Annotated in this window: 170 protein-coding genes and 8 pseudogenes; 78 read left to right on the forward strand and 100 right to left on the reverse strand. The window is 71.0% G+C overall.

All coding sequences use genetic code 11. From position 1 onward, the window contains the following. The first annotated feature begins 551 nt into the window (after positions 1-551). On the forward strand, positions 552-818 hold the full coding sequence (locus ACIGXX_RS34615) for a GlsB/YeaQ/YmgE family stress response membrane protein (protein ID WP_351165781.1): 267 nt from the start codon (positions 552-554) through the stop codon (positions 816-818). A 91-nt stretch (positions 819-909) separates the two neighbouring features. After that, positions 910-1,539, forward strand: coding sequence for an alpha-ketoglutarate-dependent dioxygenase AlkB (locus tag ACIGXX_RS34620; protein WP_399981722.1), 630 nt, complete (start codon positions 910-912; stop codon positions 1,537-1,539). A gap of 329 nt (positions 1,540-1,868) precedes the next feature. On the opposite strand, the gene ACIGXX_RS34625 is transcribed toward ACIGXX_RS34620, so the two are convergent. Then, positions 1,869-2,786 (reverse strand): LysR family transcriptional regulator, encoded by a 918-nt coding sequence (locus ACIGXX_RS34625; protein ID WP_399981725.1) that lies wholly within the window; start codon positions 2,784-2,786, stop codon positions 1,869-1,871. Between the two features lie 129 nt (positions 2,787-2,915). Here ACIGXX_RS34625 and ACIGXX_RS34630 point away from each other — a divergent pair, with 129 nt between their 5' ends. Next, a complete protein-coding gene (locus ACIGXX_RS34630; protein ID WP_399981728.1) occupies positions 2,916-3,302 on the forward strand; it encodes a 4-oxalocrotonate tautomerase family protein in 387 nt (128 codons plus the stop codon). On the opposite strand, the gene ACIGXX_RS34635 is transcribed toward ACIGXX_RS34630, so the two are convergent. The 6 genes from ACIGXX_RS34635 to ACIGXX_RS34660 all read right to left on the reverse strand — a co-directional run bounded on the left by ACIGXX_RS34635 (position 3,299) and on the right by ACIGXX_RS34660 (position 10,490). Continuing rightward, positions 3,299-4,621, reverse strand: coding sequence for a cytochrome P450 (locus tag ACIGXX_RS34635; protein WP_399981734.1), 1,323 nt, complete (start codon positions 4,619-4,621; stop codon positions 3,299-3,301). The genes ACIGXX_RS34630 and ACIGXX_RS34635 overlap by 4 nt on opposite strands. Before the next feature lie 198 nt (positions 4,622-4,819). Next, positions 4,820-5,704, reverse strand: a complete 885-nt coding sequence (locus tag ACIGXX_RS34640) for a geranyl diphosphate 2-C-methyltransferase (RefSeq protein WP_351165769.1) — start codon at positions 5,702-5,704, stop codon at positions 4,820-4,822. 14 nt (positions 5,705-5,718) lie between these two features. Then, positions 5,719-6,996 (reverse strand): family 2 encapsulin nanocompartment cargo protein terpene cyclase, encoded by a 1,278-nt coding sequence (locus ACIGXX_RS34645; protein ID WP_361467587.1) that lies wholly within the window; start codon positions 6,994-6,996, stop codon positions 5,719-5,721. Between the two features lie 97 nt (positions 6,997-7,093). Next, the gene (locus tag ACIGXX_RS34650) at positions 7,094-8,503 is read right to left on the reverse strand and encodes a family 2B encapsulin nanocompartment shell protein (RefSeq protein ID WP_351165765.1); all 1,410 of its coding nucleotides are present in this window, start codon (positions 8,501-8,503) and stop codon (positions 7,094-7,096) included. A 579-nt stretch (positions 8,504-9,082) separates the two neighbouring features. Continuing rightward, positions 9,083-9,727, reverse strand: a complete 645-nt coding sequence (locus tag ACIGXX_RS34655) for an HAD family phosphatase (protein WP_351165763.1) — start codon at positions 9,725-9,727, stop codon at positions 9,083-9,085. 4 nt (positions 9,728-9,731) lie between these two features. Further along, the gene (locus ACIGXX_RS34660; protein WP_351165761.1) at positions 9,732-10,490 is read right to left on the reverse strand and encodes a DeoR/GlpR family DNA-binding transcription regulator; all 759 of its coding nucleotides are present in this window, start codon (positions 10,488-10,490) and stop codon (positions 9,732-9,734) included. Positions 10,491-10,563: 73 nt separating this feature from the next. Here ACIGXX_RS34660 and ACIGXX_RS34665 point away from each other — a divergent pair, with 73 nt between their 5' ends. Then, the gene (locus ACIGXX_RS34665; RefSeq protein ID WP_351165759.1) at positions 10,564-11,748 is read left to right on the forward strand and encodes an MFS transporter; all 1,185 of its coding nucleotides are present in this window, start codon (positions 10,564-10,566) and stop codon (positions 11,746-11,748) included. A 9-nt stretch (positions 11,749-11,757) separates the two neighbouring features. Here the strand turns inward: ACIGXX_RS34665 and ACIGXX_RS34670 are convergent, their stop codons facing one another. After that, positions 11,758-12,522: a TetR/AcrR family transcriptional regulator gene (locus ACIGXX_RS34670; RefSeq protein WP_366464442.1), complete on the reverse strand. Its 765-nt coding sequence runs from the start codon at positions 12,520-12,522 to the stop codon at positions 11,758-11,760. A 216-nt stretch (positions 12,523-12,738) separates the two neighbouring features. Here ACIGXX_RS34670 and ACIGXX_RS34675 point away from each other — a divergent pair, with 216 nt between their 5' ends. Continuing rightward, positions 12,739-14,994, forward strand: coding sequence for an MMPL family transporter (locus ACIGXX_RS34675; protein ID WP_399981743.1), 2,256 nt, complete (start codon positions 12,739-12,741; stop codon positions 14,992-14,994). 60 nt (positions 14,995-15,054) lie between these two features. Here ACIGXX_RS34675 and ACIGXX_RS34680 read toward each other — a convergent pair whose 3' ends face one another. From ACIGXX_RS34680 to ACIGXX_RS34710, 7 genes and pseudogenes are all read right to left on the reverse strand, one after another. Further along, entirely contained in the window at positions 15,055-17,256 is a 2,202-nt protein-coding gene (locus tag ACIGXX_RS34680; RefSeq protein ID WP_399981746.1) for a discoidin domain-containing protein, read from the reverse strand. 74 nt (positions 17,257-17,330) lie between these two features. Continuing rightward, a pseudogene (locus ACIGXX_RS34685) lies at positions 17,331-19,205 on the reverse strand (glycosyl hydrolase family 28-related protein); the annotation flags it as partial. A gap of 49 nt (positions 19,206-19,254) precedes the next feature. Further along, entirely contained in the window at positions 19,255-20,862 is a 1,608-nt protein-coding gene (locus ACIGXX_RS34690) for a glycoside hydrolase family 13 protein (RefSeq protein ID WP_361467572.1), read from the reverse strand. Positions 20,863-20,941: 79 nt separating this feature from the next. Beyond that, positions 20,942-21,817 carry a carbohydrate ABC transporter permease gene (locus ACIGXX_RS34695; protein ID WP_351165749.1) on the reverse strand — a complete coding sequence of 292 codons (876 nt, stop codon included), beginning with the start codon at positions 21,815-21,817 and terminating at the stop codon, positions 20,942-20,944. An 18-nt stretch (positions 21,818-21,835) separates the two neighbouring features. After that, positions 21,836-22,792: a sugar ABC transporter permease gene (locus ACIGXX_RS34700; RefSeq protein WP_366464437.1), complete on the reverse strand. Its 957-nt coding sequence runs from the start codon at positions 22,790-22,792 to the stop codon at positions 21,836-21,838. Further along, positions 22,792-24,237: an extracellular solute-binding protein gene (locus ACIGXX_RS34705; RefSeq protein ID WP_399981967.1), complete on the reverse strand. Its 1,446-nt coding sequence runs from the start codon at positions 24,235-24,237 to the stop codon at positions 22,792-22,794. The genes ACIGXX_RS34700 and ACIGXX_RS34705 overlap by 1 nt, the downstream gene beginning before the upstream one ends. A gap of 222 nt (positions 24,238-24,459) precedes the next feature. Next, on the reverse strand, positions 24,460-25,482 hold the full coding sequence (locus tag ACIGXX_RS34710) for a LacI family DNA-binding transcriptional regulator (RefSeq protein ID WP_351165745.1): 1,023 nt from the start codon (positions 25,480-25,482) through the stop codon (positions 24,460-24,462). 264 nt (positions 25,483-25,746) lie between these two features. Between ACIGXX_RS34710 and ACIGXX_RS34715 the strand changes: the two genes are divergently transcribed. Then, positions 25,747-26,094, forward strand: coding sequence for a hypothetical protein (locus ACIGXX_RS34715; RefSeq protein WP_351165742.1), 348 nt, complete (start codon positions 25,747-25,749; stop codon positions 26,092-26,094). Between the two features lie 81 nt (positions 26,095-26,175). Here the strand turns inward: ACIGXX_RS34715 and ACIGXX_RS34720 are convergent, their stop codons facing one another. From ACIGXX_RS34720 to ACIGXX_RS34730, 3 genes are all read right to left on the reverse strand, one after another. Continuing rightward, a complete protein-coding gene (locus ACIGXX_RS34720) occupies positions 26,176-26,961 on the reverse strand; it encodes an SAM-dependent methyltransferase (protein ID WP_351165740.1) in 786 nt (261 codons plus the stop codon). Between the two features lie 141 nt (positions 26,962-27,102). Beyond that, on the reverse strand, positions 27,103-28,005 hold the full coding sequence (locus ACIGXX_RS34725; RefSeq protein WP_399981970.1) for a serine hydrolase: 903 nt from the start codon (positions 28,003-28,005) through the stop codon (positions 27,103-27,105). A 53-nt stretch (positions 28,006-28,058) separates the two neighbouring features. Further along, positions 28,059-28,961: a LysR family transcriptional regulator gene (locus tag ACIGXX_RS34730; RefSeq protein ID WP_399981753.1), complete on the reverse strand. Its 903-nt coding sequence runs from the start codon at positions 28,959-28,961 to the stop codon at positions 28,059-28,061. A 168-nt stretch (positions 28,962-29,129) separates the two neighbouring features. Here ACIGXX_RS34730 and bla point away from each other — a divergent pair, with 168 nt between their 5' ends. Beyond that, positions 29,130-30,074, forward strand: a complete 945-nt coding sequence (gene bla, locus ACIGXX_RS34735; protein WP_361467562.1) for a class A beta-lactamase — start codon at positions 29,130-29,132, stop codon at positions 30,072-30,074. A gap of 181 nt (positions 30,075-30,255) precedes the next feature. Further along, the gene (locus ACIGXX_RS34740; RefSeq protein WP_399981758.1) at positions 30,256-31,887 is read left to right on the forward strand and encodes a penicillin-binding transpeptidase domain-containing protein; all 1,632 of its coding nucleotides are present in this window, start codon (positions 30,256-30,258) and stop codon (positions 31,885-31,887) included. A 31-nt stretch (positions 31,888-31,918) separates the two neighbouring features. On the opposite strand, the gene ACIGXX_RS34745 is transcribed toward ACIGXX_RS34740, so the two are convergent. Both ACIGXX_RS34745 and ACIGXX_RS34750 read right to left on the reverse strand, forming a co-directional pair. Beyond that, positions 31,919-32,605 (reverse strand): ribonuclease H, encoded by a 687-nt coding sequence (locus ACIGXX_RS34745; RefSeq protein WP_399981761.1) that lies wholly within the window; start codon positions 32,603-32,605, stop codon positions 31,919-31,921. A gap of 67 nt (positions 32,606-32,672) precedes the next feature. Next, positions 32,673-33,293 carry a TetR family transcriptional regulator gene (locus tag ACIGXX_RS34750; protein ID WP_399981974.1) on the reverse strand — a complete coding sequence of 207 codons (621 nt, stop codon included), beginning with the start codon at positions 33,291-33,293 and terminating at the stop codon, positions 32,673-32,675. 73 nt (positions 33,294-33,366) lie between these two features. On the opposite strand from ACIGXX_RS34750, the gene ACIGXX_RS34755 reads away from it, so the two are divergent. Further along, positions 33,367-34,305 carry an oxidoreductase gene (locus ACIGXX_RS34755; RefSeq protein WP_399981978.1) on the forward strand — a complete coding sequence of 313 codons (939 nt, stop codon included), beginning with the start codon at positions 33,367-33,369 and terminating at the stop codon, positions 34,303-34,305. Positions 34,306-34,315: 10 nt separating this feature from the next. Here ACIGXX_RS34755 and ACIGXX_RS34760 read toward each other — a convergent pair whose 3' ends face one another. Together ACIGXX_RS34760 and ACIGXX_RS34765 are read right to left on the reverse strand one after the other, a co-directional pair. Then, complete coding sequence (locus ACIGXX_RS34760) at positions 34,316-35,275, reverse strand: GNAT family N-acetyltransferase (protein ID WP_366464448.1); 960 nt, start codon at positions 35,273-35,275, stop codon at positions 34,316-34,318. Between the two features lie 94 nt (positions 35,276-35,369). Further along, complete coding sequence (locus ACIGXX_RS34765; protein WP_399981981.1) at positions 35,370-35,879, reverse strand: GNAT family N-acetyltransferase; 510 nt, start codon at positions 35,877-35,879, stop codon at positions 35,370-35,372. A 376-nt stretch (positions 35,880-36,255) separates the two neighbouring features. Between ACIGXX_RS34765 and ACIGXX_RS34770 the strand changes: the two genes are divergently transcribed. Together ACIGXX_RS34770 and ACIGXX_RS34775 are read left to right on the forward strand one after the other, a co-directional pair. Next, a complete protein-coding gene (locus tag ACIGXX_RS34770; RefSeq protein ID WP_351169268.1) occupies positions 36,256-36,837 on the forward strand; it encodes a dihydrofolate reductase family protein in 582 nt (193 codons plus the stop codon). 87 nt (positions 36,838-36,924) lie between these two features. Next, entirely contained in the window at positions 36,925-37,359 is a 435-nt protein-coding gene (locus ACIGXX_RS34775) for an STAS domain-containing protein (RefSeq protein ID WP_399981766.1), read from the forward strand. Positions 37,360-37,394: 35 nt separating this feature from the next. On the opposite strand, the gene ACIGXX_RS34780 is transcribed toward ACIGXX_RS34775, so the two are convergent. Then, on the reverse strand, positions 37,395-37,991 hold the full coding sequence (locus ACIGXX_RS34780) for a TetR/AcrR family transcriptional regulator (RefSeq protein ID WP_361467550.1): 597 nt from the start codon (positions 37,989-37,991) through the stop codon (positions 37,395-37,397). A 164-nt stretch (positions 37,992-38,155) separates the two neighbouring features. Here ACIGXX_RS34780 and ACIGXX_RS34785 point away from each other — a divergent pair, with 164 nt between their 5' ends. Beyond that, positions 38,156-39,082 carry an NAD(P)-dependent oxidoreductase gene (locus ACIGXX_RS34785; RefSeq protein WP_399981770.1) on the forward strand — a complete coding sequence of 309 codons (927 nt, stop codon included), beginning with the start codon at positions 38,156-38,158 and terminating at the stop codon, positions 39,080-39,082. Here ACIGXX_RS34785 and ACIGXX_RS34790 read toward each other — a convergent pair. After that, positions 39,052-39,378, reverse strand: a complete 327-nt coding sequence (locus tag ACIGXX_RS34790) for a putative quinol monooxygenase (RefSeq protein WP_351169280.1) — start codon at positions 39,376-39,378, stop codon at positions 39,052-39,054. The two genes, ACIGXX_RS34785 and ACIGXX_RS34790, sit on opposite strands and share 31 nt — an antisense overlap. A gap of 138 nt (positions 39,379-39,516) precedes the next feature. Between ACIGXX_RS34790 and ACIGXX_RS34795 the strand changes: the two genes are divergently transcribed. From ACIGXX_RS34795 to ACIGXX_RS34805, 3 genes are all read left to right on the forward strand, one after another. Next, on the forward strand, positions 39,517-39,846 hold the full coding sequence (locus ACIGXX_RS34795; RefSeq protein WP_351169283.1) for a winged helix-turn-helix domain-containing protein: 330 nt from the start codon (positions 39,517-39,519) through the stop codon (positions 39,844-39,846). 35 nt (positions 39,847-39,881) lie between these two features. Continuing rightward, the gene (locus tag ACIGXX_RS34800) at positions 39,882-40,481 is read left to right on the forward strand and encodes a GNAT family N-acetyltransferase (RefSeq protein WP_399981775.1); all 600 of its coding nucleotides are present in this window, start codon (positions 39,882-39,884) and stop codon (positions 40,479-40,481) included. Positions 40,482-40,568: 87 nt separating this feature from the next. After that, positions 40,569-41,060, forward strand: a complete 492-nt coding sequence (locus tag ACIGXX_RS34805; protein ID WP_351169289.1) for a hypothetical protein — start codon at positions 40,569-40,571, stop codon at positions 41,058-41,060. Positions 41,061-41,117: 57 nt separating this feature from the next. On the opposite strand, the gene ACIGXX_RS34810 is transcribed toward ACIGXX_RS34805, so the two are convergent. From ACIGXX_RS34810 to ACIGXX_RS34820, 3 genes are all read right to left on the reverse strand, one after another. Beyond that, positions 41,118-42,032, reverse strand: a complete 915-nt coding sequence (locus ACIGXX_RS34810; protein ID WP_361467535.1) for a hypothetical protein — start codon at positions 42,030-42,032, stop codon at positions 41,118-41,120. Positions 42,033-42,298: 266 nt separating this feature from the next. Further along, positions 42,299-43,567: an aminotransferase gene (locus tag ACIGXX_RS34815; protein WP_399981780.1), complete on the reverse strand. Its 1,269-nt coding sequence runs from the start codon at positions 43,565-43,567 to the stop codon at positions 42,299-42,301. Positions 43,568-43,713: 146 nt separating this feature from the next. Then, positions 43,714-44,058 carry a hypothetical protein gene (locus tag ACIGXX_RS34820; RefSeq protein ID WP_399981783.1) on the reverse strand — a complete coding sequence of 115 codons (345 nt, stop codon included), beginning with the start codon at positions 44,056-44,058 and terminating at the stop codon, positions 43,714-43,716. Positions 44,059-44,281: 223 nt separating this feature from the next. Between ACIGXX_RS34820 and ACIGXX_RS34825 the strand changes: the two genes are divergently transcribed. Together ACIGXX_RS34825 and ACIGXX_RS34830 are read left to right on the forward strand one after the other, a co-directional pair. Next, positions 44,282-44,710, forward strand: a complete 429-nt coding sequence (locus tag ACIGXX_RS34825) for a MarR family transcriptional regulator (RefSeq protein ID WP_351169301.1) — start codon at positions 44,282-44,284, stop codon at positions 44,708-44,710. Positions 44,711-44,861: 151 nt separating this feature from the next. Then, positions 44,862-45,944 carry an alkene reductase gene (locus ACIGXX_RS34830; RefSeq protein ID WP_351169304.1) on the forward strand — a complete coding sequence of 361 codons (1,083 nt, stop codon included), beginning with the start codon at positions 44,862-44,864 and terminating at the stop codon, positions 45,942-45,944. Here ACIGXX_RS34830 and ACIGXX_RS34835 read toward each other — a convergent pair. After that, a complete protein-coding gene (locus ACIGXX_RS34835) occupies positions 45,941-46,312 on the reverse strand; it encodes a cupin domain-containing protein (RefSeq protein WP_366463545.1) in 372 nt (123 codons plus the stop codon). The two genes, ACIGXX_RS34830 and ACIGXX_RS34835, sit on opposite strands and share 4 nt — an antisense overlap. Positions 46,313-46,618: 306 nt before the next feature. On the opposite strand from ACIGXX_RS34835, the gene ACIGXX_RS34840 reads away from it, so the two are divergent. After that, a complete protein-coding gene (locus tag ACIGXX_RS34840) occupies positions 46,619-48,181 on the forward strand; it encodes an alpha/beta hydrolase (RefSeq protein WP_399981985.1) in 1,563 nt (520 codons plus the stop codon). Between the two features lie 29 nt (positions 48,182-48,210). Here the strand turns inward: ACIGXX_RS34840 and ACIGXX_RS34845 are convergent, their stop codons facing one another. Beyond that, entirely contained in the window at positions 48,211-48,579 is a 369-nt protein-coding gene (locus tag ACIGXX_RS34845) for a hypothetical protein (protein WP_351169310.1), read from the reverse strand. A gap of 242 nt (positions 48,580-48,821) precedes the next feature. Between ACIGXX_RS34845 and ACIGXX_RS34850 the strand changes: the two genes are divergently transcribed. From ACIGXX_RS34850 to ACIGXX_RS34860, 3 genes are all read left to right on the forward strand, one after another. Beyond that, complete coding sequence (locus tag ACIGXX_RS34850; RefSeq protein WP_351169313.1) at positions 48,822-49,238, forward strand: hypothetical protein; 417 nt, start codon at positions 48,822-48,824, stop codon at positions 49,236-49,238. Positions 49,239-49,320: 82 nt separating this feature from the next. Then, a complete protein-coding gene (locus ACIGXX_RS34855) occupies positions 49,321-49,881 on the forward strand; it encodes a DoxX family protein (protein ID WP_351169316.1) in 561 nt (186 codons plus the stop codon). A gap of 152 nt (positions 49,882-50,033) precedes the next feature. After that, positions 50,034-50,489, forward strand: coding sequence for an RDD family protein (locus tag ACIGXX_RS34860; RefSeq protein ID WP_351169319.1), 456 nt, complete (start codon positions 50,034-50,036; stop codon positions 50,487-50,489). A gap of 41 nt (positions 50,490-50,530) precedes the next feature. Here the strand turns inward: ACIGXX_RS34860 and ACIGXX_RS34865 are convergent, their stop codons facing one another. Both ACIGXX_RS34865 and ACIGXX_RS34870 read right to left on the reverse strand, forming a co-directional pair. Then, the gene (locus tag ACIGXX_RS34865; RefSeq protein WP_351169322.1) at positions 50,531-51,820 is read right to left on the reverse strand and encodes a hypothetical protein; all 1,290 of its coding nucleotides are present in this window, start codon (positions 51,818-51,820) and stop codon (positions 50,531-50,533) included. Positions 51,821-51,979: 159 nt separating this feature from the next. Further along, complete coding sequence (locus ACIGXX_RS34870; RefSeq protein WP_383825937.1) at positions 51,980-52,732, reverse strand: hypothetical protein; 753 nt, start codon at positions 52,730-52,732, stop codon at positions 51,980-51,982. Positions 52,733-52,937: 205 nt separating this feature from the next. On the opposite strand from ACIGXX_RS34870, the gene ACIGXX_RS34875 reads away from it, so the two are divergent. The 4 genes from ACIGXX_RS34875 to ACIGXX_RS34890 all read left to right on the forward strand — a co-directional run bounded on the left by ACIGXX_RS34875 (position 52,938) and on the right by ACIGXX_RS34890 (position 57,466). After that, the gene (locus tag ACIGXX_RS34875; RefSeq protein WP_366463550.1) at positions 52,938-54,251 is read left to right on the forward strand and encodes a hypothetical protein; all 1,314 of its coding nucleotides are present in this window, start codon (positions 52,938-52,940) and stop codon (positions 54,249-54,251) included. Next, positions 54,244-55,461, forward strand: coding sequence for a cytochrome P450 (locus tag ACIGXX_RS34880; protein WP_399981794.1), 1,218 nt, complete (start codon positions 54,244-54,246; stop codon positions 55,459-55,461). The genes ACIGXX_RS34875 and ACIGXX_RS34880 overlap by 8 nt, the downstream gene beginning before the upstream one ends. 158 nt (positions 55,462-55,619) lie before the next feature. Next, positions 55,620-56,225: an ImmA/IrrE family metallo-endopeptidase gene (locus ACIGXX_RS34885; protein ID WP_361467507.1), complete on the forward strand. Its 606-nt coding sequence runs from the start codon at positions 55,620-55,622 to the stop codon at positions 56,223-56,225. Continuing rightward, positions 56,225-57,466 (forward strand): DUF6545 domain-containing protein, encoded by a 1,242-nt coding sequence (locus ACIGXX_RS34890; RefSeq protein ID WP_361467504.1) that lies wholly within the window; start codon positions 56,225-56,227, stop codon positions 57,464-57,466. The genes ACIGXX_RS34885 and ACIGXX_RS34890 overlap by 1 nt, the downstream gene beginning before the upstream one ends. 18 nt (positions 57,467-57,484) lie before the next feature. Here ACIGXX_RS34890 and ACIGXX_RS34895 read toward each other — a convergent pair whose 3' ends face one another. Both ACIGXX_RS34895 and ACIGXX_RS34900 read right to left on the reverse strand, forming a co-directional pair. Continuing rightward, positions 57,485-59,164, reverse strand: a complete 1,680-nt coding sequence (locus ACIGXX_RS34895) for an ABC-F family ATP-binding cassette domain-containing protein (RefSeq protein ID WP_399981799.1) — start codon at positions 59,162-59,164, stop codon at positions 57,485-57,487. 348 nt (positions 59,165-59,512) lie between these two features. Then, positions 59,513-60,682: a damage-control phosphatase ARMT1 family protein gene (locus ACIGXX_RS34900; protein WP_399981802.1), complete on the reverse strand. Its 1,170-nt coding sequence runs from the start codon at positions 60,680-60,682 to the stop codon at positions 59,513-59,515. Between the two features lie 215 nt (positions 60,683-60,897). Between ACIGXX_RS34900 and ACIGXX_RS34905 the strand changes: the two genes are divergently transcribed. Then, a complete protein-coding gene (locus ACIGXX_RS34905; RefSeq protein ID WP_399981805.1) occupies positions 60,898-62,955 on the forward strand; it encodes a phosphocholine-specific phospholipase C in 2,058 nt (685 codons plus the stop codon). Between the two features lie 9 nt (positions 62,956-62,964). Here ACIGXX_RS34905 and ACIGXX_RS34910 read toward each other — a convergent pair whose 3' ends face one another. Continuing rightward, positions 62,965-63,585, reverse strand: a complete 621-nt coding sequence (locus ACIGXX_RS34910) for a helix-turn-helix domain-containing protein (protein WP_351169349.1) — start codon at positions 63,583-63,585, stop codon at positions 62,965-62,967. Positions 63,586-63,668: 83 nt separating this feature from the next. On the opposite strand from ACIGXX_RS34910, the gene ACIGXX_RS34915 reads away from it, so the two are divergent. Beyond that, the gene (locus tag ACIGXX_RS34915) at positions 63,669-64,349 is read left to right on the forward strand and encodes a class I SAM-dependent methyltransferase (protein ID WP_399981810.1); all 681 of its coding nucleotides are present in this window, start codon (positions 63,669-63,671) and stop codon (positions 64,347-64,349) included. On the opposite strand, the gene ACIGXX_RS34920 is transcribed toward ACIGXX_RS34915, so the two are convergent. The 6 genes from ACIGXX_RS34920 to ACIGXX_RS34945 form a co-directional block, all read right to left on the reverse strand. Continuing rightward, positions 64,318-66,645: an FdhF/YdeP family oxidoreductase gene (locus tag ACIGXX_RS34920; RefSeq protein WP_399981813.1), complete on the reverse strand. Its 2,328-nt coding sequence runs from the start codon at positions 66,643-66,645 to the stop codon at positions 64,318-64,320. The two genes, ACIGXX_RS34915 and ACIGXX_RS34920, sit on opposite strands and share 32 nt — an antisense overlap. A gap of 156 nt (positions 66,646-66,801) precedes the next feature. After that, entirely contained in the window at positions 66,802-67,224 is a 423-nt protein-coding gene (locus tag ACIGXX_RS34925) for an ATP-binding protein (protein ID WP_399981816.1), read from the reverse strand. Then, positions 67,224-68,102, reverse strand: coding sequence for an MEDS domain-containing protein (locus ACIGXX_RS34930; RefSeq protein ID WP_361467483.1), 879 nt, complete (start codon positions 68,100-68,102; stop codon positions 67,224-67,226). Before ACIGXX_RS34930 ends, ACIGXX_RS34925 begins: the two co-directional genes overlap by 1 nt. Before the next feature lie 275 nt (positions 68,103-68,377). After that, complete coding sequence (locus tag ACIGXX_RS34935) at positions 68,378-68,938, reverse strand: TetR/AcrR family transcriptional regulator (protein WP_383825961.1); 561 nt, start codon at positions 68,936-68,938, stop codon at positions 68,378-68,380. Between the two features lie 72 nt (positions 68,939-69,010). Next, complete coding sequence (locus ACIGXX_RS34940; RefSeq protein ID WP_399981821.1) at positions 69,011-70,396, reverse strand: amidase; 1,386 nt, start codon at positions 70,394-70,396, stop codon at positions 69,011-69,013. After that, positions 70,383-70,592, reverse strand: a complete 210-nt coding sequence (locus ACIGXX_RS34945; protein WP_399981824.1) for a hypothetical protein — start codon at positions 70,590-70,592, stop codon at positions 70,383-70,385. Before ACIGXX_RS34945 ends, ACIGXX_RS34940 begins: the two co-directional genes overlap by 14 nt. Before the next feature lie 202 nt (positions 70,593-70,794). On the opposite strand from ACIGXX_RS34945, the gene ACIGXX_RS34950 reads away from it, so the two are divergent. Beyond that, a complete protein-coding gene (locus tag ACIGXX_RS34950; RefSeq protein ID WP_399981828.1) occupies positions 70,795-71,691 on the forward strand; it encodes an MBL fold metallo-hydrolase in 897 nt (298 codons plus the stop codon). 13 nt (positions 71,692-71,704) lie between these two features. On the opposite strand, the gene ACIGXX_RS34955 is transcribed toward ACIGXX_RS34950, so the two are convergent. Then, a complete protein-coding gene (locus tag ACIGXX_RS34955) occupies positions 71,705-72,103 on the reverse strand; it encodes a VOC family protein (protein WP_361467471.1) in 399 nt (132 codons plus the stop codon). A 96-nt stretch (positions 72,104-72,199) separates the two neighbouring features. Between ACIGXX_RS34955 and ACIGXX_RS34960 the strand changes: the two genes are divergently transcribed. Next, entirely contained in the window at positions 72,200-73,195 is a 996-nt protein-coding gene (locus ACIGXX_RS34960) for a YafY family protein (protein WP_351169376.1), read from the forward strand. A gap of 56 nt (positions 73,196-73,251) precedes the next feature. Beyond that, the gene (locus ACIGXX_RS34965) at positions 73,252-73,683 is read left to right on the forward strand and encodes a GNAT family N-acetyltransferase (RefSeq protein WP_351169379.1); all 432 of its coding nucleotides are present in this window, start codon (positions 73,252-73,254) and stop codon (positions 73,681-73,683) included. Here ACIGXX_RS34965 and ACIGXX_RS34970 read toward each other — a convergent pair. The 8 genes and pseudogenes from ACIGXX_RS34970 to ACIGXX_RS35005 all read right to left on the reverse strand — a co-directional run. Further along, positions 73,676-75,658 (reverse strand): annotated as a pseudogene (locus ACIGXX_RS34970) (alpha-amylase family glycosyl hydrolase); the annotation flags it as partial. The gene ACIGXX_RS34965 and the pseudogene ACIGXX_RS34970 overlap by 8 nt on opposite strands. A gap of 160 nt (positions 75,659-75,818) precedes the next feature. Further along, a complete protein-coding gene (gene pulA / locus ACIGXX_RS34975) occupies positions 75,819-78,524 on the reverse strand; it encodes a pullulanase-type alpha-1,6-glucosidase (RefSeq protein ID WP_399981834.1) in 2,706 nt (901 codons plus the stop codon). 163 nt (positions 78,525-78,687) lie between these two features. Further along, positions 78,688-80,085 (reverse strand): annotated as a pseudogene (locus ACIGXX_RS34980) (alpha-amylase family protein); the annotation flags it as partial. 417 nt (positions 80,086-80,502) lie between these two features. Then, positions 80,503-81,561 (reverse strand): LacI family DNA-binding transcriptional regulator, encoded by a 1,059-nt coding sequence (locus ACIGXX_RS34985; RefSeq protein WP_351169385.1) that lies wholly within the window; start codon positions 81,559-81,561, stop codon positions 80,503-80,505. Next, on the reverse strand, positions 81,549-83,198 hold the full coding sequence (locus ACIGXX_RS34990) for a glycoside hydrolase family 13 protein (protein ID WP_351169388.1): 1,650 nt from the start codon (positions 83,196-83,198) through the stop codon (positions 81,549-81,551). Before ACIGXX_RS34990 ends, ACIGXX_RS34985 begins: the two co-directional genes overlap by 13 nt. Positions 83,199-83,243: 45 nt before the next feature. Beyond that, positions 83,244-84,122, reverse strand: coding sequence for a carbohydrate ABC transporter permease (locus tag ACIGXX_RS34995; RefSeq protein WP_351169675.1), 879 nt, complete (start codon positions 84,120-84,122; stop codon positions 83,244-83,246). Between the two features lie 5 nt (positions 84,123-84,127). Next, on the reverse strand, positions 84,128-85,138 hold the full coding sequence (locus ACIGXX_RS35000; protein WP_351169391.1) for a sugar ABC transporter permease: 1,011 nt from the start codon (positions 85,136-85,138) through the stop codon (positions 84,128-84,130). After that, positions 85,139-86,410, reverse strand: coding sequence for an extracellular solute-binding protein (locus ACIGXX_RS35005; protein ID WP_351169394.1), 1,272 nt, complete (start codon positions 86,408-86,410; stop codon positions 85,139-85,141). It abuts the gene before it with no gap. Between the two features lie 333 nt (positions 86,411-86,743). Between ACIGXX_RS35005 and ACIGXX_RS35010 the strand changes: the two genes are divergently transcribed. After that, on the forward strand, positions 86,744-87,778 hold the full coding sequence (locus ACIGXX_RS35010; RefSeq protein ID WP_351169397.1) for a LacI family DNA-binding transcriptional regulator: 1,035 nt from the start codon (positions 86,744-86,746) through the stop codon (positions 87,776-87,778). On the opposite strand, the gene rfbB is transcribed toward ACIGXX_RS35010, so the two are convergent. Together rfbB and ACIGXX_RS35020 are read right to left on the reverse strand one after the other, a co-directional pair. After that, on the reverse strand, positions 87,775-88,785 hold the full coding sequence (gene rfbB, locus ACIGXX_RS35015; RefSeq protein WP_399981841.1) for a dTDP-glucose 4,6-dehydratase: 1,011 nt from the start codon (positions 88,783-88,785) through the stop codon (positions 87,775-87,777). The genes ACIGXX_RS35010 and rfbB overlap by 4 nt on opposite strands. A gap of 47 nt (positions 88,786-88,832) precedes the next feature. After that, complete coding sequence (locus ACIGXX_RS35020; RefSeq protein WP_399981844.1) at positions 88,833-89,903, reverse strand: glucose-1-phosphate thymidylyltransferase; 1,071 nt, start codon at positions 89,901-89,903, stop codon at positions 88,833-88,835. A 255-nt stretch (positions 89,904-90,158) separates the two neighbouring features. Here ACIGXX_RS35020 and ACIGXX_RS35025 point away from each other — a divergent pair, with 255 nt between their 5' ends. Genes ACIGXX_RS35025 through ACIGXX_RS35085 form a run of 13 tightly spaced genes read left to right on the forward strand, consistent with a single transcriptional unit; the run spans position 90,159 to position 107,558 of the window. Continuing rightward, a complete protein-coding gene (locus ACIGXX_RS35025) occupies positions 90,159-91,451 on the forward strand; it encodes an aspartate aminotransferase family protein (protein WP_399981847.1) in 1,293 nt (430 codons plus the stop codon). Continuing rightward, positions 91,448-92,545 (forward strand): ATP-binding cassette domain-containing protein, encoded by a 1,098-nt coding sequence (locus tag ACIGXX_RS35030; RefSeq protein WP_383825984.1) that lies wholly within the window; start codon positions 91,448-91,450, stop codon positions 92,543-92,545. Before ACIGXX_RS35025 ends, ACIGXX_RS35030 begins: the two co-directional genes overlap by 4 nt. Further along, complete coding sequence (locus ACIGXX_RS35035) at positions 92,542-93,357, forward strand: ABC-2 family transporter protein (protein WP_351169411.1); 816 nt, start codon at positions 92,542-92,544, stop codon at positions 93,355-93,357. The genes ACIGXX_RS35030 and ACIGXX_RS35035 overlap by 4 nt, the downstream gene beginning before the upstream one ends. Next, positions 93,354-94,175, forward strand: a complete 822-nt coding sequence (locus ACIGXX_RS35040; protein ID WP_361467446.1) for an ABC-2 family transporter protein — start codon at positions 93,354-93,356, stop codon at positions 94,173-94,175. Before ACIGXX_RS35035 ends, ACIGXX_RS35040 begins: the two co-directional genes overlap by 4 nt. A gap of 8 nt (positions 94,176-94,183) precedes the next feature. Continuing rightward, on the forward strand, positions 94,184-95,662 hold the full coding sequence (locus ACIGXX_RS35045) for a hypothetical protein (RefSeq protein ID WP_399981852.1): 1,479 nt from the start codon (positions 94,184-94,186) through the stop codon (positions 95,660-95,662). Positions 95,663-95,664: 2 nt separating this feature from the next. Continuing rightward, positions 95,665-97,767 (forward strand): glycosyltransferase, encoded by a 2,103-nt coding sequence (locus ACIGXX_RS35050; protein WP_399981855.1) that lies wholly within the window; start codon positions 95,665-95,667, stop codon positions 97,765-97,767. After that, positions 97,760-98,872 (forward strand): sugar phosphate nucleotidyltransferase, encoded by a 1,113-nt coding sequence (locus tag ACIGXX_RS35055; protein ID WP_399981858.1) that lies wholly within the window; start codon positions 97,760-97,762, stop codon positions 98,870-98,872. Before ACIGXX_RS35050 ends, ACIGXX_RS35055 begins: the two co-directional genes overlap by 8 nt. Further along, the gene (locus ACIGXX_RS35060) at positions 98,869-101,982 is read left to right on the forward strand and encodes an HAD-IIB family hydrolase (RefSeq protein WP_399981860.1); all 3,114 of its coding nucleotides are present in this window, start codon (positions 98,869-98,871) and stop codon (positions 101,980-101,982) included. The genes ACIGXX_RS35055 and ACIGXX_RS35060 overlap by 4 nt, the downstream gene beginning before the upstream one ends. Then, the gene (gene malQ, locus ACIGXX_RS35065) at positions 101,979-104,108 is read left to right on the forward strand and encodes a 4-alpha-glucanotransferase (RefSeq protein ID WP_399981863.1); all 2,130 of its coding nucleotides are present in this window, start codon (positions 101,979-101,981) and stop codon (positions 104,106-104,108) included. Before ACIGXX_RS35060 ends, malQ begins: the two co-directional genes overlap by 4 nt. Beyond that, positions 104,068-105,252 carry a sedoheptulose 7-phosphate cyclase gene (locus ACIGXX_RS35070; protein ID WP_351169431.1) on the forward strand — a complete coding sequence of 395 codons (1,185 nt, stop codon included), beginning with the start codon at positions 104,068-104,070 and terminating at the stop codon, positions 105,250-105,252. The genes malQ and ACIGXX_RS35070 overlap by 41 nt, the downstream gene beginning before the upstream one ends. Beyond that, the gene (locus ACIGXX_RS35075) at positions 105,249-105,620 is read left to right on the forward strand and encodes a cupin domain-containing protein (protein ID WP_351169434.1); all 372 of its coding nucleotides are present in this window, start codon (positions 105,249-105,251) and stop codon (positions 105,618-105,620) included. Before ACIGXX_RS35070 ends, ACIGXX_RS35075 begins: the two co-directional genes overlap by 4 nt. Next, complete coding sequence (locus ACIGXX_RS35080) at positions 105,601-106,641, forward strand: ROK family protein (protein ID WP_351169437.1); 1,041 nt, start codon at positions 105,601-105,603, stop codon at positions 106,639-106,641. Before ACIGXX_RS35075 ends, ACIGXX_RS35080 begins: the two co-directional genes overlap by 20 nt. Further along, positions 106,638-107,558 (forward strand): sugar nucleotide-binding protein, encoded by a 921-nt coding sequence (locus ACIGXX_RS35085; protein ID WP_351169440.1) that lies wholly within the window; start codon positions 106,638-106,640, stop codon positions 107,556-107,558. The genes ACIGXX_RS35080 and ACIGXX_RS35085 overlap by 4 nt, the downstream gene beginning before the upstream one ends. A 57-nt stretch (positions 107,559-107,615) precedes the next feature. Here the strand turns inward: ACIGXX_RS35085 and ACIGXX_RS35090 are convergent. Next, positions 107,616-110,765: pseudogene (locus ACIGXX_RS35090) on the reverse strand (alpha-amylase family glycosyl hydrolase); the annotation flags it as partial. 135 nt (positions 110,766-110,900) lie between these two features. Continuing rightward, positions 110,901-112,364 (reverse strand): annotated as a pseudogene (locus ACIGXX_RS35095) (alpha-amylase family protein); the annotation flags it as partial. 405 nt (positions 112,365-112,769) lie between these two features. Here ACIGXX_RS35095 and ACIGXX_RS35100 point away from each other — a divergent pair. From ACIGXX_RS35100 to ACIGXX_RS35120, 5 genes are read left to right on the forward strand one after another with little or no spacing between them, the layout of a single operon-like run. Further along, the gene (locus ACIGXX_RS35100) at positions 112,770-114,842 is read left to right on the forward strand and encodes a radical SAM protein (protein WP_366464074.1); all 2,073 of its coding nucleotides are present in this window, start codon (positions 112,770-112,772) and stop codon (positions 114,840-114,842) included. Then, positions 114,832-115,788 (forward strand): adenosine kinase, encoded by a 957-nt coding sequence (locus ACIGXX_RS35105; protein WP_399981869.1) that lies wholly within the window; start codon positions 114,832-114,834, stop codon positions 115,786-115,788. The genes ACIGXX_RS35100 and ACIGXX_RS35105 overlap by 11 nt, the downstream gene beginning before the upstream one ends. After that, entirely contained in the window at positions 115,785-117,281 is a 1,497-nt protein-coding gene (locus tag ACIGXX_RS35110) for a GMC family oxidoreductase (protein ID WP_399981872.1), read from the forward strand. Before ACIGXX_RS35105 ends, ACIGXX_RS35110 begins: the two co-directional genes overlap by 4 nt. A 45-nt stretch (positions 117,282-117,326) precedes the next feature. Beyond that, the gene (locus tag ACIGXX_RS35115) at positions 117,327-118,271 is read left to right on the forward strand and encodes an aldo/keto reductase (RefSeq protein ID WP_351169452.1); all 945 of its coding nucleotides are present in this window, start codon (positions 117,327-117,329) and stop codon (positions 118,269-118,271) included. Continuing rightward, positions 118,238-119,206 carry an aminoglycoside phosphotransferase family protein gene (locus ACIGXX_RS35120; RefSeq protein ID WP_399981875.1) on the forward strand — a complete coding sequence of 323 codons (969 nt, stop codon included), beginning with the start codon at positions 118,238-118,240 and terminating at the stop codon, positions 119,204-119,206. The genes ACIGXX_RS35115 and ACIGXX_RS35120 overlap by 34 nt, the downstream gene beginning before the upstream one ends. Here the strand turns inward: ACIGXX_RS35120 and ACIGXX_RS35125 are convergent. Then, a complete protein-coding gene (locus ACIGXX_RS35125) occupies positions 119,194-120,699 on the reverse strand; it encodes an alpha/beta hydrolase (RefSeq protein ID WP_361467409.1) in 1,506 nt (501 codons plus the stop codon). The genes ACIGXX_RS35120 and ACIGXX_RS35125 overlap by 13 nt on opposite strands. Before the next feature lie 210 nt (positions 120,700-120,909). On the opposite strand from ACIGXX_RS35125, the gene ACIGXX_RS35130 reads away from it, so the two are divergent. Further along, entirely contained in the window at positions 120,910-121,977 is a 1,068-nt protein-coding gene (locus tag ACIGXX_RS35130; protein WP_351169461.1) for a YncE family protein, read from the forward strand. 123 nt (positions 121,978-122,100) lie between these two features. Here the strand turns inward: ACIGXX_RS35130 and ACIGXX_RS35135 are convergent, their stop codons facing one another. Continuing rightward, entirely contained in the window at positions 122,101-123,390 is a 1,290-nt protein-coding gene (locus ACIGXX_RS35135) for an MFS transporter (RefSeq protein WP_351169464.1), read from the reverse strand. Positions 123,391-123,487: 97 nt separating this feature from the next. Here ACIGXX_RS35135 and ACIGXX_RS35140 point away from each other — a divergent pair, with 97 nt between their 5' ends. Both ACIGXX_RS35140 and ACIGXX_RS35145 read left to right on the forward strand, forming a co-directional pair. Beyond that, positions 123,488-124,807 carry an aminotransferase class I/II-fold pyridoxal phosphate-dependent enzyme gene (locus tag ACIGXX_RS35140; protein ID WP_351169467.1) on the forward strand — a complete coding sequence of 440 codons (1,320 nt, stop codon included), beginning with the start codon at positions 123,488-123,490 and terminating at the stop codon, positions 124,805-124,807. A gap of 93 nt (positions 124,808-124,900) precedes the next feature. Beyond that, positions 124,901-125,440: a GNAT family N-acetyltransferase gene (locus tag ACIGXX_RS35145; RefSeq protein WP_399981882.1), complete on the forward strand. Its 540-nt coding sequence runs from the start codon at positions 124,901-124,903 to the stop codon at positions 125,438-125,440. Positions 125,441-125,457: 17 nt separating this feature from the next. Here the strand turns inward: ACIGXX_RS35145 and cynS are convergent, their stop codons facing one another. After that, positions 125,458-125,928 (reverse strand): cyanase, encoded by a 471-nt coding sequence (gene cynS, locus ACIGXX_RS35150; protein WP_351169473.1) that lies wholly within the window; start codon positions 125,926-125,928, stop codon positions 125,458-125,460. 59 nt (positions 125,929-125,987) lie between these two features. Next, the gene (locus ACIGXX_RS35155; protein WP_399981886.1) at positions 125,988-126,578 is read right to left on the reverse strand and encodes a carbonic anhydrase; all 591 of its coding nucleotides are present in this window, start codon (positions 126,576-126,578) and stop codon (positions 125,988-125,990) included. A 124-nt stretch (positions 126,579-126,702) separates the two neighbouring features. Between ACIGXX_RS35155 and cynR the strand changes: the two genes are divergently transcribed. After that, the gene (cynR, locus tag ACIGXX_RS35160; RefSeq protein WP_366464064.1) at positions 126,703-127,593 is read left to right on the forward strand and encodes a transcriptional regulator CynR; all 891 of its coding nucleotides are present in this window, start codon (positions 126,703-126,705) and stop codon (positions 127,591-127,593) included. Here the strand turns inward: cynR and ACIGXX_RS35165 are convergent. Genes ACIGXX_RS35165 through ACIGXX_RS35175 form a run of 3 tightly spaced genes read right to left on the reverse strand, consistent with a single transcriptional unit; the run spans position 127,571 to position 128,993 of the window. Beyond that, complete coding sequence (locus tag ACIGXX_RS35165) at positions 127,571-128,410, reverse strand: aldo/keto reductase (RefSeq protein ID WP_399981889.1); 840 nt, start codon at positions 128,408-128,410, stop codon at positions 127,571-127,573. The two genes, cynR and ACIGXX_RS35165, sit on opposite strands and share 23 nt — an antisense overlap. Continuing rightward, entirely contained in the window at positions 128,410-128,802 is a 393-nt protein-coding gene (locus ACIGXX_RS35170) for a helix-turn-helix domain-containing protein (protein WP_351169485.1), read from the reverse strand. Before ACIGXX_RS35170 ends, ACIGXX_RS35165 begins: the two co-directional genes overlap by 1 nt. Next, complete coding sequence (locus tag ACIGXX_RS35175; protein WP_361467386.1) at positions 128,799-128,993, reverse strand: hypothetical protein; 195 nt, start codon at positions 128,991-128,993, stop codon at positions 128,799-128,801. Before ACIGXX_RS35175 ends, ACIGXX_RS35170 begins: the two co-directional genes overlap by 4 nt. Before the next feature lie 100 nt (positions 128,994-129,093). On the opposite strand from ACIGXX_RS35175, the gene ACIGXX_RS35180 reads away from it, so the two are divergent. Further along, positions 129,094-130,206 carry a hypothetical protein gene (locus ACIGXX_RS35180; RefSeq protein WP_399981894.1) on the forward strand — a complete coding sequence of 371 codons (1,113 nt, stop codon included), beginning with the start codon at positions 129,094-129,096 and terminating at the stop codon, positions 130,204-130,206. Between the two features lie 27 nt (positions 130,207-130,233). Here ACIGXX_RS35180 and ACIGXX_RS35185 read toward each other — a convergent pair whose 3' ends face one another. From ACIGXX_RS35185 to ACIGXX_RS35195, 3 genes are all read right to left on the reverse strand, one after another. Beyond that, complete coding sequence (locus tag ACIGXX_RS35185; RefSeq protein WP_383826022.1) at positions 130,234-131,043, reverse strand: SDR family NAD(P)-dependent oxidoreductase; 810 nt, start codon at positions 131,041-131,043, stop codon at positions 130,234-130,236. A gap of 128 nt (positions 131,044-131,171) precedes the next feature. Next, complete coding sequence (locus tag ACIGXX_RS35190) at positions 131,172-132,650, reverse strand: esterase (protein ID WP_351169497.1); 1,479 nt, start codon at positions 132,648-132,650, stop codon at positions 131,172-131,174. A 167-nt stretch (positions 132,651-132,817) separates the two neighbouring features. Continuing rightward, on the reverse strand, positions 132,818-134,599 hold the full coding sequence (locus ACIGXX_RS35195; RefSeq protein WP_399981898.1) for a carbamoyltransferase: 1,782 nt from the start codon (positions 134,597-134,599) through the stop codon (positions 132,818-132,820). A gap of 131 nt (positions 134,600-134,730) precedes the next feature. Between ACIGXX_RS35195 and ACIGXX_RS35200 the strand changes: the two genes are divergently transcribed. After that, positions 134,731-135,180 (forward strand): hypothetical protein, encoded by a 450-nt coding sequence (locus tag ACIGXX_RS35200; RefSeq protein WP_383826028.1) that lies wholly within the window; start codon positions 134,731-134,733, stop codon positions 135,178-135,180. A 6-nt stretch (positions 135,181-135,186) separates the two neighbouring features. Here ACIGXX_RS35200 and ACIGXX_RS35205 read toward each other — a convergent pair whose 3' ends face one another. The 6 genes from ACIGXX_RS35205 to ACIGXX_RS35230 all read right to left on the reverse strand — a co-directional run bounded on the left by ACIGXX_RS35205 (position 135,187) and on the right by ACIGXX_RS35230 (position 144,993). Then, positions 135,187-137,154 (reverse strand): aminotransferase class I/II-fold pyridoxal phosphate-dependent enzyme, encoded by a 1,968-nt coding sequence (locus ACIGXX_RS35205; protein WP_383826031.1) that lies wholly within the window; start codon positions 137,152-137,154, stop codon positions 135,187-135,189. Position 137,155: 1 nt separating this feature from the next. Then, on the reverse strand, positions 137,156-138,118 hold the full coding sequence (locus tag ACIGXX_RS35210) for an NAD(P)-dependent oxidoreductase (protein WP_351169509.1): 963 nt from the start codon (positions 138,116-138,118) through the stop codon (positions 137,156-137,158). 15 nt (positions 138,119-138,133) lie between these two features. Next, positions 138,134-140,872: an alpha/beta fold hydrolase gene (locus ACIGXX_RS35215; RefSeq protein ID WP_383826034.1), complete on the reverse strand. Its 2,739-nt coding sequence runs from the start codon at positions 140,870-140,872 to the stop codon at positions 138,134-138,136. A 153-nt stretch (positions 140,873-141,025) separates the two neighbouring features. Continuing rightward, entirely contained in the window at positions 141,026-142,189 is a 1,164-nt protein-coding gene (locus ACIGXX_RS35220; RefSeq protein WP_383826037.1) for an acetyl-CoA carboxylase biotin carboxylase subunit family protein, read from the reverse strand. Positions 142,190-142,546: 357 nt separating this feature from the next. Further along, complete coding sequence (locus ACIGXX_RS35225) at positions 142,547-144,085, reverse strand: alpha/beta hydrolase (protein ID WP_361467364.1); 1,539 nt, start codon at positions 144,083-144,085, stop codon at positions 142,547-142,549. Between the two features lie 212 nt (positions 144,086-144,297). Then, complete coding sequence (locus ACIGXX_RS35230; RefSeq protein ID WP_351169521.1) at positions 144,298-144,993, reverse strand: DUF4232 domain-containing protein; 696 nt, start codon at positions 144,991-144,993, stop codon at positions 144,298-144,300. Between the two features lie 255 nt (positions 144,994-145,248). Between ACIGXX_RS35230 and ACIGXX_RS35235 the strand changes: the two genes are divergently transcribed. Next, complete coding sequence (locus ACIGXX_RS35235; protein ID WP_351169524.1) at positions 145,249-145,548, forward strand: hypothetical protein; 300 nt, start codon at positions 145,249-145,251, stop codon at positions 145,546-145,548. Between the two features lie 496 nt (positions 145,549-146,044). On the opposite strand, the gene ACIGXX_RS35240 is transcribed toward ACIGXX_RS35235, so the two are convergent. Together ACIGXX_RS35240 and ACIGXX_RS35245 are read right to left on the reverse strand one after the other, a co-directional pair. Beyond that, positions 146,045-148,441 (reverse strand): ATP-binding cassette domain-containing protein, encoded by a 2,397-nt coding sequence (locus ACIGXX_RS35240; protein WP_383826040.1) that lies wholly within the window; start codon positions 148,439-148,441, stop codon positions 146,045-146,047. A gap of 246 nt (positions 148,442-148,687) precedes the next feature. Continuing rightward, positions 148,688-149,098 (reverse strand): VOC family protein, encoded by a 411-nt coding sequence (locus ACIGXX_RS35245; RefSeq protein ID WP_351169530.1) that lies wholly within the window; start codon positions 149,096-149,098, stop codon positions 148,688-148,690. Positions 149,099-149,216: 118 nt separating this feature from the next. Between ACIGXX_RS35245 and ACIGXX_RS35250 the strand changes: the two genes are divergently transcribed. After that, positions 149,217-149,807 (forward strand): SMI1/KNR4 family protein, encoded by a 591-nt coding sequence (locus ACIGXX_RS35250; protein WP_361467355.1) that lies wholly within the window; start codon positions 149,217-149,219, stop codon positions 149,805-149,807. 67 nt (positions 149,808-149,874) lie between these two features. On the opposite strand, the gene ACIGXX_RS35255 is transcribed toward ACIGXX_RS35250, so the two are convergent. The 3 genes from ACIGXX_RS35255 to ACIGXX_RS35265 all read right to left on the reverse strand — a co-directional run bounded on the left by ACIGXX_RS35255 (position 149,875) and on the right by ACIGXX_RS35265 (position 151,796). Next, complete coding sequence (locus tag ACIGXX_RS35255; RefSeq protein ID WP_370443954.1) at positions 149,875-149,952, reverse strand: 50S ribosomal protein bL37; 78 nt, start codon at positions 149,950-149,952, stop codon at positions 149,875-149,877. Between the two features lie 107 nt (positions 149,953-150,059). After that, a complete protein-coding gene (locus tag ACIGXX_RS35260; protein WP_351169536.1) occupies positions 150,060-150,689 on the reverse strand; it encodes a cysteine hydrolase family protein in 630 nt (209 codons plus the stop codon). Between the two features lie 114 nt (positions 150,690-150,803). Then, a complete protein-coding gene (locus ACIGXX_RS35265; protein WP_361467352.1) occupies positions 150,804-151,796 on the reverse strand; it encodes a DJ-1/PfpI family protein in 993 nt (330 codons plus the stop codon). A gap of 236 nt (positions 151,797-152,032) precedes the next feature. Between ACIGXX_RS35265 and ACIGXX_RS35270 the strand changes: the two genes are divergently transcribed. Continuing rightward, complete coding sequence (locus ACIGXX_RS35270) at positions 152,033-153,106, forward strand: methyltransferase (RefSeq protein ID WP_361467349.1); 1,074 nt, start codon at positions 152,033-152,035, stop codon at positions 153,104-153,106. 96 nt (positions 153,107-153,202) lie between these two features. Beyond that, a complete protein-coding gene (locus ACIGXX_RS35275; protein ID WP_383826045.1) occupies positions 153,203-153,850 on the forward strand; it encodes a hypothetical protein in 648 nt (215 codons plus the stop codon). A 57-nt stretch (positions 153,851-153,907) separates the two neighbouring features. Here ACIGXX_RS35275 and ACIGXX_RS35280 read toward each other — a convergent pair whose 3' ends face one another. Continuing rightward, positions 153,908-155,131, reverse strand: a complete 1,224-nt coding sequence (locus ACIGXX_RS35280; RefSeq protein WP_351169547.1) for a phospholipase D-like domain-containing protein — start codon at positions 155,129-155,131, stop codon at positions 153,908-153,910. A gap of 171 nt (positions 155,132-155,302) precedes the next feature. Between ACIGXX_RS35280 and ACIGXX_RS35285 the strand changes: the two genes are divergently transcribed. After that, complete coding sequence (locus ACIGXX_RS35285) at positions 155,303-155,545, forward strand: DUF6411 family protein (protein ID WP_351169550.1); 243 nt, start codon at positions 155,303-155,305, stop codon at positions 155,543-155,545. A gap of 25 nt (positions 155,546-155,570) precedes the next feature. Here ACIGXX_RS35285 and ACIGXX_RS35290 read toward each other — a convergent pair whose 3' ends face one another. The 3 genes from ACIGXX_RS35290 to ACIGXX_RS35300 all read right to left on the reverse strand — a co-directional run bounded on the left by ACIGXX_RS35290 (position 155,571) and on the right by ACIGXX_RS35300 (position 160,117). Further along, a complete protein-coding gene (locus ACIGXX_RS35290) occupies positions 155,571-158,375 on the reverse strand; it encodes an NACHT domain-containing protein (protein WP_383826050.1) in 2,805 nt (934 codons plus the stop codon). Between the two features lie 190 nt (positions 158,376-158,565). Beyond that, positions 158,566-159,183 carry a TOPRIM nucleotidyl transferase/hydrolase domain-containing protein gene (locus tag ACIGXX_RS35295; protein WP_383826052.1) on the reverse strand — a complete coding sequence of 206 codons (618 nt, stop codon included), beginning with the start codon at positions 159,181-159,183 and terminating at the stop codon, positions 158,566-158,568. Between the two features lie 82 nt (positions 159,184-159,265). Continuing rightward, positions 159,266-160,117 carry a LysR family transcriptional regulator gene (locus tag ACIGXX_RS35300; protein WP_383826055.1) on the reverse strand — a complete coding sequence of 284 codons (852 nt, stop codon included), beginning with the start codon at positions 160,115-160,117 and terminating at the stop codon, positions 159,266-159,268. Between the two features lie 80 nt (positions 160,118-160,197). On the opposite strand from ACIGXX_RS35300, the gene ACIGXX_RS35305 reads away from it, so the two are divergent. Continuing rightward, positions 160,198-160,710 carry a cupin domain-containing protein gene (locus tag ACIGXX_RS35305; RefSeq protein ID WP_361467338.1) on the forward strand — a complete coding sequence of 171 codons (513 nt, stop codon included), beginning with the start codon at positions 160,198-160,200 and terminating at the stop codon, positions 160,708-160,710. Next, complete coding sequence (locus tag ACIGXX_RS35310; RefSeq protein WP_361467335.1) at positions 160,707-161,069, forward strand: DoxX family protein; 363 nt, start codon at positions 160,707-160,709, stop codon at positions 161,067-161,069. Before ACIGXX_RS35305 ends, ACIGXX_RS35310 begins: the two co-directional genes overlap by 4 nt. 10 nt (positions 161,070-161,079) lie before the next feature. Here the strand turns inward: ACIGXX_RS35310 and ACIGXX_RS35315 are convergent, their stop codons facing one another. The 5 genes from ACIGXX_RS35315 to ACIGXX_RS35335 all read right to left on the reverse strand — a co-directional run bounded on the left by ACIGXX_RS35315 (position 161,080) and on the right by ACIGXX_RS35335 (position 166,440). Next, entirely contained in the window at positions 161,080-161,724 is a 645-nt protein-coding gene (locus tag ACIGXX_RS35315; protein ID WP_351169568.1) for a dihydrofolate reductase family protein, read from the reverse strand. A gap of 92 nt (positions 161,725-161,816) precedes the next feature. Beyond that, positions 161,817-162,512 (reverse strand): M15 family metallopeptidase, encoded by a 696-nt coding sequence (locus ACIGXX_RS35320; RefSeq protein ID WP_383826060.1) that lies wholly within the window; start codon positions 162,510-162,512, stop codon positions 161,817-161,819. Between the two features lie 111 nt (positions 162,513-162,623). After that, positions 162,624-163,316, reverse strand: a complete 693-nt coding sequence (locus ACIGXX_RS35325) for a class F sortase (RefSeq protein ID WP_361467329.1) — start codon at positions 163,314-163,316, stop codon at positions 162,624-162,626. Positions 163,317-163,425: 109 nt separating this feature from the next. Next, positions 163,426-163,815: a hypothetical protein gene (locus tag ACIGXX_RS35330; protein WP_351169577.1), complete on the reverse strand. Its 390-nt coding sequence runs from the start codon at positions 163,813-163,815 to the stop codon at positions 163,426-163,428. A 195-nt stretch (positions 163,816-164,010) separates the two neighbouring features. After that, complete coding sequence (locus ACIGXX_RS35335; protein WP_383826065.1) at positions 164,011-166,440, reverse strand: phosphoketolase; 2,430 nt, start codon at positions 166,438-166,440, stop codon at positions 164,011-164,013. Between the two features lie 267 nt (positions 166,441-166,707). Here ACIGXX_RS35335 and ACIGXX_RS35340 point away from each other — a divergent pair, with 267 nt between their 5' ends. Continuing rightward, the gene (locus ACIGXX_RS35340; protein ID WP_361467326.1) at positions 166,708-167,586 is read left to right on the forward strand and encodes an FCD domain-containing protein; all 879 of its coding nucleotides are present in this window, start codon (positions 166,708-166,710) and stop codon (positions 167,584-167,586) included. On the opposite strand, the gene ACIGXX_RS35345 is transcribed toward ACIGXX_RS35340, so the two are convergent. Together ACIGXX_RS35345 and ACIGXX_RS35350 are read right to left on the reverse strand one after the other, a co-directional pair. Next, a complete protein-coding gene (locus ACIGXX_RS35345) occupies positions 167,576-169,015 on the reverse strand; it encodes an exo-alpha-sialidase (protein ID WP_399981921.1) in 1,440 nt (479 codons plus the stop codon). The two genes, ACIGXX_RS35340 and ACIGXX_RS35345, sit on opposite strands and share 11 nt — an antisense overlap. Positions 169,016-169,368: 353 nt before the next feature. Continuing rightward, a complete protein-coding gene (locus ACIGXX_RS35350; RefSeq protein ID WP_351169589.1) occupies positions 169,369-170,100 on the reverse strand; it encodes an FCD domain-containing protein in 732 nt (243 codons plus the stop codon). 248 nt (positions 170,101-170,348) lie between these two features. Here ACIGXX_RS35350 and ACIGXX_RS35355 point away from each other — a divergent pair, with 248 nt between their 5' ends. After that, positions 170,349-170,648, forward strand: coding sequence for a hypothetical protein (locus ACIGXX_RS35355; protein ID WP_351169592.1), 300 nt, complete (start codon positions 170,349-170,351; stop codon positions 170,646-170,648). Here ACIGXX_RS35355 and ACIGXX_RS35360 read toward each other — a convergent pair. Beyond that, entirely contained in the window at positions 170,587-171,069 is a 483-nt protein-coding gene (locus ACIGXX_RS35360) for a hypothetical protein (RefSeq protein ID WP_399981926.1), read from the reverse strand. The two genes, ACIGXX_RS35355 and ACIGXX_RS35360, sit on opposite strands and share 62 nt — an antisense overlap. Positions 171,070-171,498: 429 nt before the next feature. Between ACIGXX_RS35360 and ACIGXX_RS35365 the strand changes: the two genes are divergently transcribed. Next, on the forward strand, positions 171,499-171,996 hold the full coding sequence (locus ACIGXX_RS35365; protein ID WP_351169598.1) for a MarR family transcriptional regulator: 498 nt from the start codon (positions 171,499-171,501) through the stop codon (positions 171,994-171,996). A gap of 33 nt (positions 171,997-172,029) precedes the next feature. Here the strand turns inward: ACIGXX_RS35365 and ACIGXX_RS35370 are convergent, their stop codons facing one another. Continuing rightward, a complete protein-coding gene (locus tag ACIGXX_RS35370) occupies positions 172,030-173,193 on the reverse strand; it encodes a PP2C family protein-serine/threonine phosphatase (RefSeq protein ID WP_351169601.1) in 1,164 nt (387 codons plus the stop codon). 306 nt (positions 173,194-173,499) lie between these two features. On the opposite strand from ACIGXX_RS35370, the gene ACIGXX_RS35375 reads away from it, so the two are divergent. The 3 genes from ACIGXX_RS35375 (at position 173,500) to ACIGXX_RS35385 (ending at position 175,118) form a co-directional block, all read left to right on the forward strand. Next, positions 173,500-174,426, forward strand: coding sequence for an RNA polymerase sigma factor SigF (locus tag ACIGXX_RS35375; protein WP_383826078.1), 927 nt, complete (start codon positions 173,500-173,502; stop codon positions 174,424-174,426). Positions 174,427-174,524: 98 nt separating this feature from the next. Continuing rightward, positions 174,525-174,749 (forward strand): DUF5133 domain-containing protein, encoded by a 225-nt coding sequence (locus ACIGXX_RS35380; RefSeq protein ID WP_366464749.1) that lies wholly within the window; start codon positions 174,525-174,527, stop codon positions 174,747-174,749. A 129-nt stretch (positions 174,750-174,878) separates the two neighbouring features. Next, positions 174,879-175,118, forward strand: coding sequence for a DUF5133 domain-containing protein (locus ACIGXX_RS35385; RefSeq protein WP_351169607.1), 240 nt, complete (start codon positions 174,879-174,881; stop codon positions 175,116-175,118). Between the two features lie 185 nt (positions 175,119-175,303). On the opposite strand, the gene ACIGXX_RS35390 is transcribed toward ACIGXX_RS35385, so the two are convergent. Next, a complete protein-coding gene (locus ACIGXX_RS35390; protein WP_351169610.1) occupies positions 175,304-175,630 on the reverse strand; it encodes a plasmid stabilization protein in 327 nt (108 codons plus the stop codon). 450 nt (positions 175,631-176,080) lie between these two features. Here ACIGXX_RS35390 and ACIGXX_RS35395 point away from each other — a divergent pair, with 450 nt between their 5' ends. The 4 genes and pseudogenes from ACIGXX_RS35395 (at position 176,081) to ACIGXX_RS35410 (ending at position 179,169) form a co-directional block, all read left to right on the forward strand. After that, a complete protein-coding gene (locus tag ACIGXX_RS35395; protein WP_399981934.1) occupies positions 176,081-176,926 on the forward strand; it encodes a SigB/SigF/SigG family RNA polymerase sigma factor in 846 nt (281 codons plus the stop codon). 119 nt (positions 176,927-177,045) lie between these two features. Next, positions 177,046-177,393: a DUF6191 domain-containing protein gene (locus ACIGXX_RS35400; RefSeq protein WP_399981937.1), complete on the forward strand. Its 348-nt coding sequence runs from the start codon at positions 177,046-177,048 to the stop codon at positions 177,391-177,393. Positions 177,394-177,580: 187 nt separating this feature from the next. Beyond that, positions 177,581-178,045, forward strand: a complete 465-nt coding sequence (locus tag ACIGXX_RS35405) for a peroxiredoxin (RefSeq protein ID WP_351169619.1) — start codon at positions 177,581-177,583, stop codon at positions 178,043-178,045. 50 nt (positions 178,046-178,095) lie between these two features. Continuing rightward, a pseudogene (locus tag ACIGXX_RS35410) lies at positions 178,096-179,169 on the forward strand (protein kinase family protein). A gap of 19 nt (positions 179,170-179,188) precedes the next feature. Here the strand turns inward: ACIGXX_RS35410 and ACIGXX_RS35415 are convergent. From ACIGXX_RS35415 to ACIGXX_RS35425, 3 genes are read right to left on the reverse strand one after another with little or no spacing between them, the layout of a single operon-like run. Then, positions 179,189-179,551: an STAS domain-containing protein gene (locus tag ACIGXX_RS35415; protein WP_351169624.1), complete on the reverse strand. Its 363-nt coding sequence runs from the start codon at positions 179,549-179,551 to the stop codon at positions 179,189-179,191. Next, positions 179,548-180,819, reverse strand: a complete 1,272-nt coding sequence (locus ACIGXX_RS35420; protein ID WP_361474215.1) for a SpoIIE family protein phosphatase — start codon at positions 180,817-180,819, stop codon at positions 179,548-179,550. Before ACIGXX_RS35420 ends, ACIGXX_RS35415 begins: the two co-directional genes overlap by 4 nt. Further along, the gene (locus tag ACIGXX_RS35425) at positions 180,819-181,628 is read right to left on the reverse strand and encodes an alpha/beta fold hydrolase (protein ID WP_399981944.1); all 810 of its coding nucleotides are present in this window, start codon (positions 181,626-181,628) and stop codon (positions 180,819-180,821) included. Before ACIGXX_RS35425 ends, ACIGXX_RS35420 begins: the two co-directional genes overlap by 1 nt. Before the next feature lie 303 nt (positions 181,629-181,931). On the opposite strand from ACIGXX_RS35425, the gene ACIGXX_RS35430 reads away from it, so the two are divergent. The 4 genes from ACIGXX_RS35430 to uvrA all read left to right on the forward strand — a co-directional run bounded on the left by ACIGXX_RS35430 (position 181,932) and on the right by uvrA (position 187,307). Then, entirely contained in the window at positions 181,932-182,372 is a 441-nt protein-coding gene (locus ACIGXX_RS35430; protein WP_351169633.1) for an ATP-binding protein, read from the forward strand. Between the two features lie 176 nt (positions 182,373-182,548). Further along, entirely contained in the window at positions 182,549-183,049 is a 501-nt protein-coding gene (locus ACIGXX_RS35435) for a hemerythrin domain-containing protein (RefSeq protein WP_351169636.1), read from the forward strand. A 51-nt stretch (positions 183,050-183,100) separates the two neighbouring features. Beyond that, complete coding sequence (locus ACIGXX_RS35440; protein WP_383821091.1) at positions 183,101-184,711, forward strand: sulfite oxidase; 1,611 nt, start codon at positions 183,101-183,103, stop codon at positions 184,709-184,711. Positions 184,712-184,823: 112 nt separating this feature from the next. Next, positions 184,824-187,307, forward strand: coding sequence for an excinuclease ABC subunit UvrA (gene uvrA, locus ACIGXX_RS35445; RefSeq protein ID WP_399981949.1), 2,484 nt, complete (start codon positions 184,824-184,826; stop codon positions 187,305-187,307). A 48-nt stretch (positions 187,308-187,355) separates the two neighbouring features. Here uvrA and ACIGXX_RS35450 read toward each other — a convergent pair whose 3' ends face one another. The 5 genes from ACIGXX_RS35450 to ACIGXX_RS35470 form a co-directional block, all read right to left on the reverse strand. Beyond that, on the reverse strand, positions 187,356-188,492 hold the full coding sequence (locus ACIGXX_RS35450) for a PQQ-dependent sugar dehydrogenase (RefSeq protein ID WP_383821095.1): 1,137 nt from the start codon (positions 188,490-188,492) through the stop codon (positions 187,356-187,358). Between the two features lie 347 nt (positions 188,493-188,839). Beyond that, on the reverse strand, positions 188,840-189,859 hold the full coding sequence (locus tag ACIGXX_RS35455; RefSeq protein WP_399981953.1) for a PDR/VanB family oxidoreductase: 1,020 nt from the start codon (positions 189,857-189,859) through the stop codon (positions 188,840-188,842). Continuing rightward, positions 189,856-190,116 carry a hypothetical protein gene (locus ACIGXX_RS35460; RefSeq protein WP_383821101.1) on the reverse strand — a complete coding sequence of 87 codons (261 nt, stop codon included), beginning with the start codon at positions 190,114-190,116 and terminating at the stop codon, positions 189,856-189,858. The genes ACIGXX_RS35455 and ACIGXX_RS35460 overlap by 4 nt, the downstream gene beginning before the upstream one ends. Continuing rightward, positions 190,113-191,177 (reverse strand): aromatic ring-hydroxylating dioxygenase subunit alpha, encoded by a 1,065-nt coding sequence (locus ACIGXX_RS35465; protein WP_361474237.1) that lies wholly within the window; start codon positions 191,175-191,177, stop codon positions 190,113-190,115. The genes ACIGXX_RS35460 and ACIGXX_RS35465 overlap by 4 nt, the downstream gene beginning before the upstream one ends. Before the next feature lie 156 nt (positions 191,178-191,333). Continuing rightward, the gene (locus tag ACIGXX_RS35470; protein ID WP_399981958.1) at positions 191,334-192,062 is read right to left on the reverse strand and encodes an IclR family transcriptional regulator; all 729 of its coding nucleotides are present in this window, start codon (positions 192,060-192,062) and stop codon (positions 191,334-191,336) included. Positions 192,063-192,289: 227 nt separating this feature from the next. Between ACIGXX_RS35470 and ACIGXX_RS35475 the strand changes: the two are divergent. Then, a pseudogene (locus ACIGXX_RS35475) lies at positions 192,290-192,487 on the forward strand (TetR/AcrR family transcriptional regulator); the annotation flags it as partial. Positions 192,488-192,621: 134 nt separating this feature from the next. Here the strand turns inward: ACIGXX_RS35475 and ACIGXX_RS35480 are convergent. The 4 genes from ACIGXX_RS35480 to ACIGXX_RS35495 form a co-directional block, all read right to left on the reverse strand. Continuing rightward, a complete protein-coding gene (locus ACIGXX_RS35480) occupies positions 192,622-193,383 on the reverse strand; it encodes an enoyl-CoA hydratase (RefSeq protein ID WP_351169660.1) in 762 nt (253 codons plus the stop codon). Continuing rightward, on the reverse strand, positions 193,380-193,508 hold the full coding sequence (locus tag ACIGXX_RS35485) for a hypothetical protein (RefSeq protein ID WP_361474243.1): 129 nt from the start codon (positions 193,506-193,508) through the stop codon (positions 193,380-193,382). Before ACIGXX_RS35485 ends, ACIGXX_RS35480 begins: the two co-directional genes overlap by 4 nt. A gap of 222 nt (positions 193,509-193,730) precedes the next feature. Then, the gene (locus ACIGXX_RS35490; protein ID WP_399981961.1) at positions 193,731-194,462 is read right to left on the reverse strand and encodes a hypothetical protein; all 732 of its coding nucleotides are present in this window, start codon (positions 194,460-194,462) and stop codon (positions 193,731-193,733) included. Positions 194,463-194,841: 379 nt separating this feature from the next. Further along, positions 194,842-195,045, reverse strand: coding sequence for a hypothetical protein (locus ACIGXX_RS35495; protein ID WP_399981964.1), 204 nt, complete (start codon positions 195,043-195,045; stop codon positions 194,842-194,844). A gap of 464 nt (positions 195,046-195,509) precedes the next feature. Between ACIGXX_RS35495 and ACIGXX_RS35500 the strand changes: the two are divergent. Then, positions 195,510-195,610, forward strand: a pseudogene (locus ACIGXX_RS35500) (DNA-directed RNA polymerase subunit alpha); the annotation flags it as partial.

Here is a 195,610-nt window from a genome sequence, read left to right on the forward strand (position 1 = left end):
ACCCCCCCGTCCCTGGGCTGCTCCCGCGGGGGGGCGGGCCCCCCCCCCCCCGCCCCCCCGCCCCCCCCGGCGCCGTTTCCTCGTGCGTCAGGCGGCGTCGCTGTGCTGCTCGGCCACGGGCGCTCGATGACGTCCCCCGGGCCCTGCGCCGTGGATGAGACGAAGGTGACGTACCCGCCGGCCGGCTCTCGGCCACGCTTCCCCGTTCATCCCGTCCTCGATGCGGTCCATGGCGATCATCAGGAGTCCCATGGCCGGCAGGAGCAAAAGAGCGACAACTAACATCGGCAGCGTCCTCCTCGCGGCTTCTCTTCTCGCCTGCCCCTTGCCGGCATGCTCACGGCGACGAAGACATGGAGAGCCTGCAACGCTCCCTTCACATCTGCCGCGCGAACCTCACCCGGTCGGCTGGCAGAGGAATGACCTTTGGCCCGCGACCGGGGACCTTGGTCCCGCGTGAGGCGCCCTGGGCCGGACAGTTGTCCCAGTGCCGGACAGCAGATCAAGCGTCGGCACGTACACACACGTACACAAGGGAAGGGAACACGCTCGTGGGCATCATCGCCTGGATCCTGATCGGTCTCATCGCGGGGGCCATCGCCAAGGCCCTCACTCCTGGCAAGGACCCGGGAGGCTGCCTGGTGACGATGTTGATCGGCATCGTGGGCGGGCTGCTCGGCGGCTGGCTGGGCAAGGTGATCTTCGGCGTCCACTCGATCAACGGGTTCTTCCATCTGTCGACGTGGATCGCCGCCATCGTCGGCTCCGTGCTCGTCCTGTTCGTCTACCGCCTGGTCTCGGGGCAGCGCTCCCGCTGACCCCGGCCGCCGGTCACCGCGCGCCCCGGGGCTCGCGGTGACCGGCATTCGAATTAGCTCGCATGTTCGAATCATTGGGTACACTGGCCGCATGGCGACGCACCAGCTCCAGGGATCCCTCTTCGACCAGAGCGACGACGTGCGCCTGGGGCCCCTGAACACCATCCGCCGGACGGTTCTGGGCGACGGAGCGTGGATAGACCTCCTGCCGGGCTGGCTCAGCGGCGCCGACGTCCTGTTCGAGCGGCTGGCCGCGGACGTCCCCTGGAAGGCCGAGCGCCGGCAGATGTACGAGAGGGTCGTGGACGTGCCGCGCCTGCTCGCCTTCTACCGCGCCGGTGAACCACTCCCCCACGCCGTGCTCGACGAGGCCCGACAAGCCCTCTCCGATCACTACGCCACCGAGCTCGGCGAGGCCTTCACGACGGCCGGCCTGTGCCACTACCGCGACGGGCGCGACAGCGTGGCCTGGCACGGCGACCGCATCGGCCGGGGCGCCCGCGAGGACACGATGGTCGCCATCCTCTCCGTGGGAGCACCCCGCGACCTGCTGCTGCGCCCGCGCCACGGCGGCGAGACCGTCCGGCGCCCGCTCGGCCACGGCGACCTGATCGTGATGGGCGGCTCCTGCCAGCGCACCTGGGAACACGCCATCCCCAAGTCCACCCGCGCCGCCGGGGGACGCATCAGCATCCAGTTCCGGCCGCACGGCGTGCAGTGACCTGATGTCCCGCCCGGCGAGACACACGTAGGTCGGCGAGCCCGGCTCCGTACGCTATAGTGGATCTTGAGCCCGCAGCCGGAACTCCTGCAAGCGGGCCCTGCGTTGGTCGTCCAAGGAAAGACGCCCCGCTTCCTGCGGGGAAATGTAGGTGCAAGGCCTGCCCAGCGCTCGCGACAAGCCCCGGTCTCTCACGAGACCGGGGCTTTTTTCTGCGTTGGGAGTGGCTCTGCCCCGGGGGGCGCACCGCCCCCGACCGAGCCGACGAGATCGAGGCCGCGCCGACGCTACGGCGGCGATAGGCGGCGCGCTGTTCACCGCGGGAGCGGTCAGCATCCGGCTGCGCCACCACCAGGACGAACTGGAGCGGGCCCAGAACTGAGTCCGGACAGGTGCACGGCGGCCGACTCTGCCAGCGTGCGGACCGCCGGGTGCCAGGGACGCTCATGGGGGCCGGTCAGTACGAGCCTGCGGGACATCACCGGCTTCAGCGGCAGCAGGACCAGGTCGGACGGGAGCAGGGAGCGGGAGGCCTCGGACAGGACCGTCACGCCGATGCCCGCCTGCACCATGCCGATCAGCGTCGTCAGGTCCCGCACCCGGCGGGCAGGGGTGAAGGGCAGCCCGGCCCGCATGTGGATCGTGCGGACGCGGGCTTCGCAGTTGTCGGGCGATATCAGGAACGGGTCGTCCGCCAAGTCCCCGATGTCGACGAGCGGTTCGTCCCCCAAGGGGTGGTCCCGGGGCAGCACGGCCCGGTAGTGGTCCTCTGCCAGGTGGACGCCGGCCCCCGTGGGCGGGTCGATCAGGATGGCGGCATCCGCCACGCCGTCCGCCAGCCAGGCGGCGATCTCCGTGCTGTCGCCTTCGAAGAACCGGACGGTCAGCCGGGGTTGTTCCTCGCTCCAGTGCCGGAGCAGGTCCGGGACCAGCCCCTGGCAGATGGTCGGCGTGCAGGCCAGCCGTACGGTGCCGGTCATCGTCTCGGCGGCGTCGGCCGCGATCTCCTCCACGGACCGGGCCGCCGACAGCGCGGTGCGCGCGTGCGGCAGGATCCGCTCACCCAGCGCCGTGGTCCGCACCGGCGTGGCGCGGACCAGCAGCGGCGCCGTCAGCTCGCGTTCGAGGGAGGCCACGGCGTGCGAGACCGCGGATTGGCTCATGCTCAACTCGGCGGCGGCCGCGCTGAAGCCGCCTGCTTCGGCGACGGCGAGGAAGGCCCTCAGCTGGGCAAGGTTCACGGTCATGCGGCGGCCTCATAGAGCTATGACGTCGGTGCGTTGGATCCATCGTTCCAGGTCGGCCAGGCTTGCCCACAGCCGCCGCCTACGGCCGGCACCCACCGAACGCATCCCGAACGCGCACCGAGGAGAGCCATGCCCTACATCCGCGCCATCATCACCGACCCCGACCTCCCCACCACCACTCAGCGCACCCTGGCCGAGAGGCTCACCGCGCTCGCGGTCACGGCCCTCGGCAAGTCCGGCGCGCGCACCATCGTCCACATCGACATGGTTCCGCCCACCCGCTACTACGTCGCGGGCAAGCCACTGACCGGCGGACTCGACGCACACGTCGAGGTCAGCATCACCCTGGGCACGAACAGCGCCGAGGAAAAGGCCGCCTTCATCGCCGGAGCCAACGAACTGCTGACGAACGCCCTCGGCCCCCTCACCCGCGGCGGAGTAGCCCTGCACGAACTGCCCCCCGAGAGCTACGGCTACAACGGAGAGACCCAGTTCGCCTACTACCGCCGGACCTAGCCGCCCAGCACCGCCGGTGTCGGGCCGTCGGGGCGGACCGTGATGCTATAGGCGGCCTTCTCCGGGATGGAGTGGAAACGGGGGGTGTGGGCGGGCAGCAGGTGTTCCAGGAGGGTGGTCGATTCGCGGAGGGCGAATTGCAGGCCAAGGCAGGCCCGGGGGCCGAGGCCGAACGGGAAGTAGCTTCCCGGGTGGGTGGGGCGCCGGCCTGGGGTCGAGAAGCGCGTCGGGTCGAAGCGCCCCGGGTCGTGCCAGAGTTCGGGGTCCCGGTGGGTGAGGTAGGGGCAGACCAGTACGTCGGTGTCCGCCTCGATCTCGTACCCGGCGAGATGGTCGTCCTGCACCGCGCAGCGCGGCAGGATCCAGGCCGACGGATAGAACCGCAGCGCTTCGTGGACGAGTGCCTGGAGGGCCTGCCGGCGCTCGGGCGAGCCCTCGGGGCCCGCGGCGAGGGCCTGCTCCCGCGCCTGCGGATTCTGGTCCAGCAGGAGGTAGAGCCAGGTCAGGGTCGATGCGGTGGTCTCGTGCCCGGCGACCAGCAGGGTGACCAGCTCGTCGCGGATCAGCCGGTCGGTGTACTCGGGGCGCGTCGTGGCCGCATCGAGCAGGACGTGCAGCAGGCCCGGCCCGTCGGGTCCGGCCGCGCCGTCGCGCGCGGCGGCGATGGCCAGGCTCGACACCGCGTCGATCCTGGCCAGGTCGGCGGCGACCGCCCCCTGGGCGGCCGTGCCGTCGGCGGGCAGACTGGGCAGCGCGGCCACCACCGCGGGCACGGCGGCCAGTTCGCGCTCCGTCGCGGGCGCGAGGGGATGTCCGGTCAGGGAACGCCAGATGGTGTCCAGGGCGAAGCGCCGCATCTCGTCGCCGACGTCGAAGACCTGCCCGGAGCGTGCGTACCCGGCCCAGCGCGCCGCCGCGGTCCGGGCGGCCTCGGTGATGCGCTGCTCGTAGCGGCGCATGCCCCGGCCGGTGAACTGGGACTGCAGCAGCCGCCGTTGGCGCTGCCATGCCTCGCCCGTCGCGGCCAGGACTCCGTCGCCGATCAGCAGCCGGGCGCGGTGCGAACGCTTCACGTACCGGCCGGGATGGAGCGCGAGCACATGCTGCACGGCCTCGGGGGCGGTGACCAGGACGGTCGGGCGCGGGCCGAGCCGGACGGCGGCGACGCCGCCGAGCTGTTCGCGCGCCTGAGCGAAGAGGTCGACGAGCTCCCCTCCCCCGGCCTGCCACTCGGCGACGAGGGCAGGATCGAGCTCGGGGACCCGGCGAGCGGGAGGGGTCGGGCTCGGGACGGAGCCGGGGCGGGCATGGGTGGCCACGGGGCTGCTCCTGTTCGACGGCGGTGCGTCGTCACGGGTCGTCACGGACGGAGGTGGGCGTCACGCACTGTAGGGGAGCGGGAGCGGTACGCGACAGTCCGCGTCCCCTCCTCGCGAGCGGCACCCGATCCTCACGCACAGCGCCGGAAGGGCCGGGCCCGCCGGTCGGCGGGCCCGGCCCCTTGGGCCGGCGGTCGGTCAGACGCGGTCGGCCGCGATCAGGACGTACTGGAAGGAGCCGTCCTTGTACGAGTTGATGAACGCCTCTTCGATGCCGGTGACCAGGGACGACGTGGCCCGCAGCTCCCAGTAGGGCAGGGTCGCGGGCGTCAGGTCCACGATGGCCTGCGGGACGAGGCGGTTGTCGGCCATGGCACGCAGGTACTCCCGGCGGGAGTGGATGTTGCACTCGAAGTGCGCGTTGATCTGGGAGACCCACTTCGAGGGCTGGCCGTACCGCGGGTTCCAGCAGCCGGTGATGGTCACATAGCGGCCGCCGACCTCGAGGACCCTGCTGTGCTCGGAGAACAGGTCGTGCAGGTCGACGTACATGCTCGACTCGTTGTTCCACGAGCCCGCGGCCTGCCCGGTCTCGAAGGGCATGTCGAGCATGTTGCACACGCGGGCGCGGACGTGGTCCTGGAGGCGCAGTTCCTGAGCGCGCCGGTTGGCGAAGTCGGCCTGCTTGGCCGACAGGGTCACGCCCTCCACCGTGCACCCGAACCGCTGGTGGGCCATGACCATCGATCCGCCCCGCCCGCACCCCGCGTCCACGAGCGTGTCGTCGGGGGCGATGGAGCCGAGGTGGTCCAGGAGGACCTCGGCCTGCGCCGACTCCAGGCGGTGCAGCTCGGTGATCAGCTTCTTCTCGTGCTCGCTGTCGTCGGCATCCCCCAGGGCGGCGTGGTCGACGTCGCCGATGCCGTAATGGTGGTGGTAGAGCCCGTCGACGTCGCCGAGGCGCAGATTCACGGGACGCGCCTCGTTGTTCCAGTAGCGCGCGATGTCGCCCTGGTAGGGCGTCGCCGGTGCGGGCACGAACGCGGAGGCGCTGTCGACAGTGGTGAACTCAGTGCTGGTCACAGGTGATTCCGTCCTTACCAGAAATCGGGCAGGCTGTAGCGGTAGGTGTTGGTCTGGTGCCAGTAGTGGTTGCCGTCGACCCATACGGCCACGCCCCGCAGGAAGCGCAGCACGCTCGGGACCGCGCACGAGGCGGCCAGGGCGGCGGCCTCGGCCTCGAAGTCGCGCATGAGGTCGTTGTGGACCTCGATCGCCTTCAGATAGGCGTCCTGGTCGGAGACGCCCTCGCGCTCGGCGATCACCACGGGCAGGTTCAAGTGCCTTCCGGGGCTGGCGAGTTCCTTGGTGTACGAGTAGAGGTCGTTGACGATGGTGCTGGCGTTGCCGGCGAGTGCGAGGACCCGCTGCATGGCGGGCTGAGCATGCAGGTCCGCCGGCAGTTCGTAGCCGCCGATGGTGTCGGTGATGGTGGGGCAGGGCCGGAAGTTGTTGAACTGCCGCATCGCCAGGTACTCCCACACCTCGGGCGTGTGGTCGGTCTGGGCCCAGGCGCCCTCCGCGAGATAGCCCAGGTGCAGCCGGGCCATGTCGTGCCGGAAGCGGTCGGCCTGGGAGGCGGTGGACTGGCGGACGAAGTACTCCATCGCGGAGCGGTAGGCGCGCCGCGGGGCATCCTCGTGCAGCGACTTTGCCCACTGCGGCTGGTACTCCTGCGGCGCGTGCAGGGGGTCCAGAGCGGTGTGCGCCAGCAGAAGGCGCCCGCCAAGGCCGACGGGCGAGCCGCCGTGGTCCTCGCAGTAGCAGTCGTCGACCGCGTTCTCGGCGACCATGAGCCGGGTGGCGATCATCAGGTGGTCGATGGTCGGGGCGTCGGGATGGCAGGCCACCATGTAGCGCCCGACGGAGAAGCCGTCGAACTGGCCCTCCCACTCGTCGGGGAACAGCTCGACCTCGTCCACCGCCCAGTCCTTGATCCGGCGGCTGACCTCCTCCACACGCGCCGGGTCGGGCTCGGGCACCGGGTGGTAGTAGAGACCCGGGATGTGCAGGGCGTCCGCCGGCGCTTCGGCGGCCGGGGGCTCTGAGGGCTCCGGAGGCATCGACGGCGCCGAGGACGCCGAGGACGCGGGCAACTCCGGCGGCAGGGCCAGATGCAGGCCCGCCGTGCCCAGACCGCTGGGGCCGCGCAGGATCCGCTCCAGGGCAGGGCTCGGTTCCCTCGCCGCGGCTGGACGGGGAACCGAGGGCGTGGTGGGCAGGACGCCGGCGGCGTGGGTGGGGACGTGGTCCCCGAAGCGGGCCGCGGCGGCAGGCAGGCTCGGCTGCGGCGGGGAAGACCCAGGATCGGGCATCCGTGGCTCCTTGGTGGGGTGGGCGGCCTCTTTCGGATCCGGGCACACTCGCCCGGCCCGGGAAGGTCCGGGCTGTCGTGGCGGTCCGACGGATCCTCTAGGCGGGCCTGCGGGCGATCTGCACGTTCTCCAGCACGCCGAGTGCGTTGGGCACCAGGATGGCGGCGGAGTAATAGGTGCTGACCAGGTACGAGATGATCGCCTGCTCGCCGATGCCCATGAAGCGCACCGACAGGCCCGGCTCGTACTCGTCCGGCAGGCCGGTCTGGTGCAGACCGACGACGCCCTGGTTGTCCTCGCCGATGCGCATGGCGAGGATCGAGCTGGTCTGCTCCTTGGTGATGGGGATCTTGTTGCAGGGCAGGATCGGGACCCCGCGCCAGGCCGGCACCTGCTGCCCGCCGAGGTCGACGTGATCGGGGTAGATCCCGCGGGCGTTGAGCTCGCGCCCGATCGCCGCGATGGTCCTGGGGTGGGCGAGGAAGAACTTCGTCCCGCGGCGGCGGCAGAGCAGTTCGTCGAGGTCGTCCGGGATGGGCGGGCCCGAGTGCGGCTGGATGCGCTGCTTGAAGTCGGCGTTGTGGAGCAGGCCGAACTCCCGGTTGTTGATCAGCTCGTGCTCCTGGCGCTCGCGCAGCGCCTCGATGGTGAGCCTGAGCTGCTCCTCGGTCTGGTTCATCGGCCCGTTGTAGAGGTCGGCGACCCTGGTGTGGACCCGCAGAACGGTCTGGGCGACGGAGAGTTCGTACTCGCGCGGCTTGAGCTCGTAGTCGACGAAGGCACCGGGCAGGGCGACTTCGCCGACATGTCCGGCCGACATCGCGATCTCGGCCTCGCCGTGCTTGTTCTGGCGCTGCTGAGGCAGTCGGCGGAGCTCGTCGAGGTGGGCCTGGAGGCTCGGTGCCGAGGACAGCACGGAGTCGAAGTCGGCGCGGGACAGGGTGAGCAGGGTGCCGGCGGTCTCGGCGGTCGCCGTGGAGTCCCACCTGGCGTCGGCGTCCAGCAGGGCGCTTTCCCCGAACCGGTCTCCGTCGGCGAGGACCGCGACGCCGACCTCGTCTCCGTACTTGCCCACGGAGTGCTGGTTGATCCGGCCGTGGGCGATCAGGTGGAGCTGCCCGGCGGGAGTGCCGCGCTCGGCAAGGACCTCACCGGCGCGAAACTCGCGCTGGACGCACCGGTCGGCGATCGCGGTCAGGACCTCCACGTCCTCGAAGCCGCGCAGCAGGGCCAGTTCGCCGAGTTCCCGGGGGATCACCCGGACGTCCGCGCCGTCCTGGACGAAATCGATGCGCCCGTCGCCGACGGTGTAGCTCAGCCGGCGGTTCACGCGGTAGGCGCCGCCCTTGGTCTCCACCCAGGGGAGCATCCGCAGCAGCCAGCGGGAGGTGATCTCCTGCATCTGCGGGGCGGACTTCGTGGTGGTGGCGAGATTGCGGGCAGCCGCCGTACTCAAGGACCGCCGCGGCGGCTCCAGTCGCGCTTCCGGGCTGGTCTCAACGGTCATCGGTCGAGCTCTCCTTCACGAGGGAGGTGATCAGTGCAGGCGCGCCAACCGGCGAAAGCGGAAGTAGCGGTGTAATCTCCGGGATTTCATCCAGATCCGGTGACCATTTAACGGCCGTTGCGCCTGGCTCGCCCGATAAGACCGTTGGCAGCACACGAAACGGTGATCTTGCTCCGCGCGGGGTTTATCCCGACGACCGATGGCGTTCTGGCCACCTGCCCCAGAGGACGCCCACCTCGCCTGCTCTCCGTGATAGGGACACGATGTGACGATGCGTCAGGGCTTCGCGGACATCTGGGAGGGCGCCGCGGGCCGTCGCTCCTCGGGCGGCGCCCCCCGACCGTCCGCACCGGCGGGAACGTCGAGCCCGCTGCCGGGCGGTCGGATCCAGCCAGGCGCGATACGCGTCATGACCGCGGGGCGGTAGGGTGCCGCGCCGCGGCACGGGCGTCTCTCGCAAACGTGATCGAGACACTCGGCGCCGTCGACTACGAGCGGTTCGCCCGGGACGAGTTGAGCGCCAAGCCGCTGGACCGCACAGCCCTCTCCCTCACCTCTCCCTCTCCCTCACCCTCGCCGTCAGAGAGCTCCCCGGAGACGCTCAGGCGTCGTGAACAGGTGGCCGCGGATGCCAGCCGTCTCGGCGGCGCGGATGTTCTCCTCGCGGTCGTCGACGAAGAGGATGCGGTCCGGTTCGGTGCGCAGGGCGGTCAGGCACCAGTCGTAGGCGCCGGGATCGGGTTTGGCGTGGCCTATGCGGCAGGAGAAGGCGCGCACGGAGAAGTGCTTGAGCCAGGCGTGGTGTTCCTCGTAGTAAGTGGCCAGCTCATCGGGGATGTTGGACAGGAGCGCGATGCGGCGGCCGGCTGCCGCGAGCTCCTCGACCAGGGCGACCATGACCTCGTCCACGGCGCTCCAGCTGGCGACGTCGGCTTCGATGAGCCCCGCGATGCGGTGTTCGTCGAAGCGGGTGGCGAGGGTGTCCGCCACTTGGCGCCAGTAGGCGGGGCCGGTCAACACGCCTTGGTCGTACGGCTGTCGGCGTGCCCAGTAGGCGTCCCAGAATGCCGGGGCGGCCACTCCCGCAGCCCGGGCGATGCGGCCCTTGCCTTCGGCGGACTGGTGGCGCGCGATGACGCCGAACAGGTCGAAGAGCACGACGTCCGGCGAGGCGGGCGAGGCGTGTGAGACGTACGAGACGTGCGATTCAGGCGAGTCCGGCATGGGGTCACACCTTTCGTACGGTGACGCCGGCGGCCACCAGCGCGTCGGTCTCGTCCTGGGCGGCGGCCTCGTCGGTGACGACGGCGTGCAGAGCGGCGGCGGGGGCGACGAAGGCCAGGGCCGTGCGGGAGAGCTTGGGGGCGTCCGCGACCGCGATGACGCGGCGGGCCGAGGCGATCGCGGCACGTTTGACCGCGGCGTCGTCCAGGTCGTACGCGGTCAGGCCGTGAGTCGCGCTCAGTCCGCAGCAGCCGATGACCGCGGTGTCGAAGCGCAGGGCGGCCAGGGACGCCTCGGTCAGCGGCCCGGTCAGCGCCAGCTCGCCGGGGCGGGGGCGGCCGCCGGGGACCAGGAGCGTCAGTTGCGGTGCCCCGGTCAGCGCGTTCACCGCGTGCAGGGACAGCGGCAGCACGGTCAGCCGGCGCTGCTCCAGCGCGCGGGCCACTTCCAGGCAGGTGGTGCCGCTGTCGATGACGACGGACTCGCCGTCCGCGATCAGGCCCGCGACCTCGCCGGCGATGCGCCGCTTGGTCTCGAGCCCCTCCTGGGCCCGGAGCGCGAAGGGCGGTTCCTCACCGCGCAGCAGCAGGCTTCTGGCGCCGCCGCGGTAGCGCTCCAGGACGCCTTGGTCCGCCAGGGCCTCCAGGTCGCGGCGGATGGTCATCTCCGAGGCGCCCGTCAGTTCCGCCAGCTCCGCGACGCCCATCCGCCCGGTCTCGCGTACGGCATCGCTGATCTGCCTCAGTCGGTCTGTGCTCGCCATGCCGCAATTGAACATCACCAATGTTCGATACGCAATCTTCCGAACAGACATCATGTTCGTTATGTTCGTTGACATGGAAAGATCGCTGCGCTCGGGCCGCCTTGCCACCTTCGTCTACTTCACCCTCAACGGCTTCCTCATGGGGATGTGGATCGTCCACATCCCGGCCGTCGAGCACCGCGCCGGCATCAGCCACGCCGTGCTCGGCTGGCTCCTGCTGCTGCTCGGCGCGGGTGCCTTCGTCGGCATGCAGCTCGTGGGCCGACTCACCGACCGCTTCGGCGCCCGCACCGTCGTACCGCTCAGCGCGGCGCTGTGCAGCGCCACGGTGATCCTGCCGGGGCTCGCCACGAGCGCCTGGGCGCTGGGGGCGGCGCTGCTGGTGCTCGGCTTCGGCAACGGCTGCCTGGACGTCAGCATGAACGCCCACGCCGTCCAGGTCGAGCGCGGCTACGAACGCCCCGTCATGTCCGCCTTCCACGCCACCTTCTCCATCGGCGGAGTCCTCGCCGCACTGGTCGGCGCCCGCACCCTCAGCTGGGAGCTGAGCCCGGCACTGACCCTCGGCACGGTGGCGCTCTTCGGCCTGGCCGTGGCCGCACTGGCCGCGCCCTCACTGCTGCGCCCCGAGGCCGACCCCGCCGAACGAGCCGCCGCCGAGGCGGTGACCCGGCGCAGGACGCCGAGGCGCATCTGGATGCTGGCCGCGCTCGCGCTGATGCTCATGCTCTGCGAGGGCGTCGCCAACGACTGGAGCGTGCTGCACCTGCGCGACACCCTGGACGCGCCCGCCGCCACCGCCGCCCTGGCCTACGGCGCCTTCGCCACCGCGATGACCGTCGGCCGGCTGCTCGCCGACCGCGTGTCCGCGCGCTACGGCCCGGTGGCCGTGCTCCGCCAGGGAGCGTCGGTGGCCGCCGTGGGCATGACGGTGGCCGCGCTGTCCCCCTGGATACCGCTGGCCCTGGTCGGCTGGACCGTGTTCGGCATCGGCCTCTCCGGCTGCATCCCCCAGCTCTTCAGCGCCGCGGGCCACGCCGACCAGGACGCCGCCGGGGCCAACGTCTCGCGCGTCGCGGGCCTCGGCTACCTCGGCATGCTCGCCGGACCCGCCGTCATCGGACCGCTCACGCACGCCGTCCCGCTCAACCTGACGTTCTTCCTGCCCGTGGCGTTCTGCGTCCTCGCCGCCTGCACCGCCGGGATTCTGCGCCCCCGGCCCACCGCCGACACCCCCATGGAGAGCACAAGCGTCTGACCGGCCGCGTCACGGTCCGGCTCCAGGACGCGGCTCCGGCACCGCCGCCTCGGGAATCCGGCGGCGGACGTCCTCCAGCAGGTTCCGCATCCCCATGCGGAACAGCTCGGCCTGGTGGTCGCCGAGGAATGCCGTGTGCCCGAACACCTCCAGGACCACGAGGCCATGAAGGTGCCCCCACGCGCTCAAAAAGAGGGCGGTCGCGGGAGGCGGCAGATGCCCCAGGCCGAAGTGCGGCAGCTGCTCCAGGTACGCCGCCAGCTCGGACGAGAGCGCGGGGGCCTCGGCCGCGGCCAGTTGCGCCGTGCTGAACCCGTCGAACAGTTCGCGCTCGAAGATGGCGCTCATCCGGCGGGTCGCCTGGGTGGTCGGGCCTTCGGCGGGTGCCTCGTAGTCCCGCAGCGGCGTTCCGTAGAGGAGCTGGAAACGCTCGGGGTGGACGATGGCCCATTGCCGGTAGCCCTCGGCCGCGACCACCAGGCCCGGCAGGTCCGGGTCGTCCGCCGCGGTGTCGACGGCGGCCCGCACGGCATCGGCCAGGTCGTCGTACGCCTTGGCGACGAGCGCCGTGACCAGGGCGTCCCGGCTCGGGAAGTAGTGGTAGAGCGCCTGCACGGTCATCTGGAGGCTGCGGGCGACCGCACGCAAGGACAGCGCCACGGGGCCGTGTTCGGCGATGTGCCGCTCGGCGGCGTCCAGGATCTCCTGCGTGGCGGCGGCCCGGCGTCGCTGGCGCAGGGAGGGCGGGGCTGTGGCGTGTTCCTCTGCGGGCATGAGGCGACTTCCTCCGGCTTCCGGGTGTGAAGAAAATCTAACACTGCCAAATTTACCGTCTCCTCACTAACGTCGTTCCCGGCGACGAAGAGTGCAGCACCGCACCTGTTCTGACGGAGCGAAAGACGCTCCGCGAAGCACCTCGCCGGACCCTCATCACCCGGCTCCGGCCGCTTCGCGCCGTTTTCACCGCAAGGACACCAAAGGAGAGCGTGCGTGTTTGAACGCATAGCCGAACTGGCCATCCGCAGGGCCCGGTTGATACTCGTCGTCGCCGTCGTGGCCCTGGCCCTCATGGGCGCCCTGGGCGCAGGCGCCTTCGGCAAGTTGCTGGGAGGCGGCTACGACAACCCGGCCTCGCAGTCAACCCGGGCCGGAGAAGTCATCGACGAGAAGTTCGGCGGGGAGACCAACCTGGTCCTGCTGGTCCGCGCCCACGAAGGCCGCGTCGACACCCCCGACGCCCGACAGAGCGGCAAGGCCCTGGTGGCCGACCTCAAGAAGGAACAGCACCTGCGGAACGTGATCTCGTACTGGGACACGGCAAGCCCCGACCTGCGCTCCAAGGACGGCCGCGAGGCCATGGTGCTGGCCCATGTGCGGGGCGACGACCTGGAACGCGACCAGAACGCCAAGAGCGTCATCGACGCCTACGCCGGACCGTACGAGGGCGGGCTCACCGTGGAGGCCGGCGGCGGCGCCGCCGTCACCAGCGAGATGGGCACCCAGTCGGGCAAGGACCTCGTCCTGGCCGAGGCCATCGCCGTGCCCCTCACCCTCATCCTGCTCCTGCTCGTCTTCGGCAGCCTGGTCGCGGCCCTGCTGCCGCTGGCGATCGGCCTCATCGCCATCGCGGGCACGTTCGCTGAGCTCTTCGTCCTCGGCAGCGTCACCGACGTCTCCATCTTCGCGATCAACCTGACCACGGCCCTGGGGCTCGGCCTCGGCATCGACTACGCCCTGCTCATGGTCAGCCGCTTCCGGGAGCAACTCGCCACCGGGGCAAGCGTGGAGGACGCCGTGCGCCGCACGGTGAGCACCGCGGGCCGCACCGTCGCCTTCTCCGCCGCGACCGTGGCGGCCGCACTGGCGGCCCTGCTGGTCTTCCCGCAGTACTTCCTGCGCTCGTTCGGCTATGCCGGGGTCGGTGTCGTCGCCATCGCGGCCATCAGCACCCTGTTCGTCATGCCGGCCCTGTTCGTCGTCCTGGGACACCGTGTCAACAGCGGACGTCTGCCGTGGGCCAAGCGCGGGCGCGCCGCCACCCGAACCCCCCTGTGGGGACGGCTGGCCGGCACCGTCATGCGGCGCCCCGCGCTCACCGCGCTGCCCGTCCTCACGGTGCTGCTCCTTGCGGCAAGCCCTCTCCTCGGCATCACCTTCGGCACGCCGGACGAACGCGTACTGCCCGAGGACGCCAAGAGCCGCCAGGTCTCGACGGTTCTTCAGGAGAAGTTCAACGGCAACGACGACGCGGCCCTGCACGTCGTCATCGACAGCCACGTGAGCAAGGGGACCTTGAAGTCGTACGCGGATGAACTGTCGGGGCTCAAGGGCGTGGTCCGCGTGGAGACCAGCGCGGGCACCCACGCCGACGGACGGTCCGCGGCGGCCGACCCCGGCAACAAGGCCCTCGGCCGCCCCGACGCCCAGCAGATCACCGTGGTGAGCACCTTGCCGCCCAAGTCGGACGCGGCCCAGGACCTGGTCGGCAAGGTGCGGGCGCTCACTCCGCCCGCCGGGACACAGCCCCTGGTGGGCGGCGTCGACGCCGAACTGGTCGACTCCAAGGACTCCATCGGCAGCCGTCTGCCCATCGCCGTGGCCCTGGTAGCCCTGACCACGTTCCTCCTGCTCTTCCTGTTCACCGGCAGCATCGTGCAGCCCCTGCGTGCGCTGCTCCTCAACCTGATCAGCCTGGGCGCGACCCTCGGCGTCATGACCTGGATCTTCCAGGACGGCAACCTCTCCTCCCTGCTCGGCTTCACCGCGCAGCCCATGGAGGTGTCCATGACGGTGCTGATGTTCTGCATCGCCTTCGGCCTCTCGATGGACTACGAGGTGTTCGTCACCAGCCGCATCAAGGAACTGCACGACCTGGGCGAGGACAACGAGTCCGCCGTGACCAACGGCCTGGGGCACACCGGCCGTATCGTCACCGCGGCCGCCTGCCTGCTCGCGGTGAGCTTCTTCGCCTTCGGCACGGCCAAGCTCAGCTTCATGCAGATGTTCGGCCTGGGCAGCGGCCTCGCCATCCTCATCGACGCCGTCGCCGTGCGCGGCATCCTCGTACCCGCCGCGATGCGCCTGCTGGGCCGCTCGGCCTGGTACGCGCCCGGCTTCCTGCGCAGGCTCCACGGGCGCATCGGCCTCAGCGAAGGCGGCCCCACGCCCGAGCCCGCCGCCGCGCCACGACTCGTGACCGAGTCGTCGACGGAGTCGTCGTACGAGAAGAGGTCGACGCAGGTCTGACCCGCCGGAGCGCCCCGCCCGCCCCGGTCACGACCGGGAGCGAGCGGGGCGCGCGGCGCGTCAGGACAGGTAGGCCTCCACTTCGCTGAACTGCGCGGCCGGCCACCCCGTGTTGGCCGTGACGTGCAGTCGCAGGTGCCGGACGTCCGGAGCGGAGGCGGGCAGCGTGATGGTCACCTTGTTGCCGCTCGCCGGGTCGAAGCGGTAGCCCTTCGACTCCGCCAGCGTCCTGTAGGTGGCGCCGTCGGTGCTGCCCTGGACGGTCAGGGTCTGCGTCCTTGCCTCCCAGACCGCGGGCGGCGGCAGCTTCAGGACGAGCCTGCGCACCGCTTCGGACTTGCCGAGGTCGACGGTGATCGACTGGGGGAAGGCGTTGTTGGTGGATTCCCAGTACGTCGCCGCGTCACCGTCGACCGCCTTGGCCGGGGTGTAGACGTCGGCGGAGCCCGTCGCGGTGGCCGGGCGGCTCTTGGCGAGGTTGCGGTCCGGGTCGGGGTCGGGGTTGCCGCCGCCGGGCGTGGGCCAGGTCGAGCAGTTGTCCCAGGTGCTGTCCCAGCCGGAGTTGCCGCCGCCGTCGGTGAGGGTGAAGGTGCCGGAGCCGGTCGGGTAGGGGCAGTTGTAGACGCCGGCCGCGCCCACCCCGGTGGCCTTGACGTTCGACATCTTGACCGCGCCGGGCGTCTCGGCCTGGACGACGACCGTGCCCACCTTGTCGATGGTCGTGCGGTCGATGGTCACGTTCTTCACCGCCTTGCCCGTGCCGCCGCCCGACACGAACTCGTACGCGCTCCAGGGGCTGTCGGTGATCGTCGTGTCGGTGATGTTCACCGTGGCCTCGATGGCGCTGTCGTACGCGTCCACGCGCAAGGCGCCCATCGGGTGCTGCCAGTTGGGGTTCATGGCGCCGGTGCGGACGAGGGTGTTCCCCGAGACGGTGATGGTGCCGGCCAGCGGGAAGAACGGGTCCATGAACTTCTGGTTGGAGATGGCGATGCCGCTGCCCAGGGCGTTGGTGTCGAGGATCAGGTTGTCCTTGACGGTGATGTCACGCCCGCCGTAGACGGCGATGCCGTTGGCGAGGTTGGGTTGCGAGATGGTGTTGCCGGTGAAGCTCGAGTCGCTGTTGGTGGCGTTCAGGGACCACATCGCCAGGGCGTCGTCACCGGTGTTGCGCAGGAAGTTGTTGCGTACGTCGACACCCCTCGCCGTACCGTTGAGGTTGAGGCCGTCGGCGGTCATGTCGAGGAAGCGGTTCTTCTCCACGACCAGGTTGTCGTTGTTGCCCATCAGCCACAGGCCGACCTTGAGGTGCTGGAGCCACATGCCGGAGACGCTGGAGTTCGGGCCGAGCGATCCGTTGACGAAGTTGTCCGGGCTGCTGTCGACCCGTTCGGTGACCTCGCCGATCACCGCGAAGTCGTGCAGGCCCACCTTGCCGGTGGGTGCGCTCGACTGGTCGATGAAGCGTGAACTGCGCACGACCGAATGCCAGTTGCCCGCGCCGCGGATCGTGACGTTGTCGACGTTGTTGAGCGACTGGGTGAGCTTGTACTCGCCCGGCGGGATCCACACCGTGCCGCCCTTGGCCGCCGCGATGGTCTCGCGGAAGGCCTGGGTGGAGTCACCCTGGCCGGAGGGGTCGGCGCCCTTGTCGGTGACCGAGAGCGCGCCGGACGGCTTGGCCGCGGCCGCCGCGACCTGTTCGAAGTCGGCGACGTCGACCGTGACCTGGGTGGACGTGGCCTCCAGTTTCACCTTGTCGCCGGACTGCAGGTTCTGGCCGAGCTGCAGCCGTGCGTTGTCGAAGAGGTGATGGGTCTTGGAGCCCGCGATCCAGGAGGTGTCGACGTAGCTGTACTTGGACGTGACGGCCAGCGTCCTGGAGATCTTCTGGCCGTTGACGTACACGGCCATCGAACCCGACTGGCCGTCGGGGACGTTGTAGGCGACGTTGAGCGCGTTCGCCGCCTTGGCGAGCGTGAACTCGACGCTCTGGCCGGCCGCCAGACGCACGGCCTGACGGCCCGACGCCTCGGAGGCGACCGTGCCCTGGGTGTAGTCGGGTCCGATCTTGGTGCCGTTCGTGGTCGCGCTCTCCGCCTCGACGGAGGTGAAGGGCAGGGTGGCGCCCGCGGCCGCCTCGGCGGCCTGCGCGCCGGTGGCCGTCAGGCCGGTGACGAGGGTGCCGACGAGGCCCGCGGTGGCCACGGCGGCGTACCACTTGCGGATGGATCTTGTAGTGCTCCTGTCGTGTCTGGTCATGGAATGGTGCACCTTCCTGGTGAGTGGGGAGGTCAGTGCTCGGTCTTGGGTGAGGGCGTCACGGATCGGGCCTTGGGCCACGCGTCGCAGTAGGTCGCGGGGAGCTTCTCGTTCCAGCCGGAGTTGCCCGCTCCCTGGGTGATCGTGAAGCGGTCGCCCAGGCAGCTGTAGACGGGTTCACCGAAGCCGAGCCCGGTGGCCGTGACGCGGGTGAAGGAGGCGGCGCCGGGGTCCTGGAGCTGGAGGGCGAAGGTGCCGGTTCCGTCGATGCGGACGTCATCGAAGCGGACGCCGCGGGTGGTCCCGGAGATGAACTGGATCGCCGAGTAGGAGCTGTCGAGGATGTCGGTGTCCGTGACGTTGATGGTGGCCTTGTCGATGGGGCTGTTGCGGGCGTCGAACCACAGGGCGCCGATCGGGAAGTTCCAGCCGGTGTCCGTGTTGCCCGCCCGGATCAGGGTGTTGCGGGCGAGGGTGAAGGTGCCGGTGACATCGGTGCCGTTGCCGGGGGTGACGCCGTCGAAGCGGTTGCCCACGTGCAGGCCGCCGCCGTTGGTGAGGTTCTCGCCCAGGACGTTGTCGGTGACGGAGATGTCCTTGCCGCCGTAGACGGCGACGGCGTTCGCCAGGATCGGCAGGACCACCGTGTTGGCCGTGAAGGCGTTGTCGGCATTGGTCTTGGTGTCGGCCCACATCGCGAGACCGTCGTCGCCGGTGTTGCGTACGAAGGTGTTCTCGACCTTCGAACGCGTCACGCCCCAGTGGAAGTTGACGCCGTCAGCCGTCTGGTCGAGGATCCGGCTGTTCTTGAGGGTGAAGTTGTCCATCGGGCCGTCCATCCAGGCGCCGACCTTGGTGTGCTGAAGCCATACGTTGTCCACCGTCGAGTCGCTCAGGGCGCCGCCGATGGCGTTGACCTGGTCGCCGTCGACCCGGTCGGTGATCTCACCGAGGATCGCGAAGTCCTTGAGGGTGACGTCGCGACTGGGCCCGCCCGCCTCGTGGGGGCGTATCTCGCCCTTGTAGCCGCCGCCCTGGACGTACTTGCCGTAGATCCCGGCCGCGCGGTTGCGGTCGGTGGGGTGGCGGCCGGTGAGCTCGGAGTACCAGGGGCCCGCGCCGCGCAGCGTCACCCGGTCGACGACGACGTGGTCGGTGAGCTTGAAGCGGCCCTGGGGGATGTAGACGTCCTTGCCCTGGGAGCTGCCGGCGTCGACCGCCCGCTGGAAGGCGGCGGTGGAGTCCTGTCCGCCGGTGGGATCGGCTCCGTAGTCGGTCACCGAGAGAGCGCCGGTGGGGCGGGCGATCGGCGCCGCGACCTGTTCGAAGTCGGCGAGGTCGATGACCGCCCAGTCGGTGGCACCGGTCGAGGGCAGCTGGACACGCACCTTCGTTCCGGCGGGGAGGGTCTTGCCGAAGAGGGCCCGGGTCTCGTCGTAGAAGTGGTGCGGGGTGCCGTCGGACGGGCGGTTGCTGAAGGGGTAACTGCCGTAGAACCAGCTGTACTTGGAGGTCAGAGTCAGCTCGGCGAGTTGGTTCCCGTCCGCGCTGAGCCGCAGGGGTGCGCTGATGCCGGTCCCCTCGGCGTTGTCGGGCAGGGCGTAGCGCAGGGAGACCGCGTTGGCGGGGGCGGTGAGGGTGAAGTCGACGTACTCCCCCGCCGCGTCGAGCCGTACGGCGGTGCGGCCGGAGGCCTCCGAGGGGAGGGTGGTGTAGGTGCGGTCGGGTCCGATGACGGAGCCCGACGTGACCGCGGCCTCCGCCTCCAGTTCGGTGAAGGGGACGCTCGCGCCACGGCCCTCGACGGCCAACGGCGAGACGGGGGTGGGCGGTTCGGCGGCGTCGGCCGTGCGGCCCGCGATACCCAGGGCCGCGGCGCAGGCCAGTGCGGCGCATGTTGCCGCTACTCGTCTGACTAAGGGGACTGATCCAGTTCTTGTGGGGGGCATGACATTCCCTTCTCCTGGGGGGTGGGGGATGGCGCATGGATGCGGTGCGTCAGATGCGCAGCCAGACCGCCGTGTCCTGCGGCAGCCGGCCCGTTTCGTCCAGGGGGCCGCTGGCCAGCAGGAGGCGGGTGTGGACGGGGAGGTCGCAGGGCTCGGGGGCGAGGTTGACGACGCAGGCCAGGCCCGGCTCGCGGACGAAGGCCAGGACGCCGTCGGCGGCAGGCAGCCAGGTCAACGGGCCGTCGCCGAAACCCGGTTCGACGCGGCGCAGCCGCAGGGCGTCGCGGTAGAGCGTGAGCATGGAGCGCGGGTCCGTGGCCTGGAGGTCGGCGGCGTACGCGGGCCAGCCCGCCGGCTGCGGCAGCCAGGGTCCTGTCATCGACCCGAAGCCCGCGTGCGGTTCGGCGGCCGTCCAGGGCAGGGGCACCCGGCAGCCGTCGCGGCCCGGGTCGGTGCCGCCGGAGCGCTCGTGCATGGGGTCCTGGATGCGGTCCAGGGGGATGTCGGCCTCGGGCAGGCCCAGTTCTTCGCCCTGGTAGATGTAGACCGCGCCGGGCAGGGCGAGGGCCAGCAGGGCCGCGGCGCGGGCGCGGCGGGCGCCGAGGGTCAGGTCGGTGGGGGTGCCGAAGGCCTTGGTGGTGAAGTCGAAGCCGGTGTCCTCGCGGCCGTAGCGGGTGACCGTGCGCGTCACGTCGTGGTTGCACAGCACCCAGGTGGCGGGGGCGCCGACCGGGGCGTGCTCGGCGAGGGTGGCCTCGATGGACGTACGCAGCCGCGCGGGCTCCCACGGGCAGGACAGGAAGGAGAAGTTGAAGGCGGTGTGCAGTTCGTCGGGGCGCAGATAGCGGGCGAAGCGTTCGGCGTCGGGGAGCCAGACCTCGCCGACGAAGATGCCGCCGTACTCGTCGGCGACGGCCCGCCAGGAGCGGTAGATGTCGTGGAGTTCGTCGCGGTCGATGAAGGGGTGCGGGTCGACTCCTTCGGTGAAGTCGGGCAGGGCGGGGTCCTTGGCGGGCAGGGCTGCGGAGTCGATCCGTACGCCGGACACGCCGCGCTCGAACCAGAACCGCAGGACGTCCTCGTGTTCCTGACGGACCGCCGGGTGGGCCCAGTTGAGGTCGGGCTGTTCGGGCGCGAAGAGGTGGAGGTACCACTCGCCGTCCTCGACGCGGGTCCAGGTCGAAGCGGTCGCGGAGAACTGGGAGGGCCAGTCGTTGGGCGGCAGTTCACCGTGCGCGCCACGGCCGGGGCGGAAGTGGAAGAGCTCGCGCTCGGGGGCGCCGGGTCCCGCGGCCAGGGCCGCCTTGAACCAGGGGTGCTGGTCGGAGACGTGGTTGGGGACGATGTCGACGATGGTGCGGATGCCGAGGGAGCGCGCTTCGGCGATCAGTTTCTCGGCCTCGGCGACGGTGCCGAACGCGGGGTCGATCACGCGGTAGTCGGTGACGTCGTATCCGCCGTCGACCATGGGCGAGAGGTACCAGGGGCTGAACCACAGGGCGTCGACGCCGAGTTCGGCAAGGTAGGGCAGCTTGGCACGGACGCCCGCGAGGTCGCCGGTGCCGTCGCCGTCACCGTCCGCGAAGCTGCGTACGTACACCTGATAGATGGCGGCCGAACGCCACCAGGAGGCATCGGTCGGGGAGGTGGCTGCCACGTGAGGTTCCTTTCGGGCAGGTGGGACCCCGCCGCCGCGGCGCTTGGCCGGTGGCGGGGTGCGCGGGTGGGCCCGGGGGTCAGCCCTTGAGGCTGCCGGCCGTCAGGCCGCTCATGATGTTGCGCTGGAAGATCAGGAAGATGATCAGGGTCGGCAGCGAGGCGATGGCCAGGGCGGCGAGCAGCCAGTTCTCGGAGACGCTGGCGGCCAGGGAGTAGATGCCGACGTTGACCGTCTGCTTGGAGGGGTCGGGCAGGGTGAGCATCGGCCAGAGGAAGTCCTTCCAGACCGCGACCACCGCGAAGATCGACACGACGCCGAGGATCGGCCGGGACAGGGGCAGGACCACCGAGCGCAGGGTGCGCAGCGGGGATGCTCCGTCGATGGCGGCGGCGTCCAGGAGCTCGCGCGGGATGGAGTCGAAGAACCGCTTGAGCAGGAAGATGTTGAAGGCGTTGGTGACCGAGGGGAGCCAGATCGCCCAGGGCGAGTTGATGAGGTTGCGCTCCACGACCGGCACGTCCAGGACGGTCAGGTACTGCGGTACGACCAGGACGGTGGCCGGGATCATCAGGGTGAGCAGCATCATCCCGAGGATCGCCTTGCCGAACACGGGCCGCAGCTTGGAGAGCGAGTAGGCGGCGGCCACGTCGAAGATCAGCTGGAAGGCGAGTGCGCCGAACGCGTAGTACAGGGTGTTGAACAGGAGCCGGGCCAGGTCCATCACGCCCCAGGCGTCCGCGTAGTTCTGCGGATGGACGGCGTCGGGGACCAGGGTGGGCGGTGTCTGGGCGAACTCCTGCGGGGATTTGAGGCCGCTGGTGACCATCCAGTACAGCGGGCCGATGAAGACCAGGGTGAAGACGACGGTCACCACGGTGAAGGCGGTCCAGTACAGGACCTTGCCGCGGGGCCGGGCCAGTTGGGCCGGGGAGATCAGGGTGCGTGTGCTCATGTCCGTGCTCTCCCCCGGCTAGTCTTCGCTGCCTGCGCGGCTCAGCCGTGCGTACGCCGCCGAGAATCCGGCGAGCAGTACGAGCAGGACCAGGCCGAGCGCCGCCGCGCTGCCGTAGTTGTTGAAGGTGAACGCGTACTGGTAGATGAGGTGGACGACGGTCAGGGTCGCGCCCTCGGGGCCCGCGCCGCCGGTGAGCAGGAACGGCTCGACGAACACCTGCATGGTGGCGATGATCTGCAGGAGCAGCATCAGCGAGAGGATCAGCCGGGTCTGCGGGATGGTGACGTGCCAGATCCGGCGGAAGACGCCCGCGCCGTCCAGCTCGGCCGCCTCGTACAGCTCGCCGGGGATGGACTGCAGCGCGGCCAGGTAGATCAGGGTCGCGCCGCCCATGTTCATCCAGGTGGCGGCGACGACCACGGAGATCATCGCGGTGTCGGTGTCCTGCAGCCAGGCCTGTCCCGGGAGGCCGACGGCTTCCAGGATGCGGTTGAACAGGCCGTATCCGGGGTCGTAGAAGTACTTGAAGAGCAGCACGGAGGCCACCGGCGGCAGCATCACCGGGAGGTAGACCAGCAGTCTCAAGTAGCCGCGGCCGTGCCGGAATTCATTGAGGATCAGGGCGATGGCGAAGGGCACGGCGAAGCCGAGCAGCAGCGCGAGGGCGGTGAAGAGCAGGGTGTTGCGCCAGGCCTGCCAGAACGCCGGGTCGTTGAAGATGTAGCTGAGGTTGGACCAGCCGGCCCAGACCGTCTCGCCGTTCTCGGTCTTCTGGAAGGCCAGGATGAACTCCCTGACCATCGGATACCAGGAGAAGACCGAGAAGCACAGCAGGGCGCCGATGAGGAAGGCGTGGGCGGTGAGGTTGCGCTTCAACGCCTGGCGGAACGCGCCGCGTTCGGGGCGGGCGGCCCGGCTGTCCGTCGGTGAGGACGGCCGGGCCTTGTTCTCGGAGAGGGTGGGAGCGGACATCACTGGTTGGCCAGGACCTGGTTGACCTGTTGTTCGGCGGTCTTCAGGAGCTTGTCCGCGTCGGCGCCCTTGTTGGTGAGGACGGCCGACATCAGCGTGTCGAGGACCTTGTAGACCTCCTGGGCCTTGGGCGGCTCGGCCTTGCCGGTGACCGGCTTGTCGGTGAAGGCCTGGAAGTTCTCGACGGGCATGGTCGAACTGGCCGCGCGCGCCTTGTCGTCCTTGGTCTTGCTCTCGCCGGTCCAGAAGTTCGGCTGCGGCAGGCCCACGGGCAGCCCGTCCGCCTTGGTGCGGGCCCAGTCGAACTGGCCCTTGCCGACGCTGAGGAACTTGAAGTTGATCCAGGCGATCGCGGCCTTGATCTGGTCGGGCGAGCTGCCCTTCTTGATCATGTAGTCGTTGCCGCCGAAGAGGGTCGCCTTCTGGCCGGGTATCGGGCCCATGCCGAAGTCGTCGTACTTCGCGCCGAGGTTCTGCACCATGTACGTGATGTCGTCGGGCGCGGCGAGGAACATGCCCAGCTTGTCGGCGGCCATCTGCTTTTGCAGGTCGCCCCACTTCAGGAGCTGGGTCTTGCCCATGCTGTTGTCGTCCCAGCGCATGGCCTTGAGGTTGTCGACGATCTGTTTGCCGGTGGCGTTGTTGAAGGCGGCCTTGGTGCCGTCCTCGCTCACGATGTCGCCGCCGAGGCCGTAGGTGGTGGCGGTGAAGTGCCAGCCGCCGTTGTTGCCGGCGCTGTACTCGCCGAAGCCCGAGACGCCGTCGCCCAGAGCCGCGATCTTCTTGGCGGCCGTGCGGACCTCGGCCCAGGTGGTCGGGGGCGAGTTGGGGTCGAGTCCGGCCTTCTCGAAGAGCTTGCGGTTGATCAGCAGGCCCATCGTGTAGTTGCTGTAGGGCAGTCCGTAGAGCTTGTCGTCCTTCTTCAGGACGTTCAGGACGTTCGGGTCCATGTCCCGCAGCGCCGGGACGGACTTGTCGTTGACGTAAGCGCTGATGTCCTGGGCGCCGTCGTTGTCCAGGACCTGCTGGAGATCGGTGAAGTAGGTGTAGAAGACGTCCGGTTGGGACTTGGCCTTCAGCATCGCCGTGAAGCGGGGAGGCTCCAGGCAGGGGTCGGTCTGCTTCCCCTTGATCGTGACGTTCGGGTACTTCTTGTTGAACGCGGCGACGTCCTCCTTCCACTGCTTGAGCTCGGCCTTCTCGGCGGCCGGCGGCATGCAGTCGATGGTGAGCGTCACCTTGGTCTTCGGGTCCAGCGGGGCGGCGGCGTTGGCCGCGTCCACGCCTTTGTCCCCGTCGGAGTCGCCCTCGTCGCTGCTGCTGGTGCCGCAGGCCGCGAGGGCGGTGAGGGCGAGCGCGGAGGCGACGGCGACCGTGGCGGTACGGCGGTGGGTGGTGCGAGTGGTGCCAGTGGTGCGGCGGCGGATGCGTCGGAGGTACGGCATTCCGGAGCTGCTCATCGGTGGACCCCTTTGGACAGCGCCACCCGCCCGTGCGGGCGGGGACGACGGCATGGCAGGAGCGGGAAGCCCACAGCTGCGCGGACTGTGTGGCGGCGCCCACTCAAGCACCGCCAGCAGATCCACGCAATATCTCGCGCGATGATTGAAAGAAATTGACAGCTTGGAGGCGGTAGCCGCCCGGCGGCCGACGGGCTCCTCCCGCGGCTACCCCTGCGCCTCCTCCTGCGGCGGCTGCCCCGTCGAGCCGCGCACCACCAGCTCCGGCTCGAAGAGCAGTTCCTCCGTGGGCACCGCGCTCTGCGCGATCTGCAGGGCGAGGAGCTCGACCACGGCGCGGCCCATGGCCTCGATGGGCTGACGCACCGTGGTCAGCGGGGGTTCGGTGCAGGTCATGAACGCCGAGTCGTCGTAGCCGACGACGGAGACGTCGTGCGGGACGCCCAGCCCCCGGCGGCGTGCGGCGCGCACCGCCCCGAGCGCGAGGGGGTCGCTCGCGCAGATGATGCCGGTGACCCCGGCGTCCAGGAGCTTCACGGCGGCGGCCTGGCCGCCCTCGATCGAGAACATTCCCCGCGAGACATGCTCCTCGGGCAGCGCCCCGCCCACCCGTTCGGCGATCGCGCGGGCGGCGACGAGCTTGCGCTGCGACGGCATGTGATCAGCGGGTCCGAGCACAAGGCCGATGCGCCGGTGGCCCAGCGAGGAGAGGTGCCGCCAGGCCTGCTCGACCGCGACCGCGTCGTCGCAGGAGACCGCCGGAAAACCGAGCCGCTCGATGGCCGCGTTGACGAGAACGACCGGGATCTTGCGCGCCGCGAGCCGCTTGTAGTGCCCGTGCGGGGCGTCCGCCTGCGCGTACAGCCCACCGGCGAACACCACACCGGACACCTGCTGTTGCAGCAGCAGTTCGACATAGTCCGCCTCGGAGACCCCACCCTTGGTCTGGGTGCACAGCACCGGGGTCAGCCCCTGCTGGGCGAGCGCTCCGCCGATCACCTCCGCGAACGCGGGAAAGATCGGGTTCTGCAGCTCTGGCAGCACCAGACCCACCAGCCGGGCCCGCTCGCCACGCAGCTGGGTGGGCCGCTCGTACCCCAGGACGTCCAGGGCCGAGAGCACGGACTGCCGGGTCGCCTCGGAGACTCCCGGCTTGTTGTTGAGCACCCGGCTGACCGTGGCCTCGCTGACCCCGACCTTCCGCGCCACCTGAGCAAGTCGTCGCGTCATGCACGCAAGAATAGTGCAATTCTTGCGTTCTGTTTGCGTGCTTGCTGAATCCGTTCGGGATCGCCCTCGCGGGCCCCTCGCACACGCGGCCCGTACCGCCATCGGTGACGCGCGCCGAGCACCGCTCCCCGATCCCTGGCGGGACCGAACGGGTGAGGGCGGATCGTTTCAGCGGCGCATCCGCTCGAAGTCAGGTATCCCTGCTGGTCAGGACGGGAATGCGGGATGCGTTCACGTGCCGTTCCCAGCAAAGGAAAACGATCCATGCGTCTTCGTCACTCACTGGCCGCCGCGGCCGGTGCCGCCGCGCTGATCCTGACCGTGCCCGGCTCCGCGTACGCGGCCGAGGGCGACTTCAGCTACACCTACGTCAACGGGGCCGGTGAGGAAAAGCAGGCCACCCTGCACGACCCGGCCAGCGGAGAGTGCGTCATGCTCGACGAGGCGGCCCAGGAGTACAGCCAGCCGCCCGCCCACTCCCCCAAGAACCGCACCGGCTCCTTCGCGATCGTCTTCACGAACGCCGACTGCTCCGGCGACGACTTCACGCTGCGCCCCCACACCGGCGGCGCGAGCGAGCGGCTCAAGCTCCGGTCGGTCCTGTTTTCCTGACCCTCGGCAGTGCCGCCCGCTCCCTGCCTGCACGGGGCCATGCCCTCGGGCAGGCAGGGAACCCGCCTCACGCCTCACGCCTCAGGGAATGCGGGCGACCGCGACGTAGAAGCCGCTCAACTCGGCCTTGGGCGCGGGTGATTCCTTGTACCAGTGCGTCGCCGTCACCAGGCCCGGCTCGACCATTTCCAGCCCCTCGAAGAAGCGCTCGACCTCCGCGCGGCGCCGCATCCTCAAGGGCACCTGCCCCTTCTTGTAGGTGTCGGTCACGGAGTCCGCGAGCGCGGGGTGCTCGTCGGTGGTGCCGTGGGACAGCACCAGATAGCTGCCGGAGGGCAGCGCGTCCACCAGGGTGCGCGTGAGGGCGTAGGGGTCCTCTTCGTCGGTGATGAAGTGCAGCAGGGCGATGAGGGAGAGCGCGATGGGCCGCTCGAAGTCCAGCAGGTCGCGGGCGCGGTCGAGGATCGCCTCGGGCCTGCGCACGTCCGCCTGGACATAGTCCGTGGCGCCTTCCGGAGTGCTGACCAGCAAGGCTTCGGCGTGCCGCAGCACGATCGGGTCGTTGTCGGCGTACACGACCCGGGAGCTGGGAGCGATCGCCTGCACGATCTGGTGGAGATTGGGCGCGGTGGGGATGCCGGTGCCTATGTCCAGGAACTGCCTGACACCGTTGTCGGCGAGCCAGGCTGCGGCGCGCTGCATGAACGCACGGTTCCGCGCCGCGTTCGCGCGTGCCTCGGGCGGCAGCTTCTCGCCCAGCTCCTGATCGACGAGGTAGTTGTCCTTGCCGCCCAGAAGCCAGTCGTAGACACGCGCGGGGTGCGGCTTGCTGGTGTCGATGTGGACGTTGGCGTCGTCTGCAGTCATCCGTGGCTCCCCTACGTGTCCGACCGGTTCAGTGCGCGGCGGGCGATGTTCGTCCCACTCCGGCCGACAAGGATCTTCCGACGTCACGGGTCGGTAGGTCAACTGTTGTGGCTGGTGAGGGAGTTCATCGCGGCGCGGCGGCTACAGCTGCCGAAGGTGATCCCGCAGGCTGCGGGCGGCCTGTGCCATGAGGGCGTCCGCGCCGGGCTGTGCGCTGGCCGGGACGAGCGACTCGGTCAGGACGGCGATCGCGAAGGACTGGCCGTCGGCGTGCTCGACGACGCCGATCTCGTGCCGCAGGTTGAGCAGGGTGCCGGTCTTGGAGGACCACGTACTGGCGTCGGAGATGAAGTCCGGGGTGAGGCGGTGCCGCAGTACGTTGTGGGCCAACAGATCGCGCAGCCGCTCGGCCACGTCCGGGTGGATCTTCGACGGCGTCCACAGCGCTTGCAGCAGGTCGACGAAGCTGCGCGCGCTGCCGGTGTTGGCGCGGGTGGTGTCCAGCTGCGGCACCCGGTGGCCGCGGCCGCTGGTGCCGGCGTCGATGGCCAGGGCGTGGGCGAGATGGATCTGGTCGGGGTCGAAGCGTTCCACCGGGGTGTCGAACAGCTCGCCCACGGTGTGCCGTACGGCGATGGAGCGGATGCCGAGCTCGTGCAGGATGCCGGTGACCTGGGCGGGCGGGGTGAGCTCGAACAACGCGTCGGCGGCCGTTCCGTCGCTCAGGCACGTGCTCAGGTAGAGCAGGTCGTCGATCGCGATCCGGGCGGGGTGGCGGAAGCGGCTCAGTCCGGTGGGGCCGGGTGTGGTGACCCGTCCGGGCTCCACCTCGAGCGCCGTCGCCCCGTCGAGCTCGCCGCGCCGAATCCGCTCGACCGTCGCGAGCGCGAGCGGGACCTTGACCAGGGAGGCGGAGGGCAGGTGGGTGTCCGCCTCGATCCCCAGCTCCTCCCCCGTGTGCAGGTCGCGCACGAGCAGGCAGCCGTGCAGGCCGCCGTCGCGCAGCTGCTGGCGCAGGTCGCGCAGCAGGGCCTCGGTCCTCATGCCGCCGCCGATGCCGCCCAGGCCGCTGCCCGGGCCACCGTCCATGCCGTCGGTCATTGCGCCGTCCCTCCCCTGATCCCGGCCTGGGCACCCGCGCCCAGGCAGCGGGCGATGGCGTCGCCCAGGCGCGCCTCGATGTGCTGCGGATTGCCGTCCGCGGCGGCGGCCAGGGTGAACCCCCGGCCGAGCGTGATCTCGCCGATGGGCCGCCAGGTCAGGGCGAGTTCCTCGGCCTGGGCGAGGGAGCAGAGCAACAGGTCGCCCGAGCAGAGGACTTCGGCCGCGGCGCTCGTCAGATCGGCCGCGGCGGTCAGCTGCGCGGGCCGCAGGCCCACCGCGTCCCGCAGGCGCGTCAGCGGATCGCGGATGTGCGGCACGTCGTCCTCCGGCTGGATCCAGACGCGGCGGGCGGGCCCGGGGGTGGCGCGTCCGACCCGCAGCGTCTCCAGGTAGACGCGGCGCACTCCGGGATCCTGGGCACCGGCAAGCCCGAGCGGCACGGACCACGTCGCCTCGTCCGCCGGCACCGCGAGCAGGGCGGCGCGCACCTGCTGCGCGTGGAGGAGCTCCCTGCGCTGCGTGGGCGCCGCGACCCGCAGGTCGAGCGTGACACCGTGGCCGCGCGCCTCGGCGACCAGGCGGGCCAGACCCACCGTGGAGCAGATGCCGGGCACGGCGAGCCGCCACGGCTTGCGTTTGACGGCCTCCGCCTCGTCCAGGAGCACGTCGGCCGCCTGCACCAGCTGCCGGGCGGTCGGCAGCATGTCCCGCCCGAAGGGGGTCAGGACGGCGCGCCTCGACGTCCGCTCGAACAGCGGCTCACCGAAGCGTTCCTCCAGCGCGGCGACACGACGGCTGGCCACCGACTGGGACATCCGCGCCGCGGCCGCACCGTCGGTGAAGCTGCCGTACTCGCTGACGCTGACGAACGCGCGACACGCTCCCACCAGATCCACGCCCCGCACCCTATGCCAGATCGGCATGGAACCACGCATGAGCGTATTGGACCGCATACGCACCCGAGGGCAAGGGTGGTCCTGGCACTCACGACCACGCACCGGGACGGAGCCGTGCCGCCCCGTCCCCTATGCGCCCTGCCGCTGGGGCGCCCGGAGGTTTGGCCCATGCACCACACCCGTGCCCGTCGCGCCGTTCTCGGCGCGCTTGCCACGCTCTGCGTCGTCCCGCTCGTGGCCTGCGCGGACGGCGACTCCTCGGCCTCGTCGTCCCCCTCCACGGCGACCACGAAGCCCGCGGGAACCACGAAGCCCGCACAGGCGGCGAAGCCGTTCGCCCGCGATTTCAAGGCGCTTGAGCGCAAGTTCGACGCGCGTCTCGGTGTCTACGCCCTCGACACCGGCACCGGGCGCGAGGTCGCCTACAACGCCGGTGAGCGCTTCGCCTACAACTCCACGTTCAAGGCGCTGGCCGCCGGAGCCGTGCTGGACAAGTACTCCCTGAGCGGCCTCGACCGGAAGATCACGTACTCCAAGGACGATCTGGTCGCCAACTCCCCCGTGACCGAGAAGCACGTCGAGACCGGCATGACCCTGGGCGCGCTGTGCGATGCCGCCGTCCGCTACAGCGACAACACCGCGGCCAACCTGCTCTTCGACCAGCTCGGCGGCCCCAAGGGGCTGGACGCCGCGCTCGAGAAGATGGGCGACCACGTCACGCGGATGGACCGCCGCGAGCCCGACCTGAGCAGCTGGGTCCCGGGCGAGAAGCGGGACACGAGCACGCCGCGGGCGCTGGCCAAGGACCTGCGCGCCTTCGTCCTCGGGGACGCCCTGGGCAAGGGCGAGCGCGCACAGCTGACCCGGTGGCTCAAGACCAACACCACCGGGGACCACACCATCAAGGCCGGTGTGCCCGAGAACTGGGTGGTCGGCGACAAGACGGGAACCGGCAATTACTACGGCGCCCGCAACGACATCGCCGTGGTGTGGCCGCCCGACGGTGCGCCCATCGTCATGGCGATCTTGTCGAACCGCGCCAAGAAGGACGCCGAGCCCGACGACAAGCTCATCGCGGAAGCGGCCTCCGTGGCCGTCGACTCGCTGTCGTAGCGGGTTCGTATCTGGCGCGGCCGCTGAAGCAGTCGGACCAGGAGGTACGCCGCCGGGGCTCGCCCCGGCGGCGTACCGAACCGGCCGCGCAGAGCCGCAGCGGTCCTCGCCGCGCCCATCGCACCCCCTTTCCCGAACGCTCCCGCTGCCCGCAGCGAGAAGCCAGCCCAAGGAGCCCTTGATGACGGATGTCGCACCGCTGACCAGACCCGGCCACAGACCCGCCAGGAAGGGACCCCGCGTGGTGATCGCGGCGGGGCTGACGCTCGCGCTCGCCGCGGGCATCGGCTACGCCGCGGAGCTGGGCCCCTTCGACCCCGGGCCCTCGACACCCGACCCGGAGGCGGCGAAGCAGGCGCGCGCCTTCCTGGCCGACTGGGAGGCGGGCCGCATGGCGCAGGCGGCGGCGCTGACCTCAAGTCCCGAGCAGGCGGAGCGTGTTCTGAACAGCTTCACCGCCGGGCTCGACATCCGTAAGCCGACCCTGACGCCGGGGGCGACGAAGGCCGGCGAGGACGGCACCGTGACGGTGGCCTTCACCGCCAAGATGCCGGTGACCGATCTGGGCACCTGGACGTACGGCTCCGCCGTGCCGCTGCGCAAGCAGGACGACGGTGCCTGGAAGGTGGACTGGGCGCTGTCCCTGGTGCACCCGAAGCTGAGCAGCACGGAGAAGTTCCGTCTGGAGCGGGAGGACTCGGCCGGGCCCACGATCACGGACCGCGACGGGAGCGACCTGTCGGCCGAGAAGCACCCCTCCCTCGGCCCGCTCCTCCCTCAGATCGCCGGGGGCGGCGGCGCCGGTCCGCGCGGCGCGGTCCGGCGCGTCGACCGGGCCACCGGTGACATCAAGGGCACGGAGGCCTCCTTCGGCAAGAAGTCCGACCGTCCCGCCGACCGGCCCGTGGCCACCACCCTCGACGCCACCTGGCAGTCCGCCGCGGAGAAGGCCCTTGCCGCCGAGGCCGACGGCAAGGACGCCGCGCTCGTGGCCCTGCGGATCGACGACGGGGAGATCCTGGCGGTGGCCAACTCCCCCTCCTCCGGGTTCAACCGCGCCGTCTCGGGCACCTACGCGCCAGGCTCCACCTGGAAGATCGTCACCACCAGCGCGCTGCTGCTCAAGGACGCGGTCGCACCCGGTGACGTCGTGGACTGCCCCCAGTACCTCACCGTCGGCAAGCGGTTCCAGAACGTCGAGACCTCCGAGTACCGGGGCGCCACCTTCCGCAAGGACTTCACCGCCTCGTGCAACACCGCGTTCATCAGCCTGCGCGACAAGGTCGACGACCGGGAACTGGGTGACGTCGCCGGCAAGTACTTCGGGGTCGGCCAGAAGTGGAACGTCGGCATTCCCTCGTACGACGGGTCGGTTCCGGTCCCCCGCGACCAGACCGAGAAGGCCGCCTCGATGATCGGGCAGGGCCGGGTGCAGGCCAACCCGCTGATCATGGCGTCCGTCACGGCGACGGCGGTGTCCGGCACCTTCCACCAGCCCACCCTCACCGGCGCCGCCGAGGACTCGACCACCACCACGCCGCTGCCGGGCGAAGTCGTCGGGCAGCTGCGCGAGTTGATGCGCGCCACGGTCACCGAGGGCACGGCCACGGTCCTGTCCGATCTGCCCGGCGAGGTCGGGGCGAAGACCGGCACCGCCGAGGTCTCCGAGGACGCCCCCAACAACGGCTGGTTCGTCGCCCACCGCGGCAATGTCGCCGTGGCCTGCGTCGTCGAGAAGGGCGTCACCGGTGGCGCCTCCGCCGGTCCCGTCGTCCGCAGCCTCCTGGACGCCGTACCCGACGATCCCTCCTGACCGGCCGCCGACCCGACAGCCGGGCGGGGTCTCAGGCCTCGCGGCACTCCACGTGACCCCAGCCGTGCGGGTTCTTCGCGATCTTCTCTCCGGCCGCGTAGGGCTTCTGGCAGTGGCAGCGGCCGGGGAACTTGGCCTTGATGACGGCGCCCGAAGTGCTCTTGCCCGTCCGCGCCGCGGGGGTCTTGCGCGACTTGGCGGCGGGAGAGGACGTCATGCGCTCGGGCCGCGGCTCGGGGATCACGGACGCCCCGTGGACGGTTCCGGCGGGCTCCTGCGTCGTCGCGGCGTCACTGGCCGCGACATCGGCGATCGCGTTGAGGTGATCGCCGTCCACCTGGTGGGCGGCGACGTGCCGGAAGGTCACCGGACGGCCTTGCAGAAGCGCGTCGATGCGTAGGACGAGTTCCTTGTTGGCGACCGGCTTCTTCGAAGCGGTCATCCATCCGTTGCGCTTCCAGGACGCGATCCACTTGGTGACCGCGTTCATCGCGTACTGGCTGTCCATGCGGACCTCCAGCGGCACCGCCGGGTCGGTGGACTCCAACAGCTCGGCCAGCGCGGTCAGTTCGGCCACGTTGTTCGTGGCGTGGCCCAGCGGTCCCGCCTCCCACCGCTGCGGGCGCTCGTCGGAATCGGCGACCACCCAGGCCCAGGCGGCAGGCCCGGGGTTCTTCTTCGCGGCTCCGTCACAGGCGGCGATGATCAAGTCAGACATCCCTCGATGATGCCAGTCCGCGGGCGCCTCGCAGGCCACCGCCCCTCCGGCACCGTCCCCCCGGGGCCTACGATCCGTCGGCGTCGAGCGCCGGGGCGATGACCGCGAAGGCCCGGTCGGCCAGCTCGGCGGGGTCCTCGGCGCCGTCGCTGTCGCTCCACCGCTGCAGCACGGAATCGAAGGCGGCCAACGCCATCCCGGCGGCCAGCCGCGGGAAGAGGTCCACGCCCGCGTCGCGCCCCAGGCGCCGTGCCACCTCCCCCGTCAGGTCGTCGCTCCACTGGGCCTGGCGCTCCAGGAAGCGTGCGCGCAGGGCCGGGGTGCGCAGAATCAGCCGCACCACGGGCAGCACCCGCTCGGAGTGGTCGCCGCAGGCGGCCAGGGGAACCCATACGGCGTGCCGCAGCGCCACGGAGGGCGACTCGTCGGCGGGGCGAGCGGCCAGCTCCGTATGGATGCCAACGCCCATGTCGGCCAGGAACTGGACGACCACGTCCTCCTTGGACGCGAAGTACCGGAAGAACGTCCGCCGGGAGACCCCGGCGGAGGTCACGATCTCGTCGATGGTGACCGCGTCGAACCCCTTCCGGGCAAGGAGTTGCAGCGCCGCTTCGGTCAACTCGTTCGAGACGAGCTGCCGTTTGCGCTCGGCCATGCTCACTGCGGGGTGGGAACTCACCCGGCCCATGGTACACGCGATGCCCTTGATGGCACTCAGGACCCTCTTGACACTGAGTGCCATGAACGACAACATGTGCCGCATGACGCAGCAACAGCGCTGGACAGCCGAGCAGATACCGGACCAGACCGACCGGGTGTTCGTCGTCACCGGAGCCAACAGCGGCCTCGGTCTGGCGACCACCCGGGCCCTCGCCCGGCGAGGCGGGCACGTGATCCTCGCGGTGCGCGACGAGGAGAGGGGCCACCGGGCGGTCGCGGAGATCACCGCCCACCACCCGGACGCGAGCCTGGAAGTGCGCCGTCTCGACCTGGCCGACCTCGACTCGGTCCGCGACTTCGCCGATCGGCTGCACGCCGACCGTCCACGCCTCGACGTGCTCATCAACAACGCGGGCGTGATGGCACCGCCGCGCACGCTCAGCGCGCAGGGCCACGAGCTCCAGTTCGCCTGCAACCACCTCGGCCACTTCGCGCTCACCGGCCTGCTGCTCGATCTGCTGGCGGCAGGGAGCAACCCCCGGGTGGTGACGGTGAGTTCGATCAACCACCGGCAGGGGCGCATCCGCTTCGACGACCTGACCGGCGAGCGCGCCTACAAGTCCATGGGCTTCTACAACCAGTCCAAGCTCGCCAACGCCGTCTTCGGCCAGGAGCTCCACCGCCGGCTGAGCGAGTCCACGAGCCCGGTGCGCAGCGTGCTGGCCCACCCCGGCTACACCGCCACCAACCTCCAGACGAGCGCCCCGATCGGCCTGTATCAGGTGCTGTTCGGCCGCATCGGCAACCCGCTGTTCGCCCAGCGCCCCGCCGAAGGCGCGCTGCCCCAGCTGTACGCGGCGACCGATCCGACGGTGGAGAGCGGCCAGTTCATCGGTCCGGGCGGCCTGGCCGAGCTGCGCGGCGCGCCCACGCGCGTACAGCCGGCCCCCTCGGCGGCGGACCCCGCGACGGGCCGCCGCCTGTGGGAGCTGTCGGAGCGCCTCACCGACGTACGGTTCACGTTCCCGGCGGCCGTCTGACGGCGCTCCGTCAGCGCGCGACGGGGCGGGTCAACTCCCAGGTGTCGACGGCGAAGTCCAGGGACAGGCCATGGCGTTCGTACAGGGCGAGGGCGCCGGTGCTGTTGTCGGTGTCCACGCCGAGGCCGATCCGGTCGCGGCCCAGCGCCGCGTAGTGACCGAAGGCATGGCGCAGGAGGTAGCTGCCCAGGCCCTTGTTCCGGGCCTGGCGCAGCACCCCGAGATGTCCGATCCAGGCCATCGAGGTGCGGTCGTTCTGGGTGTGCAGCACCGCCACGTCCCCCAGACCCTCGACCTGGGCGATCCACATCAGCGACCAGTCGACACGCTCGGCGTCGAGGTCGTCCAGCCACTGCTCGTACGTCCGCGGGTGGAAGTCGAAGTGGTCGACGAAGCTGTCCTGCAACAGGGCGTGGGCGCGACGGCGGTCCGACTCGGCCAGACAGGGACGCAGCGTCACACCGGCCGGCGGCTCCGGCAGCCGGTCCGCGTCGGCGGACAGGTCACGGGCCATCGAGTTGTAGCGGCGGACCGGCGTCCAGCCCCGTCCGCGCAGCGCGCGCAGGTCCACGGTGGGGGCGATGTTCAGGTGCAGGTGCACCACCGCCCGGTCCGCCCCGTTGGCGGCGGCCCGCTCCGCGGTGCGCGCCTCCGACAGGTCGAACAGATACTGCGAGGCCTGGGGCCGATCGGGCAGCGCGTAGTACTCCATGTCGATCCGCTCACCGCCTGACTCGTCCCACACCAGGCCGTACGCGATCAACCGCCCGTCCTCGAACAGCAGCCAGGAGTCGTGCTCCAGGTCCACTTCAGGATGTTTCAAGTCGGCCTGGATCTCGGAGAGTTCGGTGTCGGCGCGACCGATCTCCAACAGGTCGATCTCGTTGAGCAGCGCGCACACCGCCGCCGCGTCGTCGAACGTCGCAGGGCGCACGGTCAGGCCCGGCGGGAGAGTGGCGTGGGTGGTCATGAACCCACTCTCCGGTGCCGTGAGTCCGGACGCAACGGACTTTTTCGCGGGCCGTGCCGGGGCCGTGGCGGCCCCGGCACGGCGGTCCGCGGCCTTAGATCCCGAACGGCGCGGCGTAGCGCACCATGCCGCTGGGCAGCGGATGACCGGCGTCGAGGGCGAGGGCCATCATGGCCTCGTCCGGGACGTCGATGCTGATGCCGATGCCGTACGTCGAGGCCCGGGTGAAGCCGAATCGCGGGTAGTACGCCGGGTGCCCGAGGACGGTGACGAAGCGCTCGCCCCTGTCCTTGGCGGCGTCCAGCGCGGCCCGGATGGCCGCGGAGCCCGCACCGGTCTTCTGGTACGCGGGCAGTACGGCGACGGGGGCCAGGCACAGCGCCGGGGTGTCCCCGATGTGGCAGCGGGTCAGCAGCGCGTGGCCGACGAGCTTGCCGTCCTGGTCGGTGGTGACGACGGACAGCCCGTCGATCCACGCGGTGTCGGCGCGCAGGGCGTCGACGAGGTCGGCCTCCGAGGGCGTGTCGAACGCGGCGACGACGATGTCACGGATGGCGGGGATGTCGGCGCCGGTCTCGGCGCGCGTGATCCAGGTGTTGCTCATGGCGTTGCTCTTGGTGTCGCTCATGATGGACGGAGATCCGTTTCATGGTGGGTTCGTGTGGACGGTGCCCCGCGAGCTCACGCTCCCAGCGAGGGCGATCCGGCTGAGGTCAGGCCACGACCCGGGACGTGAGGGTGGTCCGGGCGGTGCGCATGGCAGTGGCCTTGAGCGCGGTCATCAGCCCCAACTCCCTACATCCTCGACACGGGATCACACACGAACGCCAAGGATCTTACCATCCGGGCCTGGTCGACCGCTTCGGGCCCGTAGCCGACCCGACGGAGGCCGCCCGCGGCACGCCGACGACAGCCACCGATGATTCTCGACGCGCACCTCGGTCACCAAGGGTGGGACGCCCACTCATCGGAGGCACGGCATGCGCACGCTCGCGATCACCGAGAACATCACCGTCGACGGTTCCATCGAGATGCTCACCGACTGGTTCGATCCGCAGGGCCAGGGCGACGTGGACATGGCCGACCTCCTGGAGGAGAACCACCGGCAGGACAGCCGGGCCGATGCCCTGCTGCTCGGCCGGCAGACCTTCGAGGACTTTCGCGGCTACTGGCCGCAGCAGACCGACGACACCACCGGCATCACCGACTACCTCAACAAGGTGCACAAGTACGTGGTGTCCACCACCCTGACGGACCCGCGGTGGGCCAACTCGACCGTGCTCGCGGGCGACGCCATCGAGGAGGTGTCCGCGCTCAAGGCGCGGAGCGGCAAGGACATCGTGCTCACCGGGAGCATCACGTTGGCGCACACGCTGATCGCGGCGGGACTGGTGGACGAGTACCGCTTCTTCGTCTACCCCGTGGTCCAGGGCCGCGGCCGCTGTCCCTTCCCCCAGGGCTACGCCATTCCGCGACTGCGGCTCGTTGAATCGAAGGCCTTCCGCAGCGGGATCACGCTGCAGCGCTATGTCCCTCTCCGCGATGGGGGCACAGGGGCGTAGGGAGAGATGGACGGGGGACCCGGGAGCCGGGCAATGCGTGCTCCGACTTGCCCACGGGCTTCCGTACGACGACCACATGGAGGCGCGATGTCGACGCCGACCCATCGCCTCATCATCCACGAGCTCACGCGGTGCGAGGAGTGTGCCGTACTGCGTGTGAGCGGTGAACTCGACCGGGCGGGCGAGAAGTTCTTTCTGCGCATGCTGGGCGCTTCCGTCATGGCGGGTCACCGACATCTCGTGCTCGATGTGACGGCGCTGGTGTTCTGCGATTCCCGTGGGCTCAACTGCCTGCTCGGGGTGCGGTGGTTGCTGCGGCGCCGCGAGGGTCAGCTCCTGCTGGCGGGGGCCGGCCGCCATCTCGTCGAACTCCTGACCCTGACCGGCAGCACGGAGATCTTCCCCCGCTACCTCACCGTGGGGCAGGCCCTGCTGGCCCTGCCGCCGTCCCATCGCCCCGTCTGGCCACCCGTGTCTTCGGCCGTCCCGGACGGCGCACCGAGCGACGCCCCGTCAGGATGACGGCGGCCTCGGCTCGGCCCGCCGGGGGGGGGCAGTCAGTCGGCCGCGCGCACCGCGGCGTCGAGCAGGGGGCCGAGCTCCTGGGCCACGGCCGTCAGGGGCCGGACGTCCCGCTCGGCGCGGGCCATCAGGATCGCTCCCTCCAGGGCGCTGATCATGAGCGTGGCGAGCGCTTCGGCCCGTGCCTTTGGGACGCCCATGTCCGCCAGGGCTCGGGCCACCGAGCCGCTCCAGGTGGTGAAAGCGGCGGACGCGGCTTCTCGTGTGGAGACGGTGGACTCCGCGCAGTCCACCGTGGCGGCGGCGACGGGGCAGCCGCCCGCGAACCCGGCGGCCCGATACTCGTCGGTCCACTGGCGCACCATCTCGGCGAACAGCCCGCCGGGCGTCGGCTCGGGCAGGGCGGCGACGATGCGACCGACACGCCTGCTCGCGTAGCGGCCCGCCCAGCCCACGGCCTCGTTGACCAACTCCTCCTTGCCGCCGGGGAAGTGGTGCTGGAGCGAGCCGCGCGGCGCCTGCGCGTGGGCGGCGACGTCACGCATACCGGTGGCGGCGACGCCGTCGCGCCGGATGAGCTGGGCCCCGCTGAAGACCATGCGCTCGCGCGGCCCTCGCCCGGATGCCGCCATGTCCGTCCTCCAGCGTCCCGTCAGGCTTCCAGCAAGCACTGACTCTCACTCTATGACGACGGTCATAGAGTGCCCTACTATGACAGCGGTCATAGTCAGCGAGGCGGCGACCTCGGCGGAGACAAGCGGGCACCTCCGCGCGGGCCGGAGAAGGGCGGTGCGCGATGCACACAGGCTTCGTCGGCCTCGGCGTCATGGGCCAACCCATGGCGCTCAACCTGGCCCGCGGCGGGACACCCCTCCTCGTCTGGAACCGCACCCCGGCCCGCTGCGAACCCCTGCGCGCCGCAGGAGCCGACGTCGCGGCGAGCCCCGCGGAGGTCTTCGAGCGGGCCGACGTCGTGATCCTCATGCTGGCCGACGAGACCGCCGTCGACACGGTCCTGGGGCGCGGGACCCCGGACTTCGCGGGGCGCGTCGCCGGACACGTCGTCGTCCACATGGGCACGACCTCACCGGAGTACTCGGCCGGCCTTCAGGACGACATCCGGGCCGCGGGCGGGCGCTACGCCGAGGCACCCGTGTCCGGCTCCCGAGTCCCGGCGGAGCAGGGGCAGTTGGTGGCGATGCTGGCCGGTGACGCGGATGCCGTGGAGGCCGCGCGGCCCCTGCTCTCCCCCATGTGCCGGGAGACGTTCGACTGCGGCCCCGTCCCCGACGCCCTGCTGATGAAGCTCTCGGTGAACCTGTTCCTGATCACGCTGGTCACCGGCCTGACCGAGGCCTTCCATTTCGCCGACCGGCACGGGCTCGACCGAAGCCGGTTCCTCGACGTCCTGGACGCGGGGCCGATGGCCAGCTCCGTATCCCGCGTCAAGGCGCCGAAGCTGCTCGCCCGCGACTTCGCCGTCCAGGCGGCGGCCAAGGACGTACTGAAGAACAACCAGTTGATCGCGGAAGCCGCCCGCAAGGCGGGGCTCGCGTCCCCGCTCCTCGACATCTGCCACACCCTCTTCGACGAGACGGTGACGCGGGGCCACGGCGGCGAGGACATGGTGGCCGTACTACGCGCGCTGGAGGCCCGCACCGACGGCGCACACCGCCAGGCCCCGGCCCGCACTCAGGCGCCGACGGCCGACCGGAACCGGTAGGGGCTGTGCATGGTCAGGAACCGAATATCGAGGTCGGACTCCAGGTAGTCCATCCGCCGCTCCCAGAAGGCCCGCATGTGCGGGAGAGCCAGGTGGGCGTCGAGGTCGGCCTGGGAGCGCCAGGCCTCGTAGAAGACGAAGACGCCGGGCTCGTCCCGGTCTTCGTGGAAGTGGTACTCCAGGCAGCCGGACTCCCGCCGCGTCGGCTCGACGAACGACAGCAGGAGCTCTTTCAGTTCGGCGGCGCGTTCGGGCTTGGGGCGGGCGGTGCCGACGAGCGTGAACGGCTGATCCATGAAGGCTCTCTCCTCAGACGGATGTCTCGACCGGGGCGGCACCCCGGTCAGTAGGTACGACAAATCTCGTACCTAGATGCGGGACGCTAGCGAGCCCGGAGGTACGATGCAAGTCATACCTGAAGGGAGGCGTCCGGAATGCCCGACGACGAAGGACACCCGACCGTCGAAGAGATGCGGCTCGGACCGGTGCTCGCCGCACTGGCGGATCCGCTGCGCCGCCGCGTGGTGCGCGAGCTGGCGACCGCACCCGACGGCACCGCGCGCACGTGCAGCTCGTTCGAGCTGCCGGTCTCCAAGGCGACCGTCACGCACCACTTCCGCGCGCTGCGCGAGGCCGGACTGATCCAGCAGGTCGCCCGCGGCAACAGCCGGATGGCCACCCTGCGCCGGGCAGATCTGGAGCGGCGGTTCCCCGGGCTCCTGGGGATCGTGGCGGCAGAGCCGGGACCTGGGGAAATGCCGTAGTGCCCCGGAACGACGGTCCCGTAAGGTGCCGCTTCATGAACCAGGATTCCCGCGCCTCCGTCCGTCCGATACGTGCCGACGAGTGGCCCAAGGTGAAGGAGCTGCGGCTCTCGGCACTGCAGGACCCCTCAGCTTCGATCGCGTTTCTCGAGACGTACGAGAAGGCCGCCGCGGAGCCGGACTCCTTCTGGCAAGGCCGGGCCAAGGGGGCGGCCGACGGAGATCGGGTACGCCAGTTCGTGGCCGAGGACCGGGACGGGACCTGGACCGGCTCGGTGACCGTGCTGATCGAAGAGCCGGGCAGCGACGACGTGTTCGGCGGACCGATCGAGCAGCGCCAGGCCCACGTGGTCGGTGTCTTCGTACGCCCCGAGTACCGAGGAAGCGGTGTGATCGACGCGCTCTTCGAGGCGGCCGTCGGATGGGCGTGGTCGGTGACGGACGTGGCGCGGGTGCGCCTGTACGTGCACGAGGACAACGCGCGGGCGCAGAGCTTCTACCGACGCTACGGATTCGTGCGCTCCGGCGTAACCGCCCCCATGAAGGGCGACCCCTCCAAGATCGAGCACGAGATGATCCTCACGACGCCCGAGGCACGGCCCGACACGACCCAGAACTCCCCGGCCAGGCCCTAGTTCGCTCGCGTGCGCCGGCGCGCAGGGTTTTGAGGCGGTCGTGGAAGAGCGCATAGGCCGAGGCCGCGCGAGAGATGAGATGCCCTGATGACCGTCTTCCGGTGCCGTGGCTGCCGCCGTGCGGTGACGAGTGCGGTCAGTGAGCGGGCCCTGCCGAACCCGGATGTGGACGCGGAGTGGTACCGGCCGGAGGCTTCAGCCGCGGACGCCGGTGGTCATGTCGCTCGACCCGTCGTGCGGATGGCGCCGGGAACCTTCGCGGTCGACCCCGATCCGTCCGGCCCGCCGTACGTCATGGATGAGTCGCTCGGCCTGCTGGTGGAGTCAGGACCGAGCGGCACCGTCGTCCTCAACTCCAGTGACGGTCTCGGGCTGGAAGAACACCCCGACATCACCCTGCGTCGCGGGTTCTGCTGCGGGATGGACGGCGAGTACGGTCCCAATCTGGTGTGCACATGCGGCGCGGTCATCGCCACCCTCTATGCGGACTGCTACCAAGTGCAGGAGCTGCGGCTGCGGCCCGGCGCCGTCGAGCGCAGCGAACGGTCGCCGGAGCCGCCCCCGCGTCAGCTCCGCTGACGGGTCCGAGCAGCGGAGGGCAAGCCTCGGGTTCGCCGCCCGCCGTCCGCCGTTGGTTCAGTTGCGGATGCGGACGCCGTGGCGGGTGCGCATGCGGTGAAGTTCCCACAGGGCCACCGCCGTTACGGACACCGGGCCGCCGAGCACCGCGCACCACTGCGCGGCCGGCGGGCCGTACGGCAGACCGCCTTCCAGCGCGACGCTGCACAGCATCAGTTCCCAGACGAGTACGACGGTGAGCGCGGCCGGGAGCGCGGCGTGCACGTTGGACGTGTTGAACGCGTAGCGGGCCGCGTAGGCGGAGGCGAAGAGAAGGAAAGGCAGCAGCCAGAGGAGGCCGATGAGCAGCGCGAGCGCCATCAGGCCGTTGGCGAGCGTGCCGTAGTTCTGCTTCAGGAGCACGGCACTGCCTGCCAGTACGAGTCCCACGCCCACCAGGATGCCGACGTACCAGCCCACGGCCTTGAGCGGCGCGCGCAGCCGGGAGCGCAGTACGCGCCGCTGCTCGGCGGGCGCGTAGCGGATGAAGCCGAGGACGACCAGTGGCCCGGTGAAGATGAGCAGCAGCGGGGCGAGGATCAGCTTCACCACGCCGTCGTTGGCGACTCCGCTCCAGCCGTCCTCCGCACCGTAGGTGTAGATCAGGAGGAGCGTGGCGATCGCTCCGGCCATCGCGCGCCCCAGCTGCACCTTCGTCACGAGGGGGTCCGCGACGCGGCCGGCGCCGGGCTGGTTGAAGATCGCCTCGGCGCGGCGGCGGGCGGAGCGGATCAGCGGGATGAGCGGCGAGACGAAGAGGAACGCGAAGAGGGAACGCCGCCGCCGGACGGGCTGCGGCGGATGCGGGTACGGATACGGCTGGGGGGACGGAGGCGGGTACGGGCCTGGCTGCGGCGGGCCGTACGGCTGTGGGCCGCCTCCCTGCGGTGAGCCGTTGCCTGGTCCCCAGCCCTGATATCCCCCGTGTGCCACGGCTCCCCCTTGCCTCCTGCGACGCTTCTGAGCGCGCGCAGTTTACAAGCCGGAGCGGGAAGGCCGTCACCTGCGCGGAAGCGCAGGAGCGTGAACGTGTGGCAGAGGTCGGTCAGTTGCTCTGATGCACGGCATAGGCGGAAATGAGGGGTGGCGTCGGTCGCCGCCGCGGACGGCCAGTTCGACTTCCAGCCCCTGCTTCCGTCCGCCCGCAGTCCGTCGGGGCGACCGGGGAGTCATCCCCGGTCGCCCCGACGTCGGACGACCTAGCCGACCCGTTGCTCGTACCCCACGAGCCGTACGCACGCGGCGAGTCCCGCGATGGCCTGCTCGAGCTCGGCCAGGCTCGGGTAGCTGGGCGCGATGCGGATGGTGGCGTCGCGCGGGTCGTCACCGTGCGGGTGGGTGGCGCCTGCCGGGGTCAGGACGATGCCCGCCTCGGCGGCACGGCGCACGACCTCCTTGGCGCCGCCGTCGGTCAGTTCGAGGGTGACGAAGTAGCCGCCCTTGGGGTCGGTCCAGCGGGCGAGGCCGGTGCCGCCGAGCTCCGCCTCCAGAATCCGGGCCACCGCCTCGAACTTCGGCTGCAGCAGGGCACGCTGGCGCTCCATGTGGGCGCGCACCCCGTCGGCGTCCCGCAGGAACATCACGTGCCGCAGCTGGTTGATCTTGTCCGGGCCGATCGACCGCTTGGCGTTCTTGGCGAGCAGCCACTTCAGGTTCGCGGGCGACGAGCCGAAGAAGGCGACGCCCGCGCCCGCCGCGGTGATCTTCGAGGTGGAGCCGAAGACGAAGACGCGGTCCGCGTTCCCGGCGTCCGCGCAGGCGGTCAGCAGGTCGGCGATCTCGACGGGCTCGTCGGTGAGGTGATGGGCGGCGTACGCGTTGTCCCAGAAGATCCGGAAGTCGGGCGCGGCGGCCTGCATCGAGGCGAGGCGGGCGACGGTCTCATCGCTGTAGGAGACGCCGTCGGGGTTGCTGTACTTCGGGACGCACCAGATGCCCTTGACCGTCGGGTCCTCGGCGATGAGCCGCTCCACGACGTCCATGTCCGGGCCGTCGGCGGTCATCGGCACCGGGATCATGTCGATCCCGAAGCGCTCACAGAGCCCGAAATGCCGGTCGTATCCGGGGACGGGGCACAGGAACGCGATCCGCTCCTGGTCCACCCAGCGCGACTCGGCACCCGGCACCACGCTCAGCAGCGCGTGCACCAGGCAGTCGTGCATCAGCTCGAGGCTGGAGTTGCCGAGCGCGAGGAGCTGCCCGGCAGGCACCTGGAGCACGTCCGCGAAGATCTCCCGGAGCTCCACCAGACCCTGCAGGCCGCCGTAGTTGCGTACGTCCGTGCCGTCGGCGGAGGTGTGCCGCCCGCCCGGCAGGCTCAGCAGGTCCTCGGAGAGGTCGAGCTGCTCCGGCGACGGCTTGCCGCGCGTGAGGTCGAGCGAGAGCCCGCGCCCTGCGAGGTCCTGGTAGTCCTGGCGGGCCCGCTCAAGGAGCCCGGTCGAGGAGTCGGGGCTCAGCTCGGTGGTCATGGTGTGTCCTTACGTTGTCGGCGCTGCCGGGGCCTGTGAGCTGCCTCGGCCGGCGACGGGGGCATCGGCACTGCCTGCCGAGGATACAAAGCGATGGCCTGCCCATGGCCGGGCAGGTGGCGCTCGTCACCCTTGGCAAGAACGACCTACAGGACCGACCACGCCCACACGACCAACACCGCCGGCACCAGGACGGCCACCGCGCCGAGCGTGACCCCGGCCCGCGCCGGGCGGCGATCGGCCGTCTCGTCGCCCCGCATGTCGCGCAGGACACCGACGCCGGAGACGATCGCGCAGACCCCCGCGGGAACGATGGCGTACACGGGGAAGAAGCGGATCCAGGGCGAGACGGACGACGGCAGCCAGGGGCATCCGAACAGTGCGACGGCGACGGCCCCGAGGACCAGCGACGCCGTGCCCGGGCGCCTCCTCCAGGGCTGGGGCGTCATCACCTGGGGCACCGGTGTCGTGGTCTGCCGCGTGGGGATCATGGTCGGAGGCTAAGGGCGGGCGGCGGCCCCTGCGTGGGGGCCGCTACTCAGCGGCTGGTCGGGGGCTACTCATATGCGGGTGAGTAGCCGCCGCTCGTATGCGGGTGAGTAGCCGCCGACCAGCGGCGCGCTCCTGGTTCCGCGTCGCCCTACATTCATGCACGAGCAAGGGCTGTACGTGCATCTATCATGGATCCGTCGAACCGAGACGCGGAGTTGAGACATGGCCCACAGCGACTCTGAACGCTGGTCCCACCTGGTGACCCTGCACGGCCGCGTCGAGCAGCACCTGACCGAGGTCCTGCACCGTCGCTGCGCGCTGAGCCTGCGGGAGTACCGCACCCTCAGCCTGCTGACCGCGGCCCCCGAGGGCGAGCTGCGGATGCAGGAGCTCGCCGACGCGGTCGGCCTGGACCAGAGCTCGGCGTCCCGCCTCGCCGGCCGGCTCGAACGGGCCGAGCTCGCCGAACGCTGCCACTGCCCCGGCGACCGCCGCGGCGTCTTCCTGGGGATCACCAAGTCCGGACGGGAGCGCCAGGCCCAGACGCAGCCGATCTACGAGGCCGCCTTGAGCGAGGCCCTGGACGAGGCGGCCTCCGCCACCGACCCCGCCCTGGCCACGCTGACCAGCAGCCTGCGCGCCTCCGCCTGACCTGACCCGAGCCCCTCCCGCCGCACTCCCTCCCCTGCTGACAGATCACCGGTAGCCTGACTAGTATTTGCATGCACCTACATTCTTTGTAGGTGCATGCAAACAATCATGCGCGCAGCCATGAACACAGCTGCCGTCCAGAAGGAGAACCGTGAACTCGCCCCTGCTCGATCCGTACCGCGGGCCCGCCCTCCACCTGCCCAACCGGACGGCCATGGCCGCGATGACCCGCGCCCGCGCCGACGACGCCACCGGGGTCCCCACCCCGCTCATGGCCGAGTACTACGCCCAGCGCGCCACCGCCGGCCTCATCGTCAGCGAGGGCATCTGGCCGCACCGCATCGGCAAGGGCGGCCCCGGTGTCCCCGGCCTGACCGAGCAGGCCCACGTCGAGGGCTGGCGGCAGGTGACGGGGGCCGTGCACGCCGCCGGCGGCCGCGTCTTCGCCCAGCTGTGGCACGTGGGGCGCGTCAGCCACCCCGACATCCTCGGCGGCGAGCAGCCGGTCGCCCCCTCCGCCGTGGCCGTCTCACCCGGCCACGGCCAGATCTACACCGCATCCGGTCCGAAGGACTACGTCCTCCCGCGCGCCCTGTCCACGGCCGAGGTCGCCGAGACCGTCGAGGCCCATGCCGCGGCCGCCCGCAACGCGATCGACGCCGGTTTCGACGGGGTCGAGATCAGCGGCGCCTACGGCTACCTCCTGGCCCAGTTCCTCTCCGACAACGCCAACCTGCGCACCGACGGATACGCCGACCGCGTCCGCTTCGTCGTCGAGGTGGTCGAAGCGGTCGCCGCAGCGATCGGAGCGGACCGCACCGCCCTGCGCGTCTCCCCCGGCAACCCGCTCCTCGACACCGTCGAGACCGACCCGGGCCCTCGCTACCACCGGCTGCTCGGTGCACTGGGCGGCAAGGGCCTGGCGTACCTGCACGTGGTGCAGTCCGGAAAGTACGCCGCCCTGGAAGACCTGCGCCCCCGCTGGCACGGCACCTTGGTGGCCACCTACGACGGCCCCGAGCCCGGCAGCCGGGAACAGGCCGAGCGGGCGCTGCGCACAGGCCTCGCCGACGTCTACTCGTTCGGCCGGCTCTTCCTGGCCAACCCGGACCTGCCCCGACGCATCGCCGCCGACGCCCCGCTCAACCCGCAGCGCGAGAGCGGCATGTATGGGGGCGGCGGGGAGGGGTACGTGGACTACCCCGTCCTGGAAGGGAGTTCAGCCAGTCTTTAGGGGGCGAGCTCGGCCGCCTTGGTCATCGGCCCTCCGGCGTCGCCGGTGTTCATCGTGCCCGCGGGCTCGAAGAGCAGGATGGCGGTTTCCTCGTCCGCCACGGGACAGTGCTCGACGCCGCGGGGCACGACGAACAACTCCCCCGGACCCAGGACCACATCGCCGTCCCGGAGCTGGATGGTCAGGCGCCCGCTGATCACCAGGAACAGTTCATCGGTGTCCTCGTGGCTGTGCCAGACGAACTCCCCTTGCAGTTTGGCCAGCTTGACCTCGTAGTCGTTGAGGACGGCCACGGTCTTCTGCGACCACAGCTCGCTGAACCCCGCGAGCTTGTCGGCGATGTTGACCGGAACGGACTTCTGGGACATGGGGTATTCCTTCTTCGTGGTCCTTCATGGTCGGCGGACACCCTGAGCCTGCCGTGCCCGGACGCCGCCGGTCTTGTACGTTCCTGACATGCCCGCGGAGCGCCCCCACACGTCAGTTCACGCGGCGCCGGCCGCGAGACGGTTGGCCTCGCGGCCCGGCGCGCGGGGCCGCGACGCGTCGAGGATGGGACGCCATGGACGGGGCGGGGGACAGCACCCGTAGGCATCGGCCAGGTGACCTGATGGTCTGCCGCCGCCCGTGCTCCTAGCGTCGGCTTCTCGAGTCAGTCGAACCCAAGGAGCATGATGCGCGGCCTCACCCCCTCACTCGCGATCGGCCTGAGCCTGGCCGGACTGCTCGCCGGAGCCGTGCCTGCGACGGCCACTGCCGCCAAGGACCCCCTCGGCGCCGCTCGGCCGTTGGCGGCCTACGAGCAGCAGCGGCTCACCTGGGGTCCCTGCTCGAAGGCGCAGACGGAGCTGAACGCCGCGGGGGCGCGGTGCGCGAAGGTGACGGTCCCCCTCGACTACGACGCTCCCGGCGGCCGCACCCTCCAGATCGCGGTCTCGCGCGTCAAGGCCACCTCCGCCTCCCATCGGCGCGGCATCCTGCTGTCCAACCCCGGCGGTCCGGGCGGCAGCGGCCTGGCCAACACCCTCGCTCTGCGGCCCGCGTTGAAGCAGGTGGCCGACCGGTATGACCTCATCGGCTTCGATCCGCGGTTCCTCGGCGAGAGTTCCCCGATCGCCTGCGCGCCGGCCGGGCCGCCGACCCCGCCCGCGCCTTCGACATCACCCCGTGCGGACTTCGACGCATCGGTGCGGGACGCGCGGAGCACGGCACGGCGCTGCCAGGAGTACGGGGACAACGCGGAGCTGCTGCCGCACGCGTCCTCCCGCAACGTGGCCCGGGACATGGACGTGATCCGGGCGGCCCTCGGCGAGCGGAAGCTGTCGTACTACGGCATCTCCTACGGCGCCGACCTGGGCGCCGTCTACACCCAGATGTTCCCCCGGCGCACCGACCGCATGGTCATCGACTCCTCGACGGACCCGGCGTCCACGCAGTACGAACTGTTCCAGAGCTCCGGCGAACCGGCCGAGGCGGCACTGGACGCATGGGCCGCATGGGCCGCCCGGCACCACGCCACCTACCGCCTCGGCCGCACGGCCTCCGACGTACGCATCCGCGTCGAGCGGTTGCTCGCGCAGGCCGAGCGCCGGCCGATCGGCGTCGGCGGGCAGCGCCTCAACGCCCCTGTCCTGCGGCTGCTGTTGAAGCAACCCGTTCAGCACGAGGAGAACGATCCGGCGCTGGCCTCGATCGTGCGGGACCTGGTCGACGCCGCCGCGGGCAGGCCGGTCGAACCGGGCCCCGAGCTCGCCGCCATGCTGGAGCTGCTGGCTTCGCCCGATCTGGCGGACAGCATGGTGGGCGGGGCGATCTTCATGTGCGGCGACGGCGGCTGGCCCGCGGGCGGCTGGCCGAAGGACCCGGAGACGTACTGGAAGAACAGTGTGCGCAGCCGTGCCGACCAGCCGGTGTTCGGGCCGTACGTCAACGGCATGATCGCCCCGTGTGCGTTCTGGGCCACCGAGCCCCGCGAACCGGGCACGGCGATCGCCAACGACGTACCCGTCCTGATGCTCCAGGCCCGCCACGACAACAACGTGCCCTACGCCGGAGCCCTGGCCCTGCACCGCAAGCTCACCGGCTCACGTCTGGTCACCGCGGACATCCGCTCCCACGGCGTCTACGGCCGCGCCCTAGAGGGCCACCGCCCCGTCCCCTGCGCCGACCGCGCGGTCAACTCCTATCTGCGCACCGGAGATCTGCCCGCCCACGACAACACGTGTCCTCGGCGGTAGAACCGTCGCCGTCGTCGGCGGACGAGCGCTCAGCCCGCCCGAAAGCGCCGGAGCAGATCGAGGGCGGCGGGGCTCTCCGAGGCGAAGCCCTGGAGTCCCTCCTGCTCCGGCGGGACGCTCGGTCCCCACAGGCGGACGCCGTGGCAGCGGTAGCAGAAGGCCATGCGGAACAGCAGTCCCGTGGAGCTGTGGGCCCTGATCCCCCAGCCCGGCAAGAAGCAGCGGTGCAGTTCGTCGTCGGGAATCCCGGCCATCAGAGCCAGTGCCTCGCGTGCCTCGTCGGCCGCCCACAGCGCGACGTCTTCGCCTATCAGGTCGGCGGACGCGGTGTTCACCACGGGGTCGGCGAGGCGGACGACCTCGATCAGCTCGGTCTTCTCACGCGACGGCAACAGCATGCGACCAGCATTGCGCACGCACCAGGGATTTACGTCGACTCCGCCCGCACCCGGAACCAACCTCGACCTTCCTGAGTACCCTGCGCCAACTCCCTGACATCCGGGCCTTGATGTGCACCGGCCGGTTCGGCACCGCGCGACGGCGTCCGTGACGGCGAGCGAGGACGCCCGGCAGGCGTCGCGTCAGTTGCCTCGTTCCCCTCCTGCGCACACCCTCGCCCCTGGCTTACCATCAGTCGGACATGGCCACACGGGAGATACGACCCCAGGGCGGAGCGGCACACCAGAGCAACGCCGCCTACACCGCCCTGCTCGTCATGGCCTTCCTCTTCCTCGTCCCCCTGCTCGGAGTCGACGGGCCGTCGGGCACCGCCGCCGCGTCGGTGACCGATGACCGCGCCGCGGCCACCGCCGCAGCGGTTTTCGGCCCGTACGCCGACAGCCGTGACCGAGGCCGCGACGGCGGCCGCGGCTGCCACGAGGGCGAGAACAGGACACCGCGTGGGGCGTTGCCCGCTCCCGAGCGGACCAGCTCGCCCACGTTCGAGGCCGCACCCGCGTCGTACGTGCCGCGGGACGACGCCCCCGCGCTGCCCGGAACGTCTCCCCCGGACGCGACGTCCGTCGACCTCTACAGAACCCAGGTCATCAGAACGTAGACGGGATCTCTCCACCCGCACCCGCCGACGGGACCGGTCGGCATCACCGCGTCACCCTCATCGATCAACAGGAGAGATCCGCATGCCCTTTTCCACTTCCACCAGCACGCACCCCGCCGCTCCGGGCGGCACCGGCTCCTCGCTCGCCTCCTCGCGGTCCGGCACCGACATCGGGCTCCTGCTGCTGCGCTGCGCGGTCGGTCTGACCATGGCCGTGCACGGCAGCCAGAAGCTCTTCGGCTGGTTCAACGGCGGCGGCCTCGACGGCACCGCCGGGTTCTTCGCGAGCGACGGCTACTCCGCCCCGAAGACCATGGCCACGGTGGCCGGTCTGACCGAGACGTTCTGCGGCCTCGGCCTCGCCATCGGCCTGCTCACCCCGCTCGCCGGTGCGGGCATCCTCGGGATCATGCTCAACACCATTGCCATGAAGTGGGGCAACGGCTTCTTCAACCCGGCCGGCTTCGAGTACGACCTGGTCCTGCTCACAGCCGCCGTGAGCCTGGCCCTGGCGGGCCCGGGCAGGTACGCCGTCGACCACTTCCTGCCCGTCCCGCGCACCCACCGGCTCACGCACGGCATCGCCGCACTGGCACTCGGCGCGGTCGCGGCCGCCGTCGTCCTGGTGGCCCTGCACGACTGACCGCACCGAGCCGCGTACAGCCAGCTCACCGGGCCGGGTCCGTTCAACGGGGCGTTCGCCGCACGGCGTTCGCCCCCTCGGGCCCGTCCCGGTGACCGCCGATGGGCCCACCCCGTGGGCGGTCGACCGGTCCCGGCCAGTAACGTGCAGCCGTGGTCAACCAGCAGTGTGCCCCCGCCCGTGACGTCGCCCCCACTCAGGTGCGCCGGGTCACCGCGGCGGTCGTCGACGCGCTCGCCGCTCTGGTCTGCGGGCTCGCGGCCGGCGCCGCGGTCGGGGTGAAGGTGAGTGACGGAGTGGTCGAACTCCGGCCGCAGTCCCCCACGGTGTGGGGGCTGGCGCTCGGCGTGGCCGTCGGTGTCTCCTTCGTCAACCACGTCCTGCTCACCCTGGCGACCCGGACCAGCCTCGGCAAGGCGATCACGGGGCTGCGCGTGGTCCGCGCCTGCGACGGCCGACGCCCCGGGCTCTTCCGGCTCATCGGCCGCTGGCTGTTCGGCTTCTACTGGACGGTCCTCTTCGTCCCTCTCCATCTCGCGACGGACAGCGACGTGGAGCAGCAGGACGCGGCCGGGCTGCGCATCGTGCGTCGGGCACTCCGCACTTGATCCGGTTCAGGCGCGTCCTGTAGAGACCGTGGGCATACGGTTCAGGCGCCTGGCCCGTAGAGGCCATGGCGCTCCGCTGTCCTGATGGCCCGGTGGTCCCTGTCCACCTCGCTGCGGCTGCCGGCGGCCAGGATCAGTTCGCCCGGGGAGCTGGTCCGACCCACTGTGCGCCGCACGCGGGCGCCGGGGCGCAGGTCGCCCACCGTCTGCCGGACGGTCGGCAGTGTGGTGATCGCGCGCAGCAGCTCCTCGTCGAGCGCTCCGTCCCGCGGAGCGATCAGGGAGACGCGTGCGACGTGCGGCCGGGGCAGGGGGCCTGTCGGGGCGTGGGGCGACTCGGGAAGCGCGGCCCGTACCGCGTCCTGCACGAGGTTGCTTCCGGTCACTTCGCGCAGGACGGGGTCGGCGGCGTCGGTCGGCGGCCCGGGCTCGGCGCGCACCAGGACCGGGCTCTGTCCGTCCACGACCACGAGACGGCTGCGGAGCACACCGGTGGTCACCCCGAGGATGTCCAGGACCCGCAGCATGTAGAGGGTCAGGAGCCGGGGTACGAGACCGCGCGGATCGACCAGGTCGGACCGGTCGTGCAGTCCGGCGGGCGTTCGGGTCTCGGCCCAGATGCGGGTGACGCGGTGCTCCACCACGTCGTGCGGACCGCGCCCGGTGACGGTGTCGAGGTCGTAGACGGTGCCGGAGAGATGTTCCTGGAGGACCAAGTGGGGGTCGAGGCCCTGCTGGTGGGTGGTCCGGCGCATCGCGCGCCAGGCCACGGCGAGGTCGTAACCCGACCGGCAGCGCCAGACGGGGGCGTCGAGCGCCGTATCGGCCGCGGCGACGACGTACTCCGGAAGGTCGTGGAAGGCGGCCCAGTCGAGCGCGGCGGCCAGGCTCGCCGTGCGGATGCCGCGCGGGGCAGCCACGCCCGCGGCCTCAAGCGTCTCGGCCTGGAGCCCGATGTCGTGGCGCAGCAGCGAGCTGGAGGGGTCGTTGCCCGTGCGCCGCAGCCGCTCGGCCAACTGGTCGGCGAGGTCGACGCCCAGGGAGCTCCCGGCGACCACGGCACCCACCTGGTGCGGCGCCAATAACTTGACGGTCTCGCGCAGGGAGCCGGTGTGCACGATCCGGTGGCGGTACTCCCCGCTGAGCGTGGAACCCGCGACCTCCGGCGGGAGAGCGTCCGGGGCCAGCTCGATCGCGACGCAGGGCCATCCGCGCGCGGTGAACTCGCCGGCGTACGCGCCGTCGTCGCCGTAGGGAGCCACGACCACGGCCACGCGGTCGGAAGGCTGGGCGGCCTGGGGAGCGGCGGGCTCGGCCGGCTGGAGTGCCATGACGGAGGTGCTCCTCGGGCTGCCTGGGCAAGGTCAAGGGGGCCCGAGCCCGGCATGTCGACCGAGCCTGGGGTCACGTAGATCTTTGTGTATGCCCGTCAGGCTGTCAACAATTGGGGCACCGGTGGCGCGGCCCGACGCGTGAGGCCGCCGGAACGCCTACTCGTCCCGCGTCTCCGGCGTCGCCCGCCGCGCGCGCTCCTGGAGTGCGAGCGTGTCGAGCGCGGGGAGGATGTCCCGCAACACGTCGACCTCGCCGTTGCTGCGCAGGGCGAGGCTGTCGGCCCCAAGTCGCTTGAGGGCCACCTTCGTTGCCAGCTTGGGCAGATCCTCGTTGACCATGCGCCTCAAGTGCTCGGTGAGCGCCTCGCCCTCACTGCGGAAGCAGAAGCCGAGGGGGGCGTGGAAGAAGGTCTCCAGGGTGCCGACCATGTCGTGCCGCGGTTTGCGCTCGCCGTTGAAGATGTTCCAGACGGTCTGTCGCGTGATGCCGGTCCGGGCGGCGATGTCGGCGTCCTTGTACGGCTTCTGGGTCGCCGGGTTGAGTCGGGTGGCCCTGAGGAAGGTCAGGCGCGGCAGGAGCAGCGCCAGGCGGAAGCCTTCCCGCTCCTTGGCCTGAGCCGGTTCCTCGTCGGTGAGAGGCGCTCCGTCGAGCAGGGCCTGGGCGCGCTCGGCGGCGATGCCCGTCATGTAGGAGACGTGCGGGGGAGGCAGCAGGTCCCCGCGGGTCTTCCCCAACCGGGCGGCATAGGCGTCGACGTCGACCAGGAAGCGGTCGATGGCGAACCTCAGGAGGTACTCCCGGGGCGCATCCTCCCGATGGACGTCCGGGTCTTCCCGACGGGCGTCCGGGCGGGTACCGGCCAGCAGGCGGTCGATGTCGCCTCCTCTGGGGTCGGCGTCTGCGTTCACCTGTAGGTCTCCAAGGGCCACGGGACACGATGGTCGTTCGAGGATAGCCACTGACGCCACCATCCTCACCGGCGAGCTTCCCCAATCGTTGACACCCCGCTGCGGGGTAAAGGAAGATCACAGGCCAGATCAGGGCCGTGTTCGGGCCGTTCATGCCAGCCGTGAGCTGCGAAATTCCCCACTTGTTGACGACGGGATCGGTGTCATGACTTCATATCCTGATTTTCCCGCTGGTGCCAGCACGCTCTTACCTCCCGCCGGGTGCCCCGCCCACGACGCGGCACTTCCGCTGGCGGAGATCGACGCGCACCCGGACCCGAGGGAGTTGTACCGCCAGATGCGGGCCGAGCACGGCCCCGTCGTCCCCGTCACCCTGGACGGCGTGTTCGGCTGGCTGGTCATCGGCTTCGACGCGACGAAGCGGGTGATGCGCGAGGGGGTGCTCTACAGCCGCAGTCCGCGGCACTGGCGGCCGCGCGGCCCGATACCCGCCGACTGGTCGCTGGCGCTGCACACGCAGGAGCGCCCCAACGCCCTGTTCGCCACGGGCGAGGAACACACGCGGCTGCGCGGGGCCCTCACCCGCAGCCTGGGCCGCACCCGGCCGGGGACCGTGCGCCGCTACACCCGCGACCGCGCGAACCGCCTGATCGACGAGTTCTGTGAGACCGGCGGCGCGGACCTCGTCGCCCACTACGCCGCGCAGCTGCCCCTCATGGTCCTGATGCGGATCTTCGGCTTCTCGGAGCGCTCGGCGCTGCGGCTGGTGACGGCCCTGCCCGCACTGCTCGACGGCGGCGACGCGGCGCAGCGGGCCAACCAGCAGATCATGGACGTCATCGAGAGCCACATCGCCCACCGGCGGCGCGAGCTCGGCGCCGACGCGATCGCCTGGCTCATCGAAGAGGACACCGCCCGGAGCGCGGCGGAGATCGCCCGCAGCAACGACGAGATCCGCGAACAGGTGTGGCTCACGCTGGCCTCCGCCATGGGCGCCATGGGCAACTGGATCTCGAACGGTCTCGAGCGGCAGGTCAACAGCGCGCAGCTGCGCAACGACATGAACCACGGCCTCGCCGACATCGAGGGCGTCATGCGGGCCACGCTGTGGGAGCAGCCTCCCCTCCAGCGCGTCATCGGCCGCTGGGCCACGCGGGACACCCGCCTGGGAGAGCAGGACATCGCGGCCGGCGACATGCTCGTACTCGACCTGGCCGCCGTCAATCAGGACCCGTGCATGGGATCGGACGCCGAGCGCGCCGCGACGGCCGCCCACAGCGAGGCCAACCTCCCCTACGGCGCGGGGGAACACGAGTGCCCGTTCCCCGACCTGGCGGAGGCGATCGCGGTGACGGCGGTCGACTGCCTGCTGCAACGGCTGCCCGACGTCCGCCTCGCCGACGGCGCGTCCCTGACGTGGCGCCCGTCGGTCATCGTGCGCGCCCTGGAGGCCCTGCCCGTCCGCTTCACCCCGACCGCTCGCTCAGTCTCGGCCTCGGAGGTTCCTCAGCATGCTTGACCTGACGCCACCTCAAGTGACCTTGCTCGACCCGCGCGACCTCGTCGTGGCCGAGGGACGCGGCCTGCGGGACCAGGGCGCCGTCGTACGGGTGCGGCTGACCGGCGACGTGGAGGTGTGGGCCACCGGGGACCACGCCACCGCACGCGAGGTCCTCACCCACCCGGACTTCCGCAAGAACCCGGCGCACTGGCGGGCGTACACCGACGGTGAAGTGCCCGACAGGTGGCCCCTGTTGGAGCTCATCACCCTCGCGGGCATGCTGAACGCGGACGGCGAGGACCACACCCGGCTGCGCAAACTGGTGGGCAAGGCCTTCACGCCGCGCCGGATCGAGGCACTGCGACCGCGCGTCGAGGAGATCGTCCAGGGTCTGATCGACGGCCTGGCGGCCGCGTCCGGCCCCGTCGACCTGCGGCAGGCCTTCGCCCTCCCGCTGCCCATGGCCATCATCTGCCGTCTGTTCGGGCTCGGTCTGGACAAGAGCGAGCAGCTCGCCGACAACTTCGCGGCGCTGCACGACGAGGGCCGCGCCCAGGAGGCGCCGGCGGCCAAGGCAGGCCTCGTCTCCGTGATCGGTGAGCTGATCGCGGAGAAGACCGCCGCGCCGGGCGACGATCTGACCTCGGCGCTGATCGCCGCCCAGGGTGACGGGCAAGGCAGCCTCAGCGAGAAGGAGTTGATGGAGACCCTGCTCCTGTTCCTCTTCGCGGGGCACGAGACCACCGCCAACCTCATCGGGAACGCGGTGGTGAACCTGGCCGGCCATCCCCAACAGCTCGCCCTGGCACGCGAGTCGGACGCATGGTCGGCCGTGGTGGACGAGACGCTGCGCCGCGACAGCCCGGTCCGCACGGTGATGTTCTACTACGCCGCCAAGGACGTGACCCTCTCCGGCACGGAGATCAAGGCCGGGGATGCCGTGGTGATCCATGTCGCCGCCACCGGCCGCGACGCGCGCCATTTCGGCCCGACAGCCGAGGAGTTCGACATCCTGCGTCAGGCCGCCGCCTCCCATCTCGGGTTCTCCCACGGCGTCCACTACTGCATCGGTGCTCCGCTGGCGAAGATGATGGGCACGACCGCTCTGCGGTCCCTGCACGGCCGGTTCGACGTCGAACTCGTCGGCGAGCCCGAGCCGGTGGCGTCCTACTCGTCCAACGCCGCCGGGGCCCTGCCGGTCCTCCTGAGGAACCGAAAGAGGGGCTGATAGTGTCCCAGCGCAGGCCAGCGGAGACTGCCTGTCACGAACGGGGAGCGTGAACGCGGGCGACGCCCGCATCCTTCAGTGCCATGTCTCTCCGGATGACCGTCGCACGCTGGGCAGCCGACACCCAGCGCGGGACGCGCCTTGGGAGGGCTGACCCCATGCATTCCACCGGCACCCCCGAACCCGGGCACCGCACCGGCCCCAGCCGCCTGATCCCCGGCCGGGTCTCGACGGCCCTGAGCAAACGCCTCGCCTGGAGCATGGAAGAGCGGCGCGCCGCCCGCCTCATCTACAAGGAACTCGGACTGGAACCCGACGCCGGACTGATGGACCTGGTCGAGGCCGTCGGGAAGAAGCGCGGCCGTCCCATCGAGATCGTCCAGCGCTCGCTGAGCCCACAGGCGACGGGCATGTGCCTGCCGGGCAAGGACGGGGACCGCATCGTCATCACCACCAACACCAGCCCGCACCACCAGCGTTTCATCCTGGGCCACGAGCTCTTCCATCTGCTCGAGGGCGAGGAGGACGACTGCGTCAGCGGGCACCACTTCCAGGGCTCCGACGCACTGGAGAGCGAACTGTCCTCCCTGCCACCGGGGTTGGCCGACGAAGTGCTCAGCGGCCCCGTCTTCTTCCGTACGACGTTCGAGCGCAAGGCGGAGTGGCGCGCGGAGGCGTTCGGGACGGTCGCGGCGCTCCAGCTGACCGGCAAGAAGGGCGCGGGGTCACTCACGTCCGCCTTCGCCAACCGGCGGTTCCACTGATGTGGCACCTGATCCTCACCACGGTCAATCTGGCGATCGCCGCCTTCGCCCTGACCCTGGGGGTGGCCAAGGCGCAGGCCGCCCGGGGCAATCCGGACCTCACCCTCAAGCTGACGGCCTCGGTCCTGATCCACTGCGGCGTGATCTTCCTGCTCTGCACGCCCGACGTCTACCGGGCCGTGGGAGCGGCCACGGGCTCCCCCAACATCGCGGCGCTCGTCGTCAACTCCGCCACCCTGCTGTGCCTGGGCCACGCCCATCTGATGACCCAGCTCTGGCACCCGGCGCGCAAGGAGCCGGCCGTCCTGCGGCGCACCATCGCGACCTGGGCGCCGGTGTACGGCAGCGCCATCCTCCTGATGGCCGTCCTCTACGCCTGGGCCGACGTGCAGGGCCCCGCACGCCCCCTGCGCTACGCCGCGGCCTACGCCGACACCTGGCAGGTCGTCGCCTTCCAGGTCGTCTACTCGGCCGGCATCGTCGCCACCGCGCTGGTCACCATGCGGCAGTGCCGCGGCGTCGTCATGCCGGGGCGCCCCGACCTCGACCTGGCCCTGCAGAAGAGCCTGACGGCGTTCGCCACCGCCGTGGCCCTGGACATCGCCAACATCGCCCTGACCCTGACCGCGGTGATCTCCGCCGTCGGCACGGGCGACCACCGACTCGACTTCCTCGCCGAGGGGGCTTGGCTCGCCACCATCGCCAGCGGCGTGGCCGCCAGTTTCGCGCTGGCCCGGCTGGTGTTCAGCTCCCGGCGCGCGGAGCGCCGCGACTGCCGGACGATGGAACGGCTGTGGAAGGTGGCGACACTCCACGGCGAGGACGACGGACAGCTCGTCCTCGCCCCGCAGCCGCTGTTCTGGTGGCGCAACTGGCGGGTGGAGCTGCTGCGTCGGCTGGCCGAGATCCGCGAGGGCGAGCGTGTCCTGAGCCCGTGGTGGAGCGGCGCACCGGCCCAGGCGGTGGCCGACCTGGCCGACCAGGAGGCCGACCTGCCCGCGGACTTCGACCTGGTCGCGGCCCAGGCAGCCGCCGTCGTGCTGCACGCGGCGCACGCGCGCGGCCAGGGTCGGCCGCCGCTGCCGGACCACGCGCGCCTGAGGGCCATGCCCGGCGGCAGGGTCCCCGAAGAACAGGAGCGGGACCATCTCGTCCTGGTGGCACGGCACTTGGACCTCCCACTCGTCTCCGCGGCCGTCACGGCCTGCAGACTCCGGCCACTGAGCGAAGAGGCCGGTTAACTGCCCCTGCGGGGCAGCTCAGGCGCCCGGGTCCTGCCGGTCCCCGTGCGGCGCCGCGAGGACGTCGCGGACCTCCTCCGCGGATGTCTCCTGGAGCTCCTCCGCGACCAGCACCCAGCGGGTGACGCCGACCGACTCCAGGAAGGTCAGGTCGTGGCTGGCGATCAGAAGCGCTCCCTCGTACGACGCGAGTGCGCCGGTCAGTTGGCGCACGCTGGCCAGGTCGAGGTTGTTGGTCGGCTCGTCCAGCATCAGGAGCTGCGGTGCCGGGGCGGCGAGCATCATCGCCGCGAGCGCCGCGCGGAAGCGCTCGCCGCCCGAGAGGGTGCCCGCCAGCTGTTCGGCGCGCGCCCCCTTGAACAGGAAGCGTGCCAGCTGGGAGCGGATGTGGTTGTCGGTGAGCCCGGGAGCCAGCCGGGACACGTTCGCCGCGACGCTCAACCCGTCGTCCAGGACGTCAAGGCGCTGCGGCAGGAACCGCAACGGCACGGACGTGTTGGCCTCGCCGGACAGCGGGGCCAACTCCCCCGTGAGGGTGCGCAGCAGCGTCGTCTTGCCGGCGCCGTTGCGCCCGACGAGGGCGATGCGTTCGGGCCCCCGCACCTGAAGGCTGCCCTCCCGCAACTTGCCGTACTGGGGCCGCAGTTCGCGCACGGTCAGCACCGTGCGGCCCGCCGGTACAGCGGTGTGCGGCAGGCTGACGCGGATCTCGGCGTCGTTGCGGATCGCGTCCGCGGCCTCCTCACGCCGCTCGCGTGCCTCGCTGAGCCGCTCCTCGTGCAGGCCCCGCAGCTTGTCCCCCGACTCCTGGGCGGAGCGCTTCTTCTCGCCTGCGACGATGCGCGGGGCGCGCCGCTGGGCGTCCATCTTCTTGCTGTGCCGCTGGCGGCGGGCCACCTTGATCTGGGTCTCCTCCAGTTCGCGCTTCTGGCGGCGTACGTCGGCCTCGGCGGACCGCAGCATCCGCCCGGCCGCTTCCTGCTCGGTGGCCAGCGCCTCCTCGTAGGCGGACCAGCCGCCGCCGTACCAACTCACCGACCCGGAGCGCAGTTCGGCGATGCGGTCCACGCGTTCGAGCAGGTCGAGATCGTGGCTGACCACGACCAGGACACCGGTGCGCCAGGAGTCCACTGCCTCGTAGAGCCGGCGGCGCGCGAACAGGTCGAGGTTGTTGGTCGGCTCGTCGAGCAGGAGGACGTCCGGGCGCTCCAGGAGCAGCGCGGCAAGGCGCAGCAGGACGGTCTCCCCGCCGGACAACTGGCCGACGGTGCGGTCGAGTTCGACGTCGCCGAGCCCGAGTGACCCCAGGGTGGCCAGGGCCCGTTCCTCGACGTCCCAGTCGTCGCCGACCGTCTCGAAGTGCTCCTCGCGTACGTCACCGGTCTCGATGGAGCGCAGCGCGTCACGCCGCTCGGCGATGCCAAGAGCCTGGTCGACGCGCAGGGTCGTGTCGAGGGTGATGTTCTGCGGCAGGTAGGCGAGGCTGCCGCCGACGGTCACCGACCCCTGGGAGGGACGCAGTTGACCGGCCAGCAGCCGCAGCAGGGTGGACTTGCCCGTGCCGTTGGTGCCGACGAGGCCGGTGCGGCCCCGGCCGATGCTCAGGGAGAGCCCGTCGAAGACGCTCGTGCCGTCCGGCCACTGGAACGACAGGGCGGAGGCGGTCAGGGAGGCGCTGGGCGTGGTGGGTACAGACATGGGAATCTCGCAGTCGCAGGCGCGGCGGGCAGGGGGCGTCGTATGCGAGCACCACGCGGCGACCGACCGGGAAAGAGGGAGGTGTGGCGGTCCCGTAGATCGAGGGACGGCTCATGCACCGAGGTCGCATCCACGCGGGGTCACGGGCGACACGGCAGGGCCGGCGGCGGCGTGACGGGCGTACGGCGAGTGCCGTACGGCGCGATGTTCGCGAACCTCAGATGCGCAACGTCCACCTCTATCGGAGACAACAGGACCGTTCGAACGATAACGACCGCGAGGGGGAAAGGCAAAGCCTTTGAGGTCACCTCACCTCTGCGGGTCCCCGCTTCCCGTCACCCCTGCGGGTCACCGCCGCGCCTGGATCAGGGCGTGGGTGCCGCTGGTGCGCCACCCCTGGCCGTGCTCGGCGGTCAGCGCCGCCTCGGTCCGCGCGTCGAGGCCGACGATCACGTCGGACTTCAGTGTCCGCAGGGCGGCCACCGGGCCGGGGAAGTACGCGGTGCGCTCCGCGAACGGTGTGGTGGCGGGCCACAGCCGGTCACCGACCAGGCGCCGGTAGTTCAGGTCGCCCTTCAGGACGGTCACGTCGGCATCGGCGAACTCCTGGCGGAGGTCGTCGGGCATGTCCGCGTACGGCAGCGGGGCGCAGGAGAAGGTGTGGCTGCGGACGGTGAGCCGTCCCGCGCCCATGGCCGACCACAGGCGCTCGCCCACCTCCGCGGCGACGCCCCGCGCGCCGGTCAGGTGGCGCAGGCAGTCGATCACGTCGGCGGTCATGGCGTCCGAGACGTAGTACGGGTAGGGCTTGACGTGCACCACGACCCGCTCGGCGCGCCGATGCCGCAGCAGGTGGTCGACGAGGATCAGGTCGGGCAGGAGCTCGCGTCCGGCGTTGTCCGCGACCAGGCACAGCGTGCCCGCGCCGCCCTCGGGCAGCAGGGACCACAGCAGCGCGGAGTCGTCGGCGACGAGCTTTGAGTCGGCGGCCCCGGCCGCGCCACCCCCCACGGCGAACCCCAGGTCCGCGCGGTTGCCCCACAGCGAGCCCAGGAGCAGCGCCTGACGCTGCTCGTCGAGGGGCCGCGGGGCCAGCGCATCGAGCGCGGCCAGTTCCGCGTCGGCCTCCCCGGTGTGCAGTTCGGCCTGCTTGAACGGACGGAACGGGTCGATGCCCTGCCAGGGGCCGTCCTCGAAGTACCCGACGGCGGTCAGCAGTTGGCGGTAGAAGTAGCTCTCGGACCACAGGAAGGGGACGTCGAACCAGGACAGACCGAAGCACTTGCTCCCCCAGGCATCCCACAGGTCGCGGTCGTGCGCCTCGGGCCCCAGCGGTTCGATCACGCCCTGCGTGGCCTGTGTCAGCAGGGCGTCGAGGGCGCGATGCTGTCGCGGGCCGTAGGGGAAGGCGTCGCGCACCTTCTTGATGAGGGCCGGGTGCCGCTCGGCGAGCACGCTCCGGGGGAAGGAGCCGGGTGCGTTGCTCAGGATGACGGGGGCGTCGACTGCTTCTGGCATGGCCTGCTGATCCTCCGGTTCGGTGCTCGCCCTCTCACGAGGAGCCAGCCACAGGGTCTCACCGACCGGGCGATGTCCCGAAGGACCGCCCCGTTGCGTCCGGAGGTGAAATATCCCCGGTCCTTCACCTTTTCTTCTCACTATTTGACGTCTTGAGGGCGGGCCGGTCTACGGTGACCGGCCCTCTATCCCCCACAGTTCAGAGGTTCAGCTCCATGCCCGCATTCAACCGCCGACGCTTCCTCCAGGCAGCGGGTGGCACCGCCGGCGTCGCGGCTCTGTCCGCCAGCATCATGCGTGCCGTCGACATTCCCGCCTCCGCCCGCTCGGGGTCGATCGACGACGTCGAGCACATCGTGGTGCTCATGCAGGAGAACCGCTCCTTCGACCACTACTTCGGCACGCTCAACGGCGTCCGCGGATTCGGTGATCCCCGGCCGATGGTCCTGGAGAGCGGCAAGTCCGTGTGGCACCAGTCCGGCGACGGCGAGGAGGTCCTGCCCTACCACCCGGACGCCGACGACCTGGGAATGCAGTTCATCGCCGGGTTGAGCCACGACTGGGAAACCGGACACCAGGCATGGAACAAGGGCAAGTACGACGACTGGACAGCGGCCAAGACATCGGGCTCGATGGCCCATCTGACCAGGGACGACATACCGTTCCACTACGCGCTGGCCGACGCCTTCACGGTCTGCGACTCCTATCATTCGTCCTTCATGGGAGCGACCGACCCCAACCGCTATTACCTCTACTCCGGGCACTGCGGCAATGACGGCAAGGGCGGCGGACCGGTCCTCGGCAACGAAGAGGTCGGCTACGACTGGACCACCTATCCCGAGCGCCTGGAGAAGGCCGGGGTGTCGTGGAAGATCTACCAGGACATCGGCGACGGACTCACCGAGGACGGGCTGTGGGGCTGTCTGGAGGACGCCTACCGCGGGAACTACGCCGACAACTCGCTGATGTTCTTCAACAAGTTCCGCGACGCCAAGCCCGGCGACGCCCTTTACGAAAAGGCGTGCAAGGGAACGAACGTCAAGGAAGGCGGCGATCTTCTCGACGACCTCCGGGCGGACGTGAAGGCCGGGAAACTCCCGAAGATATCCTGGATCGCCGCTCCCGAAGCATTCAGCGAGCATCCCAACTGGCCCGCGAATTACGGCGCCTGGTACATCTCCCAGGTCCTGGACGCGCTGACGTCCGACCCCGAGGTGTGGAGCAAGACCGCCCTGTTCATCACTTACGACGAGAACGACGGCTACTTCGACCACGTGCCGCCGCCCTACCCGCCGGCCGACCCCTCCTGGGGCGCGTCCACCGTCGAGACCGAGCTCGACGTCTTCCCCGGCGACAGCGACTACAGCGCGGGCCCCTACGGGCTCGGCATGCGGGTGCCCACGCTCGTCGTCTCCCCGTGGTCCACCGGCGGCTACGTCTGCTCCGAGGTCTTCGACCACACCTCGGTCATCCAGTTCATGGAGCGCCGCTTCGGCGTCCACGAACCACACATCTCCCCCTGGCGCCGCGCCATCTGCGGCGATCTCACCTCCGCCTTCGACTTCAGCCTCAAGCACACCAAGCCCGCGTCCCTGCCGAGCACCGACGGCTATGAGCCGCCGGACCAGGAGCGGCACGACAGCTACACCCACTCCCCGCCGGCCGCCCCGGCCCTGCCCAAGCAGGAGAAGAGCGCAAGGCCCACCCGGCCCCTGCCCTACGCTCCCCTGGTCACCGCGGCCGTCAAGCCCTCCAAGGAGAGCATCGAGCTCACCTTCACCCCGGGTGACGAGACCGGCGCCTGCTTCCTGGTCACCTCCGGCAACCGCGACGACGGGCCCTGGACCTACACCGCCGAGTCCGGCAAGAAGATCTCCGACACCTGGAGCACCGGCCCCTCCGAGGGGACGTACGAACTGACCGTGCACGGCCCAGGCGGCTACCTGCGCACCTACGAGGGCACCGCCGCGACCGCGAGCCCGGAGGTCACCGCCCACCACGACCGGGACAGCGGCCGCCTCAAGCTCACCTTCACCAACCCCGCCGAGAACTCCTGCGACATCACGATCACCAACGCCTACGGCGGCAAGAGCACCAAGATCACCATTGCGCCGGGCGGCCGTCAGAGCCGCTGGGTCGACCTCGGCCACAGCAAGCGCTGGTACGACCTGCGCGTACGGTCCGACAGCGACAGCGCCTACCTGCGCCGGTTCGCCGGGCACGTGGAGACCGGCGAGCCGGGCACCAGCGACCCGGCGCTGCGCACCGCCTGACCCCGTCCGCTAGGCCCCCTCGCCCTCGCCGTCACCACCCGGCCGGACGCGAAGGTGCATGCGCTCGCCCTGAGCCCCGTACAGGGCGAGGAATTCCACGGGGATGTCACCGGCGTTGGCGAGGCCGTGCGGGGTGCGGGTGTCGAACTCGGCGGCTTCGCCCGCGGTGAGCACGAGGTCGTGCTCGCCCAGGGCCAGCAGCAGGCGGCCGGAGAGGACATAAAGCCACTCGTGGCCCTCGTGCGTGCCCTGCTCGGGGCGCGCGGCCTGCCGGGTGCCGTGCTTGGCGACCGGCATGACCTGCTTGTAGGCATGCATGCCGCCGAGGTAGCGGGTCAGCGGGACCCAGGTGTTGCCGTGGCGCATGAACGGCCTGGGGTGGATGCGCGGGTCGCCCGTCTGGGGCGCGCCGACCAGCTCGTCCAGCGGTACGCCGTACGCCTTGGCCAGCGGCAGCAGGAGCTTCAGGGTCGGCTCGCGCTGCCCGGCCTCCAGCCGCGAGAGCGTGCTCAGGGAGATCCCCGTCTCCTCGCTCAGCCGGGCCAGCGTGGCGCCCCGCGCCTTGCGCAGTGCCCGCAGCCGCGGTCCGACGGCGGTCAGCACATCCGTGAGTTCGGCCTCGTCGCTCATCCCTCCATTTGCCGACGTGGCAAATATCTTTGTCAAGCCGCCATGGCCACGCGCAGGGTTGCCGGAGAGCAGAAGGAGCACCCATGAGCGAGCAGCACACCCACACCCCCACCGACTCCCCCACCGCTTCCGCCGCCGGATCGGCCGCAGCGTTCTGGGACGAGCGCTACAACCAGAGCGGCCGTCTGTGGAGCGGCGAGCCCAATGCCGCACTCGTCCGCGAGACCGAGGGCCTGACCCCGGGCAGCGCCCTGGACCTGGGCTGCGGGGAGGGCGGCGACGCGATCTGGCTGGCGCGGCAGGGCTGGCGCGTCACCGCCACCGACATCTCCCGCGTCGCCCTGGGCCGCGCGGCCGAGCACGCGGCCCAGGCGCAGGTCGCCGACCGCGTCGACTGGCAGCACCACGATCTCGGCACGTCCTTCCCAGCCGGCCGCCACGACCTGGTCTCCGCCCAGTTCCTGCACTCCCTGCACGAGATGCCGCGCGAGGAGATCCTGCGGAACGCCGCCGCGGCCGTGGCGCCGGGCGGCATCCTCCTGATCGTCGGCCACATGGGCTTTCCCGCCTGGGAGACCGAACCGCACCCCGGCGTGGACTTCCCCGGCCCCCAGAAGGTCCTGGCCTCTCTCGACCTGCCGGCCGAGCAGTGGGACGTACTCGTCTGCGACACCCATGAGCACGCCCTGACGGGCCCCGACGGGGAGCCCTCGACGCGGACCAACTACACCGTCAAACTGCGGCGCCACACCCCGAAGGCCTGACCGTGACCTTGACGTGTTTCATGATCGGCTGGTCGCTCTGGGTACTGAAGTCGCCGAGTGCGCACAGCACGTTCATCTCGGGCATGTAGCCGGCCGCGCAGCCCCGGGGGATGTCGTAGGGGATGGCGAGGAAGCCGTTGAGGTGGCGCCTGCTGCCGTCCTTGGCCGTGCTGGTGATGTCGACCGGGGCGGAGTGGGCGATGCCGCGCTCGCGCATGTCGTCCCGGTTCATGAAGACGAGGGTGCGCAGGTTCTTGATGCCCCGGTAGCGGTCGTTGTCCGAGTAGATGGTGGTGTTCCACTGGTCGTGCGACCGCATGGTGCCGAGCGCCAGGGTGCCGGGGGCGGGGACGACGTCGGGCAGGGCGGCGGCGGAGAACTCGGCGCGCCCCGACGGGGTGAGGAAGACCAGCTCGCGGGCGGGCTGCTTGATGCGGAAGCCGAGCGGCAGCCGTACCCGGCGGTTGAAGTCCTCGAAGCCGTCGAGGGCCTGGGCCATGGTGTCGCGGATACGGTCGTAGTCCTCGATGTACCACTCCCAGGGGGTGGCGCTGTCGGGCAGCGCCGCCCGGGCCAGGCCGGCGACGATCGCGGGCTCGGACAGCAGGTGCGGGGACGCGGGGCGCTTCATGCCGATGGACAGGTGCACCATGCTCATCGAGTCCTCGACCGACGAGCTCTGGACGCCCCTGCGCTGATGGTCCTTCTCGGTGCGGCCCAGGCACGGCAGGATCAGGGCCCGGCGGCCGTGGACGAGATGGCTGCGGTTCAGCTTGGTGCTCACCTGGACGGTGAGGTCGCAGCTGCGCAGCGCCTCGTAGGTGTAGGGGGTGTCGGGCGCCGCGAGGGCGAAGTTGCCGCCCATGGCGACGAACACCTTCACCTCGCCCCGGTGCATCGCCTTGATGGTGGCGACGGTGTCCAGGCCGTGCTCGCGGGGCGGGTCGATGTCGCAGACCTCGGCCAGGCGGCTCAGGAACTCCTCGGTGGGGCGGTGGTCGATGCCGCAGGTGCGGTTGCCCTGGACGTTGCTGTGCCCGCGCACCGGGGACGGCCCCGCCCCTTCCCGTCCCACGTTGCCGCGCAGGAGCAGCAGGTTGGCGATCTCCCGGACCGTGTCGACGCCGTGCTCGTGCTGGGTGACGCCCAGGCACCAGCTGACGATGCTGCGGTCGGCGTCGCGGTAGACGCGGGCCGCGTCGAGGACGTCGGCGCGGCTCACCCCGGACTGCTTCTCGATCTCCTCCCACGGCGTGGCCTCGCACAGGGCGCGGTACGCGTCGAAGCCGGTGGTGTGCCGGTCGATGAACTCCCGGTCCAGTGCCTTCGGGTCGTGCCCGGACTGTTCCAGGATCGCCTTCGCCATGCCGCGCAGGAGGGCCATGTCGCCGCCGATGCGCGGCTGCAGGTTCAGGGTGCTGGTCCGCGTCGCCTTGTTGAGCGCCATGTCCGTGAACTCGTGCGGGACGATGGTGCGGGTGGCGGCGGCCTCGACCAGCGGGTTGATGTGCACGATCTGGGCACCGCGGTCGTGGGCGTCGGCGAGGGCCGTGAGCATCCGGGGCGCGTTGGAGGCCGCGTTGACGCCCAGGATGAACAGCGCGTCGGTGGCTTCCCAGTCCTTGAGGTCGACGGTCCCCTTGCCGGTGCCCAGCGATGCCTTGAGCGCGCGGCCGCTGGCCTCGTGGCACATGTTGGAGCAGTCCGGCAGATTGTTCGTGCCCAGTTCGCGGGCCATCAGCTGGTAGAGGAACGTGGCCTCGTTGCCCAGCCGGCCCGAGGTGTAGAACGCGGCCCGGTTCGGGTCGTCCAGGCCGCGCAGTGCTCCGCCGACCACCTCGAAGGCGTCCTGCCAGCTGATCGGTACGTAGTGGTCGCTCTCGGGGTCGTAGACCATCGGCTCCGTCAACCGGCCCTGGTTCTCCAGGTCGAAGTCGCTCCAGCCGTACAGCTCGGTCACCGAGTGCGCGGCGAAGAACTCCCGGCCGACCCGTTTGCGGGTCATCTCCCAGGTGACGTGCTTGATGCCGTTCTCGCAGATGTCGAGGTGCAGCCCCTTGGTGTCGTCCGGCCAGGCGCAGCCCGGACAGTCGAAACCGCCGTCCTCGTGGTTCATCCGCTTGATCGCCCGCGGCCCGTCCACCAACGCGCGCTCGCGCACGAGGAATTGGGTCACGCCCTTGGCGGCTCCCCAGCCGGCGGCCGGATGGTGGTAGGGGCGGGACTCCGGAGCACCGGTGGGGGCGGGTCCCACGCGGGGCTCCGGCGGGTCCTGCTGCTCGTGGGACGCGCTCAAGAGTGTCAACCTTCCGGCACGCGGACATGGCCCCATAACGGGACTTTCCGCCCAGGCTAGGCCTGCCGCGCCGTCCGCGCCACGGCTGGCCCGCAGGGGTGGCCGCCACCCCCGCGCCGCCTGATCACCGAAGCGCCCAGGCGCTCCGGCGGCCCGCTACCGGGACAGGTTCACGGTCAGGGTCACCATCGACCCGCCGGGGCCCCCGGAAATGGTGAGCTCGTCGGTGAGCAGGCCGGCGAGCCACAGGCCCCGCCCGCCCGCGTGGCCGTCGAGGCCGGGAGCCAGCACGGGGATGACGTCGGCGCTGAAGCCGGGGCCCAAGTCGTGGATGTGGCAGTCGAGATGGCCGTTGCTGCGCTGGAGGACCAGGGTGCCGCCGCCGCCCGCGTGCTCGACCGCGTTGACCGCCACGGCGTCCAGGGCCACGATGAATTCGCTGCGGCGCGGCTCGGCAAGACCTAGGTGGTCCGCGTACTGGTCGACGAGCATCCGCAGCCGGGGCAGGTCGTCCTGGGTGAAGCGTGATTCCAACAGGGTGACGGGAGGGACCTCGCGGGGGCCTGGCGTGGTCGTCATCAGCGGTCCACCTCACTGATCACCATGTGCGGCACCTGGTCGGCGCCTGCTCGGCGCAGTATGCGGGCCGGTGTCGGTGGACAGTGGACCCGGACCGGTCCGTGCGCATGCTCCAGAACCAGCCGCAGCAGGTCCACCGCACAGGCGACGCCGAGGAAGACCAGGCCGCCCAGGTCCACGGTCAGGGGCTGGGCATTCTCGCTGCGCCTGAGCCCCTCGCGCACGGCGCCGATGAATTCCTCCCGGGTGGCGATGTCCGCCTCGCCGGTCAACTGCACCAGCCCCTCCGCGTGTTCCACGTGCAGGGCACCCAGGCGGGGCAGCAGTCGGCAGGGGTGTGCCTCGTGCATGGCCGTCAGGACACCGGGGTCGAACCAGCGGCTGTCGTAGGCACAGATCTCGGTATAGGGGCGGCCGGTGAACAGATGCTGGGCGTGGGACTCACGGTGCATCATCACCTGGACATCGGCGCCCAGATCCCCCACCCAGTGCATGTCGATATAGGTGCGCAGCCCGCTGTAGCCCTCGGCCAAGGCCTGGTCGGTCTCCTCGGTGATGCGGTCCCACTGCCGGTGGGGGGTGAACGCGTCCTGGGGGTGGATGAGGGCGCGCATGCTGCTGAGCACCAGCTGCCCGTTCTCGCGAGCGGCTCCCAGCAGGGCCCCCGGCGCGTCGAGCCGGTTCCACACCTGTTCCTCGTGCAGGTGCGGAGCCGCGAAGACCATCACCTTCTCGCGCTTCACGAGCCCCGCCCACGCGAAGGCGGACACCACGTCGCGGCCCGCATCGTCGTCGGCGTAACTGACGAAAGCATGATCGCCCGCCCGGAGGTGCTGGACCGGGATCGTTCCGACCGACGCCGAGCCGGCAACCGCCATCTCTCACCTCCGGGGCCCACAGGGCCCGACGGGAACAAGTGCGGGCCACACGCTAGCGGTCCGTAGCGCACGGCAGCGCGTCCCCGAGCAAAGCGACAAATAGCTGGTGCCGCCGTCTCTCATGACGATCGCAAGTGCGCGAAGATGCTCCGTTCCGGGCTGATTCTGTTCGCCAGAGGACGTTCAACGGGCGGCATGGGGCGGCTGGCATGAGCGCGTGGCATGGGCGGTGCCCATCACCAGCCGCACCCTGCCCCTCTCCGGCGCCGCCGAAGTCAGGGCTGCGCGAGGGTGTGCTCCACGAGTGCGCGCGCATAGGCGGCGTCCAGCCGGCTGGGGCGGAAGAGGATGCGGTACATCATCGGCGCCACGACCTGGTCGATGACCTGTTCGGCGTCCGGGGCGGCCTCGCCCCGCTCCGAGGCACGGGCCAGAACGACGTCGATCTGGTCCGCCGCGAAGGCAGAACACTGGCCGGCGTTGCTGCCGTCCGGGTTCCCCAGGAGGGCGTCCCTGATGTACGCGCGGCCCGCAGGGGAGGCCATCTCGTCGAGGAACTGCTCCGCCCACGCGCCGAGGTCCGCCCGCAGGCTGCCGAGGTCGGCCGGCAGCTCTTCAGGGCGCAGGTGTTCGACCGCAACGTCCGACAAGAGCTCCTGCAGGTCCCCCCACCGGCGGTAGACGGTCGACGGCGTCACGCCCGCGCGGGCGGCGACCAGAGGGACGGTCAGCGCCTCGCGGCCCAGCTCGGCCTGTAGCTCACGGACTGCCGCGTGGACCGATTCTTGGACCCGGGCGCTGCGCCCTCCGGGCCGAACCATGGGCTTGGGACTCATGACTCCACCTTATCGCCTTAATGCAAAATCGTAGCTTCTAGGTGGTGCCGCCGCCACGACCGCCCCACCAGCTCAGGCCGCCGTCGGCGCAAGCCGCCCGGCTCCGGCGCCAGCCGCCTCATAGGCCCGCCCGACCCACAGCACGGTCGCCTCCCCCAGGGGGCGCCCCATCAGCTGCATGCCGATCGGCATGCCCGCGCGATCCTGGCCGACGGGCAGGGTCAGCGCCGGCACCCCCGTGACGTTGGCCGGTGACGAGAGCCGGACGTAGCTGTCGGAGACGGCCTCCACCGTGCCGTCCGCCCACCGCACGCTGTCCTGGCCGGACTTGGCCGCCGTCATCGGCACCGCCGGGGCCGCGATCACGTCGACGCGGCCGAACAGCCGCGCCCAGGCCTCGCGCATCAACGTCCGCGCGCGCTGGGCCCGGAGGTAGTCGCCCGCGGTCACGAACTCGCCCGCCTCCAGGAGGACGCGGACGTCCGGCGCGTACAGGTCAGGCGTCGAGCGCAGCGTCCCCTCGTGGTACGCGGTCGCCTCGGGGACCATCAGCCCCCACAGGGTGGCCTGGATGTAGCGCGTCATGGGGATCTCGACCTCGACGAGTTCGGCTCCCAGGTGCTCCAGCTGCCCGATGGCCCGGCGCACGCTCTCCTCGACCTCGGGGCTGATGCGCTCGAAGTAGTAGTTGCGCGGCACGCCCACCCGCAGTCCTGACAGGTCACCGGCCTCCGGGGAGGTCCGGCCGCCCGACGCCGCCGGGCCGCCCGAATCCCGCCCGACCAGTGCGGCGAGGACGAGTTCCGCGTCCCGCACCGTGCGGGTGAGGGGCCCGACGTGGTCCAGGGACCAGGACAGGGAGGTCACTCCGTGGCGGGGGATCAGGCCGTACGTCGGCTTGAGGCCCACCACGCCGTTGAGCGCCGCGGGCACGCGGATCGATCCGCCGGTGTCGGTTCCCAGCGCGAAGGTGGCCTCTCCGGCCGCGACGGCGACGGCCGAGCCGCCGCTCGACCCGCCGGCGACCCGGCTGTGGTCCCAGGCGTTGCGGGTCTGCGGGGTGGTCAGCCCGTAGGCGAACTCGTGGGTGTGGGTCTTGCCGAGCAGCACCGCTCCGGCCGCGGCCAGGCGCGCGGCGACGGCGCTGTCGCCTTCGGCGACATGGTCCGCCCGCACGCGGGAGCTCGCCGTGGTGGGCATGCCCTCGGCGTCGATCAGGTCCTTCAGACCCATGGGGATGCCGTGCAGCGGGCCGTGCGAGCGGCCCTCGGCGATCTCGCGCTCGGCCTCGGCCGCCGCGCTCCGGGCGGAGTCCGCGGCGACGGTGACGTAGGCCTGGAGGCGTGCTTCCACCGCGCCGATGCGATCCAGCACCGAATCGGTCAGCTCGACCGGGGACAGCTCCCCCGCGCCGATGGCTCGGGCGGCCTCGGTCAGTGACAGCTCAAACGGCTGCATCGACGTCCTCCAGTCCGGCCGTGTAGGTCATCGCAGGCGGCGTGTCCCCGAAGTCCAGTTCGCGCAGCGTGGCGATGACGGAGTGGATGTGGTTGGCAGTCGCCGCCACCTCCTCGTGACGGTCGCTCGCCAGCGGCAGGCCCGCGCGGAGCGCCCATCGGGCGGCCTCCTGCGGGGTGAGTCCGGTGGTGTCCATGCGGGCCCTCTCGGCTCGGCTCGTCGCGCCGCGCGGGGCGGCGGTCCGCCCGGCAGCACTCAAAAGCTAATGGTTTGCGTTAGCGAGACAGTAGGGCCTACGTTGACTTAACGCAAACAGATTGCTTTTAGCGGCGAACTCACACCAGCCGCTCGCGCCACGCAAACACCAGGCACTTGCGCCACGCAGAGGAGCACCTCCCATGCCCACCCCCGCCCACCACGCCACCGACCTGCCGGCCTGGACCGTGGGAGACCTCACCGTCCACCGCGTCGACGAAGTAGCCCTGCCCCCGCAGACGGGCCCCTGGCTGCTGCCCGGAGCCACGCCCGAGGTGGTGGCCCAAGCCCCCTGGCTGCAGCCGGACTTCGCCGACGACCAGCGCGTCCTGCGGCTGGCGAGCCACAGCTTCGCGATCGACGTGAACGGGCTGCGCGTGCTCGTCGACACCGGCATCGGCAACGGCAAGCAGCGGGCCAACCCCGCGTGGGACAACCTGAACAGCGACTACCTGGCGCGGCTGACACGGGCCGGCTTCGCACCCGAGACAGTGGATCTCGTCGTCCTCACCCACCTGCACACCGACCACGTCGGCTGGAACACCCGGGCGGTCGGCGACAGTTGGGTGCCCACCTTCCCCAATGCCCGCTACCTCACGAGCCGTGCCGAGGACGACTACTGGGCCGGTGTCGACATGGAAGAGGCCCGGCGCCAGATGTTCCGCGACTCCGTGGACCCCATCAAGAACGCCGGACTGCTCGACCTCGTCGACGTACCTCTTGAAGGCGCCGACATCGCGCCGGGCGTCCGTCTGCGTCCCACCCCGGGCCATACGCCGGGCCAGGTGGCGGTGGAGCTGAGCAGTCAGGGCGAGAGCGCGCTCATCACCGGTGACTGCGTCCACCACCCCGTCCAGCTGGTCCACCCCGGTCTGGGCAGCTGCGTGGACATCGACGCCGCGGCCGCGACCAGGACCCGCCGGGAGCTCCTCGGCTCGCTCTCCGGCACCCGGACCCTGCTGCTCGGCAGCCACTTCCCGCCGCCCACCGCAGGCCACGTGATCCCCGAGGGCGACTCCTACCGACTGGTTCCCGCCTGAGGGCCGAGGCCTCCTACGCCGCGAACTTCTCCCTGGCGGCCGGGGTCACCGGAGTGAAGAAGTTGACGAGGTTGCCGTCGGGATCGCGGAAGAGCAGGGACCGGTTGCCCCAGGGCATGGTGGTGGGTTCATTGACGAACTCGTCGATGAAGCCGATCAGGTTCTGGTGCACGCGGTCCACGTCGTCCACCAGGAACTCGAGGATCACGGAGTGGTTGTCCGCCGGCCGGGAGGATCCCGGCGCGAACAGCGGGACGGTGCGGGTGCTGCCGATGGCGAGCGTGGAACTGGCGGCCCGGAGCTCGGCGAAGTCCTCGGTGTACCGGGTCGCCGGGAGCCCGGTGGCCTTCTCGTAGAACGCGGCGAGGCGCTCCACGTCGTCGGTGATGATGCGGATCGAGACGAAGTCCACGGCGTTCTCCCTGCAGGTGATGTGGTGCGGTTGCGCTCCCCACGCTAGGACCAATAGGGGACAGAATCCGCCCTCTATCAGCCCTAGACTCGGATCATGTCCCGACCCACCAGCCGCGTCCTCACCCTCCTGGAGCTGCTCCAGTCGGGCGGCCTGCGGACCATCGCCGAACTCGCCGACCGGCTCGACGTCGACAAGCGCACGGTGCGGCGGTACGTGGAGCACCTGAACGACCTCGACGTGCCCGTCGAATCGGTGCGCGGCCGGTACGGCGGCTACCGTCTGGCGCCCAGCTACCGGCTGCCTCCCCTCATGCTCAGCGACGACGAGGCGCTCGCCGTGCTCCTCGGCCTGATCGCGGGCCAGCGGACGGGGCTTGCCACCGCGACGGACACAGCGAGCGAAACGGCGGCGGCCAAGATCCGGCGGGCGCTGCCCCCGCATGTCGCCCGGCGGCTGGACGCGGTCACGGAGTCCCTCGCCTTCACCCAGCCGTCCGCCGGGTCCGGCACCCCGGACGCCGCGGTGCTGCTCGCCGTCGCCGACGCCGTGCGCCACCGTCGGCCGGTCTCGATGCGGTACACCGACCGCGAAGGACGCAGCAGCAGACGCACGCTGCACCCGTACGGGATCGTCGCCCACTCCGGCCGGTGGTATCTCACCGGTCATGACCCCGGGCTCGGCGAGGACCGGACCTTTCGGCTGGATCGCGTCGCGGACGCGCGGACCCAGCCCGGAACGTTCGAGGCACCCGATGGACCGGACGCGGCGCAACGCCTCCTGTCGGGCCTCGCCGCGGCACCGTACCGGCATGAGGTGACCCTGCGGATCAACGGAACGGCCGAGCAGATCCGCGCGCGGCTCCCCGCCAGTGTCGCCACCCTTCACGAGCCGACACCCGCGGCGGACGCGGATCTCGCCGCCGGGCCCGAGCACTGGCCGCGCGTCGAGCTGCGGGCGGAACACCTCGACTGGCTGCCCCCGGCCCTCGCCTCCCTCGACCTGCCGTTCAAGATCGAACGCCCCGCCGAACTGCGCGAGATGGTCGCCGCGTTCGCCGACCGTCTCGCGGGCAGCGCACGCAGGGACTGATAACTGAGGCAACTAAGGCAGTTGTCCCGCCGGGCCCGGTCGCCGACGCTCACAGGATGAACAAAGCGAGCGGAGCGATCGACTACACATGGCGCGACCTCATCACCGACGAGGAGTTGACCGACCTGGTCCGGTCGCACGGCGGCAACGCCGTGGCCGGCTGGTGGAACAAGATCCAGAAGCACAGCCTCGGTTGGGTGGCGGCACGTGACCCTGAGCACCTCCTCGTCGGATTCGTGAACGTGGCATGGGACGGCGGAGACCACGCCTTCTTGCTCGACACGAAGACCCGGGGCTCGCACCAGCGTCGCGGTATCGGCACGTCAGTCGTCCGCCTGGCCGCAGCGCATGCGCGGGAATCGGGCTGCGAGTGGCTGCACGTCGACTTCGAACCCGGGCTACGGGACTTCTACTTCGCCGCCTGCGGCTTCCGTCCGACGGAGGCGGGGTTGATCCATCTGCCGTCCGCGAGGGGCGAGGCTACTTGAGGTAGGGGCCGTCCGTGCCTACCTTGCCCGGTGCCGGGTTGCCCGGCAGGTCGAGCACGTAGGCGCGCAGGTTGCCCTTGCCGGGGGCCGCGACGGAGAGCTTGCCGTCGGTCACGGTCTTCTTGTCACCGGTGACGGCGTCGGTGTAGGTGCCGTTGGGGATGCCGCTGTAGCTCGCGTCGCCGGAGACGGTGACGAGGGCGAAGCTGTCGACGGACCCCGAGGTGTAGCGGCGCTTGTACGCCATCTGGCCGCTGATGCCCTCGGTCGAGTACTGGCCCGACTGGAGCGCGGGCACGGCCCGGCGGATCTGGTTGAGCCGCTGCACATGCTTGACCAGGGGCTGGTCCAGGGTCTTGGCCACCTCGCCGCTCGCGCTGTCGACCGTGCCGAAGTCCGATGCGGTGACCGTTCCTTGGAGGCGGTCGCCGTAGTAGGCACGGCCCGTCGTCGCCAGTGGGCACTTGGGACCGCAGTCGATCTGCTTGCCCTTCTGGAACTCGATCTCCGAGCCGTAGTAGAGCGTCGGGATGCCGCGGAAGGTCCACATCAGAGCCATGTTCTCGGCCCAGGCGTCGGTGCCGCCCGCATAGCGGGTGGAGGACTTGTTCGGGCCGTAGTCGTGGCTGTCGACGTACACGGCGTTGTACGTCGCGTCGTTGACGGAGTCGTCGGAGTCCTTGCCGTTGTTGTACGCGTTCGAGGCCTCACCGAAGTTCATGTGCATCCGCATGTCGATGACGTTCATGCCGGAGAACTTCGTGCGGTCCGGGGCGTGGTAACTGTTCCCTTCCAGGAACGCGTTGGTGCTGGTCGGCTGGTTGCCCGTGCCCTGCGCCTGTTCGTACGCGTACATCTCCAAGGACGCCGCCGCGTCATCCGCGCTGTACTCCTTGCGCTCCTTCCACGTGTAGAACTGCGCGGAGTGGTTGACCGAGCCGCGGTTCCACTTGTCGTGCACGAAGGCCGCGACCTCGCCGAAGACGTAGAAGTCGTCGGCCTTGTCCGCGCCGTACTTGGCCACCAGCTTGTCGTGCAGCGCGGGCAGGAAGCGGCGGTTCCAGGTGGTGCGCGGGATGTGCACGGCGGTGTCGACGCGGAAGCCGTCCACGCCCATGTCGATGTACTTGTTGTAGGCGTCGATCAGGTACTGCTGCACATCGGTGTTCTCGGTGTTGAAGTCCGCCAGGTCGTCGTGCAACCAGCAGCTGCGCGAGTCCTCGCCCTCCCAGTTGCCGATCCAGCACTGGTGGTACGCGGACTTCGGGAACATGCCCGATGTGGGGCTCGGCCACTGGCAGTTGTAGATCTTCCGGCCGTCGGCGCCGGTGCCCGACTGCTTGCCCCAGTCCTTGCAGGTGTTGCCCGCCGGCTCCGCGGTGGACCAGCGGTCGCCGTTGTAGGGGTTGCCCTGGGCGTCCTCGTCGAGCGGGTCGTACTCCTTGCCCTCCACCTTGTCGTCGTAGTAGTCGCCCCACTCCGCGTCCTGGACGCCGAAGGCGGTCGGGGTGAACAGGCCCTTGGCGCCCCAGCGCGAGCTGTGGTTGTAGACGACGTCCTGGTAGATCTTCATGCCCTTGGCGTGCGCCCGGTCGATGAGCTGCTGGTAGGAGACGCCGTCCGACTCCAGGCGCGGGTCGATCTCGTAGAAGTCGTATCCGTGGTAGCCGTGGTAGTCGTAGTCCGACCGGTTCATGACCACCGGGGTGATCCAGACCGCCGAGAAGCCGAGGCCCTTGATGTAGTCCAGCTTCTCGGCGAGGCCCTTGAAGTCGCCCCGGGTCATGGGGTCTTCGTTGGCCGCGTTCCCGGACGACGTGTGCTGGTTGCCGCCCCGGTTGTTGGTCGCGTCGCCGTCGTTGAAGCGCGCGGTCATCGCGAAGTAGATCGCGTCCTTGCGCGGATCCCCGCCGAGCATGGTCGCGGGCTCCGCCGCGGTGGCCGCGGCCGTGCCCTGGGCGGCGCTCCCCGACCCTGGCAACAGGGTCAGGAGCAGACCGCCCAGGACGGCGGCCACGAGCAGGCGTGTTCTGTGGTGCGACATGCAGCCTCCTGTACGTAGTGGGGTACGTGGGAGGGCCGACGCGCCATCAGCCCGGATGGGATGTCTCGCGGGGCCGGGTCAGGCCCCTGGTTCAGCCTCGCTCGAAGACGGCGACGCTCCGTGCGGGGACGTCGAAGGTTCCCGAACTCCGGTGGTACGCAGCCGACTTGACCACTGAATCGGCACCCTTCGCCTGGATGGGGTGCAGGGCGTACGCGGTGTCCTTCAGGGCCGTGACGTGCTGCCGCTGTGCCTCCGGGGTCGCGTTGAAGACGACCACGAGGTTCCCAAGCTCCATGGTGATGACGCCGGGGGTCTCGGCTGCGGTGCCCGAGAGAGGGAAGGCGAGCCGCGACTGGACCTGGCCCGCGGTGGCCAGGGAGAAGGCGGGCTCGGTCGCGCGCAGCTTCACGAGGTCCTGGTAGGCGGCCGACGTTCCGTTGATCTCGGCGCACCCCGGCGTCAGGGTCGGGGAGGTGAGCAGGGGCTTCCCGAAGGCCCACTTGTCCTTGTTGTCGGCGGCCGGGGGCAGGCCGCGCCCGAAGCCGTTGCCGTCCCGGCAGTTCCAGTGCAGGGCGTTGAACCAGTCGCCGCTGTCGAAGGAGTTGCGGTCCAGGGACTTCGAGCGCAGCAGGTCGCTGCCCGCCTGGGACAGGGACGGGCCCTGGGCCAGGGTGGCGGTCGCCATCGCGAGCACCTGCATGCGGGCGCGTTCGGCGGCCGTGGTGTCCGCGGGCAGCTTGAAGGCGAGAGCGTCGTACAGCGATTCGTTGTCGTGGGCGTCGGCGTAGGAGAGGGCGTCGCCGGGGGCGGCCGCGTAGCCGGCCGGGGCGCCGTTGTAGTCGACCTCGGAGCCCTTGACGCGCTTTCCGGCGGAGTCGGTGAACGTGTAGCCGGCGAGATTGCCGGTAAGGGCGACCTTGAGCAGGTCCTGGTAGTGCAGGAGCCGGGCCTTCTGCTCGGCCGGGGTGCCGTTGGCCTTCGAGGCGTTGGGGTCGGTGAACAGGCCGCTGGCGAAGCCCTGGACGCCGGGGTCACCGTCGAAGGGGCCGCCGCCGCGCACCGCGTCGCGGCCGCGGTCGGAGAAGGTGGCGACGCCCGTGCCCGCCATGTTCTTCTGCGTGGCCTGGACGAAACGGGCGTCGTCGGCGATCTCGCCGAAGTTCCAGCCCTCGCCGTACAGGACGATCTTCTTGCCGTCGACGCCGTCCTTCTTGACGGTCAGCGCGTCCAGCGCCTTGCGCACCGCCAGGATGTTGGCCTTGGGGTGGTGTCCCATCAGGTCGAAGCGGAAGCCGTCGACCTTGTACTCCTTGGCCCAGGTGACCAGCGAGTCGACCTCGAGCTTGCCCATCATGGCGTTCTCGGGGGCGGTGTTGGCGCAGCAGGTGGAGGTGGCGACCGTGCCGTCGGCCATCAGCCGTTGGTAGTAGCCGGGCACGATCTTGTCGAGGACGGACTTGTCCGCCTGACCACTGGCCACCGTGTGGTTGTAGACGACGTCCATCACGGTCCGCAGCCCTGAGCCGTTGAGGCCCTGCACCATCCGCCGGAACTCGACCGTGCGGCGGGTCCCGGCGGGGTCGCTCGCGTAGCTGCCTTCCGGCACCGTGAAGTGCAGCGGGTCGTATCCCCAGTTGTAGGCGTCCTTGGCCGCGGTCTTGGTGACGCAGGCCTGCTGCGCGTCGGAGTCCGGGGCGGGCGCCGTCAGGTCGCAGTCGGGCTCGGCCTGGTCGGCGGCGCGCTCGGGGATGGTGCCGATGTCGAAGGCGGGCAGCAGGTGGACGTAGGAAGTCCCCGCCTCGGCCAGCTTGCGCAGGTGCTTCATGCCGTCGGAGGCCGTGTCGGTGAAGGCCAGGTACCGGCCGGGGTGCTTGGCCGTGCGGTCCTCGACGGAGAAGTCACGGACGTGCAGTTCCTGGATCTGCGCGTCGCGCAGCGGCGTGGCCTTCGGCTTCTTCAGCTGGGCCCATCCCTTGGGGGCGAGCTTCGGGTCGTCGAGGTCGACGGCGATGCTGCGCTCGGAGTCTGCGGTGAGCGCGGTGGAGTAGGGGTCGGTGACCTTGTTGGTGACGACCTTCTGGACGCTGGGCGCCCACACCTTCACCACGTACCGGTACTGCTTGCCCGACCAGCTCCTGGCGCCGGCGACGGACCATACGCCGCTGGCGTCGTCGCGCCGCATCGCCACGCGCTTGCCGTCGAGTTCGAGGCTGACGGACTGGGCGGTGGGAGCCCACAGGGCCAGGGTGGGGCGGCCGCCCTTGAACTGCGGGCCGAGGGCGGCCTTGGTGGCGGCGGCGCTGTAGAGGTCGTCGAGGACGCCCTGGGTCTGGACGCCGGTGGCGCTGATCAGGGTGCCGTCGGCGCTGCTGCGGGTGGCGACGAGCTGGCCGGTCAGCGCGTGGCGGACCCGGTCGCGGTCGCGCGGGTCGACGGTGAAGGCCGCGTAACTCTTCAGATGCGGGTACTTCTCACGCTGGGCCGCGGTGAGGCCGCCCGCCGCCGGGGTCAGGCGGATGCGCTGCCCCGTGCCCGCGAGTTCGCCGTCCTTGACGGTGAGCTGCCCGTCGCGTGCGTACACCAACTCCTGGGAGGCGGCGTCTCCCTGGACGTCCCAGGCGACGGTGTTCTCGTCGATCCACTGGGCCCGGGAGGTGGACAGGTCGAGCGCGGCGGGCGCGTCGGCCGCGGCCGGTGCCCGGGGTGCCGCGGTGGCCGATGACGTCAGGGGAGCGACCGCGGCGAGCAGGGCGATGGCCGTGGCGACGAGGGTGCGGCGAGGGGAGCCGGTCAAGGGAAACTTCTCCTTGTGTGGTGCGGCAGGGGGCGGTACGGAACGTGAGGGCGCCAGCGGGGACGTGAGCCGGCCCCGGCGATGGGACCCGGATCGGGGTGGGCCGCCCGGCGGCGGGGAAGCGGGAGCCGGGCGGCCGGTCGTGCGGGGCGGGCCGCGGTCAGCAGCTCCTGGCCCCGGTGTGCAGGGCGAGCGCGGTGTTGGGCGCGACGGCGGCGGTGAACTGGCCCGAGCCGTTGACGGTGACGCTCCTGCCGCTCTGGACGTCGCAGTAACTGCCCGCGGCGAGGGAGGTCTGGAAGGTCCGGTTGACCGTGGAGCCCTCGTGGTTGATGGCCACGTAGGCCTTGTCGCCGCGGCCGAACGCGATGGCGTTGTTGCCGTTGTCCCACCAGTTGGTCATGCCGGTCCCGCGGGCGGTGTTGCGGAACTTGACCATGCTCTTGATCTCGGGCCAGGCGTGCTGGCACTTCCAGCCGTCGCTGTAGCAGGCTGTGACCTGGCCGCCGTCGGGGGAACCCGCGTCGTTGCCGCTGAACTCGTAGCCGGAGTGCACGTCCGGGGCGCCGTAGGGCAGGGCCAGCATGAAGACGTGCGCGAGGGTGTAGTTCGCACCGTCCTTGTAGTTGAGCGTCTGGCCGTGCCGTTCGGTGTCGTGGTTGGCGACGAAGACGGCGGCCGAGCCGCTGGGCAGGTAGCCCCAGCCCTCGCCGAAGTTCTTCAGGTACGCGAGCTTCTCGTTGTTGAAGACGCGCTTGAGGTCCCAGCCGTAGCGGAACTCCTGGGCGTCGCCCGTACCGGTGTACTCGCTCGGGGAGACCGCCTCGCCCGCGCCGTACAGCGTCTCCTGCTTCCAGTAGACGCCGGGGTCGGTCAGCCGGGACTTGATGTTCTTCAGGTCGTCGGCGGGCATGTGCTTGGCCGCGTCGATGCGAAAGCCGTCGACGCCCAGCGACAGCAGGTCGTTCAGGTAGCCGGCGATCCTGCCCCGCACGTACTCCTCACCGGTGTCCAGGTCGGCCAGCCCGCCCAGTTCGCAGTTCTGGGTGTTCCAGCGGTCCTGGTAGTTGCTGATGGGCGCCTTGCAGCTGTCCATGTCGTTGACCGAGTAGGTGCCCGGGTAGTCGTACTTGGTGAAGGCGGAGCCGGCGGAGCCGGTGCCGGAGGCGTTGGTCATGTGGTTGATCACCGCGTCGGCGACGACCTTGACGCCGGCCGCGTGGCAGGTGTCGACCATGTTCTTGAACGCGGCCCGGTCGCCGAGCCGGGTGCCGATCTTGTAGCTGACGGGCTGGTAGGCGGCCCACCACGCCTCGCCCTGGAGGCGTTCCTGGGGCGGGGAGACCTGGACGTAGCCGTAACCGTCGGGGCCGAGGCGCTGGGTGCACTCCTTGGCGACCGAGGAGAACTTCCACTCGAAGAGCACGGCGGTGACGTCCTTGGTGCCGGGCGGGGCGGCCTGCGCCTGCGGGGCGCCGGCGACGATGCCACCTGCCGCTCCCGCGACCAGGGCGAGTGCTGCGGCGACGGGTCTGCGGACTTTGGTCTTTCGGCCAGCCATGAGGGCCTCCTGCGGGAGTGAGTGTGACCTTGTCCGGCAACGCGCCATGCCCGTAAGGCCGCTGAAGGATGTTGCAGAAACATTTCAACGCCGTTTTCGGTCGAGACCGTACGACCCTCGGAAACCCCGGTCAACCCTCTGCGCACACTCTCGCGCCAGATGGGCGGCACCGGGGTTTCATACGACGCAAAACCTTTCGCAAGACCTTGCGGCGGTGTTACGTTCAACCACGACTCCGGTCCGGACGGCCGGGGGACCCGTACCACGGGCCCCACGCGCCCGGCCGTTCGGACCGGAGGCACGAGACGGGGAGGCCCCGGAGCCACATCGTGACCCCGCTGCCCCGACCGGGCCGGCGCCGGGGACCTCCCTCTCAGCACCGACCCCACCGTGCAGGCGCGCACTCTCAGCGCGGCGTCAGCGCCGCGGCTGCGCCGTCGACCCGCGCACCACGAGCTCGGGCTGGAAGACGAACTCCGTCTGCTGCACGGGGTTTCCGTGTATTTCCTCGAGCAGGGCGCCCACCGCGGCGCTCGCCATCGCCTGGACCGGCTGGCGCACCGTCGTCAGCGGCGGATCCGTGAACGCGATCAGGGGCGAGTCGTCGAAACCGACCACGGAGACGTCACCGGGCACCGAAAGACCGCGTTCGCGAGCCGCACGGACGGCGCCGAGCGCCATCATGTCGCTGCCGCAGACCATCGCCGTGCACCCCCGGTCGAGCAGAGCGCTCGCCGCCGCGTGCCCGCCCTCCACCGTGAACAGCGTGCGCTGCACGAGCCCTTCGGCCTCCCCCTGTTCCAGGCCGAGCAGACCGTGCAGCGCCGCCGTGAACCCCTCCGCCTTGCGCAGCGAGGGGACGTACCGCGTCGGGCCGATGGCCAGACCGATCCGTTCGTGCCCCAGGTCGACCAGGTGCCGCACCGCCATCCGCGCGGCCGCGCGGTCGTCGGGCGAGACGAAGGACACCGGGATGTGCTCGTTGTATCCGTTGATCAGGACGAACGGCACACCGCGGGCGTGCAGTTCGAGGTACCGGGTGGGGTCGGCCGTCGTGTCGGCGTGCAGCCCGGAGAGGAAGACGATGCCGCTGACCCGGCGCTCCTCCAACTGCTCGACCAACTCGTCCTCGCTCGCCCCGTCCGGCATCTGCGTGCACAGCATCGGTGTGTAGCCGTGCCCGGACAGGACCTGCTCGACGACCTGCGCGAAGGCGGGGAAGATCGGGTTGCTGAGCTCGGGGATGACCAGGCCGACCAGACCGGCGCTGTGCCGCTTGAGCCGCATCGGACGTTCGTAGCCGAGCACGTCCAGGGCGGCGAGCACCCGGCGCCGGGTGCCGGCGGCGACCCCCGGCTTGCCGTTGAGCACCCGGCTCGCGGTGGCCTCGCTGACGTCGGCCTGGGCCGCGATGTCCGCGAGCCGCGGGGCGCCCCGGTCGGCGTCCCGCGGCAGGGAAAGGGTCACACCGCCCACCAGACGGTGGTGTCGGCGGGCAGCTGGACCTTGCCGTCCACCGTCTCCACCTCGGCGTTGGCCAGCAGGATCCGGCCGGGGGCCGGGATCCGCACGCTCTCGCCGGTGGTGTTCGCGGTGCAGACGAAGCCCTCGCGACGGAAGGCGAGGACCCCCTCGGGAGCCTCCAGCCACTCCAGCGAGTCCCCCGCGCCGAGCCCGGGCTGCTCCCGGCGTACGGCCAGAGCGCTGCGGTACATCTCCAGGGTCGACGCGGGGTCGCCCAACTGCGCCTCGACGCTGAGCCCGCCCCAGCCTTCGGGCTGCGGAAGCCAGCTGCCGCCCGCGCCGAATCCGTGGCTGGAGCCTTCGACGGTCCACGGGATGGGCACGCGGCACCCGTCCCGGAATCCGTCCTGGCCGTTCGCCCGGATGAACGACGGGTCCTGGCGCACCTCGTCCGGCAGGTCGGTGACGTCCGGCAGGCCCAGCTCCTCGCCCTGGTAGACGTAGGCGGAACCCGGCAGCGCCAGCATCAGCAGCGTCGCGGCACGAGCGCGGCGCAGTCCGAGCGCGCGGTCCCCCGCGGTGCGCAGCTGGGTGCCGAGCCCGGGCGGGTTGGCGAACCGCGTGGCGTGGCGGGTGACGTCGTGGTTGGAGAGCACCCAGGTGGCCGGGGCGCCGACGGGCCGCATCGCGGCCAGCGAGACGTCGATGACCTCGCGCAGCTCGGCCGCGTGCCAATGGGTGCCCAGGTACTGGAAGTTGAAGGCCTGGTGCATCTCATCCGGGCGCACATAGGCCGCCGCACGCTCGACGGTGGGGGTCCATGCCTCGGCGACGAGGATCCTCTCGCCCGCGTACTCGGTGAGGACCTTGCGCCAGCTGCGGTAGATCTCGTGCACGCCGTCCTGGTCGAAGAACGGCATGACGTCGTTGCCGAGCAGCTTGAGCTGGTCCTTGCGGCCGATGTCGGGCAGCCCCTCGGCCTTGACCAGACCGTGGGCGACGTCGACACGGAAGCCGTCGACGCCCATGTCGAGCCAGAAGCGCAGGATCGAGCGGAACTCGTCGTGCACCGCCGGGTGTTCCCAGTTGAAGTCCGGCTGCTCGGGCGCGAACAGGTGGAGGTACCACTCGCCGTCCGAGACCCGGGTCCAGGCGGGCCCGCCGAAGACGGACTCCCAGTCGTTGGGCGGGAGTTCACCGTTCTCGCCCCGGCCGGGGCGGAAGTGGTAGCGCTCACGAAGAGGCGAGCCCGGGCCCTCGCGCAGGGCGCGCTGGAACCAGTCGTGCCGGTCGGAGGAGTGGTTGGGCACCAGGTCGACGATGATGCGCAGGCCCAGGTCGTGAGCCTCGCGCAGCAGCGCGTCGGCGTCGAGCAGGGTGCCGAACATCGGGTCGATCGCGCGGTAGTCGGCGACGTCATAGCCGGCGTCGGCCTGCGGTGACGAGTAGAAGGGGCTGAGCCAGACGGCGTCGACGCCGAGGTCCCTGAGGTAGGGAAGGCGGGCGCGGATGCCGTCCAGGTCGCCCATTCCGTCACCGTTGCCGTCGGCGAAGCTGCGCGGATAGACCTGGTAGATCACCGCGCCACGCCACCAGTCCGTGTGGGTGCCGGAGGCGGGGGCTGCAGGGGCAGCGAGATGCTGGGTCATGTCTTCCCTGAGATCGAGAGGTCGAGTGCGGGGGGGTGGGGCGCGTCAGGACTTCGTGGCACCGGCCGTGAGGCCCGAGACGAGGTGGCGCTGCACGAAGCCGAAGATCACCGCGGCGGGCACCGCCACGATCACGGCCGCGGCCGTCAACGAACCCCAGTCGCTGGTGTACTGATTGACGAAGGTCTGCAGACCGCCCGCCAGGGTGAGGTTCTCCTCGCCGGTCATGAAGGCGGAGGCGTAGGCGACCTCGGCCCAGCCGGTGATGAAGCTGTAGAAGCCGGTGACGGCGAGACCTGGCTTGGCCAGCGGCACGATGAGCCGCCAGAAGGTGCCGAACGGGTTGAGCCCGTCCACTCGCCCGGCTTCGTCGATCTCCACCGGGATGGTGTCGAAGTACCCCTTCATCATCCAGGCGCAGAACGGCACGGCGATCGTCAGATACGTGACGACCAGACCGATGGGCTGGTTCAGCAGGCCCAGGCTGGCGAGGAGGTTGTAGAGCGGCACGATGAGCACCGCGACGGGGAACATCTGGGTGATCAGCAGCAGCCACATCAGCGGCCGCATGCCGGGGAACCTGAAGCGGCTGACGGCGTAGCCGGTGGTCGCGGAGATGAAGACGCCGATGACCGTGGTCAGGCCCACCACGAGCAGGGAGTTGCCGACCCAGCTCACGAACTCGGTGTCGTTGACGACGTGATCGTAGTTGCCGAGCGTGAAGTCCTTGACCAGGGCGGTGGAGAACGCCTCGCTCGTCGGCTTGAACGAGGTGATCAGCAGCCACAGCGGTGGGAGGACCGCGACGGCGGAGGCGATCAGCAGGGTCGCGTGGAGCGCGACCGAGGCCAGCGGCCCGCGTTCGCCGCGCTCCCTGACCTTGGCCTGGGGCCGGCTCGGGGACGAGGTCTTCTCGTCGGTCACGGTGGTCACCACACTTCTCCCTGCTTGCGGAGCGCGCGGCGGTAGACCACCGCGAAGAGCGAAAGGAGCAGCAGGATGATGACGCCCCAGGCCGCGGACCCCGCGAAGTCGCGCGGGCTCACGACGAACGAGAGCCGGTAGGCGTACGTCACCAGAATCTCGGTGGCGTCACCCGGACCGCCCCGGGTGAGCAGGAAGATCACCGGGAACATGTTGAAGGTCCAGATGCTGCTGATGAGGATCACGGTGCTGCTGACGGTCCGCAGACCCGGCAGTGTGATGTGCCGGAAGCGCTGCCAGGCGTTCGCGCCGTCCATCTCCGCGGCTTCGTACAGCTCGCCGGGGATGGACTGGAGCCCGCCGAGCATGGCGACCAGCATGAACGGGACGCCGAGCCAGACATTGACCGTGATCACCGAGAGCTTGGCCCAGGTGGGGTCGTTGAGCCACGGGATCGCGTCGATGCCGCCGCCGGCGAGGATCTTGTTGAGTATGCCGTTCTTCTCGTTGAAGAGCAGGCGCCAGGTGAACACCGAGACGAAGGCCGGCACCGCCCACGGCAGGATCAGCGCCATGCGGTAGAAGGAACGCCCCGCCAGCTTGCGGTTGAGCATGTTCGCCAGGACCAGGCCGAGGGCGAAGGAGAGCGCGACGCAGGAGACGGTCCAGATGATGGTCCAGGTCAGCCGGTCCCAGAAGACGCCGTCGGAGAGGACGGCGGTGTAGTTGTCCAGGCCGACGGACTTGTAGGTCGCGGGGATGTGGTTGACGCCGATGGTGCGCTCGACGTTCGCCTCGTTGGCGTCGGTCGTCGACAGGTACAGACCCCGCACCAGCGGGTATCCGATGATCACGCCGATCACGGCCACCACGGGGGCGACCATGCTCCAGGCGTACCAGTGGGTGGACAGCGACCTGCGCAGGCGTCCGGGTGTCTTGCCGGCCGGCCGGCCGCGGCCGTGGACGCGCTGGGCGTCCACGGCCTTGGCCACCGACTGGCTGCTGTCAACAGCCATTTACTTGTAGTCCTTCAGCAGCTTGCGGTAGGCGTCGCCGACACCCTTCGCCCCGTCCTCGGGCGAGGTCTTGCCGCTGAGCACCTTGCCCATGTTCAGGCGGATCGGCTCGAACAGTGCGTTGGCCTCCGGGATCCACGGCCGCTCCACGGACTTGTCCACGGCCGGCTTGAAGAACTGCACCATCTGGTTGTCCTTGACGGACTTCACCTCGTACACCGAGGTACGGGTGGGCAGCAGGCTCAGCTTCTCGGTGGTCTGCTGCTGCACCTTGGCCGAGCTCATGTACTTGATGAACTCGTAGCTCGCGTCGAGGTTCTTGGAGCCGGCGTAGGCCGCGAGGTTCCAGCCGCCCTGCGGGGAGGCCTGGCGGTCGCTGCCGCCGGGCACCGGGGCGATGCCGAGGTTGTCCTTGTCGCTCTTGAACTCCTTGCCCTGCATGGCGCCCTCGATGGACCAGGGTCCGTCGATCGCCATGGCGACGTCGCCGTCCTTGAAGGAGTTCAGCTGGTTGTTGTAGCCGTCACTGGCGTCCGTGGTGGCGGCCTTGGAGTCGACCAGATCCTTCATGACCTCGAAGCCCGCGGCGCCCGAGGGGTCGTCGACGGTGATCTTCTTGTTCTTGGTGTCGAGGAGGTCGCCGCCCTCGCCGTACAGGTACGGGAGGTAGTAGTACGGGTCGTCGCCGCGGAGGTAGAGACCGGTCTTGCCGGACTTCGACTTGATCTTCTTCGCGGCGGTCTTGACCTCGTCGAAGGTCTTGGGCGCCTCGACACCGGCCTCCTTGAGCATCTTCTTGTTGTAGAAGAGCGCCAAGGTGTCGATGGTCTGCGGGGCGGCGTAGGTCTTGCCCTTGAACTTGGTGCTGGCCGCGGCCTGCGGGAGGTAGTCGTCCGCCTTGTCCAGGGCGGGGGTGCCCTCCAGCGGGGCGAGGTAGCCGAGGTTGGCGAAGTCCGCGACCCAGGCGACCTCGGTGCGCATCACGTCGGGGGCGCCGGAGTTTCCGCCCGCCGCGTTCTTGAACTTGGCGTTGGCCTCGCCGAACGCGACGCTCACGTAGTTGACCTTGACGTCCGGGTGGAGCTTCTCGAAGCCCTTGGCCAGCTCCTTGTAGGTCCCCTTCTCGGCATCGTTCGAGGTGTCCCAGAAAGTGACGGTTCCGGAGAGCTTGCCCGAACCCTTCTTGCCACTGTCACCGTCGTCGCCACCGCATGCTGTTGCCGTCAAAGCCAGGGTGGCGACCAGCGCGGTGGCCGCAATGCCACGTCGCATGTGAACTCCTTCAACTGATCCCGGAACAAGGGGGAGGCGAAGCCCCAGCGGGGCTGCCACCTACGAGCCGCACTCGACGCGGCGCCGGGTTGCCAGGGAACGTAACAGGATTGAAAAGCGCCCGAAAGACCTTGCGAGAAATTTCTGCAAGGTCTGCTGATCGTTACCCCTGTGTGTCCTTACGGTTGCCCTTGCTGCGCTTGACAGGCCCCTGAGGTGGCGTCTGTGTGCCGGGACGTGCCGCTGGGCCCCGCAAGAACCGGGCATCACCGGAGTTTCTGCAAGTCTTTCCAGCTGGTGGGCAATCCGGCCGATCACCGGTACAGTCCCTGCATGACCGCACGGCTCGTCGACATCGCAGCGCAGGCGGGGGTGAGCGAAGCCACCGTCAGCCGTGTACTCAACGGCAAGCCCGGTGTAGCTGCGGCCACCCGCGAATCCGTCCTGGCCGCCCTGGACATGCTCGGCTTCGAGCGTCCCTCCCGGCTGCGGCAGCGCAGCAGCGCCGGACTGATCGGCCTGATCACGCCCGAGCTGGACAACCCGATCTTCCCCGCGCTGGCCCAGGTCATCGCCCAGGCCCTGACCCGCCAGGGCTACACGCCGGTCCTTGCCACCCAGACGCCGGGCGGCTCCACCGAGGACGAGCTCACCGACATGCTGGTGGACCGCAGCGTCTCCGGGATCATCTTCGTCTCCGGTCTGCACGCCGACACCACCGCCGACATGGAGCGCTACGAACTGCTGCGCGGCAAGGGCGTGCCCTTCGTCCTCGTCAACGGCTTCTCGGCCAAGGTGAAGGCCCCCTTCGTCTCCACGGACGACCGGGCCGCGGCCCGCCTCGCCGTCACCCACCTCGCCTCGCTGGGCCACACGCGCATCGGGCTCGCGGTGGGCCCCAAGCGCTTCGTGCCCGTCCTGCGCAAGATCGAGGGCTTCCAGATCGGAATGCGCGAGCGCCTCGGGATGTCGACCGCGGACTCCGAGGAGTTGATCGAGCACTCCCTGTACTCGCTGGAGGGCGGCCAGGCCGCGGCGGGCACGCTGATCGGCCGGGGCTGCACCGCGATCGTGTGCGCCAGCGACATGATGGCGCTCGGTGCCGTCCGGGCCGCCCGGGAACGCGGCCTGGAGGTACCGGGTGACATCTCGGTGGTCGGCTACGACGACTCCCCGCTCATCGCGTTCACCGATCCCCCGCTGACCACCATCCGCCAGCCGGTCCAGGCGATGGGCCAGGCCGCGGTCCGCACCCTCCTCGAGGAGATCGGCGGGACCCCGGCCCCGCACAACGAATTCGTCTTCATGCCGGAACTGGTGGTCCGGGAATCGACCGCCTCCGGCCGGCAGGAGCGGCGCTCGGCCTAAGGCCGGCGGCCCTGGGCCGGGGCAGACAGCAGCGGCTGCCACCAGGCGCGGTTGCCGCGGTACCACCGCGCGGTCTCGGCCAGCGCCGCGCCGAAGTCGGCGGCCGGGCGGTAGCCCAGCTCGGTGCTGATCTTCGTGTGGTCCACCGCGTAGCGGCGGTCGTGTCCCTTGCGGTCCGTGACGTGGGCGATGCGCGCCGGGTCCGCGCCGCACAGGGCGAGCAGCCGGTGGGTCAGCTCCAGGTTCGTCAGGGAGGTGCCGCCTCCGATGTTGTAGATCTCGCCGGCCCGCCCCGCGGTGCGCACCAGTTCCAGGCCGCGCACGTGGTCCTGCGTGTGCAGCCAGTCCCGCACCTGGAGTCCGTCGCCGTAGACCGGAACGCTCTCCCCGCGCAGCAGGGCGGTCAGGAAGCGCGGGATGAGTTTCTCCGGGTGCTGATGGGGGCCGAAGTTGTTGGAGCAGCGGGTGACGCGGACGTCGAGGCCGTGGGTGCGGTGGTGGGCGAGGGCGATCAGGTCGGCGGCGGCCTTCGACGCCGCGTAGGGGGAGTTGGGGGCCAGCGGGGATTCCTCGGTGGCGGCTCCGTGCGGGAGCGAGCCGTACACCTCGTCGGTGGAGACCTGGAGGAAGGTGCGCACCCCGCGCCGGAGCGCGGCGTCGAGCAGTGTCTGGGTGCCGAGCACGTTGGTGCGGGTGAAGTCGGACGCGGCCTCGATGGAGCGGTCCACGTGGGACTCCGCCGCGAAGTGCACGATCTGCCCGTGGTCGGCGGCCAGGGCGTCGACCAGGTCGGCGTCGCAGACACTGCCGCGGACGAAGGTGTAGCCGGGATGGCCGTGCACCGCTCGCAGGCGTTCGAGACTGCCGGCGTAGGTGAGGCTGTCCAGGACGGTCACCGCGCCCGCGCCGTCGGCGAGGTCCTTCGGGCCGTCGGGGCCGAGCAGGGTGCGGACGTAGGCGGAGCCGATGAAACCGGCGCCGCCGGTGACGAGAATGCGTGTGTTCATGCGGTCAGCTCACAGGTGAGAGCGCCGGATGCGCCGGCGGACGAGGATCACGGGGTCAGCTGCACCCGGCTGTGGTCGCCGATGACCAGCCGGTGGGCCCCGGGCAGCCGGGGCGCGGGAGACACGACGGCGCCGCGGCCGATGAGGGACGCCTCGATGCGGGACGCGCCCTCGACGCTCGCGCCGCGCAGCAGCACGGAGTGCGCGATGGCGCTGTCCTCGATCCGGCAGTCCTCGGCCACGGACGTGTAGGGGCCGATGCTGGAGTTGTTGACGACGGTGCCCGCGCCGATCACCACGGGTCCGACCACGCGGGAGCCGCGGACGACGGCGCCCTCGGCCACGCGTACCCGGCCGACGAGGGTGCTGTCCGCGTCGACCTTGCCGTCGATGCGGCCCGGCAGGCCGTCGAGCACCTGCCGGTTGACCTCCAGGAGGTCCTCGACGCTGCCGGTGTCCCGCCACGGCTGCACGGTGGTCTCGGCCGCCACGTACAGCCCCCGCTCGATCATCCACTGCACGGCGTCGGTGATCTCCAGCTCGCCGCGGGCGGAGGGCCGGATCGCCCGTACCGCCTCGTGGACCGCCGGGCCGAAGGCGTACACGCCGATGAGGGCGAGGTCGCTGCGCGGCCGTTCCGGCTTCTCCTCCAGGCGCAGCACACGGCCGCTCCCGTCGAGTTCGGCGACGCCGAAGGACGTGGGGTCCGCGACCGCCGCGAGCAGCAGGCGGGCCGCCGCTCCGGGGTGGTCCGAGGCTCGCTCCAGGAATCCGGTGAGGCCTTCCTGGAGGTAGTTGTCGCCCAGGTAGAGCAGGAAGTCGTCGTCGCCGAGGAACTCCCGGGCGATCAGCACCGCGTGGGCAAGGCCCAGCGGCTGCTCCTGGTGCAGATAGGTGACCCGCAGTCCGAAGGCCGCGCCGTCGGCCACGGCCTCGCGGATCTCCGCGCCGTGCCGGCCGACGACGATCGCGACGTCCTGGATGCCGGCGGCGGCGATGGCTTCCAGGCCGTGGAAGAGCACGGGTTTGTTGGCGATGGGCAGCAGTTGCTTGGCGCCGGTGAAGGTGAAGGGCCACAGCCTGCTGCCCGTTCCACCCGCCAGGACAAGAGCCTTCAAGGAAGCCGTCCGTCCAGCGGGGCGGAAAGGGGATGTGCTCTCACGGGTCCCTCCTCGTACTCGAAGCTCGAAGCGGTCCCCCGACTCAAGCAGAGCGCGCCACACCGTCGCAAGGCGTGGCTGAAATTTTCTGAAAACTCTTGCCAGGACCACGGCTGCTTTGTTTGACTCGCTCCGCATCGCCGGTCCCGCCGTTCAACTGCGGTTCCGCACGGCGCAGTTGGCACGCGGTTCGGACAACGACTGGGGGCAGCAGTGACAGGTCACCGGCAGCGCGCGCAGCTGGACAGGGAGGCCCTGCACCTGGCGCCAGGCGCCTCCGAGGAGACCGCCGTCGGCGGGCGCGTCTTCGCGCACGGCCAAGGGGCCGTGCTGACGGACCTCGACGGAAACGAATACATCGACTTCGCCGCCGGCACCCTCACCCAGTCGCTCGGCCACTGCCACCCGGAGGTCGTCGAGGCCCTCACCGCCCAGGCCGCCCGGCTATGGAACGTGCACGACGCCGCGACCGAGGATCGCGACGAACTCCTGTCGCTGCTGGCCCGGTTGCTGCCGGAGCACCTCGACACCTACGCGTTCTTCTCCACCGGCGCCGAGGCCGTCGAGGCCGCGCTGCGCGTGGTGCAGGCGACCGCCCCGCCGGGACGCAACCGGATCGGGGCGCTGCGCCACGGCTTCCACGGCAAGACGATGGGCGCCCGGATGCTGGTGCACTGGGACATCGGCCACCAGGCCTTCGCCGGGAACAGCATCCTTGGCTACTCCCCCAACTGCTACCGCTGCCCCCTCGATCTGGAGTACCCCTCGTGCGGGGTGCGTTGCGCCGCACTGGTCCGCAAGCACATCGCCGAGAAGCCGAACGTCTCCGCACTCGTCTTCGAACCGGTGCTCGGCGCCGCCGGAGTGATCGTCCCGCCGCCCGGCTACTGGGAGCAGATCGCGGAGGCCTGCGCGGCCAACGAGGTGCTGCTCGTCGCCGACGAGGTGCTGACCGGCGGCGGACGCACCGGGGCCTTCCTCGCCTCCGATCTCCTCGGTGTCGAGGCGGACTTGGTGGTCCTGTCCAAGGGCATGGCCAACGGCTTCCCCTTCGCGGTACTCGCCGGACGCGCCGAGCTGCTGCGCTCTCCGGCCGCCGCGAGCGCCGGCTCGTACGCCTCCACCTACGCGAGCAACCCCCTCGGCATCGCCGCCGCCCGCGCCACGCTCACCGTCATCGAACGCGACCGCCTTGCCGAACGCGCCAAGCGACTGGGCGAGTTGCTCGGCGAGCGGCTCCGCGCCCTGCACGCGCGCTTCGAACACCTCGGTGACGTCCGCGGGCTCGGGCTGCTGTACGGGCTGGAGTTCGTCACCGACCGGCACAGCCGCACCCCCGCGCCCGAGATCGCCCGCGCGGTGTACACCACCGCCCTCGACCAAGGCCTGCGCACCGCGATGGGCGGCCACATCCTGCGCCTCGCCCCGCCGTTCACGCTGGACGAGGCGCTCCTGGACGAAGGCGTCCGGATCCTGGAGAAGGCCATCGAGCAGGTGACGGCGTGAGCGGTGCCCCCCGCACGGACGCCGCACGGCACGTGATCGTCGCGGAGAACCTGACCAAGGAATTCCGTGTCGCCGAACGCAAGCCCGGCCTCCTCGGCTCCCTCGCCACCCTCTTCACCCGCGAACACCGGATCGTCCGCGCCGTGGACGGGGTCTCCTTCGCGATTCCCGCCGGGGCCAAGACCGCCTACATCGGCGCCAACGGAGCCGGGAAGTCCACCACCATCAAAATGCTCACCGGCATCATGACGCCCACTTCCGGGCGCTGCCTGGTCGCCGGGATCGAGCCCTACCGCAAGCGGCAGCTCAACGCCCGCTCCATCGGGGTCGTCTTCGGACAGCGCAGCCAGCTGTGGTGGGACCTCTCGGTGCCCGACTCCTTCCGCATCCTGCGCCGCATCTACGACATCCCCGAGCCGGTCTACCGCCGCAACCTCGCGCTCTACCGGGAGCTCCTGGACATCGACGCCCTGGGCACCACACCCGTACGGCAGTTGAGCCTCGGGCAGCGGATGCGCGCGGAGATCGCGGCGAGCCTGCTGCACGATCCGGCCGTCGTCTTCTGGGACGAGCCGACCATCGGCCTCGACATGGTCCTCAAGGAGGCGGTGCGGGTCCTGGTCAACCGCGCCAACCACGAGCTGGGCACCACCGTGGTGCTCACCAGCCACGACATCGGCGACATCGCGGCGATCTGCGACAGCGCGCTGGTCGTGGACCGCGGCCGGGTGGTCCACCAGGGCTCCATCCACGACCTGCTGCGCACCGCCGACCGGCGCTGCGTCACCTTCGACCACCGCGACCCGCTGCCCGCCCGTGCCGCCCTCGATCTGATCGAACGGGGCCTGCCCGGGGTGCGGGCGAGCGAGGACGGCGGCGGGCGGATCCGGGTCGACTACCCGGCCGGCCTCTTCACCTCCCGGCAGGTGCTCGCCTTCCTCCTGGAGCGCTTCGACCTCACGGACTGCTACGCCCCCGAGCCGGACCTGGAGGACGTGCTGCGCCGGATCTACGGGCGCGGTGACAAGGCCCAGGAACAAGCAGACGCCGAAGGCACGGCGCGTGCCCTCAGCGGCGGGAGCGGTGTGCGATGAACACGGCCTCGCGGGTCCGCCGCTATCTGCCGTTCGCCACCGGCGGTCTCCAGTCGCTGCTCCAGTACCGCTCGATGTTCCTGGTCACCGGGGTGACCGCGGCGGCGGGCGCCGCCGTCACCGTCTTCCTGTGGCGGGCGGTGTACGCGGACGCGGACGGCGTCGGGCCCGGCGGCTTCACCTCGGCCGGCATCACCACGTACTTGCTGGTCGCGCAGGTGCTCCAGGTGCTGCACGCCAACCGCGTCGACGACGAGGTGGCCGCCGAGGTCTACCGCGGCGACGTCGCGGTGATGCTGGTGCGCCCCGTCAGCTATCCGCTGATGCGCTTCGCCGCCTGCCTGCCGGTGGTCGCCGCCAACGGTCTGCTGGTGGGCGTGCCCGTCCTGCTCCTGTTCTCGCTCCTGGTGCCGATGGCCGCCCCGCGCCCCCAGGACGCCGCGCTGTTCGCCCTCTCCACCGTCCTGTCGGTGCTCATCGCCTTCTGCGTGAACCTGCTGACCGGCATGACCGGATTCCTCACCACCAACACCTGGGGTGTGCGGATGGTCAAGCAGAGCGTGGTCGCCTTCTTCGCCGGGCAGCTCGTGCCGATCGCGCTGATGCCCGGGCCGCTGGCCGCCGTCGCCCTGGCGCTGCCCTTCCGGGGGATGGTCGACGGGCCGCTGACGCTGCTGCTCGGGCGGTACGAGGGCGTGGCCGGGGCGGCGGGCGTGCTGGCCCAGCAGCTGGGCTGGACCATCGCCCTCGCCGTGCTCTGCGCGGCGCTGTGGCGCGCCGCCATCGGCCGTCTCGAGGTGCTCGGCGGATGAGAGTGCCACCCGGCGGACCCGCGCACACGGCCCTGCGGTACCTGCGCCTGTCCTGGTTCCTCGGCGGCGTGGGCCTGCACCGGCTCGCCGCCTACCGCCTGGACTTCGTGCTCGGCGCCGGGGCGTTCCTGGTGCGGGTCGGCGTCCAGACGGCGGTGGTGGGCCTGGTGTTCCGCCAGGTGCCCGCGGTGGGCGGCTGGTCGTACCACCAGGTGCTGTTCCTGCTCGGCTTCTCGCTGCTGCCGCGCGGCCTGGACCACCTCTTCACCGACCAGCTGTGGGAGCTGGGCCGCAAGCTGGTGCAGCGCGGCGAGTTCTACCGCTATCTGATCCGGCCGGTGAACCCGCTCTTCTCGCTCCTGTCCGAGCGCTTCTTCCACCCCGACGGTCTGGGCGAACTGATCGTCGGCGCGGTCCTCGTGACCTGGGCGGGTTCCGAGCTCGACCTGGACCCGACCGCCACCCAGTGGGCGCTCGCCCCGCTCCTCGTGCTGTGCGGGGCACTGATCCACACCGCGGTGAAGCTCTTCTTCGCCTCGCTGTCCTTCTGGACCGTGACCAGCCTGCCCGCCATGTACGCGGCCAACCAGGTGTCGGAGTTCGTCGGCTACCCGCTGGACATCTACCACTCCTCGCTGCGCGCGCTGCTGACCTGGGTGCTGCCCTTCGCCTTCACCTCCTACGTACCGGCCGCCTATCTGCTGACCGGCGATCCGGGCCTGCTGGTGTGGCTGCCCGTGGTGACGGCCACAGCCGTCCTGCTCGCCCTCGCCGTGTGGCGGCGCGGCATCAACAGATTCGACATGACCGGGAGTTGAGACGCCGTATGATCCGCAACGACGAGCTCGAACCACTGCTGCGCACCGCCCCCTGGATGTCCGAGGACGGCCGCGGCGCCGAGCGTTACGAACGCGTCGACCACGCGGTGCTCGGCTCCGCCGCGATCCTTCTCGTGGTCGCCGCGGTCGGCGGCCCCGCGGACGGGCAGCGGTTCTTCGTTCCCGTACGCCCGCGCAGCTCGCGCGGGCTCGAAGAGGCGCACGGCACCGCGGAGTTCAACGCGGCCGTGGTCACCCGCGCCTTCTCCGCCGGGCTGCTGCACACGGCGCGCGGCGGCACCGTGGACTTCCGCGGGGCGGGCGCGGCGGCCGGTGAGGTCCGTCGGCTGCCCTTCGAGCAGGGCTGGTCCTCCAACGCCCTGTCCCTGATGGACATCGGCGGCGTGCCGCACATCCACAAGACGTACCGCAGGCTCGACGGGGCCGTGCACGAACCGGAGTTGCTGCGGCGCCTCAGCGGCACCGGGCACACCCCCGAATGGACCGGTGACTACTGCTACACGGACCCCGCCACCGGCATCCGTCACCCACTGGGGGTGATCTACCGCTATGCGCCGGGCGACGGCATCGACCTTCCGCTGCGCGAGAACCTGCGCTCCCTGTGGCCACGCCTCACCGGCGCCGGGCAGTCGCCCGCCGACGTCGTGCGGCCCCATCTGCTCCCGCTGGAGGGCCGGTTGCGGGCAGCCGGTGACTTCCTGCACGCCTTCCACGACGACCTGGCCGCCCGCCTCGGCGGACGGTCCGCCGTGGAATACCCCGCCGACCGCGCCCTGGACCGGGCCTCCGCCCGGTGTGCCGCGCTGGCCGGAGCCGAGGTGGCCCTGCCCACGGCCGCGCGCGACGCCGCCTTCGCCGCCCTGGACTCCGAAGTCCGCTCCCTGCGGGCGGCGTTCGGCCGGCAGGGCGTCGTACCCGGTGCCGGGCCGTGCCACGGTGATCTGCACCTGTCCCATCTGCTGTGCGATCCCGGCGGCGATGACACCTGGCAGATGACCGTGATCGACCTCTCCACGCCCGCGCTCGGGCCCGACGAGCCCGGCTGGGCGGCGCAGTCGCCGCTTCAGGACCTGGTCGCCGTGGAACGCGCCCTGGAGTACTTCGCGGCCGACGAGGCGGCGTTCGAGAGCGCCCGGCGCCTCGGGGTCGACTCGCTGGAGACGATGCGCGGGGCCCTGGACGGCGCCCCCGGGTGGGCGCCCGCGGACCGCGCCGTACTGCGCCAGGTGTTCCGTACGGCCGATGTGTGGCGCGAGCGCGTGCTGCGGCTGCTGCTCGGCCCGACCGCCGACAGCCCGCTGCGCCGCCTGCTGTATCTGCGCCGCCTGCTGCACGAACTCGCCTACAACTACGCGCACGCCCGCCCGTATCACGCCGCGATCGACCTGCGGCATGCCCTCGCGCTCGGTGACGCGCGCGTCCCGGCCCCCCTTCCCACCGCCGCTTCGACCTCCGCGAGGACGTGACCGTGACCGAGCCGACCGATCCGCGCCTGCACATCATCGAGACCTACTTCGAGTGCTGCGGCTTCGACCACACCTTTCTGCAGGGCGGCACCTCGGTGTACCTGTGGAACCTCTCCCGGGAGTTCGCCGCGCGCGGCCACCGGGTCTCCATCGTCACCCCCGCCCACGGCAGGCTCGACGACCTGCGTGCGCGGTACGAGGTCGAGGACCTGCCCTACGAGGACGTCCACACGGTGCCGATCGTGCTCGACCCGCAGGTGTGGCGGGGATTCCCCGCCGAGGTCTCCCTGGAGCTGCGCACCACCGCGCACCGCATCCGGCTCGACGGCGTCGACCTGTACTTCCTCGCCGACGCGTACCTGAACCAGCTGCCCGACACCTTCTACCCGCCGTACTCCGCCAAGGGCAGCGACCTGGTCTTCTTCAAGCCCCTCGTCTTCCAGATGGACAGCGTGCGCTTCCTGCGCAGCTGGTTCGGCGACGAGAAGGCCCTGGTCCACACCCATGAGCCGTACTACCACTACCTGCTGCCCGCCGCCCTGCGCGACGACCCGACGAAGCTGGTCGTCAGCAACGTGCAGAGCAACATGCCGATCACCAAGAAGGTGTACGCGCCCAAGGTGCGCCGGCTGTTCGAGGTGCTCGGCGTGGACCGCGCGCTGCCCGCGCCCGACGCCGCCGACGGACTCCCCGAGGCACCGCGGCAGTACCAGCAGCTGACCCATCTGCACTACGACTACCCGCCGGACCATGTGGCGATCTACGAACTGACCGCCGAGCACGCCGACTTGATCGACTTCCTCTCCGAAGGACAGCTGGACTTCTACGCCTCCTTCCGCGACACCCCCTTCGAGCAGCTCTTCGCCCGGCTCCCGATCTCCGGGGTCGTACGGCGCAACGCGCACAAGATGTTCGTGGGCGGCTGCGCCATCTCCGACGAGTGGCTCGGCATGGACCCGGCGGACGTCGACCGCGAGAAGGTGCTCGGCGGCCTCGGCCTCGATCCAGCCCTGCCCACCTTCTTCCACAACGCCCGCTACGCCGTGCACCACAAGGGCCAGGTGGAGTTGGTGCGCGCCGTGGACCGCGTCCTCACCGAGGGACTCGCGGCCAACTTCGTGGTGCGCTGCATCTCCGGCAACGGCATCGACGACCCCTTCTTCCACGAGATCGCCCGGCGGCACGCGGGACGGCTGCACCTGGAGTGGGAACGCGTGGACGAGCGGCGGGTCTTCGACTACGCCGCCGCATCCGACTTCTGCCTCTTCCCGTCCAAGTTCGAGATGGACACCTTCCTCATCGCGCAGGGCGAGGCGATGGCCGTCGGCGCGGTACCCATCGCCACGGACCAGCGGGGCATGGCCCACTTCCGGCACGCGGACGGGCCCGCCACGACGACCGGCTTCGCGGTGAACCGGTCGTTCGCCGAGGACGACGGACTGCTGACCGCCGCGCTCGCCGACCGGATCCGCGAAGCGGTCACGCTGTGGGCCGAGGACCCGGACCGCTACCGCGAACTGGCACGCCGGGCCGCCGCCGTCGCCCGCGTCTTCACCTGGCAGCACTGTGCGGACCTGCACCTGGCCGCCTTCACCCGGCTGTGGCGGGGCGAACCGGCCCAGCTGCCCGCCGAACGCGCCCTGCGCCACGGCTGGTGGGACCTGCTGCCCGAGGAGCGGCTCACCCCGGACGCGGCGGTCGAGCACGGCGACCTCGCGGCCTACGAACGGTGTGCCCCGCTGGACGGCGCCGCGGCGCGCCGCCTCTTCCACGCCGCCTGGCAGCGCGCCGACTTCGCCGCCTGCGAGCGGGTGGTGGAACGCCTGCCCGACGCCGTGCCCGAGGAGGACGTGGCGCGCCTGCGCACCCGGTGCACCGCTCTCGACGACGGGCGCCTCACCTACCGGCTGCCGCACGCCGACCGCGTCGAACTGGTCGTGCCCGCGCCGCGCGGCGCCGGGGCCCGCGCCCTGCCCGACGTCCGGCCGCTGACTTCCGTGGGCGGCGGGGAGTTCACCGGCCCCGCGCCGGACCGCCCCGGCGCCTGGCTGCTCCTGACGCTGTCCTCCGGGCGCGTGACCTGGGACGAGGTGCGGCATGGCTGACACGAACGCGGTCCGCGCAGTCCTCCTCGCGGGCGGCGAGGGCAGACGCATGGGTCCCCTCGGCGCCGGACGGCTCAAGCCGCTCGTGCCGTACGGAGGAGCCTGCCGCCTGATCGACTTCAGCCTCGCCAACGCACAGGCCTCGGGCCTCGGCGAGGTGCTGCTGCTCTCCCAGTACGAGGAGCGGCAGCTCATGGACGATCTGCACCGGGTGTGGAACACGGCGCCGGACTTCCGGGTGCACTTCGGCCCGTACGACGACGCCTACCGGCGGGCCGCGCACCGCCTGCCGCCCGAACTGCCTTCCCGTACCTGGCCGTTGGAGCGTGGCACGGCCGACGCGCTCATCCGCAAGAGCGACTACGTCTTCGGGGGCGGCGCCGAGCACGTCCTGGTGCTGCACGCCGACCACGTCTACCGCTTCGACCACGGGCCACTGATCGAGGAGCACCGGGCCTCGGGCGCGGCGCTGACCCTGGCGTACCAGCGCATCGAACCGCGCTGGGTGCATCTGTTCGGCATGGTCGAGTTCGATGCCGCCGGGCATCTGACCGCGTTCGTCGAGAAGCCCGAGAAACCCACCAGCGACCTGGTGTTCGCGGCCTTCTGCGTCTTCGACGCGCGCGTGCTGCGACGCCATCTGGAACTCCTCGACGGCACGGACTGGCAGCACGACATCAGCCGCGACGTGATCCCGTCGATGCTCGCGGCCGGTGAGCACATCCGCGGCCATGAGGTCGTCGGCCACTGGGAGGACATCGGCACGGTCGAGCGCTACCACCGGGCGCATCTCGCCCTGGCCCGGACGCCCGCGCCCGGTCTGCCCGTCGGGCGGATGCCGTGGACCCTCGCTCCCGAGTTGCGGCGCGAGCGGGTGGCCGAGGGCCCCGGGGTGCGCGACTCGGTGGTGCCCGCGGACCTGCTCAACGACGGTCTGGTGGAGCAGAGCGTGCTCTTCCCCGGCGTACGCGTCGGAGCGGGCGCGCGGGTGCGGCGCAGTGTCGTCCTGCCCGGCGCCGCGATCCCCCCGGACGCCGACATCGACTCGGCGGTGGTCCTCGAGGACGGCACGGTCCAGCAGGTGACCGAGGGAGCAGCGGCATGAACCCCAGCACAGCCACCGACCGTCCGGTGCACGTCATCCAGGTCTCCTTCGAGTGCGGCGGCTTCGACGGCCGACTGATGCGCGGCGGCCTCTCGCCGCTCGTCTGGAACCTCTCGCGGGCCTACGCGGCGCGCGGCCACCGCGTCTCGGTCGTCACCCCGGCGCACGGCCTGCTCGACGCGCTGCGGGACCGCTTCGAGATCGAGGAGACGCAGTACGTCCACCGGCACGCCGTGCCGCTGGTCCTCGATCCCAAGGTGTGGCCCGACCATCCGGCCGAGCTCACGCTCGACCTGACCACGCGCGCGCACCGGCTGCGCCTCGACGGCGTGGACGTCTACTTCCTCTCCAACTCGTACCTCGATCTGCTCCCGGACCGCCTCTACCCTCCGCCCAGCATGGAGGGCCGGGACCTGTCCCACTTCAAACCGCTGGTCTTCCAGGTGGACGCCCTGCACTTCATCGAGGAGTGCGGTGGCGCCGAGCCCGCCGTGGTGCACGGCTTCGAGCCGTACTACCACTACCTCCTGCCACCGGTGCTCGCCGCCGATCCGTCGCGCCACACCGCAGGCACGGTCGCCGCCAACGCGCCCGTCGCGCAGAAGATCTACCGGCCGCAGGTCGAACGTCTCCTCGACCTGTTCGGGGTCCGCGACACGGTGGACCTCGACGTCCTCGACGCGCCACCGCCCGCCGAGGGCAGCGCGGCGGCGGTGATGTCCAAGGCCCTGGCGGGCACCCGGATGCACGTCGAGTACGGCCCCGACTACGTGGGTCTGTTCCCGCTGATCGCCGCACACGCCGATCTGGTCGGCTTCGTGTCGCCCGGTCAGCGCGCCTACTACAGCACCTTCCGCGACACTCCCTTCGAGGCCCTCTTCCACACGCTGCCGATCGCCCGGCAGGTGCGTGAGCAGCCGGACAAGCTCTTCCTCGGCGGCTGCGGCATCTCGGACAGCTGGCTGGCACGGGACCCCGGCGCCATCGACCGGGAGCACGTGCTCGGCTCCCTCGGGCTCGATCCGGCACGGCCCGTCTTCTACCACGCGGCCCGCTACGCGGTGCACCACAAGGGGCAGTTGGAGCTGATGCGGGCGATCGAGGAGGTCCTCGCCACCGACCCCGACCTCAGCTTCGTCATCCGCTGCTCGACCGGCGGGGGCGGCCAGGACGCGCCGACCGCGGCCAACGCGTACTTCCAGCAGATCGCCGACCGCCACCCGGGCCAGGTCCACCTGGACTGGCGGCTCGCCGACGAGGACACCCTCTTCGCCCACGCCGCCGTCGCCGACTTCTGCGTCTACCCCTCCAAGTACGAGCTGGACGGCTTCCTCATCGCCCAGGCCGAGGCCATGGCCTGCGGGGCCGTGCCGATCGCCACGGCCCAGCAGGTCACCGGGCACTTCCTGCACACCCTGCCGCTCACGGACCCGGCGGCGACCGGCTTCCGGGTGCGCGGCTCGTTCCGCGACGACGACCGGGCGCTCGCCCGGGAGCTCGCCGTACGCATCCGGGAGGCCGCCGCGCTGTTCCGCGAGGACCCCGACGGCTATGCCCGTCTGTCGGCCAACTCCCGCCGCACGGCCCGGGAGTTCACCTGGGCACGCGCCGCCGAGCTGCACCTGGCGGCCTTCACCGGCCTGGTCCGGGGCGAGCGGCCCCGCCTGCCGGCCGAGGAGGTCATCCGCCACGGCTGGTTCGATCAACTGCCCGACGCGTCCTGGCGCGAGCATCGCGACCTCATCGCCGACACCGCGGCCGCCCTGGGGGACGCCGTGGCCTACGGCCGGGTCGCGCCGCTGGACGGGACCGCGTACGAGCGGCTCTTCGAGGCCGCCCACGGGCGGGCCGACTTCGTCCGCTGCGCGGAGGTGGCCCGCGCCGCGGACCGCCCCGACCTGCTGGACCGGGTCCGTGAGCGCTGCCGGGTGACCCGCACGCCGGACGGCGCCCTGACGGTGACCTACCGCCATCCGGGACTCGAACGGGTGGAGGTCGCGGCCGGTGCGGGCGGAGCCCCGGCGCCCGCCGCGGCGCTGGAGTCCGCCGCCGAGGCCCTGGCCTCCGACGAGGCGGTTCCGTCGGGATACGGTGCCGCGCTGGTGGCGCTCGAACCGGCCGGTGACGACGTCTTTCGCGGGAGGCTCGACGGGCCGCCGGTCGGCCCCGAGCTCGTCCTGATGCTGACGCTCGCATCGGGGCGGGTCACCTGGGACACCGTCCCGGTGACCGAACCCCCCTTCCGGGTGGTCGCCACGGATCTGGACGGCACATTGCTGCGCGGCGATCTGTCGGTGTCGGAGCGCACACGACGGGCGCTCGCCCTCGTCCAGGAGGCCGGTGCGCACCACCTGGTCGTCACCGGACGCCCCGCCACGGCCTGCAAGGAGTTCCTGGCCGCTCTCGGCTATCGGGGGCTCGCCGTCTGCGGGCAGGGCGCCCAGCTCTACGACGCGGCCGCCGACCGGCTGATCGACTCGGCGGCGCTCGACCGCGACCTCGCCCGCGAGGTGGTCGAGCGGGTGGAGGCGGCGCTCGGCCGTCTCGAACTCGGCGTCGTCACCGCCCCGCCCGAGAGCCGCTTCAAGGTCACTCCCGGTTTCGGCGAGCGCGTGCGGCACGGCTGGGACGTCACGACCGACCGGGCGCTGCTGTGGGCCTCGCCCATCGACAAGCTGGTCCTGCACCACCCCGCCGTGCCCGAGGACGAACTGACCGCCACCGTGCGGGCCTTGTTCGGCGACGCGGTCTCCGTGGTGCATTCGGTGAAGGGCATGGTGGAGGTGCTGCCGCCCGGCGTCACCAAGGGCGCGGGCGTGGCACGGGCCGCGCGGCTCCTGGGGTTCACGGGCGCCGACACCATCGCCTTCGGGGACATGCCCAACGACGTTCCGCTGCTGGCCTGGGCCGGACACGGGGTGGCCGTCGCCAACGCGCACGCCGAGCTGCGCGCCATGGCCGACGAGATCGCACCCGGCAACGACGAGGACGGGGTCGCGGTCGTCCTGGAGCGGCTCTTCGAGTCTGCTTCGCCTGCTCCCCTCGGTGGCGGACGCGCCGGGGACACCCCGCAAGCAGCAGGCACCGAGAGCGCCGAGGCCCGCCCGTGACCGACGCCCTCACCGCGCTCGCCCGCGCGCACGGCGTGGCCACCGGCTACACCACCGACCGGGGGCAGCGGGCCGTCGTGTCCCCCGAGACCCTGGTCGCCGTGCTCGCCGCCTGTGGAGTGGACGCCTCCACCCCGAGGGCGGCGCGCGGCGCCCTGGACGCCCACCGGCGCGTGGAGGCGGCACGGCTGCTGCCTCCCTGCGTCGTGACCCGCGCCCACGGCGGTGGGGTGCTCCTGCCGGGGCCTTTGCCCGGGGACGCCGAGGTGGAGCTGGAGGACGGTCGCCTGGTGTCCCCGGACGCTCCTCTGCCGCCCGGCCACCACACCCTGCACGTGCGCGTGGGGCAGCGCGGCGCCCGCGCGCCGCTCCTGGCGGTCCCCGACCGCCTCGCCCTGCCCGAGCACCGCACCTGGGGCTTCCTCGTCCAGCTCTACTCCGTGCTCTCGCGCCGCTCCTGGGGCATGGGCGACCTGGCGGACCTCGCCGAACTGGCCGCGTGGTCGGGGCGCTCGCTGGGCGCCGGCTTCGTCCAGCTCGGACCGCTGCACGCCGCCACTCCGGGGCCGCTGCCCGACCCGTCGCCGTACCGCCCCAGTTCGCGCCGGTTCCCGGACCCGATGCACGTCCGGGTGGAGGCGGTGCCGGAGTACGGGCTACTCGGGCCGCTGGCGCGCTCCAGCGTCGACGGTCTCGCCGCCCGCGCCCGCGCGCTCAACGAAGCGGTGCTGGAGGGCAGTTCGCTCATCGACCGCGAGACGGTGCGTGACCTCAAGCACCGGGCCCTGCGGTCGGTGCACGAGGTGCCGCTCTCCTCCGGCCGCGCCGCGGAGTTCGCCGCCTTCGTCGCCCGCGAGGGCGAGGGGCTCACCGACTTCGCCACCTGGTGCGCCCTGGCCGAGGTGCACGGCGCCGACTGGCGGACCTGGCCGGGCGAGCTGCGCGATCCGCGCTCCCCGGCCGTGGCACGGGCCCGCGAGGAGCTCGTGGGGGCCGTCGGTTTCCACCGCTGGCTGGCGTGGATCACCGATCAGCAGCTCGCCGCCGCGCAGGCGGCGGCGCTGGACGCGGGCATGGCCGTGGGGCTGGTGCACGACCTCGCGGTCGGTGTCGCGCCCGAGGGCGCCGACGCCTGGGCCCTGCGGCACTGTCTGGCCGCCGGGATGAGCGTGGGCGCGCCGCCCGACGACTTCAATCCGCACGGCCAGGACTGGGGGCAGCCGCCCTGGCGCCCCGACGCGCTGGCCGCCGAGGGCTACCGGCCCTTCGCCGAACTGCTGCGCGCGGGCCTGCGGCACGCGGGAGCGCTCCGCGTGGACCATGTCATGGGCCTGTTCCGGCTCTGGTGGATTCCCGAGGGGCGCCCGCCCTCCGAGGGCACGTACGTCCGCTACGACGCGCAGGCCATGCTGGGGGTGCTCGCCCTGGAGGCCCACCGGGCGGGGGCGAGCGTGATCGGCGAGGATCTGGGCACCGTCGAGGACGGCGTGCGCGAGGAGCTCACCGCGCGGGGCATCCTGGGCACTTCGGTGCAGCGCTTCGAGTACCTCGGCGGCAGCGCCGGCCGGCACGGCCCGTTGCCGCCCGCCGAATGGCGCGAGAACTGCCTGGCCACGCTCACCACCCATGACCTGCCGAGCACCGCGGCCTGGCTCACCGGCGAGCACGTGGAACTCCGCGAGCGGCTCGGCCTGCTGACCCGCCCCGCGGCCGAGGAGAAGGCGGAGGCCGCCGCGGAACGCGACGGCTGGCTGGCCGAACTGGAGCGGCTCGGGCTGCTGCCGGCGCCGGAGGGCGAGGTGGCCGCCCTGCACCGGTTCCTGCTGCTCACCCCGGCCCGGATGCTCGGCGTTTGGCTCCCGGACGCCACCGGTGACCGCCGCCCGCAGAACCTTCCCGGCACCGCGACCGTGCACCCCAACTGGCGGCTCCCGGTGGCGGATCAGCACGGCCGGCCGGTGGCCCTGGAGGAGCTGCCCGACGTACCCCTCGTACGGAAGATCGCCCGCGTATTCGCGGATCTGGCGCCACGCCCGGATCCGGAACCACACCGCACCGAGACTCGAACGAAGACCGAGGAGAGACATGGCAAGCCTGGCCCTGGCCGAGGCCGAGGGCGTCCGTGAGGACGCCGGGGGCTTCGACCTGCACGCACCGGACGGCACCGGTTACCGGGTCGACGTCACCGACGGGGTCTTCTCCCCGGACAATCCGCTCCTCGCCCGCTACGTCGAAGGGCGCCGCGTGGTGGCCTTCGTCGGCCCCACGGTGGACCGCCTCTACGGACGGCAGCTGCGCGCCTATCTCGGCGCGCACCTGGACCCGGGACACTGGAGCGTGCATCCCATCCCGTCCGGCGAGCACAACAAGTCGCTCGCTTCGGCCGAGAAGGTGTGCGCGACCGCCAAGGCGGCCGGTCTCGACCGGCACGGGGTGATGCTCGCGGTGGGCGGCGGCATCGTCGCGGACATCGTCGGCTTCGCCGCGTCCATGTACGCCCGCGGCATCCGCTACATCAAGGTCAACACCACGCTGGTGGGCCAGGTCGACGTCGGGGTCGGCGTCAAGACCGGGGTCAACGGCCTGCACACGAAGAACATGTTCGGCGCCTATCACCCGGCCCACGCCTCCTTGAACGACCCGGCGCTCCTGGGCACCCTGCCCGCCCGTGAGATCCGCTGCGGTCTCGCCGAGATCGTGAAGATGGCGGTGATCCTCGACGGCGACCTGTTCCGCTCCCTGGAGCGGCACCCCGACGTCTTCCTGCGGTCCGGGCACCGGCCCGACGCCGAGCTGGAGACCTACGTGGTCCGCACCTCCATGCGGCTGATGATGGAGGAGCTATGCCCCAACCTGCGCGAGCACGAGCTGGCCCGCCTGGTGGACTTCGGTCACACCTTCAGCCCCGTGATCGAGACCGCGGGCGGCCATCGTCTCGAACACGGCGAGGCGGTCGCCGTCGACATGGCGCTCTCCGCCCATCTGGCGCGGCTGCTGGGGCTCACCGACGCCGAGACCTGCGAACGGGTCGTCGCGCTCCTGGAGCGGATCGGACTTCCCGTGTTCGACGCCGCGACCTGCACCCCCGATCAGATGACCCAGGCCCTGCGGGCCACCTGGCAGCGCCGGGGCCGCAGGCTCCACCTGGTGGTGCCCACGGCGATCGGCAAGGCGGCCTTCGTCGACGACCTGGAGGACATCCCGCTGGAGACATTGCGGGCCGCCCTCGACGCCCTGGCCGCGCGGGCCGCGAAGGGAGCGGGACGGTGACCGGGCCCCTGCCGAACCTGAACGCGCTCCTGTCCGGCAAGCAGCACGACCACGGCGGCCTCGGGACGATCCTGGCCCACCGTGTGTTCGCCCGCGAACCCGGCGGCCCCGGCGCGGAGTTCATCGACCTCGCCGTGCTGCCGCCCGGCACCTCCATCGGCCGCCACCGGCACGGCGCCGACCGCGAGACCTACATCGTCCTCAGCGGCAGCGGCCTGATGTACCGGGACGGCGAGGAGTTCCGGGTCGGTCCCGGCGACGTCGTCGTCAACCGCCCGCACGGCGAGCACGGGCTGCTCAACGACCGCGACACCGCTCTGCACCTGCTGGTCTTCGAGGAGGAACTCCGTGCCCATCACCATGACTGACGACGCGTTCACGGTGGTCGACGTGGGCGGCACCACGCTCCGGGTGGGGCGTTACGCCCCCGCGAGCGGGGAGGTCTCCCGCGTGCGCAGAGTGCCCGTCGACGGCATGGCACGCTATCCGGGGGCCCCGGTTCCGGTGCTCCAGGAGCGGGTGGTCGACCAGATCGTGCGCGAAGTCGCCCGCCACACGGCCGACCTGGCTGCGGCCCCGGTCGGGGTCGCCTTCGCCGGGCCGGTCACGGCCGACGGGCTGGTCCTGGCGGCGCCGACGGTGTGGGGGCGGCGCGGCGAACCGCTGCCGCTGGCCGAGCTGCTCACCCTGCGGCTCGGTACGCCGGTCTCCGTCGTCAACGACCTGACGGCGGCGGCCTGGCGCTACGCGGCCACGGAGCCGGAGCCGTTCTGTCTGCTGACCGTCAGCTCGGGCATCGGGAACAAGGTCTTCCGCGGCGGGGACGTGCTCCTGGACGCCGGGGGCCACGGCGGTGAACTCGGCCACTGGGTCTGCGACCCCTCCCCCGGCGCGCCGCTCTGCGACTGCGGCGGACGCGGCCATCTGGGCGCCATCGCCTCCGGCCGCGGGGTCCTGGCCGCGGCGCGGCGCACGGCGGCCGCCGACCCCGCCGGCTTCGCCGCGTCACGGCTCGCGGCGCTGTGCGAAGGCCGCGCCGACCGCATCGAGAACCCGGCCCTGGCCAGGGCGCTGGCCGAGGGCGACGCGTTCTCCACCGGCATCCTGCGGGCCGCCCTGGTGCACCTCGCCCAGGCGATCTGTGCCGTCTTCACCGCGGTGGGGGTGTGCCGGTACATCGTGGTCGGCGGTTTCGCGCTGGCCGTCGGGGAACGCTATCGCCGGCTCCTGGTGGAGGAGTTGGTCCGGCAGGGCTGTTTCGGTCTGACCGCGGACCGCATCGACGCGATGGTCGCGCTCGGCGTGGCCGACGACGACCACGGTCTGATCGGCGCGGGCCGTCTGCTGGCCGCCCAGGGCGCCGTGCCGACCGAGCGGGCCGCCCGGTGATCCGGGCGGCCACGCTCGTCGTCGGCAGCGGTTTCGTCGGGACGGGCATCGCCCGCCGCCTGGCCTCGGCGGGGCACGCGGTGACGCTCGTCTCGCGCGGCCGTCCGGCCCAGCCGCCCGAGCGGTACGGGGCGCGCTGGGCCGCCCTCGATGCCACCGACCCGGAGGCCTGCGGGCGGCTCGTGTCCCGGCTGCGGCCGCGGCGGGTCGTCCTGGTGCACGGCCCCTCGGACGTCACCTGGTGCGAGGAGCACGCCGCGGCAGCGGACGCCGCGCACGCCGCCGTCGCGGCCAACTTCTCCTCGCTGGGCGGGCGTTCACGCGTCGTCCTGATCTCCACGGACAACGTCTTCGACGGCCGTTCGCCCGGTCACGACGAGCACACGCCGGTCTCCCCGGCGAACGCCTACGGCCGCGCGAAGCGCCACGCGGAGGAAATCCTCCTGGCCAGGGCGGCGGACGCCGTCGCCCTGCGCGTCAGCCTCGTCTACGGACATGAGCCGGCGGACGCGGGCAAGTGGCTCAACTACTTCGCCGCCTGCGCCCACCGGCTGCGCTCCGGCGCGCGGGTCGAGGCCCCCGACGACCAGTGGACGACACCGGTCCATGTCGACGACGTGGCCGAGGTGACGGCCGCGCTGCTCACCTCCCCGGAGCCGCTCCCGCCGGTGCTGCACCTGGGCGGCCCCGACCGGGTCACCCGCGCCGCGTGGGCCACGGTGATCGCCGGTGCCCTGGACGTCCCGCCCGGCCTGGTGGTCCCCGTGCCCAAGGCCCGCAGCCGCTATGCCTCGCGGCCGAAAAACGCCTGCCTGTCCAGCGGTCTCCTGCCGGTGCTCCCCGCCACGCGGGGCATCGCGGTCCGGGGGGTGGGGGAAGGCGCCCGCGACCTGGCCGCCGCGTTCGCCTCCCCCTGAGCCCCCGTCAGCCGAGTGCCTCCCGGCCAGGTGGCTCTCGGCCGGTGACGCTCAGTCCACGCCCGCGGCGCCCAGCAGGGCTCCGCCGTCGGCGCGCTCGGTGGCCAGGAGCTGCCGGGCGCGCCGGGCGTCGGGAATCCGGTCGCGGTCGCGGGGGTCGACGGTGAGGACGACCTCGCCGTCCGCCACCCGGTACCGCTGCGCGGAGCCGGGCCCGGCGGGCCGCAGACGCAGCCAGTGGCCCTCGTCGGAGAGTGCCCCGTCCCGCAGCGTGATGCCGCCCTCGGGGGCGTAGACCAGCTGCCTGCCGGCGATGCCCGCGCCGCCCTTGGGCCAGGCGACGGTGTGCTCGTCGAGCCACCGGACCCGCGACGCCGACAGGTCGAGTCCCAGCGAGCCGCCGAGCGCGGGCGTCAGACGGTCCGGCTCGCCCGCCACCCGCCAGATCTCGCTGCCGAAGAGCTTGAGGTCGAGGGACTCGTCGCCGGGGACGTCCTTCTCGTCCCGCTTGTGGAAGACGTAACTCAAGTTCTTCGCACCGGGCTTCAGCGGCACCTCGAAGACGAGCCCGAAGGCGTCGGTGCGGACCGGTGCGACGGGTACGTCCCAGTCGGAGGGGTCGGCCGCCCCGTCCCACACGTGCAGGCCCCAGCCGTCGTAGTTCCCGTCCGGGCGGTGGTAGTGCAGGACCGCCGTGGAGTCGTCCGCCGGCGGATAGGCCCCATCGGGCCGCTGTTCGCTCTGGCCTTCCTGCCCCTGCGTGACCCAGACCTCGCCGGTGCGGGTCAGGTCGACGGAGCGCTCGGGTCCGTCGGGGGTGCCGTCCTTCTCGACGGTGTACGACAGGGAGTCGGCGTCCTGGTCGAGCTTCACCCAGGCGAAGGCCCCGAAGGCGTCACGGCCGGTGAAGGCCGGGCCCTGTCCGCCCGCGCCGGTCCTCAGCCGCCAGCCGTCGTAGTCGCCGTCGGGCCGTTGGTAGTGCACGACGGCGAAGGCGCGTTCGACGGCGGGCGGGACGGGCGGCGGTGTGCGGCCCGCGCCGCTGGTGGCCAGGGCGTGCGCGGTGCGGCCCCGGCTGTCCACGACCACCGCCTTGTAGCGCAGCGCGGTACCCGCGGGCACGGTGGGCGCGAGCTGCTGGGTGACCTTGTAGGGGGCGTGGTCGGCGGTGCCGAGCACCTGCCAGGGGGCGTCCCCCACCTGCGCGGCGAAGACCACGCGGTTCAGGCCGCCGCCGCTGGGCGTGGCGGAGACCTCGACCGTGCCGGTGGCGCCCTCTCCCGGGGCGCTCAGCGCGACCACGGGCGGCGAACCGGGCTTGCGCAGGGGTGCGCCGGCCTTCAGGACCAGGGACGAGAGCGCGGGAACGGTCACCGTGATCGTCTTGTCCACCGTACTGCGGACAGCGGTGGCCGTTCCGTACAGCGGCTCGAAGTGCATGCGGGCGGAGTCCGTCTTGATCCGTACGGTCCGGGCCCGGTCGGCGTTGTTGTGCGCGACGACGTATTCGATGCGCTTTCGCGCGTCGGTGCGCGAGTAGGCGTACACCCCGGGCCCGTCGGCCGGGCCGGCGTGGCGTTCGGTGAAGACACCGTCGCGCAGGGCGGGGTGGCGCTGGGTGAGCTTGGAGAGGCGGGCGATGGCGCGGTACAGCGGATGGCGCGTGTCGTACGCGTCGTCGGCATGGGTGCGGTCGGTGCCGAGCTGGTCGTCGTCCCGGTAGGCCGCGGCGTCGGAGGCGAACAGGGGCTGGCGTGCGGCGTTGTCGCCGCCCTTGCCGGTGAAGCCCTGCTCGTCGCCCGCGTACACGACGGGGTTGCCACGGGCGAACATCATCAGCTCCTGGGCGAAGCGGTGCCGGCGCAGCAGTTCCGCCTCGCTCGCCCCGGGGTTGTCGCGGGCCAGGAACCCGCCGATGCGGCCCATGTCGTGGCTGCCCAGGAAGGTCACCTGCTCATAGGCGTTGGCCGTGCCGGTCGTGTAGCGGTAGTCCTGTGCGAAGAGACGCGACAGGTCGCGCGGGGCGCCCTCGCGCGAGGCGGAGTTGCGGGCGATGGCCTGGAAGGGGAAGTCCAGGGTGGCGTCGAGTCCGCCCCGCGTCATGTACGGCGCGGTGATGGCGGGGTCAGCGGAGAAGGCCTCGGCGAAGATGAAGAAGTCCTTTTTGCCGTGTGCGGCCGCGTAGGCGTCGAGCGCCCGGGCCCACTGGGTCCAGAACTCCATGTTGACGTTCTTCGCGGTGTCCACGCGGAATCCGTCGACGCCGAAGTCCTTCACCCAGCGTTCGTAGATGCGCTTCATGCCCTCGACGACTTCGGGGCGCTCGGTCCACAGGTCGTCGTTGCCCATGAAGTCGCCGTTCAGGCCGCTCTCCCCGGCGAAGGTGGAGTCGCCGCGGTTGTGGTACATCGTGGGGTCGTTGAGCCAGGCCGGCGTCTTGGCGTCCCGGTCGGCGTCCGCGACGTACGGCGTGTAGGGGAAGCTGTCGACGTCCACCGGACGCATGCCCGCGTCGTCGTCGAAGGGGCGGCCCTCGGTGTCCAGATAGGGGTGCGCGCCCTCGGACCGGTAGCCGGTCTCCTTCTCGGCGAAGCCGATGGTGTCCGCGGTGTGGTTGGTCACCACGTCGAAGAAGACCTTCATGCCCTTGGCGTGGGCCTTGTCGATGAGGGTGGCCAGCTCCTCCTCGGTGCCGAAGTGGGGGTCGACGCGGGTGAAGTCGGTGATCGCGTAGCCGTGGTAGTTGCCGACGGTGTTCCCGCCCCGTTCCTGGGCCGGCATGTTCTGGAAGACCGGGGTCATCCAGATCGCCGTGGTGCCCAGGCCCTTGATGTAGTCCAGCTTCCCGGTGAGGCCCTTGAGGTCACCGCCTTGGAAGAAGGCCGGGTCGGAGGGGTCGAAACCGGTGCGGTCACGTCCTCCGGTCAGGCCTCCCCGGTCGTTGCCGGGGTCACCGTTGGCGAACCGGTCGGGCATGACCAGGTAGAACTGCTCGCGGGTCAGGTCGTGCCGGGACGGCTGGGCGGCCAGTGCGGCGTCGGAGGGCGGGGCCGGGAGGCCGGGGGGCGCGGCCGTGTGCGTCGCGGTCTGGTACGACGCGGTGGCCGCGGGATGGTGCGTCGCGGACGTCGCCGGGGTAGCGGGCAGGAGCCCCGCCAGCGGTGCCAGGGCCAGCGCGGCGACGGATCTTAATCGTGCGCGTGTCACGGTATGTCCTCCTCGGGTCGTTGCGGACAACACCGGTTGCCCGGCGCGCACGGAGGACACCGCACGCGCCGGGCAACCGGATGGATGGGAACAGGGCTGTGGCCCCGTACTCCTGATGGTTGGTCAGTGCTTCTTGCCGGAGCAGTTCTTGGCGTTCACGTGGAGGGCCAGAGCGCTCTTCGCGGCGACGGCCGCCGCCACCCGGCCGCTGCCGTCGACGGTGACGCGCTTGCCGGACTGCACGTCGCAGTACTTGCCGGCGGGCAGGGAGGTCTGGAAGGCCTGCTTGAGTTCGCCGTCGCCCGCGTTGATGGCGACGAAGGCCTTCTTGCCCCGTCCGAAGGCGAGGGCGCTGCCGCCGTTGTCCCACCAGTCGGTGACCTGGGCGTCGCCCGCGGCGTTGCGGAGGCCGACCATGCCGCTGATCTTCTTCTGCGCGTGCTGGCACACCCAGGCGTCGCCGGAGCAGTCGGCCTCGCTGTTGTTCGGCGGACCGTCGTCCTTGTTGGTGAACGCGTAGCCGGAGTGGACGTCCGGAGAGCCGTAGGGGAAGGCCAGCATGAAGACGTGGGCCAGGGTGTAGGGGGCGCCCTGCTTGTAGGTGAGGACGTTGCCCTGCCGCTCGGTGTCGTGGTTGGCGACGAAGACCCCGGCGGACGCGGAGGGCAGCTTGCCGTCCGCGACGTTCTTCAGCCCGGCCAGGTTGCCGCTCTCGAAGGCTCCCTTCAGCTGGTAGGCGTAGGTGAACTCCTGGACGTCGCCGGTGCCGACGTACTCGCCGGGCTGGACCTCTTCTCCCGGGCCGGGCAGCGTCTCCTGCTTCCAGTAGACGCCGGGGTCGGTGAGCTTCGACTTGATCGCCTTGAGGTCGTCCTCGGGCATGTGCTTGGCGGCGTCGATGCGGAAGCCGTCGACGCCGAGGGTCAGGAGGTCGTTGAGGTATCCGGCGATGGTCGTGCGGACGTGCTCCTCGCCGGTGTCCAGATCCGCGAGGCCGCCGAGTTCGCAGTTCTGGCTCTCCTCGCGCTTCGTGTAGTCCTTGACCTCCCTCTGGCAGTTGTCCATGTCCTCGTTGGCGTACACACCGGGGTAGTCGTACTTGGTGAACTCCGTGCCGCCCGAGCCGGTGCCCTTGGCGTTCGTCATGTGGTTGATGACCGAGTCGGCGACGACCTTGACGCCCGCGTCGTGACAGGTGTCCACCATGCTCTTGAAGGAGCTCCGGTCGCCGAGGCGGGAGGAGATCTTGTAGCTGACGGGCTGATAGGCGGTCCACCAGGCCGGGCCGGTGAGGCGCTCCTGCGGGGGCGAGGTCTGCACATAGCCGTAGCCGGCCGGCCCCAGCGTGTCCGTGCAGGCCCGGGCGATCGAGTCGAAGTTCCACTCGAACATCACCGCCGTGACGTCCTTCGCACCGGGCGGCGTCTTCCCCGGCTTCTTCGGCGGCTTCTTCGCCTCCGCGGTCTTCTCCGCCGTCACCGGGGCGGGCGCCGCCTGCGTCGGCTGCTGCGCTCCGACGTAGAGACTGCCCGCCGCGCCGGCCACCAGAGCGGCGGTCAGGGCGACGGTCCTGCGGGATCTCGACATACGGCCGTGCATCGAAGTCCTCCTCGGGGAGTGGGGGGATGAGGGTCCGGGGCGAGGTGCCGGTGTCGGTGCCGACGCGAGCGCGGGTGCGGTTCTCTCGCGCACGGCACCACCCGGGACCGCCCCTGCATCGCTTTGCCGTCTTGCAGCAAGCAATTGCAACCGGACCCTAGAGGCCGCCCTTTGAAGGGTCAACCCCACCCCAAGGGCACGAACTACCCCACGGGAAGCACGAGTTGAACGGCGACCAGGCGGAAGCCCGCATCCTCCCGCTCCACAAGGACCGCAAGCTCGATGAAAGATTGCACAAACTCTTCCATCGCGATCAACGGACGTGTTTGACTGCATCCCGGCCAGGACAGGGCGGCACGGCAGCCGCCCCCCGCTCGACCCCACCGCATGGATGGAGAGACGGCCGTGACAGCCACCCCGGCACCAGCCACCACAGCCCCGCCCAGCTCCCTGCAGTCGGCCCGCTTCTACATCACCTTCCGCTGCAACTCGCTCTGCGGGTACTGCAACGTCTGGCAGGACGACAAGTTCAAGGGCTACGACGAGCTCACCCCCGACCGGGCCCGCGAGATCCTGGACCAGTTGCACCAACTCGGCGTGCGCTACGTGGACTTCACCGGCGGCGAGCCCGTCCTGCACCCGCACATCGACGAGATCGTCCAGTACGCCAAGTCGCTCGGCATGGCGGTCGAGATCACCAGCAACGGCATCCGCTTCGCCAAGCACATCGACGCGATCGTGCCGTACGTCGACACCATGAACGTCTCGCTGGACACCCTCAAGCCCGACCGGTACCGCGCCATCCGCGGCGTGCCCACCCTGGACCGCGCCCTCGACGTGATCCAGCGCGTGGCCGCCACCAACGCGGGCAACCTCAAGCTCATCTGCGTGGTCACCCGGGAGAACGTGGACGAGGTGGCGGACCTGCTGCGCTTCGCGCAGGAGAACCGGGTCACCATCTACTTCTCCACGATGTTCGAGTACTTCGACGAGCAGGACACCGTCCGCGACACCAACCGGACCGCGCGCAAGCTCAAGATCGCCCTGATCGAGCAGAACGGCAAGCCGCTCACCGCGGGACCGGCGCCGCGCGCCGTCCCAGCCCCGGCCACCGGCTCCGAGTCGATCACCGCCGAGCTGATGCGCCTGCTCTACCAGCCGTTCACGGTGATCAACCTGCACTTCCGCAAGTACATGGAGGCCCTGGACCCGCTCGCGCCCACCGACTGCTACGCCAACAAGCGCATCCTCACCGTCGGTCCCGACGGCCGCCTGGTCCTGCCCTGCTACCACGCCTTCGACAACTCCCTGGCCTGGGACCGCGATCTGCTGGAACTGGTGCAGGACGAGGAGTTCCGCCGCGTACGCGACGAAGAGGTGGGGCAGCGCAGCGAATGCCGCAGCTGCACGGTCTTCCCCTACATCGGGCTCTCCTTCAGCTACCGCTTCGACAAGATCTTCCTCTACCAGGCGCTCTCGGAGGAGATCTCCAAGATCAAGACGCGCTTCGTCAACCCCCTGCACCCCCGCCTCACGCCCGCCTCCGGCGAACTCCTGCACGGCTTCGAGGACCTTGAGCGGTTCATCGACCGCGAGCTGCCCGACCCACGGCCGCCCGCGTCCTCCGACCTCTTCTACCGCTTCGACGTCACCCCCTCCGGCATCAGCTCCGAACTGATCGCCGGAGAGCTGAGCCTGGCCGAACTGCTCGCCGACCACACCGGCGAGTACTGCTGGGGGATCCAGCGCTCCCCGCACACCTGGATGCGCCTGGTCTACCGCGAGCTGGTGCCCCTGCTCGACGAACTCACCGCGCAGGGACTGCTGCCCCGCAGCACGTACGAACAGACCGTCGCGCAGCTCTACGAGGTGCATCTCGCCTGGTGGCAGGCGTACTTGGGGCGCTATTTCCGCGGCGGCCAGACCCTGGACACCACCGGGTCCGTCGCGCTGATCGCCGGGTTCCTGGAGCGGACGGCCACGCTGCTGCCGGACGCGCCCCAGAGCACGCGCGTCCGGCAGATACTGCTGTACGCGGGCTGCGTCCTCGGCCTCGCCCCCGACACCCTTGCCCCGCTCGCGGGCGGCGAGCCCTTCCCGGAGGCGGCACTGACGGCCAAGCACCTGCTGCTGATCGCGGCCGATGCCGACCTGCCCCGGTACGCGGCGCTCCTGCCGGCCGAGGCCGCCGAGCCGCTGCTCCGGGCCACGAGCCCCCCGCAGCCGGCGACTCCTGCCGCCCCTGCCGCCGAGAACGATGCGGACATGGCCCGGCTCCTCGCCCACGAGGACACGATCGACCAGGCCACCGCCGAACGGCTCGCCACGTCCCTGCGCGGCGCCCCCGAGCAGCGACGCGCCGAGCTCGCCCGCCTGCTGCTCGCCCACGAACTGCGCGATCCGCACGCGATCCGCAGGCGCGGGGAATCCATCCGTCACCGCGAAGAGACCCGGCCGAGGAGCGCCTGTGCCCCCTGAGAACCAGTCCGCGAACGAGATCTCCGAGAGCGGGATCGACGTCCTGGTGCTCGGCGGCGCGGGTGTCGACTCGATCGTCTACGTCCCCGAACTGCCGCTCCCCTTCGCCGACAGCTACATGGTGCCCGCGATCGACATGCGGGCCGGGCAGACCGGTGACTTCGTGGCGATGGGCGTGCAGGCCCTGGGCCTGCGCACACATCACCTCGACATGATCGGCGCCGATCACGAAGGCGACCTCGTACGCGCACTGCACCGCGAGCGGGGCATCCCGCTCACCGAGGTGCTCCAGCCCGGCGGCACCAAGCGCGCGGTGAACCTCGTCGGCCCCGACGGGCGGCGCCTCTCACTGTACGACGACAGCCGCTCCCAGGAGGCGGACCGGCTGCCTCCGGCGACGGTCGAGGCCCTCGCCGCGGTGAGCAGGCACGCCCATGTCTCCCTCACCTACCCGTGCGCCTTCACCCTGCCCACGCTGCGCGCGGCGGGGGTGAGCGTCTCGACCGACCTGCACAACTGGGACGGAATCGAGCCGTACCACGAGGCCTTCGCCTACGAGGCCGACCTCGTCTTCCTGTCGACCGCCGCCCTGGCGGACCCGGAGAAGACCATGCGGCAGATCGCCGCGCGGGGCCGGGCGCAGGTGGTCGTCGCGACGGCCGGGGCCGAAGGGGCCCATCTCCTGGTCGACGGCGAGCTGTCCCACGTACCGACCGTCACGCCCCCGGCACCGGTGGTGGACTCCAACGGCGCCGGTGACGCCTTCGCGTCGGGCTACCTCTTCGGCTGGCTGGCGGGCGAGTCACCCCTGCGGTGCGCCCGCTACGGCGCGATCGCGGGCGCGTACGCGTGCACCGTCCCGGCCACGCGGGCCGACGTCATCTCCCGGGAGCAACTCCTCGCTCAGGACGCCAAGTCGCACGGCGGCACCGAGGAACGCGCATGAGCGGCGCGGCGGCCCGGGCAGGCTACGACGTGGTCATCCTCGGCGGCGGCGTGGCGGGCTGCGTCCTCGCGGCCCGCCTCAGCGAGGACCCCGGGCGGACGGTCTGCCTGCTGGAGGCGGGCCAGGACTACGGACCGGAACGGCAGGCCTGGCCGCAGAAGGTGCTGAACGCCCGCGCGCTGCCGCGCGACGACGTGTGGGAGCGCCACGCCCCCGTCCACCGCATCCGCGCCCGCATCCTCGGCGGCTCCTCGTGCATCAACGGCTGCTGGAACACCTGGGGTTCGGAGGCCGACCACGCGGAATGGGCCGGGGCGGGCGGCCCGCGGTGGACGGCCTCCGCGATGGAGCCCTTCCGCCGCAGGGCCGTGGAGCAGATGGAGCTGCGGCCGGTGCCCGACCATGAGCATTCCGTCTGGAGCCGTGCCGCGCTGAGCGGCGCCCGCGAACTCGGTTACGGGGAAGTGGACATGGCCGCGCCGGGCGGCGGCCCCGGCTACGGAACCCCGCTGCTCAACGCGGTGGGCGGGCTGCGCTGGAACGCGGCCTTCGCCTATCTGCACGCGGCACGTCCGCGGCCGAACCTCACGATCATCGGCGGCGCCGTCGTGGACCGGATGACCGTGCGGGCGGGCCGGGTGCACGGCGTGGACGTCGCCGTGGACGGACGCCGGACGACCGTGCACGGCGACACGTACCTGTTGGCGAGTGGCACGTTCGGGTCGCCCGCCGTGCTGATGCGCAGCGGCATCGGACCCGCCGACCACCTCACGGAGTCCGGCATCCGGCCCGAGATCGACCTGCCCGGCGTCGGCGCGCATCTGATCGACCAGCCCGGCGTCTTCGTGCCGCTGACCCCGACGAGGGGCCTGAACGCGAGCCTGGCCGCCAAGGAGGAAGCGGGCGAGCTGTACGTCAACCGGATGCTGATCAGGGCGGCGAGCCCGCGCTGCCCCGAAGGCTCCTGGGACCTGCACATCAACCCCTCCGCGGGCCCGCCCCTGTTCGGCAGGCTGCCGCTAGGCCAGTACGAGGCGGGCATCTCCGCGCTCCTCATGAAGCCCGCGTCCCGCGGCCGGGTCCGGCTGCGGTCGGCCGATCCCACCGAGGATCCGGACATCGACCCCGCGTTCCTCACCGATCCGGAGGGGCACGACATCGCGGTCATGCGGGCAGGCCTGGCGATCGTCGAGGAACTGGCGGCCTCCACAGCCCTGAAGTCCCTGGCGGGCCCGGCCGACGGGCACTCCCCTCGTAGCCTTCCGGACGAGGAGCTCCGCGCCCGGGCGGGCACGTACTGGCACCCCGTCGGCACCTGCGCCATGGGGAGGCCCGAGGACCCTCTCGCCGTGGTCGACGGGGAGGCGCGCGTGCGCGGCGTGGCGAACCTGCGGGTCGTGGACGCCTCCGTCCTGCCGACGGTCCCGGCGGCGAACACCCAGCTTCCCGTGCTCGCCGTCGCGGAAATGCTGGCCGATTCCCTGCGGAACTGAGCGACGATGGCCGAGTCCATCACGGAGCGACACGGAGGAGGAGACATGGCATCGCAGACCGACGTGCGCACCAGCCGTGTGCTGTACGGGTGCATGGGGCTCGGCGGCACCTGGGACACCCGGCCGTACGCCGCCGAGGACATCGCCGGGGCCGAGGCCGCGGTGGACGCCGCGCTGGAGGCCGGCATCACGGTCTTCGACCACGCCGACATCTACCGGCACGGCAAGTCCGAGGCGGTCTTCGGCGAAGTGCTCGCCAGGGCGCCGGGCCTGCGCGAGCGCATCGTCCTGCAGACCAAGTGCGGCATCCGTCTCGCCGACGGCGAGCGGCCCGGTCTGTACGACCTGCGGGGGCCGAGCATCGTCCAGCGCGTCGAGGAGAGCCTCACCCGCCTGCGCACCGACGTGATCGACGTACTGCTCCTGCACCGGCCCGATCCGCTGACCGGCCCGCAGGAGATCGCGAAGGCGCTGGCATCGCTGCACGGACAGGGCCTGGTCCGCCGGTTCGGCGTGTCGAACATGAGCGCCGCGCAGATCGCGCACCTACAGGCGCACCTCGACGTACCGCTGGTGGCCAACCAGCTGGAGATGAGCCTGGAGAGGCGTGACTGGGTCGAGGGCGGCGTGCTGGTGAACACACCCGCCGCGGCCGGCAGCGGCTTCCCGCACGGAACGCTCGAATACTGCACGACCAACGGCATCCAACTGCAGGCCTGGGGAGCCCTCGCCCGGGGCCGCTACACCGGCGGCGGCGACTCCCCGACCGCCCAACTGGTCACCGCGCTCGCCGCCCGCAAGCGGACGACACCGGAGACCATCCTGCTGTGGTGGCTCCAACGCCACCCCGCAGCCATCACCCCGGTCATCGGCACCAGCCGCCCCGCCCGCATCCTCGCCTGCCGCGACGCCGTAACCCGCGAACCGGAACTCACCCACGAGGAGTGGTACGACCTGTGGATCACCGCCCGGGGGAACCCGCTGCCGTAGCCGCCAACGCCCTCGTACGCCAGAAGGCCCACAGCCTCGGACCGGCAGGACAACAGTGGCTGGCCGAACTACCCGCCCTCATCGGCGAAATGGAGCGGCGCTGGTCCATCACCGTCGGGCAGCCGCTGCCCGGTGGTACCTCCTCCTACGTGGCGCGGGCGCGGACCCGCGACGGTCGGGACGCGGTGCTCAAGCTCTCGCTGCCCGCAACGGACTTCGCGGGGCAGGTGCGGACCCTTCGCCTCGCGCGGGGGCGGGGCTATGCGCAGCTGTTCGCCTACGATCTCGGACGTCACGCGATGCTTCAGGAGGCGCTCGGGCCTTCGATGGAGCGACTGAGGCCGGCCCCTCGGCAGCAGATCGAGACGCTGTGCGCCATGCTCCGGCGGGCCTGGTCGGTGCCCCGTGCCGTCGATCCGGGACCGGAGAAGGCCAGCGTCCTGGGTGAGACGGTCGGGCGGCTGTGGGAGAGCCTTGGGCGGCCCTGTTCGGAGCGGGTCGTGAGCCTGGCGATGGTGTTTGCCGGGCGTCGTGCCGCCGCGTTCGGCCCCGACCGTTGCGTCGTCGTGCACGGTGACCCGCATCCCGGCAACGCGTTGCGGGCCCCCACTCCGCGCGAAGGTGCGGAAGCGGGCTTCGTCTTCGTGGATCCCGACGGGTTCCTCGCCGAGCGCGCGTACGACCTGGAGGTCGTACTCCGTGACTGGTGCGCGGAGTTGAAGGGGAGGGACGGGGCCGCGGCCGGCGGGCTGGTCCGCTCGTACTGCGCTCTGCTCGCGGATCGGACCGGGGTGGACGAGGAGGCGATCTGGGAGTGGGGCTTTCTTGAGCGGGTGTCCACCGGGCTCTATGTGCTCGACTTCGGGGCGGAGGAGCTCGGACGGCCCTTTCTCGACACCGCCGAGCTCCTGGCCTGCCGCCCCTACGCGCAGTAGGTGTCCCGAGCGGGCCGCTCCCCCGTCGCCAGGTAGTGCGAGACGGTCCGGTCGCCGCACGCGTTGCCGTTGTCGAGATACGCGTCGTGGCCGGTCGAGTCGAGCGTCACCATGATGGCCCGCTTGCCCAGGGCCTTGCGGAGGTTGAGGGCGCCGGCGATCGGGGCCACCGGGTCACGCTCGTTCTGGACGAGGAGGATGTTGGACGGGCCGCTGTCGGTGATCCGCACCGGAGCCTCCTTCGGCCGGTACGGCCAGGCCGCGCACAGCATCGCGTTCCTCGGCATCCCGGCGGTCAGGGGGTACTTGGACCGGCTCGCGGCGACCTCCTTCGCGTACGCGCCGGCCGACCTGGGCCACTCGATGTCGTTGCAGAGGACCGCGGAGCCCACCGCGACGGCGTTCTGCAGCACCTGCTCGGGCGGTGCCTGCGGCACGGGCGGGACCGTGCCCTTCCGGGCGGCCCGCATCAGTTCGGCCAGGCCGGTGAAGTCGTCGGGGTCGTCGAGCGCGTTCAGCATGGTCTGGCGCAGGACGTTGCCGTTGAGCTCCTCGGGGTTGGCGCCGGGCCACGGGATCGGCTCGCGGTCGAGTTCGGCGGCCAGGCGCAGGAAGAGTGGGCGCACCTCGGCCGCCGTCTTGGCCAGGCGGTTCGGATTGCCGGGTTTCGAGGCCCACTTGGCGAACTCCGGGAAGGTGTCCTCGACCCCCTGCTCGTGACCGGCGAGCCAGGCCCGCGAGACGCGCGTGGGGTCGGGGTCGTCATTGCTGTCCAGGACCACGCGGTCGGTGCGGTGCGGGAAGAGCTGGCTGTAGACGGCCCCGACGTACGTTCCGTAGGAGACGCCCCAAGCGGAGATCTTCCGCTCGCCCAGCGCCGCCCGGACACGGTCCAGGTCGCGGGCCTCGTTGGCGGTGCTGATGTGGCGGAGGAGCTCGCCGCCGTTGCGTGCGCAGGCGTCCGACAACCGCTGGGCGGCGCTCATGTTCTCGGTGATGGAACCGTCGGCGGCGGGCCAGGGACGCAGCCTCGAAGTGGCGAGGTCTGCGTGGTCGAGGCCGCAGCTGACCGGCGTCGAGCGGCCGAGACCGCGGGGGTCGAAGCCGATCAGGTCGTAGGCGTCACGGACCGCCTGCGGGAGCTTCTGGCCCTTGCCCGAAGGGTTGTCGATGCCGGAGCCGCCGGGACCGCCGGGGATCAGGAGCAGTGCGCCGCGGCGTGCCGCGGGGTTCTCACTGGGGATGCGCGAGACGGCGATGCCGATCTGCTTGCCCCGCGGGTCGGCGTAGTCCAGGGGGACTTTGACGGTCGCGCACTCCTGACGGGGGTCGATGCCGCCGCCCTCGCACGGCTGCCAGTCGAGGGGCTCGGCCTTGGCGGGAGGAGTGTCGGAGGCGGCTGGAGTCGAGGCCGTCGCGGCCAGTGGCGCGGTGAGGCTGAGGACGGCCGCGGAGGCGGCGAGCAGGGCCGCGTTTCGCTTGATCTTCGTCATGGGAAGAGCCTCGCCGATCGCGTACGGCCGCCGCATCCTCCCAACTGACCTATGGAGATGGGGGTTTGCCCTAGCGTTTCCCCTAGGTGATGCGGGGTCGCATGTGGCGGGCGCCACACAATGAAAGGCGTGTGACTTAGGTTAGGCTAAGCTAAGTTATCGAGTGATCGCCTCTCCTGGAGGCGCCTCAGTCAAGGAGATTGACGCAGCATGACCTCACTCACCTGCCGCATCCGCCGTACCGCCGCAGTCGCCGTGGCCCTCGCCGCGGGCAGCGCGCTGGCCCTGACCGGTACCGCTTCCGCGCAGCCCGGCCAGACCACCGGCAAAGCGTCCGGCTCGACCGTCGAGTCCGCGCCGCTCGTGAAGGGGCTCTACCAGTCCGCGTACTCCGAGCGGAACAACGTGCTGTGGGCCACCGCGGCGGTGGGCCGGCCGCCCGTCACCAACTCCAGCCTGCTGAAGGTCGACCCCCGCACGCTGAAGGTGAAGGACACGTACACGCCTCCGGTCACCAACGCCGAGACCGGCGCCGTCGAGGCCGTCTACGGGGTCGCCGTCGACGACGAGCACAACACCGTCTGGACGACGAACACCCGCGACAACTCCGTCGCCGTCTACGACCAGCGCACCGGCAAGCACCTCGCCTCGCTGCCCGGCGTGAACCACGCCCGTGAGGTCATCGTGGACGCCAAGCACAACACGGCGTGGGCCAGCAGCTTCGGCGACGGCACCGTCGTCGCCTTCGACACCCGCACCTTCAAGGAGAAGAAGCGCGTCACGGTCGAGGGATCGAGCCCGACCGGCCTCGCCGTGAACGAGCGGACCGGCACCGCCTACGCCGCCGACCTCAACGGCGACCGGATCATCGAGATCACCCGGAAAAGCGAGAGCCCCCGCCTGATCCCGACCGGCGACGGCCCGATCTCCATCGCGCTGTCCAAGAACGGCCGCACCGCCTACACCGCCGACCAGGCCGCAGGCGGCCTCTCGGTCGTCGACCTCAAAAAGGGCGTCGTGACGAAGTCCGTGCCGACCGGCGCGGGCGCCCTGTCCGTCGCCACCGACCGGCGCTCGGGCAACGTCCTGGTCGCCAACCGGACCCCCGGCACCGTCACGGTCGTCGACCCCGCCAAGGGCACCGTCGTGGAGACCCTGGCCACCGGCGCCAACCCCAACCACGTCCAGGTGACGGGCGGCACGGCCTTCGTGGTCGACAAGTCCGGCACCGGCCCCGAGGGCCAGGACAAGGCGCACCGCATCCGCATCGGCCGCTGAGACCCGAGGAACCGGACGCCCGGACCCCCGGACCGGCGAACCGAAGGCCTCCTCAAGTCCGGCCCGCCACAAAGTCCGGCCCGCCACACGACCGTGGCGGGCCGGACGCCGTCACGGACGGGTTCACGCACGCCCGCCGCGCCCGCTCAGCGCACCGCGTGCCTGCGCGGAGCCGTCCGGCCGGTGCAGCCTCCTGCGTACGAGTCGGCTCTGCGCCGCGACCGTCGCGATGACGCCCGCGCCGAGCAGCGGCCAGGCGAGGGGTCCGGCGGCGATCACGGCGGTGACCAGGAGCGGCCCTCCGCTGCGCTGGGCGGACGAGGACAGACCGTGCACCCCGAGATAGGCCCCCTGGGCGTCGTCGGGGGCCAGCGCGATGGACAGCTCCCAGGACACGATGGCGTGCAGTATCTCCGCGAAGGTGAACGCGATCGCCGCGCAGCTGAGGGCGGCCACGGCAGTCCAGGTGCCGCCCGCCACCGAGGCGGTCATGGCGGCGCAGCCGACGACGAAGCAGGCGGCCAGGGGCACCAGGAGCCCGCGGGCCTTGCTCGGCGTACTCCCGAAGCGGGAGAGCGGGACCTGGCAGCAGACGACGAGCACGCAGTTGAGGACCATGAGCAGCGGCGCGAGACCGTGCGGGGCGTCGGTGGCGTGGACGATCCACAGGGGCATGCCGACCTGGAGGACCGCGTCGTCGAGGAAGAGCGCCGCCTCGGTGGCGGTGAACAGCAGATAGGGGCGGTCGCGCCAGGGGCTGGACGACCGGGCGGGGACGGCGGGGCCCGTGGAACCGGTGACCACCCGGGAGGGGGACGGCGGTTCGGTGCAGCGCAGGGTGAACACCGCGGCGACGAGGAAGCTGATCACGTTGCCGACGAGCAGGGCCTGGTAGGCGTGGGTGGTGCCGACGGCCAGGGCCGAAGCTCCGGCCAGACCGCCGATGGCCCAGCCCGCGTTGGAGACGGAGCGCTGCACGGCTTGGTACTTGGTGCGGTCCGGGCCCGCGATGCGGGCGGCGTACAGCTTGGTGAGGACGTTGGCGCCGCGGTCGGCGAGGCTGCTGACGGCCGAGTACAGCAGGAGCAGCGAGAAGTTGTCCGTGGTCAGCAGCGCCAACAGGGCGACGGCCTGCTGGAGTTGGGCGCCGATGAGGACGCGCGTGACGGGGAAGCGGTCGGCGAGGTGGCCCGCGAGCGGGGCGCCGGCGATGCCGACGGCCCCCGAGACACCCATGAGCACGCCGACCTCGGTGACGGAGAGCCCGGTGACCAAGGTGAAGTAGAGGGCCGCCGCCCCCATCCAGAGGCCGGTGCCCGCCTTGTTGATCAGAGCGATCCAGAGCATGCGGCGGCCGTCGATGCCCCCTGGTATGCGTGCGTACAGCGCGGCCCGCCCACGACTGAGGCTCACCACTCCCCCTTGGCTTGCGATGTGACTGCTGGCTTGCGGCGGGACTTGGCGACGTCCGGCTTGACTCCCGCATTTGTACTGGTACAGACTCGCTTACGTGGCAGCACAATATGCGATCAGTGGTACGACCGCCAAGGGCATTACCTCCTCGGTCGAACAGGCCGTGGCCGAGGGCGGCTTGGCGCCGGGCGACGCGCTGCCTCCGGTGCGCAGGCTCGCCGACGATCTCGGGATCAGCGCGGGGACGGTCGCGACGGCCTACAAGGAGCTCCGGCAGCGCGGCATCGTGGTGACGCGCGGGCGCGGCGGGACGATGGTGGCGCAGGCCCCGGCGGTCGGCGCGCGCCGACCGCCCAAGGTGCCGCAGGGGGTGCGCGACCTGGCGGGCGGGCATCCGGACCCGGCGCTACTTCCGGTGCTGCTGCCGCCCGGGCGGGTTGACCCCGTCAGCGGTTCGCACCGCGGTTCGCCGCGCCGGGCCGGGCTTGAGGAACTGGCCAGGCGGTGGTTCGCGCGGGACGGGGTGCCGGACGCCCGGGTGACCTTCGCGCACGGGGCGCTGGACTGCATGGCGCGGCTGCTGTCCGTGGAGCTGAAACCGGGCGACGCGGTGGCCGTGGAGGACCCGGGGTTCCACCATCTCCTGGACCTGGTACCGGCGTTGGGGCTGCGCATGGTGCCGGTGGCGGTGGACGACGAGGGCATCCGACCGGAGGCGCTGCGCGGTGCGCTGCGGGCCGGGGCCAGGGCCGTGGTGTGCAGCCCGCGGGGGCAGAACCCCGTGGGCGGCTGCTTCTCCGAGGCGCGGCGCGACGCCCTGCTCGAAGTCCTCGGCGGCTACCCGGAGGTGCTGGTCGTCGAGGACGATCACAACGCGGACATCGCGGGGGCGCCCTCGCACACGCTGGCCGCCGGCGGGCTCGAACGCTGGGCCCAGGTGCGGACCGTGTCCAAGCATCTGGGCATCGACCTGCGGTGGGCGGCCCTGGCGTGCGACGCCACCACGCTGGCCCGGCACGAGGGGCGGATGCTGCTCACGTCGGGGTGGGTCAGTCACGTACTGCAGGAGACGGTCGAGCGCACGATGACCGATCCCGCCGCGCGGGCGCTGGTGGCGCGGGCCGAGGACGCCTATACCGAGCGGCGTCAGGCGCTGATCGGCGAGCTGGCGCGGCGCGGGATCGCGGCGCGCGGGGCGAGCGGGATGAACGTGTGGGTGCCGGTGCACGACGAGTCCGCGGTGGTCAACGGGCTGCGCTCGCGGGGCTGGTGGGTGGCCGCGGGCTCGCGCTTCCGCATCGCCGCACCCACCGCCGTGCGGATCACCACGGCCATGCTTCAGGTGGCGGACACGGCGCCGCTCGCCGCCGACTTCGCCGCGGTGCTCGGCGAGTCCGAGGCCACGTACGGGGGTTGAGTCCGCGGCGAGGTCGAATCCGCGGCGAGAGGGACAATGGACGCAGCTTGCCGTCCCTCCGCTCCCCCTGGTTCCGCTGACCGAGGTGCCCCGATGATCAGCTGGCGTCGACTCGCCGAAACGGACTTCCCCCTGCTGCGGCAGTGGCTGGAGCAGCCGCACGTCGCGCGCTGGTGGAACCACGAGACCTCACCCGAGGCGGTGGTACGCGACTTCGGCCCGGCGGCCCGCGGGGAGGAGGCGTCGCAGGATCTGCTCATGCTGCTCGACGGCGAACCGTTCGGCCTCGTGCAGCGCTACCGCTTCGCCGACTATCCCGAGGACGTCGACCAGTTGGCCGACCAGGCGGAGATTCCCCGGGGGGCCATGTCCATCGACTACCTCATCGGAGATCCGTCGCGCGTCGGCCAGGGGCTCGGCACGCGCATGATCCAGGCGATCATCCGAGCCACCTGGACCGATCACCCCGAGGCCAGTGCGGTCATCGTCCCCGTGCATGCGGACAATCGCGCGTCCTGGCGCACCCTGGAGAAGGCGGGCCTGCGGCGGGTCGCCGAGGTGTCGCTGGAACCCGACAACCCCATCGACGACCGCGCCCACTACCTCTACCGGATCGACCGCCCGACAGCCTGAGCCGAGGGCGGGGCGGATCAGAAGGGCTTGGTCGGCAGGTACTTGCCGTCCAGGGTGATGACGGCGCGCTCGCCGCCCTCGGGGTCGGCGACCTTCTTCACGTCCAGCTTGAAGTTGATCGCGCTGATGATGCCGTCGCCGAACTCCTCGTGGACCAGGGCCTTGAGGGTGGTTCCGTAGACCTGGAGCATCTCGTAGAAGCGGTAGATGGTCGGGTCGGTGGGGACGGAGCCGGGGATGGAGCCGCGCGTGGGAATGGTCTGGAGGAGCGTCGCCGCGTCGGCGTCCAGACCCAGGAGCTCCGCGACGGCCTGCGCGGCCGGCTCCGGCAGGGCGTGCTGACCGAGTACGGCGGCGGTGACGAAGGCGACCGAGTAGCCGGTGACGTCGGCTATCCGCTGCCAGGACAGGTCCTTTCGCACCTTGGCCTCGACGGCGGTGACGGCCAGGGCCTGGCGGGCGGCGGGGTCGAACTGGGCGTGCGGCATGAGAAGACTTCCTTACGTGAAGGGTGGGGTTGGGGTGGGGCTGGGATGTCGCGTGGTGCTCAGGCGTCGCGGGCGGCGGAGTCGAGCACCTCGACCGTGCCGGTGGGGATGTCGTAGACCCAGCCGTGCAGCGTGAGCGTGCCCCTGCGCAGGGCATGGGCCACCGAGGGGTGGGTGGCGAGGTTCGCCAGCTGGGCGCGCACGTTCCCACGTACGAGGACGTCCAGCTCTTCCGTACCGCCCTCACCGGTGGCACGGGCCAAGGAGGCGTCCGCGTGGCGCAGCCAGTCGGCGACGGCCGGCAGGGCATCCAGGTCGTGCCGCTGAGCGAGGGCGGTCATCGCCCCGCAGGCGGAGTGCCCGCAGACGACGACGTCCGACACTCCCAGGACGGCGACGGCGTACTCGATGCTCGCCGCGACGCCGTCCGGCCCCGGCGTGTGGGCGGGCACGAGATTGCCGGCGGTCCGGACGACGAACAGCTCGCCCGGCTCGCTCTGGGTGAGCAGCTCCGGCACCACGCGGGCGTCGGAGCAGCTGATGAAGAGCGTCGTCGGCCGGTGGCTGTCCGCGAGGTGGGTGAAGAGGTCCGCCTTCGCCGGAAAGACGTCGCGCCGGAATCGCGCGACCCCCTCGGTGAGGTCCTGCATGGTCACTCCCTTCGGTGGCGTCGGCCCCGGTGGGGCTGACGAGATCCACCCTGCATGACCTGGATCTATAGTGTCCAAGACGTATTTGCCATGCCTGTCATCGATGCCATCTATAGTTGGGGGCATGGCCCTGGAACTGCGCCACCTGCGCTATCTGCTCGCCGTCTCCGAACACGGCAACTTCACCCGCGCCGCCGAAGACCTGCGCATCTCCCAGCCGACCCTCTCCCAGCAGATCAAGCAGCTGGAGAAGTCACTGGGCGTCCAGCTCCTGGACCGCACCGGCCGCGGCGTGCGCCTGACCGACGCCGGTGAGGCCTACGTCCCCTACGCGCGCCGCGCCCTGCGCGACCTCGCCGCAGCCGAGCGTGCCGTGCTCGACGTACAGGACCTGACCCGCGGTCATCTGCGTCTGGCGATGACCCCGACGTTCACCGCCTACCTCATCGGGCCGCTCGTCGCCCAGTTCCACGCCCGCCATCCCGCGATCAGCCTCGACGTACGCGAGATGAACCAGGACGGCATCGAAGCCGCGCTGCTCGCCGACGAACTCGACCTGGGGATCGCCTTCGGCGCGGACCACCACCTGCCCGGCATCACCGCGACGGCCCTGTTCACCGAGACCCTCGGCCTCGTCGTCGGCCCGAGCCATCCGCACACCGGACGCGACCGGGCGCTGCCGGTGCGGGAGATGGCAGATGGGCTCGAGCTGGCCCTGCTCAGCGGCGACTTCGCCACCCGCGGCCACATCGACGCCTACCTCAAAGCCCACCACGTCCAGCCGCGCATCACCGTGGAGGCCAACTCGATCAACGCCCTGACGGAGATCGTCCACCGCACCGACCTGGCCACGGTCCTGCCCGACGCCCTCACCCGCGACAACACCCACCTGCACCCCGTCCCGCTGACCCCCGCACTGCCCGCCCGCACGGTGGTGCTCCTGCGCCGCGACAGCGCCTACACCAGTGCCGCGGCGCAGGCGCTGACCCGGCTCATCCGGCAGTGGGAGGCGTGAACCGGTCCAGACGCTCGCGCTGCTCGGCGCTCAGCCGCAGGCTCTCCGCGGCGACGTTCTCCGCCAGGTGGTCGAGCGAGGCGGTGCCCGGGATCGGCAGCACGACCGGTGAGCGCTCGAGCAGCCAGGCCAGGGCGACCTGCGCGGCGGTGGCGTCGAGTTCGGCCGCCACGGCCGCGATCTCGGCGGTCGCGGTCGAGGCCGCCGGATGGACCGGCCGCCAGGGCAGGAAGGCGATCCCCGCCGCGTCACAGGCGTCGAGCACGGCCTCGTGCTCACGGTCGAGCAGGCTGTAGCGGTTCTGCACGCTCGCCACGTCGACGATCCGCCGCGCCTCGTCGAGTTCGTCGACGGTGACCTCGGACAGTCCGATGTGGCCGATCCTGCCGTCGAGTTGGAACTCCCGCAGGGTGCCGAGCTGGTCGGCGAGCGGCACCTTCGGGTCGAGGCGGTGCATCTGGAGCAGCCCGATCCGCTCGACGCGAAGCCTGCGCAGGGCCTGCTCGACCTGCTCGCGCAGGAACTCCGGCCGCCCGTTGACCGCTGCTTCCTCGCCCGGGTTCGTCCGCTCGATGGCGACCTTGGTCGCGATGAGCAGGTCGTCCGGGTAGGGATGCAGCGCCTCGACCAGCAGCTCCTCGTTGGCGCCCCATCCGTACATGTACGCCGTGTCGATCAGCGTGACGCCCAGCTCGACGGCCCGCCGGGCCACCGCGATGGAGGCCTCCCTGGCCGCCCCGGCCTCGGTCGCCAGGCGCATCGCCCCGAACCCGATCCGGCGCACCTCGATCTCGCCGCCGATGCGGAAGGTGCTCATCAACGCTCCCCGCCGTCGTCGAAGTCCGTCCGGGCCCGCTCCACCTTGTCCAGGTTCTCCGTGGACCACTGGGCGAGCGTGGCGAACAACGGCCCCAGGCTGCGCCCGAGTTCACTGATCTCGTACTCCGCGCGCGGCGGCACCTCGGGGTAGTACGTGCGCACCACCAGGCCGTCCCGTTCCAGCTGCCGCAGCCGCTGCGTCAGCACCTTGGGCGTGATGCCGGCGATACCGCGCTGCAGCTCCACGAACCGCATCCGGCCGTACTCGTGGAGCGTCCAGAGGATCGGCGTGGTCCAGCGGCTGAACACGATGTCGACGACCGGACCGACCGGGCAGACCTGCGCGCCGACGGGCGTCGCGAGCCGTGCCGGGGCCGAGTTGGCACTCATGAGTCCCCCTTCAGGGAAGTGGGTGGTTCTCCGGACGTCGACGCGGCCTCCCGCCGCCTGCGCAGAAGGTGGCGCCCCCAGACGGTGAGCCCGACCACGGACAGCACCACGGCCCCTCCCGCGAGGGTGACGGAGCCACCGATGACGACGAACAGCAGGAGCAGTTCCCACACGGACGGTTCTTGTTCCATGCCAGAGCCTGCCACGAATTGCGCATCCTCGTGCATTGACGGCTCAGCCCACCCGGTTCAGGGTGTTGCCCCCGAGACGACCTCAAGAAGGGCCCCCTTCATGCGAAGACGCCTCTTTGTCCGTGGACTGGCCGTCACCGGCGCGGGATTGACCCTGCCCGTGCCCTTATCCGGCGCCGCCACCGCCCGGCCCGCCACCGCTGCCGCCCAGGCCTGGCAGCAGGTCGCCGCCCCGGGCGGGCGGGAAGCCGCCCACCTGCTCGCCGTCGCCGCCACGGGGCCCGGACGCGCCTGGGCCGTGGGCGAGCAGGGGCGCAACGGAAGCACCCTCGGCACCCCGCTCGCCCTCAGCTGGAACGGCTCCGCCTGGTCGCCGACCGACCTCTCCCACCTGGCCCACCGCGGCGGCCTGCGCGCGGTCGCCGCCGATCCGGGCGGCGCCGCCTTCGCCATCGGCACGAATACCGCGGGCCACGACCAGCTCCTCGCCTGGGACGGCACGACCTGGCGCGAGACGGACTTCCCCGGCCGTGGCGAGCCGGGGACGCAGCTGACCGATGTCACGTCCGCTCCCGGCGGCCGGTTCTGGGTGTCGGGGCGGCATGGTGACCGCGCCGGACTGATGCGCGGCGACGGCACGACGTGGCGCTGGTGCCGGCCACTGCCGGACGAGGCCGCGCCCACGCCGTCCGGCGTCCAGGTGACACCCGGCGGTGAGGTGTGGGTCCACGGCGACATCATCGCCCGCTGGGACGGCGCCTGGACGGTGCTGCCCCGCACGCTGGGCATCCGCGCCGCGGTGACCGGACTGCTCCCGGTCGCGCACGACGACATCTGGCTCACCGGATTCGCGTACGGCGTGGGCGGACCGCCCGGCAAACCGCCGGGCGTCACCCTGGAGCACTGGGACGGCGCCCAGTGGTCCAACGTCAAGTCCCCCTTCACCGTGGGCCTGTTGAGCGGCATCACGGCCGACGCCACCGGGCGACCCGACCGGATCTCCGGCTGGGACTTCTGGGACCAGAAGCGCGCCCACTACCTGCGCTGGGACGGCACGGCCTGGGTCAGTGAGCGCGGCCCGGAGACGCCGTCCACCTATCTGCCCCAGGCCATCGCCCCGATCCCCGGAACGGACGGCGGCTACTGGTCGGTGGGCACGACCTCGTTCTCGCCGTACCCACCCGCGCAGCTCCGCGTGGAGCGCTTCGTCTGACCCACGGGCCCGACCCCGTCCGGGCTCCTAGGCGCGCGGCGCGATGCTGAAGTCGAACGCGGAGGTTCCGGGGTCCACCGCCGTCACCCCGCCGTCGACGGTCAGGGTCGCGCCGTTGACGAAGGACGCGGCGGGCGAGAGCAGCCAGGTGATCGCCTCGGCGACCTCCGCCGGCTCTCCCGGCCGGCCCGCCGGGACGAGCCGCGTCGCTTCCTCGTACGCCGCGTCCGCGCCGCCGTCCCCCAGGTGGGCCTCCTCGGCGAACCGGGTCATCCGCCGGTCGGCCATCTCGGTCCGCACCCAGCTGGGGCACACGGTGTTGGCGCGCAGCCCGGCCTTGCCGTAGTCGACGGCCAGGGAGCGGCACAGCTGGAGGAGCGCCGCCTTGGACGTGGCGTACGCCGCGTTGGCCACGCCGTTGCGCAGGGCTGCGACCGAGGCGACGGCGACCACCGAGCCGCGCGCCTCGACGAGGTGGGGAAGCGCGGCCCGCAGCAGGAGGAAGGGCCCCGAGAGGTTGGTGCGCAGTACGGCCTCCCAGTCCTCGTCCGAGAGGTCGCCGACCGCTCCGCTGCGCCCGACCCCGGCGTTGAGCACGAGCCCGTCGATACGGCCGTAGGCCTCCGTGGCCGCAGCGACGAGCCCGGCCACCTCCGCGGGGTCGCCCGTGTCGGCGGGGTGGGCCAGCGCCCCGGTCTCCTCGGCGACGCGGCGCAGCGGCTCGGGGCGCCGCCCGGAGACGACGACGCGGTGCCCGGCCGCGCGCAGCTGCCGGGCCGTGGCGGCGCCGATGCCCGTTCCGCCGCCCGTGACGACGACAACTCGGCTCTCTGTCATGCCTGTTCAGCCTCCGAACGCAGTCGTGAGCACATGACCGTGATCATACGTAGGCCGCTCACGACCACGTTCGGATGGCCTGCCGGATGGCCCGTTCGGGGCGGTCGCGCCGCCCGGGCCGCCGACGCCTACTCGTCGATCGCCGCGCCGAACGCCGCTCCCGTGCCCGGCGCGCCCAGCGACTCCGCCCCGTACGTCCAGGAGCCCGCCGCGGTGATGCCGCCGGTTCCGGCCGACAGGACCCACACCACTCCGTCGCCGGCGTTCTCACCGGGCGCGGCGGCGAGCAGACCGAAGCGGCCGTCGCGGTTCGGGTCCGTCAGGCGCACCTGGGCGCCCCACTTGTCGCCCTTCTCGGCCACACCGGGGATGTCCGCCGAGTTCTGGTCCCACGACTTGGCGCCGTTCGACGTCAGGCCGACGTCCGAGCCGCGCAGCACCCAGGCCGCCCCCGCGTCCGCGACGGTGCCGATGTCCTCGCCCGGTGCGCCGATGGCGACGTCCGCGTAGCCGTCGCCGTTCGTGTCCGCCACGGACAGATCGGCGCCCCAGCCGTCACCGCGCTCGGCGGTGCCGGGCACACCCTGGCTGTCCTGGGTCCACCACTTGGCCTCGTCCTTGAGGCCGTTCGCGTCGCCGTAGCGGACGCCGACCAGGCCGCCGGTCATCGTCTCGCCGCCGTCGTTCGGGGAGTTGGGCTCGCCGGTCACCAGGTCGTCGTAGCCGTCGTGGTTGATGTCGCCGGACGCGGCCACGGGCCCGCCGCGCAGATCGTGCTCGTAGGCGAGGCCGTCGGCGTTCCCCGAGAAGTACGCGGACCAGCCGTGCCCCGGCTCGTCGCCCACGCTCACGCCGGACACGACGAGATCCGCGTAGCCGTTGTCGTCGTAGTCGCCGGTGGTCAGCGACTTCGGCAGGATGTCGCGTCCGTCGGCCGCAGCGGAGAGGCGCTCGGTCGCCTGGCGCCGCAGCGGCGCCTGCCCCTCGGTCTGCGGTGCGGCGTCGTACGCGAAGAGCTCCAGGTCGTCACGGTCCAGTACGGCCAGCACGTCGCCCGGCGTCTCGCCGGTCAGGTGCGCCGCGGCGAGGCTCAGGCCGAACTGCTCGCCCTTGGTGGGCTCCTGGGTCTCCAGCCAGTCGCTGTTCTCCCCGCTGAGGCCGTCCTTCGAGCCCCACAGGATCGCGACGCCACCGGCGTCCGCCGTGTCACCGATGTCCTCGCCGGGGATGCCGACGATCGCGTCGTCGAAGCCGTCCCCGTCCAGGTCGCCGGTGGCGACGGCCGTCCCGAAGCCGTCGGCCGCCTCCGCGGCGCCGGCGACACCGGCCGTCGACTGGCTGAACCGGGCGACGGAGGTGGTGCCTATGCCTCTGGATGAGCCGTACTGGGCGGTGACGAGACCGGCGCCCTTCTGGCCGCTGACCGTGGCCCCGGGGGCTCCGACCAGCACGTCCTCGTATCCGTCGCCGTTGAAGTCGCTGTTGCGGTCGCTGGCGCGCGTACCCCCGGGGGTGCCGGCGACAGCGGACGGGGCGGCGGCGATGCATGCCCCGGTGAGAAGGAGGAATGAGGCCGCGGCGAGGGCGGCCGAACGGTTCTTGCGCACGAGCGGCTCCTGTGAAGGAAGTGGCCGGGCAGGCGCGAGGGTGTCCGGAAAGGGCCCGTTCCTTGTCCGGCGCCCTGTTCGACACCGCATGGGGCAGAAGGGTTGTACGCGACCTTCGTTTCCATGGTTTCGCACCTCGACAGGAGACGTGCCGAGCGGCCCCCGGCTCAGCGCCCCTTCTTGGTGACCACGAACCGGTCGATCACCAGGTAGTCGATCTCGGTGGCCAGGAAGCACTCCAGCGCGTCGCGCGGTGAGCAGACGATGGGCTCACCTGCCACGTTGAACGAGGTGTTGAGGAGGCAGGGCACCTCCGTCCGTGCCGTGAAGGCGCGCAACAACCGGGTGAGCGCGGGGTTCTGCCGCTCGTCGACCGTCTGGACCCGCGCCGTGCCGTCCACGTGACAGGCGCCGGGAATCCGCTCCTGGTACTCCTTGCGCACCGGGAAGACGAACGTCATGTACGGGGACGAGGTCTTCTTGCCCATCTCGAAGACCCGGGGCGCCTCGGATTCGATGACGACGGGCGCGAACGGACGGAAGGGCTCCCGGTGTTTCACCCGCACATTGATGATGTCCTTGATGTCGGGGAAGGCCGGGTTGGCCAGGATGCTGCGGTTGCCCAGGGCGCGCGGGCCGAACTCGGCGCGGCCCTGGAACCAGCCCACCACGTTCTTCTCGGCCAGCAGTTCCGCGGTCCTCTCGGCGACCGCGGGGGCGTCGGGCTCCTCCTGCCACGTGACGCGGTCCGCGTACTGCGCCAGGGTGTCCAGGATCTGCCGCTCGTCGTACGAGGGACCCAGGTACGGGGTGGTGACCGCCTCCGCGGGCCGGTTCCTGAGGCCGGAGGTGTACACGGCCGCGCCGATGGCGACGCCCGGGTCGCTGGCCCCGAAACTGACCTCCATGCCGGTGAACGAGGACCGCTCCAACATCTTCGTGTTGGCCACGCAGTTGAGGGCCAGACCGCCCTCGAAGAGCAGCATGTCCAGGCTGGACGCGGCGCTGAGCGCCCGCAGCTGATGGGCGGTGACGGCCTCGACCATGTGCTGGGCCAGACCGGCGACCTTGACGCGGAAGTCGAACTCCTCGCGCTTCTCGCTGTCGCCGCCGAACAGGGTGTCGAACAGCGCGTAGTAGGCGCCGATGTCGCTGGGGACGGACAGGGTGTAGGAGCCGTTCTCGTGCAGCCGCACGACGTGGTCCAGCAGGGGGTTGTGCTGCGGGGGCGGGCCGTAGGCGGCCAGGCCCATCACCTTGTACTCGTCGTTGTTGGGGACGAACCCCAGATAGCGGGTGATCCTGCCGTAGGCCACGCCGAGCGAGCTGGCCATGTCGACGGTGCCCTCGTCGAAGAGGCGGACCACGCCGTCGCGCAGTTCACCCATGACGGAGGAGAGGGTCTCGGCCCGGCCGTCGCTCACCAGGAAGGCCGCGTCTCCCCCGCCGGACAGGTAGGCGCCGCACATGAGGTGGGCCAGGTGGTGGGGCACCAGGGCGAGCTTGTTGGGGTCGAGCGCGTAGCCGGTGCGCTGGACGAAGTCGCCGTACACCGCCTCGCGGCTGAGCATGCCGGTGTAGAGCTCACCCGTGCGCCGCAGTGCGTCGAACTTCGCCGCGACCGGCATGTCGGCGCCGGATATCCGCTCGATCATCTCCTCGCCCACGGCCGGTGAAAAGCGCCAGGGGAATGCGAAGACGTCGACCTGGTCGAGTGCGACTCCGGCGGATTCCAGGCACCACCTGATCGCGTTGGCGGGGAAATCGGAGGTCTTCTTGACCCGGCTCAGCTGTTCCTCCTCGACGGCGGCGACCACTTCTCCGTCGATGGTCAGAGCGGCCGCGGCGTCGTGACCCACCAGAAGATTGCGGCCGACGCCGGTCGCACCGTAAAGACGTCCGAAAAGTTCCGCACCCTTGGTGAATCCGTTGTAACCGAGCACGATCACAGGCGTTCATCCTTCTCATCGGGACAATTGCTTCTCATCGGACAATGGCGGTGCAGGGAAAGCTACTTGACTCGCGCACCCTTCAGATAGAGTGCCGTCGACGTGCACAGGTGACCGAAAGGATCCGCTTCGTGGGTAACACTTCGTCCACTGACTCCCCTCTGACCAGCACAATCGTCGCCGACGGCTTCGATCGCTGGAGCCCTCCGCTGCACAAGGATTTCGAGACCAATTCCCACAACGGCCGCATCGGCCAGTCGCTGGTCAAAGAGACGGATTCGGTGCGCATCTGGGAGACCCACCTCCAGCCGGGAGAACGCATTCCCGTTCACCGGCACGTACTTGACTACACGTGGATAGCCCTCACCGACGGCCGAGCGCGCCAGCACGCGAGTGACGGCAGCAGCCGAGAGATTTCGTACGTCCGTGGACAGACCCAGCACTTCGCTTTCACCGAAGAGCGTTACCACCTCCACGACCTGAAGAACATTGGCGACGAAGTCCTGTCGTACTTGGTGGTCGAGATGAAAGACGGAGCGAACAAACCCCTTCAATTGCCGGGTGACCTCGCCGGCTCCTGATCCCTCTCACACCGCGGCGGACAGCGCGGCGAGCACCGCTTCGTTCGCGCGCCGGTTGCCGATGGAGATCCGGCAGGTGCCGGGGATCAGGAAGCCGACGTCGGCGACCGTGATCCCCGCGTTGTGCAGCTCCTCCATGACGCGCTCGTGCTTGTGGAGACGGACCAGCAGGAAGTTGGCCTCCGAGGGGAACACCCGCTGCACCGCGGGGTGCTCGGCCAGGGTCCGGGCCATCCGGTCGCGCTCGGCCCGGATGTGCCGGACGCTGGCCAGCGCCCGCCGCGCGTTGGTCAGCCGCTCCCGCACTGCGCTCTGCGACGCGTCGGTGAACCCGAAGGGCACCTGCACCCTGCGCAGCGCGTCGATGATGCCGGGCTGCGCAAGCGCGATCCCGCAGCGCGCACTGGCCAGCCCCCACGCCTTGGAGAGGGTTCTGAGCACGATGAGGTTGTCGTGCTCGGCGACGAGACCGGCGTACGAGGGCTTCTCGCTGAACTCGACGTACGCCTCGTCGATCACGACAAGCCCCCGCGCGCCGGTGACAAGCGCCCGCACCTGCGCCGGATCGAGCCTGGTCCCCACGGGGTTGTTCGGATCGCACAGGATGGTCACCCGCGGGTCGCCCGCCAGGATCCGCTCGGTGTCGAGCTCGGACAGATCCTCGCCGCGCAGGGGCACCTCGAGGAGCGGCAGCCGCAGCAGGCGGGCGAAGTGGGCGTAGAGCGGGAAGGTGGGCGGCGTGACGCACACGGCCTCACCGGGCGAGGCCAGCGCCGCCAGGAGCAGCATGACGCCGTCGACCGAGCCGCTGGAGAAGAGCAGATGGTCCGCGGTCAGCGCGCCGGCGCCCTCGTGGCCGGGCAGGTTCGCGATCGTGGACAGGTAGGTGTCGGCGAGCTCCGCCGTGTCGAGGTGGGGGTACTGGCTCGCGGTGCCCAGGAACGGGTTGGTGTTGCTCGACAGGTCGATGGTGTCGAAGCGCGGCTGGTGGCGGGAGCGTGCCGGACCCGGGACCGGCACGGTCGTGACGGGGTCGGCCGCGAAACGCGACAGCTCCGGCCCCGCTTCCGCTTCCTTCGGGGCCGTGAGGTTGTCGGCGCGCAGCCAGTGGTCGAGGGGGACGAACAGGTCGGCTCCCAGGTCGCGCTTGCCGTGCCTCTCCCCCGGGCCGAGGTGGACCCAGTGCAGCCCGGAGCGCCGGGCGTCGAGGTAGATCCCGTACAGAGCCGCCGCGTGGAGGTCGGCGCCCCCGGCGGGGTCGTCGGGGTCGACGGCCTGCGTCAGGTGGTAGAGCCCCCGGCCGTTGTAGGACGTGGCCGTGAGCACGGCCTGGACGACGCTGTCCCCCCGGCGGCGCACGAGCAGCTGCGTACGGTCACCCAGCGCGCCGTCCGCCAGTGCGTCGAGGGCCTTCGCGTTGTACGGGTCGTGGCCTTGGCCGAGGCGCTCCGCCCGGCGCCGGTGGAGTTCCACGAACGCATCGCGCGCCCACGGCGCCCCGCCCAGCTCGCTCAGAGGTATCCGCTCCCAGGTGAGGTCGCGGGAGAGCGATTCGTGACAGCGGCGCAGGGCGCGCTGCCGGGCGCCCCCGACGCGGGCGCGCAGGAGTTCGTCCACCTCCCCGGTCAGCCGCACGACGCACTCGGCACCGGCGGCGACGGGAACGAACCCGGCCGCCCGCAGCGCGCTGGGATCGTCCGTGCGGCGCACGTGGGGCACCAGGATCTGGGGCACGTCCAGTGCTTTGGCGCGGCGCACCAGCTCATCGACCGTGGATACGGTGGGAGTTGGGGCGGCGGGGTTGTACAGGGCCGCTCCGCCGACCAGGGTGGGGCGCTCCAGCACGGCGGGGTCCAGGGAGCTGAACGCGCCTCGCCCTGCGCCTAGTTGGGGCAGGAAGCCCACCGGTTCGGGGGACCCGAGGGCGGCGCTCAGCACCTGCTGGAGCGCCTCTGCGTCTGTGGGCCTGCGCATATTAGCGCTCCCCTCCCTGCTCCGCCGCCTGCTCGCCGGCGTACGCGTCGATGCGGTCGCGGTACTCCTCGAACAGCTCGGCCAGGGTGCGGGCGATGCCCGCCTTCCAGCCGACGGAGCAGTCGCCGATCAGGCCCCGGCGCACGTCGTGGTCGAAGATGGCCGTCTCGCGGCTGTAGTCGCTGCGGTCCAGCTGGAGAGGCACACCCGTGAGCGCGGACATGTACTCCAGCAGGTCGGTCATGCCGACCTCCTCGTCCCCGCCCCAGTTCACCACCCGCGCGGGGGTGTGCGCCGCGCCCCACAGCAGCGGCACCTGCCGGACGAGGTCGTCGGTGTGCAGCAGGTTGCAGTAGTTCTGGCCCTGCCGGGGCACCGCGCACGGCTGTCCCCTGCGCATCTCCTTGAACAAGATCATGGGTACGCCGCCGTGGCCGTACGGACCGTAGGCGATGTTGAGCCGGGCGATCACCGTCGGCAGGCCGAGCGCTTCGGCCAGGCCCCGCGCCACCCCCTCGGCGGCGAGCTTGCCGACGGGGTAGGTCGGCAGCCAGGGCACCGCCCCGCCCACGGCGTCGTTCTCGCCGTAGCGGTGGGTGCTGTCGGCGCGGTTGTAGACCACTCCGGAGGAGACGTACAAGAACGCCTCGGCGCCGGAGCAGTGGGTCATCAGGCGTGCGGTGCCCGCGGCGTTGACGCGCGCGGTCTCCGCGAAGTCCTTGCCGTCGCCCCGGTGCACCGCCGAGTGCAGGACGTGGGTGAAGTCCCGTGGCAGGTCGGTCAGTTCGTCGGCCGCCATGTCCCAGGTGAAGGTGCGGGCGCCCATCTTCTCCAGGGCCTTGCGGGCGGCCGGGTCGCCGAACCGGCCCAGGCACCACACCTCGTTGTCCGGGGCGAGCGCTTCGGCGACGGGCATCGCGACCTGTCCGGTGCCGCCCGTGACGAGAATCTTCTTGCCTTGCATTTCCGGTGTCCGTCCTTAGCCGAGCGCTCGGGTCAGTTCATGCCGCAAGGTTGCCTGGAAGGTCTGTACGTGCTGCGGGCTCATCAGGGTGTAGTGCTCGCCGTCGACCTCGATGTACTGGTTGGGGTTGCGGGTGAAGTCGTCCCAGTGCCGCAACTGGCCGTCCAGCCATGCCTGTTTGGTGCCCTTGAGCGGGGTGCAGTAGAAGACGCGTACGTCGTCGACCGTCCCCGAGGGTTCGTAGGTGCGGCCCAGGTGCACCATGTTCTGCGCCAGGTGCACCCAGGTGGTGAACCGCTCGACGGTGAGGTCGAGTTCGATCAGGCGCCGTTTCGGCGCCCGGTCGACGAGGTGGGCCAGCTGGTCGGCTTCGGGCAGGGGGCGCAGGGTGGCGGTCAGCCCTTCGATGTCGGCGGCGGCGATCAGTTCGAGGAACAGCGCCAGGTTGATCGCACCGTCGGTGAAGGTGATCTCGTTCATGCGGCCGGAGATGCTCGGCGGCAGGTTGAACACGCCCACGAACTTGACCTCGTCGCCGTCGGCCTCCAGCCGTTTGGCGATCTCGAAGGCGACGGCGCCGCCGTAGGAGTAGCCCGCCACGGCGTACGGGCCGCTCGGCTGGGCCCGCCGGATCGCGTCCACATAGGTGGTGACCATCTCGTCGAACGACGTGAAGTGGCTCTCGCCCTGCCCGAACCCGCGCGCCCGCAGCGCGTAGAACGGCCGCTCGCCGGTGAAGTACTTGGCGAGATTGACGAAAACCAGCACCTCCCCCAGGCCGGGATGGACGCAGAACAGCGGCGTTCCGTCCCCGGTGACCTGCAGGGGCACCAGCGGGTCGTAGGCACCGTCCCCGCCGGCGCCCTGCGCGGCGGTCAGGCGGCCGGCCAGGGCGCGCACGCTGGGGGCCTGAAGGAGCGTGGACATCGGCACGTCGTCGATGCCGAACTCGGTCTGTATCTCCAGTTTGAGCCGCAGCACGTCCAGCGAGGTGCCGCCCAGGTCGAAGAAGCTGGCGGTCGCCGGGACTTTCTCGCTGTTCAGTACGCGCGCGTAGACATCGGCCAGGGCGATCTCGACGTCGCCTTCCGGCGCCACGTAGCCGCCCAGGAAGCGGGTGCTCACCGCGTCCGACCGGCGGGCGGCCTCGTCCAGGGCGCCCTCCTCGACGGCCGCGCGCAGCCGCGAGCGTTGGATCTTGCCGAGGTTGCCGCGGGGTATCTCCGCCTCGGCGACGGGCAGGATCAGCTGGGGCCGAAAGCCCCAGTGCATCACCGTGGAGCTGCGGATCGCCACGAGGGCCCGGTAGACGGCCGAGTCGTCGGCCGGGTCGCCCGCGGGGACGAACGCGACGGCGAGCTGTTCGGAGTCGGCGCCCTCGGGCCGGATCGGGAAGGCCGCGACCTGCCCGCGCCCGACCCCGTCCAGCTCGTCGAGGACCGCTTCCAGGTCGTGGCTGTAGTAGTTGACGCCGTTGACGATGACGGAGTCCTTGGTCCGGCCGACCAGCGTCAGCCGGCCCCCGGCGTCCAGGCACCCCAGGTCGCCGGTGCGGAACCAGCCGTCGGGGGTGAACGCCTGGGCGGTGGCCCGGTCGTTGCCGAAGTACCCGTCGGTGACCATCGTGCCGCTCAGCTGCACCTCACCCGGGTCGCCCGCCGTGGGACCGTCGGTGGAGGCCAGCACCGTGCCGTTGCCGTCGACGATGCGGATGCGCAGTCCCCGCACGGGACGGCCCAGCGGAGGGAACTCCGTCTCCAGGTCGCGGGTGGCGAATTCACGGTTGAAGACGCTGCCCGCGCACGTCTCGGTCATCCCGAACGCGGGCACGATCACGTCGCGGCGCAGTCCGTAGGGGGAAAGGGCGTCGAGGAATGCCCGGACGGTGCCGGTCACGGTGGCCTCGCCGCCGGAGATGATGTGCCGCACCTGCGAGAGGTCCAACTCGTCCAGTGGTACGGGACGTTGGGCGAGAGCCTGGTTGATCTGCCCGAACAGGAAGTTGGGCGTGAACGTCACCCTCACCCGGTGGGCCGCGAGCAGCCGGAGGAATTCCACCGGGTCGGCGAGGACCGTGGCCGGGGTCGCCATGACCTGGTCGGCGCCGTTGAACATCGGCAGCAGGTTCGCCTCGATCGCGGCGATGTGGTCGGCCGATATCCAGTTCAGCGAGGTGTCGTCGGGCCCCAGGTCCAGCGCACCCGCCTTCCCGGCCTGCGCGGCGAGGAGGTTGGCGTGGGTGAGCCTGACCGCCTTGCTCGCTCCGGTGGACCCGGAGGTGAGCATCAGGACGGCGAGATCGTCCGGGGCGGGCGCATGCGGCTGACCGGGCTCGGCGGAGGCGTGGCTCAACTCCTCGACCGTCACGGCCCGCAGGCCGATGTCGGGCAGGTCGCCGTGGGACTCCTTGGACGTGATCACCAGGGGGTCGCCCAGGAGTGTGCGCAGGTGTTCCAGCTGCGCACGCCACCGGGCGGGGTCGGCCGGCGGCGCGACCGGGCAGGGCACGACACCGGCCAGGACGCATCCCCAGAAGGCCCGGAAGAAGTTCTCGGGGTCATGGGCGGAAATGAGCACCCGCTCGCCCGGGGAAGTGCCGTTGTCGCGCAGCCCTTGGGAAATCCGGCAGGCGCACTCCCGCAATTCCGCGTACGAGAGGAACGAGCCGCCGATGAAGGTGATGCCTCGCGATGTGTCCCGCGCCGCTCGCTCGAGCAGCTGCGGGAGCGTCGAGACATGACGTTGGTCCGGCATAGGGATGACGACCTCCGATCAGAGAAAAGCACCATGGCTGAGAACCGGCTCAGGCCTGGGCGCGCCGCGGCGCCCGAGATGACGTGCCGAGCTCGGGATTTCTCGCAGATCCAGAATTTCTCGCAGAAACCGCCCGCGGGTGCGGGACTTGGGTCAGCCGCCGACCTCGTTGAAGCGCACGATTTCGTCGATCGTCTTCTGCAGCTTCAGTTCGTCCGGGTCGGAAACGATCGCCTGTCCGAAGCGACCGTAGGGCCCGATGGCCCCGTCGGGCGAGAGAGGATATTCGATCTCGTCGAAGGTGAAGTTGCGCTCGAAATCCTGCTGGGTCAGCGTGCCGTCGCTGGAGCGGCGCAGGAGCAGGTATCCGTAGAACCGCTCGGGCGTGCCGTTGTCCGGGATATCGGCAGGCTCTTCTCCGAGGGCCAGGCTGATTTCCACGTCGAAGAGGTCGACGCCGAACGTCAATTGGTTGACCTGCGGGGACAGTGCCCCGGGGAGGCGGATGGCGCACTCGCCGAAAGTCAGTCCGGCTTCCTGCGCGAACGCTTCCATGTGGAAGACGCAGTCAGGGGCGTCGAGGCTCTCCAGCGCCTGCCCGGCGAGGGCCTCGGCCTGCTGGAACAGTTCCGGGTGGAGCCTCTTGTCCAGGATGTGCGCGGACAGGATGCCGCCCTCGACGGCGCTGAGCGGCGCGATGTGGTTGCTGCTCAGGGACGACCATCGCAGGCGGCCGCCCCTCCAGATGCCGTCCATGTAGACCTCGGGGGCGTCGACGAAGGACTCGGCGACGATCTCGACGTCCGACCGGCTCGGGAACATCTCCAGGGCGCGCGCGTACTCGTCCGAGGAGCGGACAACGGTCGTGCGCTGCGATCCGGCTCCGGTCGCCGGCTTGATGACGAAGACGTCTCCCAGGTCTTTGGAGAGCTCCAGGAACGACGTGTCCTTCGATACGTAGCGACAGCGCGCCCGCTTGACGTGCGGTGGAAGCCTGCTCTTCTGGAGGTACTTGTCCCGGAAATAGAGGGCCGCCTTGGAGTCGGCGTTCCCAGGAAGATGCAACTGCTGCCGCAAATAGGCCGCCGCAAAAACGCCCAATTCATGGACGGTGAGCACACCTGCCACATCATCAATATCGGCGGCGAGTACCGCTCTCAATACTTCCTGGACGTTCTCCATGTCGGCGACACGTTTGAAGCGCCGCCCTTTCGGCGCATTTGCGGGCGCCTGAACGATATAGCAGACGTCAAGTCCTCGGCTCTGGAGCGCCTGATCGAGGTCGCCCCTATATCCGATGACAATCACCGTCGGCATGCTTGTCTCCCCGTATTAGAGCTAGCCAACCAACACGGTGCATCGTGTCACACGAGATCCAGCCATGTGGATATGCCCAAGCATGATCATTTCCCTGACGAGATGTGATTTAACTCACAAGTAAAGCTTTAGTCGAATGGGCATGAAATGGCCCGCGCCGACCCTGTCCGACGAGACGCATTCATGGGACACGGTCGGCACACAGACGATGAATTCAGCCGGTACGGGAAAACAGGACCCATATGGCACCGCATATGCGAGATGAGACAAGAAGGTCCATGCCGTACGTGAACCGGAGCGGGCCGCGGCACTCGCCGCCGCCCGCTCCGGGTGACCGTCAGGAGGTGGTACCGGTGCTCAGCCCAGGGGCCCCGGCGCCGGCAGCGAGGACGTCACCCGCCGCTCGCCGGGGGTCGCCCGGCACGTCACGTCGGCGGCCGGGAGCTTGCCGGTGGCCAGATAGGAGTTGGCCGCAAAGTCCGCGCACGGGTTCGTGCCGTACACGCCGTGCCCCTCGCCCTCGTCGACCGTCACCATGCGCGAGCCCTTCATCTGACCGTGCAGGGCCTGCGCGGTGACCAGCGGGGTCTGCGAGTCCCATTCGTTCTGCACGATCAGCGCCGGGACCGTGTTGTTCACCTCGGTGGCGGGCTCGACAGGCCGGTCCCAGAAGGCGCAGGGCAAGACACCGGAGGCGAAGTCCCCGTACAGCGGGTAGCGGTCCGCGTCACGGATCGAGTCCCTGCGGTACGTCTCGGGATCGCGCGGCCAGGAGGAGTCACCGCACACCACGCTGACGGTGGCCGAGACGTCGGGCTCCGGCGGGGGCTCGGGGAGATCCTGGGCCTTGGCCCTGCCCCCGGCGGCCTCCTTCAGCCGCACGACCTGCCGGGCCGCGTCGCGGACGGTGAAGAGGTTCGGTCGCACCTGCTCGCGCACCCCGGCGCCGTCGAGCGGGACGCCGTCGATGACGATGGGGTCGCGGTCGGCCCTGGCGACCAGAGCCCAGAAGCTCTTGCCCACCTCGGCCGGTGTGTCGCCGAGCCGGTACGTCGCGTCGCGCGCGGCGGTCCACTTCGTCCACCGCTGGAACGCCCGCTCGGCCTCCGGGGCCCAGATCCGGAACATCCCGCGCCACATCAGCTTCGGGTCGATGGCGCTGTCGAGGACGAAGCGGTCGGCCCGCCGGGGGAACAACTGCGTGTAGACGGCGCCGAGGGCGGTGCCGTACGAGACGCCGTAGTACGAGATCTTCCGCTCACCCAGGGCCGCCCGCAGGACGTCCATGTCGCGTGCCGTGTTGCGGGTGGTGATGTGCGGGAGCTTGTCCCCCGCCTTCGCACGGCACTTGTCGGCCACCGACCTGGCCAGCGCGACGTTCTTGTCGAACGTCCGCAGCGGGCGCAGCAGCACGTTCTCCTCGGGGCTCAGCCCGCACTGGACGGGGGTGCTCCGGCCGACTCCGCGCGGGTCGAACCCGATGAGGTCGTAGCGGTCCTTCACCTGGCGGGGCAGCTGCCGCTCCAGCTCCAGCGGCATCTCCAGGCCGGGTCCGCCCGGACCGCCCGGGTTCGAGAGCAGGACGCCGTGGCGCTTGCCGGGGGCGCTGGTCTTCAGCCTCGATATCGCGATGTCGATCTTCTTGCCGCCGGGGTCGCGGTAGTCCAGCGGAACCTTCAGGGTCGCGCACCGCAGGGCGGCGGGGGTGCCGACTCCGCACTTCCCCCAGACCGGCTTCTGCCGGGCGTACGGGCGCAGGGGGTCGGCATCGGCTGCCGCGGAGGCGGGCGTTGAGCGGGCCGAGGGGCTTGCTGTGGCCGGCGCGGCGGCGAGCGCGGGGGCCAGAGCCGCCATCACGCTCACCGCGAGCAGCGGGACGAGCGGGCGTCTTTGCATGCGGACGATCCTTCCGATCGGCACTGAGGGACAAGAAGGATCATTTCTGGCGAGCGGGCCGCGCGACTCATCCCCTGAGCCAGAGTTTGTCCAACTCACGTGCCATACAGGTGAGTTGTCCGTACTCCGCTGGTAGGAGTACGGACAGGACGAAGGCCCTGAGGGGCTGGGCCTCACCTGCACCTCGGATCAGTCGCACCGGGCACGACGCCTCAGAACTCGTCTGCGCCGTTGCGCAGTTCGGGGGTCCAGTAGCCGGTCTTCGCGACCGCGTCGTCGACCGCGATGCCGCCCTGCGGCGCGCTGACGGCCTTGCTGCCCTCGGCGGGCCCGTCGGCGGCGAAGAGGTTCACGTTGAAGGAGGTGACGGCGCGGTTCTCCTCGTCGACACCACCGTTGTTGATCCGCACGGCCGCGTAGGCGGGGGCGCCGGCGTTCAGCACCACGGGAGTCGCCGGCTTGCTCTTGGCGACGGCCGGAACGTCCTTGGCGGTCTGGATGTCGCCGAACGCGATCAGCGGGTACTGCAGCAGCGTGCAGGTGCGGCCCGAGACGTTCGTGGCGGTCAGCGTGATGTGCGTGGTGGGCACTCCGTCCTGCTTGGCCGCGGAGATCCGCACGTCGTCGGCGGCACAGACCCGAGCCGCGGCGGCGGGCTTCTTCTTGGCACCGGTCTGCGCGGCGGAGCCGGAACCGTCCGAACCGGAGGTGGCCGAACCTGACACCTCCGAACCACCGGCGTCCGTGGCCGCGTCGCCCTTCGCGGACGAGGCGGCGGCGCCCTTCTGCGACGAGGCCGCCCCCTCGTCCTGCACGCCGCCACCGCCGCCACACGCGGTGAGTGTCAGGCCGAGCGCGGCAAAGGCGGAGGCGGCGAGTACGGCAGGGCGGCGGATGGAGGTACGCATGTGGGGGCTCCCCGATTGAGGTGGTCGATGCCAGGTGCGGTGAACTGGCCTGCCCACAGCTTCGATCCGCGCGCTGGCGTCCCGCTCACGTCTCACTGATGCCTCGCTGACGCCCTGCGCCCCGGCGCCCGGCGGGTCCCTGCATGCCGGTGGATTACTGCGTTCGGGTGTCTTGGCGGACCGGGTGCAACCAGATGGCCACTCATCCGCTTCCTGTCCGACACAGGCATCGCCCACCGTCGTGAGGAAGCCGCCATGACTTCACCCGCCACCGTCCTGCCGACCGTCAACTGGGACGCGGAGGCCGACTTCCTGCTGCCCCCGCCCGACCCGACGCAGCGTCTGGACATGGCGGCCCCGACCGTCCTGACGCCCCGTGACCGGCACCGCCTGACCCTGCACGCCACGCTCACCACGGCCGGAATCCCGCCCCACCCCGACGACACCAAGGCAATCGACGCACTGAGCACGCTCGACGACACGGTCGCCCTGGCGATCTGCCGCTGGCTCAGCACCCATGCCCATCCGGCGACCCCGCTCACGCAGCTCACATGACGCGCCGCGCACGCACGGGTCAGCCTCTGTGGAACAGGTCCTGCGGATCGACACGCTCCCAGCGCGAGCGCGGGGCGGGCGCCCGCGGCACTTCCCGCTGTTGGGCACGCCACTCACGCACCAGCGCGTCGTAGATGGGGGATGGTGAAAAGACTTCCCCGCCACCGGCCCTTGTCTCGGCACGGGGCGGCCGCGGCGAAGGAACCCCGTTCCCCGCATCGCTCATGCCCAGTACAACGATCCTTTCCGCTCCCGGCAACGCCGCCCTCGCACCGGTCGGTTCCGGCGAGAGGAAGTGGGCGAGCAACTCCAGGAATGCATCAGGCATTGGGCCCGTGGCATGCGCATGCCACGGGCCCAATGGAGCATTCAGAAGCAGATTACTGACTCCGCGTACCGTCCGTGCCCGGTCTTCGCATTCGTACCCAAACGGTAGAAGTCGAGCGACAGTTCGGTACTGCGGGGCATTGCCGCCAGCGGGCCCGCAGGGCCTGGCTCAGGTGCCCACGTACGCCGAGAGGTGTTCGCCGGTGAGCGTGGAGCGTTCGGCCACGAGGTCGGCGGGCGTGCCCTCGAAGACGATCTTGCCGCCGTCGTGGCCCGCACCGGGGCCGAGGTCGATGATCCAGTCGGCGTGCGCCATGACCGCCTGGTGGTGCTCGATGACGATGACCGACTTCCCGGAGTCCACGAGCCGGTCGAGCAGGCCGAGCAGCTGCTCGACGTCGGCGAGGTGCAGGCCGGTGGTCGGCTCGTCGAGGACGTAGACCCCGCCCTTCTCCGCCATGTGCGTGGCCAGCTTGAGCCGCTGCCGCTCGCCGCCGGACAGCGTGGTGAGCGGCTGGCCGAGGCTGATGTAGCCGAGCCCGACGTCGGCGAGCCGGTCGAGGATCTTGTGCGCGGCCGGCGTGTGCGCCTCACCCGCGCCGAAGAACTCCTCGGCCTCGGTCACCGACATCGCGAGCACCTCGCTGATGTCGCGGCCACCGAACTTGTACTCGAGGACCGAGGGCTGGAACCGCTTCCCCTCGCAGTCCTCACAGGTGCTCTCGACACCGGCCATCATTCCCAGGTCGGTGTAGATGACCCCGGCGCCGTTGCAGTTGGGGCAGGCACCCTCGGAGTTGGCGCTGAACAGCGCCGGCTTCACGTCGTTGGCCTTGGCGAACGCCTTGCGGATCGGGTCGAGCAGTCCGGTGTACGTAGCCGGGTTGCTGCGCCGCGACCCCTTGATCGGCGCCTGGTCGACGGACACCACACCCTCGGCGGCGGGGATGGAACCGTGGATCAGTGAGCTCTTGCCGGAACCGGCGACGCCGGTGACGACGCACAGCACGCCCAGCGGGACATCGACGTCGACGCCCCGCAGGTTGTGGCGGGTGGCGCCGCGGATCTCCAGCGTTCCCGTGGCCTCGCGCACCGTCTCCTTGAGCGCGGACCGGTCGTCCAGGTGGCGGCCGGTGACCGTGTCACTGGCCCGCAGCCCCTCCACGGTGCCCTCGAAGCAGACCGATCCCCCCGCTGTACCGGCGCCGGGGCCGAGGTCGACGACGTGGTCGGCGATCGCGATGGCCTCGGGCTTGTGCTCGACGACGAGGACCGTGTTGCCCTTGTCGCGCAGCCGCAGCAGCAGGTTGTTCATCCGCTCGATGTCGTGGGGGTGCAGGCCGATGGTCGGCTCGTCGAAGACGTACGTGACGTCGGTGAGCGAGGAGCCGAGGTGGCGGATCATCTTCACGCGCTGCGCCTCACCGCCCGACAGCGTGCCCGCCGCACGGTCGAGCGAGAGGTAGCCGAGGCCGATCTCCACGAACGAGTCGAGGGTCTGCTGAAGTGCGGTGAGCAGCGGCGCCACCGACGCTTCCTTGAGGCCGCGGACCCACTCGGCCAGGTCGCGGATCTCCATCGCGCAGGCGTCGGCGATGCTGATCCGCTTGATCTTCGAGGTCCTCGCGCCCTCGCTGAGCCGGGTACCGTCGCACTCGGGGCAGGTGGTGAAGGTGACCGCCCGCTCCACGAACGCCCGGATGTGCGGCTGCATCGCCTCCTTGTCCTTGGCAAGGAACGACTTCTGGATCTTGGGGATCAGCCCCTCGTAGGTGAGGTTGACGCCGTTGACCTTGACCTTGACCGGCTCCCCGTAGAGGAAGTCCCGCAGCTCCTTCTTGGTGTACTTGCGGATCGGCTTGTCCGGGTCGACGAAGCCCGACTGGGCGTAGACCTGCACGGTCCACTGGCTGTCCGACTTCCAGCCCGGGATGGTGAACGCGCCCTCGGAGAGCGACTTGGAGTCGTCGTAGAGCTGGGTGAGATCGATGTCGGAGACCGAGCCCCGGCCCTCGCAGCGCGTACACATGCCGCCGGTGCGGTTGAAGGTGGCCTTCACGGTCTTGGTCTTGGCGTCGCCGCGCTCGACGGTGATGCCCCCGCTCGCCCGGACCGACGCGGTGTTGAAGGAGTACGCGCTGGGCGGGCCGATGTGCGGCTTGCCCAGCCGGCTGAAGAGGATGCGCAGCATGGCGTTGGCGTCGGTGGCGGTGCCGACCGTGGAGCGGGGGTCGGCGCCCATCCGCTGCTGGTCGACGATGATCGCGGTCGTCAGGCCGTCGAGTACGTCGACTTCGGGCCGCGCCAGCGTCGGCATGAAGCCCTGCAGGAAGGCGCTGTAGGTTTCGTTGATCATCCGCTGCGACTCGGCGGCGATGGTGCTGAACACCAGCGAGCTCTTGCCCGAGCCGGAGACACCGGTGAACACCGTCAGTCGGCGCTTGGGGATCTCGATGCTGACGTCCTTGAGATTGTTCACGCGCGCGCCGTGCACACGGATCAAGTCGTGGCTGTCGGCGGCGTGGAGCGCAGGCGACTGCGTGGTCCTTTTCTTGGCGGGGCTCATGGTGTCTCCATCTGTTTCGGGCGGAGCCGCCTGCGCGGGCTCCGTCGGTGTCGCCTGGCTCGATCTGGCTCGATCTGACTGATCATCGTCGAGCAGTACGTTTGGTTCTACTTCTTTGGCGTGGAGGCGGCAATGGTTCGCCGCCGGTCCGATCGACGGGGGCGGAAGTGGGGGGCATGCCTTCCGCGTCTTGCCTCCGCGTCAGGCCTTTCCCGCAGGCCGCGGCCGTGATCGGTCCCGGTCGGCTCAGCGGTGTTCCTGGATGCGGAGCAGGTTGCCCGCGGGGTCGCGGACGGCACCGTCACGAACGCCGTAGGGCTGCTCGGTGGGCTCCTGGACGATCTCGGCGTCCTTGGCCCGCAACCGCGCGAAGACGCCGTCGAGGTCGGCGGTGGCGAGGAGGATGCCCGCGTAGGTGCCCTTGGCCATCATCTCGGCGATCGTGCGGCGCTCGGCGTCGGTGATGCCGGGGTCGGTGGCGGGCGGCTGCAGTACGAGGGAGATGCCGGGCTGCTCGGCGGGGCCGACGGTGATCCAGCGCATCCCGTCGTACCCGACGTCGTCGCGGACCTCGAAGCCGAGGGTGTCGCGGTAGAAGGCCAGGGCGGCGTCCGGGTCGCTGTGCGGGAGGAAGGTCGCGTGCAGGGTGACGTCCATGCCCAGCACGCTAGATCTGGCCCCGGGCGGACGCTTCTCGATTCCTGATCGGTCCGTCCGGACATCTGCCGCGCCCGCGGGACGGCGTCCGACGAGAACCCTCGCCTAGGCTCGGCCCATGACAGAGCCGCCCCTCTCCGAGGCCGAGATCGCCGAGGCCGAGCAGGAGCTCGGTGTGTCCTTCCCCGAGGACTACCGGGCCTATCTGCGCGAGGTGAGCGCGGGCGGGGCACTGGCCGGGCTGGGGCGGACCGGTCGCGGCTGGTGGTGGGCCGGGAACGACGCGTCGCGGCGTGCGCTGCTGGCCGTGCCGTTTCCGCACCCCGACTCCTACATCGCGGCCGACGACGAGCTGATGGCGCGCGAGCCGCGGGCCGAGGCGTTCGGCGACGAGACCGGGTACCTCGCCGCGTGGCGTGCCTGGGATGAGGAGGTGGGCAGGTTCGAGGACCTGAAGACTGCCGGTTCCGTCGTCGTGCAGGAACACGGCTGCGGCTTCTCCACCCTGCTGGTGCTGACCGGACCGCTGGCCGGCACGGTGTGGTGGGACGGGCGGGCGACCTGCGACCTGATCGTCCCCCTCTCCCTCGACCAGGTCGGCGGTGCCCGGCCGGTCCGGTTCGCGGAGTGGCTCAGGCACGGATCGTGGGCGCTGCTGCCACCGGACTGGGGGCCGCCGACTCCGTCGGCGCCTGTCGTTCCCGGCTGAGGACTCCCCCGGGACATGCCTCGGGGGCGGCACCTCAAGGTGCCGCCCCCGATCGCCGCGCCCGCCGTCAGGACTGGGGGCGGCTGCCGTGGTTCGCGCCGTTCTTGCGGCGGGCCTTCTTCTTGCGACGTCGCTTCGAGGACATGGATACCTCCGTGGTTCCGGTGCAGCTTCCCGGGCTCGAGCCCAGGCGATCATGCGACCCCTACCCACCACGACGCCTGGTAATGACGTGGCCTACGTCACCCGTGTTCAGGCAGGGATCGCGTCGACGGTGGGCACGACGGTGCCGAACAGGTCGGTGATGGTGGTCAGGGCGGCCGTCTGGAGCGCGGCGGCGGGCAGGACCGTGCCGTCCGGGGCGGTGAGGGCGCGGGTGGCGGTGGCCTCGGCGACGACGGTGGGGCGGTAGCCGAGGTTGAAGGCGCCCTGGGCGGTGTAGTTGACGCACATGTGCGTCATGAAGCCGGCGAGCAGCAGGTCCTTGCCGCTGCCCGGGGCGATGCCCAGGTCGCTCAGCGTCTTCTCCAGCTCGGTGGCGTGGAAGGAGTTGGGGAACTGCTTCACCACGACCGCCTCGCCGTCCACCGGGGCGACCTCGTCGCTGATGGCCCCGATGTGGGCGCGGATGTCGTAGGGGGTGTTCTCGCCGCCGTCGTTGAGGATGTGGACGACCGGGGTGCCCGCGGCGCGGGCGCGCTCCAGGAGGCGGGCGCCTGCCGCGAGCGCCGTCTCGGCGCCGTCCAGGGCCATGACGCCGGTGCGGTAGGTGTTCTGGAAGTCGATCATGATCAGGGCGGATTCGCTCAGCCGGGGCGGCTGGTCGTCCAGGCCGATCACGTCGCGCAGGGTCGTGGAGGGCTGATTCGTGTACGTGCTCATGGGTGGGGTGCCTTTCGGGTTTCGCGGATGAAGGACGGCATGAGGCATGGCGAAGCCGCAGGGCTCGCCTGCATGCGCCAGGGACGTTGAAGAGGGAAGAGGGTCAGAAGGTCATCAGGGGGTCTGGACGCGGAAGCGGCGGCGGTAGGCCGCCGGGGTGGTGGCGAGCTGGCGGTTGAACGCCCGGTGCAGCGTCTCCACCGAGCCGAGCCCGGCCGCGGCGGCGACCCGGTCGAGGGGGCTGTCGGTGGTCTCCAGCAGGCGGCGCGCCACCTCTACGCGAGCGGCCTCGACGTAGTCGGCCGGACTGGTGCCCGTCTCCTGTTTGAACACCCGGGCGAAGTGCCGCTCGCTCAGGCACATCCGGGCCGCGAGTGCCCCGGCCGACAGGTCCTCGTCGAGGTGTTCGGCGATCCACAGGCGCAGTGCGTCGATGTCGCGGCGGGCGGAGGCGGGGCGGCTGAGCGGCACGGAGAACTGGCTCTGGCCGCCTTGCCGCTTGAGGTACATCACCAGCTGCCGGGCCACCGAGAGCGCCACGTCCTCGCCCTGGTCCTCGGCCACGAGTGCCAGGGCGAGATCCAGGCAGGCGCTGATCCCGGCCCCGGTCCACAGCCGGCCCCGGTCGGTGCGTACGAAGATGGGGTCCGGGTCGACCGTGACGGCCGGGTGCTCGGCGGCGAGCTGGGCGGCGGTCGACCAGTGGGTGGTCGCCGTCCTCCCGTCGAGGAGCCCGGCCGCGGCCAGCACGTGCGCGCCCACGCACACCGAGGCCACGCGGCGGGCGTGCGGTGCGGTCGCCTTCACCCACTCCACGACGTCCGCGTCGATACGGGCGAGGGGACCGTCGTCGGTCATGTCGACCGCGCCGGGCACCAGCAGGGTGTCCACCTGCCCGCGGACCTCGTCGAAGCCCAGGTCGGCCACCAGCCGCACCCCCGCCGACGTACGGACCTCACCGGCGACCGGCCCGGCGAGGCGGACGCGGTAGCCGGCGCGGCCCGCGGTCTCGCGGTTGGCCAGCGCGAAGACCTCGGCCGGGCCGGTGACGTCGAGGAGATCGACGTCGGGGAAGACCGCGATGACGACACGGTGCGCAGTGGGCATGAACCCATCCTCACCGCCGCAACCGATGGCCGCAATGACGATTCCCTGTCACATCCGGACATGCGCAGGGACGGCTCGGCGAGCGCCGTGGCGGCTCGGCGAGCGCGGTGGCGCCGTGCGGAACATTCGTCCAATACGGCCGCTTCTGGCCTCGGCATAGTCGATGACGCGGGCCGAGGATTGCTGTCCGGCAAACCGATCCGCCCGACGGACCCGCCAAACGAGGGGAAGCAACGATGACGCACGACGACACCACCACGGCGACGCCGCCCACGACGGCGCACGACACCGAAGGCGCCCATGAACTGGTCGCACAGCTGGTGTTCGGAAGCCTCGCCGCGCAGACCGTCCGCGCGGCCGTCCGGCTCAGGGTGATCGAGCTGATCGGCGACAAGGAGCGGTCGGCAGCCGAAGTGGCCGCCGATGCCGGAGCGCGTCCTCAGCCCATGTCCAGACTGCTGCGCGCCCTGGCGAGCCTGGGCCTGCTGCGCGAACACACCCCGGGCTCCTTCTCGGTGACCCCGGCAGGCGCCACCCTGGACCCCGCGCGGCCCGACTCGATCACCTCGCTGGTACGGATGTTCACCGAGCCGACGATGCTGCGTGCCTGGGAGCACCTGGACGAGAGTGTGCGCACCGGTGACGTCGCGTTCGACGCGATCTTCGGGAAGGGCTTCTTCAGCCACCTCAAGGAATTCCCCGACCTGTCCGCGGAGTTCAACGCGGCCATGAGCCAGGCCACCAGGGCGACGGCCGCGGTCCTGCCGCACGCCTTCGACTTCGGCCGCTTCACCACGGTGGCCGACATCGGTGGCGGTGACGGCACCTTGCTCGGCGCGGTACTGCGCGAACACCCGGCCCTGCGCGGCGTCATCTACGACACCGAGGAGGGCCTGGCCCAGGCGCAGGCGACGCTGGAGCGGCAGGGACTCACGCAGCGATGCTCCCTGGCGCGCGGGGACTTCTTCCGCTCGGTTCCCGAAGGCGCCGACCTCTACCTGCTGAAGAGCATCGTGCACGACTGGTCGGACGACCAGGCGGTCACGATCCTCAGCCATTGCCGCGAGGTGCTGCCGCCCGCGGGGTGCGTACTGATCGTGGAGCCCGTCCTGCCCGAGGTCGTGGACGGCGCATCGGCCGGACTCACCTACCTCACCGACCTCAACATGATGGTGAACGTGGGCGGCAGGGAACGGACGCGGGCCGACTTCGAGGACGTGTGCCGCAGGGCGGGCCTGTCCCTCACCTCGGTGACCCCGCTGGTGCGGGCGGAACCGTTCTGCCTCATCGAGGCGACGCCGACGGCATGAGGTCGTCATGAAGATCATCACGACCTGATGACATCCTGCACGATTCAACCGCATGTGGCCTACCGTGTTCCGCCTGGATCAACCTTGGGGGGACATATGCGCGTTCGCGCGACCGCGGCTACGGCCGCCATGCTTCTGGCCGCTCTGACCGCGTGCGGCGGCGACGACGGCGCCAAGGCCGACGCCAAGGCGGCGGACAGCTCGAAGGCCTCGACCTCGAAGAAGGTCGACTGCGCGGACGAGGACATCAGTCAGGCCGACTGGATGAACCACTGCTCCGACGAGGGCGCCGACACCAGTGCCGACGGCGCCGGAACCGAAGAGCAGGCGACGGGCCTGAAGTTCGGCGAGTCCTACACGTGGCCGGACGGCCTGAAGGTGTCCGTCGCCGAGGCGAAGGTGTTCACGGACTACGACGCGGAGCTGATGGAGTCCGCCGAGCCCGGCAGCACCGACTTCCGCGTGAAGTTGAAGCTGACGAACTCCGGCAAGTCCGCGGTCTCCCTCGATGACCTGTCCGTCATCGTCGAGGGCGCCACGAACGGCGGCGAGGCGGAGTCGACGGCCTTCGAGAACGGCGCCGAGCCGCTCGACGGCCGCCTGGCTCCCGGCGTGTCCGCGACGAAGACCGACGACAGCGTGCTCGAGACGAAGTACGGGAAGAAGGTCGTCGTCACGGTGCAGCGCAGCAGCGAGGACTCCGACCTGGACTTCCCGGAGTTCGCCGGGTCCATCACCGGGTGACCTGCCGGGGGCCGCTGCTTCGCCCGCTTCAGGCCGGATGCCGCGCGAACCAACGGGTCACAGGAAGCGGCGGATCGGCCGGACGGCCGCTTCCAGGGCCCGTTGGGCGACTGGGCGTCTTTTCCAGCGGCCCTCCTGGATCAGTTCGCTACTCGTCACGTCGTCTTCGAAGTGGTCGTCCAGTGCCGCGGTGAACTCCTGGTCGAGGACCGCGAGCATGACTTCCTCGTCGTGGTCGAGGGAGCGGCGGTTGAAGTTCGTCGAGCCGATCAGAGCGGCGACGCCGTCGACGGTGATGACCTTGGCGTGCATCATCGTCGGCTGGTACTGGAAGATCTTCACCCCGCAGGCGATGAGGTCCTCGTAGTAGTGCTGGCCCGCGAGGTGACTGACCCGCTTGTCGGTGTGCGGGCCGGGCAGCAGGATCTCCACCTCGACCCCGCGGCGCGCGGCGGCGCACAGCAGCTCGATGAAGTACGCGTCCGGCGAGAAGTACGCGGTGGACAGCCGGAAGCGCTCCTCGGCGGATTCCAGCATCACGCGCATCAGGGTCTGCATGTCCTGCCAGCCGAAGCTGGCCGAGCCGCGGACCACCTGCACGATGGCCTCGCCGTGCGGGCGCTGCTCGATGAACCGGTCGCGGTCGTCGAAGAGTTCCTCGTGGCACTCAGCCCAGTTCTGCGCGAACGCCGCGGCGATCCCGTCCACCGCGGGGCCGCGGACCTCGACGTGGGTGTCACGCCACTCGTTCTCGTCGCGCGCGTTGCCGCACCACTCCTGCGCGATGCCCACCCCGCCCGTGAACGCGGTCTCCTCGTCGACGACCAGGACCTTGCGGTGGCAGCGGTGGTTCTGCTTGAGCGGGGAGAGATACAGCGGCTTGCGGAACCACGCCACCTGCACCCCCGCCCGGTCCATCGCCTCGAGCTGCTCGGTCTCGATCAGCCGGCTGCCGAATCCGTCGAGCAGCAGCCGCACCCGCACCCCGGCACGGGCCCGCTCCGCGAGCGCCTCGGCGAACCGCAGGGCGATGTCGCCCTTCCAGTACACGAACGTCATCATGTCCACGGTGTGCTCGGCACGGCGGATCCCGGCGAGCATGGCCGCGAAGATCTCGTCCCCGTTGCGCAGGGGCGTGAGCGCGTTGCCCTCGGTGGCCGCGATCCCGATCAGCCGCTCCAGGCGCCGCCGTATCCGCTCGATGCGGTCCTGGGCGGACGGTTCGCCCGCCTCGCCGGGCGTCAGCGGGGTCAGCTCGTGCGGTTCTTGCGTACTGGTCATGGCGTCCCTTGGCCGGTACGCGATGAGGAGACTGAGGCCGCGGCCCGGTCCGGCGCGGGCTGGGCGGCGAGCCGACTGTACCGGGCGGGGCGACGGGGCCGTCGGGGCCCCGGCGCATACACCTCGCTCCGCAGGGCACACGGCAGGCACGCCTCGACCCAAGGAGTTTTCGTGATCATTGTCGGTATTGTCGCCGTCTGTATCGTCCTGGCCATACTCGCCTTCTTCGTGCCCCGGCTGTCACGGCACCCCGAGCGCGGCACTCAACGCACCCTGGGAGCCGGATCACGCGCCGGCGGCAAGGCCCCGGGCATCCTGGGCCGGATCTTCAGCAAGCCTTTCCGCAGCAGCTCCAAGGCCGTGGGCCGCAGTGGCTCCGCCGGTCGGCGCACCCGGGGCAAGATGCCCTTCTGATCCGACCTCCACCGGAGCACGCCCTTCAGCGACCGTCAGCCCCCTCCCCCGAGGCCAGCCGCTCCTGAAGCCGCGCATGCCGGAACTGGTAGACGGCCCCCGCCTGCCGCAGCACGCCCCGCTCGTGCGCCTCCGCGAGGAAGGCCATCAGACGCCAGGGAAGCCGGCCGGTCGAACAGCACCACAGGCGGGCCGTGAGGAGGCGCCCCCACGCGGACAGGGCGACGGTGACCAAGCCCATCGGGATGACGACGACGGTCGCGACAGCCGCCCCCATCGGCAGCATCGCGACGAACAGGTTGCAGAGCCAGGCCACCAGCGTGATCAGGAATCCGCGGATCAACGCGGTGTCCCGGTCCGTTCTCAGGCTGGCCAGCGGGCTCGGCGTGCGGGACGTGTCGACGGGCGCGCCGAGCCAGCGGTGCAGCCCCGCAGCGAACCCCGCCACGACACCCAGACCGAGACCGCCGGCCAGCCCGAACGACACGGCGGAGCCCATGAGTTGCCCGGGATCCTGCCGGGCGATCCACCGCCACTCCGCCTCGTCCATCCGGTCCTCGACGCCGTCGGTCGCGACGAGGCGGCCGTCGGGCAGACGCACCCGTACGGCACTCGTCGCCGCGGTGCCCGCGGTCACTTCCATGGCGGCCGTAATGCTCGCCCGCCTCGTGGCATCGGCGCACGGATGGTCCGCCGAGAGCGCGCTCAGCGGGACGAAGGCGGGTTCCCCTCCGTAGTAGGAGCAGCCCCCGATGACGTCCCCCTCCAAAGGGCGCGCCCAGCGGATGTACGCCGCGCCGTCCGGGCGCAGCCCGTAGCGCGTGCCGTCGTCCGCCACCACGTAGCGACCGCCGTCGGCGGGCCGGTGGACGGCCGCCCGGAACGGCAGGTCATCGCGCGCCTCCGCCCTCCCCGCGGCCGTGCCGCCCTCCACCAGCGCGAACGCCAGACCGAGCACGGCTCCCGCCGGCAGCCCCACACCGACCCCGCGGACCAGCGCCCTGCCGAGTCGGCCCGCCCGGCCCGGTCCGTACCGCCGCCGGGACGGGCCGCCGGCCTCGACCGCCGTCGCCCCCTCGCCCCGTACGACGAAGGCGCCCAGTGCGGCCGAGACGGCAGCGACGGTCAGCAGCGTCGGCGCCGACACCGGATAGATGACCAGCTCGGCGATGAGCACGGCGGGGATCGCGACGAAGATCCCCGCCGCCGCCTTCCACACCCAGCGCCGGTGGCGCCAGGTCCGCAGCACGGGGAACGGCATCGTCGCCGGCGCGGGAGCCGTCGTGACACCGATGACACCGAGCCCCGCCGCCACCGCCACCCCGTACAGCGCGCCGACGGTCAGCCGGCCCAGCAGCTCGTGCATGCCGGCGAACGGCACGTCGTAGAAGGGGTCCCGGACGAGCGGACGGGTCGCCCCCACGATCGCCGCCAGCGGGATCACGTACGCGACCGAGAGCAGCAAGGTGCGCCGCAGGCCCGCGTTCTCGCGCGCGAGCGCCGCGTACCCCGCGCACAGACCGGTCAGGACCGCGGCCGCCACGACCGGTGACTCGGCTCCCTGCCCCGAAAGCCACACGGCGAGGCAGATGATCTCCGTGACGGCCCCGAGCAGCAGCAAGGGGGCCAGCGGGCGCAGCGGGCCCGGAAGCGCCGTGTGCAGCTCCCACCAGGCCAGGTCGCGGGTACCGCGCCGCTCCAAGTGCCGTGCCAGGAAACGGAGTCGGCGCATCGCCTCGTCTCCGTCCCAGCGGGCCGACGTACGGAAGGACGCGGGGACGAAGGCGTCCAGCAAGTGCTGTTCCATGGCGGCCGGTTCGGCGAGTGCGCGGCGGCTCAGCAGTTCGGCGGGGTCGGCGCCGCTCTCGCCGTACACGGCGCGTGCCATCGCCACCATCAGGGGCAGCTCCAGGACCTGGCGCAGGCAGCGGGCCACCGCCTCACCGGGATGGCGCCTGACGTGTTCGAGCACCGGGTCCCAGGCCGTGGCGCGTGCGCCCGCGGGGCCGCGCACGGGGCGGGCCGTGCGGATCAGATATCCGGCCGCCTCCTCGAAGCCCAGCGGCTGGAGTTCGACCACGGCGGCCGATGTGAGGACGTCGCCGGCCTCGACGACGTCGGCGTACACGTCGCTGCGGCAGGTGAGGAAGAGCGGGTCACCGGCGTCGAGTTCCGTGTTCAGCCGGAAGACCGCGCGCGTACGCAGCTGCCCGCCCAGTTCGTCGAGCCCGTCCACGACCGGCAGGACCCGCCCGCAGGACACGAGTTCCGCCGCGAGCACGCCTCCTGACGGTCCGACGGTGGCCAGGGCCGGGTGGCCCGCGACGAGACGCTCCACCATCCACTGGCGCAGGTCCTGCTGGTCGGGCTGCCAACTCGACGCCTGGAGCAGGAAGGGGACGGGGTCGCCCGCGCCCCGGTGCTCCAGCAGGTCGAGGGTGAAGCGCACCGCGAGCACCGTCTTGCCGCTGCCCGGCGGGCCGAGCACGGTCAGCCGCCGCGAGGGCACGTAGCCGAAGATCTGCGTGATGTCGGCGAGGAGGCCGGACAGGTCGGGGCGTTCGGTGTCCCGGGCGGGCCAGCCGATCGCCTCGTCGAGATCGGAGAGCCAGGGCTGCGCGGGCGCCCACCGCACGGCGAGCGGCTCGGGGTCCTGGAGCCTGCGCAGGCGCCACTCGGCCAGCCACTGGGCGCGCACCGCGTCGGCCAGGGCGTCGGCGGATCGGTCCAGCTGCTCGGCGGGCGACAGTGCGACAGCGGGCCGCACCGTGGTGTGCAGGAGCCCGGCCAAAGACACCAGGAACCCGAGGACCGAAAGGAGCGGTCCCACGCCCTCGAGGCTCCGGTTCCATACGGTCACCGCCATCAGGGCGCCGGTCCCCAGCGCCGCCCCCACCCACACCCCACGCCGCCAGTACCTCATCAGTCGCGCCCCCGTCCGCCGCGCCCTGGCCGGTGCCGCACATTGTCCCAGCCGGGATGCGACCGCCAGGGCGGAACGGGGCACACCGGTCAGGCGCTCACAGGCTCGCCAGGAGGTCGTCGAGCGGGGCCGGCGTCCGTTCGGGGCCGAGTGCCTCGACGAGGAGGCGGCCGTAGCGGATCTTGCGGCCCTTCTTCGTGCCGAGGAAGCGCCGCAACTGCTGCTGCCGGGGCCGGTCGTGCTGTGCGGGCTGGTGCAGGAAGGTCTGCCAGGCCCGCAGGTCGCCCTCGGCCCGGACGGTCTCCTCGACCTTCGCCGTGCCCAGCGCGCGGATGAGCTCGTCCTCCAGGTCCGACACGCACACGAAGAAGTCCCCGCGCGGCGCCCCCGCGCGCTCCAGGCCCCGGTCGTAGAACGGCTGCTCGCGCACGTCGCACAGTCCCGCAAGGCGCAGGTCCAGGCCGGGCGGCCCGAGGAGTTCGGCGTAGCGGGCGATGCTCATCGCCCCGCCCATCGACACGACGCACACCCCCTCGGCGGCCAGGTCCCGGCCACGCCGTTCGGCCAGCGCCTCGACCGCCTCGCGGTCACTGGGCCCTTCCAGCAGCACCGCCGTCGTGACGCCCACCCGCTCGGCCAGGTCACTCGCCGGCCCGCCGGGACCGCCCGCGACCCAGCCAGTGACCGCGTCCCGGAACGCCTCCATGTCTGCCATGCAGGGAGTGTGCACCTTCACCGGCGACACGGCACGGAATATTCGACGGCCGCACGCGCCATGCGCGGCGCGCTCGGTGCGCTCAGTTCCGGTAGGCGGCGACCGCGATCCGGACGAACGAGCGGATCAGCGGATTCGTGTCGCCTTCGTTCCAGGCCGCCACCACACGGCTCTCCGGCATGTCGATCAACGGCACGACCGTGAGCCCGTCCCCCGGTCCGTGATCCAGGAGGGTCATGCCGACGGTGCCGTTCCAGAGAACGGCTTGCCGGCACTCCGCGACGGCGCGCACCACCGGGCCCTCGCGGGGTTCTCCGCCGTTCCAGTACGACTGCCAGAGCGGGTCGGTGCCCTCCGGGAAGACGAACCACCGGCGGTCGGCCAGGTCCGCGAGCCTCAGGCCGGCGCGGCGGGCCAGCGGATCGTCGGCGCGCAGCAGCGCCCCCACCGGATCGGCGCGCAGTTCGTGCACGGCAAGGCCGGTCCCGTCGAACGGCCCCCGCGTCAGGGCGACATCGACCAGCCCGGCGTGCAGCCCACAGGTCGGGTCGGTCAGATCGGTCTCGCGGATGCGCACCTCGACCTGCGGATGCCGCCCGCGATAGGCGTCGGCAAGCCGGGTCGCGGCCGGATCGGTGCTGTCCCCCAGGATGCCGACGGTGAGGGTCGCGGCACCGGCCGCGGCGGCCACACGCACCCGTACCCGGTCGGCCTGGTCGAGCAGACCGCGCGCCTCGTCGAGAAGCACCGCGCCCACCGCGGTGAGCGTGACTCCGGCGGACGACCGGTCGAACAGCGCGGCGCCCACCTCGGTCTCCAGCTGCTTGACGGCCCGGCTCAGCGGCGGCTGGCTCATGTGCAGCCGGGCGGCGGCCCGGCCGAAGTGGAGTTCCTCGGCGACCGCCACGAAATAGCGCAGCGTACGTAGCTCCATGCAGCGACGATACCCGTGCGGTATCGGTGTCACGGAACAGGTCTTGGACGCTCGTAGCACCCCGGCGGTGGAATCGGCCCATGACCGACGAACCGAGAACCAGTGAACCGCCCACCGCTCCCGCCGTATCGGTGGTGGGTCCGCACGACGGCGAGACGATCGTCCTTGGCACCACGCGACTGCGCGTCCTGGAGGACGGCAGCAACACCGGGCACCGCATCGGGCTCGCCGAATCGGTCCTCGCACCCCACACGCCCGGACCGCCGCAACACCGCCACGCCCAGCACGACGAAGGCTTCTACATCGTCTCCGGCACGGTGCGGTTCACGGTCGGAGACGAGGAGTACGACGCGACGGCGGGCACCCTCGTGATGGTCCCGCCCGGCGCGCCGCACACCTTCGCCAACACGACCGACCAACCCGCCGTCATGGTCAGCACCTTCACCCCGGACCTGTACGTGCAGTACTTCCGCGACCTGCAGGCCATGATCGCCGACGGCCAGGCCCTGACCCCGCAGGCGAACATCCAGGTGATGAGCCGCTATGCCACCGAGCCCGCTCCCACGCCCGGTGACCGTGGAGAAGAAGCGTGAACGCCGCCTACTGGGTCGTGGCCGGACTGCTCTCCCTGTTCTATCTCTACGGAGGCGGGCTGAAGCTGGTCCGCACCCGTGAGCGGCTGCGCCCCATGATGGCCTGGGTCGACAGCACCCCGATGCCTGCCGTCAGGGCCATCGGGCTGACCGAGGTGCTCGGCGCGATCGGGCTGATCCTGCCGCCGCTGACCGGCATCGCCCCCTGGCTGGCCCTGGCCTCCGCCATCGGGTTCGTGGTCCTCCAGATCGCCGCGACCAGGGTTCACCTGAGCCGCGGCGACCGCCGGATCGCCCTCAACATCACGCTGCTGCTCGCCGCGTCCGCGGCCGTCTGGACGGCGACGACCTGGCTGTGAACCCGGTGAGCTACTTGCGCCAGAAGAGGTGGTGCGTCACGCCGCTCGGGCTGGGGACGACATCGAGGTGGAACCGGTCACGCAACTCGTCGGGAGACTCCCAGAGCCGTACCCCGGACCCGAGCTTCACCGGGGAGACCACCACGTGCAGGGTGTCGACGAGGTCGGCGTCGAGGAACTGCCGGATGGTGGTGGCCCCACCGCCCAGGCGCACGTCCTTGCCCTGCGCCGCTTCCCGCGCCTGTTCGAGGACCGTGGCCGGGTCGGCGTCGACGAAGTGGAACGTGGTGTCGGAGAGGGTGAACGACGGACGCGGGTGGTGGGTCATGACGAACACCGGGGTGTGGAACGGAGGTTCATCGCCCCACCAGCCGCGCCACTCGTGGTCGTGCCAAGGCCCGCGTTGGGGCCCGAACTTGTTGCGGCCCATGATCTCGGCGCCGATGTTGTTGGCGAAGTCGCGGGTGAAGTAGTCGTCGAGCCCGCGGCTGCCCCCGGGGTCGGTGCGGTTGGGCCAGCTCGCCGTGGCCCCGGCCCAGGCGAACAGGTCCCCGGGGTCCACGTGACCGAACGGCCTCTCCAGGCTCTGGTCCTCTCCGGCGCCGATTCCGTCACTGGAGACGTTGAAGTTCTGGACCCTCAGCAGCTGAGTCACGTATTCCTCCTGCGTTCCACGTAGTGCTCACGTGTAGTCGACAACGGTGGTGAGACTCCCCTGACTTGAAGAAATCATCGCCGGAGCCTTCGCTATTTTCCGTTGGCCGAGAAGTGCTGGTAGTCCGGGTTCGCCCAGCGCCCGCCCCACTGCCAGCCGACCCTGCGCATGGCGGTCCACACGACGTCCCCGGGCCGGATCATGCCCTTGACCAGGCGGTCGCGCCGCAGGTACTTCGCCGCGGACGCCGGGTGGACCCGGCCGTTGACATCGACGTACGGGTTCTCGACGGTGTTGATGTCGATCGCGTTGCCGTAGGAATGCTGCGACATCCGCCCCGGATTCCCGGTCACCCGGCGGCAGTTGAAGGCAGAGGTGTTGTCGGCCGCCATCGCCGCCGTGTCGCTGCCGCCGAACTCGGCCACCACCCGCATCCGGCGGATCGGGAACTTCGCCGCGAAGGCCTTCCGGAAGACGTACAGCAGAGGCTTCACCGAACGCTCGTGGACGATCAGTTCACCGGCGTGGATCCGGCCGTCGAAGCCCCAGTGGTTCATGCGGATGAGCCGGAGCCGCCGCGGCGGAACGGGGCACCCGGGGCGGTAGGTGGAGCCGAGCTTGGCCGCGGGCACGGCGGTGACCCGTGCCGCGAGGCCGGGGCCGGGGGCGGAGGCGGTGCGGGAGGCCGGGGCGTCAAGGGTGCGCGCGTGCGCACCCCCGCCGCCGTCCACGCCGCCGACGAGGAGCAGGGCCATGGCCACGGGAACCACGCGATGTGTGAAGTGCACCTTTTGACCTCTAGCACGCGCGAAGTGATTCTGACGGAAGCCACAGCACTCGGCTCTTGGCGGCCGCCGAGGACCGCCGAGGGCCCCGCGGGCCACTGAAAGTCACTGAAGTCACTGAGGGGCGCTCGGCCGGGAGCTGGAGCCGGTCAGGTGGGCGTAGACGACGATGTTGCCGGAATAGCCGTCGCTCTTGCTGTAGTTGCCACCGCAGGTGATGAGGCGCAGCTCGGGGCGCGCCCGTGGCGCGTAGACCTTGGTGCTGGGGAAGTCGTCCTTCTCGTACTCCTCGACGCCGTCGACGGTGAACTCCGCGGTGCGGCCGTCCTCACGGGTCACCTTGACCTTGGCGCCCTTCTTCAGGGCGCCGAGTCCGTAGAACACGGCGGGCCCCTCGGGGGTGTCGACGTGTCCGGCGATCACGGCGGTGCCGGTGCTGCCGGGCAGGGTGCCGGCCTCGTCCCATCCTGCGAGGTTGGCGTCGTCGGGCGGCGGCGCCTCGAGGCCGCCCTCCTCGGTCCTCGCCAGGTCGGTGAGCGGGGCGTCCACGTCGAGGACGGGGATCTTGACGCGGACGGGGGCCGACTCGGGCAAGGAGGCCGCCGCGGGCGCCGCGGCTTCGGCCCGGCCCGACTCGAAGGCCTTGGCCTGGGCGGCGGAGGGCCTGGGCGGGTTGCCGGAACCGGGCTCGTCGCCACCGGCAGCCGTCCAGGACCACACGCCGCCCAGGGCGAGGGCGGCGAGCGCACCCCAGGACCAGGTGCGGCGCCGCGGACGACGGGCCGTCGATGCGTAGGGGTGGGTCATGGTGCCGCCGTCCCTGCCCGGTTGAAGGTGAGTGGAGGTGGAAGTGACCCGGCCCCGCCGGGCGAGCCTGAGCTCTGCGCGGCGGGGCCGGTCGACCGGCAACGGGAGGTCAGCGCTGGCCGGAGGTCTTGCGACGGTGCATGTACACGGCGGCCGCGCCGACGGCCAGCACCGCGGCCCCGGCGGCCAGCTCCACCGGGTTGCTGCTGCCCTGCGCGCCGCCCGAACCGGCGTGCACGCCGCCCCTGACGGCCGGGTCCGTGGAGTCGCAGAACCGCTGCGCGGTGGAGGCGGCCATGTTGGCCTCGTCCTCGGCGGCCTTCTTCTCCTCCTGGGTCGCGTTCGGGTCGGCCTGCACCGTGTCGGCGTTCTTCTGCGTGATCTCCGCGTCGTCCAGGGCCTTCTGGCAATCGGCGGACACGGCCTGCGCGTTGGGGGCGGAGATCGCCAGCGCGGCGCCCGCAACGGCCAGACCGGTCAGCACTCGGATGGAACGCATGGATGTACCTCCAGTACGGGCACGGCCTCCGGGGCTCTCCTGCCGCGGAATGTATTGCTGGCGTCGACCGCGCCATTACCAACAGCCCTCCCGCCCCACGGCGTGTCGCTACCGGCGACACGCCACACGTCCCTCGCACGGCCCACACGGGGCCACTCGTCTGGCCGGAGAGAAGCCTTCGCCGGACGACCGGCTTCAGTCCTGCCAGGACCAGTCGCGCACCTCCGGCAGGTCGACACCGTGCGCACGCACGTAGGCGTGGTGGCGCAGCCGCGTGTCCTCCATCTCCTGTCGCACCTCGACCGCGCGGACTCCCAGGCCCGGCACCCGGTCGATGACGTCCATCACCAGGCGGAAGCGGTCCAGGTCGTTGGCGACCACCATGTCGAAGGGCGTGGTGGTCGTGCCGCGTTCCTTGTAGCCGCGCACATGCAGGTGCGGGTGGACCGCACGCCGGTAGGCGAGGCGGTGCACCAGCCAGGGGTAGCCGTGGAATCCGAAGATCACCGGCTTGTCGCGGGTGAACAGCGCGTCGAACTCCGCGTCCGGCATGCCGTGCGGGTGCTCGCCCTCCGGCATCAGCCGCGCGACGTCCACCACGTTGACCACGCGCACCGCGAGGTCGGGCAGGTGGGTGCGCAGCAGGCTCGCGGCCGCAAGGACCTCCAGGGTGGGCACGTCCCCGGCGCAGGCAAGCACGGCGTCCGGCTCCCGCTCGGAGGTCTCGCTGCCGGCCCAGGTCCACACACCGGCGCCCCGCGCGCAGTGCGCCCGTGCTTCGTCCAGGCTCAGCCAGTCGAAGCCGGGCTGTTTGCCGGCCACGATCACGTTCACGTAGTCGCGTGAGGCCAGGCAGTGCTCTGCGGTGGACAGCAGTGTGTTGGTGTCCGGCGGCAGGTAGACCCGTACCGCCTCGGGGCTCTTGTTGAGGACGTGTCCGATGAATCCGGGGTCCTGGTGCGAGAAGCCGTTGTGGTCCTGGCGCCACACATGGGAGGTCAGCAGGTAGTTCAGTGAGGCGATCGGCGCCCGCCAGGGCAGCTCGCGGGTGGTGCGCAGCCATTTGATGTGCTGGTTGACCATCGAGTCGACGATGTGCACGAACGCCTCGTAGCAGGAGAAGAGGCCGTGGCGCCCCGTCAGGAGGTAGCCCTCGAGCCATCCCTGGCAGGTGTGCTCGGAGAGGATCTCCATCACCCGCCCGTGCCGGGAGAGGTGTTCGTCCACGTCGTGGATCTCCTCCTGCCAGGCCTTCCCGGACGCTCCGTAGACCGCGTCGAGCCGGTTGGATGCGGTCTCGTCCGGACCGACGATCCGGAAGTCGCGCCGGTCGGCGGTGTCGGCCATGATCTGCCGCAGGTAGTCGCCGAGGACCCGGGTCGGCTCGTGCAGGGTGGCGCCCGGCTTGTCCACCTCGACCGCGAACTGTTCGAGCGGCTTGAGCGGCAGCGACCGCAGGAGCAGCCCGCCGTTGGCGTGCGGGCTGGCGCCCAGGCGCAGTGTGCCCCGCGGCGCGCTGTCGATCAGCCCGGGGTCGGGGCGCCCCTGGGCGTCGAACAGCTCCTCGGGCCGGTAGGAGCGCAGCCATTCCTCCAGCTGGTGGCGGTGCTCGGCGCTCTCCCTGACGTTGGCGAGCGGCACCTGGTGAGCGCGCCAGGTGCCCTCCACCGGCTTGCCGTCCACCGTCCTGGGCCCGGTCCAGCCCTTCGGCGTACGAAGAACGATCATGGGCCAGCGGGGTGCGGGGGCGTCCTTGGGGCGCTCGGCGTCTCCATCTGCCCTGGCCGCACGCTGGATGGCGGTGATGGTGTCGAGGCAGTGGTCCAGGGCGACCGCGAAGTCCCGGTGGACGGTCATGGGGTCGTCGCCGGTGACGTGCACGGGTTCGTATCCGTATCCGCGCATCAGGTCGTCGAGCTGGCTCTCGGGCAGCCGGGCCGGGATCGTCGGGTTGGCGATCTTGTAGCCGTTCAGGTGCAGGACGGGCAGCACCGCGCCGTCGTGCACCGGGTCCAGGAAGGTGTTGGAGTGCCAGGAGGCGGCCAGCGGTCCGGTCTCGGACTCTCCGTCGCCGATGACGCACACCGACAGCAGGTCCGGGTTGTCGAAGGCGGCGCCGTAGGCGTGCGAGAGGGAGTAGCCCAGCTCGCCGCCCTCGTGGATGGAGCCGGGTGTCTCGGGGGCGACATGGCTGGGGACCCCTCCGGGGAACGAGAACTGCCGGAACAGCCGGGTCATGCCCTCCCCGTCGCGGGTGACGTCGGGGTAGGTCTCGGTGTACGTGCCGTCCAGCCAGGAGTTGGCGAGGACCGCGGGCCCGCCGTGTCCGGGGCCCCAGACGCAGACGGTCGCCAGCTCGCGCGCCTTGATGACGCGGTTGAGGTGGGCGTGCACGAGGTTGAGTCCGGGCGAGGTGCCGAAGTGGCCGAGGAGGCGCGGCTTGATGTCCTCGACCGTCAGGGGGCGCCGCAGCAGGGCGTTGTCCATCAGGTAGATCTGCCCCACCGAGAGGTAATTGGCCGCCCTCCAATACCGCTCCAACGCCCGCAGTTCGGCGTCGGAGGGTGGTGCGGCCGGTGAGGCCGGGTTCGGGCTCGGGCTCGGGTTCGCCGCGGGATCGCCCATGGCTGCTCCTTACGAAGGGGGACTGCCGGCCGGACGTCACGGCGATGGACCGGATGAGTGACGGGTCACGCTCAACGTAACGGCGCACCGGATCACCCGCCTCCGGGAGTCGGCCGGACGCATGGCCCGCCGGGACGTCCCGGCCCCGCGTTATCTTGCTCGGGGCGCGGGGCGCGGGGCGCGGGGCGCGGGGAGAGCAGGCCGTCGCCTAACGGCACAGCAGTCACAGCCGCCGCAGGCAAGGATCGGAACATCGAGGAGCTGAACATGGGGGCACCGGACGCGCCGGAGACGGCCAAGAGGCTGCGGGCGATCAGCGACGAGCTGGCGGACCGCTTCTATGAGCGTGCCGACGTGGTGCGGACGCTGCTGGTGACTCTCCTTGCCGGTCAGCACTCGCTGGTGCTCGGCCCGCCCGGGACGGCGAAGTCCGAACTGGCCCGGGAGCTCACGGGCAGGATCGAGGGTGCCGGACGCCGGCTCAAGGAGCTGATCCTGGAACGCAGGCTGGCCCCCGGGGACGCGCTGCCCACGGAGGCCGAGCTGACGGAGCTCTTCGGGGTCGGCCGGGTGTCGGTGCGCGAGGCCCTCAAGGCGCTCCAGGCCGTCAACGTCGTCGAGATCCGCCGCGGCCACGGCACCTTCGTCGGCTCGCTCTCCCTCTCGCCGTTCGCCGAGGGCCTCGCCTTCCGGGCCGCCGTCCGCCACCGCCTGGGCGAGCCGGGGCTCTTCGAGCTGATGAAGGTGCGCGAAGCCCTGGAGGCGGGGCTGGTCGGCGCGGTCACCGCCGGCATCCCCGCCGAGGACCTCGCCGTGCTGCGCGCCCTGGTCGCCGAGATGGAGACCGAGGCGGGCGCGGGACGGGTGGCGCGCTCCACCGACCGCGCCTTCCATCTGGCGCTCTACGCCTCGCTCGACAGCCATCTGCTCAGCGAGGTCCTCGACGCGTTCTGGGCCGCCATGGACCGCGTACGCGAAGATCTCGACGACGGCCATCAGGACCCGGACGCCACCTGCGCCCAGCACCGCGAGATCGTCGACGCGCTCGCGGCGGGCGACGGCGAGCGGGCGGTGCGCGCCATGCGGACCCACTTCGACGGCATCCGCACCCGCCTGGACCCGGCCCTCTCCCTGCCTAGGGAGTGATCGCCACGGTCGCGCTGCCCGCGGCCCGCTTGCCGCCGGTCCGGTAGGTGGCGGTGACCCCGGCGCTGCCCGAGGCGTCCTGCGCCGCGGTGACCGGGACCCTGACGGTGGCCCCCTGGCCCGGGTCGAGCGCGGGCACGGCGACCTGACGGGTCGTCCACCCGGCCGGGACGGTGAGATCGATCGTGCCCTGGGCGCGACGCGTGTCCATCCGGTTGACCACCCGGACCTCCAACTCCCCGCTCACGCCCGCCTTCAGGCGGGCGGGCGGCGCGATGGTGATGTCCGCGCAGGTGCCGCCCAGCCAGTCCAGGTCGAAAGAGGCGTAGGTGATGTGTGCGTAGTCGCCGCGCTCGTAGAGCAGTCCCACCCGCCCGTTCGGCAGCCGGGTCAGTGTCGAGTAGGCCGCGCTGCCCGGATCGACGACCTTCCTGATGGGCCAGGTCCTGCCGTTGTCGCAGGACATCTTCACGGTGAGGTTGCGCCGCGCCGCGGCGTCCTCGGTGTTGCTGAACAGCAGCCATGAGGACTGCGGGTGCGAAGCGGGGGCCTCGGCGTCGTAGCGCATGATCGAGGCGTTGTTCGCCGGGTCGGTGAGCTGGGTGTCCTGGGTGAACGGGGTGTAGTTGACCCCGCCGTCGGTCGAGTAGGCGATCGTCCGGTAGGGCTTCGAACGGTTGTTGAGCATGATCCTGCCGTCGGACAGCTCGACGGTCTTGTTCTCGTCCCCGCCGGGACCGACCGGATTGCCCATCCTCCAGGTCGCCCCGTGGTCGTCGCTGTAGGCACTGGCCGCGTAGTTGGCGCCGTCGATGCGGACGGCGTACTGCTGGAGCAGCCGGCCCTTGTGCGGGCCGCGGCGCAGCTGGATGCCCTCGCCCGACGCCGCGAACATTCCCGCCCAGGCAGGGTCCTTGATCTGCTCGGTGATGCGGCGGTGGGTCCAGGTCAGCCCGTCGTCGTCCGAGTAGCTGTAGTCGGCCTGGAGGATGTCCGGGTCACTCTCGTCGTTGCCGGTGCCCGAGCCGGGGAAGCCCTGGTTCACGGAGGAGGCGTAGAAGACGAAGATCCGGCCGGTGGTGCGGTCGACGAGCAGACTCGGGTCGCCGTGGCCCTTGGGCGCGGCGTCCTTGCGCACCACTTGTTGGGCCTGCCAGGTCACGCCTCCGTCGGTGCTCCGGCGCAGTACGACGCCGAGGTTGCCCGGCAGGTCGCCCAGGGTGGGCCTGGCGTCGTAGGCCGCGAGCAGCGTGCCCTCGACGGAGGTGGTCAGGGCGGGGATGCGGTAGTACGGCGAACCCACTCCGTTGGCGGTCAGGTCCTGGGAGGTCAGCTCCCCCGAGTCGGCGGGGGCGCCGTGGGCGGTGCCGGTCGCGGCGCTCACGAGCACCGCGACGGACAGCAGGGCGACGGGGACTCTTCGGTGCATGGAGGATCTCTCTTCTCGGAAGGGGGTGGGGCTTCTCGGAAGGGATGTGCCGCCGTCAGGAGCGGTCGGCCCGCGCGAGCGGCGGGCCCCAGATCGCGTCCATCATCGCGATCGGGACCAGCGCGGGAGCGGTGCCGCGCGGCGGGTGAGACCGGGAAGCCGGACGCGAACGCCGGACACCGAACGCCGGACGCCGGACGCCGGACGCCGGACGCATCAGACAGAAGACGTCTGATGTCCTGACGGCAGACGGGACCTTAGGCAGCGCCCTCCCGGGCCGTCAAGGCCCCGCTCTGCCGGGAGCGCGCCCCGGCAGAGCCATGAGAAGACACGAGAAGACAGGGACGACCAGGTCAGGCCTGCGCGGCGTCCCGGGCGCGGGCCTCGGAGATCCGGCGCCGCACCGGCGCGTAGTGCTCGCCCAGCGACTTCATGAAGGCGGCGGCGTCACCGGCACGCGCGGCGTCCACGATGCTCTGGTGCGCGGCCACGGTCTCGGCCTCGTCGGCGTGCGTGAACCCGTCCAGATGCGGCGCGACGATCGCGTACACGTCCCAGAAGGCCATCGAGAGCTGCTCGACGAGCTCATTACCCAGCGGCTCCACGAGCAGCGCGTGGAAGGCGCGGTCCGCCTCCACGAAGCCGCGCCCCTCCCCCGCGCCCTGCTCGCGCATGGCGGCCACGAGGCGATCGAGCGCGTCGAGTTGGCCGGGGCTGAGCGTGGTGACGATCCGGTCGGCCATCCCGCGCTCGACGAGCTCGCGTACGTCGACGAGGTCGGCCAGGACCTGGAAGTCGTCGCCCGGCGAGAGAAGACCGCGGAAGGTCAGACTCTCCACCAGGGCGGACAGGCTCAGCCGGCCGACATAGGTGCCGTAGCCGTGGCGGACCTCGACGATGTCCAGGGCGTTGAGGATCTTGACGGCCTCGCGCACGCTGGAGCGGCTCGCGCCCAGCGCCTCACACAGGGCCGGCTCGGTGGGCAGCGGGTCTCCGGGGCGCAGCCGCTCCTCGAGGATGTAGCGCTTGATGCCCTCGACGACTTCCTGCCGGAGCAGCTGCCGGCCGGGCTTCGCGCCGGACATGGGTGAACTCCCCACCTCTTGACCCCTCTCGATCGTCGAGCTACGTCCCCACGCTACCAAGGCATCAGACATCGGACGTCTTACGCATAAGGTGCACGGTCCTCGCGATCCCGCGTTCCCCTCTGCCGCGTGCCCATCCCTGGCTCCCGCCGCTGTCCGGGTGGATTTGCGGCGGGGCACGTCTGTGCGCTCGGGGAAGAGGGGAGGCCCTCACTACACCCCATGATCACGTACCTGAAAGGGACCCCATGCGTATTCGTACCGCCTTGGCCGCCACCGCCCTCTCCGCCGCCGCCGTCCTGGGCGCCGCCGGCACCGCCCTCGCCGACGAGGGCCACGACCAGGGCTGGCATGGTGGCTACGCCTTCGAGAACCTCGGCGGCCCCGCCGGGATCACCGAGGGCGCCGGCTACGGCGCGAGCGGCCACGACAAGGCCTGGCAGGGTGGCTACTACACCTTCGAGAACCTCGGCGGTCCCGCCGGGATCACCGAGGGCTCCGGTCACGGCACGGGCGGCTTCCACGGGCAGTTCGACGGCAACCACTGACACACCTCGAAAAGAGGGGGCCCGCCACGTGCGGGCCCCCTCTTTTCGGTCTGCGCGTTCTCCGGTGTGCGCGTGTCGCCCGCGCCCGGACGACACGGCGCGTCACCCACCAGGCGATCGAGAGGGAGAGGAAGAGGAGAGCGACGTCCGCCGCGACATGCACGAGCCCGGTCAGCGCGCTCCGGCCGATCAGCACCGAACCGGCCAGGCTGGTGAACCAGCCCGCCACCACCATCAGGGACACCACCACGGCGACCGGCACCCCGCCGAGCCCCACCGCACCGGCATTCGCGTCCGCATCGAAGCTGTCGGCAGCGGCGCCGCCGAGCGCGACCAGCAGCCAGAAGCCCAGGACCACGGGCAGAGCGGCGCTGAAGAGGATGGCCGGGAACCCGGCCGCGGCGTAGAGGAACTCCCCCATCCCCGCCCCCTTCGCGCCGCCGCAGCTCAGGTCCCGGAACCGGACCCGCTCGCACGGTCCGGCACCGGGACCCGCGCCCCCCGTTCCTGCCGTGGTCATCCTGGTCCGCGGGACGGCTGTGGCGCATTGCCGTATCCCGGCAGTCTTAACGCCTTCTTGATGCCGGGCAGCGAATCTCGGCGGAGTCACCTACCACTCAGCAAAGCTCAGGCCGGTTTCCACTATGATTCCTCGCACAACCGCCTGCGCCGAGACGCGATCCGGTGCTGCGTGCTCCACTTAAGACCCCCGTCGCACCGAGCCTCGTCCGCACGGCCCCCGGGCTCCGCGACCTGAGCGTCCTTGTCAGCCGAATCGGGTCACGGTGTGTGGATCGTGCCCCGGTGGCAAGACGTACCAGTGAGACAAGCCGATCGGAGTGTCAGCGATATGGGTCTGAGTCCCGAACCCGATCACAGGTCCCGGGATGCGGCTCATGCGGGTTCCGAGTTCATCGAACTGCTCGAGGTCATGTGGGAGCAGGGGCGTGAGGCCGTACCGACCGGCCCCGTGTCTCCGTCCCAGCTGCGCGTGCTGTACGCGCTGGACCGCGAGGAGGGCATCAATCTGCGGATGCTCTCCGAGGCCCTGGGGTCGGCCCCACCGTCCGTGAGCCGCCTGTGCGACCGGCTGCAGGCCACCGGACTGATCGAGCGTACGGCCAGTCCGGTCAGCCGACGCGAGTTGGAGCTTCGCCTGACCGGCCACGGCAGGGCCTACCTCGCCGACCTGCGAAAGCAGCGGGAGAGCATCCTGATGTCCACCATCGACGCCATGCCGCCCAAGGCCCGGCACGCGCTGCTCGAAGGACTCAGGGGTTTCCGTGACGTGGCGACCGCTTCGGAGCGGGACGACGGCGGAGCCAGAACCTGGCGCTCGGTCGGTTAGACCGCGCGCCAGGCCGGCCCTCGCCCGGCGCGGCTACCGTCCGAACCAGTCCAGACAGACCACCAGGGCGTCGTCGTCCAGGGGCAGCGATCCTCGGTAGTCCCCGAGATCACGCAGCACCGCCTGCGGCACCTGCGCCGCCGGCAGCAGGCGATGCGCGGACAGGGACCGTGCCAGCGCCCGCTCCCCGTACAGCTCCCCCGCCTCCGATACGCCGTTGTAGACCCCGTCGCTGCCCACCAGAATGCGGTCACCCGGTTCGAGGCGCAGGCGCTCGGCGACGTAGGCCGTCTCCTCGAACATCCCCAGCGGAAGCTGCGCGTCGAAGCCGACGGACTCGACCGAACGCCCGCGGAGCCGCCACATACGGGGGGATCCGGCGTCGACGGCCTCCACCTCGCCGGTGGCGAGATCGAAGCGCAGCAGCAGGACGGAGGCGTGCAGCTCGCCCCGGTACTGCGCGTAGACGGCCTGGTCGGCGAGGCTCGCCTGGCCGGGAAGGTCCAGCCCCGCGCGGCGGGCATTGCGCAGCGCGTTGACCACGAGGTTGGTGAGCAGCGCCGCCTCCATCCCCTCGCCCATGCCGTTGGTGACGGTGAGCGTGAGGTGGTGCGCCGAGACCGACCAGTCGAAGTTGTCGCCGAAGATCGCGTACGCGGGCTCCAGGTGGGCGCCCAGCGAGAACTCGGGGCGCGACACCGAGCGGCCGGGCAGCAACTGCCACTGCATCTCGGCGGCGAGCGTCAGGCGGGCGGCCCGGCGCGCGAGGAGATACAGGTCGGTGTCGCGTTCGGCGACGAGGATCTCGTGGCCCAGCGCCTCACAGACGCGCTGCATCTCCGGCAGGTCGGCCTGGTCGAAGTGCTCGTCGGGAACGACGACGGTGAGCACGCCCATCCGGTCTCCCCGGACGGTCACCGGCAGGTGCACGGTCGCCGCGCCGTCGACGGCCTGCGCCTCGATGCGAGCTTCCTGGGCGCCGAAGGCCCTGCCCTGCGGACTGCCCTGGATGGACACCGACTCGGAGGTGTACGGCACGTCCTCCACCACCTGGAGGGTGGTCAAGCCGTAGTCGGCGAGCCGCAGTTCGACCTCTTTGACCCCGTACTGCTCCCGCAGCGCCTCGGTCACGGCATCGAGCAACAAATGGGGCGCCGCACTGCGCAACGCCCGCTCGACGGCAGCGAATCTGTCCACGTGATCCTGCTTCTCGTTAATCCACGCCGAAGTGAGTGCCCGGCCGACAGCTCCCCCGGTCCGTCGGCCTTCGGCGTAAGGGGGCATGCACTCAGTCCAACACGGCGCGCCCGAGGAGTCACTCCGGTGGCTGGGGCTGTCAGGTATGGGCGAATGCCTGGCTGGAGCCGGGCAACCTCCCACATCGTACGATGCACGGCGGCAACTATTTCCCCACAGCAAGAAAAATTGGGTTAACGCACATGCCTCCCCCGAGGCGGGGCAGGGGCCGTACGAGGAAGTCGTACCACCAGGGGAGGTAGAGACATGTCACTGATCTCTGAACAAGCTGTTGAGACCGGGCGAGAGGACGAGGCGTCGGTCTTGGAGGAGACGCGAAACTTGGACGATGCTCCGGACTTGGGCGACGCGTCCGCCGTCGAGGGTGCGCTGCCCTGGATCGAGGACACGGACAAGGTGGCCCCGAAGGACGCCCGCGCGCTGTCGAAACTGTTCTTCGACCGGCTGCAGACCTTGGAAGAGGGCACGCACGAGTACCAATACGCACGCAACACCCTTATCGAGATGAACCTGACCCTCGTGCAGTTCGCGGCCCGCCGGTTCCGCAACCGGGGCAACGGCGACATGGAAGAGATCATCCAGGTCGGCACCATCGGCCTCATCAAGGCCATCGACCGGTTCGACCTCAGCCGCGAGGTCGAGTTCGCCACCTTTGCCGTCCCGTACATCCTCGGTGAGATCAAGCGGTTCTTCCGTGACACCACCTGGGCCGTGCACGTACCGCGCCGGCTCCAGGAGCTGCGCGTGGAACTCGCCAAGGCGAAGGAGGAGCTCTCCGCCCGTCTCGACCACGACCCGACCGTCAAGGAGCTCGCCGAGCACCTCTCCATCACCGAGGAAGAGGTCATAGACGGCATCGTCGCCTCGAACGGCTACACCGCCGGTTCCCTGGAGGCGCCCACCGACGGCGGCGAGAGCGCGTCCGCCCCGACGCGCACCCTGGCCGACGTGATGGGCGGTCCCGACCCCGCCATGGAGACGGTGGAGAACCTGCACACCCTGGCACCGCTGCTGGACGAACTCGACGAGCGGGAGCGCCGCATCATCGAGATGCGCTTCGGCCAGGAGATGACGCAGTCGCAGATCGGAGCCGAACTCGGCTTCTCCCAGATGCACATCTCCCGCCTCCTGACCGGGACCCTCACCAAGCTCCGCACCGGAATGCTGGCCTGACGCCGGCATCCGCGGCACCCGACCCGTCGGGAAGACGAGACATCGCGACACCGAGAGACGAGACATCGCGACACCGAGAAGCGAGAAGGAGAAACACCGTGCTGATGGCTCACCCCGCGATACTGCGTGACCTCGTTGAGCAGTACGGCACGCTCACGGTTCTGCAGGCCGAACAGGGCACCCAGGAGACCCGGCGCCAGCTGGAGGACGTCACCTACACGCTGTGCGTCTCCACCGGCACCCACACCGCCGAAGCAGCGCTGATCGCCGCGGAGGAGCAGCTGATCACAGCCTTCCGCGATGAACCGGCCGCGAGCGTATAGCCGTCGGCCGCCTCAACTCGTCCAGCGGGTACGCCCGCTGATGGATCACCTGATGGATCACCGTTCGTGGGCCTCGGGGCGCCGACAGCGCCCCGAGGCCGACTGAGTCATACCCTGGAGAAGAATTTCATGCTGCTGGCACACCCCGTCGTCCTGCGGGACCTGGTGGAGCGCTACAAGGCCCTGGCCGTGCTGCGCGCCGACCGGGGAGGCGCCGCGAGTCGGCAGGAGTACGAAGACGTGGCCTACAGCCTGTGCCTGGCCACCGGCACCAGCGACATCGACGCCGCCGTGGTGGCCGCGAGCCATCAGCTGCCCGGCGCCCGCCCCGCCGACGACTCACTGCTGTCGGCCGACGCCCTGAGCTGACGCCCCGGCCGGCCCACGGCCGGCCGCCGAGGAAGGCCGTCGATCGGCCGCACCCCAATGCGGCCGATCGACGAAGCCAAGCGTCCGAGGCCGTTCCGACGCTTCGCACCCCGCGTCACGTGTGCCCCATCCGTTCCTCGGCATGCGTAGCGCGTCAGGTGAACATCGCCCGGCCGGCGGCACCGTCAGCGGCCGAGTGCCTTCTTGAGCTCCTGCTTGTTCATGGACGAGCGGCCCTCGATGTTCTTCTTCTTGGCCTCGGCGTACAGCTGATCCTTCGTCGGGCCCTGCGCGCCGCTGTGCGAGCGCTCGCCGCCTCGCTCGTACGCCGACTTCTTGTCCCGCGTCGACGTCTTGCCGGCCGTCTTCGACTCACCCGAGCGGGCCCGCTCCTTGTTGACCGTCCGGGCGGCGATCTCCTTCGCCCGCTCGGGCGAGGTGCCGCGGTCCTCGGCGCTCTCCTTGATGTGCTCGTACTGGCGTTCACGCTTCTTGTTCGATCCAGCAGGCATGTGATGCCCCTTCCTTGTCTTCCTCGTCTCGCTCACCAGCGGGTTCGCCCGGTGCCGCGTCCTCATGATTCGTCGTGGCCGCGCGGGCCGCACGTCGGCGGACCGGCACGGGCGCCTTCTCCGGGCTCGCCCGGGGACGCCGCGGCAGCGAGCCGGGCCCCCTGCCGGTACGTGCGCTCAGGTACCCGGGAAGTACCGGGCGATACATGGCTCATGGGCGCGGCGAACGCCCTGCCGCGGGCCTTCGCGGGCCTTCTTTGACAGCGCCGGGGCAATCCGCGTACCTGGTGGTTGTTTCCTCTCCGAGTCGAGGGGCAGGCGGAGTTCGTGCTTCGGACCGGAGGCGCATTCGCGGGGAGCGGTGTGTTCACTCCCGCCGGATGTCCGGCTCCGGGGTCACCCCCGTTTCTCGCGGTCCCTTGTTGGCCCACCGCTGAGGAGCGATTCCAGATGCTTACCGATCTCGCCGCACCCTCCTCCCCTCGCCGCACGGCGACCAGGCACATCCACGACGACGCCCCCGACACCAAGGCGGCCGCCACCCACCTGGCCGCGCTCGATGACGGTCCCGAGCACGACCTGCTGTGCGAGGAGATCGTGACCGCATGGCTGCCGATGGCACACAGACTGGCCAGCCGGTTCCGCAACAAGGGCGAAACCATCGAAGACCTGCGTCAGGTCGCCGCGATGGGCCTGATCAAGGCCGTCAACCGGTACGAGCCCGAGCGCGGGGCCTTCGAGAGCTACGCAGTGCCCACCATCACCGGCGAACTGCGGCGCCACTTCCGCGACCGCATGTGGGACGTACGCGTGCCCCGGCGCGTCCAGGATCTGCGCAACAAGGTCCGGGTCGCGCGCCGCGATCTCCTGGAGCGGCCGGGAAGCGCCACCGAACCCGGCATCGCGGAGATCGCCGGGCACGCGGGGCTGACCGAGGACGAGGTCCGCGACGGGATGGAGGCCATGACCAGCTACAGCGCCCTGTCCCTGGACGCCGAGATATCGTCCGCCGACCCGGACGGATTCAGCCTGGCCGACACCCTGGGGGCGCCCGACCCGGCCTACGACTGCATCACCGACCGGGAGGCCGCCAAGGCAGGTCTGCGGCGGCTGCCGGAGCGTGAGCGGACCATCTTGTACCTGCGCTTCTTCGAGGACATGACGCAGAGCCGGATCGCGGAGGAGCTCGGCATCTCCCAGATGCACGTCTCCCGCCTCATCACCACCAGCTGCGCCCGCGTCCGCTCGGAGGCCACCCGCAAGAACGACGGCGCCGGGCACTCTCAAGCGGCGTGACGGCGGGTCGCGCCGTGCGCGCCGTGCGCGGTAGTTGAAGCTGCCCCTGGGGCGCCAGGGCCGCCCCAGGGGCTCGTTCGGGCCTCGTCGGCCCCGGTCCGGACACGGATACTGGGGCCATGGAGTTCGTCTTCTTCATGACCCTGCCCGGCCTTGTCATCCTGCTGACCGTCGTGGCCTTCGCCGACCAGCTGTTTCTCCGTGCAGGCCGCGCCGGACTGCTGCCGTGGCGCAACAGCGCCCGGCAGGGCCAGATATCGGCGACGGGTTTCGAGCAGCTCCACGCGAGCTTCTCGCCGGGGAAGCAGAACGAGCTCAAGGAACGGCAGTCGGCACTGGTGATGCCGGACGGCGAGGACAAAGGGGCGCCACCGCACCGCACGACGGTGGACCTCGACGCGGGGGTCGCGGTCGTTCGCGGGACGGAGCCGGCCGGTGAGGTCCGGGGCCGCTCCTCACTCGGGTGATCCGTCCCTCGGTTCCTCCACCGCTCTGGGTGAACCAGCCCGGGAGCGTCCCTTCTTACCGCCAAGTAGTATCGCGTGCCACCCTGCCTTGTGACGCCGAGCCGTGAGGAGACCCCGTGTCTGCCCGTCCCCCTGGTCCGCTCCTTCCTTCGTCCGCCTGCCTCCGCCCCTGCCGGGGAGCGCGGCGATGACCCGGATCCAAGTCGGCTCCCTCGTCGATGACTTCACGCTGCCCGACGAGACGGGCACGCCCACGTCCCTCACCTCGCTCCTGTCCGATGGCCCGGTGGTGGTGTTCTTCTATCCGGCCGCGATGACACCCGGCTGCACCTCGGAGGCATGCCACTTCCGGGACCTGGCGGCGGAGTTCGCGGCGGTGGGCGCCAAGCCGGTGGGGATCAGTTCGGACGCCGTCGAGCGCCAGCGCGAGTTCGCGGGGCTGCACACGCTCGGGTTCCCGCTGCTGTCCGATCCGCAGGGCGAGGTGCGCGGGCAGTTCGGCGTGGCACGCGGCTTCGGCCCCCTGCCGACCAAACGGGTCACCTTCGTCATCGGGACCGACCGCCGCGTCCTCGAGGTGGTGCGCAGCGAGTTCCGGATGAGCGCCCACGCGGACCGGGCCCTGGCGGCTCTGCGGTCCGCGGCCGGCTAGAGCACCGAACAGACCCGGCCCCCATGAAGGCCTGGGTGAAATGCCCCGACATGGCGCACGGTTCGCGCCTCGCCGCCCATGAGGCCGTCTCCACCGCGCTGGCCCGGCACGATGACCGGGCCCTGCTCGCGCTCGTGGAGACGGCCGCACCGCTCGGTTCCGGCATCGGCGGCACGTCGGCCCTGCTGGACGTCGCCGGGACCCCGGTCTTCGTGAAGCGGGTGCCCCTCACCGATCTGGAGAGGCGACCGTAGAACGTCGGCTCCACGGCCAACCTGTTCGGCCTTCCCCTCTTCTGCCAGTACGGCATCGGCAGTCCCGGCTTCGGGGCCTGGCGGGAACTCGCCGTGCACACCATGACGACGGACTGGGTGATCGCGGGAGACCACGAGGGGTTTCCCCTGATGCACCACTGGCGGGTGCTGCCGGATTCCGCGCCGCCGCGCGACTCCACACTGCCCGCTGAACTGGCCGACACCGAACGGGCGGTGGCCTTCTGGGGCGGCGGATCGCAGGTGCGCAGCCGGATCGAGGGGCTCCAGCGGTCCTCGGCGAGCGTCGCGCTGTTCCTGGAGTACGTCCCGCAGAACCTGCACCAGTGGCTGGGCGAGCGGTTGGGCACCGGCGGCGAGGCGGCCGAGCGGGCCTGCGCCATGGTGGAGAGGGACCTGGAAACCGCAACCGCGTTCATGAACGCCAGCGGCCTCCTGCACTTCGACGCCCACTTCGAGAACATCCTCACCGACGGCCGGCGGCTCTACTTCGCGGACTACGGCCTCGCGATGTCCTCCCGCTTCGCACTGTCGCCGCAGGAGGCGGACTTCTTCGACCGGCACCGGACGTACGACCGCGTCTACGCGCTCACCTATCTGGTGAACTGGCTGGTCACCGCCGTGTACGGGGACGAGAGAGACGATCGCGAGGCGCGGATTCGCGCTTTTGCCCAGGGCGAGCACCCCACAGGAGTCCCGGCGGCGGTCGCGGCGATCGTCGCCCGGCACGCGCCGCTCACCGCGGTGATGGCCACGTTCTTCCGCAGGCTTCAGCGCGAGCACCGGCAGACGCCCTACCCGCTGGCGGAGATCCGCCGGATCGGCCGCGGGTACAGCCCGCGCATCGCCTGACGGACCGCCGCACGGTGTGTCAGGGGTGGGGCGCGGCGGGTGTCCAGGCCGCTTCGGCCGCTTGCGCGGTGGGGTGGGTGGGGAAGACCCGGTCCAGCCCGACCATGCCGAGGATGCGGCTGATGTGGCCGGGGACCGCGGCCAGGGCGATGTCCGCCCGGGCGGCCAGGGCGTGGTTGCGGGCGGCGATCAGGGCGGAGATGCCGCTCGAGTCGCAGAAGGTGATGCCGGTCAGGTCGACGACGAGCTGCTGGTCTGCCCGCAGGGTCAGCTTGGGCAGGAGTTCGCGCAGCTGGGAGCAGCTGTCGTAGTCGAGTTCGCCGGCCAGTTCGACGACGGGCCCGGCGGCGGTGGTTCGGGTATGGATGGCGAGCTCAGTCACTGCTGCTCTTCACTGGTGGGTCGGGGCACGCTGATGGCGAGGACGGCGGTGTCGTCATCGACTCCGGTGCCGAAGGTGTCGAGCAGGTCACGGATCGCTGCGACGGCGCCGGATGCGGTGGCCGGTGCCAGCGTCTGGGCGAAGTCGAGGAGGGCCTCGTCCCCGTAGCGGTCGTCGTCGCTGTTCGAAGCCGTGTGGGCTTCGGTGAGGCCGTCGGTGTGCAGCAGCAGGGTGTCGCCCGCCGTGAGACGGACGGCGGTGGTGGCGATGTGGGCGTCGGGCAGGACGCCGATGAGCTGGCCCCCTGGGGTGGGCAGGTAGTCGGCGCTTCCGTCCGTGCGCATCAGCAGGGCCGGGGGGTGGCCGCCGCTGGCCAGCGTGACGCGGAAGCCGCCCTGGTCGGTGTCGGGGGTGAGCAGTCCGAAGATGACGGTGCAGAACCGCGGGTCCTCGCCGTTGTACTCGTGGTTGAGGACCGTGTTGAGGTTGCTCAGGACGGCGGCCGGGTCGGGGTCGTAGACGGCGGCGGCCCGCAGCGTGTAGCGGGCCAGGGAGGTGACGGCCGCGGCGGCGGCACCCTTGCCGCACACGTCGCCCAGGAACAGCCCCCATGTCCCCTCGGCGAGGGGGAAGAGGTCGTAGAAGTCGCCGCCGACCTTGTCGGCGGAGGCGATGTGGTAGTGCGCGGCCACTTCCAGGCCGGGCACGCTCACCAGCGCCGGGGGCAGCAGGGTCTGCTGGAGGGCGGCGTTGAGCCGCTTGAGCTCCTCGCGTTCGCGCTCTGCTTCCTGACGGGCGCGCAGCAGCTCGGTCTCGTAGGCGCGGCGGTCGCGGGCGTCGAAGACCGTGGTGCGGATCAGCAGCGGCTGGCCGTCGCCGCCGGTCTTGACCGTGGAGGTCACAAGGACGGGCAGCCGGCTGCCGTCGGCGGCCCTGAGCTCCAGGGCGATCTCGCTGATCTCGCCCTGCATGCGCAGCAGCGGGGCGAAGTGCGTCTCGTGGTAGAGCCGGCCGCCCACCGTCAGCAGGTCGGCGAACGTCCTGCGGCCCACCAGGTCGTCGTGGGCGTAGCCGAGCCAGTCCAGCAGCGTCAGGTTGATCTTGGCGATGGTGCCGTCGAGCAGCGTGGAGAGGTAACCGCACGGCGCGTGCTCGTACAGGTCCTCGACGCTGTCCTCCAGGAGTGCGGAGAACGCCGCGTGGTCGCCTCCGGGCAGCTCCTCGGGGTCCGGGTGCTCGCCGCTCCCGCCGTCGCTGGTCCTGGACATCATCGTGTGGCTTCGACGAAGTCGGTGATCGCGGCGGCCGTCTCCTCCGGCGCGGCGAGCTGGGGGCAGTGCCCGGTCGCGTTCAGGGTGACGAGACGGCTGCCGGAGATCTGGGCCTGCACGAAGGCTCCGACCTCCGGGGGCGCGATCGCGTCGCTGGAACACTGCGCGACCAGGGCGGGGACGCTGACCTCGGCGAGGTCGTCGCGGTTGTCGGACAGGAAGGTGACCCGGGCGAAGACGCGGGCGATCTCCGGATCGGTGCTGCAGAAGCTGTTGGTCAGTTCCTCGCCCAGCTCCGGCCGCTCGGGATTGCCCATGATCACCGGAGCCATGGCGCCCGACCAGCCCAGGTAGTTCGCATCCAGTGAGCCGAGGAGCTCGTCGATGTCCTCGGCGCTGAACCCGCCGCGGTAGCCGGTGGCCGGATCGTCGATGAAGCACGGCGAAGGGGCGAGCAGCACCAGACCGGCGAATGCCTCCGGTTGCCGCGCCGCTGCCAGGACGCCCATCATCGCGCTCACCGAGTGCCCCACGAACGTCACCGGGCCGAGCGCGAGGTCACGGCATATCTCCAGCACGTCCTGTACGTAGCCCTCCAGCGAGGAATAGCGTTCCTCGCTCCACGCCGACAGGTCCGAGCGCCCGGCCCCCACGTGGTCGAACAGCACCACGGTGTAGTCGCGCTCCAGGAGCGGCGCCACCAGCCGCCACATGTTCTGGTCGCATCCGAACCCGTGCGCGAGCATCACCACCGGTCCCCCGGCCCGACCGGACACCGTCACGTGGTTCCTGCTCCGAACAGCCATGCGGGACATCCTCGCAGAATCCCCGCTCACCGCTTCCTCGGCGCTTCTTCGGCGCTTCCTCGACGCGGGCGGGGGTCTGTCACCATGTTCTGGACTGCACTCGCTGGTGCGGCGCGGGCCCGAGCAGACACCGGAAACCTGCCTGACGGTACGGGCGGTCCTGCTCGAACGGATTATCGATCCAACCCAGAACAGTATGCGACGCGTCCAGCAGGGTAGGTGAGCGCAGACAACGGGGACGAAGGTGGAGAAGAAATGGAGTCAGCCGGCATTGACGGCGCGGGGCCGTCGAGAGCTCGCACCATGGGCGTAGCCGTGCCCTTGAACGGCGGGGACGCCTCCATCGCCGAGGCACGCCACCTCGCGATCGACTTCCTCACCCGCGCCCAGGTGGACGAGAACGTGGCCGTCTCCGCCCGCGCGATGGACCTCACCCAACTGGTGGTGAGCGAGCTGGTCACCAATGCCCGCAAGTACGCCCCCGGGCCCATGCTGATGGAGCTGTGCATCGAGGACGCCGCGGTGGCGGTGACCGTGCACGACAGCGCCCGCGTCCGGCCCGTCGCCCGCTCCGAGGACCCGCACAGAATCGGCGGGCACGGCCTGGAGATCGTCATGGCCGTCGCCCAGAAGTTCCACGTCCACCTCGAACCGGCCGGCAAGCGCGTCACCGCCCACATCGCCCTGGCCGCCGAACCGGCCGCCGGCGTCCCTCGCGGCGCCGCCCCTCACGCCTCACGGTGACCTGCCGGCACCGGTGACCTGCTGACAGCCGCCGCGCGCATCCGGTAGGCCGCAGGAGTGACACACGCGATGGCCGGGTACACGGGGCACCCCATGGGCCGGTGCGCACGCTACGTATCTCTACGAGGGCACCCACCGCACTGAGCCCGTCCGCCCCGCTGAGAAGGAGCCCCACCATGCCGGACAAGGCAACGGCAACCGACGTCGTAGAACTGATCCTCGACGACCACCGGCGGATGGAGGACCTGTTCCGCCAGATGCGCAGCGTGGAAGCCGAGCGGGCCGATGCGCTGAAGAAATTCGCCGGCCTGCTCGTCGCGCACGCACTCGCGGAGGAGGCCGAGGTCTACCCCGCGCTCAGGCGCTACCGCGACATCGACAACGACGAGGTCGAACACGGCGTCGAGGAGCACGAGGAGGGCAACGAGGCGCTGCTGGCCCTCCTGGAGGTGGACGAAGTCGGCTCCGACGACTGGGACGAGAAGCTGGAGAAACTCGTCGAGGCCGTGGCCCACCACACCGACGAGGAGGAGCGGACGATCCTCAACGGCGCACGCGAGAACGTGGCCATGGAACGCCGCGAGGAACTGGGCGCCGCCTTCACCAAGGAGCGCGCCAGGCACCTCGACGCGGACTGCGGAAGCATCGACAACGTCCGGCGCCTCGTGAAAGATTGAAACGGGCTTGGCGGACCAATCCGCACCCGCCCCCGCTCCGGATAACCCGATGTGAGCGAAGAAGTGAAAACATCGAGGCGCGAAGGCGTATGGCGCCCAGTCGGGCTCGGCGCCTTGAGCGGCCTTCTGGCCGGTTACGCCGCGCTGGCGACGGCCGAGCTCGTGTCCGCCGCGGTACGCCCCGAGTCCAGCCCCGTGATCGCGGTGGGCGGGGCCGCGATCGACCGCACCCCGACCGCGGTGAAGGACTGGGCGATCCGGAACTTCGGGACGGAGGACAAGCTCGTCCTCCAGCTCGGCATCCTCGCCGTCCTCACCCTTCTCGCGCTCGCCCTCGGGGCACTGGCGGCCCGGCACCGCCGTATCGGCTCGGCGGGAGTCCTCCTGTTCGGCGTGGTCGGCGGCCTGGCCGCGACGAACCGGCCCGACTCCACGAGCGTCGCGGACGCGCTGCCGTCGGTGGCCGGCGCCCTGGTCGGAGCAGGGCTTCTCTATTGCCTCGTCGGACGCCTGCGGTCACCCAGGACACTCAGGTCACTCGAAAGTCCGGCTCACGACGAGGCGACGGGCGGCTGGGACCGGCGGGGATTCGTCCTCGCGGCGACGGCCGCGGCAGCCGCTTCCACGGGCGTCGGCCTGCTCGGCCGCTCGCTGAACGGCGCGCAGGGGCAGAGCGCCGTCGCCTCCCGCGATCAGATCAGACTGCCCGCCCCCGCATCGGCAGCCTCGACCGTGCCCAAGGGCGCGGCGCTGCGGGTCAAGGGCATTAGCCCGTACATGACACCCAATCAGGACTTCTACCGGGTCGACACCGCGCTGGTGGTCCCCAAGGTCGACGCGACCTCATGGCGGCTGCGCATCCACGGCAAGGGGGTCACGCGCGAGACGACCGTCTCCTTCGCGGACCTGCTGGGCATGCCGCTCATCGAGCGGAACATCACGCTGGCCTGCGTCTCGAACGAGGTGGGCGGCCCGTACGTGGGCAACGCCCGGTGGATCGGCGTACGGCTGGCGGATCTCCTGGCGCAGTGCGGCGTGCGGCCGCCGTCGAAGGGCGGGCCCGCGGACCAGCTGGTCGCGCGGTCCGTGGACGGGATGACCATCGGCAGCCCGGTCGAGGACGTCATGGACGGCCGCGACGCGATGCTCGCCCTCGGCATGAACGGCGAGCCGCTGCCCTTCGCGCACGGTTTCCCCGTACGCATGGTGGTCCCCGGCCTGTACGGGTTCGTGTCCGCCTGCAAGTGGATCGAGGACATCGAGCTGACCACGTTCGACGACTACGACCCCTATTGGGTGAAGCGGGACTGGGCCCGCGAGGCCCCGGTCAAGACCCAGTCCCGGATCGACACACCCAAGCCCTTCGCCCGCCCCCAGGCGGGCACCGTGATGGTCGCCGGGGTCGCCTGGGCCCAGCACCGCGGCATCGACAAGGTGGAAGTACGCGTCGACGACGGGCGCTGGCAGCAGGCGGATCTCGCCGCCGAGGACACCCGGGACACCTGGCGCCAGTGGTCCTTTCCCTGGAAGGCCACATCGGGCGGCCACACGCTCACCGTGCGGGCGACCGACCGCACGGGCGAGGTCCAGACCGAGAAGCGGACCCGCACCGTGCCCGACGGGGCCAGCGGACGGCACTCGGTGGTGGTCACCGTCGACTGACCCGCCCCACGCCATTGAAACGGCCCTGGTACCGAAGACCTGATACCGAAGATGTGACGGCTCATTCGCGTGGCGACCGAACGCGATGGCCGCGAACGGTTAAGCACATGCCATGGAAGAAAACGCGGCTTCCCCCTGCGTGCGGGTCCGGGGGGCCAACGAGCACAATCTGAACAACGTGGACGTGGACATTCCGCGGGACGCGATGGTCGCCTTCACCGGCGTCTCCGGCTCGGGCAAGTCCTCGCTCGCCTTCGGCACGCTCTACGCCGAGGCCCAGCGCCGGTACTTCGAGTCGGTCGCGCCCTACGCCCGTCGGCTGCTTCAGCAGGTCGGCGCACCGCACGTGGAAGAGATCACCGGGCTGCCGCCCGCCGTGGCCCTTCAGCAGCGCCGCGGTGCGCCCAGTTCACGGTCGACGGTGGGCACGCTCACCACCCTGTCCAACCTGCTGCGCATCCTCTACTCCCGTGCCGGCACCTACCCGCCGGGCGCCGAACGGCTGGAGGCCGAGGCGTTCTCGCCCAACACCTCGGCCGGCGCCTGCCCCCAGTGCCACGGCCTGGGCGCCGTGCACGACGTCACCGAGCAACTGCTCGTGCCGGACCCGTCGCTGAGCATCCGGGACGGCGCGATCGCGGGCTGGCCGGGTGCCTGGCAGGGCGCGAACCTGCGCAGCATCGTGAGCGGTCTCGGCATCGACATCGACAGACCCTGGCGCAGGCTCAAGAAGAAGGACAGGGAATGGCTGCTCTACACCGACGAGCAGCCTTCCGTCCGCGTCGAGCCCGAGCCGGGCCGTGTCGACTACGGCTACTACGGAAAGTTCTGGAGCGCCCGCAAGCACGTCATGCACGTCCTGGCCGACTCCAAGAGCCAGCGGATGCGTGACCGTGCGATGCGGTTCGTGCAGGGCGTGCCCTGCCCCGCGTGCTCGGGCAGCGGCCTGCGGCCCGAGGCGCTCGCGGTCACCTTCGCGGGCCGCTCCGTCGCCGAGGTGAACGCGCTGCCGCTCGCCGAGGTCGCGGCCCTGCTGCGGCCCGTCGCGAAACCGCCGAAAGCATCGGCCGCCACGGCGAGCGCCCGGTCCGGGGAGAGCACCGAGGCCGCGGTGCGGATCTGCGCCGACGTGGTCGCACGCGTCGAGGTGCTGCTCGACCTCGGCCTCGGCTACCTCAGCCTCGGTCGCCGCTCGACGACGCTCTCGCCCGGCGAGGCACAGCGCCTGCGGATCGCCACCCAGTTGCGCTCGGGCCTGTTCGGCGTCGTCTACGTGCTCGACGAGCCGTCCGCGGGCCTGCACCCCGCCGACGCGGAGCCGCTGCTCGACGTGCTGGACCAGCTGAAGGCCTCGGGCAACTCGCTGTTCGTCGTGGAGCACGACATGGACGTCGTACGACGGGCGGACTGGGTCGTCGACATCGGGCCCGGCGCCGGTGAGGCCGGCGGACGGGTCTTGTACAGCGGTCCGGTCGCCGGCCTGGAAGAGGTCGCGGAGTCGGCCACCGGCGACTACCTGTTCGGACGCGCCCAGCAGCCCGCGCACAGCCCCCGCGCGCCGCAGGGCTGGCTGCACCTGCGCGGTGTCTCCCGCCACAACCTGCGGGACGTGTCCGTCGACGTACCGCTGCGCGTGCTGACGGCGGTGACCGGCGTATCCGGGTCCGGGAAGTCGACGCTGGTCACGCAGGTGCTCGCCGAAGTCGTGCGCAACCACCTCGGCCTCGCGCCCGAAGAGCCCGACGAACCCGGCGAGGGCGAGGCGGAGCTGGAGATCGACGTGCGGGACGCGGCCGGGGTCGAATCGTTCGACCGGCTCGTGCGGGTCGACCAGCGGCCCATCGGCCGCACGCCCCGCTCCAACCTGGCGACGTACACGGGGATGTTCGACGCCGTACGCAAGCTGTACGCGGCGACGGACGAGGCGAGGGCGCGCGGCTACACGCCAGGCCGCTTCTCCTTCAACGTCGCCGAGGGGCGGTGCGAGACGTGCCAGGGCGAGGGGTTCGTCGCGGTCGAATTGCTGTTCCTGCCCGGGACCTACTCCCCCTGCCCGGCGTGCCACGGCGCGCGGTACAACGCCGAGACACTCGAAGTGACCTACCGCGGCAAGCACATCGCGGACGTGCTCGCGATGTCCGTCGACGAGGCCGCCGTGTTCCTCGTGGACGTTCCCGCCGCGGCCCGAAGCCTCGAAACGCTCCGGGAGGTGGGCCTTGGATACCTTCGCCTGGGCCAGCCCGCGACGGAACTCAGCGGCGGCGAGGCCCAGCGCATCAAGCTCGCCACCGAACTCCAGCGGGCCCGGCGCGGCCATGCGCTCTACCTGCTCGACGAGCCGACCGCGGGCCTGCACCCAGCGGACATCGCGCTGCTGCTGCGACAACTGCACCGACTCGTCGACGCCGACAACACGGTCGTCCTGGTCGAGCACGACCTCGACACGATCGCCACCGCCGACTGGGTCATCGACCTCGGACCGGGCGGCGGCGACGCGGGCGGCCGGGTGGTCGCCAAGGGCACACCCGCGAAGGTCGCCAGATCGAAGCGCAGCGCCACCGCGCCCTATCTCGCGCCTCGGCTGGTGCGCTCCTGAGCGCACCAGCCGACGAAGCTGTCGTCGAACCAGTAGTCGAACCGGTCGTCACGCCGGGTCGATGCGGAAGATGCTGCCGCCGATGTCGAGCACGTACAGCTCGCCCCTGCCGCCCTGCATGAAGGAGATGACCTCGCCGCCGTTGACTCCGAGGTCGCTGGCGCCGGTCACCTTGCCGTTCTCCATCCGCAGGGCGCGGATGGTGCCGTCGCAGTAGTCGCTGAACACGTACTGACCCTTGAGGGCCGGGATCGCCTTGCCCCGGTAGACGTATCCGCCGGTCACCGAGCAGCCGAGCCCGGTGCGGTCGTACTCGTGGACCGGCGGCACGTGGTTCGCGGGCTCCGTGCCGCCCCGGAAGGGATGGCTGCCCTCCATCTGGGACCAGCCGTAGTTCTCGCCGCCCTTGCTGGCGGCCGGGGCCCAGTCGATCTCCTCCCACGCGCTCTGGCCGACGTCGCCGATCAGCAGGTCGCCCGTGCCCGCGTCGAAGGAGAACCGCCACGGGTTGCGCAGCCCGTACGCCCAGATCTCGTCCTTGGCATTCGGGTCGCCCACGAAGGGGTTGTCCGACGGGATCGCGTACGGCTTGCCGCCCCTCGGGTCGATCCGCAGGAGCTTGCCGAGCAGTGTGTCGAGGTTCTGCCCGTTGCCGTGCGGGTCACCGCCCGAACCGCCGTCGCCGAGCGCTATGTAGAGGTAGCCGTCGGGGCCGAACTTGATGTCGCCGCCGTTGTGGTTCGGATAGGGCTGCGTCTGGGTGATGACGGTGCGCCGGGTCTCGGTCCTGATCTTGCCGTGCCGCACGGCGAACTCGTCCACGGTGCTGGTGCCTTCGAGGTTCGTGAACGAGATGTACAGGTGCGCGAACTTCTTGTCGAACGCGATGCCGAGCAGCCCGCGTTCACCGTCGGTGGTGGTCTCCTTGGATATGTCGAGGACGGGCTTGCTCAAGCCCTTGGGGCTCAAGACCCTTACGGTGCCCGCGCGTTCGGCCACCCAGACGGTGCCGCCGGGCCCTGCGGCACCGGCGGTCGGATTCGCGGCCGTGGTCACCTTCGTGAGCGCGACCTTCGGAACTTCGCGTGGGGCGGCGGGCTCGTCGGCGGACGCCGCGGTCAGGGCGAGGGAAGCGACGAGACAGATGGTGGCGATGATCGCCGAGCTTCTGGTGCGAACGTTCACCGTGATCCTCCTGGAGGCGGCGAAGAGGGGGTCACCCGGCTGCTCGGGGCAGACGTGGACGGGGTGCGGCCCGCACCGGCACGCAACCTGGGTGGGGGGATGGTGTGCTAGTGGTCACGGATGAGGATACTGGGACAGGCGTGCCTGGTATAGACCAGGACGCCACCCATCTGCTCCCCGCCCTCAATCCACCAACTCCCCACAACACAGCGCCACTTGGGAAATGACTGCCACCCGGTGAGGTGCATGCTGCGGGCGATGTTGCCGAGCCAGTGGGCGCTTGGCTTGGGGGTTACATCGTCGCCGCGACCGCGGGCCCTTCACCGGGCGGGTGAGATCCGCCGGTGTCACAGATCCAGGACGAGGCGCGGACCGGCGGCACGCGATACGCAGATGAACATCGTGTCGTTGCGGGCCTGTTCGGCGGGGGTGAGGAGGGAGTCGCGGTGGTCCACGACGCCGTCCAGGACCGGGGTCTCGCAGGTGCCACAGGTGCCCTCCCGGCACGAGGACAGGACCTGTACGCCGGCCTCCTCGACGCTCTGGAGGACGGACTTGTCCGGCGGGACGGTCACCGTCACACCGCTGTGGGAGAGCTCGACCTCGAAGGAGGCGGGCCCGACCTCGAAGGAGACGACCGAAGGGCCTTCGCCGTCGTCCGCCCGCGCCTGCGACTTCGTCTTCGTCTTCGGCGTGAATCGCTCGACGTGCAGCGCGCCGTCGGGCCAGGTGGCGCACCGCCGCTCCACCGCGTCGAGCAGGGGCTCGGGACCGCAGCAGTAGACGAGCGTGCCCGCGGCGGGACTGCCGAGCAGCCCGTCCAGGTCCAGGAGGCCCCTCTCGTCCTGGGGGCACAGCTCCACCCGGCGGGGATGGTCCACGGCGAGCTGCCCGGCGAAGGCCATGGTGGCGCGGCTGCGCCCGCCGTACACCAACCGCCAGTCGGCTCCCCGCCGCTCGGCGGCGTCGATCATCGGCAGGACGGGCGTGATGCCGATGCCGCCGGCGATGAACAAGTAGCGCTCGGAGTCGACCAGTTGGAAGCGGTTGCGGGGTCCGCCGACCCGGACCGTGTCGCCTTCGGCCAGCGTGTCGTGCACGTGCCGGGAGCCGCCCCGGCTCTCCGCCTCGCGCAGCACGGCCACTTGGAGGAGGGAGGTGTCCCCCGGGTCTCCGCACAGCGAGTACTGTCGTACGAGGCCGGGGCCGAGGACCAGGTCGATGTGGGCGCCGGGGCTCCAGGCGGGCAGCCGCCCGCCGGAGGGGTGGGCCAGGCTGAGCCGGACGACGCCCTCGGCGAGGTGCTCCTTGCGCACCAGGGTCAGGTCGAGTTCGCCCCCGCCGCCCGGAAAGGTCGTGCTGGTCATGAGGACTCCCCCTTCACAGGCGCAGGATCAAGAGCAGGAGCAAGGGCAGGGGCAGGCGCAGCAGGGGTGAACTCCGGTGCGGGGCCGGGACGATGGCCATCGGGGTGACCCAGCAGCCAGTCCCACAGCTCCACCGGATCCTCGAACTCCCGCCGCGCACCGCAGTGGCAGGCGGCCAGCAGCCGGTCGGTGCCGAGCACCCAGTGGATGCGGTGGACGCCCTGCCCGGAGAGGACGGGCGGGTGCGGCGGGATCACCGGGCCACCGCCCGGTCCTGGGCCGCGGTGTCCCCCTGGGCCAGGCGGGCGAGAATCCGGCGGGCGGCGAGGCCGCCCGTGTCGATGTTGATGCTCAGCTCCTGGTAGCCGTCCGGCTCGGTGTCCAGGGACTTCTGCAGGACGTTGAGGGCCACCACGTCCTGCATGACCACCGTGTGGTTGCTGGCGCGCAGGAATTCGGTGACGTCCTGGTCGTCGAGGGCGAAGTCGCGGGCCACCGCCCAGAAGTCGTACGTCGTCTTCTCCGTCGAGGGAGTGATGCCGTAGACGACCTCCACGTGGAAGGCGTGCGGGTCGCTGCCGTCCGGATGCGGCTGGGGAGCGCCGACGGGCGCGATGCGCGAGTGGAGCAGGTAGAGACAGGGCGCGTGGTACTCGATGTCCTGCCAGCGGCTGATCCGGCCCGCGATGCCGGTGGACTTGGCGTAGAACGGAGGGCACTGGGCGTCGTCCATGTGTCGGCTCACGCGGATGATCCCGGCCGTGTCGTCGACCTCCGTGGTGATGGGGGTGTCGGCCACCTCGGGGGTGCCGATGTAGCCGCCGTGCAGGTACGTCTCGTGGGAGAGGTCCATGAGGTTGTCGACCAGCAGGCCGTAGTCGCCGTCGATCGGCTCCATGCCCGACACGACGGTGTACTCGGGCGCGTCCATCCACGGAGCGCGGGGCGGCAGGGTGTCCCCGGGCTCGCGGTCGCCTATCCACACCCATACGAAGGAGTCCTGTTCGACCACCGGGTACGTCTTCAGGCGTGCCGTGCGCGGGATGCGCTGCTGGCCGGGCACGGAGACGCAGCCGCCGTCGGTGCCGTAGGTGAAACCGTGGTAGCCGCAGACCACCCGGTCGCCGTCCAGCCGGGTCGGCGCCTGCGACAGCGGGAAACGCCGGTGCACACAGCGCTCCGCCATCGCCACCGCGCGGCCGTCCTGCGTGCGGTAGAGCAGGATCGGCTCGCTCAGTACGGTGCGTCCGAGCAACTCCCGGCCCACCTCCCGGCCGTAGGCGGCGACGTACCACTGATCGCGGACGAAGGCAGTCATGATGTTCCCTTCGGAAGAGGGCGTTCGGAGCGCCTCGGAGCGGGGCGTTCAAGGCGCCATCGTGGAGTTGGCGCCCTCGGCCCACCAGAGGGCTTTCCGCATGCCGGGAAACATCTGCTCAAGGGATGGGTGTGGGGCCGGCGCCGGTCGGGCGGTTCAGACCCGCGGCGTGACCATGGCGCGCGAGATCGCCCGGGCGCTCGTGCACACGAGCCGGGCCAGTGCGTGCGCGGAGGTGCTGCCGCGGTGCACCACCAACGACACCGAGGCGATCACCGTTCCGCCGCGGTGCACCGGGGCGGCGACCGACAGGGCGTCCATCGTGACCTGGCGGTCGCTGACCGCGTAGCCGTTGGTCCGCGTATCGGCCAGCATGCGCCGCAGCTCACGCGGATCGGTGACCGTGCCCGGCGTGAAGCGCTCGAAGGGGCCCGCGAGCGCCTGCTCCTGCACCTCGGCAGGGGCGTGCGCCAGCAGCACGAGTCCGACGCCGGTGGCCGTGAGGGCGAAACGCCCGCCGACGCGCGTCAGTACGGGCACCGCGCCGGACCCCGCGATGCGCTCGACGAAGACGACCTCGGTGCCCTCGCGCACCGCGAGCTGCACGTTCTCGCGGGTGATCTGGGAGAGGTCCTCCAGGAACGGCAGCGCCCGCTCGCGCAGCCCTTGCCCTCGGGGCGCGAGGGAGGCGACTTCCCACAGCCGCAGGCCGACGCGGTAACTCCCCTTGTCACCGCGCTCCAGCGCTCCCCAGGCGGTGAGCTCGCCGAGCATCCGGTGCACGGTCGACACCGGGAGCCCCGTCCGGCGGGAGAGTTCGCTCAGCGTCAGCTCCGGGCAGTTCGCGCTGAACGCACCGAGGATCTGCAGGGCGCGACCAAGCACCGGCCTGGCGCCCGGCTCCGAGCCGCGGCGGCCGGCTGCATCGGCATGCTGCGCCTCATGTACGCGCGAGTCGTCCAATACGCCCTCACCGATCTCCCGACGTGCCTTGCCGTCCCGACGTGCGTTCGGGTCGGCGACCGTCCCAGGCTGCCGCCGTCAGTGTGCAAGAAGGCCGCGGCCACGTCGACACTTCCTGCCCGGCGGAGCCGGTGACGGCACTCGCTACGGTGGGGCCCATCGGGACACCAAGAGGGCCGCGCGGCGGCTACGCGGCAGGGCTGGCCAGGCGCGACCAGATCCTCGAGGCCGCGCTGCTGCGTTTCGGCAAGGACGGCTACCGCAAGACGTCCCTGGCCGGCGTCGCCCGTGATGCCGGGATCACCGATGCCGGGCTGCCGCACCGCTTCCGCGACAAGCAGCAACTGCTGCTGGCCGTGGTGCAGTACTGGCACGAGCGGCTCGACGCCGTGACGCGCTCGCACCTGAACCGCCTGATGAGCGGCATCGCGACCGACGGCAAGGGGCGGCCCATCGCCGACGGCCGGATGGCGCGAGACGGTCAGCCCCTGGGGTTCTTCCGGAGCCCGCTCAGGCGTTCCGCGGTGCCGGGCAGCGAGAGCGACCAGAGCTGCTCCCGCGTTTCCTCCTCCACCACCTGGTCGTGCCCACGCCCGTCGCCCGCGCGCCGCAGCGACTGCTTGGTACGGCGCACGAGTTCCGGTTCGACCGTGCCTGCCCTGGCGGCGAGGGCGTGGGCGGTGGCGAGCAGATCCGGGTCGGGGACGCACCGGTAGGCCAGTCCGGCGGCGGTGGCCGCGGCGCCGTCCAGGCGTTCGCCGAAGAGCACCATCGCGGCGGCCGTCTGGGGTCCGACCAAGCGGTTCAGCATCCAGGTGTGGCCGCCGCCGGGGTGCAGCCCGAGCTTGAGGAATCGGGTGTCGAACCACGCCGATTCGGCGGCCACCCGCACGTCGCAGGCCAGCGCGAGGTTGAGGCCTGCGCCGACCGCCGGGCCGTTGACGGCGGCGATGGTCGGCAGCGGCGAGCGGGCCACCCGGAGGAAGGACTCGTAGACCGTCTCGACTCCCGAGGTGTCGCCCTCGGACGCCGCCAGGAGGTCCGTGAGGTCGGCCCCGGCGCAGAAGGCCGTGCCCGCCCCGGTGAGGACGACCGAGGTGACGTCGGGGTCCTTCTCCAACTCGTCGAAGGCCGCGATGAGTTCGGCGACGAGCGCACCGGACAGGACGTTGCGGCGGTCGGGGTCGTCGAGCGTGAGCGTGGCGGTGCCCCGGTCACGCTCCATCCGCAGCAGGCCGCTCATGCGCCACCGCCCGGGGCGCCGAACGGCTCGGCGGACGGCGTGGCGGGCGGCGCGGCGTCGGCGAACCGGGCCAGCAGGTCCTTCTTGGAGACCCTTCCGACGTGTGACAGGGGGAGGCTCGGCATGATCTCCAGCCGCTCGGGGAGTTTGGATGTGGCGTCTCGTCCTGGGACAGAAACTGGGTCGGCTCGTCCAGGGTAGGCGGCCCCACTCCGTCGCGGGGGACCACACCCGCACACGAGCGACGACCGGTCCGCCGCCACGCCTGCCGGACGGCCCGGCTGAAGGGACCGGTGGGGGCACACCCCGGTCCACCGGTCCCCTGATCCGCCCGTCGCCCGGTCCGCCTATCCGACGCGCTCGATCCGCGCCTCGCGGATCAGGAACTTCCCGGCCTCGCGCACCTCCTCGAACGCCTCGTTGTTGAGCAGCACACAGCTGCCCGACGTCGAAGTGACCTCCACCGTGGTGGACTTGGAGTTGTCCAGGTTCGTCACCTTCAGCTGCGTACCGACGGGGAACTCGTTGCTGGAAGCGGCGGGCGCGCCGGCCTCGCCGGACAGCGTGACGGTGGAGCCGGCGCAGACGACCTCGCCCTCCGCCCCCGTCTCTCCGCCGTCCCCGGGCGGGGCCGTGGGGGAGGCATCGCCACCGGGCTCCTCCGCCGGCGGCTGAGCGGCGTCCCCACCGGCGCCCTGCTCCTCACCGGCACCTGCTCCTTCACCGGCGCCCGCTTCGTCGCCGGCCCCGGCACCCTCGCCCGCACCGGCATCTTCGCCGCCGCCCGCCCCGGCCTCCGCTTCTCCGCCCGTGTCGCAGCCCGACGCCGCCTGCTTTCGCCTGATCTCCTCGATCACCGCTTCCCGATTGGCGATCCGGGCAGCGGACTGCGCGTCGGGATTCGCTCGCTGACCTGCGATGAACTTCTCGTTGTTGCTCAGCGCGGTGGCCAGCCCGTCACACGCTCCCGAGGCCTGGCTCGTGCCGGTCATCACCACCGCGGTTCCCGCCACCAGCGCGGCGGCGCCCACCATGAGGGCGACCTTCTTCTTACGGCTGAGGGTCTTCTTGCGCGACACGTGCGACTCCTGTCCCCGACGGTGTACGCCACCGCCGGATGGGCTTCCGTGTGCCGTCACGTACGCGCGGCGAGCCCGTTCGTCTCAACCGCCCCACCCACAACTCGCGTATCGGAGAGACGCGTACGGCTTCAGACGACGGCGTCGAGGAGCATGAACGCCGTCACAGCCAGCAGCACGGTCGCGAAGGAGCGCTGCAGCACGGGGCCCGACGTCTTGAGGGCCAGGCGCTCGCCGTCCCACGCGACGCGCCCAGGAGTGCGGCGCCCACGAACGGGCCGATGGCCGACCAGCCGAGGCCCGCGACGCTAGCCCCTCCCCCCACCCCCAGCGGGCCGATCAGTGCGCCCGGACCGGCCCCGGTGGCTGGCCGCCGCCTTCACCGGTCGCACCGCGCCGCCCCCAAGGCCTCGGCCGCCGGGGCGGGACGCAGCATCCTGAGCACGGCGAATCCGGCGACAGCGGCGGTGAGGATGGTCTGGGGCAGGCGGCCCGCGACGGCTCCGGCGAGCGCCGCGGGCAGGAGACCGGCGGCGGCCGACCCGCCGGTGACGCTGAGGGCCGCGGAACGGTCGAAGGACACCGCCGGCGACGCGCCTCCGTCGGCGACGGTTCGTCGACCTCGTGGGTGTGAACCTGGCCTCCGCCCGCGACCGGGAGGACGGTCCGGATCGTCTCGTACTTCGATGCGTGGACGGCGGCCAGCTGCCGGCCCAGCAGCGGACCCACGTTCATCGCCTCTTCCCACGGGGCTCCCGAGCGCCCAGCAAGGCTGCTTGCCGTTACCGCGGGTTCGGGGAGGTTGCGGCACTGGTGACGGGGTGCCCGGCGAGCGCGACGCGCCGAGAGCGGAAGAGCGAACAGGCCGCCGGGGAAGGGCCGGTCGAGATCACAAAGTGCACGTGCCGGGGCGACCGCCACCTCGGGAGATGCTCCGCCGGCAGCGAGTTCCGGACCCGGGTGACCAGGTGAGACTGTTTCGCCCGTTACCCTTTGCTGTATCTACGGCGTCAAATAGTGGGCGCCGAACTCTGGAGGCAATACTTCATGCTCATCGCTCAGCGTCCCTCGTTGACCGAAGAGGTCGTCGACGAATTCCGCTCCCGGTTCGTGATCGAGCCGCTGGAGCCGGGCTTCGGCTACACCCT

The organism is Streptomyces sp. NPDC055243 (assembly GCF_044544025.1).
In the GTDB taxonomy this organism is placed as follows: domain Bacteria; phylum Actinomycetota; class Actinomycetes; order Streptomycetales; family Streptomycetaceae; genus Streptomyces.

Coding starts and splice junctions, on each gene's coding strand:
- ACIGXX_RS34775 (WP_399981766.1), top strand. CDS start 36,925: ATGTCGACGCCGACCCATCGCCTCATCATCCACGAGCTCACGCGGTGC.
- bla (WP_361467562.1), top strand. CDS start 29,130: ATGCACCACACCCGTGCCCGTCGCGCCGTTCTCGGCGCGCTTGCCACG.
- ACIGXX_RS35330 (WP_351169577.1), bottom strand. CDS start 163,815: ATGCGTTCCATCCGAGTGCTGACCGGTCTGGCCGTTGCGGGCGCCGCG.
- ACIGXX_RS35295 (WP_383826052.1), bottom strand. CDS start 159,183: ATGGCAGACATGGAGGCGTTCCGGGACGCGGTCACTGGCTGGGTCGCG.
- ACIGXX_RS35270 (WP_361467349.1), top strand. CDS start 152,033: ATGACGCACGACGACACCACCACGGCGACGCCGCCCACGACGGCGCAC.
- ACIGXX_RS35185 (WP_383826022.1), bottom strand. CDS start 131,043: ATGACAGAGAGCCGAGTTGTCGTCGTCACGGGCGGCGGAACGGGCATC.
- ACIGXX_RS35405 (WP_351169619.1), top strand. CDS start 177,581: ATGACCCGGATCCAAGTCGGCTCCCTCGTCGATGACTTCACGCTGCCC.
- ACIGXX_RS34770 (WP_351169268.1), top strand. CDS start 36,256: ATGCGCACGCTCGCGATCACCGAGAACATCACCGTCGACGGTTCCATC.
- ACIGXX_RS34805 (WP_351169289.1), top strand. CDS start 40,569: ATGACCGTCTTCCGGTGCCGTGGCTGCCGCCGTGCGGTGACGAGTGCG.
- ACIGXX_RS34930 (WP_361467483.1), bottom strand. CDS start 68,102: ATGGCGGTTGCCGGCTCGGCGTCGGTCGGAACGATCCCGGTCCAGCAC.
- ACIGXX_RS34965 (WP_351169379.1), top strand. CDS start 73,252: ATGAACAAAGCGAGCGGAGCGATCGACTACACATGGCGCGACCTCATC.
- ACIGXX_RS34725 (WP_399981970.1), bottom strand. CDS start 28,005: ATGAGGACCGAGGCCCTGCTGCGCGACCTGCGCCAGCAGCTGCGCGAC.
- ACIGXX_RS34835 (WP_366463545.1), bottom strand. CDS start 46,312: ATGTCCCAGAAGTCCGTTCCGGTCAACATCGCCGACAAGCTCGCGGGG.
- ACIGXX_RS34645 (WP_361467587.1), bottom strand. CDS start 6,996: ATGCCCGATCCTGGGTCTTCCCCGCCGCAGCCGAGCCTGCCTGCCGCC.
- ACIGXX_RS35230 (WP_351169521.1), bottom strand. CDS start 144,993: ATGCGTACCTCCATCCGCCGCCCTGCCGTACTCGCCGCCTCCGCCTTT.
- ACIGXX_RS34705 (WP_399981967.1), bottom strand. CDS start 24,237: ATGCCGTACCTCCGACGCATCCGCCGCCGCACCACTGGCACCACTCGC.
- ACIGXX_RS35305 (WP_361467338.1), top strand. CDS start 160,198: ATGACCGACGAACCGAGAACCAGTGAACCGCCCACCGCTCCCGCCGTA.
- ACIGXX_RS35260 (WP_351169536.1), bottom strand. CDS start 150,689: ATGAGCACGTACACGAATCAGCCCTCCACGACCCTGCGCGACGTGATC.
- ACIGXX_RS35240 (WP_383826040.1), bottom strand. CDS start 148,441: ATGAGCCCCGCCAAGAAAAGGACCACGCAGTCGCCTGCGCTCCACGCC.
- ACIGXX_RS34715 (WP_351165742.1), top strand. CDS start 25,747: ATGCGTCTTCGTCACTCACTGGCCGCCGCGGCCGGTGCCGCCGCGCTG.
- ACIGXX_RS34710 (WP_351165745.1), bottom strand. CDS start 25,482: ATGACGCGACGACTTGCTCAGGTGGCGCGGAAGGTCGGGGTCAGCGAG.
- ACIGXX_RS34940 (WP_399981821.1), bottom strand. CDS start 70,396: ATGCAGCCGTTTGAGCTGTCACTGACCGAGGCCGCCCGAGCCATCGGC.
- ACIGXX_RS35425 (WP_399981944.1), bottom strand. CDS start 181,628: ATGGCTGTTCGGAGCAGGAACCACGTGACGGTGTCCGGTCGGGCCGGG.
- ACIGXX_RS34790 (WP_351169280.1), bottom strand. CDS start 39,378: ATGGATCAGCCGTTCACGCTCGTCGGCACCGCCCGCCCCAAGCCCGAA.
- ACIGXX_RS35385 (WP_351169607.1), top strand. CDS start 174,879: ATGCTGCTGGCACACCCCGTCGTCCTGCGGGACCTGGTGGAGCGCTAC.
- ACIGXX_RS35335 (WP_383826065.1), bottom strand. CDS start 166,440: ATGGGCGATCCCGCGGCGAACCCGAGCCCGAGCCCGAACCCGGCCTCA.
- ACIGXX_RS34915 (WP_399981810.1), top strand. CDS start 63,669: ATGAGCGAGCAGCACACCCACACCCCCACCGACTCCCCCACCGCTTCC.
- ACIGXX_RS35125 (WP_361467409.1), bottom strand. CDS start 120,699: ATGACGAAGATCAAGCGAAACGCGGCCCTGCTCGCCGCCTCCGCGGCC.
- ACIGXX_RS34960 (WP_351169376.1), top strand. CDS start 72,200: ATGTCCCGACCCACCAGCCGCGTCCTCACCCTCCTGGAGCTGCTCCAG.
- ACIGXX_RS34760 (WP_366464448.1), bottom strand. CDS start 35,275: ATGACCACCCACGCCACTCTCCCGCCGGGCCTGACCGTGCGCCCTGCG.
- ACIGXX_RS34740 (WP_399981758.1), top strand. CDS start 30,256: ATGACGGATGTCGCACCGCTGACCAGACCCGGCCACAGACCCGCCAGG.
- ACIGXX_RS34620 (WP_399981722.1), top strand. CDS start 910: ATGGCGACGCACCAGCTCCAGGGATCCCTCTTCGACCAGAGCGACGAC.
- ACIGXX_RS34785 (WP_399981770.1), top strand. CDS start 38,156: ATGCACACAGGCTTCGTCGGCCTCGGCGTCATGGGCCAACCCATGGCG.
- ACIGXX_RS35005 (WP_351169394.1), bottom strand. CDS start 86,410: ATGCGACGTGGCATTGCGGCCACCGCGCTGGTCGCCACCCTGGCTTTG.
- ACIGXX_RS35220 (WP_383826037.1), bottom strand. CDS start 142,189: ATGCCGACGGTGATTGTCATCGGATATAGGGGCGACCTCGATCAGGCG.
- ACIGXX_RS35400 (WP_399981937.1), top strand. CDS start 177,046: ATGGAGTTCGTCTTCTTCATGACCCTGCCCGGCCTTGTCATCCTGCTG.
- ACIGXX_RS35340 (WP_361467326.1), top strand. CDS start 166,708: ATGGGGGCACCGGACGCGCCGGAGACGGCCAAGAGGCTGCGGGCGATC.
- ACIGXX_RS35465 (WP_361474237.1), bottom strand. CDS start 191,177: ATGACTGCCTTCGTCCGCGATCAGTGGTACGTCGCCGCCTACGGCCGG.
- ACIGXX_RS34935 (WP_383825961.1), bottom strand. CDS start 68,938: ATGAGTCCCAAGCCCATGGTTCGGCCCGGAGGGCGCAGCGCCCGGGTC.
- ACIGXX_RS34755 (WP_399981978.1), top strand. CDS start 33,367: ATGACGCAGCAACAGCGCTGGACAGCCGAGCAGATACCGGACCAGACC.
- ACIGXX_RS34665 (WP_351165759.1), top strand. CDS start 10,564: ATGGAAAGATCGCTGCGCTCGGGCCGCCTTGCCACCTTCGTCTACTTC.
- ACIGXX_RS35210 (WP_351169509.1), bottom strand. CDS start 138,118: ATGCAAGGCAAGAAGATTCTCGTCACGGGCGGCACCGGACAGGTCGCG.
- ACIGXX_RS35250 (WP_361467355.1), top strand. CDS start 149,217: ATGACAGAGCCGCCCCTCTCCGAGGCCGAGATCGCCGAGGCCGAGCAG.
- ACIGXX_RS35215 (WP_383826034.1), bottom strand. CDS start 140,872: ATGCCGGACCAACGTCATGTCTCGACGCTCCCGCAGCTGCTCGAGCGA.
- ACIGXX_RS34990 (WP_351169388.1), bottom strand. CDS start 83,198: ATGACCCAGCATCTCGCTGCCCCTGCAGCCCCCGCCTCCGGCACCCAC.
- ACIGXX_RS34885 (WP_361467507.1), top strand. CDS start 55,620: ATGCATTCCACCGGCACCCCCGAACCCGGGCACCGCACCGGCCCCAGC.
- ACIGXX_RS35300 (WP_383826055.1), bottom strand. CDS start 160,117: ATGGAGCTACGTACGCTGCGCTATTTCGTGGCGGTCGCCGAGGAACTC.
- ACIGXX_RS35360 (WP_399981926.1), bottom strand. CDS start 171,069: ATGGGGGAGTTCCTCTACGCCGCGGCCGGGTTCCCGGCCATCCTCTTC.
- ACIGXX_RS35115 (WP_351169452.1), top strand. CDS start 117,327: ATGGCATCGCAGACCGACGTGCGCACCAGCCGTGTGCTGTACGGGTGC.
- ACIGXX_RS35145 (WP_399981882.1), top strand. CDS start 124,901: ATGATCAGCTGGCGTCGACTCGCCGAAACGGACTTCCCCCTGCTGCGG.
- ACIGXX_RS35155 (WP_399981886.1), bottom strand. CDS start 126,578: ATGCAGGACCTCACCGAGGGGGTCGCGCGATTCCGGCGCGACGTCTTT.
- rfbB (WP_399981841.1), bottom strand. CDS start 88,785: ATGAACACACGCATTCTCGTCACCGGCGGCGCCGGTTTCATCGGCTCC.
- ACIGXX_RS34625 (WP_399981725.1), bottom strand. CDS start 2,786: ATGACCGTGAACCTTGCCCAGCTGAGGGCCTTCCTCGCCGTCGCCGAA.
- ACIGXX_RS34700 (WP_366464437.1), bottom strand. CDS start 22,792: ATGTCCGCTCCCACCCTCTCCGAGAACAAGGCCCGGCCGTCCTCACCG.
- ACIGXX_RS35325 (WP_361467329.1), bottom strand. CDS start 163,316: ATGACCCACCCCTACGCATCGACGGCCCGTCGTCCGCGGCGCCGCACC.
- ACIGXX_RS34630 (WP_399981728.1), top strand. CDS start 2,916: ATGCCCTACATCCGCGCCATCATCACCGACCCCGACCTCCCCACCACC.
- ACIGXX_RS35345 (WP_399981921.1), bottom strand. CDS start 169,015: ATGCACCGAAGAGTCCCCGTCGCCCTGCTGTCCGTCGCGGTGCTCGTG.
- ACIGXX_RS34865 (WP_351169322.1), bottom strand. CDS start 51,820: ATGGCACTCCAGCCGGCCGAGCCCGCCGCTCCCCAGGCCGCCCAGCCT.
- ACIGXX_RS35180 (WP_399981894.1), top strand. CDS start 129,094: ATGCGAAGACGCCTCTTTGTCCGTGGACTGGCCGTCACCGGCGCGGGA.
- ACIGXX_RS34945 (WP_399981824.1), bottom strand. CDS start 70,592: ATGGACACCACCGGACTCACCCCGCAGGAGGCCGCCCGATGGGCGCTC.
- ACIGXX_RS34845 (WP_351169310.1), bottom strand. CDS start 48,579: ATGCTGTTGCCGTCGCGTGAGAAGACCGAGCTGATCGAGGTCGTCCGC.
- ACIGXX_RS35265 (WP_361467352.1), bottom strand. CDS start 151,796: ATGCCCACTGCGCACCGTGTCGTCATCGCGGTCTTCCCCGACGTCGAT.
- ACIGXX_RS34745 (WP_399981761.1), bottom strand. CDS start 32,605: ATGTCTGACTTGATCATCGCCGCCTGTGACGGAGCCGCGAAGAAGAAC.
- ACIGXX_RS34900 (WP_399981802.1), bottom strand. CDS start 60,682: ATGCCAGAAGCAGTCGACGCCCCCGTCATCCTGAGCAACGCACCCGGC.
- ACIGXX_RS34660 (WP_351165761.1), bottom strand. CDS start 10,490: ATGGCGAGCACAGACCGACTGAGGCAGATCAGCGATGCCGTACGCGAG.
- ACIGXX_RS34655 (WP_351165763.1), bottom strand. CDS start 9,727: ATGCCGGACTCGCCTGAATCGCACGTCTCGTACGTCTCACACGCCTCG.
- ACIGXX_RS34650 (WP_351165765.1), bottom strand. CDS start 8,503: ATGACCGTTGAGACCAGCCCGGAAGCGCGACTGGAGCCGCCGCGGCGG.
- cynS (WP_351169473.1), bottom strand. CDS start 125,928: ATGCCGCACGCCCAGTTCGACCCCGCCGCCCGCCAGGCCCTGGCCGTC.
- ACIGXX_RS34850 (WP_351169313.1), top strand. CDS start 48,822: ATGGCCACACGGGAGATACGACCCCAGGGCGGAGCGGCACACCAGAGC.
- ACIGXX_RS35430 (WP_351169633.1), top strand. CDS start 181,932: ATGGGCGTAGCCGTGCCCTTGAACGGCGGGGACGCCTCCATCGCCGAG.
- ACIGXX_RS34855 (WP_351169316.1), top strand. CDS start 49,321: ATGCCCTTTTCCACTTCCACCAGCACGCACCCCGCCGCTCCGGGCGGC.
- ACIGXX_RS35245 (WP_351169530.1), bottom strand. CDS start 149,098: ATGGACGTCACCCTGCACGCGACCTTCCTCCCGCACAGCGACCCGGAC.
- ACIGXX_RS35235 (WP_351169524.1), top strand. CDS start 145,249: ATGACTTCACCCGCCACCGTCCTGCCGACCGTCAACTGGGACGCGGAG.
- ACIGXX_RS34780 (WP_361467550.1), bottom strand. CDS start 37,991: ATGGCGGCATCCGGGCGAGGGCCGCGCGAGCGCATGGTCTTCAGCGGG.
- ACIGXX_RS35060 (WP_399981860.1), top strand. CDS start 98,869: ATGAACCCCAGCACAGCCACCGACCGTCCGGTGCACGTCATCCAGGTC.
- ACIGXX_RS35170 (WP_351169485.1), bottom strand. CDS start 128,802: ATGAGTGCCAACTCGGCCCCGGCACGGCTCGCGACGCCCGTCGGCGCG.
- ACIGXX_RS35205 (WP_383826031.1), bottom strand. CDS start 137,154: ATGCGCAGGCCCACAGACGCAGAGGCGCTCCAGCAGGTGCTGAGCGCC.
- ACIGXX_RS35225 (WP_361467364.1), bottom strand. CDS start 144,085: ATGCAAAGACGCCCGCTCGTCCCGCTGCTCGCGGTGAGCGTGATGGCG.
- ACIGXX_RS35350 (WP_351169589.1), bottom strand. CDS start 170,100: ATGTCCGGCGCGAAGCCCGGCCGGCAGCTGCTCCGGCAGGAAGTCGTC.
- ACIGXX_RS34670 (WP_366464442.1), bottom strand. CDS start 12,522: ATGCCCGCAGAGGAACACGCCACAGCCCCGCCCTCCCTGCGCCAGCGA.
- ACIGXX_RS35455 (WP_399981953.1), bottom strand. CDS start 189,859: ATGACCAGCACGACCTTTCCGGGCGGCGGGGGCGAACTCGACCTGACC.
- ACIGXX_RS35055 (WP_399981858.1), top strand. CDS start 97,760: ATGGCTGACACGAACGCGGTCCGCGCAGTCCTCCTCGCGGGCGGCGAG.
- ACIGXX_RS34800 (WP_399981775.1), top strand. CDS start 39,882: ATGAACCAGGATTCCCGCGCCTCCGTCCGTCCGATACGTGCCGACGAG.
- ACIGXX_RS34950 (WP_399981828.1), top strand. CDS start 70,795: ATGCCCACCCCCGCCCACCACGCCACCGACCTGCCGGCCTGGACCGTG.
- ACIGXX_RS34795 (WP_351169283.1), top strand. CDS start 39,517: ATGCCCGACGACGAAGGACACCCGACCGTCGAAGAGATGCGGCTCGGA.
- ACIGXX_RS34680 (WP_399981746.1), bottom strand. CDS start 17,256: ATGACCAGACACGACAGGAGCACTACAAGATCCATCCGCAAGTGGTAC.
- ACIGXX_RS35130 (WP_351169461.1), top strand. CDS start 120,910: ATGACCTCACTCACCTGCCGCATCCGCCGTACCGCCGCAGTCGCCGTG.
- uvrA (WP_399981949.1), top strand. CDS start 184,824: ATGGAAGAAAACGCGGCTTCCCCCTGCGTGCGGGTCCGGGGGGCCAAC.
- ACIGXX_RS34905 (WP_399981805.1), top strand. CDS start 60,898: ATGCCCGCATTCAACCGCCGACGCTTCCTCCAGGCAGCGGGTGGCACC.
- ACIGXX_RS34825 (WP_351169301.1), top strand. CDS start 44,282: ATGGCCCACAGCGACTCTGAACGCTGGTCCCACCTGGTGACCCTGCAC.
- ACIGXX_RS34820 (WP_399981783.1), bottom strand. CDS start 44,058: ATGATCCCCACGCGGCAGACCACGACACCGGTGCCCCAGGTGATGACG.
- ACIGXX_RS34875 (WP_366463550.1), top strand. CDS start 52,938: ATGACTTCATATCCTGATTTTCCCGCTGGTGCCAGCACGCTCTTACCT.
- ACIGXX_RS34925 (WP_399981816.1), bottom strand. CDS start 67,224: ATGACGACCACGCCAGGCCCCCGCGAGGTCCCTCCCGTCACCCTGTTG.
- ACIGXX_RS35375 (WP_383826078.1), top strand. CDS start 173,500: ATGTCACTGATCTCTGAACAAGCTGTTGAGACCGGGCGAGAGGACGAG.
- ACIGXX_RS35035 (WP_351169411.1), top strand. CDS start 92,542: ATGAACACGGCCTCGCGGGTCCGCCGCTATCTGCCGTTCGCCACCGGC.
- ACIGXX_RS34765 (WP_399981981.1), bottom strand. CDS start 35,879: ATGAGCAACACCTGGATCACGCGCGCCGAGACCGGCGCCGACATCCCC.
- ACIGXX_RS35420 (WP_361474215.1), bottom strand. CDS start 180,819: ATGTCCAGGACCAGCGACGGCGGGAGCGGCGAGCACCCGGACCCCGAG.
- ACIGXX_RS35435 (WP_351169636.1), top strand. CDS start 182,549: ATGCCGGACAAGGCAACGGCAACCGACGTCGTAGAACTGATCCTCGAC.
- ACIGXX_RS34895 (WP_399981799.1), bottom strand. CDS start 59,164: ATGTCTGTACCCACCACGCCCAGCGCCTCCCTGACCGCCTCCGCCCTG.
- ACIGXX_RS35365 (WP_351169598.1), top strand. CDS start 171,499: ATGGGTCTGAGTCCCGAACCCGATCACAGGTCCCGGGATGCGGCTCAT.
- ACIGXX_RS34750 (WP_399981974.1), bottom strand. CDS start 33,293: ATGGGCCGGGTGAGTTCCCACCCCGCAGTGAGCATGGCCGAGCGCAAA.
- ACIGXX_RS35275 (WP_383826045.1), top strand. CDS start 153,203: ATGCGCGTTCGCGCGACCGCGGCTACGGCCGCCATGCTTCTGGCCGCT.
- ACIGXX_RS35070 (WP_351169431.1), top strand. CDS start 104,068: ATGGCAAGCCTGGCCCTGGCCGAGGCCGAGGGCGTCCGTGAGGACGCC.
- ACIGXX_RS34815 (WP_399981780.1), bottom strand. CDS start 43,567: ATGACCACCGAGCTGAGCCCCGACTCCTCGACCGGGCTCCTTGAGCGG.
- ACIGXX_RS35165 (WP_399981889.1), bottom strand. CDS start 128,410: ATGAGCACCTTCCGCATCGGCGGCGAGATCGAGGTGCGCCGGATCGGG.
- ACIGXX_RS35355 (WP_351169592.1), top strand. CDS start 170,349: ATGCGTATTCGTACCGCCTTGGCCGCCACCGCCCTCTCCGCCGCCGCC.
- ACIGXX_RS34695 (WP_351165749.1), bottom strand. CDS start 21,817: ATGAGCACACGCACCCTGATCTCCCCGGCCCAACTGGCCCGGCCCCGC.
- cynR (WP_366464064.1), top strand. CDS start 126,703: ATGGCCCTGGAACTGCGCCACCTGCGCTATCTGCTCGCCGTCTCCGAA.
- ACIGXX_RS34890 (WP_361467504.1), top strand. CDS start 56,225: ATGTGGCACCTGATCCTCACCACGGTCAATCTGGCGATCGCCGCCTTC.
- ACIGXX_RS35280 (WP_351169547.1), bottom strand. CDS start 155,131: ATGACCAGTACGCAAGAACCGCACGAGCTGACCCCGCTGACGCCCGGC.
- ACIGXX_RS35010 (WP_351169397.1), top strand. CDS start 86,744: ATGACCGCACGGCTCGTCGACATCGCAGCGCAGGCGGGGGTGAGCGAA.
- ACIGXX_RS34720 (WP_351165740.1), bottom strand. CDS start 26,961: ATGACTGCAGACGACGCCAACGTCCACATCGACACCAGCAAGCCGCAC.
- ACIGXX_RS35110 (WP_399981872.1), top strand. CDS start 115,785: ATGAGCGGCGCGGCGGCCCGGGCAGGCTACGACGTGGTCATCCTCGGC.
- ACIGXX_RS35480 (WP_351169660.1), bottom strand. CDS start 193,383: ATGAGCGGCCTGCTGCGGATGGAGCGTGACCGGGGCACCGCCACGCTC.
- ACIGXX_RS34910 (WP_351169349.1), bottom strand. CDS start 63,585: ATGAGCGACGAGGCCGAACTCACGGATGTGCTGACCGCCGTCGGACCG.
- ACIGXX_RS35390 (WP_351169610.1), bottom strand. CDS start 175,630: ATGCCTGCTGGATCGAACAAGAAGCGTGAACGCCAGTACGAGCACATC.
- ACIGXX_RS34840 (WP_399981985.1), top strand. CDS start 46,619: ATGCGCGGCCTCACCCCCTCACTCGCGATCGGCCTGAGCCTGGCCGGA.
- ACIGXX_RS34880 (WP_399981794.1), top strand. CDS start 54,244: ATGCTTGACCTGACGCCACCTCAAGTGACCTTGCTCGACCCGCGCGAC.
- ACIGXX_RS35045 (WP_399981852.1), top strand. CDS start 94,184: ATGATCCGCAACGACGAGCTCGAACCACTGCTGCGCACCGCCCCCTGG.
- ACIGXX_RS35255 (WP_370443954.1), bottom strand. CDS start 149,952: ATGTCCTCGAAGCGACGTCGCAAGAAGAAGGCCCGCCGCAAGAACGGC.
- ACIGXX_RS35395 (WP_399981934.1), top strand. CDS start 176,081: ATGCTTACCGATCTCGCCGCACCCTCCTCCCCTCGCCGCACGGCGACC.
- ACIGXX_RS35485 (WP_361474243.1), bottom strand. CDS start 193,508: ATGCCGAGCCTCCCCCTGTCACACGTCGGAAGGGTCTCCAAGAAGGAC.
- ACIGXX_RS35000 (WP_351169391.1), bottom strand. CDS start 85,138: ATGGCTGTTGACAGCAGCCAGTCGGTGGCCAAGGCCGTGGACGCCCAG.
- ACIGXX_RS35175 (WP_361467386.1), bottom strand. CDS start 128,993: ATGGAACAAGAACCGTCCGTGTGGGAACTGCTCCTGCTGTTCGTCGTC.
- ACIGXX_RS35040 (WP_361467446.1), top strand. CDS start 93,354: ATGAGAGTGCCACCCGGCGGACCCGCGCACACGGCCCTGCGGTACCTG.